The sequence below is a fragment of the Sphingomonas sp. Leaf257 genome (assembly GCF_001422185.1).
Classification (GTDB): Bacteria; Pseudomonadota; Alphaproteobacteria; order Sphingomonadales; family Sphingomonadaceae; genus Sphingomonas; species Sphingomonas yabuuchiae.
On sequence record NZ_LMMH01000033.1, the window covers coordinates 56,425 to 282,803 of the forward strand.

General features: G+C 66.1%; 203 protein-coding genes, 2 tRNA genes and 3 pseudogenes (1 of these 208 running past the window's edge). 117 read left to right on the forward strand and 91 right to left on the reverse strand.

The window, feature by feature from the left end; all coding sequences use genetic code 11:
- Positions 1-514, forward strand: the final stretch of a protein-coding gene (gene typA, locus ASF14_RS14740; RefSeq protein WP_056436598.1) for a translational GTPase TypA. It extends 1,328 nt beyond the left edge of the window; 514 of the gene's 1,842 nt are visible here — the last part of the coding sequence; the start codon falls outside the window, past its left edge; the stop codon is at positions 512-514.
- 540 nt (positions 515-1,054) lie between these two features.
- Here typA and ASF14_RS14745 read toward each other — a convergent pair.
- Positions 1,055-2,269, reverse strand: coding sequence for a methionine gamma-lyase (locus tag ASF14_RS14745; RefSeq protein ID WP_056436601.1), 1,215 nt, complete (start codon positions 2,267-2,269; stop codon positions 1,055-1,057).
- A gap of 114 nt (positions 2,270-2,383) precedes the next feature.
- Here ASF14_RS14745 and ASF14_RS14750 point away from each other — a divergent pair, with 114 nt between their 5' ends.
- A complete protein-coding gene (locus ASF14_RS14750) occupies positions 2,384-2,839 on the forward strand; it encodes an Lrp/AsnC family transcriptional regulator (RefSeq protein ID WP_056436604.1) in 456 nt (151 codons plus the stop codon).
- Between the two features lie 203 nt (positions 2,840-3,042).
- On the opposite strand, the gene ASF14_RS14755 is transcribed toward ASF14_RS14750, so the two are convergent.
- Positions 3,043-5,703, reverse strand: coding sequence for an Rne/Rng family ribonuclease (locus tag ASF14_RS14755; protein ID WP_236697088.1), 2,661 nt, complete (start codon positions 5,701-5,703; stop codon positions 3,043-3,045).
- Between the two features lie 484 nt (positions 5,704-6,187).
- Between ASF14_RS14755 and ASF14_RS14760 the strand changes: the two genes are divergently transcribed.
- The 7 genes from ASF14_RS14760 to ASF14_RS14790 all read left to right on the forward strand — a co-directional run bounded on the left by ASF14_RS14760 (position 6,188) and on the right by ASF14_RS14790 (position 14,486).
- Entirely contained in the window at positions 6,188-7,423 is a 1,236-nt protein-coding gene (locus tag ASF14_RS14760) for an N-acetylmuramoyl-L-alanine amidase family protein (RefSeq protein WP_056436607.1), read from the forward strand.
- 127 nt (positions 7,424-7,550) lie between these two features.
- Positions 7,551-8,504, forward strand: a complete 954-nt coding sequence (trhO, locus tag ASF14_RS14765) for an oxygen-dependent tRNA uridine(34) hydroxylase TrhO (RefSeq protein WP_056436610.1) — start codon at positions 7,551-7,553, stop codon at positions 8,502-8,504.
- A gap of 66 nt (positions 8,505-8,570) precedes the next feature.
- Positions 8,571-11,063: a penicillin-binding protein 1A gene (locus ASF14_RS14770; RefSeq protein ID WP_056436612.1), complete on the forward strand. Its 2,493-nt coding sequence runs from the start codon at positions 8,571-8,573 to the stop codon at positions 11,061-11,063.
- Between the two features lie 66 nt (positions 11,064-11,129).
- Complete coding sequence (gene prfB, locus ASF14_RS14775; protein WP_056436615.1) at positions 11,130-12,257, forward strand: peptide chain release factor 2; 1,128 nt, start codon at positions 11,130-11,132, stop codon at positions 12,255-12,257.
- A gap of 28 nt (positions 12,258-12,285) precedes the next feature.
- Positions 12,286-13,029, forward strand: a complete 744-nt coding sequence (locus ASF14_RS14780; protein WP_168371542.1) for a class I SAM-dependent methyltransferase — start codon at positions 12,286-12,288, stop codon at positions 13,027-13,029.
- A 273-nt stretch (positions 13,030-13,302) separates the two neighbouring features.
- A complete protein-coding gene (locus ASF14_RS14785) occupies positions 13,303-13,749 on the forward strand; it encodes a hypothetical protein (RefSeq protein WP_156361218.1) in 447 nt (148 codons plus the stop codon).
- A complete protein-coding gene (locus ASF14_RS14790) occupies positions 13,746-14,486 on the forward strand; it encodes a TorF family putative porin (protein WP_056436624.1) in 741 nt (246 codons plus the stop codon). Before ASF14_RS14785 ends, ASF14_RS14790 begins: the two co-directional genes overlap by 4 nt.
- A gap of 220 nt (positions 14,487-14,706) precedes the next feature.
- On the opposite strand, the gene ASF14_RS14795 is transcribed toward ASF14_RS14790, so the two are convergent.
- The gene (locus tag ASF14_RS14795) at positions 14,707-15,099 is read right to left on the reverse strand and encodes a JAB domain-containing protein (protein WP_156361219.1); all 393 of its coding nucleotides are present in this window, start codon (positions 15,097-15,099) and stop codon (positions 14,707-14,709) included.
- 96 nt (positions 15,100-15,195) lie between these two features.
- On the opposite strand from ASF14_RS14795, the gene ASF14_RS14800 reads away from it, so the two are divergent.
- From ASF14_RS14800 to ASF14_RS14830, 7 genes are all read left to right on the forward strand, one after another.
- Entirely contained in the window at positions 15,196-15,990 is a 795-nt protein-coding gene (locus ASF14_RS14800) for a thymidylate synthase (protein ID WP_056436630.1), read from the forward strand.
- Complete coding sequence (locus ASF14_RS14805; protein ID WP_056436633.1) at positions 15,987-16,454, forward strand: dihydrofolate reductase; 468 nt, start codon at positions 15,987-15,989, stop codon at positions 16,452-16,454. The genes ASF14_RS14800 and ASF14_RS14805 overlap by 4 nt, the downstream gene beginning before the upstream one ends.
- A 147-nt stretch (positions 16,455-16,601) precedes the next feature.
- A complete protein-coding gene (locus ASF14_RS14810) occupies positions 16,602-17,633 on the forward strand; it encodes a GGDEF domain-containing protein (protein ID WP_056436636.1) in 1,032 nt (343 codons plus the stop codon).
- A 33-nt stretch (positions 17,634-17,666) separates the two neighbouring features.
- Positions 17,667-18,605 (forward strand): bifunctional riboflavin kinase/FAD synthetase, encoded by a 939-nt coding sequence (locus ASF14_RS14815; RefSeq protein WP_056436639.1) that lies wholly within the window; start codon positions 17,667-17,669, stop codon positions 18,603-18,605.
- Between the two features lie 35 nt (positions 18,606-18,640).
- The gene (gene ileS / locus ASF14_RS14820; RefSeq protein WP_056436642.1) at positions 18,641-21,472 is read left to right on the forward strand and encodes an isoleucine--tRNA ligase; all 2,832 of its coding nucleotides are present in this window, start codon (positions 18,641-18,643) and stop codon (positions 21,470-21,472) included.
- Positions 21,465-21,971, forward strand: a complete 507-nt coding sequence (gene lspA, locus ASF14_RS14825; RefSeq protein WP_056436646.1) for a signal peptidase II — start codon at positions 21,465-21,467, stop codon at positions 21,969-21,971. Before ileS ends, lspA begins: the two co-directional genes overlap by 8 nt.
- On the forward strand, positions 21,964-22,377 hold the full coding sequence (locus tag ASF14_RS14830; protein WP_056436649.1) for a DUF3035 domain-containing protein: 414 nt from the start codon (positions 21,964-21,966) through the stop codon (positions 22,375-22,377). Before lspA ends, ASF14_RS14830 begins: the two co-directional genes overlap by 8 nt.
- A gap of 216 nt (positions 22,378-22,593) precedes the next feature.
- Here the strand turns inward: ASF14_RS14830 and ASF14_RS14835 are convergent, their stop codons facing one another.
- The 6 genes from ASF14_RS14835 to ASF14_RS14860 form a co-directional block, all read right to left on the reverse strand.
- Positions 22,594-23,748: a TonB family protein gene (locus tag ASF14_RS14835; protein ID WP_236697089.1), complete on the reverse strand. Its 1,155-nt coding sequence runs from the start codon at positions 23,746-23,748 to the stop codon at positions 22,594-22,596.
- 156 nt (positions 23,749-23,904) lie between these two features.
- Entirely contained in the window at positions 23,905-24,744 is an 840-nt protein-coding gene (locus ASF14_RS14840) for a TorF family putative porin (RefSeq protein WP_082442279.1), read from the reverse strand.
- A 195-nt stretch (positions 24,745-24,939) separates the two neighbouring features.
- Positions 24,940-26,232 carry a mechanosensitive ion channel family protein gene (locus ASF14_RS14845; protein WP_056436652.1) on the reverse strand — a complete coding sequence of 431 codons (1,293 nt, stop codon included), beginning with the start codon at positions 26,230-26,232 and terminating at the stop codon, positions 24,940-24,942.
- Positions 26,229-27,425, reverse strand: a complete 1,197-nt coding sequence (gene metC / locus ASF14_RS14850; RefSeq protein ID WP_056436655.1) for a cystathionine beta-lyase — start codon at positions 27,423-27,425, stop codon at positions 26,229-26,231. The genes ASF14_RS14845 and metC overlap by 4 nt, the downstream gene beginning before the upstream one ends.
- A gap of 4 nt (positions 27,426-27,429) precedes the next feature.
- On the reverse strand, positions 27,430-28,275 hold the full coding sequence (locus ASF14_RS14855; protein ID WP_056436658.1) for a sulfurtransferase: 846 nt from the start codon (positions 28,273-28,275) through the stop codon (positions 27,430-27,432).
- 254 nt (positions 28,276-28,529) lie between these two features.
- Positions 28,530-30,062 (reverse strand): cryptochrome/photolyase family protein, encoded by a 1,533-nt coding sequence (locus tag ASF14_RS14860; RefSeq protein ID WP_056436661.1) that lies wholly within the window; start codon positions 30,060-30,062, stop codon positions 28,530-28,532.
- Positions 30,063-30,083: 21 nt separating this feature from the next.
- Between ASF14_RS14860 and queF the strand changes: the two genes are divergently transcribed.
- The 5 genes from queF to ASF14_RS14885 all read left to right on the forward strand — a co-directional run bounded on the left by queF (position 30,084) and on the right by ASF14_RS14885 (position 36,561).
- Positions 30,084-30,524, forward strand: coding sequence for a preQ(1) synthase (queF, locus tag ASF14_RS14865; protein WP_056436664.1), 441 nt, complete (start codon positions 30,084-30,086; stop codon positions 30,522-30,524).
- 126 nt (positions 30,525-30,650) lie between these two features.
- A complete protein-coding gene (locus tag ASF14_RS22335) occupies positions 30,651-31,424 on the forward strand; it encodes a PEPxxWA-CTERM sorting domain-containing protein (RefSeq protein WP_056436667.1) in 774 nt (257 codons plus the stop codon).
- 212 nt (positions 31,425-31,636) lie between these two features.
- Positions 31,637-32,503, forward strand: a complete 867-nt coding sequence (locus ASF14_RS14875) for a SurA N-terminal domain-containing protein (protein ID WP_156361220.1) — start codon at positions 31,637-31,639, stop codon at positions 32,501-32,503.
- 441 nt (positions 32,504-32,944) lie between these two features.
- Positions 32,945-35,215, forward strand: a complete 2,271-nt coding sequence (locus ASF14_RS14880; RefSeq protein ID WP_056436672.1) for a glycosyltransferase family 4 protein — start codon at positions 32,945-32,947, stop codon at positions 35,213-35,215.
- A 62-nt stretch (positions 35,216-35,277) separates the two neighbouring features.
- The gene (locus ASF14_RS14885) at positions 35,278-36,561 is read left to right on the forward strand and encodes a glycoside hydrolase family 130 protein (RefSeq protein WP_056436675.1); all 1,284 of its coding nucleotides are present in this window, start codon (positions 35,278-35,280) and stop codon (positions 36,559-36,561) included.
- 171 nt (positions 36,562-36,732) lie between these two features.
- Here the strand turns inward: ASF14_RS14885 and ASF14_RS14890 are convergent, their stop codons facing one another.
- The 5 genes from ASF14_RS14890 to hflK form a co-directional block, all read right to left on the reverse strand.
- Positions 36,733-38,709, reverse strand: coding sequence for an OPT family oligopeptide transporter (locus ASF14_RS14890; RefSeq protein WP_056436678.1), 1,977 nt, complete (start codon positions 38,707-38,709; stop codon positions 36,733-36,735).
- A gap of 448 nt (positions 38,710-39,157) precedes the next feature.
- On the reverse strand, positions 39,158-40,822 hold the full coding sequence (locus tag ASF14_RS14895) for a helicase HerA-like domain-containing protein (RefSeq protein ID WP_082442280.1): 1,665 nt from the start codon (positions 40,820-40,822) through the stop codon (positions 39,158-39,160).
- Between the two features lie 48 nt (positions 40,823-40,870).
- Positions 40,871-42,400, reverse strand: a complete 1,530-nt coding sequence (locus tag ASF14_RS14900; protein WP_056436684.1) for a Do family serine endopeptidase — start codon at positions 42,398-42,400, stop codon at positions 40,871-40,873.
- A gap of 108 nt (positions 42,401-42,508) precedes the next feature.
- Positions 42,509-43,375, reverse strand: coding sequence for a protease modulator HflC (gene hflC / locus ASF14_RS14905; protein WP_201780605.1), 867 nt, complete (start codon positions 43,373-43,375; stop codon positions 42,509-42,511).
- Complete coding sequence (gene hflK, locus ASF14_RS14910; protein WP_056437157.1) at positions 43,372-44,532, reverse strand: protease modulator HflK; 1,161 nt, start codon at positions 44,530-44,532, stop codon at positions 43,372-43,374. The genes hflC and hflK overlap by 4 nt, the downstream gene beginning before the upstream one ends.
- 71 nt (positions 44,533-44,603) lie before the next feature.
- Between hflK and ASF14_RS14915 the strand changes: the two genes are divergently transcribed.
- The 6 genes from ASF14_RS14915 to ASF14_RS14940 all read left to right on the forward strand — a co-directional run bounded on the left by ASF14_RS14915 (position 44,604) and on the right by ASF14_RS14940 (position 47,987).
- Positions 44,604-45,554, forward strand: coding sequence for an Mrp/NBP35 family ATP-binding protein (locus ASF14_RS14915; RefSeq protein ID WP_056436687.1), 951 nt, complete (start codon positions 44,604-44,606; stop codon positions 45,552-45,554).
- Between the two features lie 93 nt (positions 45,555-45,647).
- Positions 45,648-46,082: a CoA-binding protein gene (locus ASF14_RS14920; protein ID WP_056436691.1), complete on the forward strand. Its 435-nt coding sequence runs from the start codon at positions 45,648-45,650 to the stop codon at positions 46,080-46,082.
- Positions 46,083-46,126: 44 nt separating this feature from the next.
- Positions 46,127-46,390 (forward strand): hypothetical protein, encoded by a 264-nt coding sequence (locus tag ASF14_RS14925; RefSeq protein ID WP_156361221.1) that lies wholly within the window; start codon positions 46,127-46,129, stop codon positions 46,388-46,390.
- Positions 46,391-46,435: 45 nt separating this feature from the next.
- Positions 46,436-46,858 carry a hypothetical protein gene (locus tag ASF14_RS14930; protein ID WP_056436698.1) on the forward strand — a complete coding sequence of 141 codons (423 nt, stop codon included), beginning with the start codon at positions 46,436-46,438 and terminating at the stop codon, positions 46,856-46,858.
- Positions 46,859-47,149: 291 nt separating this feature from the next.
- On the forward strand, positions 47,150-47,539 hold the full coding sequence (locus ASF14_RS14935; RefSeq protein ID WP_056436701.1) for a hypothetical protein: 390 nt from the start codon (positions 47,150-47,152) through the stop codon (positions 47,537-47,539).
- Between the two features lie 16 nt (positions 47,540-47,555).
- Positions 47,556-47,987, forward strand: coding sequence for a hypothetical protein (locus ASF14_RS14940; protein WP_056436704.1), 432 nt, complete (start codon positions 47,556-47,558; stop codon positions 47,985-47,987).
- Between the two features lie 68 nt (positions 47,988-48,055).
- Here ASF14_RS14940 and ASF14_RS14945 read toward each other — a convergent pair whose 3' ends face one another.
- Positions 48,056-48,619: a 3'-5' exonuclease gene (locus tag ASF14_RS14945; RefSeq protein ID WP_056436707.1), complete on the reverse strand. Its 564-nt coding sequence runs from the start codon at positions 48,617-48,619 to the stop codon at positions 48,056-48,058.
- 123 nt (positions 48,620-48,742) lie between these two features.
- Here ASF14_RS14945 and ASF14_RS14950 point away from each other — a divergent pair, with 123 nt between their 5' ends.
- Positions 48,743-50,032: a homoserine dehydrogenase gene (locus ASF14_RS14950; RefSeq protein ID WP_056436710.1), complete on the forward strand. Its 1,290-nt coding sequence runs from the start codon at positions 48,743-48,745 to the stop codon at positions 50,030-50,032.
- A gap of 193 nt (positions 50,033-50,225) precedes the next feature.
- Here the strand turns inward: ASF14_RS14950 and ASF14_RS14955 are convergent, their stop codons facing one another.
- A complete protein-coding gene (locus tag ASF14_RS14955; protein ID WP_056436713.1) occupies positions 50,226-51,182 on the reverse strand; it encodes an isopenicillin N synthase family dioxygenase in 957 nt (318 codons plus the stop codon).
- A gap of 70 nt (positions 51,183-51,252) precedes the next feature.
- Complete coding sequence (locus ASF14_RS14960; RefSeq protein WP_056436714.1) at positions 51,253-51,750, reverse strand: hypothetical protein; 498 nt, start codon at positions 51,748-51,750, stop codon at positions 51,253-51,255.
- Between the two features lie 167 nt (positions 51,751-51,917).
- Between ASF14_RS14960 and ASF14_RS14965 the strand changes: the two genes are divergently transcribed.
- The 5 genes from ASF14_RS14965 to ASF14_RS14985 all read left to right on the forward strand — a co-directional run bounded on the left by ASF14_RS14965 (position 51,918) and on the right by ASF14_RS14985 (position 55,215).
- A complete protein-coding gene (locus ASF14_RS14965; RefSeq protein ID WP_056436717.1) occupies positions 51,918-53,165 on the forward strand; it encodes a multidrug effflux MFS transporter in 1,248 nt (415 codons plus the stop codon).
- A gap of 77 nt (positions 53,166-53,242) precedes the next feature.
- Positions 53,243-53,584 carry a hypothetical protein gene (locus tag ASF14_RS14970; protein ID WP_056436720.1) on the forward strand — a complete coding sequence of 114 codons (342 nt, stop codon included), beginning with the start codon at positions 53,243-53,245 and terminating at the stop codon, positions 53,582-53,584.
- A complete protein-coding gene (locus ASF14_RS14975; RefSeq protein ID WP_056436723.1) occupies positions 53,581-53,913 on the forward strand; it encodes an MliC family protein in 333 nt (110 codons plus the stop codon). The genes ASF14_RS14970 and ASF14_RS14975 overlap by 4 nt, the downstream gene beginning before the upstream one ends.
- Before the next feature lie 232 nt (positions 53,914-54,145).
- A complete protein-coding gene (locus ASF14_RS14980; protein ID WP_056436725.1) occupies positions 54,146-54,787 on the forward strand; it encodes a hypothetical protein in 642 nt (213 codons plus the stop codon).
- A gap of 92 nt (positions 54,788-54,879) precedes the next feature.
- Positions 54,880-55,215 carry an HNH endonuclease gene (locus tag ASF14_RS14985; RefSeq protein ID WP_236697100.1) on the forward strand — a complete coding sequence of 112 codons (336 nt, stop codon included), beginning with the start codon at positions 54,880-54,882 and terminating at the stop codon, positions 55,213-55,215.
- 396 nt (positions 55,216-55,611) lie between these two features.
- On the opposite strand, the gene ASF14_RS14990 is transcribed toward ASF14_RS14985, so the two are convergent.
- Both ASF14_RS14990 and ASF14_RS14995 read right to left on the reverse strand, forming a co-directional pair.
- Positions 55,612-56,667 carry a ribonucleotide-diphosphate reductase subunit beta gene (locus ASF14_RS14990; RefSeq protein WP_056436728.1) on the reverse strand — a complete coding sequence of 352 codons (1,056 nt, stop codon included), beginning with the start codon at positions 56,665-56,667 and terminating at the stop codon, positions 55,612-55,614.
- A 49-nt stretch (positions 56,668-56,716) separates the two neighbouring features.
- A complete protein-coding gene (locus tag ASF14_RS14995; RefSeq protein ID WP_056436731.1) occupies positions 56,717-56,914 on the reverse strand; it encodes a hypothetical protein in 198 nt (65 codons plus the stop codon).
- Positions 56,915-56,970: 56 nt separating this feature from the next.
- Between ASF14_RS14995 and ASF14_RS15000 the strand changes: the two genes are divergently transcribed.
- On the forward strand, positions 56,971-57,222 hold the full coding sequence (locus ASF14_RS15000) for a DUF2171 domain-containing protein (RefSeq protein ID WP_042489736.1): 252 nt from the start codon (positions 56,971-56,973) through the stop codon (positions 57,220-57,222).
- A gap of 74 nt (positions 57,223-57,296) precedes the next feature.
- Here the strand turns inward: ASF14_RS15000 and ASF14_RS15005 are convergent, their stop codons facing one another.
- The 4 genes from ASF14_RS15005 to ASF14_RS15020 form a co-directional block, all read right to left on the reverse strand.
- Positions 57,297-57,728 (reverse strand): endonuclease domain-containing protein, encoded by a 432-nt coding sequence (locus ASF14_RS15005; protein WP_056436734.1) that lies wholly within the window; start codon positions 57,726-57,728, stop codon positions 57,297-57,299.
- 153 nt (positions 57,729-57,881) lie between these two features.
- Complete coding sequence (locus ASF14_RS15010; RefSeq protein WP_056436738.1) at positions 57,882-59,804, reverse strand: ribonucleoside-diphosphate reductase subunit alpha; 1,923 nt, start codon at positions 59,802-59,804, stop codon at positions 57,882-57,884.
- Positions 59,805-60,165: 361 nt separating this feature from the next.
- On the reverse strand, positions 60,166-60,648 hold the full coding sequence (locus tag ASF14_RS15015; protein WP_056436741.1) for a DUF3429 domain-containing protein: 483 nt from the start codon (positions 60,646-60,648) through the stop codon (positions 60,166-60,168).
- 69 nt (positions 60,649-60,717) lie between these two features.
- Positions 60,718-63,375 (reverse strand): putative bifunctional diguanylate cyclase/phosphodiesterase, encoded by a 2,658-nt coding sequence (locus ASF14_RS15020; RefSeq protein WP_236697090.1) that lies wholly within the window; start codon positions 63,373-63,375, stop codon positions 60,718-60,720.
- A gap of 115 nt (positions 63,376-63,490) precedes the next feature.
- Between ASF14_RS15020 and ASF14_RS15025 the strand changes: the two genes are divergently transcribed.
- Positions 63,491-65,014: a fumarate hydratase gene (locus ASF14_RS15025; protein WP_056436744.1), complete on the forward strand. Its 1,524-nt coding sequence runs from the start codon at positions 63,491-63,493 to the stop codon at positions 65,012-65,014.
- 116 nt (positions 65,015-65,130) lie between these two features.
- Here the strand turns inward: ASF14_RS15025 and ASF14_RS15030 are convergent, their stop codons facing one another.
- From ASF14_RS15030 to ASF14_RS15055, 6 genes are all read right to left on the reverse strand, one after another.
- The gene (locus ASF14_RS15030; protein ID WP_056436748.1) at positions 65,131-65,619 is read right to left on the reverse strand and encodes a hypothetical protein; all 489 of its coding nucleotides are present in this window, start codon (positions 65,617-65,619) and stop codon (positions 65,131-65,133) included.
- The gene (locus ASF14_RS15035) at positions 65,616-66,104 is read right to left on the reverse strand and encodes a hypothetical protein (RefSeq protein ID WP_056436752.1); all 489 of its coding nucleotides are present in this window, start codon (positions 66,102-66,104) and stop codon (positions 65,616-65,618) included. The genes ASF14_RS15030 and ASF14_RS15035 overlap by 4 nt, the downstream gene beginning before the upstream one ends.
- On the reverse strand, positions 66,104-66,340 hold the full coding sequence (locus ASF14_RS15040) for a helix-turn-helix transcriptional regulator (protein WP_056436755.1): 237 nt from the start codon (positions 66,338-66,340) through the stop codon (positions 66,104-66,106). Before ASF14_RS15040 ends, ASF14_RS15035 begins: the two co-directional genes overlap by 1 nt.
- Before the next feature lie 194 nt (positions 66,341-66,534).
- Positions 66,535-68,322, reverse strand: a complete 1,788-nt coding sequence (locus ASF14_RS15045; RefSeq protein ID WP_056436758.1) for an AMP-dependent synthetase/ligase — start codon at positions 68,320-68,322, stop codon at positions 66,535-66,537.
- Between the two features lie 60 nt (positions 68,323-68,382).
- Positions 68,383-70,116, reverse strand: coding sequence for a gamma-glutamyltransferase (gene ggt, locus ASF14_RS15050; RefSeq protein ID WP_201780608.1), 1,734 nt, complete (start codon positions 70,114-70,116; stop codon positions 68,383-68,385).
- 67 nt (positions 70,117-70,183) lie between these two features.
- The gene (locus ASF14_RS15055; protein WP_056436760.1) at positions 70,184-71,212 is read right to left on the reverse strand and encodes a quinone-dependent dihydroorotate dehydrogenase; all 1,029 of its coding nucleotides are present in this window, start codon (positions 71,210-71,212) and stop codon (positions 70,184-70,186) included.
- A gap of 236 nt (positions 71,213-71,448) precedes the next feature.
- Between ASF14_RS15055 and ASF14_RS15060 the strand changes: the two genes are divergently transcribed.
- Both ASF14_RS15060 and ASF14_RS15065 read left to right on the forward strand, forming a co-directional pair.
- Positions 71,449-72,537, forward strand: coding sequence for a catalase family protein (locus tag ASF14_RS15060; RefSeq protein ID WP_082442281.1), 1,089 nt, complete (start codon positions 71,449-71,451; stop codon positions 72,535-72,537).
- Between the two features lie 28 nt (positions 72,538-72,565).
- Positions 72,566-73,339 (forward strand): metallophosphoesterase family protein, encoded by a 774-nt coding sequence (locus ASF14_RS15065; protein ID WP_056437169.1) that lies wholly within the window; start codon positions 72,566-72,568, stop codon positions 73,337-73,339.
- 119 nt (positions 73,340-73,458) lie between these two features.
- On the opposite strand, the gene ASF14_RS15070 is transcribed toward ASF14_RS15065, so the two are convergent.
- Positions 73,459-74,685 (reverse strand): hypothetical protein, encoded by a 1,227-nt coding sequence (locus ASF14_RS15070; RefSeq protein WP_156361223.1) that lies wholly within the window; start codon positions 74,683-74,685, stop codon positions 73,459-73,461.
- Between the two features lie 399 nt (positions 74,686-75,084).
- Here ASF14_RS15070 and rpoB point away from each other — a divergent pair, with 399 nt between their 5' ends.
- The 3 genes from rpoB (at position 75,085) to ASF14_RS15085 (ending at position 84,082) form a co-directional block, all read left to right on the forward strand.
- On the forward strand, positions 75,085-79,263 hold the full coding sequence (rpoB, locus tag ASF14_RS15075) for a DNA-directed RNA polymerase subunit beta (protein ID WP_056436769.1): 4,179 nt from the start codon (positions 75,085-75,087) through the stop codon (positions 79,261-79,263).
- A gap of 83 nt (positions 79,264-79,346) precedes the next feature.
- Complete coding sequence (rpoC, locus tag ASF14_RS15080) at positions 79,347-83,633, forward strand: DNA-directed RNA polymerase subunit beta' (protein WP_056436772.1); 4,287 nt, start codon at positions 79,347-79,349, stop codon at positions 83,631-83,633.
- A gap of 269 nt (positions 83,634-83,902) precedes the next feature.
- Entirely contained in the window at positions 83,903-84,082 is a 180-nt protein-coding gene (locus ASF14_RS15085) for a hypothetical protein (protein WP_056436775.1), read from the forward strand.
- Between the two features lie 521 nt (positions 84,083-84,603).
- On the opposite strand, the gene ASF14_RS15090 is transcribed toward ASF14_RS15085, so the two are convergent.
- Complete coding sequence (locus ASF14_RS15090; protein WP_056436780.1) at positions 84,604-86,625, reverse strand: calcium-binding protein; 2,022 nt, start codon at positions 86,623-86,625, stop codon at positions 84,604-84,606.
- 287 nt (positions 86,626-86,912) lie between these two features.
- On the opposite strand from ASF14_RS15090, the gene ASF14_RS15095 reads away from it, so the two are divergent.
- The 3 genes from ASF14_RS15095 to ASF14_RS15105 all read left to right on the forward strand — a co-directional run bounded on the left by ASF14_RS15095 (position 86,913) and on the right by ASF14_RS15105 (position 89,906).
- The gene (locus ASF14_RS15095) at positions 86,913-88,646 is read left to right on the forward strand and encodes a hypothetical protein (protein ID WP_236697092.1); all 1,734 of its coding nucleotides are present in this window, start codon (positions 86,913-86,915) and stop codon (positions 88,644-88,646) included.
- Between the two features lie 138 nt (positions 88,647-88,784).
- Positions 88,785-89,249: a hypothetical protein gene (locus tag ASF14_RS15100; RefSeq protein WP_056436783.1), complete on the forward strand. Its 465-nt coding sequence runs from the start codon at positions 88,785-88,787 to the stop codon at positions 89,247-89,249.
- Positions 89,250-89,327: 78 nt separating this feature from the next.
- The gene (locus ASF14_RS15105) at positions 89,328-89,906 is read left to right on the forward strand and encodes a DUF1826 domain-containing protein (protein ID WP_056436786.1); all 579 of its coding nucleotides are present in this window, start codon (positions 89,328-89,330) and stop codon (positions 89,904-89,906) included.
- Positions 89,907-90,016: 110 nt separating this feature from the next.
- Here ASF14_RS15105 and rplL read toward each other — a convergent pair whose 3' ends face one another.
- The gene (gene rplL / locus ASF14_RS15110; RefSeq protein WP_007403895.1) at positions 90,017-90,391 is read right to left on the reverse strand and encodes a 50S ribosomal protein L7/L12; all 375 of its coding nucleotides are present in this window, start codon (positions 90,389-90,391) and stop codon (positions 90,017-90,019) included.
- Between the two features lie 69 nt (positions 90,392-90,460).
- A complete protein-coding gene (gene rplJ / locus ASF14_RS15115; protein WP_056437177.1) occupies positions 90,461-90,982 on the reverse strand; it encodes a 50S ribosomal protein L10 in 522 nt (173 codons plus the stop codon).
- 440 nt (positions 90,983-91,422) lie between these two features.
- Between rplJ and ASF14_RS15120 the strand changes: the two genes are divergently transcribed.
- From ASF14_RS15120 to ASF14_RS15130, 3 genes are all read left to right on the forward strand, one after another.
- Entirely contained in the window at positions 91,423-93,903 is a 2,481-nt protein-coding gene (locus tag ASF14_RS15120) for a PhoX family protein (protein WP_056436789.1), read from the forward strand.
- A 93-nt stretch (positions 93,904-93,996) separates the two neighbouring features.
- Positions 93,997-95,085, forward strand: a complete 1,089-nt coding sequence (locus tag ASF14_RS15125; RefSeq protein WP_236697093.1) for a lactonase family protein — start codon at positions 93,997-93,999, stop codon at positions 95,083-95,085.
- 298 nt (positions 95,086-95,383) lie between these two features.
- Positions 95,384-96,064 (forward strand): HPP family protein, encoded by a 681-nt coding sequence (locus ASF14_RS15130; protein WP_056436795.1) that lies wholly within the window; start codon positions 95,384-95,386, stop codon positions 96,062-96,064.
- A gap of 178 nt (positions 96,065-96,242) precedes the next feature.
- Here the strand turns inward: ASF14_RS15130 and ASF14_RS15135 are convergent, their stop codons facing one another.
- The gene (locus ASF14_RS15135) at positions 96,243-98,600 is read right to left on the reverse strand and encodes a TonB-dependent receptor (RefSeq protein ID WP_056436798.1); all 2,358 of its coding nucleotides are present in this window, start codon (positions 98,598-98,600) and stop codon (positions 96,243-96,245) included.
- 368 nt (positions 98,601-98,968) lie between these two features.
- Here ASF14_RS15135 and ASF14_RS15140 point away from each other — a divergent pair, with 368 nt between their 5' ends.
- Positions 98,969-99,613: a DUF47 domain-containing protein gene (locus tag ASF14_RS15140; RefSeq protein WP_042483828.1), complete on the forward strand. Its 645-nt coding sequence runs from the start codon at positions 98,969-98,971 to the stop codon at positions 99,611-99,613.
- Between the two features lie 10 nt (positions 99,614-99,623).
- On the forward strand, positions 99,624-100,637 hold the full coding sequence (locus tag ASF14_RS15145) for an inorganic phosphate transporter (protein WP_056436801.1): 1,014 nt from the start codon (positions 99,624-99,626) through the stop codon (positions 100,635-100,637).
- Between the two features lie 372 nt (positions 100,638-101,009).
- Here the strand turns inward: ASF14_RS15145 and ASF14_RS15150 are convergent, their stop codons facing one another.
- Genes ASF14_RS15150 through ASF14_RS15160 form a run of 3 tightly spaced genes read right to left on the reverse strand, consistent with a single transcriptional unit; the run spans position 101,010 to position 106,884 of the window.
- Positions 101,010-102,431 (reverse strand): efflux transporter outer membrane subunit, encoded by a 1,422-nt coding sequence (locus tag ASF14_RS15150; RefSeq protein WP_056436805.1) that lies wholly within the window; start codon positions 102,429-102,431, stop codon positions 101,010-101,012.
- Complete coding sequence (locus tag ASF14_RS15155) at positions 102,428-105,622, reverse strand: efflux RND transporter permease subunit (RefSeq protein WP_056436807.1); 3,195 nt, start codon at positions 105,620-105,622, stop codon at positions 102,428-102,430. Before ASF14_RS15155 ends, ASF14_RS15150 begins: the two co-directional genes overlap by 4 nt.
- Positions 105,622-106,884: an efflux RND transporter periplasmic adaptor subunit gene (locus ASF14_RS15160; protein ID WP_056436810.1), complete on the reverse strand. Its 1,263-nt coding sequence runs from the start codon at positions 106,882-106,884 to the stop codon at positions 105,622-105,624. The genes ASF14_RS15155 and ASF14_RS15160 overlap by 1 nt, the downstream gene beginning before the upstream one ends.
- A gap of 260 nt (positions 106,885-107,144) precedes the next feature.
- Here ASF14_RS15160 and ASF14_RS21615 point away from each other — a divergent pair, with 260 nt between their 5' ends.
- Positions 107,145-107,300, forward strand: coding sequence for a hypothetical protein (locus ASF14_RS21615; protein ID WP_156361224.1), 156 nt, complete (start codon positions 107,145-107,147; stop codon positions 107,298-107,300).
- Positions 107,301-107,319: 19 nt separating this feature from the next.
- On the opposite strand, the gene ASF14_RS15165 is transcribed toward ASF14_RS21615, so the two are convergent.
- Positions 107,320-107,589, reverse strand: coding sequence for a hypothetical protein (locus tag ASF14_RS15165; RefSeq protein WP_156361225.1), 270 nt, complete (start codon positions 107,587-107,589; stop codon positions 107,320-107,322).
- On the opposite strand from ASF14_RS15165, the gene ASF14_RS15170 reads away from it, so the two are divergent.
- Positions 107,588-108,223: a YoaK family protein gene (locus ASF14_RS15170; protein WP_056436817.1), complete on the forward strand. Its 636-nt coding sequence runs from the start codon at positions 107,588-107,590 to the stop codon at positions 108,221-108,223. The two genes, ASF14_RS15165 and ASF14_RS15170, sit on opposite strands and share 2 nt — an antisense overlap.
- A gap of 113 nt (positions 108,224-108,336) precedes the next feature.
- Positions 108,337-108,960: pseudogene (locus tag ASF14_RS15175) on the forward strand (aldehyde dehydrogenase family protein); the annotation flags it as partial.
- Here the strand turns inward: ASF14_RS15175 and ASF14_RS15180 are convergent.
- The 4 genes and pseudogenes from ASF14_RS15180 to ASF14_RS15190 form a co-directional block, all read right to left on the reverse strand.
- A pseudogene (locus ASF14_RS15180) lies at positions 108,954-109,424 on the reverse strand (transposase); the annotation flags it as partial. The pseudogenes ASF14_RS15175 and ASF14_RS15180 sit on opposite strands and share 7 nt — an antisense overlap.
- Positions 109,369-109,860, reverse strand: a complete 492-nt coding sequence (locus tag ASF14_RS21935; RefSeq protein WP_168371540.1) for a DUF4148 domain-containing protein — start codon at positions 109,858-109,860, stop codon at positions 109,369-109,371. The gene ASF14_RS21935 and the pseudogene ASF14_RS15180, both read right to left, overlap by 56 nt.
- 107 nt (positions 109,861-109,967) lie before the next feature.
- Positions 109,968-110,297: a DMT family transporter gene (locus tag ASF14_RS22340; protein WP_056436819.1), complete on the reverse strand. Its 330-nt coding sequence runs from the start codon at positions 110,295-110,297 to the stop codon at positions 109,968-109,970.
- Between the two features lie 344 nt (positions 110,298-110,641).
- The gene (locus tag ASF14_RS15190; protein WP_006473457.1) at positions 110,642-111,997 is read right to left on the reverse strand and encodes an IS1380-like element IS1247 family transposase; all 1,356 of its coding nucleotides are present in this window, start codon (positions 111,995-111,997) and stop codon (positions 110,642-110,644) included.
- Between the two features lie 94 nt (positions 111,998-112,091).
- On the opposite strand from ASF14_RS15190, the pseudogene ASF14_RS15195 reads away from it, so the two are divergent.
- From ASF14_RS15195 to alr, 6 genes and pseudogenes are all read left to right on the forward strand, one after another.
- A pseudogene (locus ASF14_RS15195) lies at positions 112,092-112,997 on the forward strand (aldehyde dehydrogenase family protein); the annotation flags it as partial.
- A 126-nt stretch (positions 112,998-113,123) separates the two neighbouring features.
- Positions 113,124-114,266, forward strand: coding sequence for an acyl-CoA dehydrogenase family protein (locus ASF14_RS15200; protein WP_056436822.1), 1,143 nt, complete (start codon positions 113,124-113,126; stop codon positions 114,264-114,266).
- A gap of 116 nt (positions 114,267-114,382) precedes the next feature.
- A complete protein-coding gene (locus ASF14_RS15205) occupies positions 114,383-115,432 on the forward strand; it encodes an enoyl-CoA hydratase/isomerase family protein (protein ID WP_056436825.1) in 1,050 nt (349 codons plus the stop codon).
- 13 nt (positions 115,433-115,445) lie between these two features.
- Positions 115,446-116,222: an enoyl-CoA hydratase gene (locus ASF14_RS15210; protein ID WP_056436829.1), complete on the forward strand. Its 777-nt coding sequence runs from the start codon at positions 115,446-115,448 to the stop codon at positions 116,220-116,222.
- A 146-nt stretch (positions 116,223-116,368) separates the two neighbouring features.
- Positions 116,369-117,244 carry a 3-hydroxyisobutyrate dehydrogenase gene (gene mmsB, locus ASF14_RS15215; protein WP_056436831.1) on the forward strand — a complete coding sequence of 292 codons (876 nt, stop codon included), beginning with the start codon at positions 116,369-116,371 and terminating at the stop codon, positions 117,242-117,244.
- 94 nt (positions 117,245-117,338) lie between these two features.
- Positions 117,339-118,364 carry an alanine racemase gene (gene alr / locus ASF14_RS15220; RefSeq protein ID WP_056436834.1) on the forward strand — a complete coding sequence of 342 codons (1,026 nt, stop codon included), beginning with the start codon at positions 117,339-117,341 and terminating at the stop codon, positions 118,362-118,364.
- Positions 118,365-118,416: 52 nt separating this feature from the next.
- Here the strand turns inward: alr and ASF14_RS15225 are convergent, their stop codons facing one another.
- From ASF14_RS15225 to ASF14_RS15235, 3 genes are all read right to left on the reverse strand, one after another.
- Complete coding sequence (locus ASF14_RS15225) at positions 118,417-121,695, reverse strand: TonB-dependent receptor domain-containing protein (protein ID WP_168371543.1); 3,279 nt, start codon at positions 121,693-121,695, stop codon at positions 118,417-118,419.
- Positions 121,696-121,905: 210 nt separating this feature from the next.
- Positions 121,906-123,078: an acetyl-CoA C-acetyltransferase gene (locus tag ASF14_RS15230; protein ID WP_056436840.1), complete on the reverse strand. Its 1,173-nt coding sequence runs from the start codon at positions 123,076-123,078 to the stop codon at positions 121,906-121,908.
- Between the two features lie 22 nt (positions 123,079-123,100).
- Positions 123,101-124,114: an alpha/beta fold hydrolase gene (locus tag ASF14_RS15235; RefSeq protein ID WP_236697094.1), complete on the reverse strand. Its 1,014-nt coding sequence runs from the start codon at positions 124,112-124,114 to the stop codon at positions 123,101-123,103.
- Positions 124,115-124,186: 72 nt separating this feature from the next.
- On the opposite strand from ASF14_RS15235, the gene phaR reads away from it, so the two are divergent.
- The 3 genes from phaR to hslU all read left to right on the forward strand — a co-directional run bounded on the left by phaR (position 124,187) and on the right by hslU (position 127,056).
- Entirely contained in the window at positions 124,187-124,744 is a 558-nt protein-coding gene (phaR, locus tag ASF14_RS15240) for a polyhydroxyalkanoate synthesis repressor PhaR (RefSeq protein WP_056436843.1), read from the forward strand.
- A gap of 460 nt (positions 124,745-125,204) precedes the next feature.
- Positions 125,205-125,747, forward strand: coding sequence for an ATP-dependent protease subunit HslV (gene hslV, locus ASF14_RS15245; RefSeq protein ID WP_056437183.1), 543 nt, complete (start codon positions 125,205-125,207; stop codon positions 125,745-125,747).
- 13 nt (positions 125,748-125,760) lie between these two features.
- Positions 125,761-127,056: an ATP-dependent protease ATPase subunit HslU gene (gene hslU / locus ASF14_RS15250; RefSeq protein WP_056436846.1), complete on the forward strand. Its 1,296-nt coding sequence runs from the start codon at positions 125,761-125,763 to the stop codon at positions 127,054-127,056.
- Positions 127,057-127,224: 168 nt separating this feature from the next.
- Here hslU and ASF14_RS15255 read toward each other — a convergent pair whose 3' ends face one another.
- The 10 genes from ASF14_RS15255 to ASF14_RS15300 form a co-directional block, all read right to left on the reverse strand.
- Positions 127,225-127,593 carry a hypothetical protein gene (locus tag ASF14_RS15255; RefSeq protein ID WP_056436849.1) on the reverse strand — a complete coding sequence of 123 codons (369 nt, stop codon included), beginning with the start codon at positions 127,591-127,593 and terminating at the stop codon, positions 127,225-127,227.
- A complete protein-coding gene (locus tag ASF14_RS15260) occupies positions 127,593-128,021 on the reverse strand; it encodes a hypothetical protein (protein ID WP_156361226.1) in 429 nt (142 codons plus the stop codon). The genes ASF14_RS15255 and ASF14_RS15260 overlap by 1 nt, the downstream gene beginning before the upstream one ends.
- 34 nt (positions 128,022-128,055) lie before the next feature.
- A complete protein-coding gene (gloB, locus tag ASF14_RS15265) occupies positions 128,056-128,772 on the reverse strand; it encodes a hydroxyacylglutathione hydrolase (protein WP_082442283.1) in 717 nt (238 codons plus the stop codon).
- Positions 128,773-128,782: 10 nt separating this feature from the next.
- Positions 128,783-129,199, reverse strand: a complete 417-nt coding sequence (locus tag ASF14_RS15270; protein WP_056436857.1) for a VOC family protein — start codon at positions 129,197-129,199, stop codon at positions 128,783-128,785.
- A gap of 90 nt (positions 129,200-129,289) precedes the next feature.
- Positions 129,290-130,054, reverse strand: a complete 765-nt coding sequence (locus ASF14_RS15275) for a tetratricopeptide repeat protein (RefSeq protein ID WP_056436859.1) — start codon at positions 130,052-130,054, stop codon at positions 129,290-129,292.
- A complete protein-coding gene (locus ASF14_RS15280) occupies positions 130,051-130,779 on the reverse strand; it encodes an alpha/beta hydrolase (RefSeq protein ID WP_056436861.1) in 729 nt (242 codons plus the stop codon). The genes ASF14_RS15275 and ASF14_RS15280 overlap by 4 nt, the downstream gene beginning before the upstream one ends.
- Before the next feature lie 369 nt (positions 130,780-131,148).
- Positions 131,149-131,403 carry a DUF6356 family protein gene (locus tag ASF14_RS15285; protein ID WP_056436864.1) on the reverse strand — a complete coding sequence of 85 codons (255 nt, stop codon included), beginning with the start codon at positions 131,401-131,403 and terminating at the stop codon, positions 131,149-131,151.
- Positions 131,404-131,464: 61 nt separating this feature from the next.
- The gene (locus ASF14_RS15290; protein ID WP_056437185.1) at positions 131,465-131,665 is read right to left on the reverse strand and encodes a helix-turn-helix transcriptional regulator; all 201 of its coding nucleotides are present in this window, start codon (positions 131,663-131,665) and stop codon (positions 131,465-131,467) included.
- Positions 131,662-132,069: a hypothetical protein gene (locus ASF14_RS15295; RefSeq protein ID WP_056436868.1), complete on the reverse strand. Its 408-nt coding sequence runs from the start codon at positions 132,067-132,069 to the stop codon at positions 131,662-131,664. Before ASF14_RS15295 ends, ASF14_RS15290 begins: the two co-directional genes overlap by 4 nt.
- Positions 132,070-132,133: 64 nt before the next feature.
- Positions 132,134-133,525 carry a UDP-N-acetylmuramate--L-alanine ligase gene (locus ASF14_RS15300; protein WP_056436871.1) on the reverse strand — a complete coding sequence of 464 codons (1,392 nt, stop codon included), beginning with the start codon at positions 133,523-133,525 and terminating at the stop codon, positions 132,134-132,136.
- 74 nt (positions 133,526-133,599) lie between these two features.
- On the opposite strand from ASF14_RS15300, the gene ASF14_RS15305 reads away from it, so the two are divergent.
- The 5 genes from ASF14_RS15305 to infC all read left to right on the forward strand — a co-directional run bounded on the left by ASF14_RS15305 (position 133,600) and on the right by infC (position 138,670).
- Positions 133,600-134,415, forward strand: coding sequence for an LD-carboxypeptidase (locus ASF14_RS15305; protein WP_056436874.1), 816 nt, complete (start codon positions 133,600-133,602; stop codon positions 134,413-134,415).
- Between the two features lie 417 nt (positions 134,416-134,832).
- Positions 134,833-135,027, forward strand: coding sequence for a general stress protein (locus ASF14_RS15310; RefSeq protein WP_056436877.1), 195 nt, complete (start codon positions 134,833-134,835; stop codon positions 135,025-135,027).
- 133 nt (positions 135,028-135,160) lie between these two features.
- Positions 135,161-135,910 (forward strand): EAL domain-containing protein, encoded by a 750-nt coding sequence (locus ASF14_RS15315; protein WP_172839693.1) that lies wholly within the window; start codon positions 135,161-135,163, stop codon positions 135,908-135,910.
- A gap of 108 nt (positions 135,911-136,018) precedes the next feature.
- Positions 136,019-138,022: a threonine--tRNA ligase gene (thrS, locus tag ASF14_RS15320; RefSeq protein WP_056436880.1), complete on the forward strand. Its 2,004-nt coding sequence runs from the start codon at positions 136,019-136,021 to the stop codon at positions 138,020-138,022.
- A gap of 114 nt (positions 138,023-138,136) precedes the next feature.
- Positions 138,137-138,670: a translation initiation factor IF-3 gene (gene infC / locus ASF14_RS15325; RefSeq protein ID WP_037569087.1), complete on the forward strand. Its 534-nt coding sequence runs from the start codon at positions 138,137-138,139 to the stop codon at positions 138,668-138,670.
- A gap of 435 nt (positions 138,671-139,105) precedes the next feature.
- On the opposite strand, the gene ASF14_RS15330 is transcribed toward infC, so the two are convergent.
- A complete protein-coding gene (locus ASF14_RS15330) occupies positions 139,106-139,576 on the reverse strand; it encodes an Lrp/AsnC family transcriptional regulator (RefSeq protein WP_056436883.1) in 471 nt (156 codons plus the stop codon).
- Between the two features lie 128 nt (positions 139,577-139,704).
- Between ASF14_RS15330 and ASF14_RS15335 the strand changes: the two genes are divergently transcribed.
- Entirely contained in the window at positions 139,705-140,772 is a 1,068-nt protein-coding gene (locus ASF14_RS15335; protein ID WP_056436885.1) for a Glu/Leu/Phe/Val family dehydrogenase, read from the forward strand.
- 403 nt (positions 140,773-141,175) lie between these two features.
- Here ASF14_RS15335 and ASF14_RS15340 read toward each other — a convergent pair whose 3' ends face one another.
- From ASF14_RS15340 to ASF14_RS15355, 4 genes are read right to left on the reverse strand one after another with little or no spacing between them, the layout of a single operon-like run.
- Complete coding sequence (locus ASF14_RS15340) at positions 141,176-141,652, reverse strand: hypothetical protein (protein WP_056436887.1); 477 nt, start codon at positions 141,650-141,652, stop codon at positions 141,176-141,178.
- Between the two features lie 22 nt (positions 141,653-141,674).
- The gene (locus ASF14_RS15345) at positions 141,675-142,217 is read right to left on the reverse strand and encodes a demethoxyubiquinone hydroxylase family protein (RefSeq protein ID WP_056436890.1); all 543 of its coding nucleotides are present in this window, start codon (positions 142,215-142,217) and stop codon (positions 141,675-141,677) included.
- On the reverse strand, positions 142,214-142,708 hold the full coding sequence (locus ASF14_RS15350; protein ID WP_056436893.1) for a disulfide bond formation protein B: 495 nt from the start codon (positions 142,706-142,708) through the stop codon (positions 142,214-142,216). Before ASF14_RS15350 ends, ASF14_RS15345 begins: the two co-directional genes overlap by 4 nt.
- 2 nt (positions 142,709-142,710) lie before the next feature.
- Entirely contained in the window at positions 142,711-144,075 is a 1,365-nt protein-coding gene (locus ASF14_RS15355; protein WP_056436896.1) for a S41 family peptidase, read from the reverse strand.
- A gap of 183 nt (positions 144,076-144,258) precedes the next feature.
- Between ASF14_RS15355 and ASF14_RS15360 the strand changes: the two genes are divergently transcribed.
- On the forward strand, positions 144,259-144,831 hold the full coding sequence (locus ASF14_RS15360) for a hypothetical protein (RefSeq protein WP_056436899.1): 573 nt from the start codon (positions 144,259-144,261) through the stop codon (positions 144,829-144,831).
- A gap of 41 nt (positions 144,832-144,872) precedes the next feature.
- Here ASF14_RS15360 and ASF14_RS15365 read toward each other — a convergent pair whose 3' ends face one another.
- The 6 genes from ASF14_RS15365 to ASF14_RS15390 all read right to left on the reverse strand — a co-directional run bounded on the left by ASF14_RS15365 (position 144,873) and on the right by ASF14_RS15390 (position 151,664).
- Positions 144,873-146,033 carry a murein hydrolase activator EnvC family protein gene (locus tag ASF14_RS15365; protein WP_056436901.1) on the reverse strand — a complete coding sequence of 387 codons (1,161 nt, stop codon included), beginning with the start codon at positions 146,031-146,033 and terminating at the stop codon, positions 144,873-144,875.
- A 4-nt stretch (positions 146,034-146,037) separates the two neighbouring features.
- Positions 146,038-146,460 (reverse strand): 23S rRNA (pseudouridine(1915)-N(3))-methyltransferase RlmH, encoded by a 423-nt coding sequence (locus ASF14_RS15370; protein WP_042483928.1) that lies wholly within the window; start codon positions 146,458-146,460, stop codon positions 146,038-146,040.
- 19 nt (positions 146,461-146,479) lie between these two features.
- Positions 146,480-146,884 (reverse strand): ribosome silencing factor, encoded by a 405-nt coding sequence (gene rsfS, locus ASF14_RS15375; protein WP_042483930.1) that lies wholly within the window; start codon positions 146,882-146,884, stop codon positions 146,480-146,482.
- Positions 146,885-146,896: 12 nt separating this feature from the next.
- Positions 146,897-147,496 (reverse strand): nicotinate-nucleotide adenylyltransferase, encoded by a 600-nt coding sequence (locus ASF14_RS15380; RefSeq protein WP_056436904.1) that lies wholly within the window; start codon positions 147,494-147,496, stop codon positions 146,897-146,899.
- The gene (locus ASF14_RS15385) at positions 147,493-148,755 is read right to left on the reverse strand and encodes a glutamate-5-semialdehyde dehydrogenase (protein ID WP_056436907.1); all 1,263 of its coding nucleotides are present in this window, start codon (positions 148,753-148,755) and stop codon (positions 147,493-147,495) included. Before ASF14_RS15385 ends, ASF14_RS15380 begins: the two co-directional genes overlap by 4 nt.
- Before the next feature lie 164 nt (positions 148,756-148,919).
- Complete coding sequence (locus ASF14_RS15390) at positions 148,920-151,664, reverse strand: [protein-PII] uridylyltransferase (RefSeq protein ID WP_056437190.1); 2,745 nt, start codon at positions 151,662-151,664, stop codon at positions 148,920-148,922.
- 125 nt (positions 151,665-151,789) lie between these two features.
- Here ASF14_RS15390 and ASF14_RS15395 point away from each other — a divergent pair, with 125 nt between their 5' ends.
- Positions 151,790-153,205 (forward strand): hypothetical protein, encoded by a 1,416-nt coding sequence (locus ASF14_RS15395; protein ID WP_201780606.1) that lies wholly within the window; start codon positions 151,790-151,792, stop codon positions 153,203-153,205.
- On the opposite strand, the gene ASF14_RS15400 is transcribed toward ASF14_RS15395, so the two are convergent.
- Complete coding sequence (locus ASF14_RS15400; RefSeq protein ID WP_056436910.1) at positions 153,160-153,795, reverse strand: DedA family protein; 636 nt, start codon at positions 153,793-153,795, stop codon at positions 153,160-153,162. The genes ASF14_RS15395 and ASF14_RS15400 overlap by 46 nt on opposite strands.
- 75 nt (positions 153,796-153,870) lie before the next feature.
- Here ASF14_RS15400 and ASF14_RS15405 point away from each other — a divergent pair, with 75 nt between their 5' ends.
- The 3 genes from ASF14_RS15405 (at position 153,871) to ASF14_RS15415 (ending at position 155,246) form a co-directional block, all read left to right on the forward strand.
- A complete protein-coding gene (locus ASF14_RS15405; RefSeq protein WP_056436913.1) occupies positions 153,871-154,668 on the forward strand; it encodes an aldo/keto reductase in 798 nt (265 codons plus the stop codon).
- 99 nt (positions 154,669-154,767) lie between these two features.
- The gene (locus ASF14_RS15410; RefSeq protein ID WP_056436915.1) at positions 154,768-155,070 is read left to right on the forward strand and encodes an ArsR/SmtB family transcription factor; all 303 of its coding nucleotides are present in this window, start codon (positions 154,768-154,770) and stop codon (positions 155,068-155,070) included.
- Between the two features lie 5 nt (positions 155,071-155,075).
- Positions 155,076-155,246, forward strand: a complete 171-nt coding sequence (locus ASF14_RS15415) for a metallothionein (protein WP_056436918.1) — start codon at positions 155,076-155,078, stop codon at positions 155,244-155,246.
- Positions 155,247-155,317: 71 nt separating this feature from the next.
- Here ASF14_RS15415 and ASF14_RS15420 read toward each other — a convergent pair whose 3' ends face one another.
- The 3 genes from ASF14_RS15420 to ASF14_RS15430 all read right to left on the reverse strand — a co-directional run bounded on the left by ASF14_RS15420 (position 155,318) and on the right by ASF14_RS15430 (position 158,675).
- A complete protein-coding gene (locus ASF14_RS15420) occupies positions 155,318-156,715 on the reverse strand; it encodes a UdgX family uracil-DNA binding protein (RefSeq protein WP_056436921.1) in 1,398 nt (465 codons plus the stop codon).
- A gap of 149 nt (positions 156,716-156,864) precedes the next feature.
- On the reverse strand, positions 156,865-157,350 hold the full coding sequence (locus ASF14_RS15425; RefSeq protein WP_056437197.1) for a hemerythrin domain-containing protein: 486 nt from the start codon (positions 157,348-157,350) through the stop codon (positions 156,865-156,867).
- A gap of 80 nt (positions 157,351-157,430) precedes the next feature.
- Positions 157,431-158,675: a putative DNA modification/repair radical SAM protein gene (locus ASF14_RS15430; RefSeq protein WP_056437199.1), complete on the reverse strand. Its 1,245-nt coding sequence runs from the start codon at positions 158,673-158,675 to the stop codon at positions 157,431-157,433.
- A gap of 106 nt (positions 158,676-158,781) precedes the next feature.
- On the opposite strand from ASF14_RS15430, the gene ASF14_RS15435 reads away from it, so the two are divergent.
- On the forward strand, positions 158,782-159,495 hold the full coding sequence (locus tag ASF14_RS15435; RefSeq protein ID WP_056436924.1) for a DUF4163 domain-containing protein: 714 nt from the start codon (positions 158,782-158,784) through the stop codon (positions 159,493-159,495).
- 37 nt (positions 159,496-159,532) lie between these two features.
- Positions 159,533-159,916: a VOC family protein gene (locus tag ASF14_RS15440; protein WP_056436927.1), complete on the forward strand. Its 384-nt coding sequence runs from the start codon at positions 159,533-159,535 to the stop codon at positions 159,914-159,916.
- On the opposite strand, the gene ASF14_RS15445 is transcribed toward ASF14_RS15440, so the two are convergent.
- Together ASF14_RS15445 and mnmA are read right to left on the reverse strand one after the other, a co-directional pair.
- Entirely contained in the window at positions 159,907-160,179 is a 273-nt protein-coding gene (locus ASF14_RS15445; RefSeq protein ID WP_056436930.1) for a UvrB/UvrC motif-containing protein, read from the reverse strand. The two genes, ASF14_RS15440 and ASF14_RS15445, sit on opposite strands and share 10 nt — an antisense overlap.
- 15 nt (positions 160,180-160,194) lie before the next feature.
- The gene (mnmA, locus tag ASF14_RS15450) at positions 160,195-161,292 is read right to left on the reverse strand and encodes a tRNA 2-thiouridine(34) synthase MnmA (RefSeq protein WP_156361241.1); all 1,098 of its coding nucleotides are present in this window, start codon (positions 161,290-161,292) and stop codon (positions 160,195-160,197) included.
- Between the two features lie 177 nt (positions 161,293-161,469).
- Here mnmA and ASF14_RS15455 point away from each other — a divergent pair, with 177 nt between their 5' ends.
- The 3 genes from ASF14_RS15455 to ASF14_RS15465 all read left to right on the forward strand — a co-directional run bounded on the left by ASF14_RS15455 (position 161,470) and on the right by ASF14_RS15465 (position 162,503).
- Positions 161,470-161,700: a hypothetical protein gene (locus ASF14_RS15455; RefSeq protein ID WP_056436937.1), complete on the forward strand. Its 231-nt coding sequence runs from the start codon at positions 161,470-161,472 to the stop codon at positions 161,698-161,700.
- 95 nt (positions 161,701-161,795) lie between these two features.
- On the forward strand, positions 161,796-162,095 hold the full coding sequence (gene sciP, locus ASF14_RS15460; RefSeq protein WP_056437202.1) for a CtrA inhibitor SciP: 300 nt from the start codon (positions 161,796-161,798) through the stop codon (positions 162,093-162,095).
- Positions 162,096-162,245: 150 nt separating this feature from the next.
- A complete protein-coding gene (locus tag ASF14_RS15465) occupies positions 162,246-162,503 on the forward strand; it encodes a GlsB/YeaQ/YmgE family stress response membrane protein (RefSeq protein WP_042483991.1) in 258 nt (85 codons plus the stop codon).
- Positions 162,504-162,644: 141 nt separating this feature from the next.
- On the opposite strand, the gene ASF14_RS15470 is transcribed toward ASF14_RS15465, so the two are convergent.
- Positions 162,645-163,397, reverse strand: coding sequence for an SIMPL domain-containing protein (locus ASF14_RS15470; protein WP_056436940.1), 753 nt, complete (start codon positions 163,395-163,397; stop codon positions 162,645-162,647).
- A gap of 219 nt (positions 163,398-163,616) precedes the next feature.
- Between ASF14_RS15470 and ASF14_RS15475 the strand changes: the two genes are divergently transcribed.
- The 11 genes from ASF14_RS15475 (at position 163,617) to ASF14_RS15525 (ending at position 178,233) form a co-directional block, all read left to right on the forward strand.
- The gene (locus tag ASF14_RS15475) at positions 163,617-164,795 is read left to right on the forward strand and encodes an efflux RND transporter periplasmic adaptor subunit (RefSeq protein WP_056437205.1); all 1,179 of its coding nucleotides are present in this window, start codon (positions 163,617-163,619) and stop codon (positions 164,793-164,795) included.
- A gap of 1 nt (position 164,796) precedes the next feature.
- Positions 164,797-168,003, forward strand: a complete 3,207-nt coding sequence (locus tag ASF14_RS15480) for an efflux RND transporter permease subunit (RefSeq protein ID WP_056436942.1) — start codon at positions 164,797-164,799, stop codon at positions 168,001-168,003.
- Positions 168,004-168,267: 264 nt separating this feature from the next.
- Positions 168,268-169,473 carry a DUF445 domain-containing protein gene (locus tag ASF14_RS15485; RefSeq protein WP_056436945.1) on the forward strand — a complete coding sequence of 402 codons (1,206 nt, stop codon included), beginning with the start codon at positions 168,268-168,270 and terminating at the stop codon, positions 169,471-169,473.
- A gap of 97 nt (positions 169,474-169,570) precedes the next feature.
- A complete protein-coding gene (locus ASF14_RS15490; protein WP_056436948.1) occupies positions 169,571-170,677 on the forward strand; it encodes an ABC transporter permease in 1,107 nt (368 codons plus the stop codon).
- Positions 170,677-171,594: an ABC transporter ATP-binding protein gene (locus ASF14_RS15495; RefSeq protein ID WP_056436951.1), complete on the forward strand. Its 918-nt coding sequence runs from the start codon at positions 170,677-170,679 to the stop codon at positions 171,592-171,594. Before ASF14_RS15490 ends, ASF14_RS15495 begins: the two co-directional genes overlap by 1 nt.
- On the forward strand, positions 171,594-172,556 hold the full coding sequence (locus ASF14_RS15500) for an MlaD family protein (RefSeq protein ID WP_056436954.1): 963 nt from the start codon (positions 171,594-171,596) through the stop codon (positions 172,554-172,556). The genes ASF14_RS15495 and ASF14_RS15500 overlap by 1 nt, the downstream gene beginning before the upstream one ends.
- Positions 172,557-172,576: 20 nt before the next feature.
- Entirely contained in the window at positions 172,577-173,161 is a 585-nt protein-coding gene (locus ASF14_RS15505) for an ABC-type transport auxiliary lipoprotein family protein (RefSeq protein ID WP_082442284.1), read from the forward strand.
- Between the two features lie 267 nt (positions 173,162-173,428).
- Entirely contained in the window at positions 173,429-174,904 is a 1,476-nt protein-coding gene (locus tag ASF14_RS15510) for an efflux transporter outer membrane subunit (RefSeq protein WP_056436958.1), read from the forward strand.
- Positions 174,904-176,292 carry an efflux RND transporter periplasmic adaptor subunit gene (locus tag ASF14_RS15515; protein ID WP_056437210.1) on the forward strand — a complete coding sequence of 463 codons (1,389 nt, stop codon included), beginning with the start codon at positions 174,904-174,906 and terminating at the stop codon, positions 176,290-176,292. The genes ASF14_RS15510 and ASF14_RS15515 overlap by 1 nt, the downstream gene beginning before the upstream one ends.
- Positions 176,282-177,028, forward strand: a complete 747-nt coding sequence (locus ASF14_RS15520) for an ABC transporter ATP-binding protein (RefSeq protein WP_056437213.1) — start codon at positions 176,282-176,284, stop codon at positions 177,026-177,028. The genes ASF14_RS15515 and ASF14_RS15520 overlap by 11 nt, the downstream gene beginning before the upstream one ends.
- Positions 177,028-178,233, forward strand: a complete 1,206-nt coding sequence (locus ASF14_RS15525; RefSeq protein WP_056436960.1) for an ABC transporter permease — start codon at positions 177,028-177,030, stop codon at positions 178,231-178,233. Before ASF14_RS15520 ends, ASF14_RS15525 begins: the two co-directional genes overlap by 1 nt.
- On the opposite strand, the gene ASF14_RS15530 is transcribed toward ASF14_RS15525, so the two are convergent.
- Genes ASF14_RS15530 through ASF14_RS15550 form a run of 5 tightly spaced genes read right to left on the reverse strand, consistent with a single transcriptional unit; the run spans position 178,202 to position 183,493 of the window.
- Complete coding sequence (locus ASF14_RS15530; RefSeq protein WP_056436963.1) at positions 178,202-178,825, reverse strand: nucleotidyltransferase family protein; 624 nt, start codon at positions 178,823-178,825, stop codon at positions 178,202-178,204. The two genes, ASF14_RS15525 and ASF14_RS15530, sit on opposite strands and share 32 nt — an antisense overlap.
- Complete coding sequence (locus ASF14_RS15535) at positions 178,812-179,735, reverse strand: XdhC family protein (protein ID WP_056436967.1); 924 nt, start codon at positions 179,733-179,735, stop codon at positions 178,812-178,814. The genes ASF14_RS15530 and ASF14_RS15535 overlap by 14 nt, the downstream gene beginning before the upstream one ends.
- The gene (locus ASF14_RS15540) at positions 179,735-181,972 is read right to left on the reverse strand and encodes a xanthine dehydrogenase family protein molybdopterin-binding subunit (RefSeq protein ID WP_056436968.1); all 2,238 of its coding nucleotides are present in this window, start codon (positions 181,970-181,972) and stop codon (positions 179,735-179,737) included. Before ASF14_RS15540 ends, ASF14_RS15535 begins: the two co-directional genes overlap by 1 nt.
- Before the next feature lie 4 nt (positions 181,973-181,976).
- Positions 181,977-182,960: an FAD binding domain-containing protein gene (locus ASF14_RS15545; protein WP_056436969.1), complete on the reverse strand. Its 984-nt coding sequence runs from the start codon at positions 182,958-182,960 to the stop codon at positions 181,977-181,979.
- Positions 182,957-183,493, reverse strand: a complete 537-nt coding sequence (locus ASF14_RS15550) for a 2Fe-2S iron-sulfur cluster-binding protein (protein ID WP_082442285.1) — start codon at positions 183,491-183,493, stop codon at positions 182,957-182,959. The genes ASF14_RS15545 and ASF14_RS15550 overlap by 4 nt, the downstream gene beginning before the upstream one ends.
- A gap of 114 nt (positions 183,494-183,607) precedes the next feature.
- On the opposite strand from ASF14_RS15550, the gene ASF14_RS15555 reads away from it, so the two are divergent.
- Both ASF14_RS15555 and ASF14_RS15560 read left to right on the forward strand, forming a co-directional pair.
- Positions 183,608-184,621: a glycerophosphodiester phosphodiesterase gene (locus tag ASF14_RS15555; protein ID WP_056437219.1), complete on the forward strand. Its 1,014-nt coding sequence runs from the start codon at positions 183,608-183,610 to the stop codon at positions 184,619-184,621.
- Positions 184,622-184,635: 14 nt separating this feature from the next.
- Positions 184,636-184,929: a hypothetical protein gene (locus tag ASF14_RS15560; protein ID WP_056436970.1), complete on the forward strand. Its 294-nt coding sequence runs from the start codon at positions 184,636-184,638 to the stop codon at positions 184,927-184,929.
- Here ASF14_RS15560 and ASF14_RS15565 read toward each other — a convergent pair.
- Both ASF14_RS15565 and ASF14_RS15570 read right to left on the reverse strand, forming a co-directional pair.
- Positions 184,908-185,663 carry an esterase/lipase family protein gene (locus tag ASF14_RS15565; protein WP_236697095.1) on the reverse strand — a complete coding sequence of 252 codons (756 nt, stop codon included), beginning with the start codon at positions 185,661-185,663 and terminating at the stop codon, positions 184,908-184,910. The two genes, ASF14_RS15560 and ASF14_RS15565, sit on opposite strands and share 22 nt — an antisense overlap.
- Entirely contained in the window at positions 185,624-186,319 is a 696-nt protein-coding gene (locus ASF14_RS15570) for a TIGR02117 family protein (protein WP_056436979.1), read from the reverse strand. Before ASF14_RS15570 ends, ASF14_RS15565 begins: the two co-directional genes overlap by 40 nt.
- Positions 186,320-186,333: 14 nt before the next feature.
- On the opposite strand from ASF14_RS15570, the gene phhA reads away from it, so the two are divergent.
- The 11 genes from phhA (at position 186,334) to ASF14_RS15625 (ending at position 199,502) form a co-directional block, all read left to right on the forward strand.
- Complete coding sequence (gene phhA, locus ASF14_RS15575) at positions 186,334-187,203, forward strand: phenylalanine 4-monooxygenase (protein ID WP_056436981.1); 870 nt, start codon at positions 186,334-186,336, stop codon at positions 187,201-187,203.
- Positions 187,204-187,346: 143 nt separating this feature from the next.
- Positions 187,347-187,922 carry an ATP-dependent Clp protease proteolytic subunit gene (locus ASF14_RS15580; protein ID WP_056436990.1) on the forward strand — a complete coding sequence of 192 codons (576 nt, stop codon included), beginning with the start codon at positions 187,347-187,349 and terminating at the stop codon, positions 187,920-187,922.
- A 110-nt stretch (positions 187,923-188,032) separates the two neighbouring features.
- Positions 188,033-188,812 carry a succinate dehydrogenase iron-sulfur subunit gene (locus ASF14_RS15585; RefSeq protein ID WP_042484025.1) on the forward strand — a complete coding sequence of 260 codons (780 nt, stop codon included), beginning with the start codon at positions 188,033-188,035 and terminating at the stop codon, positions 188,810-188,812.
- Positions 188,813-189,030: 218 nt separating this feature from the next.
- Complete coding sequence (zapE, locus tag ASF14_RS15590) at positions 189,031-190,143, forward strand: cell division protein ZapE (protein WP_056436993.1); 1,113 nt, start codon at positions 189,031-189,033, stop codon at positions 190,141-190,143.
- Positions 190,144-190,275: 132 nt separating this feature from the next.
- Positions 190,276-191,238, forward strand: a complete 963-nt coding sequence (mdh, locus tag ASF14_RS15595) for a malate dehydrogenase (RefSeq protein ID WP_056436995.1) — start codon at positions 190,276-190,278, stop codon at positions 191,236-191,238.
- Between the two features lie 54 nt (positions 191,239-191,292).
- Positions 191,293-191,589 carry a GIY-YIG nuclease family protein gene (locus tag ASF14_RS15600; RefSeq protein ID WP_056436998.1) on the forward strand — a complete coding sequence of 99 codons (297 nt, stop codon included), beginning with the start codon at positions 191,293-191,295 and terminating at the stop codon, positions 191,587-191,589.
- Positions 191,590-191,645: 56 nt separating this feature from the next.
- Positions 191,646-192,530, forward strand: a complete 885-nt coding sequence (sucD, locus tag ASF14_RS15605) for a succinate--CoA ligase subunit alpha (RefSeq protein WP_042484035.1) — start codon at positions 191,646-191,648, stop codon at positions 192,528-192,530.
- Between the two features lie 130 nt (positions 192,531-192,660).
- Positions 192,661-195,639 (forward strand): 2-oxoglutarate dehydrogenase E1 component, encoded by a 2,979-nt coding sequence (locus ASF14_RS15610; protein WP_056437002.1) that lies wholly within the window; start codon positions 192,661-192,663, stop codon positions 195,637-195,639.
- 112 nt (positions 195,640-195,751) lie between these two features.
- Positions 195,752-196,981, forward strand: coding sequence for a 2-oxoglutarate dehydrogenase complex dihydrolipoyllysine-residue succinyltransferase (odhB, locus tag ASF14_RS15615; protein ID WP_056437226.1), 1,230 nt, complete (start codon positions 195,752-195,754; stop codon positions 196,979-196,981).
- 109 nt (positions 196,982-197,090) lie between these two features.
- On the forward strand, positions 197,091-198,485 hold the full coding sequence (lpdA, locus tag ASF14_RS15620; protein ID WP_056437006.1) for a dihydrolipoyl dehydrogenase: 1,395 nt from the start codon (positions 197,091-197,093) through the stop codon (positions 198,483-198,485).
- 132 nt (positions 198,486-198,617) lie between these two features.
- Positions 198,618-199,502, forward strand: a complete 885-nt coding sequence (locus ASF14_RS15625; RefSeq protein ID WP_236697096.1) for an AraC family transcriptional regulator — start codon at positions 198,618-198,620, stop codon at positions 199,500-199,502.
- A 204-nt stretch (positions 199,503-199,706) separates the two neighbouring features.
- Here the strand turns inward: ASF14_RS15625 and pyk are convergent, their stop codons facing one another.
- Entirely contained in the window at positions 199,707-201,176 is a 1,470-nt protein-coding gene (gene pyk, locus ASF14_RS15630; protein WP_056437007.1) for a pyruvate kinase, read from the reverse strand.
- A 72-nt stretch (positions 201,177-201,248) separates the two neighbouring features.
- Between pyk and ASF14_RS15635 the strand changes: the two genes are divergently transcribed.
- Together ASF14_RS15635 and ASF14_RS15640 are read left to right on the forward strand one after the other, a co-directional pair.
- Positions 201,249-201,551 (forward strand): DUF1244 domain-containing protein, encoded by a 303-nt coding sequence (locus ASF14_RS15635; protein ID WP_056437009.1) that lies wholly within the window; start codon positions 201,249-201,251, stop codon positions 201,549-201,551.
- 144 nt (positions 201,552-201,695) lie between these two features.
- Entirely contained in the window at positions 201,696-201,956 is a 261-nt protein-coding gene (locus tag ASF14_RS15640) for a DUF2312 domain-containing protein (protein ID WP_037570224.1), read from the forward strand.
- A 190-nt stretch (positions 201,957-202,146) separates the two neighbouring features.
- Here ASF14_RS15640 and ASF14_RS15645 read toward each other — a convergent pair whose 3' ends face one another.
- A complete protein-coding gene (locus tag ASF14_RS15645) occupies positions 202,147-203,610 on the reverse strand; it encodes an ATP-binding protein (RefSeq protein WP_056437012.1) in 1,464 nt (487 codons plus the stop codon).
- 69 nt (positions 203,611-203,679) lie between these two features.
- Here ASF14_RS15645 and ASF14_RS15650 point away from each other — a divergent pair, with 69 nt between their 5' ends.
- The 5 genes from ASF14_RS15650 to ruvA all read left to right on the forward strand — a co-directional run bounded on the left by ASF14_RS15650 (position 203,680) and on the right by ruvA (position 207,959).
- Complete coding sequence (locus tag ASF14_RS15650; protein ID WP_056437015.1) at positions 203,680-204,219, forward strand: DUF1003 domain-containing protein; 540 nt, start codon at positions 203,680-203,682, stop codon at positions 204,217-204,219.
- Positions 204,220-204,246: 27 nt separating this feature from the next.
- The gene (locus ASF14_RS15655; protein WP_056437018.1) at positions 204,247-204,990 is read left to right on the forward strand and encodes a YebC/PmpR family DNA-binding transcriptional regulator; all 744 of its coding nucleotides are present in this window, start codon (positions 204,247-204,249) and stop codon (positions 204,988-204,990) included.
- Between the two features lie 105 nt (positions 204,991-205,095).
- The gene (gene ruvC / locus ASF14_RS15660) at positions 205,096-205,614 is read left to right on the forward strand and encodes a crossover junction endodeoxyribonuclease RuvC (RefSeq protein ID WP_056437021.1); all 519 of its coding nucleotides are present in this window, start codon (positions 205,096-205,098) and stop codon (positions 205,612-205,614) included.
- A 183-nt stretch (positions 205,615-205,797) separates the two neighbouring features.
- On the forward strand, positions 205,798-207,363 hold the full coding sequence (locus ASF14_RS15665) for a hypothetical protein (RefSeq protein WP_156361228.1): 1,566 nt from the start codon (positions 205,798-205,800) through the stop codon (positions 207,361-207,363).
- Positions 207,360-207,959, forward strand: coding sequence for a Holliday junction branch migration protein RuvA (ruvA, locus tag ASF14_RS15670; RefSeq protein WP_056437027.1), 600 nt, complete (start codon positions 207,360-207,362; stop codon positions 207,957-207,959). The genes ASF14_RS15665 and ruvA overlap by 4 nt, the downstream gene beginning before the upstream one ends.
- Positions 207,960-208,080: 121 nt before the next feature.
- On the opposite strand, the gene ASF14_RS15675 is transcribed toward ruvA, so the two are convergent.
- Entirely contained in the window at positions 208,081-208,974 is an 894-nt protein-coding gene (locus ASF14_RS15675; RefSeq protein ID WP_056437030.1) for a 2-hydroxyacid dehydrogenase, read from the reverse strand.
- Between the two features lie 154 nt (positions 208,975-209,128).
- Between ASF14_RS15675 and ruvB the strand changes: the two genes are divergently transcribed.
- The 4 genes from ruvB (at position 209,129) to ASF14_RS15695 (ending at position 213,894) form a co-directional block, all read left to right on the forward strand.
- Positions 209,129-210,154: a Holliday junction branch migration DNA helicase RuvB gene (gene ruvB / locus ASF14_RS15680; protein ID WP_056437034.1), complete on the forward strand. Its 1,026-nt coding sequence runs from the start codon at positions 209,129-209,131 to the stop codon at positions 210,152-210,154.
- A 524-nt stretch (positions 210,155-210,678) separates the two neighbouring features.
- Positions 210,679-211,893 (forward strand): toxic anion resistance protein, encoded by a 1,215-nt coding sequence (locus ASF14_RS15685; RefSeq protein WP_056437037.1) that lies wholly within the window; start codon positions 210,679-210,681, stop codon positions 211,891-211,893.
- A 4-nt stretch (positions 211,894-211,897) separates the two neighbouring features.
- On the forward strand, positions 211,898-212,632 hold the full coding sequence (locus tag ASF14_RS15690; protein WP_236697097.1) for a hypothetical protein: 735 nt from the start codon (positions 211,898-211,900) through the stop codon (positions 212,630-212,632).
- Entirely contained in the window at positions 212,632-213,894 is a 1,263-nt protein-coding gene (locus ASF14_RS15695) for a hypothetical protein (RefSeq protein ID WP_056437042.1), read from the forward strand. Before ASF14_RS15690 ends, ASF14_RS15695 begins: the two co-directional genes overlap by 1 nt.
- Before the next feature lie 433 nt (positions 213,895-214,327).
- Here ASF14_RS15695 and ASF14_RS15700 read toward each other — a convergent pair whose 3' ends face one another.
- Entirely contained in the window at positions 214,328-214,855 is a 528-nt protein-coding gene (locus ASF14_RS15700; RefSeq protein WP_056437045.1) for a hypothetical protein, read from the reverse strand.
- A gap of 137 nt (positions 214,856-214,992) precedes the next feature.
- Between ASF14_RS15700 and ASF14_RS15705 the strand changes: the two genes are divergently transcribed.
- Complete coding sequence (locus ASF14_RS15705) at positions 214,993-215,364, forward strand: PRC-barrel domain-containing protein (protein ID WP_056437049.1); 372 nt, start codon at positions 214,993-214,995, stop codon at positions 215,362-215,364.
- Positions 215,365-215,554: 190 nt separating this feature from the next.
- Here the strand turns inward: ASF14_RS15705 and uvrB are convergent, their stop codons facing one another.
- The 5 genes from uvrB to ASF14_RS15730 form a co-directional block, all read right to left on the reverse strand.
- Positions 215,555-217,747, reverse strand: coding sequence for an excinuclease ABC subunit UvrB (gene uvrB, locus ASF14_RS15710; RefSeq protein ID WP_056437052.1), 2,193 nt, complete (start codon positions 217,745-217,747; stop codon positions 215,555-215,557).
- A 169-nt stretch (positions 217,748-217,916) separates the two neighbouring features.
- A complete protein-coding gene (locus tag ASF14_RS15715) occupies positions 217,917-219,083 on the reverse strand; it encodes an MBL fold metallo-hydrolase (RefSeq protein WP_056437059.1) in 1,167 nt (388 codons plus the stop codon).
- Positions 219,084-219,126: 43 nt separating this feature from the next.
- Positions 219,127-219,525, reverse strand: a complete 399-nt coding sequence (locus ASF14_RS15720) for a DUF4345 domain-containing protein (RefSeq protein ID WP_056437061.1) — start codon at positions 219,523-219,525, stop codon at positions 219,127-219,129.
- Positions 219,522-219,974 carry a DUF2721 domain-containing protein gene (locus tag ASF14_RS15725; protein ID WP_056437063.1) on the reverse strand — a complete coding sequence of 151 codons (453 nt, stop codon included), beginning with the start codon at positions 219,972-219,974 and terminating at the stop codon, positions 219,522-219,524. Before ASF14_RS15725 ends, ASF14_RS15720 begins: the two co-directional genes overlap by 4 nt.
- 207 nt (positions 219,975-220,181) lie before the next feature.
- Entirely contained in the window at positions 220,182-220,811 is a 630-nt protein-coding gene (locus tag ASF14_RS15730; RefSeq protein WP_056437065.1) for a DNA-3-methyladenine glycosylase family protein, read from the reverse strand.
- A gap of 69 nt (positions 220,812-220,880) precedes the next feature.
- Between ASF14_RS15730 and ASF14_RS15735 the strand changes: the two genes are divergently transcribed.
- Complete coding sequence (locus tag ASF14_RS15735; RefSeq protein ID WP_042484328.1) at positions 220,881-221,198, forward strand: 2Fe-2S iron-sulfur cluster-binding protein; 318 nt, start codon at positions 220,881-220,883, stop codon at positions 221,196-221,198.
- 430 nt (positions 221,199-221,628) lie between these two features.
- On the opposite strand, the gene rlmB is transcribed toward ASF14_RS15735, so the two are convergent.
- Both rlmB and ASF14_RS15745 read right to left on the reverse strand, forming a co-directional pair.
- Positions 221,629-222,372 (reverse strand): 23S rRNA (guanosine(2251)-2'-O)-methyltransferase RlmB, encoded by a 744-nt coding sequence (gene rlmB, locus ASF14_RS15740; protein ID WP_056437068.1) that lies wholly within the window; start codon positions 222,370-222,372, stop codon positions 221,629-221,631.
- Complete coding sequence (locus tag ASF14_RS15745; protein WP_056437234.1) at positions 222,372-223,982, reverse strand: M20/M25/M40 family metallo-hydrolase; 1,611 nt, start codon at positions 223,980-223,982, stop codon at positions 222,372-222,374. The genes rlmB and ASF14_RS15745 overlap by 1 nt, the downstream gene beginning before the upstream one ends.
- A gap of 168 nt (positions 223,983-224,150) precedes the next feature.
- Between ASF14_RS15745 and ASF14_RS15750 the strand changes: the two genes are divergently transcribed.
- The 4 genes from ASF14_RS15750 to ASF14_RS15765 all read left to right on the forward strand — a co-directional run bounded on the left by ASF14_RS15750 (position 224,151) and on the right by ASF14_RS15765 (position 226,337).
- A tRNA-Tyr gene (locus ASF14_RS15750) sits at positions 224,151-224,236 on the forward strand.
- 43 nt (positions 224,237-224,279) lie between these two features.
- Positions 224,280-224,353 (forward strand) — tRNA-Gly (locus ASF14_RS15755).
- 282 nt (positions 224,354-224,635) lie between these two features.
- Positions 224,636-225,844 (forward strand): hypothetical protein, encoded by a 1,209-nt coding sequence (locus tag ASF14_RS15760; RefSeq protein ID WP_201780607.1) that lies wholly within the window; start codon positions 224,636-224,638, stop codon positions 225,842-225,844.
- Positions 225,845-226,151: 307 nt separating this feature from the next.
- A complete protein-coding gene (locus tag ASF14_RS15765) occupies positions 226,152-226,337 on the forward strand; it encodes a hypothetical protein (protein ID WP_056437080.1) in 186 nt (61 codons plus the stop codon).
- Positions 226,338-226,379: the final 42 nt, after the last annotated feature.

Here is a 226,379-nt window from a genome sequence, read left to right on the forward strand (position 1 = left end):
GACCCGCATCACCTTCTCGGCACCGTCGCGCGGCATGATCGGTTACCACGGCGAGTTCCTGTCGGACACGCGCGGCACCGGCATCATGAACCGCCTGTTCGAGAAGTATGGCCCCCACAAGGGCAAGATCGAAGGCCGCAAGAACGGCGTTCTGATCTCGAACGGCGCGGGCGAAGCGCAGGGCTATGCCCTGGGTCCGCTCGAAGAGCGCGGCATCCTGTTCGTCGGTCACGGCGAGGCGCTCTATGAGGGCATGATCATCGGCGAGAACGCCAAGACGGATGACCTCGAGGTCAACCCGATGAAGGCGAAGCAGCTGACCAACTTCCGCGCCTCGGGCGGCAAGGATGACGCCATCCGCCTGACCCCGCCGAAGAAGATGACGCTGGAACAGGCCATTGCATATATCGACGACGACGAGATGGTCGAAGTGACCCCGAAGTCGATCCGTCTGCGCAAGCGCTACCTCGACCCGAACGAGCGCAAGCGCGCGGCTCGCTCGAAGGCGGCGTAATCAGGCTAGCCAGTCAGGAACGGGGCCGGACGGAAACGTCCGGCCCTTTTTCGTGGGAGCGACCATCGACATTGCCAATCGCCCGACCCGGCACGCCGATTATATCGCAAATCCGATCACAGAATGCGGACAAGTCCGTTAGCGCGATAGGGGTTCGTGCGATATTGAAAGCGCCATAGGGAGCAGGAGGGGTTTTATGGCGCTGGCAATCGAGATTGGTGTGACCTGGTTGGCCGCTTCGGTCGTGTTCGGTTACGCGATCGCACGGACGATCCCGGCGATCCGCTGATACCCGTTTTCGGCTTTCCGTCGCTCTTCTCCGACAAGGGGGGCGGAATGCCGAGCCTGAAACATGAAGCTGATCGACCCGCGACTAGGCACCGAACTCCGTTCAGCCTGAGCGAAGTCGAGGGCCACGCCTGGACCTCCGCCACGATCGGACCATGGATCGAGACGCTCTCCCTTGGCCTTCGACTTCGCTCAGGCTGAACGGAGGGTACGAGGTGGCGGCAGCGCCGTTAGCGACCGGCCCCGCTTGCATCACGCCGCGTGCGACAGAGTGCCTAACTCAGCATCCAAGGCCGCACCCAGATCGGCCCAGATATCCCGCACATCCTCCAGCCCGACCGACAGCCGGACCAGATCGGGCATGATGCCATGCGCGATGAGCTGTTCGACCGGATAGGTGGAATGGGTCATGCTGGCGGGATGCTGGATCAGCGTCTCGGCATCGCCCAGCGACACGGCGCGCTGGATCAGTGTCAGCCGGTTCATCACGCGCTTGCCCGCCTCGAACCCGCCGCGCACCTGAAAGGCGATCATGCCGCCGGGCAGCGCCATCTGACGCCGGGCCAGGTCATGCTGGGGGAAGCTCTCCAGCCCCGGATAATGGACCGCATGCACCGCCGGATGCGCCTGAAGCCGCTCGGCAATCGCCTGTGCCGAGGCGGCATGACGCTGTACGCGGAGTTCCAGCGTCTTCAGGCCGCGCAGGATCAGCATGGCGTTGAACGGGGACAGCACCGCGCCGGTCATATCCTTCACGCCGAACAGCCGAATCTGCTGAATATCTGCCGCCCGGCCCAGCACCATGCCCGCCACCAGATCACCATGTCCGCCCAGATATTTCGTGGCGGAGTGCACGACGAAGTCGGCACCCAGCGCGATCGGGCGGGTGACGACCGGCGTGGCATAGGTGTTGTCGACCACGCTCCACGCGCCATGCGCCTTGGCGAGGGCGCAGACCGCCTGGATATCGACCAGCCGCATATTGGGATTGGCGGGCGTCTCGAAATAGACGAGCTTGGTGTCCGGTCCGAACGCCGCCTCGACCGCGGCGATATCGGTCATGTCGACATGGGTGACGCGGATGCCGAACCGGCCCAGCCCATGCTGCATGAAGGCGAAGGTGCAGCCATAAAGCGTCATGTCGGTCAGGATTTCGTCACCGGGGCGCAGCAGCGTCCACAGGGTCGCGGTGATCGCCCCCATGCCCGATGCCGTGCCCAGCGCCGCTTCGGCGCCTTCCAGATGCGCGATGCGCCGTTCCAGCAGGTCGAGCGTCGGGTTGGAGATGCGGCTATAGACATGGCCCGGTGCCTCGCCCGAGAAGCGCGCCGCGCCGTCTTCCGCGCTTTCGAAGGCGAAGGTCGAGGTCAGGTGAAGCGGCGGGGTCAGCGCGCCCTCGTGATCCTGGGGATCATAGCCATGATGGATGGCGGCGGTCGCAAAACCGAAGGGGGCGGGGGTCGACATGGTGGACAGGCTTTCTCTGCGTGATGCCACCATTCTATGGCGGAAGCCCCGCGCCGAAATTGCGTTCTTTGCCAATCATGCATGCTGAATTGGCAGAATCTGCTAAGATTGGGCATGGACACGAAGGATCGCCAGATCGTTCGCCTGCTCCAGCAGGACGGACGCCTCACCAACCAGGAACTGTCCGAACGGGTCGGCCTGTCGCCATCCCCCTGTCTGCGGCGGGTGCGGCTGCTCGAACAGGCGGGGGTGATTCAGGGTTATGGCGCGATCGTCGACCAGCAGCGCTATGGCCTGCCGGTGACCGCGTTCATCCGGGTGCGGCTGGAGCGTCATGCCCGCGATCTGGTGCAGCAGTTCGAGGAGGCGATCCGGCAACTGGACGAGGTGATGGACTGTCACCTGCTGACCGGGGATGCGGATTATCTGCTTCGGGTCATCGTTGCCGATCTGGAGGCCTATGAGCGCTTCATCCGCCGCAAGATGCACGCAATCGCCGGGATCGCCAGCCTGGATACCACCTTCGCCTATGGGGTGGTGAAGAGCAGCCGGACATTTCCCGTAGATTGATCCCAGCCATTGATCCTCCCCTGTAGGGGAGGGGGTCCCGCTTCGAGGGGCATCACCGCCCTCGCAAAAGGTGCCTCCCCTCCGTCAGGCCTTTGGCCTGCCACCTCCCCTTGCAGGGGCGGAATGGGAAAGAAGGGCTTGAACGAAAAACGCCCTCCTTCCGCTGGGGAAGGAGGGCGTTTTGCCATTCGGTACTACAGTGATCAGGCGCCGAAGGTGCGCTGCCACCAGCCGCGGCGCGGGGTTTCCCCGGTCGCGTTTTCGGCGTCGGTATCGGCCGCAGCCGGTTCCTCGGCCGGAGTGGCTTCGGCGGCAGGGGCTTCCTCGGCGACCGGCTCGACGGCGACCTTGGGGGCCGCCTTCTTGCGGACGCGCTTGGGCTTGGCCGGGGCTTCGGCTTCCGCCTCGACGACCGGAGCGGCTTCCTCGGCGGCAACCTTGGGAGCGGCCTTCTTGCGAACGCGCTTGGGCTTGGCCGGAGCTTCCGCCTCGGCTTCCGCCACCGGCGCGACCGGAGCAGGGGCTTCCTCGACGACCGGCGTCTCGACCGTTTCGCTGACGACCGGCGCGGCCTTGCGGGCGCGCGGACGGCGGCGGGTCTTGGGCGCGTCGCTCGCTTCGGCCTCGGCCACTGCGAGCGGGGTCGTCACCGGTGCGGCATCGCCTGCCTCGATCGGCTCGACGATCGGCAGCGGTGCGTCCGACGCGTCGTCATCCGACACGGTTTCGGCAGCGGTCTCGGCCGTGTCGTTCGCGGCACCCTCGCCACGACGACCGCCACGGCGACCGCGACGACCGCGACGGCGGCGTCCGCCTTCGCGCGGCTCGGCTTCGGTGGCTTCGACCGTCTCGGCGGTGTCGTCCTCGGCCGATTCCTCGGCGTCGGTCTCGTCCTGCTCGGCGTCGTGGTGTTCAGCGTCGTCCGCCTGCTCTTCGCCCTCGGCCTGTTCGCTGCCTTCACCCTCGCCACGGTTGCGGCGACCACGACGGCGGCGGCGGCGCTTGCGGCCATTGCCGTCACCCTCGTCACGCGATTCGCGTGGGCGGGGCGCCTCGGTCGCTTCCTCCTCGACCTCGTCCTCTTCTTCCTCTTCGATCTCGTCGACCAGATCGTCCTCATCCTCCTCGACGGGGAGGAGCATGTCGATCTTGGGCGCATAGGCCGGCGGCGGGCCGGATGCCTCGACCGTCATGCGCGCACCCTCTTCCTCGCGATCGGGGATGATCTCGACGGTCACGCCGTAGCGATCCTCGATCTCGGCGATGTCGGCGCGCTTGCGGTTCAGCACATAGACGGCCGCTTCCTGGCTGGCGCGCAGCGTCAGGATCGAGCCGCGACCGCGTGCGGCCTCGTCCTCGATCAGGCGGAGCGCCGACAGGCCCGAGGACGAGGCGGTGCGGACCAGGCCGGTGCCCTCGCAATGCGGGCAGGGGCGGGTCGAGGCTTCGAGCACGCCGGTGCGCAGGCGCTGGCGGCTCATTTCCATCAGGCCGAAGGACGAGATGCGGCCCACCTGGATGCGGGCGCGATCGTTCTTCAGCGCCTCCTTCATCGCCTTCTCGACCTTCCGGACATTGGAGTTGTTGTCCATGTCGATGAAGTCGATGACGACGAGGCCCGCCATGTCGCGCAGACGCAGCTGGCGGGCGATTTCCTGCGCGGCTTCCAGATTGGTCGCGGTCGCGGTCTGCTCGATATTATGCTCGCGGGTCGAACGACCGGAGTTGATGTCGATCGAGACGAGCGCTTCGGTCGGGTTGATGACCAGATAGCCGCCCGACTTCAGCTGGACGACCGGATTGTACATCGCGGCCAGCTGGTCCTCGACATGCGCGCGCTGGAACAGCGGCACGGCATCGGCATATTGCTTCACCCGGCGGGCGTGCGCAGGCATCAGCAGGCGCATGAAGTCCTTCGCCTGGCGATAACCTTCTTCGCCCTCGACGATCACTTCCTCGATCTCGCGATTATAGATGTCGCGGATCGCACGCTTGATGAGGTCGCTGTCGCCATAGATCAGCGCGGGCGCCGACGAATGCAGCGTCTTCTCGCGAATGCCGTCCCACAGGCGCGCGAGGTAATCGAAGTCGCGCTTGATCTCGGTCTTGGTGCGCTGAAGGCCCGCGGTGCGGACGATGCAGCCCATGGTCGAGGGCAGCTGCATCTCGGCCATGATGGTCTTCAGGCGCTTGCGGTCGGCCGCGTTCGAGATCTTCCGGCTGATGCCGCCGCCGTGCGACGTGTTGGGCATCAGCACGCAGTAACGACCGGCGAGCGACAGATAGGTGGTCAGCGCCGCACCCTTGTTGCCGCGCTCTTCCTTGACGATCTGGACCAGCAGCACCTGGCGGCGATGGATGACGTCCTGGATCTTGTAGCGGCGGCGCAGATTCTGGCGACGCTGGCGCAGTGCCTCGACCTGATCGTCATTGACGGTCGACTTGCGGGCGCGCGGCGCGGCCTCGCCGTCCTCGTCATCGTGATGGTCGTCGGCGTGATCGTCATGATCCTCGCCGTCATGATCGTCATCATCCTCGGCGTCGAGTTCGGCGCGCAGCGCGGCCTCTTCGGCGGCATGCTCGGCCTCTTCGCGGAGCAGGGCTTCGCGATCTTCCTTCGGGATCTGGTAATAGTCGGGGTGGATTTCCGAAAAGGCCAGGAAGCCGTGACGGTTGCCGCCGTAATCGACGAACGCCGCCTGCAGCGACGGTTCGACGCGGGTCACCTTGGCGAGGTAGATATTGCCCTTGAGCTGCTTGCGCTCGGCCGACTCGAAGTCGAATTCCTCGATCCGGTTACCCTTGACGACGGCCACGCGGGTTTCTTCCCGGTGGCGTGCGTCGATCAGCATACGCGTGGTCATTGTGAAGTCTCCACGCGCGCGCCGGGCCTGGTGGCAGCCGTCGCGCGCGGTAAATAAGGTGGGCGGCGGCGCGGGGCGCCGGTCCGCTGGAAAAAACGGAATGCGTGCCGGTCGCAGCCGCAGCATCGGCAACGGGGCCGGTGCGGACCCACGACACCGCGATCCCACCGGCAAAGGCCGGTCGGTCAGCGGGGTGGATCATATGCGTCATGCGAGCGTCAACCTGGTTGGTCCGGGCGCGAAATCCTCGCAGTCCCAGCCCTTTTAGAGATGGCCCCGTCCCGATCGTGGGAGAGGTGATCGAGGCCGGGGTCCGCAGGAGTGCTAGCATCATCGGAACGTTTGCGCAACAGGCGGAAATCTGCCGATCGAGCGGCCAAAACATGCCGAATTTTCGGTTAACCAATGGCCGAAAGCCTGGAGACAGGCACGTTTCGCTATCCCGGCGTTTCGATCCCCGGATCGTGGAAAAGGGTATGCGGTAATGGCTTTTCGCTGGACCAGCGACGCACGAGCACGGCATGGACGCCGTGTCGTGCTGATGCTGTTCACATTCCTGATCGGGCTGTTCGCGCCGATGAGCGCGATGGCCGCGACGGTGCAGAAAGTGGTGGTGCGCGGCGCGCGCCTGATCATCCGGTTCGATACGCCGGTGAAACGCGCGCGCAGCGTCATGCTGACCGAACAGCGCCGCGTCGCGATCGACGTGACCGGTGCGTCGCCCGGCCCCGCCACGATCGACGACGGCGTGGTGCGCGGGCTGACCCAGACCCGGATCCAGCCCGGCGTTACCCGGCTGACCTTCGCACTGGCGCAGGACGCGGCGATCTTCGATGGCGGGTTCGACGATGACGGCAAGACCCTGTCGCTGACGCTGAAGCCCATGGTCGGCCGCTATACCCAGGCGAGTTTTGCGGGCGTGCTCGACTTCTTCCCGTTCCATTTCCGGCGCAAGCCCGCCTACACGCTGACCGTGCCGGTGCCGAGCCCGTCGCGCGCCTTGCCGCTGCCGCGCGTGAAGGGGGCGGACAACCGTCCGCTGGTGGTGATCGATGCGGGACATGGCGGGGTCGATCCCGGAGCGATCAACCCGCAGACGGGCCTGCGCGAAAAGGACGTGACGCTGGCCATCGCGAAGGAGATTCGCGACACGCTGGTCGCCAGCGGACGGGTGCGCGCTGCGCTGACCCGCGAGGACGACCGCTACATCCTCCACCGCGAGCGTTACGGCATTGCGCGGCGGCTGCATGCCGACCTGTTCATTTCCATCCATTGCGACAGCGCAGGGGCAGGGGAAGCACGCGGCGCGACGGCCTATACCCTGTCCGACGTGGCCTCCGACAAGGAAGCCGCACGGCTGGCGGCGCGCGAGAACAAGGCGGACGTGATCGCGGGCGTCGACCTGGGCGGGAACAGCGACGTCTCCTCGATCCTGATCGACCTGACTCAGCGCGAGACGATGAACGCCTCGGCCAGCTTCGCGCGTCTGCTCGGCCGCGAGGCGCAGCCGCTCATCCCGGTCAAGCCGACCTTCCACCGCATGGCCTCTCTGATGGTGCTGAAGGCTCCCGACATGCCGTCCATCCTGTTCGAGACGGGCTATATATCGAACATGCAGGACGCGGCGTTCCTCGCCAGCGAAGAGGGGCGCGAGCGGATCGCCAAGGCAGTATTGCAGGCGGTGGAAGTCCACTTCGCCCGGCGGATGGCGGCGCGGTAGAGCAGCATTGCCATCTTTCCCGTTTTTCCATCAGAATCGACAGTTTCGGGGAAAGTGACTGCGTCGCGCAGGGGCTTGCCGGTCGAGCATCTGGCCCCTTTCACCCAATCCGCGTAAAGGCGCGGGCATGATCCGCGTCTGTGCCCTGTACCGTTTCGCCGCTTTCCCCGACCCCGCCGCGCTGCGTGCGCCGTTGCTCGCCGTCGCCGAGGCGAACGGGATTCGCGGCACATTGCTACTGGCGAGCGAGGGGATCAACGGCACGGTGGCGGGCAGCACGCACGCGATCGAGGCGCTGCTCGCGCATATCCGGACGCTGCCGGGGTGTGCCGATGTCGACTATAAGGACTCGACCGCCGAGACGATGCCGTTCCACCGGATGAAGGTGCGGTTGAAGCGCGAGATCGTGTCGATGGGCGTGGAGGGGATCGACCCCACGCGCGAGGTCGGCACTTACGTCGCGGGTGAGGAATGGAATGCGCTGATCGCCGATCCCGACACCCTGCTGATCGACACGCGCAACGACTATGAGGTCGCGATCGGCACGTTCGACGGCGCGGTCGATCCGGGAACGCGCAGCTTCCGCGACTTCCCCGGCTGGTTTCGCGAGCATCGCGACGAACTGATGGCGGGTAAGTCGAAGGTCGCGATGTTCTGCACCGGCGGCATACGCTGCGAAAAGGCGACCGCGTTCCTGAAGGCGGAAGGGGTGGCGGACGTCTTCCACCTCGATGGCGGCATTCTCAAATATCTGGAGACGATGCCGGAAGAGAAGAGTCGCTGGAATGGCGAATGCTTCGTCTTCGATGCACGCGTCGCGGTCGGGCATGGGCTGGCGCAAGGATCGCACGGCTTGTGCCATGGCTGCCGGATGCCGGTCAGCCCGGAGGATCGCGCCTCGCCGCTCTATGTCGAGGGGGTGAGCTGCCCCGCCTGTCACGGCACGCGCGACGCGGAGCGGCTGGCGGCCTATGCCGAACGGCACCGTCAGGAAGCACTGGCGGCGGCGCGGGGGCAGGCGCATGTCGGCGCACGCTATCCGTCCGCGGAAGATGCGCGCGACGAACCGCAGCCCCTGTAACGCGCAACCGATCCGCAGGCGGGTGGCAAGCCGGGGCGAACCTGCTACACGAAGCCCCGCAAAGCCATGGCCGTCGAAACCTTTTCCCCCTCCGAACCCGCCGAACCGCCGCGTCGCCCGCTCTGGCGCCGCTGGTGGGTGCGGGTGCTCGCTGTCCTTGCGCTGCTCGCGGCGATCGGTGGCGGCGTGTTCTGGTTCGTGTTCATCCGCGACCTGCCCTCGGTCGACGCGCTCAAGGCCTATGAGCCGCCGCTGCCGACCCATGTGCGCGGAATCGACGGCACCCCGATCCAATCCTATGCACGCGAGCGCCGGGTCGAGCTGTCCTACAATGAATATCCGCCGCTCCTTGTCCGTGCCTTTCTGGCGGCGGAGGACAAGAGCTTCTTCGAGCATGGCGGCGTCGACTATCCCGGCCTGGCGGGCGCGGTCATCGACTATGCCAAGAAATTTGGGAGCGGGCGGCGCGCGCGCGGCGGCTCGACCATTACCCAGCAGGTCGCCAAGAACCTGCTGATCGGCGACGCCTATTCGCCGACCCGCAAGATCAAGGAGGCGATCCTCGCCTATAAGATCGAGGACACGCTGACCAAGCCGCAGATCCTGGAGCTGTATCTCAACCAGATCGCGCTTGGCCGGAACGCCTTTGGCGTCGAGGCGGCGGCCCATGCCTATTTCGATAAGGAACTGGACGAGCTGACGCTGGGGCAGATGGCCTATCTGGCGCTGCTGCCCAAGGGACCGGCCAATTACGATCCCGTCCGCCACCCCGACCGCGCGCTGGAGCGCCGCGCCTATGTGCTGCGCGAGATGCTGTCGAACAACTTCATCACCCGTGCGCAATATGACGCGGCGATGGCCGAGCCGCTGGGCACCGTGCTGCGCCGCACGCCTAAGTATGCGCAGGTCGGCGGCTATTTCGTCGAGGAGGTCCGCCGCCAGCTGATCAAGCGTTATGGTGAAAAGGCGGAGAGCGGGCCGAACAGCGTCTATGACGGCGGTCTCTGGGTGCGCACCTCGCTGGATACCCGGTTGCAGGATCTGGCGGCCGAAGCGTTGCGCGACGGCCTGATCCGGTTCGAGGGCGGGCGCGGCTGGTCCGGGCCGATCCGGCATGAGGATATCGAGGACGGGAACTGGCAGCAGGTGCTGCTGAACACCAATATCGGCCTCGACTATCGCGACTGGCGCGCCGGGATCGTCACGGCAAAGGACAGCGGCGAGGCGACGATCGGCTTCGCCAATGGCCGCACCGGCACGCTGCCGCGCAGCTTCGCGCAGATGCCGCGCCGGGGCACGGCGGCGACCGCGTTCAGCGCGCTCAAGGTCGGCGACATCATCGCCGTGTCGCCGGCGGGCGAGCAGTTCCAGCTGCGCTCCATCCCGCGCATCTCGGGCGGCTTCGTCGTCGAGGAGCCCGCGACCGGCCGCGTGCTGGCGATGCAGGGCGGCTTCGACGCCCGGCTCCAGGCGTTCAACCGCGCCACCCAGGCCGAGCGTCAGCCGGGCTCGACGATCAAGCCGATCGTCTATTCCGCCGCGCTGAACAGCGGCATGACGCCCGCCTCGATCATCGTCGACGGTCCGTTCTGCGTCGATCAGGGGGCCGGTCTGGGGACGAAGTGTTTCCGCAACTTCGGCAATTCGGCAGGCGCCGGGCCGCACACGATGCGCTGGGGCATCGAGCAGTCACGCAACCTGATGACCGTGCGGACCGCCTCGACCGTCGGCATGAAGAATGTCGTGGCGACGATCAAGCAGATGGGGATCGGCGATTTCCCGCCCTATCTCGCCTATGCGCTGGGGGCGGGCGAAACGACGGTGGGGCAGATGGTCAACGCCTATGCGATCCTCGCCAATAACGGGCGCGGCGGCGATCCCTCGCTGATCGACTTCGCGCAGGACCGGCACGGCAAGGTGATCTGGCCGGAAAACTGGCGCGCCTGCGACCGCTGCAACGCCGCCGATTATGACGGCAAGCCGATGCCGCGCCCGGTCTCGCGCCAGCGCCAGGTGCTGGACGCGATGACCGCCTATCAGATGGTTCACATCACCGAGGGCGTGATCCAGCGCGGCACGGCCACCGGCCTGCGCGACCTGAACCGCCCGATGTTCGGCAAGACCGGCACCAATAACGGCCCGACCGATGTGTGGTTCGTCGGTGGCACGCCGCAATTCGTCGGCGGCCTCTATATCGGCTATGACACGCCGCGCTCGCTGGGCGGCTATGCGCAGGGCGGGACCATCGCGGTGCCGATCTTCCGCCAGTTTGCCGAAAAGGCCTATGAGGGGCTCGAGAAGCTGCCCTTCCGCGCGGCGCCCGGCATTCGCATGGTCCGCATCGACCGCGCGAGCGGGCGGCCGGTCTATGGCACCTTCCCGACCGGCGACGATCCCAAGCCCGCCGTGATCTGGGAAGCGTTCAAGCCGGAGAGCGAGCCGCGCCGTCGCGCGCGCCGTGCCGCGGCTGCCGAGGCGCCCGCGACGCCGACCGGCCCGACCAGGCCAGCGCCCCCGCGCGACAGCGATTTCTTGCAAAGAGAAGGCGGAATCTACTAGCCCGCTTCCCATATTCGTTTTGCCGTCCCCGTTCGGGCGGCCGTACGACCGATTCGGAGAATTTTCATGCGCGCTGAAGCGCAGGCTCATGTCGACAAGATCAAGGACGCCCTGGAGCTGCTGCGCCGCTTCCTCGACTGGGACCGCGCATTGCGCCGCCTGGACGAGCTGAACGCGCGCGTCGAGGACCAGGCCCTGTGGAACGACCCCAAGCAGGCGCAGGAGGTGATGCGCGAGCGTCGCCGCCTGGACGAGGCCATCACCGCCACCCGCGCGATCGAGAACGAGCTGTCGGGCACGGTCGAGCTGATCGAGCTGGCCGAGATGGAGGGTGACGAGGATCTCGAGAAGGAGGCCGTCGCCAGCCTGGGCGAACTCGCCAAGAAGGCCGAGGCCGACAAGATCAAGGCGCTGTTGGCCGGTGAAGCCGATGCCAATGACAGCTATATCGAGATCAACGCGGGCGCGGGCGGAACCGAGAGCCAGGACTGGGCCGGGATGCTCCAGCGCATGTACACGCGCTGGGCCGAGCGGCACGGCATGAAGGTCGAGCTGATCGACTATCATGCGGGCGAACAGGCCGGGATCAAGTCGGCGACCCTGCTGGTCAAGGGCGAGAACGCCTATGGCTATGCCAAGGTCGAATCGGGCGTGCACCGGCTGGTGCGGATCAGCCCGTATGACTCGGCCGCGCGTCGCCACACCAGCTTTTCGAGCGTCTGGGTCTATCCGGTGATCGACGACAATATCGAGGTCGAGATCAACGAGAGCGAGCTGCGCATCGACACCTACCGCGCATCGGGTGCGGGCGGTCAGCACATCAACACCACCGACTCGGCGGTGCGCATCACCCACTTGCCGACCGGCATCGTGGTGCAGTGCCAGAACCAGCGTTCGCAGCACAAGAACAAGGCCGAGGCCTATAACCAGCTTCGCGCCCGCCTGTACGAGCGTGAGCTGGCCGAGCGCGAAGCCGTGGCCAATGCCGAGAATGCGACCAAGACCGATATCGGCTGGGGCCACCAGATCCGGTCCTACGTGCTCCAGCCCTATCAGCTGGTAAAGGACCTGCGCACCGGCACGACCTCGACCGCGCCGGGCGACGTGCTCGACGGCGATCTCGATGCCTTCATGGCGGCGGCGCTGTCGCAGCGCGTGACCGGCGAGGCGGTCGCGGTGGAGGATGTCGACTAAGATGCGTGTCCGGGGGGCGGGGCCCTTGATGGCGGCGGCGGCCCTCGTCATCGCGCTGGGGGGCGTGGTGGCGGCGTGCGACGGTTCGAAGCCGCTGATCCAGCAGCGCGACGACGGGGACGACGACAAGGTCGGCCCGTTCCCGGCGGCGGATCGGCCGGTCGCCGACGTCGTCTCGTCGCGCTGGTCGAGCGAGGATGCGCGCGACCGCCTGCGCGAGGCGGATCAGGTCATGGACCGGGCGAAAATCCGCCCCGGCATGACGGTGGCCGATATCGGCGCGGGCGAGGGTTATTATACCGTCCGCCTGGCGCAGCGGGTCGGCAAGACCGGCCGCGTACTGGCCGAGGATATCGTCGCCGCCTGGCGCGACCGGCTGGCCGAGCGTGTCTCGCGCGAGCGGCTGGACAATGTCAGCGTCCGGCTGGGCGAGCCCGCCGACCCCAAGCTGCCACCCACCAGCTTCGACCGCGTTCTCATGGTCCATATGTATCATGAGATCGAGCAGCCCTATGAGTTCCTGTGGCGGCTGTTCCCCGCGCTGAAGTCCGACGGCCTGGTCGTGGTGGTCGATGCCGACCGCCGTACCAAGGCGCATGGCACGCCGCCCGCGCTGCTGAAATGTGAGTTCGAGGCGGTCGGCTTCACCCAGGTGTCGATCGAGAACATGCCCTCGGCAGGCGGCTATCTGGCGACCTTCCGCGCAACCGGCCCGCGTCCCGATCCCAAGGCGATCCGTCCCTGCCGGATGAAGGATAACCAGGGCGGGTAGTCCTGCTCCTCATTCCTCCCCTGCAAGGGGAGGGGGACCATGCGCAGCATGGTGGAGGGGTGTCACCCTATCGAGAGCGGGACACCCCTCCGTCAGGCCTGACGGCCTGCCACCTCCCCTTGCATGGGAGGAATAGACCTATTGATCAGTCACCGTCGCCACGACAAATTTGGAACATGACAGCTTTGTCATGTATTGATCCCGTATCGGCCCCGCCTGGTGCCGATAGACCACCGGCCCGCATAAGCCGGGGTCCCGCAGAAGGAGATGATGATGAACATGCTTTTGATCGCCGGGCTCGCGCTCGGCGGTGTTGTGGCCTCCGACGGGGCGCTCGAACACCGTGTCCAGCTCGACCATCATTCGGGCCCGGTTGCGGTCCGCTATAGCGCCGATGTCGGCGTGACCCATAAGCAGATCGGCGCGGTGACGACCGGCGGCCGTCCCTCGACGCTGCGGTGCCTGTGGAGCGCCAATGTCACGGTCCACCGCGAAGCGCGTGGGCCCGGCGGCACGGCGCTGATGCGCAGCGCGGCGCAGGATCGCGTGATCGAGGGTAGCCGCCCTGGCTGGTGCAGCACCAACCGCAACGCCATCGCGCAGGAAGTGGCCCGGCGTCACGACGCGGTGCGCGACCACCTTCAGGCCGTGGCGCAGGAAGACCATGGCCTGCTACGCGCCGAGATAGATCGCCTGCATGCCGAGACGCGCGCCGGATGAGCTTGCGTATCATTGCCTTGGGTGTCGTATTGGGCACCAGCATCGCCTCGCCGCTCCTCGCGCAGGAGCGGCCTTCGATCGGCGTCGAGGTGAACAGCGACGAGAATCGCCGGGGCCTGAGCTGGAGCGGGGGGCGGGTATCGCCCTCCGCCGATATTTTCGCGACGAGCGGACCGTTTGAGGCGAGCGGCCGGATCGTGGCGCTTCGTGAATCGGCGCGGCATGGCGGCGCGGGGGTGGTCGGCGACCTGAGTCTGGGCGCCTCCACCCTGCTGGGCCCGGTGACGGTGCGCGGACGCGTGACCGGCCATCTGTTCGGCGGGGCGGGCTTCAATGCCGATTATGTCGAACTGGGCGGGTCGGCAGCCTATACGCTGGGTCCGGTGCAGGTCGATGCGGGCGCGGACTATGCACCGTCGCAAAGCGCGATCGGCGGCGACAATCTCTATCTTCATGCCGGGGCCCAGGCGGGCATACTGGGCACGCCCTGGACGCTGCTGGCCGGGCTCGGCCACTCTTCCGGCAAGACCGACGATCCCTTCCGTGCCGCGCGGCTTCGTCCCGGTGGCGATTATAGCGACTGGCGGGTCGGGGTGCAGCATGTCACCGGGCCGGTGATTCTGGGACTGGACTATGTCGGTACCGACGTGTCGGAGCGGGCGGCCTCCGCCTTTCCGCTGGCCGATGCGCGGCATTCGGGCGACCGGATTGTCGGGCGGGTGCGCTTCGGGTTCTGAGGCGCGCTCATAGCTGCGCCATAGGCTCTCCCCTCCCGCAGGCGGGAGGGGATGGGGGAGGGCCTCTCCCCACGCGATGTCGCCCATGGCCTGGACTCTGATGGCCTGAAATGGACCTACCCCTCCCCTTCAGGGGAGGGGCCGGGGGTGGGGCGCTTCCGCAAGCGCGGCGTTCGTGGAAAGGCCCCACCCCAACCCCTCCCCTGAAGGGGAGGGGCTTTCAGAGCAGTCCATGCTCCCGCAGGCTCACAACCGAACCGCTTCCCAGAATCAGGTGGTCGAGCAGCATTACGTCCAGCGCCGCGAGCCCTTGCGCCAGCCGCCGGGTCAATGACAGGTCGGCGGCGCTGGGGCGGGTGTCCCCATCGGGGTGGTTGTGCGCGATCAGCACCGCGCTTGCCTCCATCAGGATCGCATCGCGGGCGATCCGGGCGACCGGGACCGTCACCGAATCATGGCGTCCTGCGACATGGCGCAAGCCCAACAGCATCCGTTCCGAACCCAGATAGGCGATCCCCATCGCCTCCTTGTCCCCATGATCCAGCCCGCCGAACAAGGCCAGCGCGTCACGACGCGTGGCGATGCGGAGGGGAGGGCGGGGCAAGCGGTACACGACCAGCCCTGCATCATGCTGGACGTCGACACAGCTTTATCCCGCGCCGATCCGGTTCGGCTTGGCGGGGACCGCGCACGACGCTAGGCCCAAGGCATGCGGCAATATCTCGATCTCATGGACCGGGTCCTGACCCAGGGCGTGCAGCAGATGGACCGGACCGGCACGGGCACGCTCTCGGTCTTCGGCCACCAGATGCGGTTCGACCTGGCCCGGGGTTTTCCGGCCCTGACCACCAAGAAGCTCCACCTGCGCTCGATCATCGTCGAGCTTTTGTGGTTCCTGCGCGGCGACACCAATGTCCGCTGGCTTCAGGATCGCCGTGTGAGCATCTGGGACGAATGGGCCGACGAGCAGGGCGATCTCGGCCCCGTCTATGGCAAGCAGTGGCGCGACTGGGCGACGGCCGATGGCCGCCATATCGACCAGATCGCCGAGCTGGTGGAGCAGATCCGCACCCAGCCCGCCTCGCGCCGCCAGATCGTGTCCGCCTGGAACCCCGGCGATCTGCACGCCATGGCGCTGGCCCCGTGCCACTGCCTGTTCCAGACCCATGTCGCGAACGGCCGCCTGTCGCTGCAACTCTATCAGCGGTCGGCCGACATCTTCCTGGGCGTGCCGTTCAACATCGCCTCCTATGCGCTGCTGACCCATATGCTGGCGCAGCAATGCGATCTGGAGGTTGGCGAGTTCATCTGGACCGGCGGCGACTGCCATCTGTACCTGAACCATCTGGAGCAGGCCAAAACCCAGCTGTGTCGCGAGCCGGGCGCGCTGCCGCGCCTGGAAATCCTGCGCCGCCCGGATGCCATCGACGGTTATGAGCCCGAGGATTTCGTGCTGCACGACTATGTCGCGCAACCCCATATCAAGGCGCCGGTCGCGATATGATCACACTGGTCCTCGCCCGCGCGCGCAACGGGGTGATCGGGCGCGATGGCGGCCTGCCCTGGCACCTGCCCGCCGATCTCAAGCGGTTCAAGGCGCTGACCATGGGCAAGCCGATGATCATGGGCCGCAAGACCTTCGACAGCTTTCCCGCCCCGCTGCCGGGTCGGCGGCATATCGTCCTGACCCGCGACCGCGCTTGGAGCGCACCGGGTGCCGAGGTGGCGCACGACGTCGCGGGCGCGCTTGCGCTGGCGGGCGAGGAGCCGGTGGCTGTGATCGGGGGGGCGGAAATCTTCGACCTGTTCCGCGATATCGCCGACCGGGTGGAATTGACCGAGGTCAATATCGACGCCGAGGGGGATGTCGTCGTCGCCCCGTTTTCCAATTGGCGCGAAGTCGAGCGGCAGGATCATCCCGCTTCGGATGACCGTCCATCCTATTCTTTTGTGACACTGGAGCAATGACAGAAGGGTGCATTCTTCACTGAAGCTGGCCATTTTGCGAAAAATATTTCGGCCTGTCTTCATTTGTTGATCCGACATACCTAAACTCATTCTCGGATAAAGAATTGCGGCATTCACCGCATTCGTCTTGGCAGCGGGCAGTGTCGGATGATCATCGACGGGGGGAATGCGCGGGGGCGTCGGGCGGGCAGTGATCCGGTCGGCATCCTGGACGCCAGTCACGAGGCGGTCGCGTTCCTCGATCGGCATCGACTGGACCGGACGACCACCAGCTACGCGCTGGCGTTACAGGCGGTCCTTCACCCCTATGGCCCACTGGGCGGTGAGGTCGCGCGGCGGACCGATGGCGGTATCCGCCTGACCGAAGACGATGTCCGCGAACTGATGCCGCTGGTCCGCGAGCATGAGGTCGCCGATCTCGGGCTCGGCCGGATCCAGATGGAGCGGGACCTGGGCGAACAGGCCGAGACGCTGGAGGCGCTGACCTCTGACGCCAGGGCGATCACCGGCGATTTCTCGCATCAGGTCGCGGCGTTGTCCCATGCGCATCGCAGCAATGATGTCGGTCCCGACACTCGCGCTATCGCCACGCTGCTCGAACAGTTGATCGCCCGCATTTCCAAGACCGAACGCGATCTGGAGGAACTGGCGGGCAATATCGCGGGCCTGCGCTCCCGGATGGAGCCCGGCGAGACCGACGATCGGATCGACCAGTTGACCGGCGTCACCAGCCGGACCGGTGCGCAGGCGATGGTCGAGCGGCTGGCCAACGAGCCGCATGGATATGTGCTGGCAGCGTGCAGCCTGGACGATCTGGAGGGGATCAACGAGCGTTACGGGCGTTCGGTCGCCGACAATGTGCTGCGCGCCTTCGTCGCCACGCTGCGCCAATCCTGCGAGGGGACGGAGATCATCCGCTGGCAGGGAAATCTGTTCCTGATCGTGCTGCGCGGGCGCCCTTTGTCCACGCTGGCGGGCATGATGGAGGATGCGCGAGTCGCCATGCGCGAACGGACGCTGCGCCTGCGCGGATCGGGGGAGCCGATCGGGGCGGTCACCATGTCGGGCGGCGTCGCGGTCGGTGTCGGCGTGCCGTTGGAGGAGGTGCTGACGCGCGCCGACATGCTGCGCGATCTGGCGAGCGGGGGCCTGGGCAATCGCATCCTGTCGCGCGCCTAGCCAATTCGGCGCGGCCTGTTATAGCGCGCGGTCATGCAGCGAGTTGACGGCGCGGGGCCCATCCCGGCGCATCTGGCGGGCGGGATCGTCGCGCTGGGCAATTTCGACGGGTTCCATCTGGGGCATCAGGCGGTGGTCGGTGCCGCCGTCGCCCGTGCGCGCGCCGAAGGGCGGCCCGCACTGGTCGCCACCTTCGACCCGCATCCGATCCGTTACTTCAAGCCCGACGCCGCGCCCTTCCGCCTGACCACGCTCGACCAGCGCGAGCGGCTGTTCGCGGCGGCGGGCGTGGATGCGATGGTGGTGTTCGGTTTCGACACCGACCTCGCGGCGCTGTCGGCGGAGGATTTCGTGCAAGCGCGCCTGCTGGGCGCCTTGCGGGTCGGCGGCGTGGTGACGGGCGAGGACTTCACCTTCGGCCGCGCGCGCAGCGGCGATGTGACGTCCCTGCGCGCCTGGGGCCGGACGCAGGGCTTCTCGACCGATGCGGTGGCGCCGGTCATGCTGGACGGCGAGACGATCTCGTCCAGCCGGATTCGCGCCGCGCTGGCGGCGGGCGATCCCGAGACGGCGGCGCGGTTGCTGACCCGGCCCTATACCATCCAGGGCGTGGTGCAGCATGGCGACAAGCTGGGCCGCACCATCGGTTATCCGACCGCCAATCTCGACATGGGCGAATATCTGCGCCCGGCTTACGGCATCTATGCGGTGCGCGGGCGGCTCGACGACGGCCGGGTGCTGGACGGGGCCGCCAATCTGGGTATCCGCCCCCAGTTCGATCCGCCCAAGGAATTGCTGGAGCCGCATTTCTTCGACTTCGGCGGCGACCTGTACGGGCAGCGCCTGTCGGTCGAGCTGATCAACTATCTGCGGCCCGAGGCGAAGTTCGATTCGCTCGACGCGCTGGTCACGCAGATGGACGCCGACTGCGCGCGTGCCCGCCAGATACTTTCGTCGCATAATCCGGCATGACGTGTTAACCTAAAGTCGTTAAGGGCGTGTCCCCTATGAGCGACGCGCCCGATTACCGCGACACCGTCTTCCTGCCGAAGACCGATTTCCCCATGAAGGCGGGACTTGCCGCCAAGGAACCGGCGATCCTGGATCGCTGGGCCAAGATGGGGTTGTACGACCGCCTCCGCCGCGAGCGTAGCGGGCGCGAGCGGTTCATCCTGCACGACGGCCCGCCTTATGCGAATGGCGACATTCACATGGGCCATGCGCTCAACAAGGTGTTGAAGGACATCATCGTTCGCTCGCAGACCCTGATGGGCAAGGACGCGCCCTATGTCCCCGGCTGGGACTGTCACGGCCTGCCGATCGAGTGGAAGGTCGAAGAGGCCTATCGCGCCAAGAAGCTGAACAAGGACGAGGTGCCCGTCGCGCAGTTCCGCGCCGAGTGCCGCGCCTATGCCGACACCTGGGTCGGCACGCAAAAGGCGCAGTTCGAGCGGCTGGGCGTGATGGGCGACTGGGCCAACCCGTACCTGACCATGACCTATGACGCCGAGGCGGTGATCGCGGGCGAGCTGCTGAAGTTCGCCGAATCGGGTCAGCTCTATCGCGGCGCCAAGCCGGTCATGTGGTCGCCGGTCGAAAAGACCGCGCTGGCCGAGGCCGAGGTCGAATATGAGGACATCGTCTCGACCCAGATCGATGTCGGATTCGAGGTCGCATCCTGCCCCGAATATCCCGATCTGGTCGGCGCGCTGGCGGTCATCTGGACCACCACCCCCTGGACGATCCCGGTCAACCAGGCGCTGAGCTATGGCGAGGCGATCGACTATTTGCACTTCGAGTGCGGCGGCCGTCGCTATCTGGTCGCCGAGCCGCTGTTGCCCGCCTTCACCAAGCGGACCGGCATCGCGATGGAGGGCTTCATCGCGCTGGCCAAGGGGCCGGTGCTGGAGGGCGCGACTGCGCTCCATCCGATGCACAAGCTGGGCGGTTTCTTCGCACGCCCACGTCCCTTCCTGCCCGGCGATTTCGTCACCACCGACGCCGGTACCGGCCTCGTCCATATGGCCCCCGATCACGGCGAGGACGACTTCCTGCTGTGCAAGGCGCACGGCATCGACCCGGTCTTCGCGGTGCAGGGCGACGGCACCTATCGCGCCGACTGGGCGTGGCTGGGCGGCCAGGGCAGCGTCATCAACAAGAAGTTCGTCTCCGCCGACGGCCCGATCTGTGCGGACCTGCGCGAGGCCGGTGCGCTGCTGTCCGCCTCGGACGATTTCCAGCACAGCTATCCGCATAGCTGGCGCTCCAAGGCCAAGGTCATCTTCCGCGCGACGCCGCAATGGTTCATCCCGATGGACCGCGCCGACACCGCGCTGATCCCTGATCTGGCGATGGCCAATGTCGACCCGATCTCGGGCGTGACGCCGCTGCTCACCGTGCCGCTGGGCAATGGCGCGACGCTGCGCCAGACCGCGCTGGACGCGATCGAGCGCACCCGCTGGGTGCCCGAGCGCAGCCGCAACCGCATCCGTTCGATGGTGGAAGGGCGTCCCGACTGGGTCATCAGCCGCCAGCGCGCCTGGGGCGTGCCGATCGCGCTCTATGTGAACCGCCAGACCGGCGAATATCTCGCCGACAAGGCGGTCAATGCCCGCATCCTCGACGCTTTCCGCGCGGGAGGGGCCGATGCGTGGTTCACCGCCGATCACCAGGCGCTGCTGGGTGCGGACTACAACCTCGCCGATTACGAGCCGGTCAACGACATCCTCGACGTGTGGTTCGACTCCGGCTCGACCCATGCCTTCGTGATCGAGGCGCGCTATGGCGAGGGCACGCGCGCGAACCTGTATCTCGAAGGGTCGGACCAGCATCGCGGCTGGTTCCAGTCGTCGCTGCTCGAGTCGTGCGGCACGCGCGGCCGCGCGCCTTACGACGCGGTGCTGACCCATGGCTTCGCGCTCGACGGGCAGGGGCGCAAGATGTCCAAGTCGCTGGGCAACGTCGTCGACCCGCTGAAGATCATCGGCGAATCGGGCGCCGACATCCTGCGCATCTGGACCGCCTCGACCGATTATTTCGAGGATGTCCGCATCGGCAAGGAGGTGCTCGCCACCGCTTCGGACAGCTATCGCAAGCTGCGCAACACCTTCCGCTATATGCTGGGCGCGCTCGACGGGTTCAGCGAGGAAGAGCGCATCTCGTTCGATGCGATGCCCGAGCTGGAGCGTTACGTCCTGGCACGTCTGACCGCGCTCGACACCGAGCTGCGCCGCGCGGCCGATGCCTTCGAGTTCAACCGCTATCTGCGCGCGTTGACCGATTTCGCGAATGAGGACCTGTCGGCCTTCTTCTTCGATATCCGCAAGGACTCGCTCTATTGCGACGCGGCGACCGATCCGAAGCGTCGCAGCTATCGCACCGTGCTCGACATCCTGTTCCACGCGCTGGTCCGCTATGCCGCGCCGATCCTGTGCTTCACCGCCGAGGAAGTGTGGCAGTCGCGCTTCCCGTCGGAGGATGGCTCGGTCCATCTGCTCGAATGGCCGGAACTGCCGCAACTGGGCGAGGACGAGGCGCTGATGGCGCGCTGGACCGAGATCCGTGGCCTTCGCGCGCAGGTGACCGAGGCGATCGAGCCGCTGCGCCGCGAAAAGACCGTGCGTTCGTCCAACGAGGCGGAGGTGACGGTCCCGTCGCTGCCGCTGGAGCCGCACGCGCTGGCCGAGGCGTTCATCGTCGCCGATGTCAGCCTGGCCGAGACGGTCGGCGTTACCCGTACCGAGAAGCACAAATGCGGTCGCTGCTGGCGTCACCTGCCCGACGTTTCGGCGGACGGCGAACTGTGCGGCCGTTGTGCCGAGGTGGTCGCGCATGGCTAATCTGCCCAAGCGTGGACTGGTGACGGCGCTGGCGCTGTTCCTGGTCGATCAGATCATCAAATGGGCGGTGACCGGGCCGATGGGCCTGCGTTCGCTCGGTGACGTTCGTGAGATCGTACCGATCTTCAACCTGCGTTTCGTGCCCAATTACGGCATCTCGCTGGGTCTGCTGACCGCCGACAGCAACGCGTCGCGCTGGGCGTTGGTGGCGATGACCGGGGCGATCGCGCTGGCGGTGGCCTTCTGGATGACGCGTGAGCGCAATGCGGTCGACCAGGTCGCACTCGGCTGTGTGCTGGGCGGTGCGCTGGGCAATATCCTCGACCGGGTGCGCTTCGGTTATGTCGTCGATTTCGCCGATCTGCACTTCGGCGAGTGGCGTCCCTTTTTGGTCTTCAATGTCGCCGATGCAGCGATTACGATAGGCGTTCTGGTTTTGCTGGCCCGCGCGCTTCTCGTGCGCGACCGGCCCGCTCCCGTGGAGAAGAGCAATGCGTAAGTTGGTGCCCGTCATCGCAGGTCTGTCCTGCGCCGCGTTGCTGACGGGATGTGGGGCCGGGCGTGGCCTGGACCGGGCGCGCCCCGACGAATTCGCCGTCGCGCGCCAGCCCTCGCTGGTGATCCCGCCCGACTTCGCGCTGGTCCCGCCGCAGCCGGGCGCCGCCCCCGTCCAGACCCGCAGCGGCCAGCAGCAGACGCTGGACGCGCTGTTCGGCGGTCAGGCGGCGCGCAGCCAGTCGGAATATGGCCTGGTGCAGAATGCCGGGGCCGATAGCGCCGATACGGGCATCCGCTCTTCGGTCGGCGATCCCGGCACCAACGTCGTCGACAAGGGCGCGACGACCCGCGACATCGTCGCCGCCCCCGAAGGCGACGGCCAGGACGCACGCGCCGCCACCAAGTGACGCCGTACGACGATTGAGGAAAAGGGCCGGGGGCGGATTGCCTGTCCGGCCCTTTTTCGTTGGGGCCGCCCAATTCCTCCCCTGCAAGGGGAGGGGGACCATGCGGAGCATGGTGGAGGGGTGTCACCGATCGAGAAGTAGGACGCCCTCGCAAAGTGTGACACCCCTCCGTCAGGCCTTCGGCCTGCCACCTCCCCTGTCAGGGGAGGAAGAGATTCAGGAGCCGGGCACCGGCGCGCCGCCTTCGCCACCAGCGCTCGGTGAGGGCTCCGGGGCGATCTTGAAGCGCACCCGGTCGACACAGCCGGTATAGCCCTGCGGGCTGCTCGGCAGCTTGGCGTCGCGGATCATGCCCAGCGCCTGCGTCCCGAACTCGTCGGAGGGTTGGGCCGCGATGACCCTCAGATTGCCTGTCTGGCCCCAGGGCGCGACGTCATAGCGGATGACCGCCCAGCCCTCGATCGCGCGGCGGCGATAGGGTTCGGGGAAGCGAAGCTGTGGCGGCACGGCCCAGCCATGCTCATCGGGGCAGTTGCCCGCGAGCTGGGTGGCGCGGATCGCCTCGGGCATGTCGGGGGCGGGCAGCTTGGCCGCGCCGCGCCAATAGGGATAGAGACAGCCAGTCTTCGCCCCCTTGGTAAAGCGCGATTCGCGGATGGCCTTCATCGCGGCGGTATCCAGCGCCCGGTTGCCGGTACCCGCCAGCAGCGCCGCCCCACGCGTCCGCCCGCCCGCATCAAGGTCATAGCGGATCATCGACCAGTCCTGCACGCCGGGTGTGGCAGCTATGGTCGCGAAGTCGGGGAAATGCCGTTCGAGCGGCTGGGGCTGGGGGTTGGTCAGGCAATCGCCAGCCGCCTCGCGAATCCGCTGCCATCCTTCGTCCGGCAGCGGCCCCGATATCGGGTGAACCGTATAGGCCATCAGTTCCTGCGCATCCGCCGCCGTCAGGGCGCTGCCGCGCATCACATAGGTGACGGAGCAATCCTGGCGCGGCGACCGGGCGGCAAAGCGGCTGGCGGCGAGCGCTGGCGCGACATCCTCGGACTGCGGCACATAGGCTATCGTCTCTCGGGTCAGCGAGACCGGACGACCGCTTGGGTCGATCGCGAAGCGGATGGTCACGGCGCGTTGCGTCTCGTTGCCGCTCCAACCCAGCTGGTTCCAAGGCCGCCGAATCGGCTGTCCCCTCACGGCCACGCCGTTGCAGCGTATCTCGCCCGGCATCCACTGAACCAGCACCCGGCCCGAACCTCCGGGCTTTACGGCCACGATGGGGAGCGCGTTCTGGAGCGACCAGGCCGCCGCGGACGGAACGACAAGCGCGGACAACAGGCCGAAGGACAGGGCAGCGTGGCGGAACCGGATCATCGAACGCACTCCACGGCTAGAGGGCGTCAGCTTAGGTGTGCCTTCGACCCGAGGCGAGGGGGCTTTTTCGCCCCCGCCATGGAAAAGGCCGGTCACGGAAAAGGGCGGCGCCGTCACCGGCACCGCCCCTTCACCCCCGAAAAGCCATTATATCTTTTAGAAAGCGGCCGTCAGCGAGAACACCACCGTCGCATCCGAGATCGAGGCGCCCCCCGCCGTCTGATATTGCGAGAAGTTCGGCTGCAGATAGGCCGCCTTCGATTTGGTGATGTCGGTGTCGATGTACGAGACGTTGAAGGTCAGGTTCTTGTACGCCGCGACATCGGCACCTAGCGACCAGTCCCAATAGCTGCCGGTTGGCGACAGGCTGGTGCCGTTAGGGCCCAGGCCCGGATTGCCCTTGGAATAGCCGATATGCGCCTTGGCGGTGATCGGCGTACCCGGAATGCCCGCCGCGCCGTCGCCGGTCAGATAGACGTTATCCCAACGCTGGCCCCGGCTGTACGAGGTGTTGGAGAAGTTGCCGAGCGAGGTCTGCTTGGGCGCATAATAGGCACCGGCGGTCAGCGTCGCGGGGCCGGCGGTGCCCGACAGGCGGCCGAAGAACTCGACCACATCGGTTTCCGAGGCGCCACCCGGATAGGTGTACCAGGTCACGCCCGCATCGACGGTCGCGGAGCCGTATGTGTGCTTGTACCCGGCAATGCCGTCCAGTTCCATATTGGCGCCGCCGAACGTGCCCCAGCCCGCCAGGTTCGACGCGAAGGTGCCGATATAGAAGCCGCTTTCATGCGCGACGGTCAGTGCCGCTTGGACGGCGGCGTTCTTGTTGGTCTGCGACACGCCGCGAAGGCGATAGTCGGTCAGGATCGCGGCGCTGCCGCTGACCGTGATCGGCGAGGGCGGCGCGGTATCCGCACCGGCGCTGTCCTGCGCAAAGGCAGGCGTCGCGGCGACCAGCGAGAGGCCGCCAAGGAGGATCGTGGAGAAGCGCATCGTTTCCCTTTCAAACGGAAATTCGATGTTCTCACCTGCAACCTCGCATCGGTGCGGCCTCTATGTGTCGGGTCAAACCCGGCGGACCGTCTGCCTTGCGAGTTGTGAAAGATTGGCAGGCCGTGGTGCGCTGCACAAGTATAATCGAACATAGACTGATGCTCGGATAACGCGATGTTGCGCAAATAACACAGATCAAGCGTCGAGATTCTCGTGCCGCATCCCCGTCGGCAGCGATCGGATATGGATGTCGCGCTGGGGATAGGGCAGGCCGATGCCATGCTCCTTGAACAGGAACCACAGACGGTTGAGCACGTCGGAACGGACATTGCCGACGCCGCTTTCCGGGTCGCTGATCCACGCCAGGATTTCGTGCTGAAGCGCATAATCGCCGAAGCTCATCAGCCAGACGGTCGGCTTGGGGCTTTTCAGGACGCGCGGTGATTCGCGCGCGGCGCGCAGCATCAATTCCTGGGCCAGCTTCAGGTCGTTGTCGTACGCGATGGAGACGGGAATGCGGACACGGACGTTGCGGTCGGAATAGGACCAGTTCTCCACCTCCTGCGTCATCAGATTCTCATTGGGAATCAGATGCTCCTTGCCGTCGCGGGTGATGATCGAGACGGCCCGCACGCCGATCTTGTTCACCCACCCGATTTCGTTCTGGAGCGCGATGACGTCGCCCGGCTTGATCGAGCGGTCCATCAGCAGGATGATCCCGGCGATCAGATTGCCGATCGTCTTCTGAAGTCCGAAACCGATCGCCAGGCCGAAACCGCCCGAGAACAGCGCCAGGCTGGTCAGGTCGATCTCCAGCAGGTCCATCGCGAAGAAGAAGGCGATGACGACGATGGCGATGCTGGCGAGTTTCTGCGCCAGCAGCTTCTGCGTCGGGTCCAGCCCGCGCGCATGGCCGATCCACTGCTCGGTGATCCGGGTGACGGCGCGGGTGACGGCCAGGATCGCGACCACCGTGACCAGCATCGTCACCAGCAGCATGACCGAGAATCGCCGCGACCCCACGGTAAAGCCGATCTGCTCGGCCAGGCGACTGACCGGCTCGAGCCCGCCGATTTCGCGGCTGAACAGCGCCACGAAACAGACGATGGCAAAGATCCAAGCCAGCCAGCGCGGCAGGTTCAGCCCGCGCAACAGCTGGAACCCCGCCCGCGCCACCGACGCGCCCAGCGCCAGCCCGATCGGCACGCCCGCCAGCGACTCCCAGGGCCAGATCGCGCCCAAGGTCATCAGCAGGAAGGCGGCGGCCCCGTGTCGGGTGATCGCACAGATGCGGGCGTGCAGCGTCTCGCCCTTGGCAATGGCGAAACGCTGCACCATCGCGGCGATGGGCGGGCCGAGCTTGCGCCCCGCAACCACCCCGCCCGCCAGCATGGCGAGCGTCAGGACCGAGGCGACCGCCGCCTCCATGGCTTCGGCGCGGGTCGGCAGTTCGATGCCGCTCGCCTGAAGCCATTCGAACAGGGTCATCCGCGCGCGGCCCGGAAGCGGGCAAGCCCCCGGTCGAGATCGGCGATCAGGTCGTCGGTATCCTCCAACCCGATTTGGAGCCGGATCAGCGGCCCGGCGAAGTCGCGTCTCGTAACGCTGCGATAGCGATGCGGGTCGGCGGGGATGGCCAGGCTCTCATAACCGCCCCAACTGAAGCCGAGCCCGAAATGGGCGAGCCCGTCGAGCATCGCGGTGCGCGCGGCGTCGTTGCCGCCGTCGAGCACGAAGGCGAACAGCCCGCTCGACCCGAGGAAGTCGCGCGCGAAGACCTCATGACCGGGGCAGGAGGGCAGGGCGGGGTGCAGCACCTGTGCCACGCCGGGCTGTTCGGCGAGCCACTTGGCGATGGTCAGCGCGCTGGCCTGATGCTGGGCGAGGCGGACACCCATGGTGCGAAGCCCCCGGCTGCCCAGATAGGCGTCGTCGGGGCTGGCGACCTGACCCAGCTGGAAACTCGTGTCGCGAAGCGCCGCCCAGTGCGACGGCGCGGCCGTCACCGACCCCAGCATCGCGTCCGAATGGCCGACGATGTACTTGGTGCAGGCCAGCACCGTCAGGTCGACGCCCTTTGCGATCGCCGGGAAGAAGAGCGGCGTCGCCCAGGTGTTGTCGAGGATCGTGGTAATGTCCCTGGCCTTGGCGACGTCGACGATGGCGGGAATATCCTGCACCTCGAACGTCAGCGAGCCGGGGCTTTCGAGGAAGATCGCGCGGGTGGCCGGGCCGATCAGCTCGGCGATGCCCGCGCCGACCAGCGGATCATAGAAGCGCGTCGTGATTCCCATCCGCGCCAGCAAGCCGGTGGCCAGCCCACGCGTCGGGTCATAGGCGCTGTCGACCAGCAGCAATTCGTCGCCCGGCGACAGCACCGACAGGAGGGCCGCCGCGATCGCTGCTACGCCCGATGGGTAGAGGAAGGTCGCCTCCGCCCCCGGCTCCAGGCTCGTCAGCGCGTCCGCCAGCGACCATTGGGTCGGCAGGCCCTTGCGACCATAGAACAGCTTCTCGTGCAGATCGCCCGCACCGGTGGCGCGCATATGCGCGACATTGTCGTACAGCACCGTCGAGCCGCGCCAGACGGGGACGTTGACCACGCCCCTGGTCCATTCCGCGCGGCGGCCCGCCTGGACCAGACGGGTGGCGGGCTTGATGGGCAGGTCGTCGTCGGTCATCGTTTCAAGCGTCTTTCGCTTTGGGGGTGCTGGGGTCGGAACCCCATTCAGTCCAGCTGCCGTCATAGACCGGCATCAAGCCGCCGATCCGCTCCGCCCCGAAGGCGAGGACGCAGGCGGTGATGCCCGATCCACAGGTGGCGACCATCGGCTTGGCGGGATCGACCCCGGCGGCGGCGAATTCGGCGGCTATGGCGTCCGGGGATTTCCAGCGGCCATCGGCCTCGAACAACCGGGAATAGGGCAGGTTCAGCGCGCCGGGGATGTGGCCGGGCTCGACGCCGGGGCGCGGTTCGGGCTCGGCCCCGGCGAAGCGGCCGGGGGAGCGGGCATCGACGATCTGGGCATCGCCCGCCTCGACATGGGTGCGGACTTCGCGAAGGCTGCGCAGGCGGGCAAGGTCGGCTTGCGCGAGGAACAGGCCGGGGGCTTCGGGCGCGCCCGCCGGGCCGATCGTGACCGGGTGACCGGCGGCGCACCAGGCCTCCAGCCCGCCATCGAGCAGCGCCACCGACTCGGCACCGAACAGGCTGAGCAACCACCAGACCCGCGCGGCGCTGTGCAACGGGGAACGGTCGTAGAGGACGATACGGTCGGCATGGCCGACCCCCGCCTCGCTCAGCGCATGGGCGAAATGCTCGGGCGGCGGCAGGGTCATCGGCAGGTCGCTGTCGGGGTCGGCGAGCGCGCCCATCGGCAGGAAGCGGGCGCCGGGGATATGCCCGTCCTCGAATCCGCGTCGGGCCCTGGAGCCGTCCGGGTCGTCGAGGAAATAGGTGACGTCGAGGATGCGCACGTCCGCCTCGCCTGCGATGGCGGCGAGGTCTTGCGGGGTGATGAGTGGCGGCATCTTGGGGCTCCTCGGTCGGTGGGTCCGTACCTAGGCGCGTTGGGGGCGGGGTCGCAAGCCAAGCTAAAGCCCCTCTCCCGGCAGGGGGAGGGGTTGGGGAGGGGTTGGGGAGGGGCAGGGGCCACGGGCGTTGGTCTCTGTGAGACTCCCGACCCTCCCCCATCCCCTCCCGCCTGCGGGAGGGGAGCGGCTAGAGGTGAGGAAGGCCTATCCCAAACTCCGTTCCGCCTGAGCGACGTCGAAGGCCATGGGAATCACTCCAGCCCCTCCAGATACTCCGCCGCCTGCGCCCGCACCGCCTTGCGGTCCGCCTCCGCCATCCGGTTCCAGTTCCGGTACGCCATCGCCATCCGCACATTCCGCTCGAACCGCTCTTCGTGCCGGGCGAGGAAGTCCCAATAGAGCGCGTTGAACGGGCAGGCGTCCTCGCCGACCCGCTGCTTCACATCGTAGCGGCAGGACCCGCAATAATCCGACATGCGGTTGATATAGGCCCCGGACGACACATAGGGCTTGGACGCGATGATGCCGCCATCGGCGAACTGGCTCATGCCGACGACATTGGGCAGCTCGACCCACTCATAGGCGTCGATATAGATTTCCAGATACCAGCGATGCACCTCCGCCGGGTCGGCACCGATCAGGATGGCGTAATTGCCCGTCACCATCAGCCGCTGGATATGATGGGCATGCGCGGTGTCGAGCGTCTGGCCCAGCGCTTCGGACATGCAGTGCATGTCGGTCTCGCCGGTCCAGTAGAAGCCGGGCAATTTCCGATGCGCGCGCAGGAAATTGCGCTCCACATAATCCGGCCCGACATGCCAGTAGAGCCCGCGCACATATTCGCGCCAGCCGATGATCTGGCGGATATAGCCTTCGACCGAGTTGAGGCTGGCATTGCCGTCCTCATATTCCCCCTCCGCCATCCGGCAGAGGTCGAGCGGGTCGAGCAGACCCGAATTGATATAGGGCGACAGGACCGAGTGCCACAGCTGGTGCTGGCCGGTCAGCATCGCGTCCTGATAATCGCCGAACTTGGGCAGGCCGTGCGCCATAAAGGCCTCGGCCTGTTTCTGCGCCTCCTCGGCGGTAACGGCATAGGCGAAGCCGTCGAGCGATCCCGGATGATTGTCGAACCGTCCGGCGACCAGCGTCAGCACCTCGCAAGTGATCGTGTCGGGCGCGAACTTCAGCGGTTCGGGCGGTATGTCCTTCTTCGGCGCGGGCTTGCGGTTGTCGGCGTCGTAATTCCATTTGCCGCCCTCGGGCTTGTCGCCCTTCATGAGCAGGCCGGTCTTGCGGCGCATCAGCCGGTAGAAGAACTCCATGCGGAGTTCCTTGCGGTCCTTCGCCCAATCCTCGAACTCGGCCTGGCTGGCGATGAAGCGGGTGTCGGGGCGGATGTCGACGGGGATGCCGAACATCGTCTCCCACGCCTCCAGCATCGCGGCGACCCGCCATTCGCCTGCCTGGGTCACGACGATCCGCTCGGGATCGTGCCGCCCGACCGCGCGGGCGACCTCGCCGGTGAAGCTGCTCGTACTATCGGGGTCGTCCAGCTTGACATAATCGACCCGCCAGCCCGCCTTCCTCAAGGCCTCGGCATGGTGGCGCATGGCGGACAGGATATAGGCGATCTTGGCCTTGTGGTGGCGGACGTAACCCGTCTCGTCCTCCACCTCCATCATCAGCAGGACGGTGCGTTTGGGGTCGGCGCCCTCCAGCGATGACAGGTTCATCGACAATTGGTCGCCGAGAATGGGGATCAGCGTTGGCGCTTTGGGCATGGCTGTCCTACATGGCCTTTCATGAAGCATCTCGGCCAGACCAGCGCGCTGCCCGCTTCCCCGGAAGAGGCGGTGCTCGATTATGTTCCCAACCCCCGTCCGGGGCGTACCTATCTGATCCGGTTCGCGGCACCCGAGTTCACCTCGCTGTGCCCCGTGACCGGACAGCCCGACTTCGCGCACCTGGTCATCGACTATGTGCCCGGCGAGACGATCGTCGAATCCAAGTCGCTGAAGCTGTTCCTGGGCAGCTTCCGCAACCATGCCGGTTTCCACGAGGACTGCACCGTCGGCATCGGCGAGCGATTGTTCGAGGAAATGAAGCCAATATGGCTGCGCATCGGCGGATATTGGTATCCGCGCGGCGGCATCCCGATCGACGTGTTCTGGCAATCCTCGGCCCCGCCCGCCGATCTGTGGCTGCCCGATCAGGGCGTGGCGGGCTATCGCGGTCGCGGCTGATCGGCCCTCGGCTTAACCCCTGCTTCATCCCGATGTGAAACATCGTCCATCCTTGAAGCCGTCCGACTCGCAATTTATGTGGTGCGATAAGGAACGCGTCATCGGGATGCGAAAGGGAACGGGGCCGTGCAGAAGATCGTCAAACATTTCGCCATGGCGGTTGCCACGCTGATCGGGCTTGGCACGGCAGGAACGGCAAGTGCCAATCCGACGATCATCATCAACGATTCCAATGGTGGCCTCGTGTCCTATGACACGACCACCAAGGTGAGCACCGTCCTGGGCAATACCGGTACGGTGATGTATGACATCGCCTTCAACAATGGCGGCGATCTGTTCGGCGTCGACGGGGGCACCCTGTTCAAGCTTTCGACGACCGGCGGCGCGACGACCGTACTTGGTTCGATGGGCTCGTTCGTCAACGGCCTGGTCTTCGGCGCGGACGGTACGCTGTACGGGTCGGGCGACAATAATCTGTACAAGCTCAACACCAGCAATGGGCAGGCCAGCCTGATTGGATCGATGGGTAGCCCGGAGTCGGCGGGCGATCTGGCCTTCTTCAAGGGGCAGCTGTACCTCGCCAGCAATCTGGGCCTGGCGGTCGTCAATCCGCTGACCGGGGCCAGCCAGCTGATCGGCGGCACGACCGACATGTTCGGGCTGGCCTCGACGGTCGACGCGCTGTTCGGCGTGAAGGACAACGCGATCTACACCATCGATCCGACCACCGGCCTGGGGACGAAGGTGTCGTCCTACATCTATGGCCAGGCCTATGGCGCGGCCTCGGCCCCGACCGCCGTGCCGGAGCCCGCGACCTGGGCGATGATGCTGCTGGGTCTGGTGCTGGTGGGTTATGCCTTGCGCCGTCGCGGCACCGCCCCGAACGCCGCTATCGCCTGATCCATCCATCGCGGTGCGCCAAATGCGCTGCGTTGGATATCGAAAACCGGTCGTCCGATGGGCGGCCGGTTTTTTCGTATCGTCCACCGAAAATTTCCCGTCGCCTTCAAGCGGGATAAGAATATCGCAACCGCTTCCGACGCAGGAACGCCGACAGTCTAGCCGAAATCCGCCTGCGGGCGGGCGCGGTATGTGGTCATGGAGTTCTTTGCGTGAAACATTGGTCCTGGAGCGCCGTCCCCCTTGCCCTGCTGGCCCTGTCGGGATGCCAGTCCAAGCCCGAGGGGAAGGGGGTGGCCCAGGTCGACGGACAGGCGATCACGACCCAGGCGCTGGATGCCGAACTGGCCGATGCGCCGCCGGGCGTCGATCGTCTCGCCTATCGCAAGGCGATCCTGCCCCAGCTGGTCGACCGTACCCTGCTGGTCCAGGCGGCGTTGAAGATGGGGATCGACAAGACCCCCGAATTCGCTGCCCAGCGCGAACGGCAGGAGCAAAGGCTGCTGGTGGAGATGCTGGCGCAGAAGCTGGCCAACACCGTGCCGGTGCCCAACGTCCAGGCGGTCGACGCCTATATCGCCGCGCATCCCTATGAGTTCGCGCAGCGGCAGAAATTCTATGTCGACCAGATCCGCTTCGCCCAGCCCGCCAGCACCGAGGCGCTGCTGGCGCTCGGCCAGTTCAAGACTCTGGACGCGCTGGCCGACGAACTGACCCGCAACGCCACCCCCTTCACCCGCGATCATGTCCTGGTCGACTCGGCGTTCCTGCCGGCCGCGATCGCGGCACAGGTGGCCAGGCAGCCATCGGGCGATCCCATCCTGCTGCCCTATCAGGGCAGCTACACCGCCAATGCGATCATCCAGCGCATGGCCGCCCCCGTCACCGGCGAACCGGCGCGCGCGCTGGCAGCGGAAATCCTGCGGCGTAAGGCGATCGCCGATGCACTGGGCCAGACCCTCAAGGCGCAGCGCCAGAAGGCCAGCATCTCTTATGAGACCGGCTTCAAACCCGACGCCAAGGCGGCGGCCGACGGCAAGACCGTCAGCGACGCCGCCGACCGCGTACCCGCGCGTTGAGAAATTCCCCTCCCTCTCCCCTGGATAGGGGAGAGGGTTAGCGAAGCTTGCCAGCCTGCTGGCTAGCGTAGCTTGGGTAAGGGGTTGAGCGAGCCGAATGGCTCGCGCGCGCTTTGCGCGCTCACCCCTCACCCAGCTCCGACTAACCCTTTGCTCTCGCAAAGGCCAAATTTGCGCAACCCTCTCCCCTCAAGAGGGGCAAGGGAGGGATGGGATCCTTTGCCACCAATCTGTTTCAGCAACGCAATCCAATAGGCGGAGCCCTATCCCATCACGGACACACATTTCAGCGTTCCGTAACGTCATCTCGACGCAGTCCAAGGGTGCGGTGCAGCAAATATGTAATACGCTTTGCAACCTTCGTCGCTCATCGCGGGTTAACCTTAGTGCGAGGGGAATTGCGGACTTTCCGCTTCCCTCTCGCCTGCAAGGACAAGCGATATGGTGGATGCGAACGGAACCGTGATCGAACGACTGGCGCTGATCGGCAATTTCCTGCCCCGTCAATGCGGGCTCGCGACGTTCACCACCGACGTTTATTCCGCCCTGCGCAATCGCTTTCCCGAGCTGGCCGTCGATGTCTATGCAATGGATGATCATCCCGGCCGCTATGCCTATCCCCCGGCCGTGACCGCCGCCATCCCGCAGCATGAGCGCGGCGCCTATATCGACATGGCCCGCCGGATCGAGGCGAGCGGCGCGCAGGCGATCTGGGTTCAGCACGAATATGGCATCTATGGCGGTGCCGCCGGCGAGCATCTGTTGGCGCTGCTCGACCGTACCACGCTGCCCGTGATCGCGACGCTTCACACCGTTCTCGAAAAGCCCTCGGCCGATGAGCGCCGGGTGATGGAGGGCTTGCTGCGCCGCTGCGCCCGGATCATCGTCATGGCCGACAAGGGCCGCGACATTCTCCAGCGCGTTTATGGCGCCGATCCGCGCCAGATCGCGATGATCCCACATGGCGTGCCCGACCGCGAACTCATCTCGCCCGATTCGCTGAAGGCCAAGTTCGGCTGGGAAGGGCGCAAGGTCGTCTTTACCTTCGGCCTGCTCGCACCGAACAAGGGGATCGAGACGATCATCGAGGCGCTGCCCGCCGTTGCCGCGCATCATCCGGAACTGCTCTATGTCGTGCTGGGCGCCACGCATCCCAATCTGATCGCGCATGAGGGCGAGGCGTATCGCGACCGGTTGAAGGCACTGGCCGAGGCGCGTGGCGTGGCCGACAATGTCGCCTTCGTCGATGCGTTCGTCGAGCATGACGAACTGATCGAATATCTCCAGGCCGCCGACATTTATGCGACGCCCTATACCAACCCCGCCCAGATCACGAGCGGCACGCTGTCCTATGCGGTTGGTGTCGGCAAGGCGGTGGTATCCACGCCCTATGTCCATGCGGTCGAGATTCTGGGCGATGATCACGGCGTCCTAGTGGATTTCTGCGATGCGGATGCCTTTGCCCGCGAGATCGACCGGCTGCTGACCGACGAAGCGGCACGCAACCGCCTGTCGCAGCGTGCCTATGCCCGTGGCCGTACCATGATCTGGCCGCGCCTGGCCGAGGCGGCGCTGGAGCAGATGGCATCGGCGATCACCGCCCGCCCGCGCCGGATCGCCGGATCATACCAGACCAGCATCAAGCCGCTAAAGGCCGACATCGCCGCCGTCGAACGGATGAGCGACTCGACCGGCATGTTGCAGCATGCCATCTACTCGGTGCCCGATCGCCGTCATGGCTATTGCATCGACGACAATGCGCGCGCGCTGATCTTCATGACCCAGGCGCCGGATATCGACCCGGTCCCGCGCGACAAGTGGACGACGATCTACGCCTCATTCCTGCAATATGCCTGGAACCCGGAAGAGCGCCGCTATCGCAACTTCATGCGCTTCGACCGCAGCTGGTGCGAGGAAGTGGGGTCGGAAGATTCCAACGGCCGCACCCTCTGGGCGCTGGGTGTGACCGCGCGTGACGCGCAGATGGCCAAGCATCGCGACTGGGCACAGATGTGGTTCGACGCCACCGCCTCGCTGGCGCTCGACCTGGGATCGCTTCGTGCGCAGGCCTTTGCGATGCTAGGCGCGGCGGCAATGCTGGAGGCGCGGCCGGGGCATCAGCTGGCGCGTGCCATCCTGGAAAAGCTGCCCCCGCTGCACCTCGCCCTGCTCGAAGAGGCGCGGCGACCGGAATGGCAGTGGTTCGAGATCGTGCTGGCCTATGACAATGCCCGCGTGCCGCAGGCGCTGATCGAGGCAGGGCGCGCACTGGGGCGGCAGGACCTGATCGATTGCGGCCTGTCGACGCTGGAGTGGATCGTCGGCAAGCAGACCTCGCCCGAGGGTCGTTTCCGGGCGGTCGGCAGCGAGAGCTTCGGCCGTCCCTATGCCGAGCCGTTGCAGTTCGACCAGCAGCCGCTGGAGGCGCAGGCCACCGTCGAGGCGTGCCAGTCGGCCTATGCCGCCACCCGCGACCCGCGCTGGATCGCCGAGGGCGAGCGGGCCTATGGCTGGTTCCTGGGCGCCAACGACCTCGACCTGCCGCTGGCGACGGCGCAGGACGGCGGCTGTTTCGACGGGCTGATGCCGACCGGCCTCAACCGGAACCAGGGTGCCGAGTCGATCCTGGCGCTGCAACTCGCCAATTGCGCGATAGCCAGCCTTTGCCATTCCGCCTCATCCATGGCAGGAGCCGATCGTCACATTGCCTGACATGCTGTCATGTTCGGAAGATGTGATGAGCGTTTTTGGTAAAGTGGCGAGACGGTAGCGCGATGGATCTTTTCAACCACCGGCTGCGGCTTCATGCCGACCCTTCGCGCGTCGTGGTGCGGCCGTTTCACATCGCCTGGGGCGGTGGCAATGGCGCACCCCCCAGCCGGACCGAACGGCTGGTGGGCGAAGTGCTGGCCATGTCGCCGCAGGAAGCCCGCGACCAGCTGGAAGCCGTGCTGAAGGATTTCGAGGCACGGCACTGGCAGACGCGGCGCGTCTTCATGACCCGTTACGACCAGATCGAGGATCTGCTGAAGCTCGACGGGTCGAAGATCAGCGACGAGAAGCGCCAGCTGATCGGGGCCTATTTCTGCCACGAATACAGCTATGCCGCCGCTGCGCTGATGAACCCGTCGGCGGTGCCGCATTTCGACCAGACCGGCATCCAGCCGGGGTCGCAGCGTATCCTGATGTCGATGCGCTCGGTGGGCGAGGGGCACATCTCGTCCGTCGCGTTCCGCGAAGGCATCATCAACGACCAGAACCAGCTGCGCCTCGCGCCCGAGCCGCCCTTCGCGACCGCGACAGACGTGCATGGCTGGGGCGAGTATGAAGTGCCGAGCGGCCCGATCACGGTCCACCGCCACCGCGACTCGACGCTGTCGGGCACGGTCATCTTCCCGATCACCCAGGCCCAGTCCAAGGGGCTGGAGGACATGCGGATCGTCCAGTTCACGCATGACGACGGCGCGGTCGAGTGGATCGGCACCTATACCGCCTATGACGGCTCGGGCATCCAGTCCGAACTGATGCGCACCCGCGACTTCCGCGCGTTCGACCTCGTGCCGATGACCGGCGCGGCGGCGCGCAACAAGGGCATGGCGCTGTTCCCGCGCAAGGTGGCGGGCCAGTATATGATGATCGGGCGGCAGGACGGCGAAAACCTGTTCCTGCTCAAGTCCGACTCGCTGACGCATTGGGACGAGGGCGAGAAGATCCTCACCCCCGTCTATCCATGGGAACTGGTGCAGATCGGCAATTGCGGCCCGCCCATCGAGACGGACGAGGGCTGGCTGCTGCTGACCCATGGCGTCGGCGCGATGCGCAAATATTCGATCGGTGCCGCGCTGCTCGACAAGAACGATCCGTCCAAGGTGCTTGGCCGGACGAAGCAGCCGATTCTGGCCGCCAAGGACCAGGACCGCGAAGGTTATGTGCCCAACGTCGTCTATTCGTGCGGCGCGATCCGGCACGGCGACTCGCTGTTCCTGCCTTACGGCATCGCGGACAGCTCGATCGGCTTCGCGTTCGTAAAGATCAGCGAACTGCTGGCCGCGATGTGATGTCCAGATGGCGCAGTCCCATACTGCGCCAAGTTCTCTTTATTCCTCCCCTGTAAGGGGAGGGGGACCATGCGCAGCATGGTGGAGGGGTGTCCCCCCTCTCGATAGCGGGACACCCCTCCGTCAGGCCTGACGGCCTGCCACCTCCCCTTACAGGGGAGGAATGAGCGATCAGCGGCCCGCAGGCGGCAGAAACGCAACCTGGCGGCGCGTATAGCGGTACAGCGCCGCCACGATCCCGAGGAACAGGATCGTCCCGCCGACCAGCGCAGGGGTGGCAAAACCCTCTCCGACCAGCGCCAGTGGCGCGTCGGAGTTGGTCAGATAGACGATCCCCGCAAAACCGACGCCCCACAGGCTCTCACCGACGATCAGCCCGGTCGCGGCCAGCACACCCAGCCGCTCGGCGGCGTCCGGCTTGGCGCTGCGCTTGGCCCAGCGGTCATAGGCATGGCCGATGGTGGCGCCGACCACGACCGGCAGCGTCGCCGACATGGGCAGGTAGATGCCCAGCCCCACGCCCAGCGGCGGCAGGCGCAACCAGCCAAGCTTGCCCAGCACTTCGTCCGCCACGATCACCCCGACGCCGACCAGCGCGCCGATCCCGATCATGCCCCAGTTGAGATCACCGCCCAGCACGCCCTTGGCCAGGGCCGAGATCAGCGCGGCCTGCGGTGCGGACAGCGCGTTGGGGCCAGCCCCTGGCGTGCCCGCAAAGCCCAGCGTCGCGTTGAGCAGGTCGAGAACGGGCGGGATCACCAGACTGCCGAAGACGACGCCGATGACCAGCGCCACCTGCTGCTTCCAAGGCGTCGCACCGACCAGCTCGCCGGTCTTCAGGTCCTGGAGATTGTCGTTGGAGATGGTCGCCACACCGAACACGACGCCGGTAACGATCAGCGCATAGGCGACCAGCGCCTGGGTCGTCTCGGGGGATGTGCCGCGCCCGAACAGGCCGACGAGGAGCAGCGCTGCGGCCAGCACCGACAGGATGCCGATGCCCGACACAGGGCTGTTCGAGGCCCCGATCAGACCCGCCATATACCCGCAGACGGCCGCGATCACGAGGCCGATGAGCAGGATGAACAGCAGCGCGCCGCCGATCAGCGCGAAGCCCGATGCGGCGAGCGGCCCGCCCGCGATCACCGACCACAAAAGTCCCGCGATCGGCACCAACGTCGCCAGCGCGACGACCGCGACGATCCCGATCGGCAGGTCGCGCTCGCCGATGGGCAGCACGGTGCCATCGCGCTTGGCGGAGGCGGCGGCGAGCGAGGAACGGATGCCGCCGATGACCGGCCCGATGATCTTCAGCAGCGTCCAGATCGCCGCGACCCCGATCACGCCCGCACCCAGGAAACGCACGTCGCGGCTGAAGATACCGCCCGCCCACTCCGCGACCGGGCCGGTCGAGGGGGCCATGGCGGTCAGGATGGGCAGTGCCACCCACCATCCGATCGCGATCCCCGCCAGCATCGCGACGCCGACCGACAGGCCGACCAGATGCCCGACCCCGATCAGCGCGAAGGACAGCCCGCCCGAAATGCCCGTGGCACCTGCGCCGGTGCGGAACCAGATGGCGGCTTCGGCCACCGCCAGCTTGGTCTGGGTCAGCACGGCGAAGGCGGCCGAGGCGACGGCGTTGACGACGATCAGCCGCAGGCCGGTCGCGCTCTCCGCTTCGCCCTCGCGGCTGCCCGCACCGACCTTCAGCACTTCGGCCGCGGCGCGGCCCTCCGGGTAGGGGAGGTCGGTGTCGACGACGAGGGCACGGCGCAAGGGGACCGAGAACATGACGCCCAGGATGCCGCCCGTGGCCGTAATTCCGGCGGTCAGGAGGTAGGGAAAGCCCTGCCACCAGCCGATCATGACGAGGCCGGGCAGCACGAAGATGATCGCCGCCAGCGTCCCCGCCGCCGAGGCGACCGTCTGGACGATGTTGTTCTCCAGCACCGAGCTGTTCGGTAGATAGCGCAGGATCGCCATCGAGATGACCGCCGCCGGGATCGAGGTGGCGAAGGTCAGTCCGACCTTGAGGCCCAGATAGACATTGGCCGCCGTGAACAGCAGCGTGATGATCCCGCCCAGCGCGATGCCACGAAGGGTCAGTTCGGCAACGGGGCGGGCGGCAGTGGGAGTACGGCTCATGCGCGCAGATGTGGCAGAGTGCGACGCGCGCGCCTAGCGTTTCATATGGGGAATACGCCTCGACGTCGTCCTGCAGGCGCGGCAGGGAAGATCCCTCCCAGCCCCCGTTCAGCCTGAGCGAAGTCGAAGGCCACGCGATTCAATTCGCCAAAGGCCCCACCCCGGCTCCAGGTCCCGCGAAGCTCGCGGTGCGCAGACCGTTGCGGGGGGGCGAAGATGCCGCGCCTTCGATGGCCCATGGCAACTGGACCCCGGCCTTCGCCGGGGTGCGCGCTTGGAGTGAGTGGATTCCCGTGGCCTTCGACTGCGCTCAGGCTGAACGGAGGTTGGAAGTAGAGGGGGAGAGAAGCGCTTTATAGGTCCCCTTATTCTCCCTCTCCCACCGGGAGAGGGAAGGGGCCCGCCCGCGATAGCGGGTGGGAAGGGTGAGGATGGGGGTTGGAGACCGTTACCCTCGAAACAGATTTCCCAGCACCCCGCGCACCACCGCCCCGACGATCCCGCCGCCAGCGCTACTCGATCGCCGCCGCGATCCACCGCCGAATACCTGCTTGCCGATCTCGTTGGCCACTTGTCGCCCGATCGAGGAACTGGCCGAGCGGGCCGCACTGCTCGCCATCTTGGCCCAGGGGGAGTTGGCCGCCGCGCGCTGTTCGGCGATGCGGGCGCGTTCGGCCTCCTTGGCGGCCTTCGCGTCCGCCTTCGCCTGTTGCGCCGCCTGCTTGTCGGCCTCGGTCGCCGCCTTCGCCTCGGCTGCGGCTGCGGCGGCTTCCTGGGTCTTGGCAGCGAGCAGTTCCTCGGCCGATTCGCGGTCGACCGCCTGGTCGTATTTCGCACCGACCGCGTCGGTCTCGATCAGGATCTTGCGTTCCTCCGGCGTCGCGGGGCCGACCCGGCTGCGCGGCGGGGCGATCAGCGTGCGCTCGACGGGCGAGGGCGAACCGTCGGGCTGGAGCAGCGAGACCAGCGCCTCTCCGACCTTCAACTCGGTGATGGCGGTGGCGACATCGACGCCGGAATTGGCGCGGAACGTCTCCGCCGCCGAGCGCACCGCCGCCTGATCGCGCGGCGTGAAGGCACGCAGCGCGTGCTGCACGCGGTTGCCCAACTGACCGGCGATCTTGTCAGGCACATCGATCGGGTTCTGGGTGATGAAATAGACGCCGACGCCCTTGGACCGGATCAGCCGCACGACGCGCTCGATCGTGTCGATCAGCGCGGGCGCGGCCTCGTCGAACAGCAGATGCGCCTCGTCGAAGAAGAAGACGAGCTTGGGCTTGTCGGGGTCGCCGATCTCGGGAAGCTGTTCGAACAGTTCGGACAACAGCCAGAGCAGGAAGGTGGCGTAAAGCTTGGGGCTGGCCATCAACTGATCGGCTGCGAGGATGTTGACGACGCCGCGCCCTGAATCGTCCGTGGCGATCAGGTCGGCCAGTTCGAGGGCGGGTTCGCCGAAGAAATGCTCGCCCCCTTGGGTGCGCAACTGGAGCAGCGCGCGCTGGATCGCGCCGACCGACTGTTTCGAGACATTGCCATAGGTGGTGGTCAGTTCGTCCGCCCGCGCGGCGCATTCGGCCAGCATCGCCTGGAGATCGTCCAGGTCGAGGAGGAGCAGCCCTTCCTTGTCCGCGACATGGAAGGCGATGGTCAGCACGCCCTCCTGAGTCTCGTTCAGGCCCATCATGCGGGCGAGCAGCAGCGGCCCCATCTCCGACACGGTGGCGCGGACGGGATGCCCCTGCGTGCCGAACAGGTCCCAGAACTGTACCGGGGCCGCATCATAGGCCCAGTCGGTCATGCCCAGTTCGGCGGCGCGCGCGGTGAAGGCGGCGTGCGTCTTTCCCATCGCCGATCCGGCGAGGCCCAGGCCCGACAGGTCGCCCTTCACATCGGCGACGAAGCTGGGCACCCCGGCACGCGAGAATCCCTCGACCATCGTCTGGAGCGTCACCGTCTTGCCGGTGCCGGTCGCGCCCGCGATCAGGCCGTGCCGGTTCGCGCGCTTGAGGTCGATCGCCTGTGGCTTGCCGCCACCCATGCCGATGAAGATGCCATTCATGGCGCGCATTGTATCGCCGTGAACGGGGACGGGAATAGCAAAAGGCCGCCGCATCCCCGGGATGCGACGGCCTTTCTTTACCGGCCCGTCAAGGCTGGCGGATTACTTGATTCGGAGCGGGATCAGCGCGCCCGCGATCTTGCCGCGGGTGATCTGTGCCAGCACCTGCGGGCGGCCTGCGGCTTTGGCGGCGGCGACGATCTGCTGGAGATCGGCCGCGCTGCGCACCGGCGCACCGTTGACCGCCGTGATGACATCGCCGCGCTTCAGCTTGGCAGCGGCATCGCTCGACGGATCGACCGCTGCGATCACCACGCCCTGCGTCGTCGGGTCGACGTTGATCGCCCGTGCGATCGCGGGGGTCAGCACCTGGACCGACAGGCCCAGGCCGCCACCGGCCGCCGGCGTGGTCTGCGCATCGTCGTCATTGTCGGGGAAGGCGTCGGAGCCGTCACCCATGGTCGAGCGCAGTTCCTCGTTCGACGGGCGGGTCGCGGCGGTCGCGGTCAGCGACACCGGCTTGCCGCCGCGCAGCACTTCCAGCTGGACGCGGCCGCCCGGCGGCACGTTCGCGATCAGATAGGACAGGGTCTGCTCGGGCGTCACCGACTGGCCGTTGACCTTGGTCACGACGTCGAACGCCTTCAGACCGGCCTTGGCGGCGGGGCCGTTCGGCTCGACCTTGGCGATGATCTCGCCCTGGCCCTTGGGCACGCCCAGCGAGGCGGCGACATCGTCATTGACCGGCCCGCCGATCTGCACGCCCAGATAGCCGCGCTCGATCTTCTGGCCCTTCATCAGGCGCTCGACGATCGGCTTGGCGTCCTCCGCCGGGATGGCGAAGCCGATGCCGATATTGCCGCCCGACTGCGAATAGATCTGGCTGTTGATGCCGATCACATTGCCGTTCATGTCGAACATCGGGCCGCCCGAATTGCCCTGGTTGATCGCGGCGTCGGTCTGGATGAAGCGGTCGTTCGCGCCGCCCTGTCCGGTGACGCGGTGGATCGCCGAGATGATGCCTGCGGTCACGGTGCTCGACAGGCCGAAGGGCTGGCCGATCGCCAGCACCCAGTCGCCCGGCCGCGCCCGCGCCGAGTCGCCGAAGCGCACGAAGGGCAGGCTCTTGCCGTCGATCTTCAGGACCGCGAGGTCGGAGGTCTCGTCGCGGCCGACGACCTTGGCGGTATATTCCTTGCGGTCGCTAAGCGTGACGGTGATCGAATCGACCGACGCACCCTGTGCGCCCGGCGCGATGACGTGGTTGTTGGTGACGATATAGCCATCGGGCGAGATCAGGAAGCCCGAACCCAGCGAGGCGCCTTCACGCTTCTGCGGCTGCGGCCCGGCCTGGCCCCCGAACTGGCCGAAAAAGCCCTCGAACGGCGTACCGGCGAACGGGTTCGCCTGCTGCTTCACGGTGATCGACTGCTTGGTCGAGATGTTGACGACGGCGGGCTGGAGCTTGGCGACCATGTCGGCAAAGCTCATCGGCGCGCCCGCGCGCGGGGCGACCGCCTGGATCGCGCCCGGCTCGTTCTGCGCGACCTGCGCGGTGCCCGGCTGGAGGGCCAGGGTCGCGGTCGCACCACCGAGGAGGAGCGCACTGGTAATGGCGTAGGCGTAGCGCACTGGGCTAAGGTCCTCTTAATGAAGAAAATTCAGTTTGACCGTGGCCTATATGTCACGATTTTGCTGAACAACGCTTGAATATGAACAGGTCGAAAGGTGCATAAATCCTTATCGGCCCGGCGCGGTGAATTCCTTCAGATAGCTGTTCTCGGGCGACAGAATGATCTGCGTGGCCCCACGTTCCTGGTTCGAGCTGTCCGCGCCGAAGGTATGACGATAGGACTGCATGGCCCGATAGAAATCATAGAAATTGGCATCCTTGCCGAACGCTTGGGCATAGATTTGCGCAGCCTGGGCGTCGGCATCGGCGCGGACGATCTGCGCCTGCTTCTGCCCTTGCGCGGCGATGGTGATCGCCTCCTGCTGGCGCGCGGTCTGCATCCGGGCGAGCGCGCTTTGCAGCGGCGTGCCCGGCGGCAGTTCGGCCTCCTTGATGCGCACATCGACGATCTGGACGCCATATTGGCGCGCGATGCGGTCGAGGCGGACCTGGATCGCGTCCATCACCTGGCCGCGCTCGGGACTGAGCAGTTCGGACGAACGCCGCTTGCCCAGTTCGTTGCGCAGCGCCGAGCCGAAGATCGGGCGGAGCTGGTTGATGACGCCGTCGACGCTGCCCGCCGTCGCCAGCATGCGGCGCGGGTCGATCACGCGGAAACGGGCAAAGGCATCGACATTCATGCGCAGCTGATCGGTCGACAGCACCTGGGTCTTTTCCAGGTCGAGGTCGAGCACGCGCTTGTCGACCCAGACGATGCGGTCGACGAAGGGAATGCGCGCGATCAGGCCTGCGCCGCTGTCGCCCAGTTCCTCGCCGGGCCGATAGCCGTTGACCACCCGGCGCGGCTGCTCGAACCGATAGACGACGGCCTGCCGGGTCTCCGGCACGATCGAGAAGGTCGAGGCGGCGATGATGACCGCGATGAGCAGGGCGACGCCCAGCACGATCGGGTTGCGTGCGGTCAGGCCGTTCACTGGCCGCCTCCCTGTTCCGAACCGGCCTGCCCAGAGGCGGCAGGCGGCGTGGCCGGAGCCGTCGCGGTGATCTCGGGCGGCAGCGGCCTGGCCTGGCCCCTGGACAGCGGCAGATAGGGCACGACGCCCGGCGTCTCGACGATGGTCTTGTCCGACTTGGCCAGCACGGCCTCCATGGTCTCGTAATACATGCGGCGGCGGGTCACTTCGGGGGCCAGGCGATATTGTTCGTACACCTTGTCGAACTGCGCCGCCTCGCCCTGCGCACGGGCCACCACCTGCTGCGCATAGGAACGCGCCTGGTTGACGTCGGCGACCGCGCGCTGCTGCGCCACCGTCACCTTGTTGAAGTCGTCGACGATCTGCTGCGGCGGGGCGGCCTGCTTGATGGCGACGCCCTGGATTCGCACGCCCGCGCGATATTCGTTCAGGATCGACTGGGTCAGTTCCTGCACCCGCTGTTCGATGCCGGTACGCCCCGAACCCAGCGCCTGGTCGAGCGAGGTGTCGGCGATCACCGCGCGCATCGCGCTTTCGGCCGCCGCGCGCACGGTTTCCTGCGGCTGGGCCAGACGGAAGGCATAGTCGCGCGGGTTGGCGATGTCCCAGCGCACCGAATAGGTCAGGTCGATGATGTTCTGGTCGCTGGTCAGCACCAGATTCTCACCCGAGCCTTCGGGGAAATTCTCGGTACGGATCTTCTGCACGTCCAGCACCCGGACGCTGGCGATCGGGGCGGGGGCAGTGATCTGGATACCCGGCTCGAGGATGCCGGTATAGCGACCGAAATAGGTGACGACGCCGCGCTGCTGCGGGCCGATCGGGTGGATCGAAGTGTAGAGCAGCCAGATGACGATCAGGATCGCCGCGCCGATCGCCCAGAGCGTGCGGCCACCCGGCGCACCGGGAAGGCCGCCGAAACCGCCGCCGGACCCGCCCGGACCCTCGCCGGGGCCGCCCCCGCCCGATCCGCGCGCCTTGCGGATGAATTCATCCAGCGCCGTGGGCTTGCCCGGTGCCTTGCGGCCACCCGGCGGAACGGCCCAGGGATTGCGGGGACCACCATCGGGATCGTCGCCGGACCCGCCCCAGGGGCCCTTTGGCGTGTTGGCGGCTAGGATGGGGGGGCGTTGAAACCGGCCCGTCAGCTTTCTCATGTTCATCGTTATAGGAACGGTTCGCCGACAAAAACAGTGCCAAGCCGCGCTTAGCATCCTATCTGCCGCGCATGAGCATCATCGAGACGGTAAAGGCGGCGGTCGCCGCAGTGGCGGGCAAGCGCGCGAATGTGCGGATGGAGGGCGCGCGGGCCGGGGTCGTGCTCGACGCCACCGGCCTGGACGGGGCGGGGCGCCAGGCGCTGGAGGAAGAGGTGAAGGCCGCCGCGATCCAGTCGGGGGCCGAGGATGTCCGGGTCGTCCTGACCGCCGAGAAGCGCGAGCGTCGCATCATTGCGGTCGCCAGCGGCAAGGGCGGGGTGGGCAAGTCCACCCTGTCGGCCAATCTCGCCATCGCGCTGGCACGGGCTGGCCGCAAGACCGGGCTGGTCGATGCCGATATCTATGGCCCGTCGCAACCGCGCCTGATGGCGGCCGAGGGCGTGAAGCCGGTGGCGCAGGACGGCAAGCTGCAACCCGTGCCGACCCCCTATGGCGTCTCGCTGCTGTCGATGGGCCAGCTGGTCGAGCCGGACAAGGCGATCGCATGGCGCGGGCCGATGGCGGCGGGCGCGCTCAGCCAGCTGGTCGATGGCGATTGGGGCGCGACGGAACTGCTGGTCCTCGACCTGCCACCGGGCACCGGCGACGTGCAGCTGACCATGGTGCAGAAGCATCGCCCGGCAGGCGCGGTGATCGTCTCGACGCCGCAGGACCTGGCACTCATCGATGCGCGGCGCGCCATCGACCTGTTCACCAAGGCGGGGGTGCCGATCATCGGTCTGGTCGAGAATATGGCGGGCTATTGCTGCCCCCATTGCGGCGGCATCTCCGACCCGTTCGGATCGGGCGGGGCAGAGGCGGCGGCGGTCGAGCTGGGCATCCCGTTCCTGGGCCGGGTGCCCCTGACCATCGCGATCCGCACCGCTTCCGATGCAGGGCAGCCTCCGGCGGCGGGCGAGGATGATACGGTCTTTGCGCCGCTGGCCGAGCGGGTGGCGCGCTGGCTGGACGGCCAGTGATGAAACCGGCGGCACGGCGGGGCGTTGAGGCGCGATAACCCGCCGCTTTTTCGAACGTTAGTCGAAAGGTCGGCGGCGAATAGGGGATAGCCGATGCCGTTGACCGCCGATGACGATATTCGCGACCTGCTGGCGAATGCGCGGACCATCGCGCTGGTCGGCGCATCGGACCGTCCCGACCGCCCCTCCTATGGCGTGATGAAGCGGCTGCAGGATCATGGCTATCGCGTGATCCCGGTCAATCCGCAGATCACCGGCGAGCATGTCCACGGCGAATTCGTCTTTCGCGAACTGGGTCAACTGGGCGACCCCATCGATATCGTCGACATCTTCCGCCGGTCCGAGGCAGCGGGCGACGTGGTGGACGAGGCCATCGCGATCGGGGCCAAGGCGGTCTGGCTGCAACTGGGCGTCGTCAACGAGGCCGCCGCCGCGCGCGCCGAGGCTGCCGGGCTGAAGGTCGTGATGAACCGTTGCCCCGCCATCGAGATTCCGCGCCTGGGCGTCGCGCCGGTCGGGCAGGACTGAGAAGAAGGGCAAATATCGACAGCGTACAAAAGGGGAGAAAGACGATGGTGCCGCTATTGTTGCTATGGGCCGCTCCGGTTGCCGAAGGGGAGCAGCGGATGACCCTGCCGCGCCTGACCCCAACCTGTACCCTGTCAACCTGCCATGGCGGCAAGCGTCCCTCGCCCTATCGCCTGGCGCCGAGCCATGTCGTGCCGATCGATTCCAAGGCACGCGCCTTTGCTAATGACGGCACCTATTGCGCGGTGGTCGGCGACAAATATTGCACCAGCAAGCCGCGCACGCTGTTCCGCACCGCGATTGATTAGCCGGAGCGGCAGGCGCTAGGATCGCCGGACCGAGGAGGATCGCCGATGCTGCCCCTGTTGCTGATCGCCCTGCAGGCGGTACCCGCCGCCCCGTCGGAGGGAAGGGAGCGCGTCTCGATCCTGCTACCCGATTGCCCGACTTCTGCGGACGCAAGGCAGGACATTCTGGTCTGTGGCCGTCGACCGGGAAGCGACCGGGCACCCGAGCTGCGGGGCGGGCCGTCCGATCATGCGATCCCCTCCAATCCCGAAATGACCGCCATCGGAGCGTTACGCGCCGAGGGTACGCCCTGTGCGGCCAGCCAAAGGGGGTGCGCCGCCCCGGTCGACGTCGTTACGCCCGCGCTGATGCTCGCCAACGAGGCGCGGACCGGTATCAGCAAACTGTTCGACAAGAGGCGCGACAAAAGCCAGCGCTTGCCGATCACACTCGACGGGCCCGGGCCGCAGGGACATCTCGAACCCTGACTGGAACGGGGGACAGTCAGCGCGAATCGGCCTTCACAATCCTCTATTGTTCCCCTCTCCCCTGGATAGGGGAGAGGGTTAGCGGAGCCTGCCAGCGTGCTGGCTAGCGCAGCTTGGGTGAGGGGGTGAGCGAGCCGAACGGCTCGCCTCTCCCCTCAAAGAGGGGCGAGGGGAAGAAGAGGAGGTCACGAATATCGATCGACCTGACGCTGGCGGTCGGTCGGAAAATCCGGCATGATCGCGCCCGGCCCCGCCTTTAGGCAGAGGGGCTGGCGATGCCGGGAGAGCGTCATGCTTGCGACGATGTTGGTCATGGTGATGGCGGGACTGTCGGCACAGGGCGAAGACGCGCCGCCACCCTCGGTCGACACCATCGTGGCCAAGACCCGCCGGTTGACCAGTGTCGAGACGCGCTGCGTCTATGATCCCAACGCCACCGACATCACCGTCTGCGGCCGCCGCAATGCCGACCGCTTCCGCATTCCCTTCGAGATACCGCCCGAGCCCGGCGATCCCCGTCATGAAGGGGTGATGGAGGAGCGGACGCGACTGCTCGCGCGGAGCACGCCGGTCAAGGATTTGTCGCCCTTCCAGGTCGGCGGCGGCTTTGCCGGGGTGACGATGGACACCAATGCCCGGGGCAGCGGCGGCACGACGACTCTGCGCAAGCCCGCGCCATGACGGCCGGAGACAGGCGATGATCCCGCTGTTGCTGATCGCTTTGCAGGCGACGCCCGCCGTGCCCGCGCCGCCACCCGAGGGCGGCCGTTTCTCGATCCTGGCGCGCGATCCTTGTCCGGCTTCGAGCGGGACGGCGGCCGATATCATCGTCTGCGGGCGGCGTCAGGCCGACGACCGGGCTCCGCAACTCGGCGATGAGCCGCCGACCGGGCCAGTGCCGTCCAATCCCGAACTGACGGGGGCAGGGGCTCTGGCCGCCTCGTCCACCCCGTGTCCGGCGCGGCAAGGCGGGTGTCAGGTGGGGTTCGATCTGGTTACGCCCGTGCTGATGCTCGCCAACGAGGTGCGGATCGGGATCAGCAAGCTGGTTGACAAGCAGCGCGACAAGAGTCAGCGCATTCCCATAGCGCTCGATGGGCCGGGGCCTCAGGGGCATCTGGAGCCCTGACGACCTCTCGAAACCCCTCCTTTGAAGGTGAGGGGAGCTGTCCGCTTCAGGACTTGACCAATTCCCGTTCAGCGACGGACTTGCCGTCGCGCGCGCGCGGACGGCGGCGGGAGGAACCAGTCGGCCAGAGTCATGCCCGTCGCGGCCATCGCACGCAGCACTACCTGCCCCGCCGCGCGCGCATCGCTGAGCGCGTCGTGATGCCGGTGCTCCAGTTCCAGGAAGGCCGCCAGCGTATTGAGCTTGTGATTGGGCAATTCCGGCCAGGCCCGCCGGGCGATGGTCACGCTATCCAGCCAGCGCGCCGCGATCGGGGGCAGGGCGTCGCGCTCGCAGGCGCGGCCCAGCGCACCCTTGTCGAAGCCCGAATGCGCCACCGTCACCCGTCCCGCCAGATGGCCGGCCAGTTCGGGATGCAGCGCGGCGAAGGTCGGCTTGCCCAGCACATGATCGGCGGTGATGCCGTGGATATTGATGTTGAACGCGCTGAATTCGTCGCACGGATCGACCAGCGTCTCATAGGCCAGCACTTCGACGCCCGCGGCATAGCCGACGATGCCGATCTGACAGATGCTGCTGGTCCGCGAACAGGCGGTTTCGACGTCGATGACCACGAAATCGGGGGAAATCATGGACGGCCTTTAGCGACTTGGTGCCAATCGAGCAATAAAAGGTCGCTGACCGGCTCGACAGCGACCATTTCTATCCGCTACCCGCCTGCACTCAACAAACGCTCCGGATACAGGATTTGGACGATGGGCGATGCTTTGCGAGTGGCTTTGGCGGGACTGGGCACGGTGGGGGGCGGCGTCATTCGCCTGCTCGATGCGAACCGTGACCTGATTACCCGGCGCGCCGGTCGCCCGATCGAGATCGTCGCCGTCTCCGCGCGTGACCGGACCAAGGATCGCGGTGTCGACCTGTCGCGCTTCGAATGGGTGGACGATACCGCCGCGCTGGCCTCGCACCCGGATGCCGATGTGGTGGTCGAGCTGATCGGCGGTTCGGACGGGCCCGCGCTGACGCTGGCCCGCACCGCGCTGGGGGCGGGGCGCGGCTTCGTCACCGCCAACAAGGCGATGCTCGCGCATCACGGGCTGGAACTGGCGCAGAAGGCGGAGGAATCCAACGCTGCGCTGAAGTTCGAGGCGGCGGTCGCGGGCGGTATCCCGGTCATCAAGGGGCTTCGCGAGGGCGCGGCGGCCAACGCCATCGCGCGCGTCTATGGCATCCTCAACGGCACCTGCAATTTCATCTTGTCGAAGATGGAAGCCGAAGGCCGCGACTTCGCCGAGGTTTTGGCGGAAGCGCAGGCGCTGGGTTATGCCGAGGCGGACCCCAGCTTCGACATCGACGGCGTCGATGCGGCGCACAAGCTGTCGATCCTGGCTGCCATCGCTTTCGGCACCCAGCCTGCGTTCGGCGACGTCGCGATCGGCGGCGTGCGCCATGTGCTGGCCGCCGATATCGCGCAGGCCGCGTCGCTCGGCTATCGTGTCCGCCTGGTCGGCGTGGCGGAGGAGGGGGCGAACGGCCTGTTCCAGCGGGTGCATCCGCATCTGGTGCCGCTCGACCATCCGCTGGCGCATGTCACCGGCTCGACCAATGCGGTCGTGGCCGAGGGAAATTTCGTCGGTCGGTTGCTGTTCCAGGGCGCAGGCGCGGGCGACGGCCCGACCGCCAGCGCGGTCGTCGCCGACCTGATCGACATTGCGCGCGGCGAATATGGTGCATCCTTCGCCATGCCCGCGCATGAACTGACCCCGGCGCCCAAGGCTGATAGCGGCGAGCGGCGCGGGCGTGCCTATTTGCGCTTCACGGTGCAGGACAAGGTTGGCGTGCTGGCCGAGATCGCCGCCGCGATGCGCGATGCGGGGGTGTCGATCGAAAGCCTGATCCAGCGCGGCGAGGCGGCCGATGGCGGGGTGATGATCGCGATCGTGACGCATGAGGGGCCGGAGCGCGCGGTGGCACAGGCGCTGGAGCGGTTGCGCGGGAGCCAGAGTTTGGTCGGGCAGCCATTGCTGATGCATATCTTGGGTTGATTGTTGGGGGGTAAGGTCTCTGCGAGGCGCCTTGCCCTCCCCCAGCCCCTCCCGCCTGCGGGAGGGGGGCTTTAAGGTAGCCCCTCCCGACTGCGGGAGGGGAGCAATTTAAATTCGAACCGCTGATCTTGCCGCTCCCCTCCCGCAAGCGGGAGGGGATGGGGGAGGGCAAGCCCCAGGCGATCCGCCTGAATTACCTCTTGATCAACCCGATCTCGACCAACCGCTCGAACAGATAGTCATGCGCCGTGATCGGCTCCGGATAGCGATCCGGATGCCCTTCGCCGATCGTGCCGGGCAGGGTCTTGATCAGGAAGTCCGGTGCCGGGTGCAGGAAGAAGGGCATCGAATAGCGAGAGAAGCCGCGCCGCTCGACCGGCGGGTTGACGACGCGGTGCGTGGTCGAGGGCAGGACATGGTTGGTCAGCCGCTGCAACATATCGCCGACATTGACCACCATCGCGCCCTCGGGCGGGCGGATCGCCAGCCACTCGCCCGAATCGCGGTCGAGCAGTTCGAGGCCCGCTTCCTCGGCCCCGAGCAGCAGGGTGATGAGGTTGATGTCCTCATGCGCACCTGCGCGGACGCCCTCGGCATCGGCGGGGATCGGCGGATAGTGGAGCAGGCGCAGGACGGAATTGCCGTCCTTCACGGCGGAATCGAACCAGTTCGGCTCCAGCTTCAGATGCCGCGCAATGGCCGACAGCAGCCGGTCGCCCGCGCGGTCGAAGGCCGAGAACAGTTCGACGAAATCCGCGCGGAACCCTTCCGGGCGGTCGGGCCAGATATTGGCGGGCATCCGGTCCGCATAGGGGTGCCCCTCGGGCAATTCGCGGCCGACATGCCAGAATTCCTTCAGGTCGACGACCTTGGCATCCTTCGCGATCTCGGTCTTGAACGGGGTATAGCCGCGCGCGCCGCCGCCGCCGGGGACGTGATAGCCGCGCTTCTCCTCCTCGGGCAGGTCGAACAGCGCCTTGGTCTGCGCCCAGGCGCGGTCGATCAGTTCGGCGGGCACGCCATGATCCGCGACGATGGCGAAACCGAACCGCTCGAACGATGTGCCCAAGGCGGCGGCAAAGCCCTCCGGGTCACGGTCCTGGTCGGCGAGGCTGAGCGTCGGAACCTCGGCGGAGCGGGTGTCGGTCATGGCGATATGTCCAGAAAATCGAATAGGCTGGCCCCTATATAACGCGCCCGTCATCTCCGAACAGGGTGCGTCATCCGCCTAAAGTGATCGTCCCCGTCGATCGGTCGCCGCCCGAGGGGCGCAGGTCCAGGCGGAAGGATTTCTCCTCCGCCGTCTTGCCGACCAGCGCGCCGCCCTGATTGGTGAGGGTGAAGTCGGCCTCGCCCATCTTGTCGCGGAACCAGTCGCGCACGGTCGCCGGATCGGCCGGACTGTCGAAGGTCATGGTGAACGCCTTGTCGCGGCCATTGCCGACATCGACGTTGCGGATCGTCGAGCCGGGATAGAGATGCACGCCGTTCAGCTCGAAATTATCGGCCTCCATCGACACCTTGGGCAGCTTGAACGCGCCGGAAAAGCCGGGCAGCGCCAGCTTCACCTCCCCTGACTTGCCATCGACCGACGCCAGCGTTTCGCCATCCGAGCCGTTCACCGTGATCGACGTACCCTGGTTCGGCCGATCGCAGGCCGACAGCGCCAATGCCGCCAGCAGCGGGAGGGCGATGGGGGAGCGGGACAGGATGGACATGGCGGTAAACTCCTTACGCGTCCTGTTGCATCAATACAGTTGGGGTGCAGGTCTGACCCCCGCAAGCTGTCGAGGGGCTGAATGGCTGTGTCGGAAAGACCTTGCAGGGTAACGGAGCCGCTTTCCCGGTTCCCCTCTCCGTCCATCCACCCTATGGGACAAGCATCATGTCCGAATCCCGTTCCGCTGATCCGGTGACGCCTGTCACCGCCGAGCCTCCCGGCGCGCCCATCGGCTTTGTCGAGTTCGTCCTGCTGATCGCGGCGCTGATGGCGCTGACGGCGCTAGGCATCGATTCGATGCTGCCCGCACTGCCTGCCATCGGGGAGTCGCTGGGCGCGTCGCCCGCGGCGCGGGCGTTCGTCGTCACGGCGTTTCTGATCGGCTTCGGCGTGGCGCAGCTGGTGCATGGGCCGCTGGCCGATCGTTACGGGCGGCGGCGGGTGCTGATCGTCGCGCTCATCATCTACATCATCGCCAATGGCGCGTCGGCGGTGGCGGGCAGCTTTACCCTGTTGCTGGTCGCGCGGGTCTGTGCCGGGGCGGCGATCGCGGCGACGCGGGTGGCGACGGTGGCGCTGGTCCGCGACTGCTATCACGGGCGCGCGATGGCGCAGGTCATGTCGATCGCCTTCATGGTGTTCATGATCGTGCCGATCCTGGCGCCGGCCTTTGGCGAGCTGGTGCTGCTGTTCGGCAATTGGCGGCTGATCTTCTGGACGATCGCGGGCCTCGCCACGCTGGTCCTGACCTGGTTTTCGCTTCGGATGCCCGAGACGCTGGCGGTGGAGGCGCAGCTGCCCATCTCGCTGACACGCATCGTCGGGGGCTGGCGCGAGACGGTCGGGGATCGGCTGTCGCTGGGCTATACGCTGGCGGCGACGGCGCTGATGGCGGCGCTTTATGGCTATCTGAACTCGGTGCAGCCGATCATGGCGCAGACCTTCGGTCGCGAGAAGCTGCTGGCGCTGATCTTCGCAACGACATCGGTCACGATGGCGGCGGCGAACCTGCTCAACTCGCGGATCGTCATGCGGCTGGGCACGCGGCTGATCAGCCACAGCTCGGTCACGATCCTGATCGTCGTGTCGGCGATTCACTTGGCCATTGCGCATTTCGGGGGTGAGTCGCTGATCGTCTTCGCCGTGCTCCAGGCGATCACCATGGCGTGTTTCGGTCTGGCGACCTCTAACTTCTCGTCCATGGCAATGGAGAATATGGGGCGGATCGCCGGGACCGCATCGAGCGTGCAGGGCTTTACCAGCGTCACCATCGGCTCGCTGATCGGCGCAGGCATCGGCCAGGCCTATGACGGGACGACGCAGCCGCTGACCCTGGGTTTCCTGATCGCCGGATGCGCGGCCTTTGCCTTCGTCTTCGCGACCGAACGCGGTCGGATGTTCCGCCCCGCCTGACGGGTGTCTGACGCGGGTCGGGGGAACCGCCCGGCCCGCCCCCGTGTTCACCCTCCACAGTTCAAGAGGAGGCAGTGATGGGCGGACATCAGGTTCCGAGCCAAGGACCCGGCGACGATGGCTGGGACGAAGAAGGCTATGACGAGAGCCAACGCGCCGAAATCCTGGAGGTGACGCGCGACGGCCCCAGCGACGGCGTGCTGCTGACCGATATCGAACCCGATCTAGGCGACGACAGCGTCGAGGACGAGCCGATCGACGAACTCGACATGGACTCCGAAGAGGTCGGGACCAGCGATGCTTCGGTCGACATGGATGCCGAGGATATCGACGAAGACGATCTTCAGGAGGATTTCGAGGACGACACGGTGGCCGACGGCGATATCGACGACGCCGACGACACCGCCCTGCGGCCATGAACCGGCTTCCCGTCGCGCTCGCGGCGGGCGGCATCGTGCTGGTCGGCTGTTCGACCATGCCCGATCCGCGTGCCGCCTCGACGCTGCCGCCGATGGTCTCGACGACCTTCCAGTGCGAGAATGGCAGCCGTTTCTGGGTACGTTTCGACAATCGCGACGATAGCGCGCTGGTGCGCTTCGGCGACGATCTGGAGATGCGGCTGGAGGGACAGCGGGTCGCGTCCGGCATCCACTACACCGGCTTCGGTCACGACCTGCGCGGCAAGGGGGGTGAGGTTGTTTTGACACGCCCCACGGGTGATTCCGTACGCTGCATGGCTCAGCGTTGATGATGGCGGGCGGAAACCGGGCTGAAAAGTGGCGGAAATCTGCCATTGCCCCATTCCGCCCGCATTTGGTTCATCTAGGTGACAGGAACTGTGTCTCTGGCGCCACAGGTTCCGATAAGGCGATCAAAAATCTGAAATGTCGTGCAACCCATGGGCGTCTAGCCGGTTAAGCGGGCCTGGGCTGAGCGGTTCGATCCGCCGCCCCACATAGAATAAGAGAAGGGTATCTCACATGCGTAAGCTTTCCCTCGTCGCCGCTGCGGCGGCCGCGTTCGTTGCCGTGCCTGCCATGGCTCAGGACATGAACACCACCGACACGACGACCGCGGCTCCGGCCCCGGCCGACACCGCGACCGCTCCCGACGGCACCCGTGCCTTCGGTATCGAGCCGTACGTCGCGATCATGGGTGGTTGGGAGCAGTTCGATCGCCAGACGGTTGCCGGCATCCCCGCGCAGCCCAAGGGCTACAACCTGGACGGCGCGCTGGTCGAGGGTATCGTCGGCTTCAACGTGCCGCTGGGCCCGGTGTTCGTCGGCGCCGAGGGCGCGGTCGCCAAGGGCGTGTCGGGTGACATCGACTGGCAGTATGGCGCCTATGGCCGCGCGGGCTTCCGCGCCGGTGAGAGCGGCCTGTTCTACGGCAAGGTCGGCTACCGCTGGAACAACTTCCACAACTTCGCTCCGGGTGTCGCTGGCGACCTGAAGCGGGACTATCACGCGACCGTGTATGGCGTCGGCGCCGAAGTCGGCCCGAAGGACATCGGTCTGGGCGGCCTGACCGGCAACTCGGGTCTGCGTCTGCGTATGGAAGTTTCGACCTTCGACAACGCGCACTCCTTCCGTCCGATGGCGGGTGTTGTCGCACACTTCTGATCCCTATAGGATCCAGTTGGCGTAAAGGACGGGGTTCGGCAGCGATGCCGGACCCCGTTTTCTTATGGGGCCACGCTTCCCATATCGGGCGCATGGTCGGACGGGTGAAGCGAAAGGCGGGGCTGGTGGCCGCCGCCGAACGGATCGAGCAGCAACCCGCGGCGCGATCCTGCGCGCTGTGCGATCGGCCGCTTGGGGTGAAGGTGGAATGGCACCATCCCGTTCCCAAGAGCGAAGGCGGGCGCGAGACGGTGCCGGTCCATCCCATCTGTCATCGCACCATCCATGCGACCTTTTCCAATGGGGAACTGGCGCGGGGGTTTGCGGACTTCGCGGTGTTGCGAGCGCATCCCGAGATGGCGCGGTTCCTGCGTTGGATTGCAGGGAAACCGGCGGACTTCCATGCGCCGACGAAGGGGGCGCGGTAGTTTAGGTCCACGCGAAGACGCGAGGGCGCGATGGCGCGAAGAGGTGTGGTTCGCGCAGAGGCGCGGAGGGCGCGGAGAAGAGGAAGCGCAGGAGGACGATAGTCCCAGTCCCCGTTCAGCCTGAGCGCAGTCGAAGGCCACGGGATAACGTCCGCCGGGCGGCCGGCTCATTTATCCTCTGGGACATGGATAGGGGCCTCCGGCCAAGTCGATTTTGGCGTATGCTCACCCTTGGCCTTCGACTACGCTCAGGCTGAACGGAGGATGGGAAAGCGGGCGGTTTGCTCGGGGCTATCTCTGCGTCCTCCGCGCCTCTGCGCGAACCACACCTCTTCGCGCCATCGCGCCTTCGCGTGAACGAAAAAAAGGGCGGACCGAAGCCCGCCCTCTCGTAGATCACTCCGCCGCGACGCCCGCCGCCGAGAACATGTCGCCGGTTTCGCCCGGCTCCTCGTTGGCCGCCTTGGCGGTCTTGGCCTTTTGGCGGGTGTCGAACGCGTCCCAGACGTCGTTCCACTGGCCGCGCGTCGCCGCCTTGGAATATTCCGTGGCGCGCGTTTCGAAGAAGTTGGCATGCTCCACGCCGTTCAGCAGCGGGGTCAGCCAGGGCAGGGGATGCTCGTCGATCATGTAGATCGGCTTCAGGCCCAGCTGGCTGAGGCGCCAGTCGGCGATGTAGCGGATATACTTCTTGATCTCCTTGGGCTTCATCCCCTCGACCGGGCCCATTTCAAAGGCGAGGTCGATGAAATTGTCCTCCAGGCGGATCGTCGTCTGGCACACATCGGCGATGTCGTCCTTGACCGCCTTGGTCAGGCACTGGCGCTCCTGGCAGAAGGCGTGGAACATGCGGATGATGCCTTCGCAGTGCAGGCTCTCGTCGCGCACCGACCAGCTGACGATCTGGCCCATGCCCTTCATCTTGTTGAAGCGCGGGAAGTTCATCAGCATCGCGAAGGACGCGAACAGCTGCACGCCCTCGGTGAAGCCGCCGAACATGGCCAGCGTACGCGCGATGTCCTCGTCGCTGTCGACGCCGAAATTCTGCATGTAATCATGCTTGTCCTTCATCTCGGCATATTCGAGGAAGGCGCCATATTCGCTCTCGGGCATGCCGATCGTGTCGAGCAGATGGCTGTAGGCGGCGATATGCACCGTCTCCATGTTGGAGAAGGCGGTCAGCATCATCTTGACCTCGGTCGGCTTGAACACCCGGCCGTATTTCTCGTGATAGCAGTCCTGCACCTCGACGTCGGCCTGGGTGAAGAAGCGGAAGATCTGGGTCAGCAGGTTGCGTTCGTGATCGGTCAGCTTCTGCGCCCAGTCGCGGCAATCCTCGCCCAGAGGCACCTCTTCGGGCAGCCAGTGAAGCTGTTGCTGGCGCTTCCAGAACTCGAACGCCCAGGGATATTCGAAGGGCTTATACTGCTTGGAGGCTTGGAGGAGAGGCATCGGGGTTACTCCGGATACAAATCAAATGAGGTGATAGGTGAAGGCCGGTTCAGCCACTGCTCGCCCAGGAGCGCAGAGCGGCGGCGAAACCGGCGAGAATGATCCCGCCCATGGCGAACATGGTGCCCGCGATCAGTCGGGCGTAGCGGCCCTGCTCCGACCGGGGGGTGCGGAGTTGCAGCAACAGCGTTGCGCCGATCCCGGTTAACAGGGCGGCAACGCCGTACATGATCGCCGCCCCCGTCATGCGACCATTTCCAGCGTTGCGCGTTCCGAACCCGAACCCAACACAGGAGACGTAAGATGGTCGATGTCAGCCAGATCAAGGAACATGCCGAAGTCGTCGGCGCGGACGGCGTCCATGTCGGCACGGTCGATCACGTCGATGGCGACCGCATCAAGCTGACCAAGAACGACAGCCCGCAGACCCAGGACGGGCAGGGCGCCAAGCATCATTACCTGCCGCTCGGCCTGGTCGCCGAGGTCGAGGGCGACACCGTCCGCCTGTCGGCCACCGGCCAGAACGCCGTCGACCAGTTCGAAGAGGCCGAGTGAGCAATACTCTCCCTCTCCCAGTGGGAGAGGGAGGGAGCGCCCGTCAGGGCGCGGAAGGGTGAGGGTGGTGTCGTTCATGCGACGCCGCCCTTTTTCTTTGTGAGTGCGACACCCTCATCCTTCCCACACGGCGTTGCCGCGCGGGCCCCTTCCTTCTCTTGCAGGGAGAAGGAGATACGTTCCATTACGCCTTCGAGATTCTCCATCACGTCGGCGTTCGTCACGCGGACCGTCCGATACCCCTCGCGCGCCATGAAGTCTTCGCGCGACGCGTCATAGCCTTCCGCGACGGCATGAGTGTCGCCGTCGACCTCTATGACCAGCTTTTCGGAAAAGCACAGCATGTCGGCGAAGAATGGTCCCAGCGGCGTCTGGTGACGCCATTTCAGATGCGGATAGGTTTGACGCAACGCGCGGAGCAGACGGCGTTCGGGTTCGGACGCGTCGCGGCGGAGTTGGCGGGCGCGAGGAACCGTACCAGTCGGTTGATTCTCGTAAAGGCGCATCTGCCCTCACCCTTCCGCCGCTACGCGGCTCCCTCCCTCTCCCGGAGGGAGAGGGATTAGACCGTTTCACCCCTCTCCCCTCGGGAGAGGGAGGGGCCCGCCCGGCATAAGCCGGGTGGGAGGGTGAGGGCGGCCTATGCTCTCAAAGCCCGGTTACTGGCACGCCAGGCATTCGTCGTAATCGGTCGTCTCACCGATCTCGAACTTGGGCGCGCTGATCGTGTTGTCCGCCTCGACGCCGCCGCTTCCGGCGAAACCGGCGCGCTGCACCGACTTCGAGCGGAGGTAATAGAGCGACTTGATGCCCAGCTCCCAGGCGCGGAAGTGGAGCATCAGCAGGTCCCACTTTTCCACATCGGCCGGGATGAACAGGTTCAGCGACTGCGCCTGGTCGATATAGGGCGTCCGATCACCCGCCAGTTCGAGCAGCCAGCGCTGGTCGATCTCGAACGAGGTCTTGAACGTGTCCTTCTCTTCCGGCGACAGGAAGTCGAGATGCTGGACCGAGCCGCCATGCTCGAGGATCGAGTTCCAGACCGCGTCCGAATTCTTCGACTTCGCGATCAGGATCTTCTCGAGATAGGCGTTCTTGACCGCGAACGACCCGGACAGCGTCTTGTGGGTATAGATGTTCGCCGGGATCGGCTCGATGCACGCGCTGGTGCCGCCGCAGATGATGCTGATCGACGCGGTCGGCGCGATCGCCATCTTGCAGCTGAAACGCTCCATCACGCCGACATCCGCCGCGTCGGGGCACGGCCCGCGCTCGACCGCCAGGGTCATCGACGCCTGGTTCACCTGCGCGTTGATGTGCTTGAACATGCGCAGGTTCCACGACTTGGCCATCGCGCCTTCGAAGGGAAGCCCGCGCGCCTGGAGGAAGCTGTGGAAGCCCATCACGCCCAGGCCGACCGAGCGCTCGCGACCGGCCGAATAGGCGGCGCGCTCCATGCCCGGCTCGTGCCGCTCGATATAGTCCTGCAGCACATTGTCGAGGAAGCGCATCACGTCCTCGATGAACTGCTTGTCGTCCTTCCACTCGTCCCAGGTTTCCAGGTTGAGCGATGACAGGCAGCAGACGGCGGTGCGGTCCTTGCCCTTATGGTCGATGCCGGTCGGCAGGGTGATTTCCGAACACAGGTTCGACGTCGACACCTTCAGCCCCAGCTCGCGATGGTGCTTGGGCATGTTCTTGTTCACATGATCGGCGAACACGATGTACGGCTCGCCGGTTGCCAGACGGGTCTCGACCAGCTTCTGGAACAGCGCGCGCGCGTCGACGGTCGCGCGGACCTCGCCGGTCTTCGGGCTCTTCAACTGCCATTCGGCGCCGTCGCGCACCGCTTCCATGAAGGCGTCGGGGATCAGCACGCCGTGATGGAGGTTCAGCGCCTTGCGATTGAAGTCGCCGCTGGGCTTGCGGATCTCCAGGAACTCCTCGATCTCGGGGTGCGAGATGTCGAGATAGCAGGCCGCCGAACCACGACGCAGCGAACCCTGGCTGATGGCGAGCGTCAGCGAATCCATCACGCGGACAAAGGGGATGATGCCGCTGGTCTTGCCGTTCAGGCCGACCGGCTCGCCGATGCCACGCACCTGGCCCCAATAGGTGCCGATGCCGCCGCCGCGCGAGGCGAGCCAGACATTCTCGTTCCAGGTGGTGACTATGCCGTCCAGGCTGTCGGGCACCGAATTGAGGTAGCAGCTGATCGGCAGGCCGCGACCGGTGCCGCCGTTCGACAGCACCGGCGTGGCGGGCATGAACCACAGCTTCGAGATATAGTCGTACAGCCGCTGGGCATGTTCGGCATTGTCGGCATAGGCCGAGGCCACGCGCACGAACAGGTCCTGATAGCTTTCGCCGGGCAGGAGATAGCGGTCGTTCAGCGTTTCCTTGCCGAAGTCGGTCAGCAGCGCGTCGCGCGCATGGTCGACCTCGACCGGATAGGGTTGCGGGCGCACCGACTTGGTGTCCGCCGGGGTCGGGGCGGGCGCCGCGTTCTGGGCCGTATCCGCCGCCATCTTTTCGAGCATATCAGTGGTCATGTCGCTATCCCGGCTATCCCTGAAATCCATCATCGATGCCGCTCCTTTGTTCTTGTTCCGTTCGAGTCGGCATCCAGCCCCTAGCACCGCGCGCCAGGCGCGTCGCGATCAGGATGGAAAGGGAGGTACAATCCCCGATTCCGGGGCTTTCTCCGCATCCGGCCATGCGTTTCGGCATGACCTCATCCTACCAGTGCTTGGGGCCCTTCCCGACCTCTTCCACAATCCTTAGTGGAAAATCCCGAGCAGCACCGCAAGAGGTTAAAGCGCGGGACGGGGGTTGGTTGCGACGAATGGCGGGCGCGTCCGGGCCGCCCAAAAGCCGCGACGCACGGATGTCTGCGGGGTTCGGGAAGCGCAAGACCCTAAAAATATTTTTTGGCCGCCGGGATCAGCGCGGGACGAGCAGGAAGAGCGCGATGAGGCCGAGAATCGCCACCGCCATCTGGGGTGGCCGCAGCCGCGCGAAATGCCCCGGCGCGCCGCCCCAACTGGCCAGCCAGGGATCGGTCAGCGCGATCGACGCATAGCCCAGGATCAACAATCCGAAGCCGGTCGACGGCCCTGCGATCAAGGCCAGCAGCCCCAGCGAGAAGCGCAGGATCATCGTCGCCATCTGCGAGACATGGGTACCGCCCAGCGTGAAGAAACTCAGGCCGCGCGCGACGCCCGCCAGGAAGATCAGGATCGCCGCCCCCCAAATCTGTCCGATGAGCAGGGCCAGCGGCATACCCGCCCAGGCGGCCAGCGCGGTGAGGGGCAGCACCAGTACCGGACCATAGCCGAAGACCAGGCTGAGCAGGGGGATCCGGCGCGATGCGCCCTCCGGCGTGGGGGCGGGGGTGGGGGCCGGATTGGGAGTGGTCGGGGTCATGACGGCGCGAACGTGCGGCGCGGCGTTCCTATCCCGCCCCGATGCCGCCGCCCGTGCGGGCGGTACCGATCAGGCGGATCGAAGCCGCGTGTCCCCCTCGTCCTGTGCCTTATCCAGCCACGGATGATCCTCGGGCAGCGGCGTGGCGAAGGCCAGGCCCACCCGTCCTTCGCGCTCCCATCGGATATAGCCGCGAACGGGGGCGTCGCCGCCGAGGCGGATGCCGACCGCCGCCCCGCCCACGATATAGGCGGGGGGAAGCCCTTCGATCATGGTGCCGGTGGTCGACAGGTCGCGGATGCGGACATCGATCGTCGCATCGCCCGACAGGATCTGGGCGATGCGCAGGATCTTCACCCGAGGGCGACGGAGCGATTTCAGGCCGACCGGTTCGGCATGGCCGCCATGCTCGCGCATCGATTGGGGGACGTCTGGCGCCTCCATCGGCTTGCCATAGACGAAGCCCTGGATATGGCTGCACCCCAGGCTGCGGATCATCTCGATCTCGTCCTGGATCTCGACGCCTTCGGCGGTCGTCTCCATGCCCAGCGTGTCGGCCATGGTCACGATCGCGCGGATGATCGCGGCATTACGGCTGCCCTGGCTGCTTGCGCCGCGCACGAAGGACTGATCGATCTTGATCTTGTCGAACGGCGCATGACGCAGATAGCCGAGCGAGGAATAGCCCGTGCCGAAATCGTCGAGCGCCAGCCGGATGCCCAGCGCCTTCAACGCGGCGAACTGGCGATGCGATTCCTGATTGTCGTTCAGGAAGACGCTCTCGGTGATCTCCAGCTCCAGCCGCGCCGCCGCGAGGCCCGATTGCGCCAGTGCCTGGGCGACCAGCGCGGGCAGATGCGGCTTGGCGAACTGGATCGACGACACGTTGACCGCGACGCGCGCCTCCCGCGGCCAGCCCGCCGCCTCGGCACAGGCGGTGCGCATCACCCATTCGCCGATCTGTTCGATCAGGCCGCAATCCTCGGCGACCGGAATGAACTGCGACGGCGGGATGTTGCCCTGTTCGGGGTGGTGCCAGCGCAGCAGGGCTTCATAACCGACGATCATGGCATCGCGGGTGGATACGACCGGCTGATAGACCAGGCGGAACTGCCCCTGCGCGACGGCGATGCGCAGGTCTTCCTCCATCCGCTTGCGGCTGCGCGCGCCTTCCAGCATCGCCTCGGCATAGAAGCGGTGCACGCCGCGCCCGTCGCCCTTGGCCGCGTACAGGCCCAGATCGGCGTTGCGGATCAGCGTCTGCGAATCTTCGCCGTCATAGGGCGCGATGGCGATGCCGATCGAACACCCGATCGTGACCTCGTTGCCCAGAATGTCATAGGGGCGCGACAGCGCGGCGATGATCCGGTCCGCCAGCATGGCCAGCCGGTCGCGCGCATCGATGCCGGGCAGCAGGATCTGGAACTCGTCGCCGCCCAGTCGTCCGACCAGCCCGACATCGCCGACCACCTCCTCCAGCCGCCGCGCGACCTGTTGCAGCAACAGGTCCCCTGCCTGATGGCCCAGCGTGTCGTTGACCGCCTTGAACCGGTCGAGGTCCATCAGGAACAGCGCATTGGGGCGCCAGGGATGGATCGACTGTTTCAGCGTCTTGTCGAGCGACAGGGTCATGCGCTGGCGATTGGCCAGCCCGGTCAGGCTGTCGAACAGCGCCAGGCGGGTGATCTCCGCCTCCGACCGGCGCTTCTCGGTCAGGTCGGAGCCCGAACCGATAAAGCCGCGAAACCGGCCGATACTGTCCAGGATCGGTCGGCCGGAGATCGACCACCAGCGTTCCGACACTGCTCCCCCCTCGGCCACCGCGCAGACGGTGTAATCGGAAAAGCCGGTGCGCGACGACAGGTGGAAGGACAGGGTCCGTTCGGTGCCGGGTGCGGAGGGATCCATCTGGAACAGCTCGGTCAGCACTTGCCCACGGCTGTCGAGACCCGAGGCGGCCAGATCGCGTGCGACCTTGTCCGACAGATAGGTCAGCCGCCCATGCCGATCGGTTTCCCAGAACCAGCCGGTGCCATGCTCCTCGAACTCGGCGATCATCTTCACCGCCTGCTGCCCCTGGCCAAAGGCCTGGGCGCGGTCGCGGGCGCCGTCATAATCGAGCTGCCCGACGGCGCGCGCCTTGAGGATCAGGAAGATCAGCGGCGGGAGGACCGCTACCAGGACCGGCAGCACCGACACGCCCCAGGCCAGCGCCGTGACCGGCGCCAGAAACGCGAAGCCGAAGGAATAGCCCAGCAGCGCGCCGCGCACCGCGTTCAGCATCGATGCGGTCGCCCACATGGTGCAGGCGAGCGTCAGCACGGCCACCCATCCGCTGGTGCCGTGATGCGCATTCGCCACGATCAGCAGCATCGGCCCGGTGGCCAGCGCGACCAGCAGGCCCATGACGCTCAGCCATTGTTTCAGCCGGTAGAAGGGCCATTGCCGAGCGACGCCGCGCCACAGCACGAAACCGAAGACCAGCGTGGCCGCCACCATCAGGCCGCCCGCCACTGCCCTTTCGATCCGTTGGGACGACGGCTCGCCCAGCGAATCGACCCCCAAGATGGTTGCCACGGCCACCAGATTCTGCAGGACGGCCAGCGGCCAGGTACGGCACAGCGTCTTCAGACGCCCCAGGTGAAGCGACACCAGCAACTCGTCATTATCCTCGGCCAGCCCCATCAGGGCGAGGAAGGACAGGGTCTTGGAGGAGGCTGGCGACATGCGGGGTGCGGGTTTCCAATAATGTCGCGCCACCCTGCGCTAATGCTGGTTAAGATAGCTTGAAACCGGCACCCTCCATTGCGCCGGCCGCGCCCCTTTCGCTAAGGACGGATGCATGACGACCCTGATCCGCGACACCGACCTGATCGAGAGCGTGGCCGACGCGCTCCAGTTCATCAGCTATTACCACCCGATGGATTATATCCGTGCCCTGGGTAAGGCCTATGAGGCCGAGAAGAGCCCGGCGGCCAAGGATGCGATCGCGCAGATCCTGACCAACAGCCGGATGTGCGCGGAGGGGCATCGCCCGATCTGCCAGGACACCGGCATCGTCACGGTCTTCGTGAAATGGGGCCAGGACTGCCGCCTGTCGGGCGACCGTTCGCTCCAGGAGGTCGTCGATGAGGGCGTGCGCCGCGCCTATCTCCACCCCGAGAACAAGCTGCGCGCCTCGATCCTCGCGGACCCCGCCTTTACCCGCCGCAATACCAAGGACAACACGCCCTCGGTCCTCCATGTCGAGATGGTGCCGGGCAACAAGGTGACCGTCGACGTCGCGGCCAAGGGCGGCGGCTCGGAGAACAAGTCGAAGTTCAAGATGATGAACCCGTCCGACTCGATCGTCGACTGGGTGCTGGAAATGGTGCCGCAAATGGGCGCGGGCTGGTGCCCGCCGGGGATGCTGGGCATCGGCATTGGCGGCACGGCGGAAAAGGCGGTGCTGCTCGCCAAGGAATCGCTGATGGGCGCGATCGACATGGGCCAGCTCAAGGAGCGTGGACCGCGCAACGATATCGAGGCACTGCGCATCGAGCTGTTCGACAAGGTCAATGCGCTGGGCATCGGTGCACAGGGGCTGGGCGGCCTGTCCACCATCCTCGACGTCAAGATCATGGACTGGCCGACCCATGCGGCGTCCAAGCCCGTCGCGATGATCCCCAATTGCGCCGCGACCCGCCATGCGCATTTCACGCTGGACGGCTCGGGCCCGGTCTATCTCGAAGCCCCCAAGCTGGAGGAATGGCCCAAGGTCGACTGGAAGCCGGACCTTCAGGCGGCCAAGCGCGTCGACCTGAACACGCTGACGCCGGAAGAGGTGAAGAGCTGGAAGCATGGCGACCGGCTGCTCTTGAACGGCAAGATGCTGACGGGGCGCGACGCCGCACACAAGCGGATCAAGGACATGCTCGATCGCGGCGAGGAACTGCCGGTCGAGTTCAAGGGCCGGGTGATCTATTATGTCGGACCCGTAGATCCGGTCGGTGAGGAAGTGGTCGGCCCGGCGGGCCCGACGACCGCGACCCGCATGGACAAGTTCACCCGCATGATGCTCGACCAGGGCCTGCTGGCGATGGTCGGCAAGGCCGAGCGCGGCCCGGCCGCCACCGACGCGATCCGCGAATACCAGTCCGCCTATCTGATGGCGGTCGGCGGCGCGGCGTACCTCGTCGCCCGCGCGATCAAGGGATCCAAGGTCGTCGGCTTCGAGGATCTGGGCATGGAGGCGATCTACGAATTCGACGTGGAGAACTTCCCCGTCACCGTCGCGGTCGATTCCGAAGGCCAGAACGTCCACACCCTGGCCCCGCTGGTATGGCGCGACAAGATCGCGAAGGAAGGCCTGCTGACCCCGGCGTGACGTGAATTCCTCCCCATCGTCAGATGGGGAGGGGGACCATGCGAAACATGGTGGAGGGGCGGGCCTCCACCATGGTGGCCCGCCCGGCGGTCTTATTGCTCAAGCCTCTTCATTCGTCACAGCGTCTCGTCCTCAGGCTCGGGCATCGGGACCATGAACTCGGCGAAGGTCGCAGGCAGGCTGATGCCGATGACCAGAAGCGTGACGAGCCAACCAGTCCATTGCATTGGCAGGACCGGCACCGGCCAGCCCAGGCCGGGGGCGGTGACCATCCAGCTGACGAGTAGGGCGATGAGTCCGATATAGGTGGCGAAGGCGCGGGCGGTGGCGCGTAGAAGTGCCGCCTGTTCGAACTCGTCATACACACCCCGCCCCTGGTCGGCCGCCCAGCCGTCTCGGGCGAAAGGCGAAAAGCCGATAAAGAATCCGGGCAGGAACGAGACGAACAGAGGAGGATGACCGTCCGCTCCGGAGAGCATTGCCGCTGTGAGCGCAACCACCACTGCTCCTGCCAGCGCCCAGCGGACCCAATAGCGACGCGGCCGCTCTTTCAAGCTGGCGGCATACCATTTGCGGAAATCATAGCCGTCGCGATAGCCGGTCATGCGGCATCCTCTTGATCGGGAAAGGGGATAGCGAACTCGGCGAGCAGAACGGGCAAGTTCGTGCCGATCACCAGCAGAGCCGCCGCCCATGTCGCCCAGTCTGAAAACTGCCGGGGTATCGGCCAGCCATAATGGCTGGCGAACGCGCACCATCCCATGGCGGTGAGCGTCAGTGCCATCATCGTCGTATAGGCACGGTGATGCGCCTGCATCAGGGCCTGTTTCTCGAACTCGTCATAGTCGCGATACTTCGCGCGGGCGAAGGGCGAGCGGCCCGAGGCGGCACTCAGTCCCGCTATGACCAGCGCTCCGAAGTTGAGCCCGACGTCCTGCCAGACCTGCACGACGGCCAGCCCGATCGCCAGGACGACCACGCCGACCAGCCACCAGCGCAGGGCGCGGTTCCGATAGGGGCGGTTGGCGCATTCCGATGACCTCTCGCCCGGCGCGGGGCGGCCGGTCCAGCGGCGGCTGTCATGGCCCATCAGGCGTCTCCATCCCGACGCAGCGCATCGGTCAGCGAGGGGAAGGGGGTGAGGGAGAAGATCAGCTCGACCGGGGCGTCGAAATAGGCGGCGATCTTCAGGCCCAGTTCGAGGCTGGGTTTATAGTCGCCGCGCTCGAGATAGCCGATGGTCTGCGGATTGACTCCGACCGCTTCCGCCAGCTCGCGCCGCGATACGTTGCGGTCGTTCCGGAACAGGGCGATGCGGTTGTGCATACAGGCAAGCTATATGCCTTGTTGTGTTTACACAACGATTCGTTTTTACTGCGTACAAGATCACATTCCTCCCCGTTAAGGGGAGGTGGCAGGCCGAAGGCCTGACGGAGGGGTGTCGCCCTCTCGATAGCGGGACACCCCTCCACCATGCTGCGCACGGTCCCCCTCCCCTTGCAGGGGAGGAATTTTCTCCGTCAGTTCCTGTACAGCGCGTCGAGACGGTCGCCATACACCTCGCGCAGGACGTGACGGCGGATCTTCAGCGACGGGGTCAGCTGCTCGTTTTCGATCGCGAAGGGTTCGTCGGCGATGATGAAGCGGCGGATGCGCTCGGCCACCGACAGGTCGCGGTTCACCCGGTCGATCGCGGCCGAAATCGCGCCCCGGAAATCGAGATCGTCGTCCAGCGCGGCGCGGTTGCAGCCGGTGCCCGACTTGGCGCACCATTCGGCGGTCCATTCGGCATCGGGCACGATCAGCGCGACCATATAGGGCCGCCGGTCGCCCGCGATCATCGCCTGGCCGATCTCGGGCTGCAGGGTCAGCATCCCCTCGACCTTCTGGGGGGCGACATTCTCGCCCTTGTCGTTGATGATCAGGTCCTTCTTGCGGTCGGTGATGCGCAGGCGGCCCGCCGCATCGATCTCGCCGATGTCGCCCGTGTGGAGCCAGCCGTCCTTGAGCACGCGGTCCGTCTCGGTCGGGTTGCGCCAGTATCCGTGCATGACCAGTTCGCCGCGCACCAATATCTCGCCATCCTCGGCGATCCGCACCTCGGTCTTGTCGAGCGGCGGGCCGACCGTGTCCATGCGCACGCCGGCCTTGGGCCGGTTGCAGGCGATGACCGGCGCGGCCTCGGTCTGGCCATAGCCTTGCAGCAGGGTGAGGCCGATCGAATGGAAGAACAGCCCGATCTCGGGGTTGAGCGGCGCGCCGCCGGACACCATCGCCTTCAACCGGCCGCCGAACTTCCTGGCGATCTTGGGCTTGAACAGCGTGTTGACCGCCAGCTGCGCAGGGCGATCGATCAGCCGCAAGCGGCCGTCATAGCTCTTGGCCCCCAGCACCAGCGCCTGGTCGAGCAGCCGTGCGCCCAGCCCGCCCTTCTTCTCGATCGCCTTGGCGATGCGGGTGTGCAGCACCTCGAACAAGCGGGGCACGACGAACATGATCGTCGGGCGCACCTCCTCGATATTGGCCGCCAGCTTGTCGAGACCCTCGGCATAATAGATCTGTCCGCCCAGCGAGATGGGGAAATGCTGCCCCCCGGTATGCTCATAGGCGTGGGAGAGGGGGAGGAAGGACAGGAACACCTCGTCGTCCCAGCCGAAATCCTCGGCGATCACCGCGCTGCATCCGGCGCAATTGTGCAGGATCGCGCCGTGATGCTGCATCACCCCGCGCGGCGCGCCGCCGGTGCCCGAGGTGTAGATGATGCAGGCCAGATCCTCGCGGGTGAAATCGGCTTGCGCGGCGACTACGACCGGATCGGCGGGATGCTCCGAGAGCATCGCGTCATATTGACGGCACTCGATCTGGCTCGGCCCCAGCTTCAGCGGCTCGATCCCGATCACCGTCTGGACGTGGTTGGAGCGGAGCGCGGCGGGCATCAGCGTCGTCGCCAGCTTCTGCGTCGACACGATGATCGCGCGCGCGCCCGAATTCTCGATGATATGCGCGTGGTCGCGCTCGGTATTGGTGGTGTAGGTCGGCACGGTCACGCCGCCCGCCGCCATGATGGCGAGGTCGGCGATGCACCATTCGGGGCGGTTCTCCGACACCAGCATCACCCGGTCGCCGCGTTGCAGCCCGGTGGCCTTCAACCCCGCCGACAGGCTGGCGACCTGGCGCGCCGCCTCGGCCCAGCTGATCGACCGCCAGGCCCCGGATTCCTTGCGCCAGAGGAACGGCGCGTCACCCTTTTCGGCGGCGCGCGTAAAGAACATGGTGATCAGATTGGGGAAATATTCGAGCGTACGCATGGTGCCTCTCCCACCGGCCCGTATCGCACGGCGTAACGCGCGATCGGGCTCTTTGTTTGCTTATTCCGCCGGACGACCCGGCTTGTCGCCGACGCGTCGGATCGCGGTCGTCCGGCCGGTCACGTCGATCGCCGCACCCTCGCTGCGTGGATCGGCGGCACCGACCCAGCGGCCGCCGACCCGCTCGATGGCATTGGCCTTCAGCCCCATCGGCGCGACGACCACCGTCTCGCCCAGCGCCTGAAGGCCGGGGACGAGCGCCTCCAACGCGGTGCCCTGTTCGACCGTCGCGACCTTGTACGGCGCGAAGAGCAGCCCTTGCGCGATCGCATCCTGCGCGCTCAGCTTCCAGTCGATGACCCCGATGATCGCCTTGGCAACCTGCGCGATGATGGTCGATCCGCCCGCCGCGCCGACCGCCAGGCGGACCTTGCCGTCGGGACCATAGACGATGGTCGGCGACATCGAGCTGCGCGGGCGCTTGCCGCCCTGAACCCGGTTGGCGACCAGATCGCCGTCCTTGACCGGCACGATGTCGAAATCGGTCAGCTCGTTGTTCAGCATCGTCCCGTCGACCGACAGGCCCGAGCCGAACGAGCCCTCGACGGTGGTCGTCACCTCGGCGACGTTACCGGCGGCGTCGACCGTGACGAGATCGGTGGTGCCGGGCACCTCGCTGACCGGCGCGCGGACACGAGGCGGGGCACCGGGCGGCGTGCCGGGCGACACCGACGCCATGGTGCGGTCGGGCGAGATCAAGGCCGAACGGCTGGCGATATAGGCCGGGTCGAATAGGCCCTTAATCGGTACGCGGACATAATCGGGATCGCCCAGATACATGTCGCGGTCGGCATAGGCGAGCCGTGAGGCTTCGGCGAACAGATGCCAGGCTTGCGGAGAATCCTTGCCCAGCCTGGCCATGTCGAAGCGTTCGAGCAGCTTCAGGATCGACAGCATCGTCGAACCGCCGCCCGAGGACGGCCCCATGCTGCACACCTTGTACCCGCGATAGGTGGCGCAGAGCGGCGGGCGCGGCTTTGCGGCGTAGCTGGCGAGGTCGCCGGTCGTCATCTTCGACGGATTGCGCGTCGCGGTGTTGACCGTCGTCACCAGCTTCTGCGCCTGTGGCCCGATATAGAAGCTGTCGGGACCGAGCTTGGCGATCCGCTCCAAAAGAGCGGCCTGTTCGGGATTGCGGATGACGCTGCCGAGCGGGAGGACCTGCCCGTCCGGGCCGGTCAGCCGGGCGCGGGTGGCGGCATCGACATGGCCGCCATAGCGGGTCAGCGCGGTCTGGAGGCGCGGGGTCAGCTGGAACCCGTCGCGCGCCAGCCGGATGGCTGGCTGGAACAGCCGCGCCCAGGGCAGCTTGCCGCCCTGCGCATGGGCCAGCGCCATGCCGCGCAATGCGCCGGGCACGCCGACGCTGCGTCCGCCGGGGACGGCATCGGCATGGCTGAGCGGGCGGCCATCGGGGCCGTAGAACCAGTCGGGCGTCGCGGCCATCGGCGCGGTTTCGCGCGCGTCGATGGTGTTGGTGCCGCGCGCGTCATGGCGCACCCAATAGCTGCCGCCGCCGATGCCGGAGCTTTGCGGCTCGACCACGTTCAGCGCCAGCATCGTCGCGATGGCGGCGTCGGTCGCACTGCCGCCTGCCCGCAATATCTCAACCCCGGCGGCGGCGGCGCGGGGGTCGGCTGCGCTGACCATCCCTTCGGCAGGGGCCTTGCTAGGGGCCTTGGCGGGCTGACGTGCTTCGGCGGGCGCGGCGAACGGCAGCGTCAGCGCCGCCATGGAGAGGAGCCAGTGCTTCATGCGGCCAACCCTAGCGGCAAGGCTCTCCCTACGCCAAGCCGTAACGTCAGGCGCCGATGGCCTCGCTCACGCTGGCGAACCCGTCGCGGGCGAGCAGCGCATCGAGATCGGTCAGAATGCGGGCGGCCAGCCCCGGCCCCTCATAGACCAGCGCGGAGTAAAGCTGGACCAGGCTGGCCCCGGCCCGGATGCGGGCATAGGCCTCTGCGCCGGAGTCGATCCCGCCCGCCGCGATCAGGGTCATCGCCGCCCCGGTGGCCTTGCGGAAATCGGTCAGCCGCGCGCGGGCGAGCGGGGCGAGCGGACGGCCCGACAGTCCGCCGGTCTCGGCGGCGTTGGCGCTCTTCACGTCCGGCCGGGTGATGGTGGTGTTGCCGATGATGATCGCGTCCAGCCGGTTGTCGATCGCGGCGCGCGCGATCTCGTCGATCTGGGCGGGGTCGAGATCGGGGGCGACCTTCAGGAACAGCGGCACCATGCCTGCCGCTTCGCGCGACGCGGCGAGCAGTTCGGCGAGTGCCGCGCCATGTTGCAGGTCGCGCAGGCCCGGCGTGTTGGGGCTGGAGATGTTGATCGTGACGTAGTCAGCGATCGGCGCCGCGCAGGCCACGCCGTGTCGGTAGTCGGCGATGCGGTCGGCGGCGTCCTTGTTCGCGCCGACATTGATGCCCAGCACGCCCTTGCGTTTCGCGGCCTTCGCGCGCGCCAGTCCCGCATCCAGCCCGCCATTGTTGAACCCGTAGCGGTTGACCACCGCCTGGTCCTCGACCAGCCGGAACAGGCGGGGCTTGGGATTGCCGGGCTGGGGCTTGGGGGTCAGCGTGCCGATCTCGACCATGCCGAAGCCCAGGCCGAAAAAGCCGTCGATCGCCTCGCCATTCTTGTCGACCCCGGCCGCCAGCCCCAGCGGGTTGGCGAAGTCGATTCCCGCCACCTTGGTCGCAAGGCGGGGATAGCGCGCCGGATCGGCCCCCATCGGTGCGCCCAGTGCGCCCCAACGCGACAGCATCGCGACCGTCAGACCATGGGCGCGTTCGGCATCGAGCGCGAAGAGGAGCGGGTGATAAAAGGCCATTTCGGCCCGGTTAGCGGATTGCGGGGGGAGGGGGAAGGTGTGGGGCATCCCTCTTGCCTTCATTGCTCCCCCTCCCGCAGGCGGGAGGGGGTTGGGGGCAGTCGCCGCAAATCCAGATCGCCGGTCCCTGCGGCACCCGCCGCGCCGTCTTGGATGCAGCCAGCCATCTGAGTCCGGGGCTCAAAGGAACGCTATTACCCAACATGGGTTGGTGGGGACCCACAGGGAGAGCCCCGATGAAGACCCCCGTCGCATTCACCCCCCAGGTCGAAGACGTTAGCCCCAAGGAAGGCGAAACCGTCGACCAGATGAACCAGTCGTTCGAGCACATCCTCGACACTACCTCGAAGGACTATGGCCACGGCGTCCGCGCCGTCCATGCCAAGGCGCATGGCATCATCCGGGGCAAGCTGAAGGTTCACGACGACCTCCCGCCCGAACTGGCACAGGGGCTCTTCGCCGGGCCGGGCGAATATGAGGCGGTCGCGCGCATCTCGACCAATCCGGGCGACATATTGGATGACGCCATCGGCCTGCCGCGCGGGCTCGCGCTGAAGGTCATCGGGGTCGAGGGCGAGCGGCTGCCGGGCTCGGAGGGCGATGCGACGCAGGACTTCGTCATGGCCAATGCGTCGGTCTTCACCGCGCCGACGGCGGACGCCTTTGCCAAGAACCTCAAGATGCTGGCGTCCACCACCGACAAGTTCGAGGGCGGCAAGAAGCTGCTGTCGGGCATATTGCGCGGGATCGAGGCGACGCTGGAGACGGTTGGCCTGGAGAGCGCGACGCTCCAGACGCTGGGCGGGGCCAAGCAGGTGCACCCGCTGGGCGAAACCTATTACAGTCAGACGCCGTTCCGCTATGGCGACCATATCGCCAAGTTCGGCCTGTTCCCGGTCAGCCCCGCGCTGACTCAGTTGACCGGCGATACGGTGAATACGCACGACCGGCCCGATGCCCTTCGCGAAGTGGTGCGCGAGGTGATGATCGAGCAGGGCGGCGAGTGGGAGCTTCGCGTCCAGCTCAACCGCGACCTCGACGCGATGCCGATCGAGGACGCCACCGCCGAGTGGAGCGAGGAGGATAGCCCGTACATCACCGTCGCGACCTTCACCGCGGAACCGCAGGTCAGCTGGCAGGACGGTCAGACCAACGCGATCGACGATGCGTTGTCCTACAGCATCTGGCACGGGCTGGCCGCGCACCGGCCGCTGGGCAATATCAACCGCGCGCGCAAGGACACCTATCGTTTCTCGGCCGACTATCGCGGCCGGGTGAATGGCTGCCCGATGCACGAGCCGCGCGCCATGGCCGAGTTGCCGTGACGCGGCGTCAGCGGCTAGGATGGGCGGCATGATCCGTCTGTTTCATGTCAGCGACGTGCATTTCGGTGCCGAGGACCCCGCCGCGCTCGCCTGGTTCGCCGAGCGGGTCGCGGCGGAAAAGCCGCACGCGGTCATCATGACCGGCGACCTGACCATGCGCGCGACCAAGCGCGAGTTCCAGGCGGGCGGCGCATGGCTGCAATCGCTAGGTGTGCCGGTGACGGTCGAGGTCGGCAATCACGATATCCCCTATTATTGGGACCCGTTCCGGCGGCTGTTCGCCCCCTATCAGCGTTACGCCGCGATCGAGCGGATGATCGAAAAGCCGCTCGACCTGCCCGGCGTGACCGTCGTGCCGCTGAAGACCACCGCGCGCGCGCAGTGGCGGTGGAACTGGTCCAAGGGGCGGGTGAGCCGCAGCTCGCTCCGCCGCGCACTGGCGCTGATCGAGCAGGCGCCGAAGGATCATCTGATCCTGGTCGCCGCGCATCATCCGCTGATCGAGGGGCCGACCAAGGGCACGGCGAAGACCCGCAACGGCGACGAGGCGCTGACCCAGCTGGCGGCGGCGGGGGCACATGCGGTGCTGTCGGGCCATGTCCACGACCCGTTCGACGTGCCGATCGACCGCGACGGCCGGATCATCCGCATGATCGGAGCGGGCACCCTGTCCAAGCGGACGCGCAAGACTCCGCCTGCGTTCAACGAACTGCGGATCGAGGGGCTGGGGTTCGAGACGCTGGTCCGGAGTTTCGGCGAGACCGCGCCGCATGTGATTACCGAGGATATGCGGGCGGGGTGATGGGAGGGGGCAGGGCGTGGGCTTCGACTGCGCTCAGCCTGAACGGTTGTTTGTGTAAGACTGGTCTCCAACCTCCGTTCAGCCTGAGCGAAGTCGAAGGCCACGCTCAGACCCCCGGATCACCCCCGCATCACATGCGGCCGCGCCGCCACCTGATCGTACATCCGCCCCGGCTGGTCGAGCCAGATCGGCGACAGCTTGCTCGAATCCGTGCGCTCCAGCCCGACCGCATAGGCGCAGCGCGCCATGCCCCAGTCGGTATGCGCGGCGGCGGCGAGGATCGGCACGAACATCGGGCGGCCCGCCGCGTCGATCACATGGATCGCCTCGCGCGGCAGGGCGGTGACGCCGCGCACGGTGCGGCTTTCGCCTGGTGCCAACGCGAAGGGCGGGACGATCGGGCGGCCCTGCGGCTGATGCGCCAGCTCGATCAGCTGTCCGTCGAGCCCGGCATGGGCGCTGAGCAGACGCAGGTCGACCGCGACCCGGCCGATCGGCGTCGCGCCGCTGTTATGCACCGTCACCTCGGCCTCGATCGTCGCCGACAGCATGTTGAGGCCGACACGCACCGGACGGGCCTCGACCGCCAGGAAGCTGGGCTCGGGCGGTAGCGCCGGAGCGGCGGGCGGGGGCGGCGTCGGCTCGGCACGCGGGGCCGTGTCGGGCACCGGCGCAGGTGTCCGCTCGACCGGATCGGCGGCGGCGCGCGGGGCGGGCGCGGGGAGCGCCGGAGCCTTACGGCTGCGGCGACCCAGCCAGATGCCGATGGCCAGCGCGGCGAGGCCCGTGCCGATCAGCATCGGCCAGAAGGGCAGGCCGCGATCCGAGTCATTCTGCTGCTCGGGGGCGACGGTGCCCGGCGCGGCGATGGCGGGGGCCTGTTCGTTGGCGATGGTCATGCCGTCCACGCTCGGCTCGGTCCCGCCGACCGGCTGGGCCTCGCGGTCGGGCAGGCGCGTGGCGGGCGGCTCGGGCGAGGGCGCCGGTACGGGCACCTCGACCGGGGTCGGGCTGGGCGTCGGCGTCGGTGTCGCGCGCGGGGTAGGCCGGGGCGTCGGGGTGGCGCGTGGCGTCGGCGTCGCGGCCGGGGCGGCCTGCGGCGTGGTCTGGCTGGGCAGGACCAGGCGCGGCGTCGGCGGGGTCGGCACGGCCGACGGATTGGCCTGCGGCGTCGAAAGGCGCGGGCTCAGGCTGAAGCTTTCCAGTCCGCCGGTGCCTGGGCGCGCGGCATCATTGTCCTGCGACGTGGTCTGGAACGGGACGGCAGCGGCGGGCAGCGGGGCAAGCACCGGCACCAGCGTCAGGGCAAGAAGGCGCGCGGCGCGGCGCGGCCCGGACGATGTCATGAAATGCATTCCTCGTGGTAACTACAATCTTCAACCGCCGTCCGGGTCCCAGACCCGGCCGCACCAGCCGTGCCCCGGAGGCCCGGCGGATGCAACCCCATATAGTAACCGCATATGCGGCCAATATGTGGCAAGCCCCGCGCCAGCGGGAACTTTGCCCTGGCCTGCGCGTGCGTCGGTTTGACACCCGGGGGTGCAGCGCCTATATCGCCATCACTCACCACGATCTTCGGGAAATGACGCGCCTTCGCGCAGCGTGTCGGTCGAATGGAAGGTCGCTGGTTCAACGGACGCCGGATGCCGCCGCAGTTATTTGCGAGCGGCCTTTCGGCGTCTGTCGTTGCGTCTCGCCCGGAGGCATCCGGGCAGTGATTTACGGCTGACGAGGCAGACAGACCCATGGCAACCAAGGCGATCGACAGCGGCTCCGCCCCGCGCAAGGGCGATGGCGGCACCGCCAAGCGGCGTATCCGCAAGGTGTTCGGCGACATCCACGAAGTGGTGCAGATGCCGAACCTGATCGAGGTTCAGCGCGAAAGCTACGAGCAATTCCTGCGCTCGGACAAGTCCACGGGCCATGTCTCGGGGCTGGAAAAGACGCTGCGCAGCGTCTTCCCGATCCAGGATTTCGCGGGCACCGCCTATCTCGACTTCGACGATTACGTCCTCGAGGACCCGAAGTTCGACGTCGAGGAATGCCGCCAGCGGGGCATCACCTATGCCGCGCCGATGCGCGTCACGCTGCGCCTGACCGCGTTCGAGGTCGATCCCGATACCGAAGCCAAGTCGGTCATCGATATCAAGGAGCAGGACGTCTACATGGGCGACATGCCCCTGATGACGGAGAACGGCACCTTCTTCATCAATGGCACCGAGCGCGTCATCGTCAGCCAGATGCACCGTTCGCCGGGCGTGCTGTTCGACCATGACCGCGGCAAGACCCATGCCTCGGGCAAGTATCTCTTCGCCGCGCGCGTGATCCCGTATCGCGGCTCGTGGCTGGACTTCGAGTTCGACGCCAAGGACATCGTCAACGTCCGTATCGACCGCAAGCGCAAGCTGCCGGTGACGGCGCTGCTCTATGCGCTGGGCATGAACTCGGAAGAGATCCTCAACTATTTCTACAACCGCCTGACCTTCGTTCGCGGCGACGGCGGCTGGAAGATCCCGTTCCAGGCTGAGAACTGGCGCGGTGCCAAGCCGATGTTCGACATCGTCGACGCCAGCTCGGGCGAGGTCGTGTTCCCGGCCGGTCAGAAGATTTCCCCGCGCGCCGCCAACAAGGCGGCCAAGGACGGCCTGTCGCAGCTGCTGATCCCGACCGAGGAAATCTTCGGTCGCTATTCGGCCTATGACCTCATCAACGAGCAGACCGGCGAAATCTACGTCGAAGCCGGTGACGAGATCAGCGCCGAGAACCTCGAAGCGCTGGACAAGGCGGGCGTCGACACGATCGAACTGCTCGACATCGACCATGTCGCGACCGGCCCGTGGATCCGCAACACGCTGAAGGCCGACAAGGCCGAAGAGCGCGAGCAGGCGCTGTCCGACATCTATCGCGTGATGCGCCCCGGCGAGCCGCCGACGCTGGAGACGGCGGAGTCGCTGTTCGCCGGCCTGTTCTTCGATCCCGATCGCTACGACCTGTCGGCCGTGGGTCGCGTCAAGCTGAACATGCGCCTCGACCTCGACTGCCCGGACACGGTGACGACGCTGCGTACCGAGGACATTCTGGCGGTCGTCAAGACGCTGGTCGACCTGAAGGACGGCAAGGGCGAGATCGACGATATCGACAATCTCGGCAACCGTCGCGTGCGTTCGGTGGGCGAGCTGCTGGAGAACCAGTATCGCGTCGGCCTGCTGCGCATGGAGCGTGCGGTCAAGGAGCGCATGTCGTCGGTCGACGTGTCGACCGTGATGCCGAACGACCTGATCAACGCCAAGCCCGCGGTCGCCGCGGTGCGTGAGTTCTTCGGTTCGTCGCAGCTGTCGCAGTTCATGGACCAGACCAACCCGCTCTCCGAAGTGACGCACAAGCGTCGCGTTTCGGCGCTCGGGCCGGGCGGTCTGACGCGTGAGCGTGCGGGCTTCGAAGTCCGCGACGTTCACCCGACCCATTATGGCCGTATTTGCCCGATCGAAACGCCGGAAGGCCCGAACATCGGTCTGATCAACTCGCTGTCGACCTTCGCCCGCGTCAACAAGTACGGCTTCATCGAGACGCCGTATCGCAAGGTGATCGACGGCCGCGTCACCGACGAGGTCGTGTACCTGTCGGCGATGGAAGAGCAGAAGCACACCGTCGCCCAGGCTTCGGCCGCGACGGACGCCGACAACCGTTTCACCGAGGATCTGGTTTCGGCGCGTCAGGCGGGTGAATTCCTGATGGCGCTGCCCGATCAGATCACCCTGATGGACGTGTCGCCCAAGCAGCTCGTCTCGGTCGCCGCCTCGCTCATTCCGTTCCTGGAAAACGACGACGCCAACCGCGCGCTCATGGGCTCGAACATGCAGCGTCAGGCCGTGCCGCTGGTGAAGGCGGAAGCGCCTTTCGTCGGCACCGGCATGGAAGAGACCGTGGCCCGCGACTCGGGTGCGGCGATCGCGGCGAAGCGCGCCGGTATCGTCGACCAGGTTGATGCCAGCCGCATCGTTGTTCGCGCGACCGGTGAGGTCGATGCGGGCAAGTCGGGCGTCGACATCTACACGCTGATGAAGTTCCAGCGTTCGAACCAGTCGACCTGCATCAACCAGCGTCCGCTGGTGAAGGTGGGCGACGTCGTGAAGGCGGGCGACGTGATCGCCGACGGCCCCTCGACCGAGTTCGGCGAGCTGGCGCTGGGTCGCAACGCGCTCGTCGCGTTCATGCCCTGGAACGGCTACAACTATGAGGACTCGATCCTCATCTCCGAGCGGATCGTGAAGGACGACGTGTTCACGTCGATCCATATCGACGAGTTCGAAGTCATGGCGCGCGACACCAAGCTCGGGCCGGAAGACATCACCCGCGACATCCCGAACGTGGGTGAAGAGGCGCTGCGCAACCTCGACGAGGCGGGCATCGTCTATGTCGGGGCCGAGGTGGAGCCGGGCGACATCCTGGTCGGCAAGATCACGCCGAAGGGCGAATCGCCGATGACGCCGGAGGAAAAGCTCCTCCGCGCGATCTTCGGCGAAAAGGCCAGCGACGTGCGCGACACCTCGCTGCGTCTGCCGCCGGGCGTGGCCGGTACGATCGTCGACGTGCGCGTCTTCAATCGTCACGGCATCGACAAGGACGAGCGCGCGATGGCGATCGAGCGCGAGGAGATCGAGCGCCTGAAGAAGGACGCCGACGACGAGCGTACGATCCTCAACCGGGCGACCTGGAGCCGCCTGCGCGAGATGCTGCTCGACCAGACCGCCACCGCTGCGCCCAAGGGCGTGAAGAAGGGCATCGTCATCGATGCCGAGGTGCTGGAATCGGTCGATCGTCACGAATGGTGGAAGTTCGCCGTCGCCGACGACGCGCGCCAGAGCGATCTGGAAGCGGTCAAGGCGCAGTATGACGAAGCCGCCAAGCGGATCACGGACAAGTTCCATGACCGTCGCGACAAGCTGGAGCGTGGTGACGAGCTGCCGCCGGGCGTGCTCAAGATGGTCAAGGTCTTCGTCGCGGTGAAGCGCAAGCTGCAGCCGGGCGACAAGATGGCCGGCCGTCACGGCAACAAGGGCGTCATCAGCCGCATCCTGCCGCAGGAGGACATGCCCTTCCTCGCGGACGGTACGCCGGTCGACCTCGTGCTGAACCCGCTGGGCGTGCCGTCGCGCATGAACGTCGGTCAGATCTTCGAGACGCATCTGGGCTGGGCGGCGCGCAACCTGGGTATGCAGGTCGCGGCGCAGCTCGAGGATTGGCGTGAAGCCAACCCCGACGCCAAGCCGGGCGCGGTGCCGGAAGCGGTGAAGTCGCGGCTCGTGGAAATCTACGGCGATCACTATGCCGACGACATCCAGAACCGGGACGACGAGGAAGTGGCCGAGCTGGTCCAGAACATCCGCACCGGCGTGCCGATGGGGACCCCGGTGTTCGACGGTGCGCGCGAAAGCGACGTGTCGGAGATGCTGGAGCTGGCGGGTCTGCACACCTCGGGCCAGTCGGACCTGTTCGACGGGCGCACCGGCGATCAGTTCGACCGCAAGGTGACCGTGGGCATCATCTACATGCTAAAGCTGCACCACCTGGTCGACGACAAGATCCACGCACGTTCGATCGGGCCGTACTCGCTCGTTACCCAGCAGCCGCTGGGTGGTAAGGCGCAGTTCGGTGGCCAGCGCTTCGGTGAGATGGAAGTGTGGGCGCTGCAGGCTTATGGCGCGGCGTACACGCTCCAGGAAATGCTGACGGTGAAGTCGGACGACGTGGTCGGCCGCACCAAGGTCTACGAAGCGATCGTCAAGGGCGACGATACCTTCGAGGCGGGCATCCCGGAGAGCTTCAACGTGCTGGTCAAGGAAATGCGCTCGCTGGGTCTCAACGTCGACCTCAAGTCGATGGAAGACGCCCAGGACGACGGTCTGGCCGAGGCGGCGGAGTAAGATACGGAGCCGGTGGGGCCACCCGCCTCACCGGCGCCTTCTCGCTCACCCGATGAATTTTCCCTCCCTGTGAGGAAAGCGAAATGAACGAACTGACCAACTTCGCCAATCCGGTGGCCAAGCCGGAAACCTTCGACCAGATTCAGATCGGTATCGCGTCGCCCGACAAGATCCGTTCCTGGTCGTTCGGCGAGATCAAGAAGCCCGAGACGATCAACTACCGCACGTTCAAGCCGGAACGTGACGGCCTGTTCTGCGCGCGCATCTTCGGTCCGATCAAGGATTACGAATGCTTGTGCGGCAAGTACAAGCGCATGAAGTACAAGGGCATCGTCTGCGAAAAGTGCGGTGTCGAAGTCACTGTGTCGAAGGTCCGCCGCGAGCGGATGGGCCATATCGAACTGGCCGCCCCCGTCGCGCACATCTGGTTCCTGAAGTCGCTGCCGAGCCGCATCGGCCTGCTGCTCGACATGCAGCTCAAGCAGCTCGAGCGCGTGCTGTACTTCGAAGCCTATATCGTCATCGAGCCGGGCCTGACCCCGCTGGAGAAGTATCAGCTTCTCACCGAGGACGAACTGCTCGACGCGCAGGATGAATATGGCGAGGACGCCTTCTCCGCCGGGATCGGCGCCGAGGCGGTCCGCATCATGCTCGAGAATCTCGACCTGGAAGGCGAGAAGGTCGCGCTGCTCGAAGAGCTGGCGACGACCAAGTCGGAGCTGAAGCCCAAGAAGATCATCAAGCGCCTGAAGGTCGTCGAGAGCTTCCTGGAGTCGGGCAACCGTCCCGAATGGATGATCCTGGAAGTCATTCCGGTCATCCCGCCCGAGCTGCGCCCGCTGGTGCCGCTGGACGGCGGTCGTTTCGCGACCTCGGACCTGAACGACCTGTATCGCCGCGTCATCAACCGCAACAACCGCCTGAAGCGCCTGATGGAACTGCGTGCGCCGGACATCATCGTCCGCAACGAAAAGCGCATGTTGCAGGAAGCGGTCGACGCGCTGTTCGACAATGGCCGTCGCGGCCGCACGATCACGGGCGCCAACAAGCGTCCGCTGAAGTCGCTGTCCGACATGCTGAAGGGCAAGCAGGGCCGCTTCCGTCAGAACCTTCTGGGTAAGCGCGTCGACTATTCGGGCCGTTCGGTCATCGTGACCGGCCCGGAGCTGAAGCTGCACCAGTGCGGCCTGCCGAAGAAGATGGCGCTCGAGCTGTTCAAGCCGTTCATCTACGCCCGTCTGGACGCCAAGGGTCTGTCGATGACCCTGAAGCAGGCCAAGAAGTGGGTCGAGAAGGAGCGCAAGGAAGTCTGGGACATCCTGGACGAGGTGATCCGCGAGCACCCGGTCATGCTGAACCGCGCGCCGACGCTTCACCGTCTGGGCATCCAGGCGTTCGAACCGGTGTTGATCGAGGGCAAGGCGATCCAGCTTCACCCGCTGGTCTGCTCGGCGTTCAACGCCGACTTCGACGGCGACCAGATGGCCGTGCACGTTCCGCTGTCGCTCGAAGCGCAGCTGGAAGCGCGCGTCCTGATGATGTCGACCAACAACATCCTGTCGCCCGCCAACGGCAAGCCGATCATCGTGCCGTCGCAGGACATGGTGCTGGGCCTGTATTACCTCTCGCTCGAGAAGCAGAAGGAACCGGGCGAGGGCATGATGCTGGCGGACATGGAGGAGGTCCACCAGGCCCTCTTCGCCGGTGCCGTCACGCTGCACACCAAGATCATCAGCCGCGTTCCGCAGACCGATGAGAATGGCGAGCAGTATCTCAAGCGCTATGAGACCACGCCGGGTCGCATGCTGCTGGGCGAGTGCCTGCCGAAGAGCCACAAGGTGCCCTTCGACATCGTCAACCGCGTCCTGACCAAGAAGGACGTCGGCGAGGTGATCGACGAGGTCTATCGTCACACCGGCCAGAAGGAGACCGTGCTGTTCGCCGACGCGATCATGGCGCTGGGCTTCCGTCACGCGTTCCGCGCCGGCATCTCGTTCGGCAAGGACGACATGATCATCGCGCCGGACAAGGATCGTCTGGTCGATGAGACGCGCGAGCAGGTGAAGGACTTCGAGCAGCAGTATCAGGACGGCCTGATCACGCAGCAGGAGAAGTACAACAAGGTGATCGACGCCTGGAGCCGTTGCGGCGACCAGGTCGCGAACTCGATGATGAACGAGATCAAGGCGGTCCGGCATTATGAGGACGGCCCGATGGAAGGCCGCGAGAAGCCGATCAACTCGATCTACATGATGGCCCACTCGGGCGCGCGTGGTAGCCCCGCCCAGATCAAGCAGCTGGCGGGCATGCGCGGCCTGATGGCCAAGCCGTCGGGCGAGATCATCGAAACGCCGATCATCTCGAACTTCAAGGAAGGTCTGACCGTTCTTGAATACTTCAACTCGACCCACGGCGCGCGTAAGGGCCTGGCCGACACGGCACTGAAGACGGCGAACTCGGGTTACCTGACCCGCCGTCTGGTCGACGTCAGCCAGGACTGCGTCATCATCGAAGAGGATTGCGGCACGACCCGCGCCCTCGAGATGAAGGCGATCGTGCAGGGCGGTTCGACCATCGCCTCGCTCGGCGAGCGTATCCTGGGCCGCACCACGGCCGAGGACATCGTCAACGCCAAGACCGGCGAAGTCATCATCCCGTCGGGCGTCCTGCTCGACGAGCCGATGGTGGCACGGATCGAGGCGGCGAACACCCAGTCGGTCAAGATCCGCAGCCCGCTGGTCTGCGAATCGAAAGTCGGTGTCTGCGGCAAATGCTATGGCCGTGACCTCGCCCGCGGTACGCCGGTGAACATCGGCGAAGCGGTCGGCGTCATCGCGGCGCAGTCGATCGGTGAGCCGGGCACGCAGCTGACCATGCGTACCTTCCACATCGGTGGTGCGGCGCAGCTGAACGAGCAGTCGAACCTGGAAGCGGCGGTGGACGGTGTCGTCCAGTTCCGCGACCTGCGCCTGATCACCGACCAGCGTGGCCGCCGCGTGGTTCTCAGCCGTTCGGGTGAGATCGCGATCGTCGACATGGACGGCCGCGAGCTCTCGGTCGATCGTATCCCCTACGGTGCGTACGTCCTGTTCGACGATGGTCACATCGTGTCGAAGGGCGACCGCATGGCAGAGTGGGATCCGTTCACCATGCCGGTGATCACGGAAAACCCCGGTACGGTGAAGTTCCAGGACCTCATCGAGGGCAAGACCCTGACCGAGCAGGTCGACGAAGCCACGGGTATCGCCCAGCGCGTCGTCACCGAATATCGCGCCTCGACCAAGTCGAAGGAGGATCTGCGTCCGCGCATGACCCTGCTCGACGACAATTCGGGCGAGGCCGGTCGCTACATGCTGGCACCGGGTGCGACGCTTTCGGTCGAGGACGGGGCGCAGGTGCAGGGCGGTGACGTTCTGGCGCGTGTCGCCCGCGAGTCGGCCAAGACCCGCGACATCACCGGCGGTCTGCCGCGCGTTGCCGAGCTGTTCGAAGCACGCGTTCCCAAGGACTCGGCGATCATCGCCAAGGTCTCGGGCCGTGTCGTGTTCGGCAAGGATTACAAGGCGAAGCGCAAGATCGGCATCCAGCCCGAGGATGGCGGCGAGGTCGTCGAGTATCTGGTGCCCAAGTCGAAGGTGATCGACGTTCAGGAAGGCGACTACGTCAAGCGTGGCGACAACCTGATCGGCGGCTCGCCCGATCCGCACGACATTCTGGAAACGATGGGCGTGGAGCCGCTGGCCGAATATCTGGTCAGCGAAATCCAGGAAGTCTATCGACTCCAGGGCGTGAAGATCAACGACAAGCACATCGAGACGATCGTTCGTCAGATGCTGCAGAAGGTCGAGATCACCGACGGCGGCGACACCACGCTGCTGAAGGGCGAGCAGGTCGATCGCGAGGAAATGGACGCGATCAACGACAAGCTCGATGCGAACCAGGTCCGCGCACAGGGCAAGCCCGTCCTGCTCGGCATCACCAAGGCGAGCCTGCAGACCCGCAGCTTCATCTCGGCGGCGTCGTTCCAGGAGACCACCCGCGTCCTCACCGAGGCGGCGGTCCAGGGCAAGCAGGACACGCTGATGGGCCTGAAGGAAAACGTCATCGTCGGCCGCCTGATCCCGGCGGGTACCGGTGCGGGCATGAACCGCCTGCGCGTGGCGGCTTCCAGCCGCGACGCCGCGCTCCGGGCGCAGCAGCGCAAGCTGGCCGAGGCGATCGTCGCGCCGGTCAGCGCGGCCGAGCAGCGGGCGGCGGAAAACGCCCGCTCGCCGCGGGAAGACGTCGGCACGGGCAACGATCCGCTGGCCGAGGTTGCCCCCTCGGGCCACGGCACGGACGCCGATGCCGGTGAGTATCTGAACGACTGATCGGACTAACGGATTGGAAACAAAGGGCCGCCGTCCGGGCAACCGGGCGGCGGCTTTTTACCGCCAGTGACATGGATATGTAATTTGAAGCAGGCCCCCGGTTCCCGGCCATAATTTGTAACAGGAAAAACGACGGTTTTGCGCCGAATGGAGGGCGCGTGAGGCCGGATGCAGGAACCGAAAGGCCCTCCCAACCATATACGAATGTTGGAGAAGATCCCGGAGATGCGCGGGTTATTGGTGCATCGCCGGGACCCTGGAGACCTGAAATGACGTCGCCTGAGATTGACGAAGACTATTTCTATCAGCGTGCCGAAACCGAACTCGAACTGGCCCAGAAGGCGACCCACCCCGCTGCGGTTCGAGCGCATTACATCATCGCCAACCACTATCTCGACCGGGTGTACAGCCAGCCGGATGCCAACGGAGCGGTCGAGGCGGCGGAGTAAGCCAACGACGGTAAGACCTGAGATTTGAGGAAATGACAGCCGCCTCGACCGCTCCCGGTCGGGGCGGTTTTGCTATGGGCGGCGAGGTGCCGCTTGCTGGGGAAATTGGCACGGTCGCAGGGAGCGCCATGGCCTTTCACGAACTTGCGAGAACGCCTTTTCCGCCCCCCCATCTGCTCATACCCGGCGAAGGCCGAGGCCCAGTTGCAAGACGGCTGGAAGAAATCACCCACGCTTCCCGGACTGAATCCCAGCCTTCCGGGATAGTGTGACGTGTGTTTTGACGCCCACACGCAGGTCGTCTCATTCCTCCCCTGCAAGGGGAGGGGGACCAGCGAAGCTGGTGGAGGGGTGTAACCCTATCGACAGCGGGACACCCCTCCGTCAGCGCTTCGCGCTGCCACCTCCCCTTGCAGGGGAGGAACTCTTCGCACCGGGCAGCCATGCGAACCGGCACCCTAGGCGAAAAAGGCGGGCCGTTTCCGACCCGCCTTTCCGTCCTTGGACGATGGCCGTCCCGATCAGATCAGGACGATGTCGCTCGCCGCAAGATCGACATGGTTGGACAGCGCCGCGAGAATCACGAAGGCTTCCTGGCCGCCGACGCCATCGGGATCGTACAGCAGATGGCCCTTCTTGGCGTTGTAGATCAGATGCTGGTCCGCCGTCATCGCGGCGGCCCCGAAGGTCAGCTCGCTGAAGTCCAGGCGGCCCAGGCCATATTGGGCCAGCGCGGTGAAGACCTTGGTGTCGATCTGCAGCGTATCGATGCCGGTCTCGAAATCCTTGATCTGATCGTGCCCGCCGTCCGGCTTGATGGTCGACAGGATGAAGGTGTCGGCGCCTTCGCCACCGATCAGCACGTTCTTGCCCGCGCCGCCGTTGAGCACGTCGTTGCCGCGCCCGCCGATCAGCAGGTCGTCAGTGGTGCCGCCCAGGATGATGTCGTTGCCGTCGCCACCCGCCAGCTTCAGCGATCCGGTGGCCTTCAGGCTTGACAGGTCGATGACGTCATTGCCTCCCTGGCCCAGGATCTGACCCGACGCGGTTTCGAAATTGACGAAGCTGGCCTTCACCGTGCCGCTCATCACCACATCGAAGTTCAGCGCATCCGTGCCCGCGCCGCCATCGACGCGCTGGACGTTGGTCAGGTCGCCGGTCCAGTTCGCAATGTCGTCACCGGCCCCCAGGCTGACATCGCCCTTGATCGATCCGGCGTTGTTCAGCACGTCATTGCCCGCGTCGGTCGAGACGTTGCCGACGATGCTGCCCTTGTTGGTGATCGTGTCGGCCTTGTCGCCGATGATGGTGATCGCCGCTGCGCCATTACCCGCAACGATCGATCCACCGGCTTCGTTGGTCAGGGCCAGCGCCGCGAAGGCCGCGCCGCCATGGCCATTGTTGACGGTGATCGCGCGTTGCTCGCTGACGATCTGGCCGCTGCTGACGACGGTGCCGCCGCCGATCGCCAGCGCTTCGTTGAAGCCGTCGCCGCCCAGATATTTGCCCACCGCCTGGATCGTGCCTGCATTGGTCAGGTCGATCAGGCCGTCGACGTCGATCCCGTCGCCGTCCTTGGTGGCGGTTGCCGTGCCCGTAATCACGCCATGGGCGGTATTGACGATCTTGGTGACGGTCGAGGACGCGGTGTCCAGATTGATGCCCGAGCCCTGCTTGCCCAGGATCGTGCCGTCATTGGTGATGCCGACCGACTGCGTGCCGGTGATGCCATGACGCGCGCCGATGATCGTGCCGCCCGCATAATTGTCCACCGTCACGCCGATATTGGACTGGGCATCGATGCCGTCATTGCCCGAGGAGCCGCTGGTGCCGTTGCGTGCTTCGATCACACCGGAATTGGCGATCTGCGTATAGGCGCTGGTGCGGATGGCATCGGCGTCGGCGGACTGGATCACGCCGGTCTTGCCGTTGGTGATCTGAACATGGCCCGCTTCGGTGACGCGCACATCGCCCAGATCGATCGCCTGACCGTTCCGGCCACCGGTGCCGGTTGTTTCAAGCCGACCATTGTTGGTGATCGCGATCACGCCGGTGAAAATGGTGCCGCTGTTCGCGGAGGTCAGGCGGATGGTGTCGCCCTGGCTCTTGATGACGCCGTCCTGTGCATTGGTCAGCGTGAATTGGGACAGGTCGCAATATTCCTGGATGTTCACGCCGCGACCACCGGTGGTGCTCATCGTACCGCAATTGTCGACCGTCGCCGAGCCGCCCTTCAGCGTGGTGCGGACCCGGAAGATGTCATCCCCGGCCGTGATCGTACCGGAATTGCAGACCACGATATTCTGGTCGGCGCTGGTCAGGAAGCTGAGGGCGGGGGACCAGAAGGTGTCGATCGCCACGTCGCGCGCCACAATCTCGCCCCTGTTGTTCAGCGTCGCGTCGTTCGACGAACCGATCAGCTTGAAATACACGGCCGTGGAGGTCACCGGCGTGAGCCTGCCCCGCGCGCTGACGGTGTCCGTTTCGCCACCATAGACGAAAAGCGGGGCATACCAGTTTCTGGAAACCGTAAAGTCCGTCATGATCGTTTCTCCCCTGACCCCCCTGTGGGCCGTATGACGGGGCGAGGGCTATGGTGTGTTCACGACGCTTGCAATCATAGTTGCTGAAGGGTGACGGTGCCGAACAGTCCCATGAGTCTCGAATTGAAGCAGCGATGAGTCACTGTCCAATATTGGGATAGGGCGGCGGTTCGTTAGATTTTTGGCGGATTCAACATATTCGTTTGTCTGGCGAAATGAGATTATACACCAGCACGGTGAACTTATCCCTGCTCGACAGAATCGTATCGGCGACATAGGCGGGCGTCATGAGTCCAGCCCCCATTCGCCGTCGTCGCAAGATTGCCTGGCATGACGTTTTCGTCATTGCACTGGCCTATCTGCTGGCGATGCTGATCTTTTTCCGTGTGCCGATCGCCAGCGGCTTCGACCTGGGGTTCGGCGAGCGCGGCGATGCGCTGATCGAGATGACCATCCTCGAACATTGGCGCAATGTCTGGTCGGGGGTGTCGTCATGGAACAGCGGCTTCTACTTCCACCCTTATGGCGGCACGCTGGGCTATAATGACGGCTATTTCCTCTATGGCATCGTCTACAGCCTGTGGCGGCTGGTCGCCGACCCCTTTCACGCCGACACGCTGAACATCCTGACCTTCAAGACGATCGGCTTCTTTGCCGCCTATGCCTTGGTCGCGCGCACCCTGCGCTGGGGGCGGGGGGCGGCTGTCCTGGTCGCGCTGCTCTGGACGATCGCCAGCAACATCCATCTGCAGGCGGTCCATGCCCAGTTGCAGAGTGTCGCGCTGCTACCCCTTGCGATGATGCTGGCGATGGCTTGCGTCCGGGCGGAAGGCGCGGGGCGGCACGGTGCGGCGCGGGTGCGGGCGGTGGGCCTGGCCGCGCTGATGGCGGCGTGGCTGATGACCTCTTACTATATGGCCTGGTTCACCATCTTTTCGGCCTGCCTGTTCCTGCTGTGCTGGGGCGTGATGACCGGGCAGGCACGCCCCGCCGCTGCCTTTGCGCTGATTCGCCGTCATGCCGGGACGATCACGGTCGGCTTCGCGGCCTTTGCCGTCCTGATCCTGCCCTTCCTGATCGTCTATCTGCCCAAGATGCGCGAGACGGGGGGCGAGGGGCTGGAGGACATGCTCGGCTATCTCGTCACCCCGGTCATCGACATGGTGAATGTGGGCCCGGGCAATTATATATGGGGCTGGCTGTTCGCGCCGCTTCATGCGCTGGTCCATCAGCTGCTGCCCGACGATCCCGACCTGCCGCGCCGGGTGCTGGGTGGCGAGCATGAGGCGGGGTTTCCGCTGCTGATGGTCGCGCTGTTGCTGGTCGCGGCCTGGCGGATCGTCGTACGGAAACGGGTGGGCCAGACCGAGGCGCCGGTGACGTTGCGCGCTTTCACCCTGGCCATGATGGTCGCCTGGGTCCTGACCCTGCAATTCTGGTACGCCTCGCCTTGGCTGCTCGTGTTCGAGCTGGTGCCGGGTGCCAAGGGGTTGCGCACCGTCTCCCGCTATCAGCTGTGGCTGGCGCTGCCGTTCCTGCTCATCATCGTAGCGGGCTGGCGGGCGCAGGCGGCGCGGTTGCGGGCGGAGCGCCCGGCCTGGGCGGCGGCGATCGTCGCATTGCTGGTCGCCGAGAATCTCAGCGCCGAGACGCCCGCCCAGCTCAGCCGTGCCGTGCATCGTGCCGCCCTGTCCGCGATCCCGCGGCCGCCGCGCGACTGCCGCGTATTCTACGTCACCGCGTCGCGGGTGACCGAGCCGCTCTATATCAGCGAGGAACTGCACAAGCTCTATCCGCACAATGTCGACGGCATGTTCCTGGCCGAGCTGTGGCGGGTGCCGACGATCAATGGCTTCTCGACCTTCAATCCGCCCGACTGGCGCTTCGGTGATCCACTGGCGGCGGATTATGATGCACGGGTGGCGGCCTATGCGCGACGGCACGGGCTACGCGACGTCTGTGGGCTGGATGTGCGACGGGCTCGGCCCTGGGCACGGCTTGGGGGTACATCCGGCGCGTGACGTACGCAGCAAAGATTCATTACAGAGGATATATGTGATGTAATAACATGTCTATTATATCCTGTCCTGCGTGTCGCCGGCCTTGCGCTCGCGCCGCAAAGCCCGAGGCGTCTTTGGCGGACAGGAAAGGAAGGCAGAATGTTTACGGACGACATGGTGCACAAGGCGCTTCAGACCTGGTGCGACAATGTGGTGGCGGTCGGCCAGGTCCATGCCGAGGGCGGTGATGTCCAGGCCTTTGCGACCCAGGTACTGACCGACAATTACGATTACGACAGGGGGCAAGTCCTCTTCAAACCGACGCTGACCTATGGCGCGCAGACCTTCCGACCCACCAAGGAAGGTGCTTTATCCTATTTCGTCGGCGGGAATGACGAGTTTCCCGACGACAAGGGTTTCAAGCTCAAGCCTTGGGTGAAGGTGTGGTATAACAAGCTGGACTATATCCTCCATGGCGATCTGGCGATCGTGCAATGCAACGTCCATTTCATCGGCGGTGATGATAGTCATATCTTCGTGAACAAGAGCTTCGTGTTCAAGCAATGCTCGGACGGCAAGGTGCGGATCATCCTGCATCAGTCGTCGCTTCCCTATCAGCCCTGATCCTGAAGGCGACCCATGGGGGTGCGATACGGCGCGTCGCATCCCCGCGTCAGACCGTCGCCGAGGTTCTTTGCAAGAATGGCACCCACGCGAATCGACCATGTTCTGACGATCAGCGGTGACCGTCTCTGGCTCGATCGGATCGCCCGCCCGCAGACTGCGCTGGCGATCTGGTGGCGCGGCGTTCCCGAACCGCTTCGATCGCTTCTCGCGAAGCTCGACCTGGCCACCATCGAGGATCTTTCCGTCACGGTCGAAGCCGGTCACTCGCTGGAGGCGGCCTTGCGCGGGGCGGGATATCCGCAAACGGTGCTGGCCCCACTGGCGGAGGATATCGATCTGCTCGTCCGGCGTCATGCGGCGCTGACCGGGGAGGATCGATTGCAGGTCGGACTGGGAGTGGTCGGTGCCGGTTCGGATACGTGCTTCGGTGCGGATTGCGGCACTCTGCGTCTGTCATGCACCTATGTCGGTGCCGGAGAGCAATGGTGCTGCGCGGATGGACGGGATGCCATTTGGGAGGTGCCGACAGGCGCGGTCGCCATATGGAAGGGCCGCGATCTGCTGGACCCACCGCGCATCGTTCGCCGCGCGCCGCCGATTTCGGCCAATGCCGGACGTCGCCTCGTGCTGGCGATCGATCCGCCATCCTGTTGAAGGCGCGCTGCGGTTCGGCACCAAAAGAAAAGGGCGACCCCCGAAGGGGCCGCCCTTAACTTTAGCTCGCCAAGCGAACGGGTGCGAAAGGTTGCCCTTTCGCAGTCCGATTACTTGAGCTCGACGGTCGCGCCGGCTTCTTCGAGCTGCTTCTTGATCTTCTCGGCCTCGTCCTTGGCAATGCCTTCCTTGACGGGCTTCGGAGCGCCTTCGACCAGCGCCTTGGCTTCGGTCAGGCCCAGGCCGGTGATCGCGCGGACTTCCTTGATGACGTTGATCTTCTTGCCACCGTCGCCGGTGAGGATCACGTCAAATTCGGTCTTCTCTTCAGCGGCCGGAGCAGCAGCGCCGCCAGCAGCAGGAGCCGCGGCAACAGCAGCGGCGGCCGAGACGCCCCATTTCTCTTCGAGCATCTTCGAGAGCTCAGCGGCCTCGAGGACGGTCAGCTCGCTCAGCTGGTCAACCAGCGCGTTCAGGTCTGCCATGTTCTTATCTCCAATACGGGCCGGATGAAGTGGCCCGAGTGTGTCAGTTCAATCGTGTTCGCCCGAAGATCAGGCGGCTTCCTTGTCCTTGTCGGCATAAGCCGCGAGGACGCGGGCGATCTGCGCCGCGGGAGCCTGGGTGATGGTGGCCAGCTTGGTCGCCGGAGCGACGATAAGACCAACCAGCTTCGCCCGGAGCTCGTCCAGCGAGGGCAGAGTCGCCAGCGCCTGCACGCCTGCGACATCAAGGACGTTCGCACCCATCGATCCGCCGACGATCTCGAACTTGTCGGTCGTCTTGGCGAAGTCCACGGCCACCTTGGCGGCGGCCACGGGATCGATCGAGCTGGCAATGCCGACGGGACCCGTCAGCATGTCAGCGACACCGGCATAGTCGGTGCCCTGGGCTGCGATCTTGGCAAGCCGGTTCTTCGAGACCTTGTAGGTCGCGCCGGCTTCCCGCATCTTCGTGCGCAGGGCCGTCGACTGGGCGACGGTCATGCCGTGGTTGCGGGTGATGACCACCACGCCAACCTCGTTGAAGTTGCGGTTCAGTTCGGCGACGGCCTGGCTCTTTTGATCGCGATCCATGCCATTCTCCATGGTTGGAACGACCGCGAACGGTCATCCCGGTTGCTTGACCGGGGGGTGAAACCACCCCTCGGGGTGTCCAGCGATGGGGAATGGGCAACCGACGCGTGAGAAACGCGGGGCAGACCGGACGGGACCAGCGAGTGGCACGACCGGCAAAATCCTTTTCCCCGTCTCGGCAGGAGATTAAGCCAGGGCATATTCCCCGGCACCTGCTGTCTTGGACGGAATCCGAACGGGCAAGCCCATCCGGATGCGGGGCTGCCCCTACGAGGATCGAGGACGCGAGTCAAGCAATCCCGTCGCATGACGTCCGTGTCATGTCATAGTCATGCATTGGTCACCGACATGACGCCGAAATGAAGCGTGCATGACTTGGTTCGGCGGCAAAGCGCCCCTGCTTACCGCAGCGCTTCCCGCGCGGTACCGGGGGAAATTCCATGTCGGATATCAACAACATGGTCGCCTATGACGATGGCGACATCGATACCAACCGCTCCGCCAACGCGCATATGAGCGACCTGATCGCCACCCGCCTGTCGCGCCGCCAGACGCTGCGCCATGGTGTGTCGGCGATGACCACCGCGCTGTTCGGCGGCGCGCTGCTGGCCGGTTGCGACGACGAGAATCCGCAGGCGGTCACCGCCACGGCGGCGGGCAGCACCGCCAGCGTCGCGGCGGGCCGTCCCGTCACGCTGACCGGCACCGTCGGCAGCGGCCAGGTCGCCAATGTGAACTGGAGCCAGACGGCAGGCCCGTCGGTCACGCTGACCAACGCCAACCAGCTGGTCGCCTCGTTCCGCGCACCCGCCGTGGCGACCGCGACGCAGCTGGCGTTCAAGCTGGAGATCACCAGCCGTGACGGTCTGGTCACCAACAACACGGTGACGGTCACCGTCACGCCGATCACGCTCGACTTCACCGCCGTGCCGCACAGCCTGGCCGATATCGTGACCGTCCCCTCGGGCTATAGCGTGACCGTGCTCTATCGCCTGGGCGATCCGATCAGCAGCGCCGTCCCGGCCTATGCCAATAACGGCAACGACACCAATTTCGCACAGCGCGCGGGCGACCATCATGACGGCATGAGCTATTTCGGCCTGTCCTCGTCCGGCGCCAATCCGGACCCGAACAGCAGCACGCGCGGCCTGCTGGTCCTCAATCACGAGAACATCACCCAGCTCTATCTCCACGCCAACGGTCCGACGCCCAGCCCGCGTCCCGAATCCGAGGCGATCAAGGAGATCGAGTGCCACGGCGTCTCGGTGGTCGAGGTCACCCGCGCCAACGGCACCTGGACCTATGTCCAGAGCTCGTCGCTGAACCGTCGCATCACGCCCAACACGCCGATGGCGTTCAGCGGCCCGGTCAAGGGCAATGCCTGGCTGAAGACCGCCTATTCGGCCGACGGCACCATGGGTCGCGGCACGATCAACAACTGCGCCAACGGCACGATGGCGTGGAACACGTACCTGACCAACGAAGAGAATTGGGCGGGTTATTTCCGCCGCACCGCCGGTGACGCAGCGGTCCGCACCGCGACCACGGCCAGGCAGAATGTCTCGCTGGCCCGCTATGGCATCAGCGAGGGGCGCTCGGGCAATTATGGCTGGACCACGGTCACGCCGTCGGATGCGTCGAGCACCGTCTTCCGCCGTTGGAACGCGACCGCCAATGCCGCGCTGGCCGCCGATGGCACCGCCGACTTCCGGCACGAGCCGTTCCAGTTCGGCTGGGTGGTCGAGATCGATCCGTTCAACCCGAATTCGACCCCGCGCAAGCGCACCGCGCTGGGCCGCATGAATCACGAAGGCTGCCAGAGCGGCCGGATGATCGCGGGCGTCCGCCCCGCCTTCTACATGGGCGACGACGCGCAGAACGAATATATCTACAAGTTCGTCTCGACGACGCCGTGGAATGCCTCGGATGCCAGCGCCAGCGATCGCCTGGCGGTCGGTGACAAGTATCTGGACAACGGCACGCTCTATGTCGCGAAATTCAACGCGGACGGCACCGGCCAGTGGATGCCGCTGGTCTTCGGTCAGAACGGGCTGAACGCCTCGAACAGCGTCTATCCCTTCGCGGATCAGGCCGATGTCCTGATCAACACCCGTCTGGCCGCCGACGTGCTGGGCGCCACCAAAATGGACCGGCCGGAATGGACCGCCGTCAATCCGGCGACCGGCGAGATGTATTGCACGCTGACCAACAACGCCTCGCGCAAGCCGGTGGCCTCGGGCAATCAGACCGGCGTCGATGCGGCCAACCCGCGTTCCTATGTCGATGCGCCCTCGACTTCGGTCGGCAACCGCAACGGCCATATCATCCGTATCCGCGAGACCAACGACACGACCGAGGCGACCAGCTTCACCTGGGACGTCTATGCCTTCGGTGCGGGGGCGGACCTGGATCCGACCAACATCAACCTGTCGGGGCTGGATGCGACCAACGACTTCTCGTCGCCCGACGGCCTGTGGTTCAGCCTGCCGAGCAATGTCGCCGGGCAAGCGACGCCGGTGATGTGGATCCAGACCGATGACGGCGCCTTCACCGACGTCACCAACTGCATGATGCTGGCCGCGATCCCCGGCCGGGTCGGCGATGGCGGCACCCGCTCGGTGACGAGCAGCGCGGGCGGATCGAGCGCGACCGTCACCACGCGGATCGGCAAGGCGCCCGGCGTGACGCTGAAGCGCTTCCTGGTCGGCCCGAAGCAGTGCGAGATCACCGGCATCCACTCGACGCCGGACGGCACCTCGGTGTTCGTCAACATCCAGCATCCGGGCGAGGACGCCAGCACCCCGTCCGCGCCGACCAGCAACTGGCCGGACAGCCAGGGTGGTTCGGCCTCGGCGACCATCCGCCCGCGCTCGGCCACCATCGTCATCACCAAGAATGACGGCGGCGTGGTCGCGATCTGATCGCTTGATCGCATCGTGAGCCCGGAGGGGGCGGGAAGGTCATTGCCTTCCCGCCCCCTTTGCCGTTCAACGCCGCTCTTGAAAGGAATGGGCATGACGACGACACGGCGCGAGGTGGTGGTTGGCGCAGCGGTGATGGGGCTGGGCGCGGCTGTCCCGGCCGTGGCCCGGGTGCCGGGGCGCGACCGGCTGATCGCGGGCACCTATGCCAATGAGGGTGGCAAGGGGCTCTATCCGATCGTCGATGGGCGCGTCGGACAGCCGGTGTCGGGGATCGTCAACGCCTCATACGGCGTGGGCGGCGGGCCGGACGGCACCTTCTATCTGCTGCGCGAACAGGCGGATGGCCGCGTGAGCGGCTATGGCCCGGACTGGACCGCGCGGGGCGGTGCTTCGACCGGCGGCGCGGACCCGTGTCATGTCGCGATCGACCGGGCTTCGGCCTGCCTCGCCGTCGCCAATTATTCCAGCGGCTCGGTCGCCTTCTATCGGCTCGACCGTCGAACCGGCGCGACCGGCCCGGCCCAGGTCTTCCAGCACAACGGTCACGGCCCCGACACCGAGCGTCAGGCCGGGCCGCACGCGCATTGGGTGGGGTTCAGCCCCGACCGGCGCTGGCTGCATGCGATCGATCTGGGGACGGATGCGATCTTCGCCTATCGCTTCGACCCCGTCGCACGCACACTGGCCGAGCCGGTGGTCGCATGGTCCGCGCCAGCCGGGGCAGGCCCACGCCACATGGTCCGCCATCCGACCCTGCCGCGCGCCTATCTCGCCTGTGAGTTGACGCCGAAGCTGTTCGTCCTCGACACACTGCCCGATGGGCGTTTTCGTGACGCAGGCGAGCACGCGCTGCTCCCCGAGGGCATGAAGGGGCCGTCCTATGCCGCGCATATCGCGATCGATCGGGCGGGGCGGACGCTCTATGTCTCCAATCGCGGCGCGAACAGCATCACGGTCTTCGCGCTGGATGCGAAGGGCGAGCCCCAGCTGGTGCAGCACGTCCCGACCGGCGGAAACTGGCCCCGCTTCTTCCTGCTGCGCGAGGGGCGGGGGGAGATGCTGGTGGCGAACGAGCGTTCGGGCACGGTCGACGCCTTCCGTATCGGTCGGGACGGCCACCTGACCGCAATCGGCCGGAGCATCGCCATTCCGGGCGTGGTGTTCCTGGCCGAGGTCTGAGACGCCCGGACCTCACGACCGTCCGCTCCCCTCCCGTAAACGGAGGGGATGGGGGAGGGTAATGTGGCTCACCGAGACCATCGCTTGCGGCTCAGCCCCCACCCCAAACCCAGTTTCAGGTAAGCGATGCCCCACATCGTTTAGGTCATGCCGGGGGCATGACCGACCTGAACCCCCCCGCCGGGAGGAGGGGCTTCGCGCCAAGTTTCGCGGGTATCGCATTACGTTGTTGACGGTGGCCAGGCGTGCGGTCCGCGGCTAATCCCGAACCTTTCCATCCGAAGCAGCCGAAGATTTCATGCGCTTTTTCCAACCCTTGCTCGCCGGAGCAACCCTGTCCGGCCGTCTGCTCGCCTGTGTCGGGGCGGTCATCGGGATCGCGCTGACCATCATTGTCTGTGGCGGCCTGCCGCCGCTCGGTCCCGACCTGCCGATCATCGTCGCGCCCTTGGGGGCCTCGGCGGTGCTCGTCTTCGCCGTGCCCGCCAGTCCGCTGGCCCAGCCTTGGTCGGTGGTCGGGGGCAATGTCCTGTCGACGCTGGTCGGGGTAGCGATGTTTCAGGCGATCCCGTCGCTGCCCTTGGCAGCCGGATGCGCGGTCGGGGGTGCGATCCTGGTCATGTCGCTGGCGCGCTGCCTGCATCCGCCGGGCGGCGCGGCGGCGCTGACCGCCGTGATCGGGAGCCAGGGTATTCATGCGGCGGGCTTTTCCTTCGCCTTTGCGCCGGTCGCGATCAACTCGATCGCGCTGGTGGCGCTCGGCATGTTCTTCCACCGCGCGACGGGGCGAAGCTATCCGCACGAACCCGCGCTCGCCCCGCCAGTCGGCGACGCCTCGCGCATCCGGCCGGAGGATATCGACGCTGCGCTGGAGAATATGCACGAGAGCTTCGACATCGCGCGCGAGGACCTGGATATGCTGCTCGCCCATGCCGAACGCCATGCACGGGCGAGGGGTAGGAATGCACGTGGCGGGTGACGGGCGTGGCCTTAGACTTCGCTCAGGCTGAACGGAGGGGGATCAAGGCCCAGCATCCGTTCACGCTGAGCGAAGTCGAAGCGCACGCCCGGACCCGGCGGCTGGGCTCATGCCACACATGAAAAAGCCCGCCCCTCGGCCTGAGGGGCGGGCCTTTCCCATCACATGATCGAGGCGATCAGCGATACTTGCCGGTGAACGACACGCCGATGATGCGCGGTTCGTTGAACACGGCCGCCATATAATTCTCGATCACGCCCTTGAGGTTCTTCTCGTTCGTGATGTTGCGGGCGAAGACCGACAGGCTCCAGTCGTCGTTCGGCGCGGAATAGCCGATGCTCAGGCCGCCCTCGAAATTGCCGTTCGAGGTGAACTCCTTGGTCCGGTACAGGACGAAGTTCGTGTACCCTTGCAGGTTCCAGTCGGTCGCGATGAACGCCTTGCCGCCATCCGCCAGCGGCATGTCATACTTGGCCGCCAGATTGACGTTATACTCGGGCGCGTTGGGCAGCGGGTTGCCGTCGATCTGCGCGAAGAAGGCGGGGGCGCCGAACACCGTGCGGGTGACATATGGGTCGAGCACGGTGCAGACCTGCACGCCGTTCAGACCGCAGGTCTGGGCGAACACGCGCTTGTCGCGGATTTCCGAGTGCAGCAGGCTGACACCCGCTGACAGCGCCAGGTTGCGCACCGGCAACCATTGCGCATCGGCTTCCATGCCGTAGGCGACCGCCTTGTCGGCGTTGAACAGGACGCCATTGCCGTCCGAGTCATTGCCGTTCAGCTGGATGCCCTTCACGCGGTAGGCAAAGGCGGCGGCGTTCAGGCGCAGCGTATTGTCGAACAGCTTCGACTTGAAACCGGTCTCGAACGACAGGTTGGTTTCCGAGTTCGCGGTGGTGAAGTCCGAATTGAATACCGCCGAGCGACCCTGGATGGTCGGGCCACGGAAGCCCTGTGCCGCGCGGACATAGACGTTCAGGTTCGGATTGACCTCATACATGGCCGACAGATCCCAGCTGGGCTGGGTGTCCGACAGGCGCACGTCACGGCGACCGAGATAGCGCACGCCGTTATCCGGACGACCCGGCGCCTTGAGCAGCTGGGTGCGCTTGGTGTCCTCGCTGATCCGGCCACCGGCGGTCAGGGTCAGGCGGTCGGTCGCCTGATAGCTGACCTGCCCGAACACGCCCCATGAGGTGTTGACGTTGTGCAGGCGGACCCAGTTGTCCGGGTTGTTGGTGTTCGGGTTGCCCGGTGCCGCCGGATTATAGGCGGGCAGCAGGAAGAAGCGGCGCTGATAGAAGTCGGTGACGTCGCGGCTGTCGAAATAGATGCCGCCGACCTGCCACTTGAACGCGCCGGTCCCGGTCGAGGCCAGGCGGACTTCCTGCGTCCACTGGTCGAGACCCCGGACCTGCCCCTGGCTCAAGCCATAGCCGTTGGGCTGGCCATTGAACGGGAAGTTCGCGGCCGCGCCGCCATCGGTGTCGCCCTTGCTGAAACCGGCCGTGGTTTCATAGGCGGTGATCGAGGTCAGCTCGGCCGGCCCCAAATCCCAGGCGGCGCGCAGCGAGGCGCCTTGCGTATCATAGGACTGCGGATTGCCCTGACCCTCGTCATAGGCGACGCGGTCGCGCGGTTCGGCCGATACGTCGTGCGAACCCTTCTTCAGCGCGCCGCGATGGAACAGCGTCGAAGTACCGTCATACCAGCGGGCATGGCCCGACAGGTTGAACGACAGCGTATCGGTCGGCGTCAGGAGCAGCTGAAGGCGCACGTCGCGCTCGGTGAAGCCGCCCATGGCGTTGTTCTTCGGGGTCAGCGTGCCGTCCAGGCTGGTGCCCGCATAGCTATTGTCGACCCAGTTGTCGCGGTGCTGTACCAGCGCCGACAGGCGGAAGGCCAGCACGTCGCGGATCAGCGGGCCGCCGACACCGGCATCCATGCTGATCGTGTTGTAGCTGCCGATCGAGGCGGTCGCGCGGCTCTGGAAGCTCTGCGTCGGCTTGATCGTGTCGAACTTGATGATACCCGCGGTCGTGTTGCGACCGAACAGCGAACCCTGCGGCCCGCGCAGGACCTCGACCTGGTCGACGTCGAAGATCGGGTTCGACTTCAAGGCGACATGCTCCAGGACCACATCGTCCTGGATGATCGATACGGGCTGCGACGCGCCCAGATAGAAGTCGATATTGCCGAGACCGCGAATGTAGAAGCGCGGGAAGATACGGCCGGTGGTCGTCTCGGCATACAGGCCGGGCACGCGGCCCGACAGCGCCAGTATGTCCTCACCACCCTGCTGGAAGGTGCGCAGGTTCGACCCGCTGACCACGCCGACCGACACCGGCACGCGGTTCAGGCTTTCCGAACGACGCTCGGCGGTGACGACGACGTCGCCCAGGCCCTGCTGCTCGTCCGTTGCGGCGGTCGTGGCCGTACCCTGATCGGCGGCAGCTTGCGCCATGGCCGGCACGGCCGCCAGCGTTCCCCACGCAGCGCCCAGCAGCGCCGCGGTCTTGATAACCGATTTCATATAGTCCCCACGCTCCGGCGGGCGGTTCATGCCGCCCGACTGATTAAATTCTCCCGGTAGGGCGGGCGGTTAGAGGCGCATTATGGCGCTCGCGTGACAGAGGTGGTGCGGAAAAACCACAATGGCTCATGAATTTACGATCGGCCACGGCCATGGCCCGACCGCCATGGCGCGGCCGCTCTGGACCCTGTTGTCACAGAGTTGTAACCCGGTTTTGCTTGACGGAGGGCGTGCGTCTGGTCAGGGGGGCGGCGTTCGTGCCATCCTCGGTTCTTGACCCTTTCACGGTCCGGCGTTGCGTCGTGGCCCGATCGGTCATGGCCTGAAGACGTGCACGTTATCGGATCACTATCGGGGTTTACCGACTGATGTTCGCCTGGTTCCAACGCCTCCTGCCGAAGACGGGAAATTTCTTCGAGCTGTTCGAGGCGCAAGCCGCCACTATCCTTGCGGGGGCCGAAGCCACCGTTCGGCTGTTCGACAGTCAGGGCCACACCGCCGACGAGATCGCCGTCGTCGCCGCGCGCGAGCATGACGCCGACGAGATCACGCGACAGGTGCTGACCTCGGTCCGCTCGACCTTCCTGACGCCGTTCGACCGTGCCTCGATCACCTCGCTGATCGGCTCGCTGGACGATACGATCGACGAGATGAACGCGGCGGCCACCGCGATCGGCCTGTACCGGCTGACCAACTTCGCGCCCGAGATGCGCGAGATGGCGGCGGTCGCGGTCGAGGCGGCCCGGCTGACCGTCGAGGCGATGCCGCTGATGCGCGACGTCGCGCGCAACGGCGACCGCCTTCATGCGCTGACCGAGGAGCTGGTCCGGCTGGAAGGTCGCGCCGACGAGATTCATGCGGCAGGCCTGAAGCGTACGCTGGACGAATGCGGCGAGCGCGACACGCTGCGCTTCGTCATCGAAAAGGAAGTGTACAAGCATCTGGAGCGCATCCTCGACGCGTTCGAGGATGTCGCCGACGAGATCGACGGCATCGTCATCGATCACGCCTGAGGCGCGGATCATGCACGAACTCGCCTTTCCGCTGCTGGCCGGCCTGATCCTGGTCGCGCTGGCCTTCGATTATCTCAACGGCCTGCATGACGCGGCCAATTCGATCGCGACCGTGGTGGCGACGCGGCTGCTGTCGCCGGTCGCGGCGGTGGTGTTCGCGGCGTTCTTCAACTTCGCCGCCTATTTCCTGACCGTCGCCTTCCCCAGCCTGCACAAGGTGGCGGAGACGGTCGGCAAGGGCCTGATCGCCCAGGACGTGGTGACGCCCGCCGTCATCTTCGGCGCGCTGGGCGGGGCGATGGCGTGGAACGTCATCACTTGGCTGCGCGGCATTCCGTCGTCGAGCAGCCATGCGCTGGTCGGTGGGCTGGTCGGTGCGGGCGTCGCCCATGCGGGCATGGGTGCGGTCCAGTGGGCCGGTCTCAACAAGACGCTGCTCGCCATCGTGCTGTCGCCGCTGCTCGGCATGATGCTGGCGATGCTGGTCATGCTGCTGAGCAGCTGGGGCTTACGCCGCTCGACGGCGGGCGGGGCGGAGCGCAGCTTCCGCGCCCTGCACCTCGTCTCGTCGGCCGCCTATTCGCTCAGCCACGGCCTGAACGATGCGCAGAAGACGATGGGGATCATCACCGTCCTCCTCTATTCGACCGGCCGCCTGACCGGCCCGTTCGAGGTGCCACACTGGGTCGCCATCTCCTGCTACGTCGCCATGGCGCTGGGCACGATGACCGGCGGCTGGAAGATCATCGAGACGATGGGCAGCCGCATCACCAAGCTGTCGCAGCATCAGGGGTTCAGCGCCTCTACGGCGGGCTCGATCGTGATCTTCTGCGCTTCCGCGCTGGGTATTCCGGTGTCGACGACGCACACCATCACCGGCTCGATCATCGGCGCGGGCGTCGCCCGGCGCGCCTCGGCGGTGCGCTGGGGCGTGGCGGGCAACGTGGTGATCGCCTGGATCATCACCATTCCGGCCTCCGCCGTGATGGGGGCGGGCTTCTACCTGCTGACCCGGTTGTTCTGATCAAGGGGGAGGGCGAAGGTCCTCCCCTTTTTTCTTCCTGCCGCCGTTCGGCCTGAGCGGTGTCGAAGGGGGCGGTAAGGCCCAGCCCCAAAGCCAGAACGACTACTCCCGCGAAGGCCGGGATCCAGTTGCGGTGCGCCGTCGAGAGCGGGCCGCCATGGCCTCCCACGCAACCGCGCCGTACACTTTCAACAACATGGCAACTGGGCCCCGGCCTTCGCCGGGGAACAGATGAGTATTTAAGTGGGGTGCGGGGAGCGCAACCTCTGCGTCCTCAGCGCCTCTGCGCGAACCGAAATCCCTTGGCCTTCGACTTCGCTCAGGCTCAATGGAGGTAGGGGGCGAGCCTCGATCGGCCCACCCCCTCAAGCCTCACGACCCCGTAACCGGCCCCCCGGCCGCCTGGAACAGGGCGACCGTATCGGTCATCCGCGCTGCCTTGGCCTGGATCAGCTGCGACCGGGCCTGGGCGTCCGTCGCGGTCGCATTCAGCAGTTGCAGCGTCCCCACATCGCCAAGCGCCAGCTGCCGCCGCGCGAAGGTCAGCGCCTGGCCCGCCGCGTTGCTCGCCCGTTGGGCCGCATCCAGCGCCTGAGCATCGGTGGACAGGCCGGTCAGCGAGTCCGCGACATTGCCGAACGCCTGGAGCACCGCCTGGCGATATTGCGCCTTGGCCCCGTCCAGCGCCGCCTCCGCCGCCTTTTGCTGGTGGCGCAGCGCGTTGGCGTGGAACAGCGGCTGGGTAATGCCGCCGAGCAGCGCCCAGAAGGGATTGCCGCTCTTGAACATGTCGCCGAAATTCTGCGCCGAGCCACCGGCATTGGCCGACAGCTGAATGCTGGGCAGGCGGGCGGCGATGGCGGCGCCGACATCGCCGCCGGCACCCTGCAACTGCGCTTCGGCGGCGAGCACGTCGGGGCGGCGATGGACCAGCTCGGACGGCACGATCGCGGGCAGTTCGGTCGGCAGGGTCAGCTGCGACAGTTCGGGCAGCGGCGGCAGCGCCGAACCCGCCGGGCGGCCGATCAGCGTCGCGATGACGGTGCGCTGGGCGGCTTCGGCGCGGACCAGCGGGGGCAGGGCGCCCTCGGCAGTGGCGAGCGCGGCGTGCTGCGTCGCCACGTCGGAGGCACCGACCGCGCCCAGCCGCTGACGCTGTTGCAGCGCGGTCAGGATGTCGCGGTTCACCTGCACGGCGGTCTGCGCGGCGGCGACCTGTTCGGCCAGGCTCGCCCGCTCGATCAGGGCGGTGACGAGGTTCGCCGCCACCGTCATCCGCGCCGCATCCAGCTGATGCCGCTCGACCTCGGCCCGCGCCACGGCCGAGCGGACCTGCGCCCGGTTTCCGCCAAACGCATCGACGTCGTAGGAGACGCTGACCTGCGCGGTATGCAGTGTGTAGAGAAGCTGGTTCTCATCCGCGACCGCCGAAGACAGCGAGTCCGACACGCGATTGCGCTGCGCCTGATAGCTCAGGCTACCCTGCGGAAACAGCAACGAGCCACGCGTCGCCCGCGCCTGTTCCCGTGCCTGCCGCAAAGACGCTTCGGCGACCCCCACATCGTTGTTATGCGCCAGTGCCTCGGCGACCAGCGCGTCGAGCTGGGCATTGCCGAACGCGTGCCACCATTCGGGCGCGACGTTGGCCGACACGGTCTGCGCCGGGCCGGTCGCCGGAGCGATGACCGGCGCCGGGCTCAGCGGCGGCAGGCTGGCATGCGCGTCCAGGTCATGCGGGCCGACCGCGCAGGCCGAGACGCAGGCGAGCAGCGGCAGGGTCAGGAAACGCTTCATGCCGGAACCCCGGATTCAGGAGTGGTGGTATCGTCCTGGTCGTCGACCATCGGATCATGCTTCTTCTTGCGCTGCGACAGCGGCAGGCGGGTCGAATAGCGGCTGATCAGCACCGGCAGGACCAGCAGGATCAGCACGGGCGCGAGCGTCATGCCGCCGACCACGACCAGCGCGAGGGGCTTCTGCACCTGGCTGCCGATCCCGTGCGAGAGGGCGGCGGGCAGCAGGCCGATCGCGGCGACCAGACAGGTCATGACGACGGGGCGCAGGCTGTTCTTGACGGTGGTGGCCAGCGCATTTTCGCGCGGGGCGCCTTCGTCGATGGCGTTGTTGAAGGTGGTGACGACGAGGATGCCGTCCATCACCGCGATGCCGAACAAGGCCACGAAGCCGATCGCCGCCGAGATGCTGAACGCCGTGCCGGTCAGGGCCAGCGCCAGCACGCCGCCCACGACCGCCATCGGGATCGCCGAGAAGGCGAGCAGGCTGTCGCGCATCGAGCCGAAATTCGCATAGAGCAGCAGCAGGATGAGCACGAGGCTGATCGGCACCACGATCTCCAGACGGGCGATCGCGTTCTTCAGGTTGTCGAGCTCGCCCGCCCATTCCAGATGATAGCCCGGCGGCAGCTGGACATTCTGGTTGATCCGCGCGCGCGCTTCCTCGACCGCGCCGCCCAGATCGCGGCCCCGCACCGAGAATTTGATCGGCACGTAGCGCTCCTGATGCTCGCGATAGATGAACGAGGCGCCGCTGGTCAGCTTGACGTTGGCGACCTCGGACAGGGGCACCTGGATAGTCCCGTTGCCGTCGGGCGACGGCGCGCCGATGGTGATGTTGCGCACCGATTCCAGCGAGTCGCGCTGGGTCGGCTGCAACCGCACGATGATCGGGAAGTGGCGGTCGGTGCCGGGTTCGTACAGGTCGGCGGACGACTGGCCACCGATGGCGGCGGCCACCGTCTGGTTGATGTCGTCGGGCGTCAGGCCATAGCGGGCGGCCTTGGCGCGATCGACGTCGATCCGCACGGTCGGCTGGCCCAGGATTTCGAACACGCCGAGATCCTCGATGCCCTTCACCTTGGCCATCTGCGCCTTGATCTGGTTGGCCAGCTTTTCCAGCGTGACCAGATCGGGGCCGAACAGCTTGATCGAATTGGCACCCTTCACGCCCGAGGCGGCTTCCTCGACATTGTCCTCGATGATCTGCGAGAAGGAGAAGTCGACGCCGGGATATTTCTTGGCGAGCCGGGTCGACAGTTCGTCGATCAGCTTCTCCTTGGTCATACCGCTCGGCCAGGTGTCGAAGGGCTTGAGCGGCACGAAGAACTCGACATTGAAGAAGCCGGTCGCGTCGGTGCCGTCGTCCGGGCGGCCATGGGCGGACAGGACCGCCGTGGTCTCCGGATAGCTGGCGATGATCTTGCGCACCTCGTTGGTCACCTTCTCGCCCGCCTCCAGGCTGATCGAGGAGGGGAGGGTGGCGCGGATGTACATGTTTCCTTCTTCGAGGTGCGGCAGGAACTCGATGCCGAGCGAGCGCACGCCGACGACTGCCAGGACCATCATCAATGCCGCGCCGCCGAGCGTCACGACCTTGTTGCGCAGCGCGAAGGATGCGGCGGGTTCATAGACCGCACGCAGCTTGCCGACGATGAAGGTTTCGGTTTCGGCCAGCTTGTCCGGCAGCAGCAGCGTCGAGAGCACCGGCGCGACGGTGAAGGTCGCCAGCAGGCCGCCGCTGATCGCATAGGCATAGGTCTTGGCCATCGGGCCGAAGATGTGGCCTTCCACCCCGGTCAGGGTGAACAGCGGCAGGAAGCTGGCGATGATGATCGCGGCGGCGAAGAAGATGCCGCGGCTGACCTCGCTGGAGGCGCCCAGCACCGCGCCGAAGCGGCTGGCCAGGGTGTAGCGGCCCTGACCGTTCTCCACGGCGGCGGAGCGTTCGACCATGTGGCGGAAGATATTCTCCACCATGATGACGCAGGCATCGACGACGAGGCCGAAGTCCAGCGCACCCACCGACAGCAGGTTCGCACTTTCCCCCTGGAGCACCAGGATCAGGATGGCGAAGGCCAGCGCGAAGGGGATGGTCGCCGCCACGATGATCGCCGAGCGCAGATTGCCGAGGAACAGCCACTGGAGCGCGAAGATCAGGAGGATGCCGACCACCATGTTTTCCATGACGGTATGGATGGTCAGGTTGATCAGGTCGGAGCGGTCGTAGATCCGCTCCAGATGGACGCCGGGGGGCAGCACGCCGCTGTCGTTGATGTTGGCGACCTCGGCCTGCACGGCCTTGATCGTCGGCATCGACTGGGCGCCGCGCTGCATCAGGACGATGCCCTGCACGATGTCGTCGTCGTTATTGTACCCGGCAATGCCCATGCGCGGCGCGTTGCCGACCTTGACGGTCGCCACGTCCTTGATCAGCACGGGCGCACCGCCCGCCTCGCCGACCAGCACGTTCTGGATCGCGTCGGGCGACTGGATCAGGCCGATGCCGCGCACGATCGCGGCCTGTTCGCCGAAGTTGATCGTCTGGCCGCCGACATTGCCGTCGCTCTTGGACAGCGCCGCCAGCACCTGCGCCACGGTGACGCCGTGGGCGTTCAGCCGGTTCTGGTCGATCACCACGTCATAGGCGCGCAGCTTGCCGCCCCAGCCCGTCACGTCGATCACGCCCGGAATCCGCTTGAACCGGCGCTGGAGCACCCAGTCCTGCAGCGTTTTCAGGTCCATCACCGAATAGCCCTTGGGCGCAGAGATGCGATAGCGATAGATTTCGCCCACCGGCGAGGTCGGCGACAGCGTCGGCTGCGCGCCACCGGCCAGCGGCGGCAGCTGCGACAGGCGGTTGATGACCTGCTGGCGCGCCTGCTCGTTGGTATAGTCGTAGGTGAACTGGATCTTGATGTCCGACAGGCCGAACAGGCTGATCGCGCGGATCGCGGTCAGATGTGGGATGCCCGCCATCTGTACCTCGATCGGGATGGTGACGTTGCGCTCCATCTCCTCGGCGGACAGGCCTTGGGTCTGGGTGATGACCTCGACCATCGGCGGGACGGGATCGGGATAGGCTTCGATGTTGAGGTTGATGAAGCCGATGACGCCAGCGACGATCATCGCGAAGAACAGGCCGACGATCAGCAGTCGCTGACGCAGCGCAAAGTCGACGATGCGGTTCATTATTCGCCGATCCCCGCTTCGTTGACGAACAGCGCGCCCGAGGTGACGATCTTCTCGCCCGGCTTCAGGCCGGAGGTGATGGTGACCAGGCCGTTCGCCGAGTCGCCGGTCTGCACATCGCGCGCGACCAGCAGGCCGTCGGGGCGCATGATCCAGACACGGGCATTGTCGCCTTCATGGATGACGGCGGCGGCGGGTACGCGGATCGCCTCGCCCGCGTTCAGATGCTTGATCGCGAAGCTGGCGAACATCTGCGGCTTCAGCGCCTTGTCCGGGTTGGGGATGGAGGCGCGGACGGGCAGGCGGTGGGTCTGCGGGTCGAGCGCGGCACCGACCAGATCGATGGTGGCGTGGAAGACGCGGCCGGGCACGGCAGGCGTCGTCACTTCGACCGGATCGCCGACGCGGACATTCTCGGCATCGCTCTCGGCCACCTGCGCGACCAGCCAGACGCGCGAGGGGTCGGTGATGGTCATCACCGGCTTGTCGCCGCCCTGCGAGACATATTGGCCCGGCGCGACATCGCGCGAGGCGACGACGCCGCTGATCGGGGCGACCAGCGTGGTGATGTCGTGAATGCCCAAGCCCTGGCCCGCATTCTCCAGCCGGTTGATCTCGCCCTGCGACTTGCCGAGAATCGCCAGCTTGTCACGCGCGGCACCCAGCGAGGCGGCGGCGGTGCGCGCAGTCGCCTGCGCGGCGGCGAGATCGGCCTTGGCCTGCTGATAATCCTTCAGCGCGCCACCGGCGGTCTCATAGATTTGCTGCTGGCGGTCGGCGTTGCGCTGCGCCGCGACCAGCTGCGCCTGCGCATTCTGGTAGGCCGCGCGCGCCGAGAACAGGCCCGAGCGGGCATCGACGAAATCGCTGGTCTTGATCAGCAACAGCGGCTGGCCCTGGCGCACCGTCTGGCCCGCATCGGCCAGCACGCGCACCACCTGACCGGCATAGGGCATCAGCACCGGGGTCGAGCGGGTCGCATCGACGGTGATCGCGCCGGTCGCCATCGTCTGGTCGCCCGACGCGCCCAGCCCGACGCGCATCGTCGGCATCGCCGCCAGCTGGTCCTTCGACAGGCGCAGCGTGCCCGGCGGCGGCGGGGCGGGGGGCGTCTCTTCCTTGTGCGTCAGCTTGCCGATGACCGTGAACAGGACCAGCGCCCCAATCAGGACGGCGGCGGCGATGCCGACCCAGCGCCATTGCTGCGCGGAGGACAGGCGGCGGGTCTCGGGTAGCGTTGCGTCGGCGGGGTTGACGTGCATCGGGCTCTTTCGGCGCAAGAAGGCAGATATTAGCCTGGCCGATAGGGGCCGCCCTCTGACCCGGCCCTTACGGGTTCCTTACGAGACGTTCATGATCAGGCGCGGCCGGATCGTCCGAAAATCCACGAAAATTGCCCGAAGCGCCTGATTTCAAGACCTTGGCTGGAGGCTTGTCGATATGACCGCCCTGTCACCCGTCAGGAACAAAAGTCACGGTTCGTCGTTGAAAACAAACGGCTCGACATAAGGGAGGGTATAAGATGGCCAGTCACATGCCGCCGCCACGGATTTCTGACATGCCGCGCGAGCAGCGTCTGGACGCGCTCTATCGTCGTGCGGCCGAGGATCGCGCCCGGTACATGGCGATGCGTACCCGCAAGCCCGGCCTGCTCGACCGGCTGCTTCACATGTTCTGATCGATTTGCGTCGCGTGCGTCAGGGGGAGGTACGACGGACGCGACGACGGGGAATGGCCCGTGGGCGCAGACGCTTTTCGCGACGCATGTCACTGTGACCCAGCGCCATCATGATGATGACCAGCGAAGACAGCGCCGACACGGTCAACCAGATTTCCACCAGCGCACCCGCCATGCCGTCTCCCCATGCTCCGAACCGCGCCAACGCATCTGCTTCCGATCCGATCCCTTCACGCGCCGCAATATCCTTTGGTCCCGCCCGGACCGCTGCGATATAGCTGCCCGTCATGATCCGATCCGATCGCCGATCCTGGCCGCTGGCCATCTGGCTGGCCCTGCTCTCCGGTTATGTCGATGCGATCGGATTTCAGCAGCTTGGCGGCTATTTCGTTTCCTTCATGAGCGGCAACGGCACGATGCTCGCGGTCCGGTTGGCCGCACCGCACGGACCCTTGGCGGGTGCGGTCGCGATATTGGCGATGCTGTTGGCGCTGTTCGTCGCGGGCGTGCTGGTCGGTACGCTGATCCGACTGGCGCTGCCGCGCATCGGGCAGGTCGCAGTGCTGCTGCTGGTCGCCTTGCTGCTGAGCGGCGTCGCGCTACTGGGCGGATGGACCGCGCCCGCCATGGTGCTGGCGATGGGGGCGACCAACGCCACCTTCGAGCGCGATGGCGAGGTCAGCATCGGCGTCACCTATATGACCGGCACGCTGGTCAAGATCGGCCAGCATCTGGCGCACACCGTCGCGGGGCGGGAGCGTTGGGGCTGGTTGCTCTATCTGCTGCTCTGGTCCGGATTTCTGGTCGGTGCCGGTCTGGGGGCGCTGGCCTTTCCGCTCTGGGGACTGGCCTCGCTGGCGGCGGCGGTGGCGGGCGCACTGATCGCGGCGGGGGCGGCCTGGCGGCTCTGTCCGGCGGTCTGACGCACGCGGACACGGGCTCGCCGCCTTTTTGGTCGACCCGACTTGGATTTCACGCGAGAGCAATATAATTACAAGCGAAAGAGTCGGGCATCAGACCCGAAACAGGAGAGCTTATGCGCGTGATCGACCATCTGGTTGCCGGCGGACAGACCGCGACCGACGCCGCCGGAACCCGTCCCGAGGGTCGTCTGGGTGATGTCTTCGACCCCAATAGCGGCCAGGTTCAGGCCCGTGTGATGCTGGGCGATGCCGCGCTGCTCGAACGCGCCGTGGCCGCCGCCCAAGCCGCGCAGCCGGGCTGGGCCGCAACCAATCCGCAGCGCCGGGCGCGGGTGATGTTCCGCTTCAAGGAACTGGTCGAGCAGAATATGGATGCGCTGGCGCATCTGCTCTCCTCCGAACATGGCAAGGTGATCGCCGACGCGAAGGGCGACATCCAGCGCGGGCTGGAGGTGATCGAGTTCGCCTGCGGTATCCCCCACGCGCTGAAGGGCGAATATACGCAAGGGGCGGGGCCGGGCATCGACGTCTATTCGATGCGCATGCCGCTGGGCATCGGGGCGGGGATCACGCCGTTCAACTTCCCCGCGATGATCCCGATGTGGATGTTCGGCGTCGCCATCGCCTGCGGCAACGCCTTCATCCTGAAGCCGTCCGAGCGCGACCCCTCGGTCCCCGTGCGCCTGGCCGAACTGATGCGCGAAGCGGGTGCGCCCGAGGGCATCCTTCAGCGGGTCTCGGCATAGTTGCGCAGGACCGGGTATTGGCGCTGAGCCCGCTTAACCGCGCAGGCATCAGCGGCAGCGACGATTTCGGGATCAGCACGCAGCGCGGCGTTGGTTGGCAGGCCGAACACGTAATCGACGCCGGCCGGCTCGCAAAAGGCCATGACCTCGGGTCGGCCATAGTGCCCGTCGCCGCGGATGGTGATGTGCGTTTCGGGCCAGTGCCGGCGCAGATGGCGCACCAGGCGCCGGATGTGGCCGGCAGCTTCGGCGCCCGACGGTGTCTTGCCGGTGCGCAGTAGCATCGCCACCGGTCGGCCGGTGGCAGTGTCGTAGACATGGATCGGCAGGAAGCAGCGCTCGCCATGATGCCCGTTCCAGAAGGAGAGCTGCTGATAGCCATGAACAACATCACAGGTGTCATCGATATCCAGCGTCACCGCCGCCGGCGCGGCAGGGTAACTGGCGCAGTAGAGTGGATCGCCCCTTGGCATACAATTCCTTGGCAGCCTCCGTAAGAGGCGGAAGCCGACCGTCGATGGGCTCGATCAGCAGCGAGCTGCGGCGTCCCATCGCCGAGGAACGAAGCCACCCGGCCAAACCGACCGTTCCTCCGCCGCCCAATTCGACCGAGAAATGCGCGTCCGACTGCTCGGCAGCTTGCACTCGCGCGGCGAACTCCTCATCGGTGAGCCGCTCGCGCGTGCCAAATTCCGTCGGCCGCTCAAGCCGTATTCGCGCATCGTTGATGTTCTGGAGCGGCCAGGTGCCGCGCAAATCGGGGTCGCCCCACGGCGTCCGAGGAAGCGGCTGGCCGGAGGTCGCCTGCGCCCCGACCTGGCCGGGCTGCGCGCTTGCAGTAGCGGCGACCAGGCATGCTGACGCCACCAGGGCTATCCTCAACGATTTCATCAGTCCCTCCGGGTCGCTCCGGCGCTACGCTCTACTAACGGCGTTAGTCTGCACAAGAAGGGAGTATGGCCAGCCGCAATCTCGACCAGGGTGAAACCGGCCTTGCCTCAATGCGCAACGGAGGAGGAGAATCCGTTCATGATGATCACTCCGGTCACGATGAAGCCCATGCCGACAATAGCGGGAGTGTCGAGTTTCTGGCCATGGAACAGCCATGCAACCGCCGTGATGAGCACGACGCCCACCGCCGACCAAATGGCGTAGGCGATGCCGGTGGGAATGGAGCGGAGCGCCAGGGAAAGAAAATAGAAGGCGACGATGTAGCCCGCAGCCGTCGCCAGCGAGGGAACGGGCTTTGTGAAGCCCTCGCTCTGCTTGAGGAAAGACGTGCCTGCCACTTCACCGACGATTGCAATGATGAGGTAAATATACTGCACGGGATGCTTCTCCGATTCATCTCGGGGGCATGCATCCAGCCGGACGGACCAGCGCTCTTCCCCCGTACGAGGTTGGTCGACGCCGCGGCTTCGAAGAACCCGTCCCACGGGCGCAGGAGTTACCCTGCATTCCCCAAGTGGCGTGGCGTTTGAGGTGAAGATCGCCTGTATCCGAGCGCTAGACAAGGATTTTCTGCCGCAAGCGGCACCTGCGGTCGCGCAGACTGCTGGATCTGGACGGATCAGACCGCGAAGCCGCTGTTTCCTTGCCCAGGGGCGGCGTTTTTCAGCGCAGCGGACAGATCTGTCCAGCCGCTTTCGTTCAGTTTGAGCGTGGATCGCGATCATGCGCATAGCGGTGGCGCTCGCAATCGGCGGATAGCGGCGAGGATGGCGCGTACCATCGTGCCGGTGACAGCGACCTCGGCCAGCTGGAAGGTGATGGTGCGGGCGTGACGGACCACACGTGCCCCGATCTTGATCAGCTTCAGTTGCAGGCTGGTCAACGACCAGTCGGCCATGGCCTCGGGCAGCTCGATGCAGCGCAAGAAGGTGGCCAGGTTGTACGCCAGGGCGTGCAGTTGCAGCCGCACCTCATTGTCGCGGAACTTCCGGCACGACAGCCGCGTCCAGCGAAAGGCGTATTTGCCCTCTTTGATGTGCTGCTCGGCGGTGCCGCGCTGGTTGTAGAACCGCACCACCCAGTCCGGCTCCATCGGCAGGTTGGTGACGATGAAGCCGACACGCGGGAACAGTTCGCCCGGATGCCATTCGATCTTGGCGATCACCCGGCGTTCCTTGTCCCAGGACGCCGCCTGATACTCGAATTCCTCGAAGAACCGCTTGACCTTGGTCAGTGACGGCCGCCCGACAGGGCGCGTTAGCCGATGCGCGATCTTGTCCTTGAGGACCGCGTTTGCGGGCAGCCGGATGGCGTAGAAGAACCGCGCTTCTTCCAATCGCTCATAGATCGCCGGGATCGCGTAGGCAGCATCGGCCCGGAAGAACCTGCCACCAAGGTCGCGCTCCGCGTAGCGCGCAATGACGGGGTCGAGAACATCACGCCAGCCATCGGCGCTGTGGACGTTGCCATGGCGCAGGGCGCAGCGTTCCAGCATCCCGAACTGGTTGAACAGAAAGTTGGGGTGATAGCAGCTACAGTCGAAATGGCCATTCCAGGCGGACCCTTCCTGGTCGCCATGGGTCGGGCTGACCGAGCTGTCCATGTCCAGAACGATGTACTTCAGCCCGTTACGGTCATGGAACCGGTCGATCCATTGCCCGTTCAGGTCGGCCAGCGCGGCACGGTTCCCGGCCAGAGCCAGCGTCTCGGTCTCGAACCGTCCCATCTGCGATGCCGAGGCCGCTTGTGCATCGACCGCTCTGCCGCCGACAACTTGGCGCATGACCGGATCGCAGGCGAGACGGTTGGCGTCGTTGACATCCTCGTATCCGGCCAGCCGCCCAAAGACTGATTGCCGGAACAGGCCGTCGAGCCGATGGACCGTGTTCTTGCCAGAGCGAGTATCGCGCAGCGCCGCTGACGCCAAATCGGACAACCCGAGCGCGTCATCAAGCTCGCGCATCACCAGAAGGCCGCCGTCGGAACTGAGCTGCGTGCCGCGAAATTCCAGCCGCACGCGAGGGTCGAAATCCACCCGATCTGCCCGTTGCAAGCCCGCACCCTCTGGGTGATCCATGAAACGCGCCCCTCGCAGCCTTCAACACCATGTTTTATATAGGAAATATAATGGTCAGGACAGCGAAATCAGCGCCTTACTTGGGAAATGTGGGCTTCAGGTCGTGCACGGCGACAAGGCGATGGTCGACGCGATCCTCGACCATCCGGCGATCAGCGCGGTCAGCTTCGTCGGCTCGTCCGACATCGCGCATTACGTGTACCGGCGCGGCGTCGAGGCGGGCAAGCGCGTCCAGGCGATGGGGGGCGCCAAGAACCACGGCATCGTCATGCCCGACGCCGATCTGGACCAGGTGGTCGCCGATTTGTCGGGCGCGGCCTTCGGCTCGGCGGGGGAGCGGTGCATGGCGCTGCCGGTCGTGGTGCCGGTCGGTGACAAGACGGCGGACCGCTTACGCGAAAAGCTGATCCCGGCGATCGATGCGCTTCGGGTCGGTGTGTCGACCGACGACCAGGCGCATTACGGGCCGGTGGTGAATGCCGCGCACAAGAAGCGGGTCGAGGACTGGATTCAGACCGGCGTCGACGAAGGCGCCGAGCTGGTCGTCGATGGCCGCGGCTTCCAGTTGCAGGGTTATGAGGAAGGCTTCTTCATCGGCCCGTCGCTGTTCGACCGGGTGACGCCCGCCATGCAGAGCTACAAGGAGGAAATCTTCGGCCCGGTCCTCCAGATCGTCCGTGCCCCCGATTTCGAGACGGCGGTCCGCCTGCCGAGCGAGCATCAATACGGCAACGGCGTCGCCATCTTCACCCGCAACGGCCACGCCGCGCGCGAGTTCGCGGCGCGCGTCGAGGTGGGCATGGTCGGCATCAACGTGCCGATCCCGGTGCCGGTGGCGTATCACAGCTTCGGCGGCTGGAAGCGGTCCGCGTTCGGCGACGTGAACCAGCACGGCATGGAGGGCGTCCGCTTCTGGACCAAGGTGAAGACGGTGACGCAGCGCTGGCCGGATGGCTCGCCCGATGGCGGCAATGCTTTCGTAATCCCGACGATGGCGTAACAGCACGCCCCTCCCGTTTACGGGGGGGATGGGGGAGGGAAAGCCACAGGCGGCGGTCTCGGTGAGACTCCTTGCCCTCCCCAAACCCCTCCCGCCTGCGGGAGGGGCTTCAGAAGTGGAAGCAAAATGACCCAATTCGACCTCACCGACGAGCAGCGCGAGATCCAGGAACTGGCGCGCCGCTTCACCGCCGACCGCATCACGCCGTTCGCAGGCGAATGGGACGAGAAGCACATCTTCCCCCGCGACACGATCAAGGAAGCCGCCGAACTCGGCTTCGCCGCGATCTACGTGTCCGAAGAGTCCGGCGGCATCGCGCTCGGGCGGCTGGAGGCGGCGCTGATCATGGAGGCGATGGCCTATGGCTGTCCCTCGACCAGCGCCTTCATCTCGATCCACAATATGGCGTCGTGGATGATCGACCGATTCGGCGATGCGGATGTGAAGGGCCGTTACCTGCCCGACCTCGTCACCATGGAGCGCATGGCGAGCTATTGCCTGACCGAGCCGAGTTCGGGCTCGGACGCCGCCGCGCTGAAGACCCGCGCGGTGCGTGACGGCGACCATTATGTCGTCTCCGGCTCGAAGCAGTTCATTTCGGGCGGCGGCGAGAACGAGGTCTATGTCACCATGGTCCGCACCGGAGAGGACGGGCCGAAGGGCATTTCCTGCCTGGTGATCGACAAGGATACACCCGGCGTCTCCTTCGGCACGAACGAGCGCAAGCTGGGCTGGCATTCGCAGCCGACGCGGCAGGTGATGTTCGACAATGTCCGCGTGCCGGTCGCCAACCGGCTTGGCGCGGAGGGCGAGGGCTTCCGCATCGCGATGATGGGGCTGGACGGCGGGCGGCTGAACATCGGCGCCTGCTCGCTGGGGGGCGCGCAACGCTGCCTGGACGAGTCCGTCGCCTATGTGAAGGACCGCCGCCAGTTCGGCAAGGCGATCGCCGAGTTCCAGAATACGCAGTTCACCCTTGCTGACATGGCGACCGAGCTGGAGGCGGCGCGCGCGCTGCTCTATCTCGCTGCCGCCAAGGTGACGGACAATGCGCCGGACAAGACGCGCTTTGCGGCGATGGCCAAGCGGCTGGCGACCGATACCGGATCGTCGGTGGTCGACCGCGCGCTCCAGTTGCATGGCGGCTATGGCTATCTGATGGACTATCCGATCGAGCGCTTCTGGCGCGATCTGCGCGTGCATTCGATCCTGGAGGGCACCAACCAGGTGATGCGGATGATCGTTGGTCGGGATTTGCTCAAAGACTAAGCTGTTCCCCGGCGAAGGCCGGGGTCCAGTTTCTAAGCAGCCGGTGGCGCGCCTCATACGTTACCACAACTGGGCCCCGGCCTTCGCCGGGGAACGGGAAGGGGTTAAGGAAAGACATGACCCAGGATCTGATCGTCACTCGCGAAGGCCCGGTGGGGCGGCTGCGGCTCAACCGGCCCAAGGCGATCCACGCGCTGACCCGCGAGATGTGCGAAGGCGTGCTGGCCGCGCTGGAAGACTGGCGCGGCGATCTGTCGGTGGAGGCGGTGATCATCGACCATGCCGAGGGGCGCGGCTTTTGCGCGGGCGGTGACATTCGCCTGCTGGCGGAAAGCGGTGCGGGCGACGGCGAGGCGGCGCGGGGCTTCTTCCACAGCGAATACCGGATGAACCACCGGCTGTTCACCTATGCCAAGCCGATCGTCGCCTTCATGGACGGCATCACCATGGGCGGCGGCGTCGGCATTTCCGCCCCTGCCCGCTTCCGGATCGCAACCGAGAACACCCGGTTCGCCATGCCCGAGACGGGCATCGGCCTGTTCCCCGATGTCGGCGGCGGCTGGTATCTCTCGCGCCTGCCGGGGCGGATGGGCGAGTATCTGGCGCTGACCGGTCACCGGCTCGACGGGGCGGAGGCATACGCCTTGGGGCTGGCCACCCATTATCTGTCGTCTTCCACGCTGGACGAGGTCAAGGCTGGGATCATCGCCGCGCCGCAGGACATCGCCGCGACGCTCGACCGGCTCTCTACGCCCGCGCCCGACGCAAAAATCATTGCCGATGCCGCCGAAATCGACCGGCTTTTCGCACCCGATACGCTGGAAGAGATCATCGCCACGCTGGAAGCGGATGGCGGCGAATGGGCGGCGCAGCAACTCGCCGTGCTGCGCACAAAATCGCCCCAATCCTGCAAGGTGTCGCTGCGTCTGCTGCGCGAGGGGAGGTTGGCCACCGACTTCGCCGACGAGATGCGCCGGGAATACGGCATCGCCTCCCGCGTGGTGCAACGCCCCGATTTCGTCGAGGGCGTCCGCGCGCTGATCGTCGACAAGGACAATGCGCCGCGCTGGGACCCCGCCACGCCGGAGGGCGTGACCGACACGATGATCGACCATATCTTCGCACCCATGCCCGAGGGGCAGGCCTGGACACCCGACGACCGCTGAGAAGGACGCCCGTATGACCGACTATAACACCCTGATCGTCGAGCGCCGCGAGGCGGTGACCCTGGTGACGCTCAACCGGCCGCAGGCGCTGAACGCGCTCAATGCCGAACTGCTGTCCGAACTGCTCGACGTGATGCGCGCCTATGACGCCGATCCCGAACAGCGCTGCGCCGTCATCACCGGCAGCCCCAAGGCCTTTGCGGCCGGAGCCGACATCAAGGAAATGCAGGAGATGGACTTCGCCGCTATGTATGGCGGCAACCATTTCACCGGCTGGGACGACTTCACCCGCACACGCAAACCCATCATCGCAGCGGTCGCGGGCTATGCGCTGGGCGGTGGCTGCGAGCTGGCGATGATGTGCGACTTCATCCTCGCCGCCGACACCGCCAAGTTCGGCCAGCCCGAGATCAAGCTGGGCGTGACGCCGGGCATGGGCGGCTCTCAGCGGCTGGCCCATGCGGTCGGCAAGGCCAAGGCGATGGAGATGTGCCTGACGGGCCGGATGATGGACGCCGAGGAAGCCGAGCGTTCGGGCCTCGTCGCGCGCATCGTCCCCGCGGCCGATCTGGTGGATGAGGCGCTGAGGACCGCCGCGACGATCGCGGGCATGGCGCCGATCGCGGTCAAGGCCAACAAGGAGATGGTCAACGCCGCCTTCGATATGGGGCTGGCGCAGGGTGTGCAGTTCGAGCGGCGGCTCTTCCACGGCCTGTTCGGCTCGGCCGACCAGAAGGAAGGCATGGCTGCCTTCGTCGAGAAGCGCAGCCCCAACTGGACCAATCGCTGATGAGTCTCACGCCCCTCCCGTAAACGGGAGGGGATGGGGGAGGGCAAGGAGTCTCACCGAGACCATCGCTCGCGGCCTTGCCCTCCCCCGGTCCCTCCCGCCTGCGGGAGGGGAGCAGAAGAAAAATAATAAATTAGGAGAGCATCATGGCGCGGATCGCTTTTATCGGCTTGGGCAATATGGGCGGCGGGATGGCCGCCAACCTCGCAAAGGCGGGGCATGACGTCCGCGCCTTCGACCTGTCGGCGGACGCGCTGGCGGCGGCCAAGGCGGCCGGGTGCCTGCCGGTCGACAGCGCCGTGGCGGCGATGGAGGGCGTCGAGGCGGTCGTGACCATGCTGCCCGCCGGAACCCATGTCGAGCGTGTCTATGCCGACGCCGTCTTCGCCGCCGCACCTCCGTCCGCGATTCTGATCGATTGCTCGACCATCGACGTCGCCACCGCGCGCCGCGTCGCGGAGGCGGCACAGGGCAAGGGCATGATGGCGGTCGACGCGCCCGTGTCGGGCGGAATTGCGGCCGCCAAGGCGGGGACGCTGACCTTCATGGTCGGTGGTTCGGAACAGGCCTTTGCCCGCGCCGAGCCGTTCCTGTCCGCCATGGGCCAGGCGGTGATCCATGCGGGCGGCAACGGCGCGGGACAGGCGGCCAAGATCTGCAACAACATGCTGCTTGGCGCGACGATGATCGCGACCTGCGAGGCGTTCGTGCTGGCCGAGAAGCTGGGGCTGGAGGCGCAGACCTTTTACGACATCGCTTCGGTCTCGTCGGGGCAGAGCTGGTCGATGACCAAATATTGCCCCGTCCCCGGCGTCGGCCCGGAGACGCCCGCCGATCATGACTATCAGGGCGGCTTCGCGGCGGCGCTGATGCTGAAGGACCTGAAATTGGCGATGCAGGCGGCGCAGGATGCGGGCGCGACCACGCCGATGGGCGAGCGGGCGGCAGAACTTTACGCAGCGTTCGTGGGAGAGGGGCAGCCGCCGGTGGACTTTTCGGGGATCATCCGCACCCTCCGCTAAACCCCGTCTTCGCTCAGGCTGAATGGGCTGGGGCCAAGGAAAAGCCCATCGCGCCTTTTCCCCCTGACCAATGCGGCCTAAAGCCCGGAGGGTGATGGAAATACCCGCTCCCCTCCGCCTGCGTGTTGACCGCGATGCGCTCGTTTCCAACTGGCAGGCGCTCGACCGGTTGAGCGGGACGGCGGCGTGCGGCGCGGCGGTGAAGGCCAACGGTTATGGCCTGGGCGCGGGGCTGGTCGCCGAGACGCTGGCCAAGGCCGGATGCCGCGATTTCTTCGTCGCCAACTGGGCCGAGGCGCAAGGCTTGGCCTCGCTGGGCGTCACGCTGTCGGTCCTGCACGGCTTGCGCGCCGAGGACCTGCCCGCCGCGAAAGCCGGGTTCGCCCGCCCGGTGCTGAGCACGCCGGACCAGATCGCCCGTTGGCGCGACAGCGGCGGTGGCGTGTGCGACGTGATGGTCGATACCGGCATGAACCGGCTCGGTGTGTCGGTGCAGGCGGTGCGGGACGGCCTGCTCGACGGACTAACGATCGAGACGCTTATCAGCCATCTCGCCTGCGCCGATGAGGATGTCGCGATGAACGGGCAGCAGCGCGAGGCCTTTGCCAGCCTGAAGGGCCGCACCGGCGCACGACGCATGAGCCTCGCCAACTCGGCCGGAATCGGGCTGGGCGCGGATTATCATTTCGATCTGACCCGGCCGGGACTGGCCCTGTACGGCGGCCTGCCGCGCCCCGACATGGCGGGGCACCTCCGCCAGGTCGCCTGGCCCGAAGCACAGATCCTTCAGCGCCGCCATGTGCCTGCGGGCGAGACGGTCGGCTATAACGCCACCTGGACCGCGCCCGCCGATACCGAGGTGGCGATCCTCAATCTGGGCTATGCCGACGGCTATCGCCGCGCGCTGTCCGACCTTGGGGCGGCGGTGGCCGATGGGGAAAGGCTGCGCGTGCTGGGCCGGGTGTCGATGGACCTGCTGGCGGTCGACGTGACCACGCGCCCCGACCTGGCCGAAGGCGATTGGCTGGCCATGGACTATGACCTGGCCGCTGCTTCCGCCGCGTCGGGCGTGTCGCAATATGAGCTGCTGACCGGCCTGGGCCAGCGTTTTTCTCGTTAGAAAAAGGGGCCGCCTCTCACGAGGCGGCCCCAGGTCATCGATATGGTGGCGTTTAGAAGCGCGCCTCTACGCCCGCGTACAGGAAGCGACCGATGTTCGGATAGATCGCGTCGTTGCCCGTCGCCGTATTGCCGATACCCGTCAGCTCATAAGGCGGCAGCTGGTTGGTAATGTTGTCCACGCCCAGATACAGGCGAAACTTCTCCGTCGCGTTCACCCCAATCCGCGCGTCATGATAGACGATCGGGCTGTAATAGACGAACGGACGCGCATCCGGGTTAAGGGCCGGTCGACCTTGCGAGGCGAAGAACGTCTCGTACACCAGGCCCGACACGATCTGCCGACCGACATAGCGGGCGGTATAGCCGAAATCGATCACGCCGACCTTGCCGTTCAGGTTGAAACGAGCCTGCCACTTCGGATCGCCCAGCATGCTGTCCTGACGATCATAGCGTCCGGGCTCGGCGATGTACGTGTAGTTCAGCCGGTTAAAAATATAGGCAACCGTGAAGTTGGCATTCAGCGAAGCGTTCTCTGAGAAACGCTTGGCATATTGCACGTCGAAGTCGATGCCGTTGGTCTTCAAAGCTGCGAAATTATACGGCTGATTGATGAAGCTGATCCCGTTGCCCGCCTGGGCGAAGGTGAACTGCGACTGGTCGATGGTCCGCCCCGTCTGCCCCAGGAAGGTGCCATTCTGGACCGGATCAGAAGACTGGCGACGGAAGACCGCCGCGCAGAACTGATTGTTGATCCCGTTGGTATCGTCATAGCAGCGGTTGATGATCTGCTGGCCGGTCAGACCCGAAATGACGTTCTTTACCCGGATGTTGTAATAGTCGACCTTGAAGGTCAGCCCGGGGACCTGTTGCGGCTGATAGACCAGGCCCAGCGTGAAGCTGTTGCCGACTTCCGGTGTCAGGCCGATATTGCCTTGGTTGACGCCGGGAATGGTGGACGGAGACTGGTTGGTCCAGGGACGGATCAGCTGTGCACCCGTCGTCGGATCGGTGAAGGTGATCGTCGTCGGAATACCGGCCGCCGCGCAGTTGAGGACGCGGTTGGGATTCGAGGTGATGTTGTTGCTGGCGTTCGTACCACCCGGCTGATCGCACGGATCGGCGACCGAGACGAAGGTCGTCGACTGCGAAGCGTAGAGGTTGCTCAGGTTTGGTGCGCGCACCGAGCGAGAGAAGGTGCCCCGCAGGCGCAGGTCGCGAACGGGGGCCCAGATCAACCCGGCGTTCCACGCCCAGACCGAACCGGTGTTGCCGCCATAGTCGGAGACACGCCCGGCACCCTCGACCGTCAGCTCCTTGATGAACGGGATATTGGCGAGTAGCGGGAGGCGAAGTTCGCCATAAGCCTCCTTGATGTTGACGGCCGGCGGATCAAACGTCGCCGCCGGATTCAGGAAGGTCGCGCCCGATGCGGTGATCGCGTCCTGGCCCGAGAAGGCGTCCTCGCGACGATATTCACCGCCGAACGAGAAATACACCGGACCGCCGGGCAGATTGAAGAACGATCCGGTATTGCCCGAGATGAACGCGGTGGCGTTGATCTGTTCCGCCCACTGATTGCGGGTGGAGGTGTGCAGGATATAGTTGATCGCACGCGGGTCGGCCGCATTCTGGCCGAACAGGTTCAGCGGCACGCAACCCGGCGCGGCGTTGGTTCCGGCGGCATTGGCTGAGCAGATGATCCGCTGCCCCTGCGAGTTCAGGACGAAGTTGGAACCCGTATAATTGGCGGGTGCTACCACCGCGTTGACCGCGTTACGGTAATTGGCGAGCAGAACGTTGCCGCCGGTGCGATAGAAGTTTTCTGTGCGGCCGTAATTGCCTGCAACCTCGTAATACAGGTCGCCCGACGGCGTCAGATCGCCGCGCACGCCGATGACGCCGCGATAGGTGCGGCGGGTGTGGAATTCGGCACGAGTACCCAGATCGTTGTTGAAACGGTTGAGTGTGAACGACGTCGCGCCCGGTGCCAGAATCGTCCCCAGCGTGGCACGAGCCGCAGGCGTCAGGAACGGGTTGTTGACGCTGAACGAGCTCGTCAAGGTGCCGCCGGTGAAGCTCGGCTGGGTCGATTGCTGCGTCGCCTTGATGTTGGCGAAGCTGAACTCGACGAAGGGCTTGAAGGCGGGAGAAATCTCGCCGTTGAGGAGGATGTTGGCCAGGAAGCGGTCCAGGCCCGGCAACAGCATCGCGCCTTCGAGGCCCGATGCGGTGCCGCCGAACAGGACGCCGCCGCCGATTGCGCGATTGTCGGTGAGACCCGTCGTGGACGGCGAATCGCGGAGCAGCGAGCCATCGGGTTGGAACAGATAGTTATAGGCGATCGGGCTGCCGGTCGGTGAGGTCTGACCGGTGCAGATCGCTGCCCGCTGTGCCGCATTGGCCGCCGTGGCGGTGGTGGGGCACTGGGTTACGACGGTGCCGCCGATCGAGCGATTGCCGAACACGCTGCCGCGGGGCACGAAGGTCGTATTGGGAATGCCGTCGAAGTTGCGGTTCGGCGCGTTCGTGATCTGCGAGTTGATGAAGGCCGGCGTGCCGCCATAGGCCCCAAGATAGGGACGCTGGGCAAAAAAGACGGGATTGCTCTTGGAGTACTCAGCCGAGACGGTCAGGTTGAAGCGCCCATCGGCAAAGTTCGCACCGGTGATCCCGCTGACCAGATAGGTACCGCGATCACCATAGCTGGTAACGCCACCCTGCGCGCGCAGGCGCGTGCCGACGAAATCCCGCTTCAGCTTGAAGTTCACGACGCCAGAGATCGCGTCCGAGCCGTAGACGGCCGACTGGCCACCCGTGACGATGTCGACCGCTTCGACGAGGTCGAAGGGGATAGTATTGGTGTCGGGCGTATACGAACCCGGGACTGCAGTAACGACGCGACGGCCATTGACCAGCGTCAGGGTCCGCGCCGTGCCGATGCCGCGCAGGTCGAGCAGGTTGAGCCCGGCCGTTCCGATCGAGCCGGTCGAGTTCGCCTGGCTGAACGTGCTACGCAACTGCGGCAGTTGGCTGATCGCATCGCCCAGAGAAATATCGCCACGCGTGCCGAGCAGCTCTGCCGCGTTGACCGACTCGACCGGGATCGCGGCGTCGAACTTGTTGGTCAGGCGGATCCGCGACCCGGTAACCACGACGTCACCGTTATTCGCGCGGTTGTCCGGCGTCGCATCCTGCGCTGCGGTATCGTCTTCCTGAGCACCCGGCGCTGTGGTCGAAGTGGCGGTCTGAGAATCGGTCTGCGCGAACGCGGCGACCGGCATCAGGACCAGGGTGCTGGCCAGCGCAGAGGCGCCCAGCAGGGTACGCATATTCATTCTTTACCCCCAATATGACGGATCGTTCATGTCCGTTCATCGCAGGGAAAGAAATTTCCGACGGGAAAACAAGCGCTGACGCGACGCTTTCCGAAAATTGCGTCAGCATAGTTGCAGGGATGTGACAGCTTCGACACATCCCTGCAATCTAACGGTTAAACGCGAAATTTTCGAAAAGTGGCGTGTTTATCGCTCAACACACGTTTAGCGTTCGAGGCACATGGCGATGCCCATGCCGCCGCCGATGCACAGCGTGGCTAGGCCCTTCTTGGCGTCACGCTTCTGCATTTCGTAGATCAGGGTCGTCAGCACACGCGCGCCGCTGGCGCCGATCGGGTGGCCCAGCGCGATCGCGCCGCCATTGACGTTGACCTTCTCGGGATCGAGGCCCAGTTCCTTGCCGACCGACAGGGCCTGTGCGGCAAAGGCCTCATTGGCTTCGATCAGGTCGAGGTCGCCGATGGTCCAGCCCGCCTTTTCCAGCGCGCGCTTGGTGGCGGGGACTGGGCCGATGCCCATGACCGACGGATCGACGCCCGCCGAGGCCCAGCTCTTGATCGTGGCGAGGATCGGCGTACCCCGCTTCTCGGCTTCCTCGCGGCTCATCAGGACGATGGCGGCGGCGCCGTCGTTCAGGCCCGAGGCATTGGCGGCGGTGACGGTGCCGTCCTTCTTGAAGGCAGGGCGGACGCCCGACACGCTTTCGATGGTCGCACCGGCGCGGATATATTCGTCGTCGGCGACGACCGTCTCGCCCTTTCGGCCCTTGATGGTGACGGGCGCAATCTCGTCCTTGAAGCGGCCCTCGCCGCGCGCCTTTTCGGCCAGGTTCTGCGAGCGGACCGCGAACTGATCCTGCTGGTCGCGGGTCACCTGATACTGCTCGGCGAGGTTTTCGGCGGTGATGCCCATGTGATAACCGGCAAAGGCGTCGGTCAGGCCGTCATGCACCATGGTGTCGACCATGGTCAGTGGACCCATCTTGGTGCCGCCACGCATCGTCTGGGCATGGGGCGAGAGCGACATCGATTCCTGGCCGCCTGCGACGACGATCGTCGCATCGCCATTGGCGATCGCCTGCATCCCCAGCGCCACGGCGCGCAGGCCCGAGCCGCAGACCTGGTTGACGCCGTAGGCGGGGACCTCCTTGGGAATACCCGCGGCCATCGAGGCCTGGCGCGCCGGGTTCTGGCCCTGCGCGGCGGTCAGCACCTGGCCGAGGATCACCTCGGACACGTCTTCGCCCTTGATGCCCGCCTGTTCCAGCGCGGCGGTGATCGCCACCCGGCCGAGTTCGTGCGCGGGCGTGGCGGCAAAGGCGCCCAGGAAGCTGCCCACGGGGGTGCGCTTGGCGGCGGTAATGACGATCTCGGTCATGAAGGCTCCTTTAGGTTCGGATCTATCTAGGTGTTGGGAGGGCGGTGATCCAGTCGGCGAGCGGCTGCCAGAGCTGTTGCTCCGCACGGCCGCCGACGACCATACCAACATGGCCCGTGCCCCCCGCTCGCCGGTCGGACAGGCCGATGGCGGTGGCGGCGGGAACGATCCGGTCGGCGGTGGCGATGAATTCGACGCTAGGGGCGTCGCATTGCGATGGCGTGACGGTCGCCCCGGCGACGTGCCATCGTCCCTGGCCGGGACGATCCTCGGCGATCAGTTCCTCGAACAGCTCGCGGCCGAATGCGTGGGGCAGGGGGGCACCCTGGTTGGCCCAGTCCTCCAACCGGACGAAGCGGCGGGCGGCATCGCTGCGCGGATCGAGTTCGGCGAAGGCCGCATATTTGGCGATGGTGCGCGCCGGATCGAGCCGCCAGAAGCCCGCCTGCAACGCCTCCATGGGAACGAGGCCGAGCGCTTCGGAGGTCGGCTTGATCGCGGTCCATTGCGCGGCCATCGCGGCACGCCCTTCGTCGCCATAGCCGGTGAAATGCCATGGTGCGGCGATCGCGGCCAGCCCGGCGACCTTGCTGCGCGCCGCCGCAGCCATGGCGAGCGTACCGCCCAGGCAATAGCCGACCAAGACCGGCGGCTGTGGCAGGCACGCGATCAGAGGAAGCAGGAAGCGTTCGACATGGCCCGCAACGTCGATGTCGCGGTCCTTCACGCCCGGCGTTCCCCAGTCGACCAGCCAGGGATGGAAACCCCGCCCGCGCAGCCAGCGCATCAGCGAGCGGTCGCGAGACATGTCGAGGATGGAAGGCGGGTTGATCAGCGAGGGGATGAACAGCACCGGCCGTCCTTCGCCTCCCGCATCGCGCAATTTCACCCGGCCGCGCCGTCGCCGGATGGGCAGAGCGCGCATCGGTCGCTCGCGCTTCGCCTCCTGAAACCGGCGTAGTCCCGCCAGCGCGGCCTGCACCAGCTCGGGATTTTCCGCAGCTTCGCTGCGCAACATCGCCAGGAACAGCGGCAAGGGTCGCGGACCATGTTGCGATGCGAAATCCAAGGCGTTAGGCTGCGACAAAACCATGAAAGGCGGGGGTCCATGAAGAAGCAGGCATCGGACGGCGTCGTGATCGTCAAGAAATATGCGAACCGGCGGCTCTACAACACCGAAACCTCCTCCTACATCACGCTTGACCATCTGGCGGGCATGATCCGCGCGGGCCGCGATTTTAAGGTCGTCGACGCCAAGACCGACGAGGACATCACCCATAATGTCCTGACCCAGATCATCATGGAAGAGGAAAGCCGGGGCGAAACCATGCTGCCGGTGAATTTCCTGCGCCAGCTGATCTCGATGTACGGCGATTCGATGCAGGCGATGGTGCCCGGCTATCTGGAGGCGTCGATGGACAGCTTCCGCCGTAATCAGGAACAGTTCAAGTCGGCGGTCGAGGGCGCGTTCGCGAACACGCCCTTCGCCGACATGGCCAAGCGTAACCTTGCGATGTTCGAGGCGGCGACGCAAGGGTTCAAGCCGGGCGCGGCGGCGCCCGCGCCGACCCCGGCAGCGCCCGCCGCCAGCAAGGACGCCGAAATGGCCGCTCTGAAGGCGGAGCTCGCCGCGCTGAAGGACAAGATCGAGAAGCTGGGGGAATAGCCCCGAGCCTCCGTTCAGGCTCCCTTCTTCTTCCCTCTCCCCTGGACAGGGGAGAGGGTTAGCGGAGCTTGCCAGCGTGCTGGCTAGCGCAGCTTGGGTGAGGGGTTGAGCGAGCCTAAAGGCTCGCGCGCTCTTCGAGCGCTTCACCCCTCACCCAGCTCCGACTAGGCCTTTGCTCCCGCAAAGACCAAGTCTGCGCAACCCTCTCCCCTCCGTGAGGGGCGAGGGAAGAAGGGCATGGCCTTCGACCTAATTCAGGCGAAACGGGGATGGGTGCGTCGGGCGGTTGGAACTGCCGGCCCCCACAACGCGATCCGGGTTTCCCCGTCCTACGGCTGGCAGATTCACCGTGTCACGCGCGACGCGGTTCACGGGTTAGCTTAGCATGACACGCCGGGCAATATTGAACCCGCGCCCACCCGACTCCATATCGCCGCGCATGAGCGGGAATGAACACGCCATGCCCACCTGGCATGGCACGACGATTTGCTCGGTGCGCCGTGGCGGCCGGGTGGTGGTGGCCGGGGACGGTCAGGTTTCGATGGGCCAGACGGTCATGAAGCCCAATGCGCGCAAGGTCCGGCGGCTGGGCGATGGCTCGGTCATCGGCGGCTTTGCGGGCGCGACGGCGGATGCCTTCACCCTGTTCGAGCGGCTGGAGGCCAAGCTGGAGCGGCATAACGGCCAGTTGCTGCGTGCTGCGGTCGAACTGGCCAAGGACTGGCGGACCGACAAGTTCCTTCGTAACCTGGAGGCGATGATGATCGTCGCCGACAAGGACGTGACGCTGATCCTGACCGGCAATGGCGACGTGCTGGAGCCCGAGAACGGCATCTGCGCGATCGGATCGGGCGGCAATTACGCGCTCGCGGCGGCCCGTGCGCTCGTCGACTATGAACAGGATGCCGAGACGATCGCGCGCAAGGCGATGGCGATCGCCGCCGATGTCTGCGTCTACACCAATGACCGCGTCACGCTCGAAGCCATCGACGGCGCGAACTAATCCGAAAGCTCCCATGAACGACCAGCTGACCCCTAAGGCGATCGTCGCCGCGCTCGATGCGCACATCATCGGCCAGGCCGACGCCAAGCGCGCCGTCGCCGTCGCCATGCGCAACCGCTGGCGTCGCCAGCGATTGGGCGCAGATTTGCGCGACGAGGTAACGCCCAAGAACATCCTGATGATCGGCCCGACGGGGTGCGGCAAGACCGAGATCAGCCGCCGTCTCGCCAAGCTGGCCGACGCGCCCTTCGTGAAGGTCGAGGCGACCAAGTTCACCGAAGTCGGCTATGTCGGCCGCGACGTCGAGCAGATCGCCCGAGACCTGGTCGAGGAGGCGATCCGGCTCGAAAAGGAACGCCGCCGCGTCGCGGTGAAGGATAAGGCCGAAGAGGCGGCGATGAACCGCCTGCTCGATGCTTTGGTTGGCAAAGATTCCAGTCAGGCGACGCGCGAGGCCTTTCGTCAGCGTTTCCGCGACGGTCATCTCGACCAGACCGAGATCGAGATCGAACTGGAGCAGGCGCAGGCCACACCGTTCGAGATTCCCGGTGCCGCGCCGCAGATGATCAACCTGTCGGAAATGATGGGCAAGGCGTTCGGCGGCCAGCCGCTTAAGCGCCGCAAGCTGACCGTCTCGGCCGCCTGGACCAAGCTGGTCGAGGAAGAGGCCGACAAGCGCCTCGACCAGGACGAGGTCAGCCGCGCCGCGCTGGCCGATGCCGAGGCGAACGGGATCGTCTTCCTCGACGAGATCGACAAGATCGCGGTCAGCGACGTACGCGGCGGTTCGGTCAGCCGTGAGGGCGTGCAGCGCGACCTGCTGCCGCTGATCGAGGGGACGACGGTCGCGACCAAATATGGCCCGATGAAGACGGACCATATCCTTTTCATCGCGTCCGGCGCTTTCCACGTCGCCAAGCCATCCGATCTGCTGCCCGAATTGCAGGGCCGTTTGCCGATCCGGGTCGAGCTGAAGGCGCTGACCGAGAGCGACTTCGTCGCGATCCTGTCGGACACCAAGGCGTCGCTGCCTGCGCAGTACAAGGCGCTGATCGGCACCGAGGGCGTCGAGATTTCCTTCACCGAGGACGGCATCGCCGCGATCGCGCGGATCGCGGCCGAGGTGAACGGCCAGGTCGAGAATATCGGCGCGCGGCGGCTCCAGACGGTGATGGAAAAGCTGTTGGAGGAGATCAGCTTCGAGGCGGAGGATCGTCAGGGTTCGACGCTGACCGTGGATGCGGCCTATGTCGACAAGCAACTGTCGGCGGTGGCGCGGAATACGGATCTGAGCCGGTTCGTTTTGTGATCCGGGTGGGGGCTCGGTGAGACACCGAAGCCCTCCCCCATCCCCTCCCGCCTGCGGGAGGGGCGTGCCCAGGCCGTGGCGTATGCGTTGAGTCGCAACATTTGGTCTTGCCGCTCCCCTCCCGCAAGCGGGAGGGGATGGGGGAGGGCAGGCCGCAAGCAAAAACGCTTATTTCTTCACCCGATCATAGGGCACGAACCCGTCGAAGAAACACCATGCCGACGGGATCGACAGCCCTTGCTGCAACACCCGGAACCGATCGTTCCGACAGACCTGCGATCCCCAGCGGTCGATCAACAGCGTGTTGAACGGCTGAATACCAAAGCACTGGCCGCGGATCTTGGCCCGCCAGACGCGACGCCCCGCATTAATGACGATCACGCCCTTGTCGGCGATGACCGGCCCCGACATGGTCGTGCTGGTGTCGACGCATTGCACCGGTGGCCCCGCGACACGTCCCGCAAAGGGGTCGGACTTGGCCGCCGACAGGGTCAGGGTCAGGCCCAGCGCGGCGGCGATGGCGGCCTTGCCGCGCATCAGCCCTGCTTCCGATAGGGGATGAACTCATTGAAACTGCAACTGCCGGTAAAGAAGCCGGAGGTGCGGTCGACCGTCTGCGCAATGTCGCCCGAACAGAGCTGGCCCGTGGTCGTGCGGGTCACGAAGATGTTGTTGCCCGACCCGCCGACATCGCTGCACCCGCCCGCCGTCCGGCTGACATATTTCAGGCGCGGCGACACGGTATAGACGATGGTCGGGCCATACGATCGAACCTGCTGGGTTCGATACTGGCTGATGCACTGGGTCGGCGCGCCCGGCGTCAGGCCGCGCAGCGCCTTGTCGAGATCGGCACGCTCGGTCTGGGCGCGCTGCTCGACCTGTGCCTTTTGCGCCGGGGTGAGCGTACAGGCGCTCAAGCCCACCATGGGGATCAGAACAGGTAACAACGTCACGATACGCATCATTCCGTCTCCGTCTAAACGCCCCTGTAGCAATGAGTTAACCCTTGAACGCGTCCTTGGCTGCACGGCGCTGCGCCAGTTCGTCCGCGTCGACCGAGCGGAGAAAGGGGTTGGTGGCCCGCTCCAGCGCGATGGTCGTCGGAATGGTCGGCTCGCCCTGTTCGCGCATCGCGACGACATCGGCCAGCCGCTCGGCGATGGCGTCATTGTCGGGCTCGACGGCGGCGGCGAAGCGGGCGTTGGACAGGGTGTATTCGTGGCCGCAATAGACGCGCGTGTCGCCCGGCAGCCCTGCGAACCGGCGCATATTGGCGTGCATCTGCGCCGCCGTGCCCTCGAATAGCCGCCCGCATCCCATGGCGAACAGCGTGTCGCCGGTGAAGATCGTCGCCCGGTCGGCGATGTGAAAGGCGATATGGCCCGCCGTATGGCCCGGCACCGACCAGATGGTCGCCACCGCATCACCGACCGCGATGGTGTCGCCTTCGTCCAGCAGCATGTCGAGCCCGTCGATCTTCGCCGCCTCCGCCGCCGGACCTGCGACGCGGGCCCCTTGCGCCTTCAACGCGGCGGCACCGCCGACATGATCGGGATGCCAATGGGTCAGCCAGACCTGATCGATCGTCCAGCCACGCGCGGCCGCCGCCGCCGCGACGGGCGCGGCCTCGCCGGGGTCGAGCGCGACGGTCTGCCCGGCGTCATGGATCAGCCAGGCATAATTGTCGGAGAGGACGGGGACTCGAACGATTTCCATCGAAAGCCTCTTACCAGCTTCCGACATTGGGCATCGAGACCCAGGGTTCGGTCGGCGGCAGCGCACCGTCCTGCAACAGTTCGATCGAGATGCCGTCGGGCGTCTTGACGAAGGCCATATGCCCGTCGCGCGGGGGGCGGTTGATGATGATCCCGGCATCCATCAGCCGCTGGCACGTCGCGTAGATATCGTCGACGCGGTAGGCGAGGTGCCCGAAATTGCGACCGCCGGTGTAGATTTCGGGATCCCAATTGTGGGTCAGCTCGACCTCGGCCCGGCCTTCGTCGCCCGGCGCGGCCAGGAAGATCAGCGAGAAACGGCCGCGTTCATTGTCCACGCGGCGGACTTCCTTCAGGCCCAGCAGCTCGAAGAAGCGGATGCTGGCGTCCAGGTCGCTGACGCGGATCATGGTGTGGAGATAGCGCATCGGTGGTTCTGCCTGTTCAACGGGGCCGCTCGGGCGGGACAGTCATGCTATCCCGAACGGGAATGCATGACCTTTACGTGCGATAAGGGATTAGCGGGACGGGAATTGGGAGAGCGCCTTGGCCGTCTCGGCGCGGATCGGGCTGTCGGGCGGGGCGAGGCGGGCGGCCTCGCTCCACGCCTTGCGCGCGCCCGCCTCGTCGCCCGCGACGGCGGCGATGTTGCCCGCCTCCAGCTGGACGCTGGCATCGTCGGCGGAGCGGGCCAGCGCCTCGGCGATATCCTTCTGCGCGCGGGGCAGGTCCTTCATCCGCCGCGCCAGCGTCGCGGAGAGCAGCCAGGCGAGCGGATCGGCAGGCGCGTTGGTCAGCGCCGCATCCAGATCGACCCGCGCGGCGGCCATCTGGCCGCCCGCGACCGAGGCCCGCGCCCGGTCGAGCTGCGCCTCGCCCAGCGCGAAGCCGCTCAATTCGCCTGCCGCCAGCGCGGCATCCAGCGCGGCGCGGGCATGGGTGGCATCCCCGGCGGCCAGAAAGGCATTGCCCGCCTGCGCCCAGTAATTGGCGGCGCGCACGTCATGCGCGGTCTCGGCGGCGCGCGCGGCCTGTTCGAAGGCGCTGGCGGCGGCGCTCCAGCTGCGCTCGGCCGCAAAGGCGAGACCCAGGCATTGCTGCGCAAAATAGTCGCCGCCTGCCAGCCGCCATTTGCCCGCCTCGACCTTAGCCGCCGCGGGATTGGTGTCGGCCAGCGTCACGCAGCGCTGATAGCGCGCCTCGCGCGGGTCGGTCGGCAGGGGCGGCGTCTTGGCGGGGGCGGACTGGACGGCGGCGGCGAGCGCCAGGGGGAGCAGGATCATAGGCAGTGCAACACGTCCTCGACGGCCCGGATCAGCAGCGCGATATCGGCATCGCGCGACAGCCGGTGGTCCCCGTCCTTGATCAAGACAGTCTGCACATCGGCTGAACGGAACAGCTGCGCCAGATGGGTAGTCCGCTGCCAGGGCACATCGGGGTCGGCCATGCCCTGAAGCAGGCGGACCGGTCCGTCGAACGCGATGGAGCCGAAGGTGAGGCGATTGGCCTCGCCCGACGACCAAAAACGGCGGGTATAGATGGTGGGGGCGGGGCCGTAAGGATTGGGCCGCTCCAGCCGCCCGGTCTGGAGGATCGTCATCTTTTCCGCTTCGGAAAAGCCCCAATCGGTGAAGTCGGGCGCGGGCGCGATGCCGACCAGCGCCTGGACCCGTTCGGGGCGTGCCTTGGCGGCGAGCAGCATCAACCAGCCGCCCATCGACGATCCGACCAATATGGCGGGCCCCTTCACCACATCGTCGAGCATCGCGACCACGTCGTCCCGCCAGTCGGCCAGCGCCTGATCCTCGAACGCGCCCTCCGACTCGCCGCAGCCGCCATAGTCGAAGCGCAGGAAAGCCCGGCCGTTCGCCTGGGCCCATGCCTCCAGCGCCAGCGCCTTCGACCCCTGCATGTCCGAGGCATAGCCGGGCAGGAAGACGATCGCGGGGCCGGTCCCCGGCGTCCAGTGATGGGCGAGCTTGGGGCGGGGTGTGGGCGTGTCGGTCATGACCGGGATTTAGGGGGCGGGGGAAGGATTGGAAAGGCGACGGTGCAATGTCCCGCCCCCCGTTCAGCCTGAGCGTAGTCGAAGGCCAAGGGATGACCTCCCCATGGAGATGCCTGGAGTGGCCTTCGACTATGCCCAAGCTGAACGGAGGGGGGGAGTGCGCCGCGCGGCGAGGACTGCCAGTCCCTCGCAAGCGATCCCGAAAGTCTTCGGTCCTACGGCAGCCAGATTCACCGTGTCACGCGCGACGCCGAGTCAAACTAGGCTTGGCTGGTATCAACGGCAAGCGGCTTGAACCACCGCATTCCTCCCCAAGCTCGCTTGGGGAGGGGGACCGCCGCGAAGCGGTGGTGGAGGGGCAAGGCCCCCTCAGATCACATATTCCACGCTCTTCATCTGCGCCTGTGCGGCCTGTTTCTTGCGCCGCTTGGCGACCATCTCGGCATGAAGCCGGGCGACCGTGTCGCTCCCCGTCGTGGTGCACAGCCCCGGCACCACCGCATGGACGATCGCGCCCAGTCCGCCCAGGATCATGATCCCCCCGAACCGTGCCGCGACGCCGAAATGTTCGACATAGCTTTCGCCGACGCTTTCGGGATGTTCGGTAAACAGGCGACGGAACATGACGGGCGTTCTCCTATGGCCGTTGACGTCGATCCTATCATGACGATGGGAATGGGCCAAATCAGCCTTTGGACGGGCTGACGAAAATGTCCTCGATCGCGCAGCCGAACAGCTCGGCGATCTTGAAGGCGAGGGGGAGCGAGGGATCGTAGCGCCCCGTTTCGATCGCGTTGACGCTCTGGCGGCTGACCTCCAGCCGTTCGGCCAGATCCTGCTGGCTCCAACCGTGCTCGGCGCGCAGGGTGCGGAGGTGGTTGTTCACGTACGCGCCCGCCATTCCGTCAATGCGTTGACACAGCCGCCCAGCCCGAAGCCAGCGAACCAAAGGACGGTCGTCCAGTAACCTTGGGTGTGCTCCACAAGACCGAAGCCCTCCAGAAACCCCCATGCCGTCGAAACGGAAAGGGCAAAGCCGGTCGCGATGAGCGACTGCCGCACGAGAAGCATCCGGACATATTCGTCGCGCATCTCCACCAGCAAGCGGCCGATCACGACGAAGACGCCCATGATCGGCAGCGCGGGCAGAATGGCGACCAGATAGGCCAGCGGGCCTGAGGGCGGCGCATGACGAAACCACATATTCGCGCCGATCAGAGCGACGGCATAGAGCGTCATCGTCGCCAACAGGCGGCGGGTATATCGCTTCATTTCAGGTTGCAGGCGCATCACGAACCTCCCTCGTATGTGAAGGAAGCTTTACATGGAAAGTTCGCTTTACGTCAAGTGTCCTTTACGTCGCTGCCAGCTGCTCCACCATGTCCTGCGCCAGCAGGCTGAGCGTGTCGTCACGCGCGCCCATCACCACGATACGGTCGCCTTCCTGCGCTTCGGCCACCAGCGCCGCTGCCGCCTCGGCACGGTCGGCGATGTGACGGGCATCCAGCCCATGCGCGCGCAGGTCGGCGACGATGTCGGCGCTGGTCACCTCGCGTGCGACGGTGCCGCCGAAATAGGCCGGGTCGGGAATCGCCAGCACGTCGTCGGGCTTCATCCGCGCGGCGATGCTGTCGACCAGTTCGGTCCGCATGACCTTGAGCGGGCCATAACCGTGCGGTTGGAACAGGATCAGCAACCGACCGGGAAAGGCATGGAGCGTATCGAGCGTCGCGGCGATCTTGTCGGGGTTGTGGCCGAAATCGTCGATGACGGTAACGCCCTTCGCCTCGCCGACCTTCTCAAACCGGCGCTTCAGGCCGGTGAAGCGCTCGACCGCGCGGATCGCATCGATCAGCGGCACCCCCGCCGCCACGCTCGCCCCAATGGCGGCCAGCGCGTTGGAGACATTGTGGCGGCCTGGCATCGATAGCCGGACGTGATAGCCCGCCCCCCCGGTGATCAGGTCAAATTGAATCGCGAAGGGTTCGGGCTTCAGCGCCTCGGCGACCAGATCGGCCGCCCCCTCCACCGCGAAGGTGGTCAGGTTGGGGATGTCGGCCAGCAAGGCCGCCGTCTCGGCATCGCCCGCATTCGCCACGACATGGCGTGCGCGCGCCGCGAACCCACCGAACAGGTCGCGCAATTCCTCCAGCGACTTATGGTCCAGGCTGACATTGTTCAGCACCGCGATGGCTGGATTATAGAGTGCGATCGAGCCGTCGCTTTCGTCGACCTCGCTGACGAACGCCTCGCCGCCGCCGACCAGCGCGCTGGCGAAGGGGCTGTCGGGCGAGACGAAATCCTTCATCACCGCGCCGTTCATCGCGGTCGGATCGCGCCCCGTTTCGTGCAGGATGAAGGCGATCATGCCGGTGACGGTCGACTTGCCGCTGGTCCCCGCGACGCCGATGGGCAGCGCGCTCTCGTTGAACAGGCTTGCGAGCATCTGCGCGCGGGTGGCGCGGGCGCAGCCCAGCCGGTTGGCGGCAACGATGTCGGGCACCGTCTCCTCGACGGCGGCGGAGGCGATGACGAGCTGGTCGGCCGAGGTCACGCCCGATCCGTCCTGTGGGAACAGCGCGATCCCGGCGGCGCGCAGCGCGTCGAACTTGGCGGCGACGCGCCCCTGATCCAGTCCCCGGTCGGAGCCCGCCACCGTCCAGCCGCGCGCGCGCAGGATCATCGCCAGCGGCATCATCCCCGATCCGCCGATACCCACCAGAAAACAGGAATTGCCGTTGGTCATGGCGCCACGCTATCGGCGGTAATGCGGCACAGGGCAATGCCCCGCCGGATCGGCAGCCAAGGGGGTACGCCAGAATGAAGATCGGAATCCTCGCCCCCGCCAGCATCGGCAATCCTGCCGCCGAAGCCCCGGTCAGTGCCTTCGCCGCGATCGCCTATCCGGACGTCGACCTGATCTTCCACCCGCAATGCTATGAGCAGGACGGCCATTTCGCCGGGTCCGACGAACGCCGCGCCTCGGCCTTTCTGGAGTTCGCCAATGATCCCGGCATCGACGCGATCTGGTTCTTGCGCGGCGGCTATGGATCGAACCGCATCCTGTCGCGGGTCATGCCAAATCTGAACGCGGCGGCGGGGCACAAGACCTATATCGGCTATTCCGACCTCGGCTTCGTACTGGCCGCGCTCTATGCCCGGCGGATCGGACGGCCGGTCCATGGGCCGATGGCGAGCGACATTCGCCGCCAGCATGGCGACGCGACGGTGGCGCGCTCGCTCGGCTGGCTGGTGAGCGGCGACCGGCAGGGGCTGGAGCCGGGCCTCGACGGCCGCCCGGCAGCGGCGTTCAACCTGTCGATCCTCCATGCGCTGATCGGCACGCCCTGGCTGCCCGACCTGACCGACCATGTCCTGATGATCGAAGAAGTGTCCGAGCATCTCTATGCCGTCGACCGGATGCTGTTCACCATGGCCAACGCCACCCAGCTGAAGGGCGTGGCGGGCGTCCGGCTGGGCGCGGTCAGCAACGTCCAGGCCAACGAGCCCGAATGGGGCGAGACGCTGGAATATATGATCCAGCGCTGGTGCACCGAGATGGGCGTGCCCTATCTGGGGCGGGCGCGGATCGGTCATACGCAGGACAATCACCTCGTGCCGTTCGGGATCGCGTGAGGGAAGGCGATGAAGGCATGGCGCTTGGCCCATGCATCGCACGGACCGCGATGGCGCAGACGAACTCGTCCTCGTGAATCCGGGTCTCCGCCACCGGCACTACCGGTTCGTATTGACCTGTCACCTGCGCCCATCGACGGCAAGGTCACAATGATGGCGGCCTGCCCAATCGATCAATAGGGACTGGTTAGGCCGCGCGATATTGGCGAAGACATGATGTGGTTTGCCCCGTTATTTCGGGCTTCGCCCCTGTGGCTGATAATGATATGGGTCAGGTTTGTTGAAGTTCGTACCGCTTCGCTCCATTAAGCAGATCATGATCTGCCACTTATGCAGAATATAATTGTTGCGCGGATTTCCGAAACTTGAGGCTCCGCCGCTTCGTCTTTGCGCTGCGGGGGCAGTAGGAGAGACAAGATGGCCAATAGCAATGGCGGCGGCGGCCGCGAGAATAATCCGGGCAACTTTGCCAACGACCGTGAAAAGGCATCCGAAGCAGGACGCAAGGGTGGTCAGGAAAGCGGCGGCAATTTCAAGAACGACCCCGAACGCGCGGCCGAGGCCGGGGCAAAGGGTGGACAGGCCAGTCACGGCGGCGGCCAGCAAGGCTGACGCCCAGGTCCTGAACCTTGCGGCGGCGGTGGATACGGACCACCGCCGCCCTTTTTCCGGGCAAGCGCCTTGCGCCGGAAAAATCCGGTGAAGCAAGGTGTTAACCAATTACAACTAGCCGGGGGGCATGGAAATGCGCAAAATCTGCAGTGGATGCCGCGACGGTGTCGATTTCGAGATTCCGTTCACGATGGCATTCCAGCCGATCGTCGACACCATGACCGGTCGTCCCTTCGCCTATGAGGCGCTGATCCGGGGCCTCGGGGGTGAGGGCGCGTATAGCGTGCTGTCGCAGGTGAACGAGGCGAACCGCTATTCCTTCGACCAGGCGTGCCGGGTAAAGGCGATCGAAACCGCGATGGCGGCGGGAATCATGGACGGCGATGCGCGACTGTCGATCAACTTCCTGCCCAATGCCGTCTATTCGCCGATGGCCTGTATCCAGCTGACCCTGCGCACCGCCCGGGCGCAGGGGCTGCCCGTCGATCGGCTGATCTTCGAGTTCACCGAGAACGAGGAGATGGGATCGCCCGAACATGTCGCGAGCATCATCGACTCCTACAAACAGATCGGCTTTTCGGTCGCGATCGACGATTTCGGCGCGGGCCATTCGGGACTCGACCGGTTCATGCGCTTCGCCCCCGACGAGGTGAAGCTGGATATGGAACTGGTCCGCGACATCGACACCGATCCCCGCCGCCGCGCCATCGTGCGCGGAGTGGTCGGCATGTGCGCCGAACTCGACACGCTGCTGATCGCCGAGGGGATCGAGACGGCGGCCGAGGCCGCGACGCTGCGCGATCTGGGCGTGCGGTATCATCAGGGTTACTGGTATGCCCGGCCCGCGCTGGAGGTGCTGCCGGAGATCCGGGCGCAGGGCTGAGCGCCACCCCATATACCTGCCCATATACCTAATCGGGATTCTTCCCTATAGAGCCCCTCGCGCCGGGTTCCGCTGGCGCATCACCAGCCCTAATCGAAGAGAGTATCCATGTCCGCGATGTTCCGTATCACGCTGCCCGACGGTTCCGTCCGTGAGGTCGCGCCCGGAACTACTCCCGCGGACATCGCCGCCGCGATCGGTCCGGGCCTCGCCAAGGCGGCGATCGCCGCGCGCGTCGATGGCGAACTGCGCGACATCATGCGGCCGTTCGAGGGCGACTCCGCGCTGGCCCTGGTGACTGCGAAGGACGAGGCCGATGCGCTCGAACTCGCCCGCCACGACTATGCGCATGTCCTCGCCGAGGCGGTGCAGGCGCTATTTCCGGGCACGCAGATCACCTTCGGTCCGGCGACCGATGACGGCTTCTATTACGATTTCGCGCCCAAGGATCGCCCCTTCACCGAGGAGGACCTGCCCGCGATCGAGGCCGAGATGCGCAAGATCATCGCCAAGGACGAGCCGCTGATCCGCGAGGTCTGGACCCGCGAGCAGCTGATCGAGCGCTGGACGGCGCAGGGCGAGAGCTTCAAGGCCGAGTGGGCCGCCGAACTGCCCGATGACGAGGAACTGACCGTCTACCGTGCGGGCAAGGGCGAGGATGCCTGGCTCGACATGTGCCGCGGGCCGCACCTCGCCTCGACCGGCAAGCTCGATCCCAACGCGTTCAAGCTGACCCGCGTGTCGGGCGCCTATTGGCGCGGCGACCAGAAGAACGCGATGCTCAGCCGCATCTACGGCACGGGCTGGCTCAACAAGAAGCAGCTCGCCGAGCATCTGACCCGCCTGGAAGAAGCCGCCAAGCGCGACCATCGCAAGCTGGGCAACGAGATGGACCTGTTCCACCTTCAGCAGGAGGCGCATGGCTCGGTCTTCTGGCATCCCAAGGGCTATCGCATCTGGCGCGAGCTGGAGGCCTATATGCGCCGCGCGATCGACGCGGGCGGCTATCGCGAGGTGAAGACCCCGCAGGTGATGGACGCGCGCCAGTGGGAGCAGTCGGGCCATTGGGGCAAGTATCGCGAGAATATGTTCGTGATCCCCGACGAGGTGCCGAACGTCGAGGACGAAGGCCCGCTGGTGTCGGACGATGCGCAGTGGATGGCGCTGAAGCCGATGAACTGCCCGGCGCACGTCCTGATCTTCCGCCAGGGGATCAAGTCCTATCGCGACCTGCCGCTGCGCTTCTACGAGAATGGCTGCTGCCACCGCAACGAGCCGCATGGCGCGCTGCACGGCCTGATGCGCGTGCGCCAGTTCACCCAGGACGACGCGCATATCTTCTGCCGCGAGGACCAGATCGTCGAGGAAGTTCGCGCCTTTTGCGAACTGGCGGACCGGATCTACAAGAATTTCGGTTTCACTTACTCGATCAAGCTGGCGCTGCGCCCCGAAAAGCGCTTCGGCACCGAAGAGATGTGGGACATGGCCGAGACCGAGCTGCGCGACGCGGTCGTGCGCGCTGGCCTCGCTACCGAGCAATATGGCTGGGAAGAGCTGCCGGGCGAGGGCGCCTTTTATGCGCCCAAGCTGGAGTGGCATCTGACCGACGCGATCGGCCGCACCTGGCAGGTCGGCACCATCCAGTCGGACCGGGTTCTGCCCGAGCGACTCGATGCGTCCTATATTGGTGAGGATGGCGAGCGGCATCGCCCGATCATGCTCCACCGCGCGATCTTCGGCTCGTACGAGCGGTTCATCGGCATCCTGATCGAACATTATGCGGGCCGCTTCCCCGTCTGGCTGGCGCCGGTGCAGGCGGTGGTCGCGACCATCGTGTCGGACGCAGACGGCTATGCGGAAGAGGCGGCGGCCAAGCTGGCGGCGGCGGGCATCCGGGTCGAGACGGATCTGCGCAACGAGAAGATCAACTACAAGGTGCGCGAACACTCGGTCGCCAAGGTCCCGGTGCTGCTGGTCGTCGGCAAGCGCGAGGCCGAGGAGGGCAAGGTCGCCGTCCGTCGTCTGGGCAGCCAGGCGCAGGAGATCATGACGCTGGACGAAGCCATCGCGATGCTGCGCGAAGAGGCGACGCCGCCCGATCTGCGCGGCTGAATCAGCACTGAGTAAGGGGAAGGGCGGGACGTTTGTCTCGCCCTTTCAAATTCGGGCCCGATCGCTTATATTGAAATCGTAATTGCCACAGGAGAAATACCCATACGTCCTCCCATGATGCGCCGTCCGATGCAGGCGCCGCCGATGAACGGTCCTCGGTTCAACGAGTGGATTCAAAGCCCCAAGGTTCGCGTGATCGACCATGAGGGCGAGAATCTCGGCGTGATGTACACGCGCGAGGCGATGGCCCAGGCCCAGGAGCTCGGCCTCGACCTGGTCGAAGTGTCGCCGAACGCGGACCCGCCCGTCGCCAAGTTCCTCGATGTCGGCAAATATAAGTACGAGGCGCAGAAGAAGGCGAACCTCGCCCGCAAGTCGCAGAAGACGCAGGAGATCAAGGAGATCAAGATGCGTCCGAACATCGACGACCATGATTACGACACCAAGATGAAGAAGGTGGTCGAATTCATCGGCGAGGGCGACAAGGTGAAGGTCACCATGCGCTTCCGCGGTCGCGAGCTGAGCCACGGCCAGTTGGGCATGAACGTGCTCCAGCGCGTCGCCGAGCAGGTGGCCGAGGTCGCCAAGGTCGAAGCCTATCCGCGCATGGAAGGCCGCCAGATGCTGATGGTGCTGGCCCCGAAGTGATGCGCGGCGACTCGGGGGGGCTTCCCCGGGTTGCGCGATGCTTTTGAAAACCCCTGGTGGCCCGACGGGCTGCCGGGGGTTTTCGTTTTGGGCGTGCGTGGAGAATGTCGAATCTGAATCTCCGCTCAGCCTGAGCGACGAAGGTTCGAGCCTGACGACAATGCCTTGAATCAACGTGAGCCCCTCCCCTTCAGGGGAGGGGTTGGGGTGGGGCCTTTCCACGAACGCCGCGCTTGCGGAAGCGCCCCACCCCCGGCCCCCTCCCCTGAAGGGGAGGGGGGCATTTCATGTTGTCCTGCGCGTGAAGACTTCGCGTCTCACGCACCGCCATCCGAACAGCGTCGATCCGTTCCACCGTGTGGCGTGCACTTCGACTACGCTCAGTGCGAACGGAGCGGGGGACGTGTCACAGGCCCCAATAGCAAGGGGAGGGCCTCATCCGGCAATCGGCAGCGACGTGGTCGATTTGATCTCCGACAATGCCACCGTCGAGTTAATTTCCTGCACCCCGGGCAGGTTCGACAGTTTTTCAAAAAACAGCCGCTCATAGGATTCGATATCCGCCGCCACGATGCGCAGCATGAAGTCGACCGAGCCCATCAACACATGGCATTCCATCACCTCCGGCACCTCGCGGATGGCGGCGGTGAACTCGTCGAGATTGGCGCGGCCATGGGCGTTGAGCTTCACCTGCGCAAAGATCTGCGCCTTCAGCCCGACCTTGGCGCGATCGACCAGTGCGACCCGGCGCTTGATGATCCCGTCGCGCTCCAGCCGGTCGATCCGCCGCCAGCAAGGCGACGCCGACAGGCCAACGGCTTCGGCGATGGCGGCGGTCGACAGGCTGGCATCCTCTTGCAACAGAGCAAGGATGCGTCGTTCCCAGATATCGAGATCGTGAGACATTCCATCCTCTAATTCGATATTGTGGGGTCATATTAACCGATAAATCGACATTCGCCTAACCAATAGGATCAGTTTCGCCTCTCGCGCTGGGCTATCTCCATGTCAGAGAAAGTTCAGGGATACGAACGATGCTGCACCCAGCCCAAGACCGCCAGAGCCTGCCGCCCGAAGAGGTTGTGACGTTCCACGACAAGGACAGCGGCGCGAGCGGCGTCATCGTGCTCCACTCGACCACGCTCGGCCCGGCGGCGGGCGGGTGCCGGTTGTGGCATTATGCCGACGATCGCAGCGCGACGGTCGATGCGCTGCGGCTGGCGGAGGGCATGGCGTTGAAGAATGCGCTGGCCGATCTGCCCTTTGGCGGCGGCAAGGCGGTCATCCGCCTGCCCCAAGGGCCGTTCGACCGCGCCGCGATGTTCCGCGCCTTCGGGCGTCAGGTCGCCGAACTGAAAGGTCGCTATGTCACCGCCGAGGATGTCGGGACCAGCGTGGCGGATATGGCAGAGGTCGCCACGCGCACCCGCCATGTCGCCGGGCTTCCGGTTTCCGGGCAGAAGCCCGGTGGCGATCCCTCGCCCTGGACGGCGCTGGGTGTGGTTCAGGCCATGCGTGTGGCGGTGCGCCAGCGGCTGGGCGCGGAACTGTCCGACGTGACGGTCGGCATTCAGGGGCTGGGCCATGTCGGCTATGCGCTATGCGAACTGCTCCACGAACAGGGGGCCAAGCTGATCGTGGCAGAACCGCGCAGCGAGGTGGCGGCGCGCGCGGCCGACCGGTTCGGCGCGATGGTCATGAGCAGCCGGGCGCTGCTGTCGGCGCGCGTCGACGTGCTCTCGCCCTGCGCATTGGGCGCGGTGCTGGACGCCGATACGGTCGCCCAGCTGCGCGCGAGCGTGGTATGCGGGGCAGCCAACAACCAGCTGGCGAGCGGGGACATGGCCGAACGGCTGGCCGCGCGCGACATCCTCTATGCGCCGGATTTCCTGGCGAATGCGGGCGGGATCATCAATGTGGCGGGCGAATATCTGGGCTGGCGCACGACCGAGGTGCGGCGGCGGGTCCTGGCCGTCGGGCGGAAGATGGGGGCGGTGCTGGCGCTTGCCGAGCAGAACGGCATCACGCCGGACGAGGCGGCCCGTGCTATGGCGCTGGAACGGATCGCGCAGGTGCCGCGTGTGCAGGCCGTGGCGGCCTGAGGGACGATGGGGCTTATCCGTTGCAGTCTGATGGGTGGCAGGTCCGGCATCGGCCCAGCCGCCGGAGTCTGGCGTGCGCTTCGACTTGGCTCAGCGTGAACGGAGGTTGGGAATGGTGGCGGGGCGAGGGGGCAGGTCTGCCCTGACCATTATCGGTCTATTTTCCCATCCCCGTTCGGCCTGAGCGAAGTCGAAGGCCAAGGACCGACATCGCCAAGACATCCGGATCGTGCTTCAGCCTCCTCCAAGGCGAAGACTGGCGTTTTGCAACGTGCCACCCCGGCGAAGGCCGGGGGCCAGCTGCGGTCCGATCCAAGTCCCCGCCCGCGCTTTCCCACCTCTATCCCGGCCTTCGCGGAAATTGTGCGAACGAGCGGGCAAGGGTTACTCCGCCACGAGAAAATCACGGATTCCGCGGTTCCTCGTCACGCCTGCGCTGGGCGTTGATCGCGCGGTTCTCCCGCGCGCGCTGGACGAAGCAGCCGGTCGCGCCGCCTGCGCCGACCGCCGAGCAGCTGCCGATGCTGTTGACGCCCGCACCCTCGTTCAGCGTGCCCGTCGCCCGCGCCGCCCAGCTCTCATTCTCGGGCGTGACCTGCAGGTCGCGCAGTTCCTTGGGCACGCGGAACTGTTCCTCCGCGCCGCGCCGGACGCAGACCACGATCTCGTTGCCCTGATTGTCCGTAGGGCAGCGTTCGTTACCGAACAAGGTCAGCACGCCGTTGACCGGCGCATTGCGGGATACCTCGCCGGGGGCCTCGATCTTCTTGGGCGGAAGCGCGCCGGGGGCGGCGACCTGCTGTGCCGTCGCGGGGGCCGCGCCGATGCCTGCGATCGTCATCATGGCCAACATGCCGGCGGCCCGGGACCGGTTCGTCATCCTCTCTCTCCCGCAATATCGTTCAGAGGCGCTTGGCCGCCGCGATTGCGACCTTGCAGCCCGCCCGGATCAGTCCGTACATCACCGGATAGGCGATCGCCTCTTCCGCGCCCGCGCCCAGCGCATGGTCGCGATGCTCCAGTTCCTCGGCCTGGAAATCGGCGATGGCCTCCGACAGCTCGGGGTCGCTATCGCCCAGCTGGTCGCGCTGTTCCTGGTAATGCTTGTCGATCTCGGTCTCGACCGCCGCAGTGCAGGCCATGGCCGCCTTGGGCCCGATCGCTGCCGTGATCGCCCCCAGCGCGAAGCCGGCCTTGTCCCAAAAGGGCTGGAACAGGGTCGGGCGCACCCGGCGCTCGGCGATCATCCGGTCGAAAAAGGCGCGGTGGCGCTCTTCCTGCTCGGCCATGTGGTGGATCGCGCGTGCAAAGGGATGTCGGTCGCCCAGCACCGCCAGCTGCCCGGCATAGATGCGGGTCGCGCCATATTCCCCGGCCTGGTCCACCCGGACCATCGCCTTCGTCGATTCGCGCCGGTCGCCCGGCATCCAGCGAAGCTGACTCATCGCGCCTTCCTCATCAACAGCAGGATCGCCACCGCACCGCCCAGCGAGAAGATCGCGTTGAACCCGGCGAGCGAAATCCCGCCCAAGGTCCATTGCGCCACATCGCAACGGATGACCGGCGCCTTCAAAATCGCGTTCAGCCGGTCGGCGGCGCTCCCGCCCGTGAAATCCACCGTCGAGGTGCAAGCGGTAAAGCCCTGCCACCAGCCATATTCGACCCCGGCATGGGCGACACCGATCGCCCCCGACACTGCGATCAACAACGCGGCGAGCACGACAAGCGATCCCCGGATGCTGCGCTGGGGCACGAAGAAGGCAAGGAAGGCGGGCACCAGCGCGGCATAATGCGGCCAGCGTTGCCAATGGCACATCTCGCACGGGTACAGCCCGCCGATCAGCTGGCTGCCCCAGGCTCCCGCCAGCAGCGCGGCGGGCAGGGCGAAGGCGATGATGTTCGCCAGTCTCTCGTTGCGGGTGCGGGCGACAGCCATGATCACTTCACCGGCGGCTTGGTGGCGGCGGCGACCTGGGTCGGGCCGCCCAGACGCGCGACGGTCTTCAGCGCATAATAAAGCTGGAAGTCCTCGATCCCCTGTTTCTTCAGCGCCTCGGGCGTGGCGGCGAAGCGCGGATCGGCCTTGGTATCCTCTTCCAGGATCGAATTATCCGCCTTCACCTCGTTGATCAGGTGGCGGCGCAGATCGGCCTCGCGGAAGACGGGCCGCGTCTTGTAATCGGGATCGGAAATCTGCGGCACCTTGATGTCGGGCTCGATCCCGCCCTCCTGCACCGAGCGGCCCGAGGGGGTATAGTAGCGCGCGGTCGTCAGGCGGAGCGCCGTCTCGGGGCCGAGCGGCAGCAGCGTCTGCACCGATCCCTTGCCGAAGCTGCGCTCACCCATCACCAGCGCGCGGTGATGATCCTGCAGCGCGCCCGCGACGATCTCGGAGGCCGAGGCGGTGCCCGAGTTGGTCAGCACGATCACCGGCAGGCCATGCGCATCGTCGCCGGGCTTGGCGTAATAACGCTCGATATCCGACTTCTCGCGGCCGCGCTGCGACACGATCTCGCCGTGGTCGAGGAACGCATCGCTGACCGCGATCGCCTGGGTCAGCAGGCCGCCGCCATTGTCGCGCAGATCGACGACATAGCCCAGCGGCCGATGCCCCAGCGCCTTGTCGATCGCCATGATCGCCGCGCGCGTGTCGGCGCCGGTGTTTTCGGAGAAGGTGTTGATGTTGATATAGCCGACATCGCCCTTCACCTCCCACTTCACCGGGCGCTGGACGATGACCTCGCGCGTCAGGGTCAGCTCGATCGGCTTGTCGCGGCCGGGGCGTACGATGGTCAGCTTGATCTTGGTACCGGGCTTGCCCCGCATCTGGCCGATCGCCTCGTCCAGCGACTGGCCATAGATCAGCTTGCCGTCGATATGGGTGATGTAATCGCCCGACTTTACGCCCGCGCGGCCCGCCGGGGTATCCTCCTGCGGCGCGATGACCTTGATCGCGCCGTCCTCCATCGAAACGGTCAGGCCCAGCCCGCCATAATTGCCCTCGGTCTGGATCTTCAGGTTGTCGAAGTCGAGCGCGTCGACATAGCTGCTATGCGGATCGAGCGCCGCCAGCATCCCCTGGATCGCGCCCTTGATCAGCGTGTCGTCGTCGACCTTGTCGACATAATCGGCCTTGATCCGGTTGTAGACGTCGAGGAACCGGTCGAACTGGCGGACGGTCGAACTGTCCACCGCCGCCATCGCGGAGGTCGTGATCGGCACCATGGCCAGCGCGCCGACAAGGGCAGTAGCAGTCAGAAGCGGACGGTTCGGCAGCGGAAGTCTGAAAAGCGGGCGGGGCATCGAGGGTCCTGGACCAGATAAGCAGACCGCCTGTGTAGCGGGAAGCCGGACGCAATCAAAGCGCAACCGTGCTGAACGGGAGGTGAGCGCGGGGCGGGGAGCGCGCATGCAGTGCGGGCATATCGCTTGACGGATGGCTTCACTGGAGGCGACCCTGGATGCCGATCATCAGGAAGAAGCGTCATGCGTCATCTATTTGCGTTTTTATCTGCGGCGGCGGTCCTTTTCGCGACGCCTTCCGCCTGGGCGCAATGTTCGGTTTCCTCTGATGCCGGAGCGGTCGCAAAGCCGGTCGACGCATCCGTCCAGGCGGATGCGGACCTGATCGTTTCGATGAGCATGATGCCGAAACTCATGCATATCGACTATGCGAATGCGGCAAAGCAAAAACCTGCTTGCGATCTCGGAGCGTTCGATACCGGCTCCGCATCCTACCAGCTATATGGAGATGACAAGGCCGGCCGATTGAGGATTGCGCAGCCAGCTCATAAGGGCGAGCCGATCGCCCGGATCGTTGCGGTGACGAACATCCTCAAGGCGATCGAGGCATCGAAACAAGGTCGGCCAGCCCCGGTCGAGGGCTATCTGCTGGCGACGATGACCAAGGCCGAGTTCATCGGTTGGAAATACTATACGGGATTGCCCGATCCGGCGACGTTGAAGCGCGATATGGCTGAAGCGCTGAAAGGCGGCGCGACACCGATTTTCCGCAATGGAGCCGATGGCAAAACAGCCATCTTCGTTCCCAAAGGCTGACGAAGGCACGCCAGGGCCTCGGTTAAGCCGGAAATCTGCCATCACCCCAGAAGGGCGGCAATATCCATCGGGCGCCCGTCGCGGCGCAATTCGACCGTCACGCGCGGCTCGACACCGGCTCGTCCTCGTCCCGCACGGCCGAGGACCGCCCCCGCCGCGACATGGTCGCCGGCTTTGACCGCGATGCCGCCCAAGCCGGTGACCAGGCTGGTCCAGCCGGTGCCGTGATTCAGGATGACAATCCCGCCATAGCCCCGGAATGCGCCCGCATAGCGGACCTCGCCGCCTGCGGGGGCGAGGACCGGTGCATAGGGAACAGTCGACAAGGTGATGCCGCGCGCCCGCACGCCCGAATCCGAAATCTCGCCGAAGCCGCCCGTGACCCGTCCCTTCACGGGCAGGCGATAGGTGTCCGGCGGGATCACCGGGCCCATGACGCCTGCCCCGAGCGGACGCGAGACGGGGCCGGGGAGCGCGAGCAATTCGCCCGCCGTCGCCTGGGCCTCGCCACGCTCGGCCATGCGGTCGACGATGTCGCGCGCCGCCTCGCCCAGCGCCAGCGCGCGGTTGGATTCGTCGATGGCGACCTGCCCCAGTTCCTCGGCGCGGCCGCGATGGCGCGCTTCCAGGCGGGCCAGTGCCTGGCGTTCGGATTCCAGCTTGGCGGTGGTCTCCGTCAGCGCTCGCGCCGCCACCGTCACCTGCGCGCGGACCCGGCGGGTGGCGGCCAGTTCGGCGCGGACGGTGGCGGAACGCGCCGCGATGACGGGGGCGACGGTGGCGAAGACCGCGCGGACATGCGCCAGATCGGCGACCGAGCCGGGCTGCACCACCGCCGCGACCGGGGGACGCGCGGCCATGCTCTGCATCGCGGCCAGCAAATGCGCGAGCGGGGCCTGCGCCTTGGCCAGTTTTACCTGTTGCTGCTCCAGCAGCCCGGCGACCAGATCGACGCGGGCGCGGGCCGCCGTCACCTCGGCCTCCGCCGCTGCGACGCGGGCGGCCATGGCGCGTTCTTTGGCCTGGGCGATGGCGGCGGCGTTGCGCTCGGCTCCGGCCTGTTGCTCCAGCGCCTGGGCTCGCGCCTGCGCCGCCGCCGCACCCGCACGGGCATCGGCCAGGCGTCGCTGGTCGGCGGCGATGTCGGTCGCACCGAGCAGCGCAAGGGCCGCCAGCGCCAGCACGCCATGCCGCCGCCTCACGCGTTCAGCCTTCGCGGTGATAGGGGTGATTGGCGAGGATGCTGGTCGCACGGAACAGCTGTTCGGCCAGCATCGCGCGCGCCATCATGTGCGGCCAGGTCGCCCGGCCATAGGAGATGAGCAGGTCGGCGCGCGCCCGGTCGGCATCCTCGAACCCGTCCGCCGCGCCGATCATGAAGCGGCACTCGCGCACGCCATCGTCACGCCAGCGCTCCAGCCGACGCGCGAAATCCATCGAGGACAAGTTCTCGCCCTTCTCGTCCATCAGGACCAGACGCGCCTGTCCCTCCAGCGGCGGGACCTTGCCGCCGGTGTCGGGGAGTTCGGTGACCTTGGTCGGCCAGCCGATCCGCTTGATATAGCGGTCGACCAGCTCGGCCTCGGGCGAACGGCCGATCCGCCCGCGCGCGACGATATGCAGCAGCACGGGCGGACCTTGGCGTGAATCAGGGGTTACGGTCGGCCGGGCTGGCCGGGGGAGTCGGCGCATCGCCGAACGCCCACATGCGCTCCAGATTGTAGAAGCTGCGGACCTCGGGCCGGAACAGGTGGACGATGACGTCGTTCGCGTCGATCAGCACCCAGTCGGCGGTCGGCAGACCCTCGATCCGGACCGAACGGCCGAACTCGGCCTTGATCTTCTCGGCGAGTTTCATCGCCATCGAGGCGACCTGCCGGGTCGAGCGACCGCTGGCGATCACCATGAAATCGGCAATCGACGATTTGCCCGCGAGCGGGATCGAGATCGTCTCCACCGCCTGGTCGTCATCCAGCGACGCGAGGATCAGGCGATGCAGCGCCTCCACCTCGGCGGGATCGGACGGACGCGGCGATTGCGGGGAAGTGGCCAAGTGAGCTCCTGTTCAGGGGACGTTCCGGCCCATATGCCGAAACCAGTCCGGATCGCGGGCCCGAAGGCCCGTGGCGGAAGTCGGGTCGGGGCGGAAGCGCAACAGCACGAAGGCCGGCAAACTCCACATCGTCCAGTTCTTCGCCTGGCCCGGACGCCTCTGGAAACGCCTGAACCAGCCCAGCGCGGGTGTCGCGTGGGCGGCGGCATTGTACCCCGGACGGCCGATAACCGCAATCGGGATCGCGCGGGCAATATCACGCCACCCGCGCCAGCGATGAAATTGCTCCAGATTGTCCTCGCCCATCAGCCAGATGAACGTGTGGCCGGGGTAGCGGCGCTGGACTTTCCGCACCGTGTCGAGCGTGTAGCGGGTGTGCAGTTCCTGTTCGATCGCGCTGGCCCGGATCGGCGCGCGGCGCGCCATTTTCCGGGCCGAGGCGAACCGCGCGGCGAAGGGGGCCATGTCGCTGGCACCGTCCTTCAGCGGATTGCCCGGCGACACCAGCCACCACACTTCGTCGAGGTTCAGCGCGCGCATCGCGTCCAGCGTGATGCGGCGATGCCCCTTATGGGCGGGATTGAACGACCCGCCGAGCAGACCGATCCTCACCCTCTGATCTGCCCCGTACCGCGCCCGATCCACTTATAGGTGGTCAGCCCCTCCAGCGCGACGGGGCCGCGCGCGTGCAGCCGCCCGGTGGCGATGCCGATCTCCGCGCCCAGTCCGAACTCGCCGCCGTCCGCGAACTGGGTCGAGGCGTTCCACAGCACGATGGCGCTGTCGACCTGGGCCAGGAAGCGCTCGGCGACGCCGGTGTCCTCGGCGACGATCGCGTCGGTATGGTGCGATCCATGCGCGGCGATATGGGCCATCGCTCCCTCCAGGCCGTCGACCAGCGCGACGCTGGCGATCGCGTCGAGATATTCGGTATCCCAGTCCTCGGCCGTGGCGACGTCCAGTCCGGGCACGATCTCGCGGATGTCGGCATCCCCGCGCACCGTGCAGCCTGCGTCGACCAGCGCGGCGACCAGCTCGGCGGGGTGGCAATAGGCGCGGTCGATCAGCAGCGTCTCCATCGCCCCGCAGATGCCGGTGCGGCGCATCTTGGCGTCGCGCACGATCCGCGTCGCCATCGCATGATCGGCCGAGCCGTCGACATAGACATGGTTGATCCCGTCGAGATGCGCGAGCACCGGCACCTTCGCCTCGGCCTGTACCCGCGCGACCAGACTCTTGCCGCCGCGCGGGATCAGCAGGTCGATCAGGCCGTCGGCGGCCAGCATCGCGCCCACGGCGGCGCGGTCGGTGGTCGGCACCAGCTGCACGGCATCCGCAGGTCCCCCCGCCGCCGTCCAGCCCCGGACGAAAGCGGCGTGCAGCGCGCGGTTGCTGTGCACCGCCTCCGACCCGCCGCGCAGGATCGCGGCATTGCCCGCCATGGCGCAGAGGGCTGCGGCGTCGACCGTGACGTTGGGGCGGCTTTCATAAACGATGCCGATCACCCCCACCGGCACGCGGACGCGCGACAGGTTCAGGCCGTTGGGCCGGGTGCGCTCGTCGATCCGCTCGCCCGCGGGATCGGGAAGAGCGGCCACCGCCTCCACGCCCGCGACGATGCCCGCGATCCGCGCCTCGTCCAGCGTCAGCCGGTCCAGCATGGCAGGGGACAGACCGTTGGCTGCGCCCGCCGCCACGTCGCGTGCATTGGCCTCCAGCACCGCCGGGGTCGCCTCGCGGATCGCGGCGGCGGCGGCGCGCAGGGCGTCGGCCTTCGCCTCGGTCGGCATCTGCGCCAGCGTGACGGCGGCGCTGCGGGCGCGTTGGCCCATATCGGCGATCAGGGCGGGAATGTCGTTTTGGTCGGCCATGCGGGGGCGGTATCATGCCGGGACGACACACCCAAGCATCGGAATCTTGCTCACCTGCAAGGTGCGGTGATCTGTGAGTGTTTAGATCGAGATGACGTTTCATAGAAACAACATGAGCCCCTCCCCTGAAGGGGAGGGGTGAGTCCATCTCATGCCATCTTGCCCTACGCCGCGATCTCCAGGGCTTCGCCCGCCGCCGCGCCGAGCAGCCTCTTCTCCAGCGTCTTCAACCGGCTGCTATTGGTGATTTGATCCCCGGTCAGGTCGGTCAGGTAGAAGACGTCGACCGCGCGTTCGCCATAGGTCGCGACATGGGCGGAGTGGATCGTCACCTTCGACTGGAACAGCGCATGGGCCAGCTGATTCAGCAGCGCGGGACGGTCGCGGGCATGGACCTCGACCACCGTGAAGCGGTTCGAGGCGCGGTTGTCGATCAGGACGTTGGGCGCGATGTGGAAGGCATCGGCGCGCGGCCGTGCATTGGGCTTGGCGACCAGCCGGTCGGCCAGCTTGCTGCGATTGGCCAGCGCATCCTCGATCGCGCGGCGCAGGCGGGACAGCTGGCCGGGATCGTCGAACGGGCGACCCAGCGGATCCTGCACCAGGAAATTGTCGATCGCCATGCCGTCGCGCGTGGTGTGGATGCGCGCATCGATGATGTTGCCGCCCGCGACATGGATCGCGCCCGCTATGCGATAGAACAGGCCTGGATGGTCGGCGGCATAGATGGACACAAGCGTCGCGCCGCGCTCGCCGTAAACCTGCGCGTCGATCGACAGTTGCGCATCGCCCGCCGCCGCCATCTGGCGGGCATTATGGGCCAGCACATCCTCGGGCTCGGCGATCCAATAGGCCTCGGGCAGGCGACGGACCAGCGCGGCGAACTGCGCCTCCGGCCAGCCCAGTATCTCCGCCAGCCGCGCCTGCTTGGCGGCGATCCGCTCGGTCCGGCCACGCTGCTTGTGGCCCAGGCGCAGCACCTCCTCGGCGGCATCGTACAGGTCGGCGAGCAGCTGGCGCTTCCAGCCGTTCCACGTCCCCGGCCCGACCGCGCGAATGTCTACGATGGTCAGCAGGAGGAGCAGGCGAAGCCGCTCGGGGCTCTGGACCGTCTCGCAAAAGTCGAGGATCGTCTTGAAGTCCGACAGGTCGCGCTTGAACGCCGTGGCGGACATCAGCAGGTGCCAGCGGACCAGCCACGCCACCGTTTCGGTTTCGGCCTCGCTCAGGCCCAGGCGCGGACAGAGCCGCTCGGCCACTTCCGCGCCCAGGATCGAATGGTCGCCGCCGCGCCCCTTGGCGATGTCGTGGAGGAGGACCGCGACATAGAGGACGCGCCGCGACACGATCTGGCCGATGATCGCCGAGGCGACGGGATGCTCCTCGACCAGTTCCTGCCGTTCGATCTTCGCCAGCAGGCCCAGCGCGCGGATGGTGTGCTCGTCGACCGTATAATGGTGGTACATGTCGAACTGCATCTGCGCCACGACACGCCCGAAATCGGGCATGAAGCGACCGAAGACACCCGCCTCGTTCATCCAGCGCAGCACCAGTTCGGGGTCATGGCGGCTGGTCAGCACGTCGAGGAACAGGGCGTTGGCGCGCGGATCGTTACGGATGTCGTCGGCCAGCTTGGCATCGCGCGACGCCGCGCGCACCGCCAGCGGATGGACCTCCAGCTCGTAACGGTCGGCAAGCTGGAAGATCTCGATCAGCCGGACCGGGTCTTCCTGAAAGAAGCTGTCGCGCGGCAAAGCGAGCCGCCCGCGATCGAGCACGAAGCCGTTCAACCGGCGCGGGCGCCTGCGGATGGTCGGCAGGCCGAAACGATGGCCGCGCGCCGCGAACCGCTCGTCCAGATGCGCCAGGAACGCACCGGTCAGCGCGCCGACCGTCTTCACCTGCAGGAAGTAGAGCTGCATGAACCGCTCGACCTTGGCCTTGCCGGGCCGGTCGGAGAATCGCATCCGCTCGGCGATCTGGCGCTGCACGTCGAAGGTCAGCCGATCCTCGGCCCGGCCGGTAATGGTGTGGAGGTGACAACGCACCGCCCACAGGAAATTGTCGGCGCGGTGGAACTGCCGATATTCCTCGCGGGTGAACAGGCCCCGGTCGATCAGGTCGGCCGCACGGTCGACGTCATAGACGTACTTGCCGATCCAGAAGAGTGCGTGCAGGTCGCGCAGGCCGCCCTTGCCTTCCTTGACATTCGGTTCGACGACGTAGCGGGTGTCGCCCATCTTGCGGTGGCGCAGGTCGCGCTCGGCCAGCTTGTCGGCGATGAACTGGCGGTGCGAATCGGTCTGGATCTCGGCCTTGAAGCGGCGCGATGCCTCGTCATACAGCGCCTGGTCGCCGCACAGGAAACGCCCCTCCAGCAGGGCGGTGCGGACGGTGACATCGCCCTTCGCCTGGCGGATCATCTCGTCGATCGAGCGGCTGGAATGGCCGACCTTCAGCCCCAGGTCCCAGATCGAATAGAGCATCGATTCGATGACCTGCTCGGCATGCGGGGTCTGCTTGAAGGGGGTGAGGAAGCCGATATCGACGTCCGAATAGGGCGCCATCTCGCCCCGCCCGTAGCCGCCGACCGCGATCAGGGTCAGCCGCTCGCCCGCCGTGGGGTTGCTCAAGGGGTAGAGCGTGTCGGTGGTGAACTCGAACAGCACCTTCAGCACCTGATCGGTCAGATAGGCCTGCGCCGCCGCCGCCTCCAACCCGCGCGAGGGATGGAGCGACAGCCGTCGCGCCACTTCCTGCCGCCCGGCATCGAGCGCGGCGCGCAGGACGGGGGTGACGAGCGTGCGGCCTTCCGGCCCCGTGATGCCCAGGGCGGCGACCTGTTCGGCGAGCGCCCGGCGATCGACGATGGCGCGGCGGTTGGGCAGGGATTCGAAACGGCTGTGCATCAGGCCTTCATAGGGGCTGGTGATGAACAAAAGGAGAGGGGGCCGATTCAATCCTCGCCAAGCCGCGCTTGTCCGCGACCGGCGGGGCGGGTAGCGCCGGAGCCCGTGAACCGGGGGATGATCCGATGACGCGGTGGCAGGGCTTGGGCGGCATTCGGGCGGGGCTGTTCCTGTTGGTCTGGTTCTCCTGTGTCTGGTTCGGGTCCTGGGAGTGGAATCCCAACAATGCGACCCGGCTGTTCGCCGCGATCCGCATGGTCGAGAACGGCACCGCGACCATCGACCCCTTCGCGCCGCTGACCATCGACAAGGCGCAGTTCGGCGCGCATGCCTATCTCGACAAGGCGCCGGGCATGACGCTGATGGCGCTGCCCGCCGTGGCGCTGACCGATCTGGCCACCGGCGACCGGGCTGCGCGCCATGTTCTGTCCACGGTCGATCCCGGTTTCGTCGACTATCTGAAGCTGCGCACCCGCGTCGCCGCCGCCACGGGCTCTGCGCTGCTGACCGCGATCGCGGCCGTTTTGCTGTTCGACTTCGCACTGGGCCTGAGCGGCCGCGCAGGGGCGGGGCTGTTCGCCGCGCTCGGCTATGCGCTGGGGACGCCGATCTGGGGCTATTCCACGACCCTGCTCGGCCATGCGAGCGTGGCGGCGCTGTTCGTCATCGCGCTGATCGGGGTGGCGCGGGGCGGTGGACGCTGGCTGGCGGTGGCGGGGCTGGCGCTCGGCTGGGCAGTGGTGGTCGAGTATCAGGCGGTCCTGGCCGGGTCGGTCATCGGGCTGTGGGCGCTGTGGCGGTACCGGGCGACCCCGAAGGCGCTGCTACCGTTGCTGGCGGCGGGCGTGGCCGGACTGCTGCCGCTGTTCGCCTATAATCTCTTCGCCTTCGGGACGCCGTTCCGTATCGGCTATTCGGGCGTGGTCGGGTTCGAGGGGATGAACCACGGGTTGTTCGGACTGACCTTTCCCCGCATCGCGGTGCTTCGCGAAATCCTGACCGGCCCGACGCGCGGGATCGTCTGGGTCGCGCCGGTGCTGGTGTTGGCCCCGATCGGGCTGTGGCGGCTGGGCGAGGAACGGGCGACGCGCGGGCTGGCGCTGACCGCCGCCGGGGTCGCGCTGGTCGCGCTGCTGGTCAATGCGGCCTATGTCTATTGGGATGGCGGCAACGCCACCGGCCCGCGTCACGCCATGCCGCTGGCGGGCGTGATGGCGCTGGGGCTGGCGCCGCTCTGGACGATGGCGCGGCGGCTCTGGATGCGCGGCTTGCTCGCGTCGGTGCTGACGGGATCGATGGCGATCAACCTGACCATCGCATCGGCCGAAATCTTCGCCCCGCCGACCTTCCGCTGGGCTTGGTGGCAGGCGGTGATGCAGCAGCGCTTCCTGTTCGGCGACCTGCGCACCATCCCCTCCGAATGGTGGGGATGGACGAGCTGGCACGGCCTGTACCTCTGGGCGGCGGTGGCGGTCCCGCTCGCTTTGTGGCTGGTTCAGTCCTGCGCGCGCTTCAGCCCGCGTACCCGGTGCCAGATATAAAGGCCGATCAGCACGACCAGCACGATCCCGATCGCCAGGTCGGCACGGTGGAAGAACGCCTTTACGCGCGGGTCTGAATCCCACTTCTCGCCCAGCTCGCGTCCGACGATGGCCAGCACCAGGCAGAAGGGCCAACTGCCCAGGAAGGTATAGAGGTGGAAGGGGACGAGCTTCATCCGCGCCACACCCGCCGGAAAGGCGATGAAGGTGCGGATCACCGGCAGCAGACGCCCGATCAGCACCGCGATCGAACCATAGCGCGCGAAGAAGCGGTCGGCGGCGTCCAGCTCGCCCGGCCCGATCAGCAGGTACTTACCCCAGCGCTCGGCGACCGGCCGTCCGCCGCGCTTGCCGATCTCATAGGCGACGATCGAGCCCAAATTGCAGCCCAGCGCGCCCGCCGTCGCGGCGAGGTACAGGTTGAACTGCCCGGTCGACACCAGATAGCCCGCGAACGGCATGATGATCTCGGAGGGCAGCGGAATGCACGCGCTCTCGATCGCCATCAGCAGCATGATGCCCAGATAGCCACCGGTGGAAATGACCCAGATGGCGAAGCTCGCCAGCGCGGAAAGAATATGCTCGACCATGGGGGCAGCGACTTGCGCGATCGGGGGGCGGGGGTCAATCGGAACCGCATGAGGGGGCGGCCGGTTTGGGACGGCATGAAGACACTGACCCTGAACGACGGCCGCGCCATGCCCCAGCTGGGGCTGGGCACCTATCAGATCCCGGATTCGCAGGCGGCGCTGGTGGTGCGGCGTGGCCTCGATACCGGATACGGCCTGGTCGACACCGCCGCCATATACGGCAATGAGCGCGGCGTGGGCGACGGGCTTCGCGACGCGGACGCCTTCCTGACCACCAAACTGTGGAACGACCGCCACCGCGACGCCGAAGCCGCGCTGGACGAGAGCCTGGCGCTGCTGGGTGTCGAGGCGGTCGACCTGTACCTGATCCACTGGCCGGTGCCTGCCGAGGGCGCCTATGTCGAGGCATGGCAAAGCCTGGTCGCGCTTCGCGAGGCGGGCAAGGCGAGGTCGATCGGCGTGTCCAACTTCCTGCCCGAACATCTCGACCGGATCATCGAGGCGACCGGCGTGGTGCCCGCCGTCAACCAGATCGAACTCCACCCCCGCTTCCAGCAGCGTGAGGCGCGGACCTATCACGAAGCCAAGGGTATCGTGACCCAGAGCTGGAGCCCGTTGGGGCAGGGCGGTGAGCTGCTGAAGACGGCCGAGATCGCGAGCATCGCGGAGAAACATGGTCGCTCGACCGCACAGGTCGTGCTGGCCTGGCATCTGGCGCACGGCCTGTCGGTGATCCCCAAGGCGGCGGATGCGGCACATATGGCGGATAACTTTGCGGCGACCGAGCTGGTGCTGGACGATGAGGATATGGCGGCGATCGATGCGCTGGACGATGCCGATGGGCGGATCGGCCCGGATCCGAGGGTGATGTAACGGGTCGTACCGCGCCTCGGCGGCATTGAACCCGCCAATCCTGATTGACATCAAGATTGATATGAACATATTAAGATGTGTTCATATGTTGGTATATGCATGACACCGGATGAGGGCGCGTTACTGGCCGATGTGTTTCGCCTTTTGGGCGAGCCCAATCGGCTGCGGCTGGTGGTCGCGTGTCTGGATGGGCCACGCACCGTCAGCGAGCTGACGCAGGACGTCGGCGTAAGCCAGAGCCTGGTTTCGCAACATCTGCGGCTGTTGCGCGCCGGACGCTTGCTCAAGCAGAGTCGGCAGGGGCGCAACGTCCTTTACGAACTCCCCGACTGTCATATCCGCACCATGCTGACCAACATGATGGACCATGTGCTCGAACCCGATTCCCTAGACGAGGAGTAAGTCGAATGGCCGTCACCGTCGATCAAGTGAAGTGCGCCTGCGCCGATTGCGTCTGCATCGTCAGCGTCAACAATGCCATCGAAGCCGAAGGCCGCAGCTTCTGTAGTGACGCCTGTGCCCAGCATCATGAGGGCGGCACGGGTTGCGACCATGCCGGTTGCACCTGCCACGGCTGATCCCTTTCGAGGGCCGGGTGCCGATCGCGCCCGGCCCCTTGATTATCGACAATAAATCGCTGGCCGCCGCTTCACGATAGCGCTGCGGCGGCAAGTTTCAGGTCATCCACGAACCGCGCATATTCGACCTCCTTTGCCGCCGGATCGGGCAGGCGGAGCAGATAGCTCGGATGCACCGTGATGAAGGCCATGCCGCCATCGGGCAGCGTCAGAGCCTTGCCGCGCTCGCGGCCTATGGTCATGACTTTGCCGAACAGCGATCGCGCCGCCGTCGCACCCAGCGCTACCGTCACCCGGGGTTGAATGAGCAGACGTTCCTGTTCGACCCACCAGCGGCAGGCCTGGATTTCCCCGGCATTGGGTGAGCTGTGGATGCGGCGCTTGCCGCGCGGCTCGAACTTGAAATGCTTGACCGCGTTGGTGACATAGGCCGTCGCCCGGTCGATCCCGGCTTCCGCCACCGCGCGGTCGAACACCTGTCCGGCCGGGCCGACAAAGGGGTGGCCCGCCAGATCCTCCTGGTCGCCGGGCTGTTCGCCGACGAACATCAGGGCGGCATCGACCGGACCCTCGCCGAACACCGTCTGGGTCGCGGGCGCATGGAGCGGGCAGCGGGTGCAGGTCATCGCCTCGTCCCTGAGCGCCGCCCAGGCCGCCTGCGCATTGCCGCCGCGTCCGGTCCGCACATCCGTCTTGGCCGTTGCGATCATACCCGTCTCCCGCGCCTGCGCGCCCGCGATCAATTCTGAGACCAACGCGGTTTCCGGCATGTTTTTCCAGTATTTGCGCGGCATCTCCTTGAGCATCGCGCCGATCTTCACGCGGGCGGGATTGAAGATGCTGGCATAATAGGTCTTCCACACCGCCTCGGTCGGATCGCCCTCGGGCGCGTCGGCCCTGCTCGCGCCGGGACCTTCGGTGAGCGTCTTGCCGTCCCAGTGGAGCGACACCTCGGGCGTCAGGATCGACCAGCGCATCGTGGTGAAACGGTTGACGAAGAACGCCGCATTGGCACGCACGATATGATGCTCGGGCTCGAACCAGGCGACATAGCGCGGGCCGTCGTCATCCTCGGTCTCACGAAAACGCAGAAAGGCGCGCATCTTGTGGATGTCGCGCCGCACCGCCTTGGCCAGTCGGTCGAGGCGGCGGATCAGCGGATCGGCCTGATCCTCGATCAGCCGGGGTTGGCGGCGCAACCGGTCGAGCGCGGTGTGGAGCAGGGCGAAACGCTCCGGGTCGTTGGACAGGATGACGCTGCGCGCAAGGTCGATAAAGCCGCGCGATACGTTGAACCGGGGAGCAGTGGTGGCCGGATTGTCCTCGGCGACCGCGCCGAACAGATCGGCGGGCTGCTCGCCGACCTGCCACACGACCTGATCGGGCGGCACGCTGTCGGCGATCAACCCCCGCGCGGCGTCGCGCCAGGCGTCGAAGTCGTCAGGGGCGGGCAGGGTTATGATGCGCACGCTTCAGCCCCTCCCCTTCAGGGGAGGGGTTGGGGTGGGGCGTCCCCGCAAGCGTCGCCTTTGTGGAAGCGCCCCACCCCCGCCCCCTCCCCTGAAGGGGAGGGGAGCAGTGAGCGGGCACCTTCCTGCTTTGAAAGCGTTCTTCAAAATCAATCCCGCTCGTCTCCGCCGGGCGGGTTGGCCTTGGCTTCCTTCGCCTCGATGGGTTTGCGGGTTTCGTAGATTTCGGCAAGCTTCTGTTCGGTGGCGTCGTCGAGTTCCTTCTCGGCGGCGGGGAACATCTCTTCCTCTTCCTCGTCGATATGATGCTCGTAGCGATGGCGCATGTGGAAGAACTTCGACTCCCACTCGTCCGACGCGAAGTCGAGGTCCATCATCTCGCCCAGCAGATCGTCGATCTCCTTATGCTCGGACACCGAGTGGCGCGCATCGTCGCGCAGTTCGGGCTCGCCCAGCATGGTGGCGTAGAGCGACTCTTCCTCGGCGGCGGCGTGGCTCTGGATCTCGATGCGGAACGCTTCGAACAGCTTCTTGCGCTTGGCACCGTCGCCCTTGAGCTCGGCAAGTTCCTTCAGCATCTCGCGCTGCTTGTCGTGATCGCGCTTCAGATCGGCATAGATTTCGGCGGTGGCCATGATCGTCTCCTTCGCATGGCCCAACGGCGCAACATGACGCCCGTTTCACCCGCGAATCACTCTCATGGAATCAGGTGTACTCAGCCGAACAGTTCAAGCTGCTTGGCGCTAGGCTTGACCAGCGGTTTCAGGTCCGCCCGCTCGGCCAGCGCCACCGGGCGCCAGTCCTCGGCGATCAGGAAGGGGCGCAGCTTGGCGATCGAGACGGTCAGCCGCCCGACATCCTCCAGCCGCAGCTTGCGCCATTTACGGGTGGCGATGATCCGGTCCACCGCCTTCACGCCCAGTCCCGGCACGCGCAGCAGCATCTCGCGCGGGGCACGGTTCACGTCGACAGGGAAGTTCTGGCGGAATTTCAACGCCCAGGCGAGCTTGGGATCGATGTCGAGCGGCAACATCCCCGTCGCCTCGTCCGCCGCCGCCGCGACCTCATTCGGCTGATAGTCGTAGAAGCGCATCAGCCAGTCGGACTGGTACAGCCGATGCTCGCGCATCAGCGGCGGCCGTTGCAGCGGCAGCACGGCGGAGGCGTCGGGGATCGGGCTGAACGCCGAATAATAGACGCGACGTAAGGAGAAGCGGTCATACAGGGTCGCGGCACGACCGACGATGTCGCGATCGGTCGCGGCATCCGCGCCGACGATCATCTGGGTCGACTGGCCTGCGGGCGCGAAGCCGGGGGCGGATTTGTACTTCTTCACCGCATCGGTGCGATCCTCGATCGCGGTCTTCACATCGGCCATTGCCCCTTCGATCCGGGTGGCGTCCTTTTCGGGCGCGAGGCGGCGGAGGCCGCCCACCGTGGGCAGCTCGACATTGATCGACACGCGGTCGGCATGAACCCCGGCCAGCCGCACCAGCTCGGGATCGGCATCGGGGATCGTCTTCAGATGGATATAGCCGCGAAAGCCATGATCCTCACGCAGGGACCGCGCGACCTCGACGATCTGCTCCATCGTATAGTTGGACGACTTGATGATGCCCGAGGACAGGAACAGCCCCTCGATATAATTGCGCCGATAGAAGGCCAGCGTCAGGTTCACCACCTCCTGCGCGGTGAAGCGCGCGCGGCGGACGTTCGAGGACTTGCGGTTGATGCAATAATGGCAGTCGAAGATGCAGCTGTTGGTCAGCAGGATCTTCAGGAGCGAGATACAGCGGCCGTCGGGCGCGTAGGCGTGGCAGATGCCCATGCCCTCGGTCGAGCCGATCCCCTTGCCATCGCGGCTGTTGCGTTTCGACGTGCCCGACGACGCGCAGGACGCGTCATATTTCGCGGCATCGGCCAGGATCGCCAGCTTTTCACGGGTGTCGAGTTGCGCCATGTGTTCGATATATGTTCGCTCGCGCGGCGGGACAAGCGGCACGCCGCCAGTCATCCGTCGTACAGCCCGTCTGATCCAGATTGGCGGCATCGAGGGGAGATAAAGGATGCGTAAGGTGATGATAGCGCTGGCTTTGATCGGCGCCGCCAGCCCCGCCGTGGCGCAGGTCGTGACACGCGAGGCCAAGACCGCCGACTATGAATTCAGCTATGCCTATCCCGCCGCCGCTGGCCGGATCGCAGGGCTGAAGGCGTGGCTCGACGCCGACCGCGCGCGCATCCAGGCGAAGGCGGCGCGCGACGGGGCCGCCGGTCGTCGCGACGCGAAACAATCGGGCTTTCCTTATAACCGCTACTCCTTCGACAAGACGTGGAAGGTCGTGACCGACACACCGCGTTTTCTGAGCCTGTTGGGCAACAGCTATAGTCTCACCGGCGGCGCGCATGGCTCGCCCGCCTCCCATGAATTGGTCTGGGACAAGGCGGTGGGGCGGCGGCTGGACCCGAAGGCGGTGTTCACGTCGCTGCCCGCGCTCCAAACTGCGATCCGCACCGACTATTGCGCGAGGCTCAAGGCTGAGCAGGTGAAGCGTAATCAAGGCGATCTATCGTTGATGAACGCCTGCCCGCCGTTGAAGGACCTGACCATGCTGCTGGGCTCGACCAATGGCCGCGCGATTGACCGGATCGGGCTGATCGCCGACCCTTATGTCGCGGGCTCCTATGCCGAGGGGGCGTATGAGGTCACGCTGCCGGTAACGCGGGCCATCCTGGGGACGGTGAAGCCGGAATATCGCGGGGCGTTTGCGGTGCGGGGGTGATATGATCCGGTAGAGGCAATGGTGGAGGGGGGAAAGGGTGCGGCTGAATCAGGTGACGGTCGGTGCGACCGATTTCGAGGCCAGCGGCCGCTTCTACTGCGATCTGGGTCTGCGCCTGATCGTCTCGTCGCGCGGCGAATATGCCCGGTTCGAAATGCCGGAAGGGGATGCGACCTTCTCCATCCACCTGCAAAGCGACGTGTCCGGCGATGGGCCGATCATCTATTTCGAGGTCGATGACGTGGATGCTGCCGCCGCCCGATTCACGGCACAGGGCGGCACGTTGGAGTCGGGTCCGGAAGACCAGCGTTGGCTCTGGCGGGAGGCACGGCTGCGCGACCCTGCCGGTAATCAGCTTTGCCTGTTTCAGGCAGGAAGCAATCGGCGCTTCCCGCCATGGCGGATCAAGGGTCACCCCTGACGTCGCCCGCGTCCCTTGGTCATCGGATCGGGCTTTTTCGGCGGCACCCAGCCTTCGGGGCGTTCGGGGCGCGACTGGCTGGTGCCCAGGCCCATGGCGCCGGGTCGTTGGCGGGTCAGGCCGCTGGTGTCGACCGCGACATCCTCCGCGTCGCCGCGCAACAGGTTGATCCGGTCGCGCAGGGCCCGTGCCTCCTCGAAGTCGAGGCGTTCGGCGGCCGCTTCCATCTGGCGGCGCAGTTCTTCGAGGGTCGGGGCGGTCATGCCCGGACCAACGCCTCAGGCGGCGATGCGTGCCGCCTCGGTCTCGGCGATCCAGCCGCCGCCCAGCACGCGGTCGCCGTCATAGAGCACCGCCGCCTGGCCCGGCGACACGCCATATTCGGGCGCATCGAACACCAGCCGGTCGTCGACCATGCGGGCGGGCACCGGCTTGGCCATGGAGCGGACCTTGGCAAGAAGCGGGCCGTCGAGCGGTCCCAGCACGTTCATGGCCGTCAGCCGCGCCGCCTCCACCGCCAGCGCGACGCGCGGGCCGACGACGACGCGCTTGGTGTCGGGCTCCAGCCGGACGACATAGAGCGGCTCGGGGCTGCCGCCGATTTCCAGCCCGCGCCGCTGGCCGACCGTATAGTGGATCAGCCCGCGATGCTCGCCGAGCTTGGCGCCCGACAGATCGACGATATCGCCGCGCGTATCCGCTTCCGGACGCAATTTCTTCACCAGCCCGGCATAGTCGCCATCGGGCACGAAGCAGATGTCCTGGCTGTCCGGCTTGGCCGCGACGCCCAGCCCCAGTTCGGCGGCGATCTCGCGCACCCGCGACTTTGGCAGCGCACCCAGCGGGAAGCGCAGGAAGTTCAGCTGATCCTGCGTTGTGGCGAACAGGAAATAGCTTTGATCGCGGGCGGGATCGGCGCCGCGATGCAGCTCAGCGCCGTTCACCCCCTCGACCCGACGGACATAATGACCGGTCGCCAGACAGTCCGCGCCCAGATCGCGCGCCAGCTTCAGCAGGTCGGTGAATTTCGGCCCCATATTGCACTGGACGCAGGGGATGGGCGTGCGCCCGGCCAGATATTCGTCGGCGAAGCGATCGACCACCTGGGTGCGAAAACTATCTTCGTGATCGAAGACATAATGCGCGATGCCCAGGCGATCGCACACGGCGCGCGCGTCGCGGATATCGCGGCCTGCACAGCAGGCGCCCGCACGGCCCACCGCCTCGCCATGGTCGTAGAGTTGCAGGGTGACGCCAATCGTCTCGGCCCCCGTGGCATGGGCGAGCGCGGCCACGACCGAACTGTCGACGCCACCCGACATCGCGACCACGATCCGCTTGGCCCGGGGATCGCCCCCAAGCTGAAAGTCCACCATCTGCTCCATGGTGGCCCCCATACGCCTTTCGCGCGCGTCATGCAAAAAAGCGGAGCGTCCACCCGATTGATGAAGGGGCAAGCGTCGTAAAATAGGGAGAATAGTTTTGGGCCTTTACCCGGCTTTCATATCCCGTCGATAACAAGGCCACTCACCCACCGGGATTGGACCGCGCTTTTGGACCTGAGTTTCAACCGTTTCGATCGGGATACCGAACTGACGGTGCTGCCGCCGGACCTGGCCGTGCTGATGGTCGGTGCGACGGCGCGGCAGGCGGCCAGCCCGACCGCGGCGGTGCAGGCCGGTTTCGCCCGCGTGTCCCCCGATCCGATGCTGTTCGCCCCGCTGGACGGGGCGTTCAACGGGCCGATGGCGCGGGCCATCGTCGGATGGAACAGGAATGAATGATCCGTTAACCTTTCGATTTTAGGCGATGTTCAAGGGCACATGGTAGAGCGGCCCTGCAGACGACATGGGGTAGGGAGCCCCGACGAGGTTTGATGATGATCGAGAACCAGAAGATCCGCCCTGCCAAGGTAATCGGGCCGCTCGGCGAACCGCTGACGCTCGACAACCTGCCGCCGCCCAGCACCACGCGCTGGGTCGTCCGTCGCAAGGCGGAGGTGGTGGCGGCCGTCAATGGCGGGCTGCTTTCGGTGGACGAGGTCTGCGACCGTTATGGCCTGACCGTCGAGGAATTTGCCGGGTGGCAGCGCGCCATCGATCGCTCGGGAATGCCGGGCCTGCGCGTCACGCGCATCCAGCATTATCGCTCGCTCTACGAGCGCCAGCAGAAATACTGAGCCCCGACACCCAGGGCGGAATAAAAACGATCGCATCGTTGACTTTTTCAAAAACGCTTCGTCGAATTGCCGGTACGGCCACGGAACAATAGCCACATTCGCACGTCTTTTCCCCGTGTCCCGCTCGCGGGCCCAACGGAGGGAAAGACAATGGGTATTATCCTGTGGCTTATCGTCGGTGGTGTCATTGGCTGGCTGGCCAGCATCATCATGCGTACCGATGCTCAGCAGGGCATCTTCCTGAATATCGTCGTCGGTGTCGTCGGCGCGTTCATCGGCGGCCTGATCTTCGCAGGCGGTTCGATCAACAACGCCGGTCTGACGCTGACCTCGTTCCTCGTTTCGCTGCTGGGCGCTGTCGTCCTGCTGGCGATCGTGAACCTGGTTCGTCGCGGTCGGGTGCGTTAAACAACGCATTCGCTCATTGAGCCAGAAAGGGCCGTCCGGGAAACCGGGCGGCTCTTTTCGTGTGTCGGGTATGGTGCGGGCCGCTATCTGCCCGCCGGAAAGTTCGCCCCCATGCCATGAAGGCGATGGGGGCGTGATCGGTCAGTTCAGCAGGAAACGGACCGAGACATTGACGGTCACGTCGCGCTCACCCGGCGCGATGCTGGTCTTTTCCATGGCGTCCGAACGCATCGCCGAGGCGCGGAGCATCATCGGCGGCTGGGGGCCGCCCGCATCCGCGCCATTTTCGGTGATCGAGACGATCCGCGCGACGCGCAGGCCCGCCGCCTTGGCGTAAAGCTCGGCGCGGGCGCGCGCGCGCTGGATCGCGTCGGCCCGCGCTTCGTCCAGCGCGGCGTCGGGCTTGTCGATCGACAGATTGGGGCCGTCGATCTGGTTCGCCCCCTGCGCCACCAGCGCATCGAGCACGCTGCCCGACCTGGCGACGTCGCGGAACCGGACGCTCAGCGTGTTGGTCGCCTGATAGCCGGTGATGACCGGCGGCACATTGTCGCCATAACGATATTGCGGCTGGAGCTGCACGGTCGCGGTCTGGATATCGCGGTCGGCGATCCCGGCGCGCTTCACGGCGGCCAGCACCCGCGCCATGCGCTGCGCATTGTCGGACAGGGCGGCAGCGGCGGTCGCACCCTGGCTGACCACTCCGGCCCGAATAGTGGCCAGGTCCGGCACACGGGTCGTGCGCCCCTCCGCCGACACGTCCAGCACCGTCCCGGCGGCGGGCACCAGCGGTTCGACCGTGGTGGGGGCAGACTGGGTCTGCGCAGCGGCGGTCAGCGGCGCCAGCGCGGCGGGGGCCATCGCGGCCAGAAGCAGGTATTTCCTCATCGACATCTCCCTTGTGATGATCGTCTCACGACTATGGGCCAAGGCTTTGGCGCCTCATGGCAAAACAGGCGATGAACGCATGGCATCCACCTTGGAGCCGCCGCAATTCCGGCGTACCAAAAGACACTTGAGTGGTGTGCTATATTTCTATAACACAGCGGGGATGAGCGCATCCTGCACGGCAATGCGCGCACGATGGATGCGGTTCGGGGATCGATGACGAACATGAATTACGAGACGGGGGCGATCGGTGGCGGCCGGCATCTGGAGCTGGAGGGGCCGGTATCCACGCCGCGCAGGCGTTGGATCTGGATCGTCGTGGCGGTCATCGTGCTGGCGCTGGCGGGCTGGTTGCTGTTCGCGCCCAAGAAGCATGAGGCGGAACAAGGGGCCGGGGCGGGGACGCAGGTGCCTAACATCACCGTCGTCGTTCCTGGTCAGCAGGCGGTCAGCCGCGTGATCTCGGCCACCGGCACGCTGGCCGCGCGCCGCGAAATGCCGGTCGGCGTCGCGGGCGAGGGGGGTATGATCACCCGCGTCCTGGTCGAGCCGGGCCAGTGGGTCCGTGCGGGGCAGGTGCTGGCCACCGTCGACCGCTCGGTCCAGACCCAGACCGCCTCGGCGCTGAACGCGCAGGTGTCGGTCGCGCAGTCGGACCAGCAGATCGCGCAGGCCGAACTCGACCGTGCCCAGCAGCTGGTCGATCGCGGCTTCATCTCCAAGGCCGATCTCCAGCGCCGCACCGCGACCCGCGATGCCGCCGCCGCCCGCGTCCGCGCGGCGCAGGCGACTTTCCGCGAGGCGCAGGCGCGCAACGGCCGCCTCGACATCCGCGCGCCCGCCGAGGGGCTGATCCTGACACGCGCCGCCGAGCCGGGCCAGATCGTCAGCTCGGGCTCGGGCGTGCTGTTCCGCATGGCGATGGGCGGGCAGATGGAGCTGCGCGCGCAGCTGGCCGAGGCGGATCTGGTCGGCCTGTCGGTCGGCGCGCCCGCCACCGTGACCCCGGTCGGCGGCGACAAGAGCTTCAAGGGCGAAGTGTGGCAGGTCTCGCCGGTCATCGACCCGCAGACGCGTCAGGGTGTCGCGCGCGTCGCCCTTTCCTATGACCCGGCGCTGCGGCCCGGCGGTTTCGCGGCGGCGACGATCCGCGGCGGTGCGGGCCATGCCCCGGTCCTGCCGGACTCGGCGATCCAGAGCGACGACAAGGGCAGTTTCGTGTATATCGTCGGAGCCGACAACAAGGTCGCGCGCCGTGACGTCAAGATCGGTCAGGTGTCGGACGATGGCGTGACCATCGCCTCGGGCCTGAACGGGACTGAGCGGGTGGTGCGTTCGGCGGGTGGCTTCCTGGCGGCCGGGCAGCTGGTCCGCCCGATCCTTGCAGGCCAGGAGGCCAAGTAAGATGAGTTTCCGCAACATCTCGGCCTGGGCGATCCGGAATCCCGTTCCGCCGATCGTCCTGTTCGTCGCGCTGACGCTGGCGGGGATCGTCAGCTTCATGCGGATGGACGTAAACAACGACCCCGATATCGATTTCCCGATCGTCGTGGTCGTCGTGAACCAGCCGGGTGCGGCACCGACCGAACTGGAGACGCAAGTCACCCAGCGGGTCGAGGCGGCGTTGCGGAACCTGCAAGGCGTCGACCAGATCACCTCGACCGTGACCGAGGGCACGTCGCAGACGCTGGTCCAGCTCGACATCGGCACGCCGATCGACCGCGCGGTCAGCGATGCGCGCGATGCGATCACCCAGATCCGCTCGATGCTGCCCGACGGCATTCTCGAACCGCAGGTGATCCGCGTCGATTCGACCGATAACGACCTTGCCAGCTATTCGGCGGTCGCGTCCAACATGACGCCCGAACAGCTCAGCTGGTATATCGACAACAACGTCACCAAGGAGCTGTTGTCGGTTCCAGGTCTCTCCAAGGTCATCCGCAACGGCGGCGTGACGCGCGAGATCCGTGTGATCCTCGATCCGCTGAAGCTCCAGGCGCAGGGCCTGACCGCCAGCGAGGTCAACGCCCAGCTGCGCATGACCAACTTGAACGCCGCCGGTGGCCGCGCCGAAATCGCGGGCACCGAACAGGCGGTTCGCGTGCTGGGCAATGCACGCAACGCCTATGACCTGGGCCAGACCCAGATCAATGTGCGTGGCGGCCGCACCGTGCGCCTCGCCGACATCGCCACCGTGCGCGACCTTTACGCCGAACAGCGTTCGCAGGCGGCGGTCGACGGGCGGCAGGTCATCAGCTTCGACTTCCAGCGGGCCAAGGGCGCCTCGGACGTCAGCGTCTTCAACGGCGCCGTCCAGAAGCTGAAGGACCTTGAAAAGCGCAACCCGGAGGTGAAGTTCGTCCTCCGCTCCAACAGCGTGAAATACACCGAGGCGCAATATGAAAGCGCCATCCATGCGATGATCGAGGGCGCGGTGCTGGCCGTCATCGTCGTCTTCATCTTCCTGCGCGACTGGCGCGCGACGGTGATCTCGGCGCTGGCCATTCCGCTGTCGGCGATCCCGGCCTTCTGGTTCATGGACCTGCTGGGCTTCACGCTGAACCAGATGACGCTGCTGGCGCTCAGCCTGGTGGCGGGTGTGCTGGTCGACGACGCGATCGTGGAGATCGAGAATATCGTCCGCCACATGCGCATGGGCAAATCCGCCTATCAGGCGTCGATCGACGCGGCGGACGAGATCGGCCTCGCCGTGCTGGCGACCACCATGGCGATCGTCGCGGTGTTCCTGCCGGTCGCGCTGATGCCCGGCGTTCCGGGCCAGTATTTCAAGAATTTCGGCCTGACCGTCGTCGTCTCGGTGCTGATGAGCCTCGCGGTCGCGCGCCTGATCACGCCGATGATCGCGGCCTATTTCCTGAAGTCCGCAGGCCATGCCAGCCATGGCGAGGGCAGGCTGATGGACGCCTATATGGCGACGCTGCGCTGGTCGCTTCGCTATGACCGGCCGACCGATGGCGTGAAGCGCGGGCGTCTGCGTCGCCTGCTGGGGCGGTTCCGCGACCATCGCCTGTGGGTGATCGGCATCGGCTTCGGCGCCTTTGCGCTGACCATCGCGATGTTCGCCATCATCCCCAAGACCTTCCAGCCGCCGCAGGACAATGACCGGGCGGTCGCCAAGATCGAGATGGTGCCCGGCACGACGCTGGCCCAGACCGATGCGGTGGTGAAGCGGGTCGCGAACTTCCTGAGCAAGCAGCCCGACGTGGAGTCGGTCTATGCCCGCACCAATGTCGGCAATGGCCGCGTGGTCGCGACGTTGAAGGAGGATCGCTCGATGAAGAGCACCGACTTCGAACGCTCGCTGGCCCCCGAACTGGCCGCGATCCCCGATGCGCGCGTGTCGTTCCAGTCGCAATTCGGCTGGGGTTCGAGCGGGCGTGACCTGACCATCACGCTGGGCGGCGACGACCCGGCCGTGCTGCGCGATACGGCGAACAAGATCGTCGAGCAGATGGGCACCATTCCGGGCCTCGTCGCGCCGCGTATCGTCGGCAATGTCGACCGGCCGGAAATCGTCATCCGCCCGCGCCTCGACCTCGCGGCCAATCTGGGCGTGACGACGCAGGCGCTGTCGAGCGCGATCCGTATCGCGACCTTGGGCGATATCGACCAGAATTCGGCCCGCTTCTCGCTGTCCGATCGCCAGGTGCCGATCCGCGTCGCGCTGGACCAGAATGCGCGCGCGCGCCTGTCGACCATCCAGAACCTGCCGGTGCAGACCCAGACCGGCGGCTCGGTGCCCTTGAGCGTCGTCGCCGATATCGGTCTGGGCGCAGGGCCGACCCAGATCGACCGCGTGAACCAGCGGCGTCAGGTGACGGTCGGCGCCGACCTCGCCAAGGGCCTGATCAGCGGCGACGCGATGAAGAAGGTCCACGACCTGCCCATCATGAAGAACATGCCCATGGGGGTCGGCGAGATGGTGCTGGGCCAGGCCAAGATGCAGGCGGAGATGATGGCCAACTTCTTCACTGCCATCATCTCGGCGGTGTTCCTGGTCTTCGCGGTGCTGGTGCTGCTCTATCGCCGCTTCCTGCCGCCCTTCGTCAACATGGCGTCGCTGCTGCTCGCCCCGCTGGGGGGCCTGCTGGCGCTGTATTTCAGCGGCAATCCGCTGTCGCTGCCGGTCTATATCGGCCTGCTGATGCTGCTGGGCATCGTCGCGAAGAACTCGATCCTGCTGATCGACTTCGCGCTGGAGGAGATCGCCAAGGGCGTTCCCATCTATGAGGCGGTGGTCGATGCCGGGCACAAGCGCGCCCAGCCGATCGTCATGACCACGGTCGCGATGGTCGCGGGCATGGTCCCGACCGCGCTGTCGCTGGGCGGTGACGGATCGTGGCGCAGCCCGATGGGCGTGACGGTGATCGGCGGGCTTGCGCTGTCGACGATCCTGACCCTGCTGATCGTGCCCGCCGCCTTCAGCCTTTCGGTCGGTGTCGAACGCTGGATCGGGCCGCGCCTGGGCCGACGCCTGCTGACCTACAAGCCCGGCGACGAACTGGGCGGCGGGCCGGTGATCGAAGGGCCTGCGGGCGGACCCGCGCTGCCGCCCGCGACAGGCAAGCTGGGTTACGATCCGGCGGAGTGAGGGGCAAATATTCCTCCCCTGCAAGGGGAGGTGGCAGGCCGAAGGCCTGACGGAGGGGTGTCGCGCTCCCGATAGGGTTACACCCCTCCGACGCGCTTCGCGCGCCACCTCCCCTTGCAGGGGAGGAATAGAAGGTCGCCCCGCATTCGTTACGCTCGGGAAAGATTCCTCTTGAACAAAGCCGCGCTTCGCGAATTGTCCTGATTGATGGAACTCGCAATGCGATCGGGGGGTAGCCAGACCGTTCCAGCCGCCCTGCGGAAGATGCGGGTCTTGGCCACCGGACTGCTGGTCGGCATGGCGGCGCTGTATCTGGTGTCGCGTGGGCTGCAGCCGGTGCATCCCGCCTGGGGCTATGTCCGCGCCTTTGCCGAAGCGGCGATGGTCGGCGGGCTGGCGGACTGGTTCGCCGTGACCGCTCTGTTCCGCCATCCGCTGGGCCTGCCCATCCCGCACACCGCGATCGTGCCGCGCAACAAGGATCGGATCGGCGACACGCTCGCCAATTTCCTGCGCACCAATTTCCTGGTCCCGCGTGTCGTCGCGCGGCGCATGGTGCGGCTCGACGTCGCGGGCGCGGCGGGGCGCTGGCTGGCGCAACCGCCGCAGGAGGGCGGGCGTATCCGGCGCGGGGCGTCGCGCCTGTTCGCCGAAATGCTGACCGCCTTCGACCCGCAGCGACTGGGCGGCATGGTCAAGGCGGGGATTGGCGCGCGGCTGCGCACGACCGAGGTCGCGCCGATCCTGGGCCAGTTGCTGAAGGCCAGCATCGCCGAAGGGCGGCATCTGCCCCTGCTCGATTCCGTGCTGCGCTGGGCTGCCTCCGCGCTGGACGCCAACGAAGCGATCGTCCGGGCGATGGTGCATGAGCGGGCGGGTGCGATCCTGCGCTGGACCGGGTTGGACGAGACGCTGGCCGACAAGCTGATCGACGGGCTGCACAAGCTGCTCCACGACGTCGCCGAGGATCGCGAGCATCCGCTGCGCCAGAAGATCGAGGAAGGGCTCGATCGCCTTGCCTGGGACCTGCAATATGATCCCGACATGCGGGCGAAGGTGGAGGCGATGAAGGCCGAGCTGATCGCCAATCCAGCGATGCAGCGCTGGCTGGACGGCTTGTGGGAGCAGGCGCGCGAGGCCCTGCTGCGCATGGCGCGCGATCCGCAGGCGGTGACCGCCGGGCGGCTGGGCGATGCGATGCGCCAGCTGGGCCAGACGTTGCAGGACAATCCCCGGCTGGCGGCGACGATCAACCGCTTCGTGCGCCGCGCGACGGCGGGCATCGCAGCGGATTATGGCGACGGCATCGTCCGGCTGGTGTCGGAGACGGTGCGCGGCTGGGATGCCGACACCGTCACCTCACGGCTGGAAAATGCGGTGGGCCGCGACCTGCAATATATCCGCATCAACGGGACATTGGTGGGCGGCAGTGTCGGCCTGATCCTGCATCTGCTGGATCGCCTCCTATGAAAACGTCACGCTGTCGTATAATTACTGCCGCCAGTCGATTCGTCGTGGGAACGAAGCGCCTTGTCGATACACCCGCTTTCCCGCAAAGAGGCAGTTGATGAACGCCAAGGCCGATTATCAACATGACCCGGCCGACGGAGGAGCGCTGCGCTTCACCGGCAGCCTTTCGCTGGCGACCCTGGGCGACCTGCCCGATCGGCTGGATCGCGAAGATTCGACGGTCCGGCGTATCGACCTGTCGCAGGTGGACCGGATCGACACGGTCGGTGCCTGGCTGATCCACCGCTTCGCCGCGCGCAACGATGCCGCCATCGACGGTCTGGACGACGACCAGCGCCACTTGTTCGCCAAGGTGACCGAGGCGGATCAGCCGGTCGCAATGCGCCCCAAGCCGGTCAGCCCCTTCGCGCGCGTGGCGGGCGAGGTCGGCGATGCGGTCGTTGCCACCTTCCAGACGCTGTACGGCCTGCTCGGCTTCATGGGCGCGACGGTGCTCGCCGGGCTGGCGGTGATCCGCCATCCACGCCGCTTCCGCTTCAACGCGGTGGTGCATGAGTTCGAGACGGTCGGCGTCTCCGCGCTGGCGATCATCGGCCTGATGAGCTTCCTGATCGGCATCGTCATCGCGCAGCAGGGGGCGGTGCAGTTGCGCCAGTTCGGTGCCGAGGTATTCACGATCAACCTGGTCGGCCGCCTGACGCTTCGCGAACTGGGCGTGCTGATGACCGCGATCATGGTCGCCGGTCGCTCCGGCTCGGCCTTTGCCGCGCAGCTGGGCACGATGAAGCTGACCGAAGAGATCGACGCGATGCGCGTCATCGGTGTGTCGCCGATGGAGGCGCTGGTCGTGCCGCGCACCATCGCGGCGGTCACGCTGATGCCGCTGCTCGGTTTCTATTCGTCGTTGATCGCGATGATCGGCGGTTGTTTCCTCGCGGCGGTATCGCTGGGTATTCCACCCGTCACCTTCATCGCGCGCATCCGCGAAGTCGTGCCGATCACCGACCTGTATGTCGGCCTGATCAAGGCCCCGGTGTTCGGCGCGATCATCGCGATTGCGGGCTGTTTCCAGGGCATGCAGGTCAAGTCGGATGCCGAGCAGGTCGGCCTGCGCACCACCGCCGCAGTGGTGCAGGCGATCTTTCTGGTCATCGTGCTCGACGCCTTTTTCGCGGTCTTCTTCACCTGGATCGGATGGGATTGATGGCCGAGCAGGACGAACATCTGATCCAGGTCCGGGGCCTGCGCAACAGCTTCGGCGAGCAGGTCATCCATGACGGCCTCGATCTCGACGTGCGCAAGGGCGAGATTCTGGGCGTGGTCGGCGGGTCGGGCACCGGCAAGTCGGTGCTGATGCGCACGATCATCGGCCTCCAGACCCCCGATGAGGGCGAGATCACCGTGTTCGGCGAGCCGACCATCGGCCGTGAGGCGACCGAGGCGGTCGATGTGCGCAAGCGCTGGGGCGTGCTGTTCCAGGGCGGCGCGCTGTTCTCGACGCTGACCGTGGCCGAGAATGTCGCGGTGCCGCTTCGCGAATTCTACCGCGACCTGCCTCCGGCGCTGATGGACGAGATCGCGTCCTACAAGGTCGTGATGACCGGCCTGCCCGCCGATGCCGGGCCGAAATATCCGGCCGAGCTGTCGGGCGGCATGAAGAAGCGGGCTGGGCTGGCGCGTGCGCTGGCGCTCGATCCCGAACTCCTGTTTCTCGACGAGCCGACGGCGGGCCTCGACCCGATCGGTGCGGCGGCGTTCGACCAGCTGATTGCGTCGCTCCAGAAGACGCTGGGGCTGACCGTCTTCCTCATCACCCATGATCTCGATACGCTTTATGCGATCTGCGACCGGGTGGCGGTGCTGGCCGACAAGAAGGTGATCGCCGTCGGTACGATCGACGAGTTGATCGCGCTCGACCATCCGTGGATCGAGGAATATTTCAAGGGACCGCGCGGCCGCGCCGCCGTCGCCGCAAAGGATGAGGTGGCGGACATCCGCCCCCGTTCGGCCGAGGCCGATGCCGCGCGCCACCCCACCGAAGTCGACGCCCATGCCACGGGACAGCATTCCCAGGGCAATGCGGCCGATGCCCATGCGAGAGGCGAAGCAGGGACACGCTGATGGAAACCCGTTCGAACCACGTCCTTGTCGGCTCTGTCGTGCTGATCCTGCTCGCAGTGCTGGCCATCTTCACCGTCTGGATCGCCCGTCTGGGCGGCACGTCGGAGAAGGAATATGACATCTTTTTCCGCCAGTCGGTGGATGGCCTGGCCCAGGGCTCGGCGGTCACCTATTCGGGCGTGCCCTCGGGCCAGGTGAAGGAAATCGCGCTGTGGCGTCCTGATCCGCAATTTGTGCGGGTTCGCGTCGCGGTGAAGGACCAGACGCCGATCCTGCAGGGGACGACCGCGTCGATCTCGGCCAGCTTCACCGGCACCAGCACCATCTCGCTGGACGGTGCCCGCAAGGGCGCGCCGCCGATCACCTGTCCGCAGCCGGAAAACAAGACCGTCTGCCCCTATGGCGTGCCGGTCATTCCGACCAAGCAGGGCGGCATCGGCGCGATCCTGAACTCCGCGCCGCAGCTGCTGGAGCGGCTGTCGACGCTGACCGAGCGGCTGACCGGGCTGTTGTCGGATCGCAACCAGGCGTCGATCGCGGGCATATTGGACAATACCAACCGCCTGACCGATGCGCTCGCCGATCGCGGGCCTGAGATCGCCGCAACGCTGGCCCAGACCCGCGTGGCGATTCAGCAGGCGGGTGACGCGGCGCAGTCCATCGGCCAGCTGGCGGCGACCACCAACGGCATCCTGGCCGAGGATGTGAAGCCGACCATCGCCAATCTGAACCGCACCATCGCCTCGGCGCAGAAGAGTGCCGACACGCTGAACTCGGCGATCGGCGATGCGCGGCCGGGCCTGCAGACCTTCTCGAAGCAGACCGTGCCCGAGGTGGATCGTCTGGTGAAGGACCTGCGCGTGATGACCCAGTCGCTGTCGGCGGTCGCCGAAAAGGTCGACCAGCAGGGCGCAGGGTCACTGATCGGGCAGCAGAAGCTGCCGGACTATAAGGGCAAGTGAGGATGCCGATGAGGACCGTCATGAAGACTCCGCTGATCGTGATGCTCGCATCGCTTCCGCTCGCCGGCTGTATCAGCTTCGGCGCCAAGCCGCCGCCCTCGCTGCTGACGCTCCAGGCGCAGTCCGCGCCGAGCGTGGGGCAGACGCAGGATTCTGGACCGGCCAAGTCGATCACCATCCAGGTGCCGTCCTCGCCGCAGGAACTGGCGACCGCGCGCGTGCCGGTGCAGGAGAATGCGACCAGCATCGCCTATGTGAAGGACGCGCAATGGGCCGAGCCGCCGACGCGGCTGTTCGCCCGGCTGATGGCCGACACGCTGACCGCGCGGGCCGGGCGCATCGTCCTGTCGCCGCGCGACTCCATCGGCGATCCGGGCGACCGTCTGGGCGGTGAGCTGCGCCAGTTCGGCATGGACGCCACCCGTCGTGATGCGGCCGTGGTGTTCGACGCCACGCTGCAACGCGACGGCCAGACGAACATCGAAAAGCGCCGTTTCGAGGCGCGGGTGCCGGTCGGCAAGATTGACAATGAGAGTGTCGGCCCGGCGCTGAACCAGGCGGCGAACCAGGTCGCCCAGCAAGTGTCCGACTGGGTAGGGCGGTAAGAGCTGATCCTCCCCGCTAGCGGGGAGGGGGACCGTGCGTAGCATGGTGGAGGGGGATCGCCGCGAGGGATGACCTTTTTGGAAGCCCCCCTCCGTCAGGGCTTGCGCCCTGCCACCTCCCCGTACCGGGGAGGATTTTTGAATTTCAGCGGAACTTTCACCCCGCGGAAACGTGTCGCACGGGATGACGGCAATCTGCCGCATCCGTCACAATTTGCGACATAAACACACTGGACGGGGCCGTAACGGCACGGCACGTTCCCGGCCATGAAGCCTCGCGCCTGCGTCCTTCTCCTGGCCACAGCCGCCTTGTCCGGCTGTACGGTCGGCCCCGATTACCGCCCCGCCGCTCCGCAAGAGTTGGGGGTGCCCGCCATCTGGTCGGTGCCCGCCGCCAATGCGCAGGCGCAGGACCTGACCCGGTGGTGGCGGTCGTTCGACGATCCGCTGCTCGCCGAACTGGTCCAGCAGGCGGTGGTCGCCAATACCGATGTGGTCCAGGCGATCGCCCGGCTGCGGCAGGCGCGCGAAAGCCTGATCCAGAGCCGCGCGTCGCTGCTGCCCAATGTCTCCGGCTCGACCGGCTATCAGCGCAACGAGAATCTGCGCGGCGGCGGGCGCAGCTTCACGCTGCCCGACGGTACCGTTGTCGATACCGGCGGGGGCGGCAGCAACAGCTTCACCGTGGGACTGTCGGCCAGCTATCAGGTCGGCCTGTTCGGCGAGGTCCGCCGCACGGTGGAGGCGACCCAGGCGACCTATGAGGGCGCGGGGTTCAGCTATGCCGCCACGCTGCTGACCGTCGAGAGCGAACTGGCGCGCAATTACATGCTGGCGCGGGCCTATCAGGCGCAGCTGGCCAATGCGCGGGCGAGCCTGTCGTTGCAGGACGACAATCTGGAGATTGCCGGTTTCCGGGTGCAGGCAGGCCTCGTCTCCTCGCTGGATGCCGAGCAGGCGCGGGGCCAGCGGGCCCAGACCGCCGCGACCATTCCGTCGATCGAACAGCAATATAATGCCGCCGTGTCGCGGCTGGGCGTGCTGACCGGCCAGGCACCCGGCGCGGTCAAGGCGCGGCTGGCGGCGGTGAGGCCGATCCCAACCGGCCCCGCCGTGATCGGCACCGGCATTCCCGCCGATATCCTGCGCCGCCGCCCCGATGTCCGCGCGGCCGAGCGCAATCTGGCCGCCGCCACCGCGCGGATCGGCGTGGCGCAGGCCGCGCTCTATCCGGCGCTCGCCATTTCCGGGAACATCAACACGGCGGCGACCAGCATCGGTTCGCTGGGCGACGCGATCACCGGCAGCCTGTTTGCGGGCCTGACCCAGGCGATCTTCAACGGCGGGCGGCTGCGCAGCCAGGTGCGCAATGCCCAGGCGCTCGCCGACCAGAGCTATGCCGCCTATCAGGGCACCGTCCTGCTCGCGCTGGAGGATGTCGAGAACGCCATCGTCGCGCTCAACACCGCGCGCGAGCGGGAGCGGCAATTCGCCATCCAGCTAGACGCCGCGCGCAACTCGGCGATCCTGGCGCGCAGCCAATATCGCTCGGGCCTCACCGATTTCACCACCCTGTCGCAACAGGAGGCGGCGTTCCTGAACGCGCAGAACGGGCTGGTTCAGGCCCGGTCCGACGCCGCGACCGCGCAAGTCGCGCTGTTCGCCGCGCTGGGCGGCGGATGGGACGACACGACCACCCCCGAAGCGCCGCCGCGCCTCGCCACAACCCCGGACAACCGCTGATGGCCGACCAGACTCTCGACGATTTCCTGGGCGTGAAGCCACAGCCGCGCTGGCGCAAATGGGTGCAGTGGGGCGTGGTGATCGTCGGCGTGGTGCTGCTCGCGCTGCTGCTGAAAAGCTGTTTCGGCGGATCGAAGGAAGCGGGCTTCGCGACCGCCCCGGTCACGCGCGGCGACCTGACCGTGACCGTCTCGGCCACCGGCAAGCTGGCGCCGACCAACCAGGTGACGGTCGGCTCGCAGCTGTCCGGTCTGGTGACGAAGGTCGTGGTCGATGTGAACGACCGGGTGAAGGCGGGCGAGGCGCTGGCGCTGATCGATCCCGAACAGATCGACGACCAGATCCGCGCCGCCCAGGCGACGCTGGCCGCCAATGTCGCGCAGGTGGCGCAGGCGCGCGCGACCGTGTCGGAATCGCAGGCGCAGCTGGCGCGACTGGAACAGGTGTACAAGCTGTCGAACGGCCGTGTGCCCTCGGCCACCGAACTTCAGGCGGGGCGTGCCGATGCCCAGCGCGCGGTCGCGGCGCTGCGCGTCGCGGAGGCCAATGTCACCGCCGCCCGCGCCCAGTTGGCGCAGTCGCAGACCCAGCGCCAGCGCGCGATCATCCGCTCGCCCGTGTCCGGCGTGGTGCTGGCACGCCAGGTCGATCCGGGCCAGACGGTCGCGGCGTCGTTCAACACGCCGACCCTGTTCGTCATCGCCGAAGACCTGACCAAGATGAAGCTGGAGGTCGCGATCGACGAAGCCGATGTCGGCGAGGTGAAGGTCGGGCAGAAGGCCAATTTCACCGTCGACGCCTTTCCGGGGCGGACCTTCCCCGCGACGATCACCCGGGTCGATCTGGGGTCGAACCTGACGGTCAGCGCGGCGACCTCGTCCGCCTCCTCGACCACCAGCGCCGCCTCGACCACGGGGCAGGTGGTCAGCTATGCCGCCGACCTGACGGTGGGCAATCCCGACCTGCAACTGCGCCCCGGCATGACCGCGACCGCCGATATCGTGACGTCGGACAAGAAGAACGTCATGCTGATCCCCAACGCGGCGCTGCGCTTCAAGCCGTCCGACGGCGCGCAAGCGGGCGGCGGCGGCATTGCGGGCTCGCTGACCTTCCGCCCGCGCCGGGACCGCGCCGCACGCACCGCCACGGTTCAGCGCGGCGCGACCCAGACTATCTATGTCCGGGGCGACGACGGCAAGCCGCAGCCGATCCAGATCGTCACCGGCGACACCAATGGTTCGATGACCGAGGTGCTGTCGGGCGGCTTGAAGCCCGGCATGCAGGTCATTACCGGGCAGCTTGCGGGTGACGAGAGCGCCGCGCCCCGTGGCGGTGGCCAGCGGCGTCAGGGTGGCGGCCAGCAGGGCGGGGGCGGTGGTGGCCGCTGACGCCCCGCTCATCCAGCTTCGCGGCGTCACCAAGACCTATGGCATGGGGGCGACCCAGTTCCAGGCGCTGAAGGGCGTCGACCTGGACATCGCGGCGGGCGATTTCGTCGCCGTGATGGGGCCTTCGGGGTCGGGTAAGTCGACGACGATGAACATATTGGGATGTCTCGACGTGCCGAGCGGCGGAAACTTCCTGTTCCGCGGCCATCATGTCGAGACGCTGGACCGCGACCAGCGCGCCATGCTGCGGCGGCGCTATCTGGGTTTCGTGTTCCAGGGCTTCAACCTGTTGTCGCGCACCACCGCGCTGGAGAATGTCGAGCTGCCGCTGCTCTATCGCGGTGAGGACAAACGGACCCGGCGCGACCTCGGCATGGCGGCGCTGGAGAAGGTCGGCCTCGACAAATGGTGGGATCATACCCCCGCCGAGCTGTCGGGCGGACAGCAGCAGCGCGTGGCGATCGCGCGCGCCATCGTGACCAGCCCCGACGTCCTTCTTGCCGACGAGCCGACCGGCAATCTCGATTCCGAACGCTCGGTCGAGATCATGGAGTTGCTGACCGGGCTCAATCGCGACAGCAACATCACCGTGCTGATGGTCACGCACGAACCGGACATGGCGGCGTTCGCGCGCACGGTCATCCACTTCAAGGACGGGCTGGTCGATCGGATCGAGGCGCAGCACCGGCCGGGCGTCGTGCCGGAGATGGCCCCGTTCGACAGGGATGGGAACTGATGTTCGGCACCACGCTCATCCTCGCCATCCGCTCGATCCGGCGGCATGTGCTGCGCTCGTTCCTGACGACGTTGGGCATCATCATCGGCGTCGGCGCGGTCGTGACCATGGTGACGCTGGGCAAGGCGACGACGGCGGCCGTGCAGCAGTCGATCTCGTCGCTGGGCACCAACATCCTTCAGGTCCGCCCCGGCCAGGGCTTCGGACGCGGCGGCGGCGGCCCGCGTCCGCCCGACTTCAAGCCCGAGGATGTCGAGGCGATCGCCGACCAGATCGCGGGCGTCACGGCGGTGGCGCCGCAAGCGCAGACGACGGCGACCGCCATCTATGAAGGCGCGAACTGGTCGACGACCGTTACCGGCACGACGCTGGCCTATTTCACCGTCCAGCCCTGGCCGCTGGCCTCGGGCCGCACCTGGACCCCGGCCGAGCAGGCGGCGGGCAAGGCGGTGTGCATCATCGGCAATACCGTCCGCCAGAACCTGTTCCGCAGCACCGATGCGGTCGGCAAGCGCTTTCGTATCGGGGCGATCAGCTGCGACGTGATCGGCGTGCTGACGACGCGCGGGCAGGGGGGCTTCGGCGATCAGGACGACGTGGTGCTGATGCCGATCAAGGCGGTCCAGCGCCGCTTCACCGGCAGCCGCGACATCCGCCTGATGCTGGTCGGTGTCGATCAGGCCTATTCGACCTCGGCGGTGCAATCGTCGCTCACCGATCTGCTCCGCGAACGGCGCAACATCAGCGGCGGCAAGGACGACGACTTCAACATCTTCGACACCAAGCAGATCAGCGACACGCTGACCAGCACGACGACCATGCTGACCCGCATCGTCGCGGCGGTGGCGGCGATCAGCCTGGTGGTCGGCGGAATCGGCATCATGAACATCATGCTGGTGTCCGTGACCGAGCGGACGCGCGAGATCGGCATCCGCCTGGCCATCGGCGCGGTCGCGCGCGAGGTGCTGATGCAGTTCCTGGTCGAGGCGGTGGTGCTGTCCTGCCTGGGCGGGATCATCGGCCTGATCCTGGCGCAGGCGATCATCGCTCTGCTGGTGCCGGTGATGCAGGTGCCTTGGACCTTCGATCCGCAGATCAACATCATCGCCTTTGCCATTTCGGCGGTGATCGGGGTGGTGTTCGGTTACTTCCCGGCGCGGCGGGCGGCGGCGCTCAATCCGATCGACGCGCTTCGCCACGAGTGATCGTCCGCTCGGGGGCGTGGACGAGCTGGCGCAGGCGTTCCAGATCCTCGGGCGTGTCGATGTCGATCAGCTCGGCAGGCGTGGTCACGACATGCCGTCCGCCCGCGACCAGCTTGCGACCGCCCTCGTCGCCTTGCAGAGTCAGCAACGCGTCGAACCGGCCCGCGCCGAAAATGCCCGGCGGAGTGGGGTGCTCGCCATTGCTTGACACCACCACCGAGTCCGGCCCCTCGAACGCATCGAACAGGCGATAGATGTGCGCCGCCGTCACGCGCGGCATATCGGCCAGCGCGATCAGGATCGCCTGGGGCGACGTTGCCATCGCCTCGCGCACGCCCAGATGCAGCGAGTGGGACATGCCCCGACCGACCTCGGCGTTATGGATGACGCGATAGCCGCGTGACGCGAAATCGAGCTGGCATCCGTCCGTCACCACGATCCGCTCGGCAAAGGGGACGCTCTCCAACGCGGTGGTGACGTGAGAGCCGACCGGCTTGCCGAGAAACTCGGCTTCCAGCTTGTTCTCCATGCCAAAGCGGCTCGACCGGCCCGCCGCCAGCAGGACCAGGGCGACATTCTCAGGGTCGATCATGAAAGGCTCCGATCATGGCGGCTGCGATCGACAAAGCGATTTCGGAAGGGCCGATCGCGCCGATATCCAGCCCGACCGGGCCGTCGATCCGGTCGATTGCCTCAGGAGAAACGCCCATCGCCGCAAGTCGCTCGCGTCGTGCGGCATGGCTGCGCCGACTGCCCAGAGCACCGACATAGGCGGTGTCGCTGGCGAGCGCAGCGACCAGTGCAGGGTCGTCGATCTTGGTATCGTGGCTCAGAGTCACCACGGCGGTCGCGGGGCCGGGGGCATAGGCCGCCACCGCCTCATCGGGCCAGCGGTCGTCCAGCGTGACGCCGGGAAAGCGTTCCTCGGTCAGGAAGCGGGCACGTGGGTCGATGACGACCGTGGCGATGCCCAAAGTCTGCGCGAGTTGCGCGAGAGACTGGGCGATCTGCACCGCGCCGACGATCAGCAACCGGCGCGGCGGGTCGTAGCGGTTGGCGAAGACCTCCCCCGTCTCGATCGGGCGGAGGTCCGAATGGCCGCTGGTCAGGTCGGTGGTGACGGTCAGCGCCTGGCCCCGCTCGCGCGCCTCGGCGATCCGGTCGAAGAGTTCGGGGTCGAAGCCGTCCGCCGACACCGGCTGCACCATCACCGCGATCTCGCCGCCACAGGGCAGGCCGACTTCCCAGGCCGAGGCGTCCGCCACGCCGTAGCGCTTCACCTGGAACGGCGCGCCCGCGATGACTTCGGCGGCGGTGTGGAGAATGTCGTTCTCGACGCAGCCGCCCGACACCGATCCCTCGAACCGGCCATCGGCATGGACCAGCATATGGCTGCCGCGCGGGCGTGGTGCCGACCCCCAGGTCGACACCACCGTCGCGATCGCCATCGGCTCGCCCCGCCATTCCCTTGCGGCGGCGAGGACGCTGTCATGGTCGCTCATCAAAGCGCCGGAAGATGATCGAGCAGCTTATCGAGCGTTACCGGCATCTCGCGCACCCGCACGCCGGTGGCGTTGTAGATGGCGTTGACCACGGCCGGGGCCGCGCCGGAAATGCCCAGCTCGCCGATCCCCTTGGCATGGATCGGATTGGCATGGATGTCCCGCTCGTCGAGGAAATGGACTTCCAGCTGGGGCACATCGGCATTCACCGGCACATGATATTCGGCCAGGTCGTGGTTGACCAGCTTGCCGGTGCGCGGATCGTGGATCAGGTCCTCGGTCAGCGCGGTGCCGATGCCGAAGGTCATGCCGCCCAGGCATTGCGAGCGCGCCGTCTTGGCGTTGAGCACGCGCCCCGCCGCGAACACGCCCAGCATCCGCCGGACGCGGACCTCGCCGGTGACGACGTTCACGCCGACCTCGGCGAAATGCGCGCCGTAGCTCGCCTGGTTGAACTGCTTTTCCTGCTGGCCCGGCTTGATCTCGCCGATGGCAGACAGGCCATCCTTGCCGACCAGTTCGGCCAGCGGCACCGAGCGATTGTCGCCGATCGCCATGCCGTCCTTGAGCGTCAGGTCCTCGGGCTTCACGCCCATCGCCTTGGCCAGCCTCTCGCGCACGCGCTCGGCCGCGAGATACACCGCCGAACCAGCCGACGCCGCACCCCAGGACCCGCCCGAACCGGCGGCGGGGGGATCGTTGGTGTCGCCCAGCGACATGGTCACCTTCTCGACCGGCAGGCCCAGGATCTCGGCGGCGATCTGCGCCATGATGGTATAGCTGCCGGTACCGATATCGGTCATCGCCGAGGATACCGTCGCGCTGCCGTCCGGGTGGAGTTCGACCTTGGCGGCGGACTGCTGCAACTGGTTGGAGCGGCAGGCGGCGGCGACGCCCATGCCGATCAGCCAGTCGCCCTCGCGCCGCTGGCCCGGTGCCTGGCGCTGGTCCCAGCCGAAATGCTTCGCGCCTTCCTCCAGTGAACGCGTCAGGTTGCGCGAGGAATAGGGGACCTTCAATTCCGGGTCCTGCTGGGGGTCGTTGACCTTGCGCAGGGCGATGGGGTCCATGCCGATGGCTTCGGCCAGCTCGTCCATGGCGCATTCCATGCCGACCATGCCGACCGCCTCGCCGGGCGCGCGCATCGAGCCCGACAGCGTCCAGTTCAGCCGGACCACGTCATGATTGATCCGCCGATTTTCGCCGCCATAGAGGAAGTGCGTACCGATCCCGACGGGTTCGAAGAAATCCTCGTCGGGCAGGTTGGAGGTGATGGATTCATGGCCCAGCGCCACGATCCGGCCGCCCGCCTCGGCGCCCAGCCGCATCCGCTGTTCGGTATTGGAGCGGCGCACGGTGGCGTCGAACACCTGCTGGCGCAGCATCACCGCCTTGACCGGGCGGCCCAGCTGCTTGGCGGCGATGGCGGCGGCGACGCTCTCGGGCGCGATGCCCAGCTTCGACCCGAAGCCGCCGCCGATATAGCGCGAGATGATCCGCACCTTGGACTGCGCGACACCCAGCGCCTTGGCCAGCTGCTGCGCGTCGGAGGTCGGCATCTGGTACGCGCCGTAGAGCGTCAGCGCGCCGTCTTCCCACACCGCGATCGAGGCGTGCGGCTCCATCGCCGCCGAGTTCTGGCTGGGGGTGGTATAGGTCACGTCGACCTTGACGGGCGCATTCTCGAACGCCTTGTTGAAATCGCCCTGATCGTAATGGCCCTTGATCAGGCCATCAGGCGCAGGCTCGGCTTCGCCCTTGTTGGCTTCATAGTCGAACGTGCCGTCGAGCGGTTCATAGTCGACCTTCAATTGCTTGGCCGCGTCACGTGCCACTTCGAAGCTCTCGGCGACGACGATCGCGATGATCTCGCCGAAATAGTCGATGGTGCGCACGCCTTGCGTCGGTGCGCTCGTCTCGCCGCCCTGCTGCGAATTGCGGATGAAGGTGTGGTAGTCGGTAATGACGTCGATGACGCCGGGCATGGCCTTGACTGCATCGGCGTCGATCGCCTTGATCTTGGCATGGCCTTTGGTCGCGCTGACCAGCACGCCGTGCGCGACATTTTCGATGGCGTATTCGGCCGCATAAGTGGCGGTGCCCGTCACCTTTTCCGGGCCGTCCACGCGGTCGAGCGGTTTGGAAATCACCCCCTGCACGCCCGTGTCGAGCAGGCTGTCGGGATGCGGCTGATTCATGGTCAGCGCGTTCGTGTCGTCCTTGCCGAATCCGAACATGGGATCAACCCTCCTGCGTCAGTTCACGGAGCGTCGCGACCAGGGTGCGACGCGTCAGCGGAATCTTGAAGTCGTTCGAGCCATAGCCCCTGGCGTCCGCCAGCAGCGCGTCGGCGGCGGCGTGGAACGCGGCGTCGCTCGGCTCCTGTCCAACCAGCGCGGCCTCCACCGCCTCGTCGCGCCACGGCATCGGACCGAGCCCGCCAAAGGCGAGGCGCGCCGAGGCGATCTTGCCACCCTCGACCGCGACGATCCCGGCGACCGAGACCAGCGCAAAGGCATAGGACGCCCGGTCGCGCACCTTGCGATAGGTCTGGCGACCTGCGGGCGCGGGGGGCAACTCGACATGGGTGATCAGTTCGCCTGGCTCCAGCACATTCTCGATCTCGGGCGTGGCTCCCGGCAGGCAAAAAAAGTCGCCGATCGCGATCCGGCGGCGGTCGCCGTCGGGCTTTTGCGTGACGATCACCGCCTCCAGTGCGCGCATGGCGACGGCCATGTCGCTGGGGTGCGTCGCGATGCACTGGTCCGAGGTGCCGAGGATCGCCAGGATGCGGTTCTCGCCGCCGATCGCCGAACAGCCGCTGCCGGGCTCGCGCTTGTTACACGGGGTGGCGGGGTCGTAGAAATAATAGCAGCGCGTCCGCTGGAGCAGGTTGCCCCCGGTCGACGCCTTGTTGCGCAATTGCCCCGAAGCCCCGGCCAGCAAGGCGCGCGACAGTACGGGATAGCGCTCGATCACGCGGGGGTCGGCGGCAAGGTCGCTATTAGGCACCAGCGCACCGATGGTCAGGCCGCCATCCTCGCGCTCCTCGATCTCAGTCAGGGCCAGGCGGCTGATGTCGACCAACGTCTCGGGCGTCTCGACCTGCAATTTCATCAGGTCGAGCAGATTGGTGCCGCCCGCGATGAAGCGCGCGCCGGGCACCGCCCCGTCGCGGGTAGCGGTCGCGACCGAGTCGGCGCGGGCATAGTCGAACAGCTTCATGCCGCGACCTCCTTACCCACGTCCTCGTTGGGATTGCGGTCGCCCAGGCCCGCCACGTCGCGGATCGCATCGACGATATTGGGATAGGCGGCACAGCGGCACAAATTGCCGCTCATCCGCTCGGAGATTTCCTCCACCGTCAGCTCGGCCGCGCCCAAATCTTCGGTGACATAGCTGGGCCAACCCTTCTTCACCTCGTCCATCATGCCGACCGCCGAGCAAATCTGGCCCGGCGTGCAATAGCCGCACTGGAATCCGTCATGCCGCACGAACGCATCCTGCAAGGGATGGAGATTGCCCGGCTGGCCCAGTCCCTCGATGGTGGTGATCTCGTCATCCTGATGCATCACCGCCAGCGTCAGGCAGCTGTTCACGCGGCGTCCGTTGACCAGCATCGTGCACGCGCCGCACTGGCCATGGTCGCAGCCCTTTTTCGAGCCGGTCAGGCCCAGATGCTCGCGACACAGGTCGAGGAGGGAGGTTCGGACATCGACCTCGATGTCATGCGATTGACCATTGATTGTGAAATGCACGGGCGCATCCCCTTTGGGATTAGGAATGGATGAACAAACGCCATGATTTCCCTGCGTTTCCCGTTGCGAACCACTCTCATTGCCGCCGCGCTCGTCATGGGGCAGGGTGAGGCCATGTCCGCCGACGCCCCCAAGCCGCTTTCCTCGCCTCCCCTTTCGTCCCCGATCGTCATCGCGCATCGCGGGGCCAGTGGGGAGCGCCCCGAACATACGCTGGCCGCTTATGATCTTGCGATCGGCGAAGGCGCGGACGTGATCGAGCCCGATCTGGTGCCCACCAAGGACGGCCATCTCGTCGCGCGGCACGAGAACGAGATTTCGGGCACGACCGATGTCGCCGCCCACCCGGAGTTCGCCGATCGCAAGACGACCAAGACGATCGACGGGCAGGCCGAGACCGGCTGGTTCACCGAGGACTTCACGCTCGCCGAGTTGAAGACGCTCCGCGCTCGCGAACGCCTGCCGCAATTGCGCTCGACCGCCTATGATGGGCAGTTCAAGATCCCGACGCTGGAGGAGATCATCGCGCTGGCGAAGACCCGGTCGAGGGAGACCGGTCGCACCATCGCCATCTATCCCGAAACCAAGCATCCGACCTATTTCGCCGGAATCGGCAAGGGCACCGACGCCCCGCTAATTGCCGCGCTGGACAAGGCGGGCTGGAAGATGGCCGATGCGCCGGTCTTCATCCAGTCGTTCGAGGTGAACAACCTCAAGCACCTCAAGACCATGACCGGCATCCGCCTGATCCAGCTGGTTTCGGGCGAGGGCGGTCCGGCGGACAATGCCGCGCCCAGCTATGCCGCGATGATGACGCCCGAGGGCATGAAGCAGGTCGCGACCTATGCCTGGGGGATCGGGCCGGACAAGGCGATGCTGTGGAACGGCGATGCGCCTTCGTCCCTGGTGGCTGACGCCCATGCGGCGGGCCTTCGTGTCCACCCCTGGACCTATCGCGCGGAAAACCAGTTCGTGCGGGCTGGCTTTCGCAAGGGCGCCGATCCCAAGGCGCATGGCGATGTCGCGGGCGAAATTCGCGCCGCGCTGGGCCAGGGCATCGACGGTTTCTTCACCGATTTCCCGCAAATCGGGGTAGAAACGCGCAACGCTTATCTGCGCGCCCGCTGAAAGATACCAAGACCATGCGTAACCTCGTCCTGAAACTCGCCGTCCTGACCCTGCCGCTGGCCACCGGAGGCTGCGTCAAGACGGTCGCCAGCGTGGTGAAGGCCCCCTTCCAGGCGGCGGGGCAGGTGGTCGACTGGACGACGACGAGCCAGGACGAGGCCGACCGCAATTACGGCCGCAAGATGCGCAAGAAGGAAGCGCGCGAAGGCCGCGAACGCCGCGAATATGAGAAGCAGTGCCGCAAGCACCCGGAGCAGTGCCAGCAGGGTCAGCAGGGCTATGACGGCTACCGTGCCGCCAACGATTGATCGCTGACGGGCGGCGGCCATCCGGCGAGGATGGTCGCCACCGCCGCCAGCACCTGCGGCCGGTGCTGAACCCATAAATGGCTGGACGTGACCTCGACCGCCGGGGTCGTATCGTCGCGGCAGATCGTGCCTGCGACCAGCCCGTCGTTCCGGCTCCAGATCGCGGCGGAAGGGCAGGGCAGCGGACCCGCAATCGTCGCCGAGCGCGCGATCACCGCCGGGTCATCCACCCGCTCGCCGGTCAGCCGCTCGAACGCCCGCCAGACATTGGTCGCGCGGGGTGGCCCGGCATAGGGCGAGGCGATGGTGACGACGCCCGCGACCAGATCGGGGCGGGCTTGCGCCGCCATCCGCGCCATGATCCCGCCCAGGCTGATACCGATCAGCGTCACCGGCCCCTGATCGGATAATGACTCGATGCGGGCGATCAGTCGCTCGGCCTCCGCCCCGACGCTGCGCACCCCACGGTTGCGACCCAGCCCCCAGCCATGAACGCGGTAGCCCTTGGCGACCAGGTAGCGGCGCAGCACGATATTCGATCCATCGGTGTTGAACAGGCCCGGCAGCACCATCACCGTCCGCCCGTCTCCCTCCGGCGCGGCAGTCAGCGAGGCGCGGTGCCGCCACCAGGTCGCGCCCATCCACAGCGCGCGCGGCAATTCGGCGGCCCAGAGCGTCTTGGACGGCGGCGGGATCACAGCCACCACGTCACCGTCCAGGGAAAGGGCGTCCACCACCCCATCCGCACCCCCGCCGCCGCCAGTGCATCGCCGGTCCAGCTGTTGCAGGTATGGACGGCGCTGTAGCGCCCGCTCGCCTCATAAAAGGCGTCATACACATCATAGCCGCCATAATGCGCGCCACCGCGCCGCCAACTCGCCTGGATGAAGGCGATCAGGTGGCGATAGGCCTCGGGCGACAGGCGGATCGCCCGCACATCGTCGCCATTCGCATGGGGCAGCGGCAGATGGTCGACATGGATCAGTGTCCGGTCGCTGCCCAGCGCGGCGTGCAGGATCGTGCCCGGCTTCACGTCACGCCAGTGCGGCGTTTCGCGAAAGAAGCCCGCCTCGCCCCAGCCGATGGCGAGGAAGGGAAAACCGGCATAGCGCGGGTCGCGCAGGTCCTGCGGCCTTGCCCAGTCGCGCCAGTCCATCCCCGCCGCCTGTTTGGGTACGATGATCGCGGTGTGGATCGCGCTCGACTCGACGAAGATGGTGACGGCATCCGCGCCCGCCTTCGGCATCGGCGCGGTCGTCCGCGGGATCGCCCCCAGCGCCAGCCCCATGCCCAGATAGGCCAGCAGGATCAGGCCGATAGCGGCCAGCGCCCCCCTTGCAACGCGCCCCAGCCGTCGCCACGATATGGTTTCATTTGTCACCATCATCATGATAGGCTCCGCGAATGGCACAGGATACCCATGTTCTCGCCGCCCCGCCCGAGGGAGCCTCCGCCGACTGGACCATCCCGCAGGGGTGGGAGCATTACACCGCAGAGGAACATGCGACCTGGGACACGCTGTTCGCGCGCCAGTCCAGGCTGCTGCCGGGCCGTGCGTCGGAGGCCTATCTGCGCGGGCTCGACGTGCTCAAGCTGTCGCGGCCGGGCATTCCCGATTTCGAGGAACTGTCCGAACGGCTGATGAAGCTCACCGGGTGGCAGGTCGTGGCGGTGCCGGGGCTTGTGCCCGACGACGTGTTCTTCGACCATATGGCCAATCGCCGTTTCGTCGCGGGCAATTTCATCCGGCGGCCCGACCAGCTCGATTATCTGCAAGAGCCGGACGTCTTTCATGACGTTTTCGGGCATGTGCCGATGCTCGCCGATCCGGTCTTCGCCGATTATCTGGCCGCCTATGGGCGGGGCGGGCAGCGGGCGCTGGGCATGGATGCGCTGAAATATCTGGGGCGGCTCTATTGGTACACCGTCGAGTTCGGGCTGGTGCGCGAGGATGGCGACCTGCGAATCTATGGCGCGGGGATCGTGTCGAGCTATTCGGAAAGCCGCTTCGCGCTGGAGGACCCGAGTCCGAACCGGATCGGCTTCGACCTCGCCCGCGTCATGCGGACGGAATATCGGATCGACGATTTCCAGCAGAATTATTTCGTGATCCCGAGTTACGAGGAATTGCTGCGCACGACGCTGGAGACGGACTTCGCGCCGCTTTATGAGGCAATCAAGGCGTTGCCCGATATTCCCGTGGCGGCGATCGTCGACGGGGACGAGGTGATGACGCGGGGGACGCAGGATTATGCCCGGGCGAAGGGCGGATAGGGATTCCCTTGGGCTTCGACTTCGCTCAGCCTGAACGGGGGTAGGAAAAGCGGCTAGATACAAACTTCCGTTCAGCCTGAGCGAAGTCGAAGGCCACGCCCGGACCTTCGGAACCTTATCCCGCAACTCCGGTTCGCCATGTCATGCATGACCAGCCCAACAGAGCGGTGAAATACCCGTTGCTCGCCCAGCCCCATGTCCAGCTTTACGGCACGGTGGACGAGGTGATGTATGCCGGTTTCAAGGACCAGCTTGCCGCCGCGCCGACCGAGGGCCCGCTGGTCGTGTCGATCACCACGCTGGGTGGCGACCCGGAAATGGCGCGGGCCATGGGCGACTCGATCCGGCTGCTGCGCGACTATACCGGGCGCGAGACGCTGTTCCTGGGTAAGGTCGCGGTCTATTCGGCGGGGGCTACCTTCATGTCGGCCTTTCCGGTCGAGACGCGGTTCCTGACGCGCGGCACCCGGCTGATGCTGCACGAACGGCAAATGTCGGGTTCGATCGACCTGACCGGCCCGCTCACCAGCCTGCCCGCGATCCTGAAGGCCAAGCTGCATGAGATCGAGCAGTCGGTCCTGATCCAGGAAGAGGGCTTCCGCGCCATCGTCAACGGTTCGCAGGTGTCGTTCGAGACGTTGCGGGAAAAGGCGACCAGCAATTGGTATATCGACGCCGAGGAAGCGCGCGACCTGGGGCTGGTCCTTGATGTGATCTGACTCCGCGCCTAAATCGCGCGAAGACATTTGCGACAACCGGCCCTGTCATGTATCGGCTCTGCTAATCCTTTGCCGGTCCCGGGACCGGCCCATCCAGCGGGTTAGAGACCATGGCCGAATTTGCCCTGCCGAAGAACAGCGTCATCAAGAAGGGCGAAACGCACCAGGCGACCACCGGCGGCCGCCTGAAAAAGTTCAAGGTCTATCGCTACGACCCCGATTCGGGTCAGAACCCGCGCTACGACACGTTCGAGGTCGATCTGGACGAGTGCGGCCCGATGGTGCTCGACGCGCTGATCAAGATGAAGGCCGAGCAGGACAGCTCGCTGACTTTCCGTCGTTCGTGCCGCGAGGGCATTTGCGGGTCGTGCGCGATGAACATCGACGGGCGCAACGGCCTGGCCTGCACCACCGCGATCGAGGATGTGAAGGGCACGGTCCAGATCACGCCCTTGCCGCATATGGACGTGGTCAAGGATCTGGTTCCCGACTTCACGCATTTTTATGCGCAATATGCCTCGATCAAGCCGTGGCTGCAGACCGTGTCGCCCGCCCCCTCGGGCAAGGAGCGGCTCCAGTCGCCGGACGACCGCGCCAAGCTCGACGGTTTGTACGAGTGCATCCTGTGCGCCTGCTGCTCGACGTCGTGCCCCAGCTATTGGTGGAATAGCGACAAGTTCCTTGGCCCGGCGATCCTGCTCCAGGCCTATCGCTGGCTGGCTGACAGCCGCGACGAGATGACCGGCGAGCGTCTGGACGAGCTGGAGGATCCCTTCCGCCTGTATCGCTGCCACACGATCATGAACTGCGCGAATGTCTGCCCCAAGGGTCTGAACCCGGCCAAGGCGATCGCCGAGATCAAGAAGATGGAAGCCGAGCGGGTCATCTGATCCGGTTGCTTTCGATGAAAACGGAAAGGGGGGTCGGAGACGGCCCCCTTTTTCAATTCTATCTGGTCCGCCAAACACCCTCACCCTTCCGGCGCTGACGCGCCTCTCTCCCTCTCCCGATGGGAGAGGGAAGGGGCCCGCCCGCTGCAAGCGGGTGGGAAGGGTGAGGGTGGAGAGGGGTTGACGCCAGCCACCCCAGGGCAGACATCGCCCCCAACATGCCCGACATCCTCAACGCCTATCATCGCCTGGTCTCCGCCGAAGAGCTTCGCCCCGATCCCGAACAGGCGGCCGCCGCCGCCCGGCTCGAAGCCCTTGCGACCGAATTGGAAACCCCGCGCAAGACCGGGCTGTTTGCCCGCCTGACCGGCAAGGGGGCGCCTGTCCCGAAGGGCGTCTATCTCTGGGGGGATGTCGGGCGCGGCAAGTCGATGCTGATGGACCTCTTCTTCGACCATGTCGCGGTCGAGGCCAAGCGCCGCGTCCATTTCGCCGAGTTCATGCTGGAGGTGCATGCCCGCATCGCCACCGAACGCGCCAAGCAGGCGGGCGACCCGATCGCCCCCGTCGCTGCAGCCCTTGCCGAGGAAGTCCGGCTGCTGGCGTTCGACGAGATGATGGTGACGAACAGCCCGGACGCGATGATCCTGTCGCGGCTGTTCACCGCGCTGATCGAGGCGGGGGTGACGATCGTCACCACCTCCAACCGGCCGCCCAGGGATCTCTATAAGAACGGGCTCAACCGCGAGCATTTCCTGCCCTTCATCGCGCTGATCGAGGCGCGGCTGGACGTGCTGGCGCTGAACGGCCCGACCGACTATCGGCGCGACCGGCTGGGGCGGCTGGACACGTGGTTGGTGCCCAATGGCCCCAAGGCGACGATTACCTTGTCGGCGGCGTTCTTCCGCCTGACCGACTATCCGGTCGAGGATGCCGCGCATGTGCCCTCTGAGGACCTGAAGGTGGGCGGGCGCGTGCTGCATGTCCCCAAGGCGCTGAAGGGCGTCGCGGTCTTCTCGTTCAAGCGGCTGTGCGGCGAGGCGCGGGGGGCGGCGGACTATCTGGCGGTCGCGCGGCGCTTCCACACCGTCATCCTGGTCGGCATCCCCAAGCTGGGGCCGGAGAACCGCAACGAGGCGGCGCGCTTCGTCCAGCTGATCGACGCGCTCTACGAACATAAGGTCAAGCTGCTCGCCGCAGCCGATGCCCAGCCCGCCGAACTCTATGAAACCGGCGACGGCCGGTTCGAGTTTGAGCGCACGATCAGCCGGTTGGAAGAGATGCGCTCCGAGGATTATCTGGCCCAAGGCCATGGCTCGGAGGGGCCTTGATCAGGCCTTAATGCACTTGCGAACCATTATCGTTTAAAATCTTAAACTCTGTGGAATAACGGTTGCCCCGACGCCGCAATAGGCGTAGGCCGCGTGACCAATCACGTACGTCCACTACGGAGTAGGATTGGAATGGCTCGCAAGAAGATCGCGCTGATCGGCGCCGGTAATATCGGCGGCACGCTGGCGCACCTCGCCGCGCTCAAGGGGCTGGGCGATATCGTCCTGTTCGACGTCGTCGAGGGTGTTCCCCAGGGCAAGGCGCTCGACCTGTCGCAGTGCGGCCCGGTCGAAGGCTTCGACGCGAATATCAAGGGTTCCAACGACTACGCCGATATCGCGGGCGCCGATGTGATCATCGTCACCGCCGGTGTCGCACGCAAGCCCGGCATGAGCCGTGACGACCTGCTCGGCATCAACCTGAAGGTGATGAAGGCGGTCGGCGAGGGCATCCGCGACAACGCGCCCGACGCCTTCGTGATCTGCATCACCAACCCGCTCGACGCGATGGTCTGGGCGCTGCGCGAATTCTCGGGTCTGCCGGCGAACAAGGTCGTCGGCATGGCGGGCGTGCTCGACTCGGCGCGCTTCTCGCACTTCCTCGCCGAGGAGTTCGGCGTGTCGGTGAAGGACGTGAACACCTTCGTGCTCGGCGGCCACGGCGACACCATGGTCCCGGTCCTGGAATATTCGACCGTCAGCGGCATCCCGGTCAGCGACCTGATCGAGATGGGCTTCTCGACCAAGGAAAAGGTCGACGAGATCATCAAGCGCACCCGCGGCGGCGGCGGCGAGATCGTCGCGCTGCTCAAGACCGGCTCGGCCTATTATGCGCCCGCCACCAGCGGCATCGCGATGGCCGAGGCGTATCTGTACGACCAGAAGCGCATCCTGCCTGCCGCGGCTCACCTGTCGGGTGAGTATGGCATCGACAACCTCTATGTCGGCGTCCCCGTCGTGATCGGCGCGAACGGCGTCGAGAAGGTCGTCGAGGTCAAGCTGTCGGACGAGGCGAAGGCCAACCTTCAGGTCTCGGTCGACGCGGTCAAGGAACTGCTCGTCGCCTGCAAGGGTATCGACGAGTCGCTGGCCTGATCCATTCCATTGTGCCCCGGCGGAGGCCGGGGCCCAGTTGGGAAGGCATTCGAGATGGAGCGACCGGGCTATGTCTATATCATGGCCAGCGATCGCAACGGGACGCTCTATCTCGGTGTGACCAGCAACCTCGCCCGGCGCGTGCTTCAGCATCGCGACGGGGTGGTCGCCGGGTTCACGCGAAAGCATCGCTGTCATCGCCTCGTCTGGTTCGAGGCGCATGAGAGCATCGAATCAGCACGGCAGCGCGAGCTGCGGATGAAGGAATGGAAGCGGGCCTGGAAGTTGCGGGAAATCGAAGGGCTCAATCCCGACTGGGATGATCTTTACGACCGGATCGCACTGCCATGACCGTTTCCCCCACTGGGCCCCGGCCTTCGCCGGGGAACAAGAGGAAGAGAAGTTAGATGAGCATCCTCGTCAACAAGAACACCAAGGTCATCACCCAGGGCATGACGGGTGAAACCGGCACGTTCCACACCCAGCAGGCGCTGGCGTACGGCACGCAGATGGTCGGCGGCGTGACGCCGGGCAAGGGCGGCACTGAGCATATCGGCCTGCCGGTCTTCAACACCGTCGCCGAAGCCAAGTCAAAGACGGGCGCCGACGCGTCGGTCATCTATGTGCCGCCGCCCTTCGCGGCCGACTCGATCCTGGAAGCGATCGACGCGGAAATCCCGCTGATCGTCGCCATCACCGAGGGCATTCCGGTCCTCGACATGGTCAAGGTGAAGCGCGCTTTGTCGGGTTCGAAGTCGCGCCTGATCGGTCCGAACTGCCCGGGCGTGCTGACGCCGGGCGAGTGCAAGATCGGCATCATGCCGGGTTCGATCTTCAAGAAGGGCTCGGTCGGCGTCGTGTCGCGCTCGGGCACGCTGACCTATGAGGCGGTGTTCCAGACCTCGAACGCTGGCCTAGGCCAGACGACCGCGGTCGGCATCGGCGGCGACCCCGTCAATGGCACCAACTTCATCGACGTGCTGGAGCTGTTCCTGGCCGATGACGAGACCCAGTCGATCATCATGATCGGCGAGATCGGCGGCTCGGCGGAAGAAGAAGCCGCGCAGTTCCTGCGTGACGAAGCCAAGCGCGGCCGTTCGAAGCCGATGGCCGGCTTCATCGCGGGCCGCACCGCGCCTCCGGGCCGTCGCATGGGCCATGCCGGTGCGATCGTGTCGGGCGGCCAGGGCGGCGCCGAGGACAAGATCGCGGCGATGGAAGCGGCCGGGATCAAGGTCGCGGCCAGCCCGTCGGAGCTCGGCTCGACGCTGCTGTCGGTGCTGAACAAGTAAGGCGTATCGCGTCACCCCGGCACAACCGCCGGGGTCCGTGGCGGCAGGCGGGCCGCTCGCGGCTGCGGACCCCAGGCGGATGTGCCGGGGTGGCGATCATGAAGAAGACGGGCGGTCGAGGAAGCGTCTCATGGGCTACGAAGGCCAGGAATTCAGCGACATCGCGGCGGGCGTCAGCCCCGCCTTCATCGAAACGCTCTACGCCAAGTATCAGGCCGACCAGTCGTCGGTCGATGCGGGCTGGCGGACCTTCTTCGAGGGTCTGGAGCAGGGCGTGGGCGCCCCCAGCTGGCAGAACAAGCGCTGGCCGCTGACCTCGACCGACGATCTGACGGCGGGTCTCGACCCGACCCAGATGGAACCGGCCCCCAAGCCCGCCAAGGGTGGGAAGCCCGCTCCGGCAGCCGCCGCCGCGGCCCCCTCGACTGCCGACATCGTCAAGGCGGCGGGTGACGCGATCCGCGCCCAGCTGCTGATTCGCACCTATCGCGTGCGCGGCCACCTTGCGGCGAATCTCGACCCGCTGGGCCTGTCGGGCCTGCGCGAGCTGCCGGAAGATCTGAAGACCGAATATCACGGCTTCACCGACGCCGATATCGATCGCAAGGTCTATCTCGGTGGTACGATGGGCTTCGAATGGGCGACCGTTCGCGAGCTGGTCGACACGCTGCGCAAGAATTACTGCGGCAATATCGGCCTCGAATATATGCACATCGCGGACGTGGAGGAGCGCCGCTTCCTCCAGGACCGGATGGAAGGTCAGGACAAGGCGATCGACTTCACCGTCGATGGCAAGAAGGCGATCCTGAACAAGGTCATAGAGGCCGAGCAGTGGGAAAAGTTCCTCGGTAAGAAGTATGTCGGCACCAAGCGCTTCGGCCTGGACGGCGGCGAGTCGATGATCCCCGCGCTCGAATCGGTCATTAAATATGGTGGCCAGATGGGCGTGCGCGAGATCGTGTTCGGCATGGCGCATCGCGGCCGTCTGAACGTGCTGGCCAATGTCATGGCCAAGCCGCTGCGCGTGATCTTCCACGAATTCGCCGGCGGTTCGGCCAACCCGGATGATATCGGCGGTTCGGGCGACGTGAAGTATCACCTGGGCACCTCGACCGACCGCGAGTTCGACGGCCACAAGGTCCATATGTCGCTGGTCGCCAACCCCTCGCACCTCGAGGCGGTGAACCCGGTCGTGCTGGGCAAGACCCGCGCGATCCAGACGATCGCCGACGACCTGACCGATCACTCGGCGTCGGTGCCGGTGCTCATCCATGGCGACGCCGCCTTTGCGGGCCAGGGCATCGTCTGGGAGTGCCTCGGCTTCTCCGGCATCCGTGGCTACAACACCGGCGGCTGCGTCCACTTCATCATCAACAACCAGGTGGGCTTCACTACCTCGCCGCAGTTCGCGCGCTCCTCGCCCTATCCGTCGGATGTGGCCAAGGGCGTCCAGGCGCCGGTCTTCCACGTCAATGGCGACGATCCCGAGGCGGTGACCTTCGCCACCAAGATGGCGATCGAGTTCCGCCAGAAGTTCCACCGCGACATCGTGATCGACATGTGGTGCTATCGCCGCTTCGGTCACAACGAAGGCGACGAGCCGGGCTTCACCCAGCCGCTGATGTACAACAAGATCCGCTCGCACCCCGGTGTCGCCGAGACTTATGCGAAGCGTCTTGTCGCCGAGGGTGTGGTCGATCAGGCCTGGGTCGACGAGAATATCAAGCAGTACACCACGCGCTGCGAAGGCGAGTTCGAGGCGGGTCAGAGCTATAAGCCCAACAAGGCCGACTGGTTCGCCGGTCGCTGGTCGGGCCTGTCGGCACCGAAGGAAACCGACCAGGGTCGCCGCAACGTGGAGACCGGTCTCGACAAGAAGCTGTTCGACGCGATCGGCCGCACGCTGACCACGATCCCCGAGGGGCTTCAGGTCCACAAGACGCTGAACCGCGTGCTCGACGCCAAGCGCCAGATGTTCGCCACCGGCGAGAATTTCGACTGGGCGACCGGCGAGGCCTTGGCCTTCGGTTCGCTGCTGTCGGAAGGTTACGGCGTCCGCCTGTCGGGCCAGGATTCGGGTCGCGGCACCTTCTCGCAGCGTCACGCGGTCTGGGTCGACCAGACCGACGAGCACAAGTATGTGCCGCTGAAGACAGTCGAGCATGGCAGCTTCGAAGTACTGGACAGCCCGCTGTCCGAATATGGCGTGCTTGGTTTCGAGTATGGCTATGCGCTGGCCGACCCGAAGACGCTGGTCATGTGGGAGGCGCAGTTCGGCGACTTCGTCAACGGCGCGCAGATCATGATCGACCAGTTCATCACGTCGGGCGAGTCCAAGTGGCTGCGTGCTAACGGCCTGGTGATGCTGCTGCCGCACGGCTATGAAGGTCAGGGTCCGGAGCACTCCTCGGCCCGTCCCGAGCGCTTCCTCCAGTCTTGCGCCAACGACAATATCCAGGTTGCGAACTGCACCACCCCGGCCAACTATTTCCACCTGTTGCGCCGCCAGATGCACCGCAATTTCCGTAAGCCCCTGATCGTGATGACGCCCAAGTCGCTGCTGCGTCACAAGCTGGCGGTGTCGAAGGCCGAGGACTTCCAGGGCGAGAGCCACTTCCGTCGCCTGCTGTCGGACACCAATGGTGCCGCCGACGAGGCCACGACGCGGCTGGTCCTGTGCACCGGCAAGGTCGCCTATGATCTGATCGAGGCACGCGACGCGGCGGGCGACACCACGACCCAGATCGTGCGCGTCGAGCAGCTGTATCCGTTCCCGAGCGACGCGCTCGCCAAGCGGATCGCGCGCATGCCGAACCTGCAGGACGTGGTCTGGGCGCAGGAAGAGCCGAAGAACAACGGTTACTGGTTCTTCGTCGAGCCGCTGATCGAGGAGTCGCTGGCGGCTGCCGGTGCGAGCGTGAAGCGGGCGCGTTATGCGGGTCGTGCGGCGGCGGCTTCGCCCGCCACCGGCCTGATGAAGCGCCACACCGCCGAGCAGGGCGCGCTGGTCGCCGATGCGCTGGGCCATAATGTCCGCGAGGAAATCCGCCGGACGCGCGCCGAGGGCAGCAACACCACCGCCAAGCCGACCACGGCGGCTGTGGACTGACTTACCGAGTTCCCCGGTTCGTGACCGAGCCGGGGAGGGATGAAATCTGGCGCGGGCGTCTTGCCCGCCCGCGTAAGAGCCCCGGTCGATGGACCGGGCGGAGGAAATGGAAATGGCGACTGAAGTTCTGGTCCCGGTACTGGGCGAATCGATCTCCGAAGCGACGCTGGGCGAATGGCTGAAGCAGCCGGGTGACGCGGTGGCGGTCGACGAGCCGATCGCGAGCCTGGAGACCGACAAGGTCTCGGTCGAAGTGCCCTCGCCGGTGGCGGGTGTCATGGGCGAGCATGCCGTGAAGGTCGGCGACACGGTGCAGGTCGGCGCGCTGCTGGCGACCGTCGAGGCCGGTGGTTCGGCTCCGGCCAAGACCGAAGCTGCGACCCCGGCCGTGACCGCAGCCCCGGCGGCGGCTCCGGCTGCCGCCGCTGCGCCTGCCGCTGACGAGTCGAGCGACTCGCCCGCCGCGCTGTCGCCGTCCGTGCGTCGTGCGGTGCTCGAGCATGGCCTCGACCCCGCAACGATCAAGGGCACCGGCAAGGACGGCCGCATCACCAAGGAAGATGTCGCCGCCGCCGCCGCCAACAAGTCGAGCGCACCGGCGCCTGCCGCCGCTGCTCCGGCCGCTGCCCCCGCCGGTTCGGCGCGCAAGGAAGAGCGCGTGAAGATGACGCGCCTGCGTCAGACGATCGCCAAGCGCCTGAAGGAAGCGCAGAACACCGCCGCGATGCTGACGACGTTCAACGACGTCGACATGACCGCGGTGATCGAGGCGCGCGCCAAGTATAAGGACCTGTTCGAAAAGAAGCACGGCGTCCGCCTGGGCTTCATGGGCTTCTTCGTGAAGGCCGCGACCATGGCGCTGAAGGACATTCCGTCGGTCAACGCTTCGATCGAGGGCGATGAGATCGTCTATCACGATTATGCCGACATCTCGGTCGCCGTCTCGGCCCCTAACGGCTTGGTCGTGCCGGTCATCCGCGATGCACAGGACCTGACGGTCGCGGGCATCGAAAAGACGATCGGCGACTTCGGCAAGCGCGCCAAGGACGGCACGCTCAAGATGGACGAGATGAAGGGCGGCACCTTCACCATCTCGAACGGCGGTGTGTTCGGCTCGCTGATGTCGACCCCGATCATCAACCCGCCCCAGTCGGCGGTGCTGGGCCTCCACCGTATCGAGGAGCGTCCGGTCGTCGTCGACGGCCAGATCGTCATCCGCCCGATGATGTACCTGGCGCTGTCCTATGACCACCGCATCATCGACGGTCGCGAGGCGGTGACCTTCCTCGTCGCGCTGAAGAACGCGATCCAGGATCCGACCCGCATCCTGATCGACCTCTGATTGCTTTGTGATCTATACGGGCCCTCGAACGGTCGAGGGTCCGTCCTTGCTGTGACAGGCGGGTGCGCCCGCAGGCTGGACCCCGAGAGCCGGGGAACGGGAGAGACAAATGGCTGAGTATGACTATGACGTCCTGGTGATCGGCGCTGGCCCCGGCGGCTATGTCGCGGCGATCCGCGCGGCGCAGCTGGGCCTGAAGACCGCATGCGCCGAAGCGCGCGAGACGCTGGGCGGCACCTGCCTCAATGTCGGCTGCATCCCGTCCAAGGCGCTGCTCCACGCGTCCGAGCTGTTCGAGGAAGCATCGCACGGTGCCCTCGCCAAGTTCGGTGTCGAGATCGAGGGCGCCAAGCTCAACCTCGACCAGATGCACGCCGAAAAGGCCAAGGCGGTCGGCGAGCTGACCGGCGGCATCGAATATCTGTTCAAGAAGAACAAGGTCACCTGGCTGAAGGGCAAGGCCGCGTTCCAGGATTCGAGCACGGTCAAGGTCGGCGACCAGACCGTCACCGCGCGCGACATCGTGATCGCGACCGGCTCGGTCGTGACCCCGCTGTCGGGCGTCGCAATCGACCAGAAGGTCGTGGTCGACTCGACCGGCGCGCTGGCGCTGCCCAAGGTGCCGGAGCATCTCGTCGTCATCGGCGGCGGCGTGATCGGGCTGGAGCTGGGCTCGGTCTGGCGTCGTCTGGGGGCCAAGGTCACGGTGGTCGAATATCTCGACCAAATCCTGCCCGGCTTCGATGGCGAGGTCCGCAAGGAATCGGCCAAGCTGTTCAAGAAGCAGGGCATGGAGCTGAAGACCTCGACCAAGGTGACCGGCGTCACCGTCGAGGGCGACCGCGCGACCGTGTCGGTCGAACCGGCGGCTGGCGGTGCGGCGGAAACGCTGTCGGCCGACGCCGTGCTGGTCGCGATCGGCCGCAAGCCCAACACCGACGGGCTGAACCTGGAAGCCGCCGGCGTGAAGCTGAACGGCCGTGGCCAGGTCGAGATCGACCATGACTTCGCGACCAATGTCGACGGCGTCTGGGCGATCGGCGACGTGGCACCGGGCCTGATGCTCGCGCACAAGGCCGAGGACGAAGGCGTCGCGGTGGCCGAGAATATCGCGGGCCAGACCGGCATCGTGAACCACGACGTCATCCCCAGCGTCGTTTACACCATGCCCGAGATCGCCGGTGTCGGCCTGTCGGAAGAAGCCGCCAAGGAGCGTGGCGAGGTCAAGGTCGGCAAGTTCCCCTTCATGGCGAACAGCCGCGCCAAGACCAACCGCGACACCGACGGCTTCGTGAAGGTCATCGCCGACGCCAAGACCGACCGTGTGCTGGGCGTGTGGATCATCTCGTCGCTCGCGGGCACGATGATCGCGCAGGCCGCGCAGGCGATGGAATTCGGCGCGACGTCGGAAGACATCGCCTATACCTGCCACGCCCACCCGACCCATGCCGAGGCGCTCAAGGAAGCCGCCATGGCGGTGCAGGGCAAGCCGATCCACATCTGATCGGGCTTTACCGGATCAACGAGGGGGGCGGGCATCGCGAGGTGCTCGCCCCTTTTGTTATGGGGGAAGCGCAAGATCGGTCGAGCGCCGGTGGTTGGGTAGCGTCTAACTGGACCGGCCACGGAGGACAGGATGATGACGGCGGCGCTTTGCCACTATCAGGGCCGGATGCAGCGGGTGCTGGATCATATCGATCGGCATCTCGACGATGACCTTGACCTGGATACGCTCAGCGGCGTCGCGGCCTTCTCGAAATATCATTTCCACCGGCAGTTCGCGGCGACCTTCGGGCTCACGGTGCATCGCTATGTCCAACTCGCCCGGATGAAACGGGCATCCTATCGGCTGGTTTATCGGGATGCGCAAAGCGTGACGGAAATCGCGATGGATGCCGGTTACGAAGCGCCCGATGCCTTTGCCCGGGCCTTTCGGCAAAGGTTCGGGCAATCGCCGTCATCCTTCCGGACAGCGCCCGACTGGGCGCCGTGGCTCGTGGCCTTCGGGCCTCTCGGCAAAGCGAGAAGCACGTACATGCAGAACGCCTATACCCCTGACGATGTGATGATCCGCGAGGTGAGTCCGACCCCGGTGGCTATCATGGAGCATCACGGCGATCCGGCAACGATCGGTGCGACCGTCCAGCGCTTCATTGCCTGGCGCAAGGCGGCGGGCCTGTCGCCGAAGGTTAGTGCAACCTTCAATATCTTCCACTCCGACCCGCGCACCACGCCTCCTGCTGAATACCGCATGGACCTGTGCGTCGGCACCGATCGCCCGATCGATCTCCGAGGGGAGCAGATCGAAACCGGCACCATTCCCGGTGGCCGTTGCGCGGTTCTGCGCGTCGTCGGCCATACCGATAACCTCGAGCCCGCCGCACTCTATCTCTACCGCGAATGGCTACCGGCCAGCGGTGAGGAGGTGCGCGACTTCCCGCTCTATTGCCAGCGTCTCAGTCTGTTCCCCGAGGTTCCGGAGCATGAGGCAGTGGCGGAGCTGTTCCTGCCGCTGAAATAGGGGGCCGCCACCGTCCTCCCGTACCACGCCCACGGGGGCCGGTTGCGGATCGATGACGTGACATACTGGCGTTGACCAAATTGCATGCGGGCGTTCGCCGGGATCGTATCGCGAGTTTTTGCGAGGATGCCCCATACCAAAAGGGGCGGCAGGCACTCACCGTGCCGCCGCCCCCATGTCTGGCACGCTTGACAGGGCCGACGCTTACGCCTCGCTGCGGTCCCCGTAATTGGCCAGTTCGTCACCCATGATGCGGGTGACGTGCAGCACGTTGGTCGAACCCGGCGTGCGGAACGGGACGCCCGCCATCAGCACGACCTGGTTGCCCGCCTCGGCGATGCCGTGGCGCAGCGCCATGCGCTTGGACTTGGCGACCATTTCCTCGAAGGATTCGACGTCGCGGGTGTGGACCGCGTGAGCGCCCCAGAGCAGGCCCAGCCGACGGGCCGTCTCCAGCTGCGGCGTCAGCACCAGCAGCGGCACCGAGGGACGCTCGCGCGCGATGCGGCGCGCGGTCGAGCCGCTGGTGGTGAAGCAGATGATCGCCTTGGCCGACACGGTGTCGGTGATCCGAGCCGCAGCCTCGGCCAGCGCGTCGGCGGTGGTCGGATCGGGGGTCATCGCGGTGAAGTGGACGCGGTCGCCATGGCCGGGGTCGTTTTCCACCGACACGCCGATCGCGTTCATCATCGCGACCGACTCGACCGGCCAGGAGCCCGCCGCCGACTCGGCCGACAGCATGATCGCGTCGGCGCCGTCATAGATGGCGGTCGCCACGTCCGACACTTCGGCGCGGGTGGGCGAGGGGCTCAGGATCATCGATTCGAGCATCTGCGTCGCCACGACCACCGGGCGGCCCATGCGGCGCGACACCTCGACGATGCGCTTCTGGAGCGGCGGGACGGCCTGGGGCGGCAGTTCGACGCCCAGGTCGCCGCGCGCGACCATCACGCCGTCGCACTGCTCGACAATCTCCTCCAGACGGTCGATCGCCTGCGGCTTCTCGATCTTGGCGAGGAGCGCGGCGCGTCCCTTGATCAGGCCGCGCGCCTCCATCAGGTCCTCGGGGCGCTGAACGAAGGACAAGGCGATCCAGTCCACGCCCTGCTCGACCGCAAAGGCCAAGTCCGAACGATCCTTCTCGGTCAGCGCGGCCATGGGCAGCACCACGTCGGGGACGTTCAGCCCCTTGTTGTTCGACAGCGCGCCACCGACCTCGACCAGCGTGGTGATCTTGTCCGCATCATGGAAGGCGACGCGCAGCACCAGCTTGCCGTCGTCGAGCAGCAGGCGCGCACCCGGTTCGATCGCGGCGAAGATTTCCTTGTGCGGCAGCTCGACACGGGTCGCGTCGCCCGGTGTCGGATCGCGATCGAGGATGAAGGTGCTGCCGGTTTCCAGCATGACCTTGCCCTCGGCGAACTTGCCGACGCGCAGCTTCGGGCCCTGAAGATCGGCCAGGATCGTGGTCGGGCGGCCGAACCGCTCCTCCAGGCCACGGATCGCCTGGATCAGGGGGATCTTCGACTGCTGGTCGCCATGGCTCATATTGATTCGGAAGGCGTCGGCGCCAGCCTGAAACAGGGTGGCGATCGTCTCGGGATCGCTGCTGGCCGGGCCGAGCGTGGCGAGGACGCGGACTTTGCGCGAACGAGGTGGGAGGGCCTTGGTCATGTTCACATCCTGCTTCTTTGCGGCCAGTGTCCTAAAGCCTAATGCGTTACGATCAACCTAGGAGCGACGAATATGAGCGATACGCTGGATGCGTTGAATGCAATCGATGACGCGGCGGCTGCGGCGGCGTTTCGTCGGCTGGTGATGCATTTGCGCCACCGTACCGATGCGCAGAATGTCGACCTGATGGGGCTGGCGGGCTTTTGTCGCAACTGCCTGTCCGACTGGGTGGGCGAGGCCGCCGGGGTGGACAAGGCCACCGCGCGGGCCGCGATCTATGGCATGCCCTATGACCAGTGGAAGGCCGAGCATCAGGCCGAGGCGACGCCGGAGCAGCTGGCACGCATGGCCGAGAGTGTGAAGAAGAACCGTTAAGCCCCGCTTGAGCGACGGCGCGGAAGCGCCTAGACCGCCCCCGATCCCGACATCCGCGCCGGACCGACCTTGCCGCCAGGCGGGGCCCGTGTCGTGGCGGCGGATTCCTGGGAGCGGACAGGATTTCAAGAGGGTTAGAAGACCATGGCGGACGAGAATTTCGACAGCAGCGGCAATGTCACGGCCGACGAGCTGCGCCTGCTGATCGAGCGAGCCGAGCGGCTGGAAGAAGAAAAGAAGGGCATTTCGGACGACATCAAGGATGTCTTCGCCGAAGCCAAGGCGCGCGGCTATGATCCGAAGGCGATCAAGAAGATCATGGCGATCCGCAAGAAGAAGCGCGAAGAGTATCAGGAAGAGGAAGCGATCCTCGAAGTGTATATGAAGGCGCTGGGCATGATCTGATCCCGGTTTCGGGTTTGGATATGCGAAGGGCGGCGGGGCTTGGCTCCGCCGCCCTTTCTGTTGGCGCGGGCGGTGGGGCGTGGCCTTCGACTGCGCTCAGGCTGAACGGAGCGTGGGAGGTTGGCCTGGCAAAATATTCAGCCTTAACTTCCGTTCCGCCTGAGCGAAGTCGAAGGCCAAGGGCCGACCCTCACCCCATCTCCGCCGCTTGGGTGGTCCAGCCCAGCCGCGGGATCGTGATCGACCGCTTCCCCGTCAGGTCCGTCCGGCACACGAACAGGTCGCGGCTCTCGATATAGGCGATCAGCCGCTTCACCCGGCCCAGCGAGCTGGTCCCGTACGTCTCGGCGATCTTCGTATCCGGCGGGCAGGGCAGGCCCTCTCGCGCCGCGCGGGCGACCAGCAGGAACGCCCCCAGCATGTCGTCGGGCAGCATCGCGGCCAGCGCCAGCGCCTCCTGCCAGTCGGGATCGTTGACGTCGAAAATCCCCGCCCGCGCGCAGGACAGTCGCCGCGCGAAGCCGTTCAGGTCGAGCGGCGGCCGGGCCAGCCCTGCCATCCGGCAGCGCACTTGGAAATCCTGGAACAGGACAGAGGCGGGGCGGAAGGTCGATTCGGGGTCCTCGACGATCGCGCGGAGCACTTGTTCGTAGATCGCCTCGACCTCGGCCTCGTCCATCTCGGGCGCTGGCGGCGCGGCGGTGGTCGGCAAGGGCGGGCGGCCGAGATCGGCCATCAGCTCCTCGGCGGGCACCCGGCGCGGGCGCGGGTCGAAGGTCATCGGCAGGGTCGGCGCCTCCTCGACCGGGGCGAAGAGCAGTTCCTGCAAATCGGGCGGCGGCGCGTCGGGCAGGGGGGTCAGCTTGGGACTGCCCGAACGGGCCGAGGTCTCGACCGCGCCGATCTTCACCGTGATCGGTCGCCGCGAAACGGCGGGGCCGAGCGCCAGGAAGGTGCCGCGCGCCAGATCGCGGATCGAGTCGGCCTGGCGCCGCTCCATGCCGAGCAGATCGGCGGCGCGCGCCATGTCGATGTCGAGGAAGGTGCGGCCCATCAGGAAGTTGGACGCCTCCGCCGCGACGTTCTTGGCGAGCTTGGCGAGTCGCTGGGTGGCGATCACCCCCGCCAGCCCGCGCTTGCGCCCGCGACACATCAGGTTGGTCATCGCGGACAACGAAGCGCGGCGGACTTCCTCGGTCACTTCACCGCCGGTGGTAGGGGCGAAGAGCTGTGCCTCGTCCACGACGACCAGCGCGGGATACCAATGCTCGCGCGGGGCATCGAACAGGGCGTTCAGGAAGGTCGCGGCGCAGCGCATCTGACCCTCGATCTCCAGCCCCTCCAGGCTGAGGACCACCGAGGCGCGGTGTTCGCGAATCCGCGAGGCGAAGCGCCCGACCTCGCGCTCGGCATAGTCGCCTGCCTCGATCACGACATGGCCATAAGCCTTGGACAGGGTGACGAAATCGCCCTCGGGATCGATGACCACCTGTTGCACCTGACCCGCCGACTTTTCCAGCAGGCGGCGCAGCAGATGCGACTTTCCCGACCCCGAATTGCCCTGCACCAGCAGGCGGGTCGCCAGCAGTTCCTCAAGATCGATCGGCACCGACGAGCCGCGCTCATCGGTTCCCATATCCACGCGTACCGTCATGACTGGCGTTTGGCCGATCAACGCCCCAAGGAGCAAGGCATTTGATTCCTTACGAGGAGCGCCAAGCCCATGGCCCTGTCGACCGCTGCCGAAATCGCCCGCCGCACGCTGGGCAAGCCCGCGCACGAACTGGACGAAGAGGAAGCCCAGGTCATCGCCGATATCGAGTCGGGCCAGCTCAGCGCACGCGACGCCGCCGATGTCGCGGACGAAACCTCGACCTGGGGCGAGAAGCTGGCGGACCGGGTGGCGGCGGTCGGGGGAAGCTGGGGCTTCATCATCGCCTTCTCGGTGATCCTGCTGGGGTGGATGCTGCTCAACTCGGACGTGCTCAGCCATTTCGGCATGGCGTTCGATCCGTACCCGTATATCTTCCTGAACCTGATGCTTTCGACGCTGGCGGCGATCCAGGCGCCGGTCATCATGATGAGCCAGAACCGGCAATCGGCGAAGGACCGGCTGGCCGCGAGCCTCGACTATCGCACCAATTTGCGCGCCGAGATCGACATATTGAGGCTGCACCACAAGCTGGACAACGCCGTCACCGAACGGCTCGATACGCTGGAGGCGAAGATCGACGGGTTGGCAAAGGCCCTTGGGCAGTCGTAAAGAGCCCGATCATCTCAAGAGGCACCGATGGCAGGCCACAGCAAATTCAAGAACATCATGCACCGCAAGGGCGCGCAGGATAAGAAGCGCTCGGCAGCATTTTCCAAGCTCTCCCGCGAAATCACCGTGGCGGCGAAGATGGGCACGCCCGACCCGGACATGAACCCGCGTCTGCGCGCCGCCGTCAACGCGGCCAAGGCGGCCTCGATGCCCAAGGACAATATCGCGCGCGCGATCGACAAGGCCTCGCGCGGCGACGGGGAGAATTACGAAGAGGTCCGCTATGAGGGCTTCGGCCCCGGCGGCGTCAGCCTGATCATCGAGGCGCTGACCGACAATCGCAACCGCACCGCGACGAACGTGCGCACCGCGGTGTCGAAGAATGGCGGCAATCTGGGCGCGGGCGGCTCGGTCAGCCATGGCTTCGACCGGATGGGCCTGATCAACTATCCCGCCAGCGCCGGTGACGCCGAAAAGGTGTTCGAGGCGGCACTGGAAGCCGGTGCGGAGGACGTGACTTCGTCCGAGGACGGCCACGAGATCTGGACCGCGCAGGGCGATCTGCACGAAGTCGCCAAGGCGCTGGAGCCGGTGCTGGGCGAGGCCGAAGGTGCCAAGCTCGCCTGGCGTCCGCAGACCATGGTCTCGGTCGACGAAGCGGCGGCGGCGACGTTGTTCAAGCTGATCGACACGCTGGACGACGACGACGACGTCCAGACCGTCTGGGGCAATTACGAAGTCTCCGACGAAGTGATGGAAAAGCTGGCCTGATCCCAAATCCTCCCCAAGCTTGGCTTGGGGAGGGGGACCGCCGGGCGAAGCCCGGTGGCGGAGGGGCAAAGACGGCGTACACTGACCCCTCCGGGAAAGCCCCAGATGACCCCACCCCCCGCCATCATCCTCGGGCTCGACCCCGGCCTCGGCACCACCGGCTGGGGGGTGATCGCGGTGGAGGGCAACCGGCTGCGCCACGTCGCCAACGGCCAGATCAAGACTGAGCCGTCGATGCCGCTCCCCCGGCGCCTCGCGAACCTGCACGCCGCGCTCTATGATGTGATCCGCCAGCAACAGCCCGACGGCGCGGCGGTGGAAGAGGTGCTGGGCAACAGCAATGCGCAGTCCACGCTGAAGCTGGGCCAGGCGCGTGGTATCGTCCTGCTGTCGGCGGCGCAGGCCGGGCTGATCGTCGGCGAATATCACCCCAGCATCGTCAAGAAGGCGACCGTCGGCACCGGCGGCGCGGACAAGAAACAGGTCCAGGCGATGGTCGGACATTTGCTGCCCGGCGTAAAGCTGACCGGCCCGGATGCGGCGGACGCGCTGGCGGTAGCGATCACGCACGCGCACCATCTGGCGAGCGCGCGGGCGATGCAGCGGCGTAGCGGCGGGGTCTGACACGCAGAGGCATCGGTCCAAAATGGACCGGATGCGTGCGGGACGGACTTTTGGTCCGCCGATGATTGGAGCATGATGGCTATTGCCTCATCCGCAAGCCGGATAGGGTCAGTCGTGGCGTTCGCGTTCGTTCGAAGTCGTTCGGGAGGACACGCCGTGAATAGCCGATATCGGGATATACCCGTGATTGCTTCGATCATGATCGTTGGAGCGGCAGCGCCCGCCGCCGCGATTCCGATCCAAGCTAATGGTGAATCTACGCCGACGAGCGGAGACAAGATCGATACCCAAACTGAAAGCGGAAAACGTCAATTTGCGCAGGACCAATGCAAAGGCCAGCAACCACCCGAAATACCTGTCGACAAATTTCCAGATAGCAGGCGTTTGAGCGAAGTTGTCGGTGTCTATGAATGCTGGCAGGCGAGGGTCGATAACGATCAGTTTTTCCATTTGAATGATTTATATGGGCGTTGGGTCGTCGAACTGGTCGATGATGACGGCGATGTCCGCGACTACAAGAAAGAAAGGCATAGCTGGGTCAGCCGCTTCTTCATGGGGCGGTCGCGGGGCGTCGTGACGTCGGTGCGTATCCGGATGCGCGACCCCGATATTGAATTCAACTTGCCCTTGGTGGCGGTCGATTACAGCGGCCAAAGCAAGCAGGGCGAGGCTTTTGTCACCTCACTGACCGGATCGGACATGAGCCTGCCGGACATCCGCCTGTCCTCCAACTCCAGCGTCACGATCGAGGCCATCGCGCGGGTCGCGGACGAGGTCGATATTCAACCTACCGGGCTTGTGCTGTCGGCCGTGCGAGATTCGCTGGCAGTGGCGGCGCCGGGGGGATCATTGCTTACTTCGATCAACCGCGAACAGGTTCAGCGGGTATCTTCCGCCTATGATGCGGCGCTGTCACGATTGTTGTCGACCTCGATCACCGAATCGATGTCTGCTGGCCGGCTGATGAGCGAGTGGTTCCCGGGGGCTTCAATCTTCGTCGCGATTTATCTGCCGGAAAAAATCCGAACCAGTCGCTGGAGTGCAAATGAAGAGCTGGCAGCCACCATCGGGCGCCGCCGTAAACTCGTTTACCGGATCAGCATGACTTGCCCCCGGCTTACGGTCTTCGATGTCATGAACGCCTGTCAAAAGGGCAATGAGAGCGGACAGCCGCTTTCCCCCGATCTGCGTACCTTGATTCGTCGCTCCGATGCTCCGAAAGATCCCGGCCATCCCGGCTTCGGCGGGGAGGCCTATCACGAGGCCGTCTGGCGGCTGCATGAACGGGTAAGCCCTTATCAGGTTCTGAATTTTCGTCTGGGTGTCGGCAAGACGCTGCGTCAATATCTCAGCGACCAGGAAGGGTTTCTGACCCTTTCAAAGGATCTTCTGACAATCTCGGCGGATGAACTCAGGGTAACGGCTGATTTTGCAAAGAATGACGAGGCGTCCACCGCGACATTTCCGGCCGAGTCGAATGCGAGCAAGGCTGCCGACCGCTTCTGCGCAGCGGTTTTCGACAGGCTATATTCTGCGGGACTATCGCGCCTGGATTCCCAGATCGGTCTATGGGCCGTGGTAACCGGGGTCAGCGATTTTGCGCCTTATCGTAGCGTTTTTCAGCGCGCGCCGGTTTGCCTCGACAATCTGCCAGGCTTTGGATGGCGGTATTTCCGTGCGCCGGAAAAACGCGTTGACCCGGCCAAGGGGATGACGGTCACGAAGAGTTCTTCTAACGAAGGGGCATGATCGCGCATCTCAAGGGACGTTTGGACTCCACCGGCATCGACCATGCGGTGATCGATGTCGGCGGGGTCGGCTATCTGGTCGGCGCTTCGGCGCGCACCCTGTCGTCTATCGGCCCGGTGGGCGAGGCGGCGATGCTGCATACCGAGATGCTGGTGTCCGAGGACTCGATTCGGTTGGTCGGGTTCGCCAGCGCGGACGAGCGTGACTGGTTCCGGTTGTTGACGGGCGTACAGGGGGTGGGTTCGCGCGTGGCGCTGGCGATCCTGTCCGCGCTGGAGCCCGCCGATCTGATGCGGGCGATCGCCAGCGGCGACAAGGCGATGGTTGCGCGGGCGAACGGCGTGGGGCCGAAGCTCGCCCAGCGGATCGTGATGGAGTTGAAGGACAAGGTCGGCGGCATCGTGCTCGCGCCCGGTTCGGGCGGCGGGGTGGCCGCGTCGGCCGGGGCTGGCGCGGATGCGGTGTCGGCGCTGCTCAACCTGGGCTTCCGGCCCGCCGAGGCCAATGCGGCCGTGGCGGCGGCGGAAGAGGAGTTGGGGGCGGGGGCGTCGCTGGATGCGCTGGTGCGGTTGGCCTTGCGCAAGGCGGCGAAGTAGCGGGGCGGGGATGTCCCGTGGGCTTCGACTTCGCTCAGCCCGAACGGTTATTGTAAATCCGACCCGCCCCCAAACCCCGTTCAGCCTGAGCGAAGTCGAAGGCTAAGGCTAAGGGAAGCCATCACGCCAACAGCCCCGGCACCTCACGCCCCGCAAAATGCGCCTCCAGGTTCTCCACCACCATTGCCGCCATAGCCGCACGCCCCTCCCGCGTCGCGCTCCCCTGATGCGGGGCGAGGACGACATGGTTCATCCGGCGCAGCGCATAGGGCACGTCGGGTTCGTCGGCGAACACGTCCAGCCCCGCCCCCGCGATACGATGCGACTCCAACGCCGCGATCAGCGCATCCTCATCGACCAGGCTGCCGCGCGCGACATTGACCAGCACGCCGTCCGCCCCCAGCCGATCCAGCACACCCGCATCGACCACCCGCCGCGTCTCGTCCCCGCCCGGCGCGGCGAGGAACAGCACGTCGCTTTCCGCCGCCAGCGTCGCCAGATCGGGCACGAAGCGCCAGGCCACGGGCTTCGCCGACCGCGCGGTGTAGAGGATCTCGCCACCGAACGGCTCCGCCCTCTTGGCGATCGCCTGTCCGATCCGGCCCAGCCCGAAAATCCCGATCCGCCGTCCGCTGGCGCGCCGACCCAGCGGCACGGTCCAGTTGCCCATCCGCATCGCCCGGTCGTTCGCCGCGATCCGCCGGTCGACGGCCAGCCACAAGGCGATTGCCTGATCGGCGACATCCTCGGTCAATATGTCGGCGGTGATCGCGATGCGGATACCACGCGCCGCGACCGCGTCATGGTCGATCCCGTCATGGCCGACGCCGTGGATCGCGATGATTTCCAGTTCCGGCAGCCGGTCCAGCAGGGCGGCGTCGACCGTCATCTGCCCACCGCCGACGATCGCTCTGGTGGTCGGCGGCGGTGCATCGCGGTGCAGCGTGAAGCGTTCGGCGAGCAGCAGCTCCAGGGCGGGCGAAACGGCGGTAGCCAGAAAAAGATCGTGCGGCATGACCCTGATGTAGCGCGTTTCCGTCCGTGAGTCCGCTATCCGGGGTTAAGCCACCGCACGGGTGATTGTCCCGGCCGCGCATAGCCTGCTATGTTCGTGCAATGTTCGCGGAGCTTCTCGACAGCCATGCCCCCCAGCCGCTAGGGCTGACCTCGTGACCGACCAAGACCGCCTGTTATCCGCCAGCCGCCGTCCCGAGGATGTCGACGCCGCGCTACGTCCCAAGAGCCTGGACGAATTCGTCGGGCAGCAGGCGGCGCGCGACAATTTGCGCGTCTTCATCCAGGCGGCGCGGGGGCGCGGCGATGCGCTGGACCATGTGCTGTTCTTCGGCCCGCCGGGTCTGGGCAAGACGACGCTGGCGCAGATCATCGCGCGCGAAATGGGTGTGGGTTTCCGCGCGACCTCCGGCCCGGTGATCGCCAAGTCGGGCGACTTGGCCGCGCTGCTGACCAATTTGGAGGACGGCGACGTCCTGTTCATCGACGAAATCCACCGCCTGCAACCGGCGGTCGAGGAAGTCCTGTATCCCGCGATGGAGGACCGGGTCCTCGACCTGATGATCGGCGAGGGACCGTCGGCGCGTTCGGTGCGGATCGACCTGCCGCGCTTCACGCTGGTCGGCGCGACGACGCGGCAGGGATTGCTGACCACGCCCTTGCGCGATCGTTTCGGCATTCCGGTCCGCCTGCAATTCTACACGGTCGAGGAACTGACCCGCGTCGTCACCCGCGCCGCGCGGCTGCTCGACCTGCCCATCGCCGAGGACGGCGCGGTCGAGGTCGCGCGGCGCTCGCGCGGGACTCCGCGTATCGCCGGGCGGCTGCTGCGCCGGGTGCGCGACTTCGCCAGCGTGGCGGGGCATGAGATCGTCCACGCCGCCGCCGCCGACCAGGCGCTCAACCGACTGGAGGTCGACGCACTGGGCCTCGACGCGATGGACCGTCGTTATCTGACGATGATCGCCGACGTCTATCGCGGTGGGCCTGTCGGCGTGGAGACGCTCGCCGCCGGCCTGTCCGAGCCGCGCGACACGATCGAGGAGGTGATCGAGCCGTTCCTGATCCAGCTCGGCCTGCTCGCCCGCACCGCGCGGGGGCGTATCCTCAACCCCGGCGGGTGGAAGCATCTGGGACTGAACCCGCCGGTCGGATCGCAGGATGGACTGTTCGACGCCTGAGCGGGCGGAGGCTGTAAATCGCTGAGATTGCATCCCACCTCCGTTCAGCCTGAGCGAAGTCGAAGGCCAAGCGGAACCGGCAGCCAAGCAACCCGGTGCATCACTCGCGCGGAACCAGTGGCCTTCGACTTTGCTCAGGCTAAACGGGGACGGGTATCGCGCTGAAAACGGACCCCCGCCGGTCGAAAGACCGATAGGGGCCAGGTGGGTGTCTCTCTATGCTGCGTTCGGCCCGGCATCTCGTTCGGTGGCAATCACGACCGCGCAACCCTATGACTCATCACGCAAAAGCGCAGAGCCACGGGCTTTGGGGATGATCGAACCGTCCGGAGAGGCAGGGCCGAGCCCGGGTAACGAACCCCTTTGGCTTCGGTTGCGCGCGAAGGACGATCAATTTCCAATCTATTCCTCCCCTTGTAGGGGAGGAATGACCGATAATGGCCTGATAGTATTACCCCCATAATACACTTGAACCCGGCGACCATCCCCTCCACACTATGGATGCGTATTTGGAGAGTTTGAGAATGGCCACGACCGCCGATACCGTGACCCAGGAAAAGGGGCTGACGCTGACGCCGCCCGATCCCGTGCCGACGGTGGCGCCCGCCCAGGCCGCCGGGCTGGTGCCGGTCGACGACAAGACGCGCACCCAGTTGGAGCAGAAGGTCGACGGCTTCGTCGCCGAGCTGATCGCGCAGGACGTGAACAGCCCCGAATTCGGCCGCCGCGTCGATGCGATCACGGCGATGGGGCAGAAGGAAATCCGCGAGGCGGCCAGCCAATCCAACCGCTTCCTCGATCGCCCGGTCAAGGCGATGGACGGCGAGACGGGGGTGGGCAAGGACCTGACCGAGCTGCGCCGCGTCGTCGAAAGCCTCGATCCCGGCCGCCAGGGCAATCTCTCCGCGCCGCGTAAGCTGCTCGGCATCCTGCCCTTCGGGAATAAGATGCGCGACTATTTCGACGGCTATCGCTCGTCGCAGACGCATATCGCGGCGATCCTGAAGAGCCTTTCCTCGGGCCGCGACGAACTGCTGATGGACAATGCCGCGATCGATACCGAACGCGCGAACCTGTGGTCGGCGATGGGTCGGCTGGAGCAGATGATCCATCTGTCCAAGACGATGGACGCCAAGCTGGAAGATACGGCCAACGAGCTGGATCATACCGATCCCGCCAAGGCCAAGGCGATCCGCGAGACCGCGCTGTTCTATACCCGTCAGCGGACCCAGGACCTGCTGACCCAAATGGCGGTGACGGTGCAGGGCTATCTGGCGCTCGATCTGGTCAAGAAGAACAATGTCGAACTGGTGAAGGGCGTCGACCGCGCCTCGACCACCACCGTCTCGGCGCTGCGCATCGCCGTCACCGTGGCACAGGCGCTGGCCAATCAGAAGCTAGTGCTCGACCAGATCACCGCGCTCAATACCACGACCGCCAACATCATCGATTCGACCGGCAAGCTGCTGCGCAGCCAGACCGCGCAGATTCACGAGCAGGCGGCGGCCTCGACCATTCCGCTGGAGACTCTGCAACGTGCGTTCCAGAACATCTATGACACGATGGATGCGATCGACAGCTTCAAGCTGAAGGCGCTCGATTCGATGAAGACGACGGTCACGACGCTGGGCAATGAGGTCGAGAAGTCGAAGGGCTATATCGCCCGCGCCGAGGGTGCGCAGAATCCGCAGCTGACCGGCGGGTCGTCGGCGTCGTCGTTCAAGCTGGAGGCGCTGTAATCCCGTGACCACTCCCCGCTCGAGCGAGGTCGATGCCCAGATCGAGCGTGCGCGCGAGGTGATGGCGCGCATCTCGCAGGATTATCGCGGGTCCGCGCAGGCGACGATCAAGCGCGCCCGGCGCAAGACGCGCTCGGCGTTGCAGCGGCTGATCCTGATCGCCATCGCCAACGCAGTCATCCTGATCGCGGCGATGGTGACGGGCCTGATCCTGCCCGGCGGGATCGGCATTTTCGGCGCGTTGGCGGCGATGATGCTGATGCTGGCGGCGACGCTCGCCATCGCGCTCGCGCCCGCCCCGCGCGCGCCGACGCCCGCCAAACTGGCGCAGGTCGATATCAAGGCGCTGCCCGCCCAGACCGAACGCTGGCTGGAGGCGCAGCGACCGCTACTGCCCGCACCCGCCGTGCAGCTGGTCGACCGGATCGGGCGGCGTCTCGATACGCTCTCGCCGCAACTGGCGGGCGTCGACAATGAGACGCCCGAGGCGATGGAGGTCCGCCGCCTGATCGGCGAGCAGCTCCCCGCCTTTCTGCGCGATTACGAACGCGTGCCAGAGCCGCTGCGCCGGGTCGAACGCAATGGGCGGACGCCGGATGCGCAGTTGGTCGATGGTCTGAAGCTGATCGAACAGGAAATCGGCGACATGACCCAGCGGCTGGCCCAGGCCGATCTTGACAGCCTGTCGACCCGCGGGCGATTTCTGGAAATGAAATATCGCGAGGAAAGGGCGGACTGATGCGGAGCGCGGCGGTGGTGGTGACGATGATGCTCTCCACCGCCGCGATGGCGCAGGATGGGCCGAGCAAGGCGGACTGGGACGCGATCAACGTGTCGCTGAAGCAGTTGAAGGACGGCCGCTATCTCGACGCGGCGGACATATTGCGGTCGCTGGCCTTTGACGCGGCAGGCAAGCCCAAGCCCGGTATCTTCTACAGCCAGTGGCGAGAGGCGCAAACGCGGATGACGGCCGAGCCGGCAGGTCCCGAGCCCCAACCGTCGGACGGACCCGAGGCCAAGGCGGCCGCCGAGCGTATGGTCGCCGCCACGCCGCGCGATGCGATCGCGGAGATCGTCGCGCGGGCGGCCAAGACTCGCGTGGTTATCCTCAACGAAAATCATGGCCTGCCGCGCGATCGCGCCTTTGCGCTGGAAGTTGCGCGGGCCTTGCGTCCGCTGGGCTATTCGCTGCTCGCGGCGGAAACCTTCTGGAACGCGGACGATCAGGCGCCGATGGCTCGGTTGGCGAAGGATGGCTTTCCGGTCCACAGCTCGGGGCATTATACCCAGGATCCGGTGTTCGGTGACTTCGTCCGGCAGTCGCTAGCCATGGGCTATCGCCCCGTGGCCTATGAAGAGATGCAAAGCGGCAAAGGCCTGAGCCGCGCCGAGAGCATCGCCCGGCGTGAGGAGGCGCAGTCCAGCAGCCTGGCCAAGGTGCTGGCTGCCGATCCCAAGGCCAAGATGTTCGTCTATGTCGGCCACAGCCACGTCGCCGAGGAGCCGATCGACGGCTCCGGCAATGCCAAGCAAAGCTGGATGGCGGCTCTGCTGAAGGCCAAGACCGGCATCGACCCGCTGACCATCGACCAGGTCACGCTGGGGCAGAGCGCCAGCGGCTATAATGGCCTGGCGCGCCGGGTTTTGGCGGCCAAGGCATCCGGCCGCTCGGTCGTACTGTTCGACGGCGACCGTCCTATGACGGTCGGCCAATATGCCGGTGCGGTCGATTTGCAGGTCTATCATCCGACCACGCGCATGGTGAAGGGCCGCCCCGACTGGCTGGCGGCGATGGGGCGCAAACCGATGGCGATCCCGGCGGGCTTCGTGCCGCAAAAGGGCGAGCGGCTGGTGCAGGCATTCATCGCGGGCGAGAGCGACGATGCAATTCCGGTCGATCAGGTGCTGGTCCAGGCGGGCAAGGACGCGCCCGTCCTGCTGGTGCCCGGCGACAAGCCCCTGCGGCTGGCGATGCAGGACCCGGCATCCACCACACCCTGACTCGGCTTTCTTCCCCTTGCAGGGGAGGAACGGGTTCATGACCTCTGGCACTCGCGCCGAACAGCCTATCCCACAAATGAAAAGGGCTGCCGGGACGTCATCGCGACGGCCCCGGCAACCCCTAAACATGGTCAGCGGCCGGAGAGCTCCAGCCCGGGAGACCATGCGGGCCTCAAGACATCAGGCGCGACCGTTGATTGGGGGAAAATACCCCCCGAACCGCGCCTATCGATATCAGAGACCGGCCCCCCGAACGAACTGAACCGACCCCCTTGCTGAACCATGAGACATCGGATCACCTCCTTTCGCTAGTTAAAGCCAATGCGCCCTTTCAAAGTGCGCAACGCCAATGTGCGTAGGCGAACGCCAATAAACAAGACTTGTAATGCGATGATGTTTGGCCGAGCATCCTGCGCCCGCCAAATCGCGGGACTCAGCCCCGGCAATCCTCGATCACGCGTCCGATCTCCGCATAGGCGGGGATGACCAGCGGCACCTGGCCGCTCTGCTCGATGGTGAACCGGCCCCGGCTGAACGCCATCGCATCCAGCAGCGGATCGGCGACCGGCAGCGACAGCTCCGCTCCGCCCGCGACCGCATGGGCTGTCAGGCTGCGCGTCGTGCTGGAGGTGCGGATCGTGACTGCACCCGCGACCGACGCGGGGCGGCCGAGGCGGATTTGGCGGGTGCGCGGATCGCAGGCCAGGGTCAGGCGCGTGACGCCGGCCGTGCCGAATATCGCGACCGATCCCTGCGCGGCGCGCTGATACCGCCAGTCACCGGGCGTCAGCGGCCAATCGCGCCAGTCACTCCCTAGCACCGGGCGCGGTGCGGGCGGGGCGGGACGGGGGGGCTGGCGCACCGGCGGGGCGGCCTCGGGGCGCGGGGCGGCGGGGATACAGCCCGACAGGGCGGCGGCCCCGATAATCGGGGCGAGGGAAGCAAGGGAGAGGCGACGCATCGCATCCAGCCTATGCGGGAGGGGCCCCGGATGCTCAACCCCGTGCTGCGACGGGACGTGCCGATGCGGCGGGCATCGGAACCGAGATCGGAACCGGCTCCGGCTCCGGCGGTTCATCCGGCTAAACGGAGGTTAATATGGCCGAACACGACACGCCGACCCTGATCCTGGTTCAGTCCACCGTCTCGGGCACGCTGAAGCTCGAAAGCCGCGATGGCGATGCGATCGGCAGCGTCTATTCCTTCATGGTCCACAAGCGTTCGGGCCGCGCGACCCATGCCGTGCTGGCGCTGGGCGGCTTCCTGGGCATGGGCAAGAGCTTCTATCCCGTGCCGTTCAGCCTGCTCCAGTTCGATCCGGTGGGCGATCAGTATGTCATTACGGTCGATCGCCGTTTGCTGGAGGGCGGGCCGAGCTGGTCGAACAATGCGCCGGTGTTCGATCAGGCTTATGCCGATCGGGTCGCGGGCTATTATGGGGTGGGGACGGAGAATTTGGATTTGGGTTGAGGTTTTTGGGGGTGGTCTTTGGGGCGGTGGCCCTCCCCCATCCCCTCCCGCTTGCGGGAGGGGCGTGCCCGTGGAAGCGATAGGAAATCCTCAGACGTAGCGATTTGACGCTCACCAAGTCATGCACCCCTCCCGCACGCGGGAGGGGATGGGGGAGGGCCACCGCCAAGCAGCCCGAACCCCCCGATAATCAATTCGCCTTCCGTCCGCTGGCGAACTTTTTGCTCTTCCCGAACCGCGTCTTGCGCGTGCCCGGCTTGCCTTCATTGGAGCGCCCCATGATCGGCGCCTTCTGCTCGTGCACCGGCAGGCCCAGTTCCTCATTCTCCAACTGCCGGATTTCATCCCGCAACCGGCCCGCTTCCTCGAATTCGAGGTCGGCGGCGGCCTTGCGCATCTTCTTCTCGAGTTCCTCGATATAGGCGCGCAGATTGTGGCCGACCATGTGCGGACGGTCTTCGTCGATGGGCACGGTGACCTGATCGCCCGACGCCACATGCGCGATGATGTCGCCGATCTGGCGGCGGATCGTCTGCGGTGTGATGCCGTGTTCGGTGTTGTATGCCATCTGCTTCTCGCGACGCCGCGAGGTTTCCAGCATGGCGCGTTCCATCGATCCTGTGATCCGGTCGGCGTACAGGATCACGCGACCGTCGACGTTGCGCGCCGCACGCCCGATCGTCTGGATCAGCGAGGTCTCGGACCGCAAAAACCCTTCCTTGTCGGCGTCGAGGATCGCGACCAGCCCACATTCGGGAATGTCCAATCCCTCGCGCAGCAGGTTGATGCCGATCAGTACGTCATACACGCCCAGCCGCAGGTCGCGGATCAGCTCAATACGCTCCAGCGTCTCGACGTCGGAGTGCATGTAGCGGACCTTGATCCCCGCCTCATGCATATACTCCGTCAGGTCCTCCGCCATCCGCTTGGTCAGCGTGGTGACGAGGGTGCGGTAACCGAGCTCGGTCGTCTTGCGCGCCTCGATGATCAGGTCCTGCACCTGCTCCTCGACCGGCTTGATCTCGACCGGCGGGTCGATCAGGCCTGTGGGGCGAATGACCTGCTCGACGAAGACGCCGCCGGTCTGCTCCATCTCCCAGTTGCCGGGGGTGGCCGAGACGCTGACCGTCTGCGGGCGCATCGCGTCCCATTCGTTGAAGCGCAGCGGACGGTTGTCGATCGCTGAGGGCAGGCGAAAGCCATATTCGGCCAGCGTGATCTTGCGACGATGGTCGCCGCGCGACATGCCGTTGATCTGGCCGATGGTGACATGGCTCTCGTCGACGAACAGCACCGCATTTTCGGGCAGATATTCGAAAAGCGTGGGCGGCGGCTCGCCGGGGAGGCGGCCGGTCAGGAAGCGGCTGTAATTCTCGATGCCGTTGCAGCTGCCGGTCGCCGCGATCATCTCCAGGTCGAAATTGGTGCGCTGCTCCAGCCGCTGGCGTTCCAGCAGCTTGCCCTCGATCTCCAGCTCCTTCAGCCGCTCGGTCAGCTCGAATTTGATCGCCTCGACCGCCTGTTTCATCGTCGGGCCAGGGGTCACATAGTGGCTGTTGGCGTAGATGCGGACCGAGTTGAGGCTGGCGACCTTCTTGCCGGTCAGCGGATCGAACTCGACGATCTCCTCGATCTCGTCGCCGAAGAAGGACACGCGCCAAGCGGAGTCCTCATAGTGCGAGGGGAAAATTTCCAGGTTGTCGCCGCGCACCCGGAAATTGCCGCGCATGAAGGCGGCGTCGTTGCGCTTGTACTGGAGCGCGACGAGTTTGCGGATGATCTCGCGCTGGTCGACGCTCTGGCCCTTTTTCAGGTCGAAGATCATCGCCGAATAGGTTTCGACCGAGCCGATACCATAAAGGCACGATACCGAGGCGACGATGATGACGTCGTCGCGCTCCAGTAGCGCACGCGTCGCGGAGTGGCGCATCCGGTCGATCGACTCGTTGATCGAGCTTTCCTTCTCGATGTACGTGTCGGACCGCGGCACATAGGCCTCGGGCTGGTAATAGTCGTAATAGCTGACGAAATATTCGACCGCGTTGTTGGGGAAGAAGTTCTTGAACTCCCCATATAACTGCGCCGCCAGGATCTTGTTGGGCGCGAGGATCAGCGCGGGGCGCTGCAACTCCTCGATCACCTTGGCCATGGTGAAGGTCTTGCCCGATCCGGTGACGCCCAGCAGCACCTGATCCTTGTCGCCCGCGCGGGCCGCCGCCGTCAGTTCCTGGATCGCGGCGGGCTGATCGCCGCTGGCGGTATATTCGGTGACGAGTTCGAACCGCTTGCCGCCTTCCGCCTTTTCGGGGCGTGACGGGCGGTGGGGGATGAAGCTGACCCCGGTTTCGGGCTCGTCGAGGGTGGTGCGGATCTGGATCGCCATGAAAGGGAATATGGGTCCAGTTGCGCTTTTGTTCCAGTGGTTGCGATGTTTGGGCGGCGAGGGCGGGGCGTGGGCTTCGACTTCGCTCAGCCTGAACGGGTTTTCGTATCCAGCCCCATTCCCGACTTCCGCTCAGCCTGAGCGCAGTCTAAGGCCAAGGAAATTCGCTTTATTGCAAAGCCCGAACCTCTGGCGTGTCGAGACAGGCCCGCATCATCGCATCGCTGGTCCGTGTCACACCGCCATCCCGGAACGGACCGACCTCCACCGGCTGCCCCAGTCGAACCGGGGCAAACCGACCCCGCGCGCCCGAACACCGCATGGCGGCATCCAGCAGCTTGGGCGGCGTGTCATAGCCCTCATAGGACAGGCGGAACGTGCCCCAATGGATGGGGATCGCCGTCGCCGCGCCCAGCCGCTCGAAGATCTGCACCGCTTGCGGCGGGCCGACATGGCTGCCCGACGCCATCTGCCCGGGCGCGAAGCGGAACGCCCCGATCGGCAGCAGCGCGAGGCGCACCGGGCCGAGTTTCGCCGCCTCCTCGGGCCAGCGCCCGTCGCCCATGCCGGTATCCCCCGCGAAGAAGATGTTGCCGCCGGGTAGCTTCACTACGAAGCTGGACCACAGCGCCCGGTTGCGGTCGGCGAACCAGCGGCTGCCCCAGTGATGGTTGCGCGTGACGGCGACCGAGACGCCCGGTCGGATGATCCTTTCCCGGCCCCAGTCGAGCGCGGTGGCGGGCACGCCCACCTGGCCGATCACGCTGTCATTGCCCAGGCTGGTGACGACCAGCGGCCGGTCGCGCTGCCAGAGCTTGCGCAATGTCGTCTGATCCAGATGGTCGTAATGATTGTGGCTGATCAGGATCAGGTCGATCCGGGGCAGGTCGTCCAGCGCCACGCCGGGCCGCGCCACCCGCTTCGGGCCGAAGCCGAAGGGGCCTGCGCGCTCGGCATAGACGGGGTCGGTCAGGATGTTCAGCCCCTGGGTCTGGACCAGTACGGTCGCATGGCCGATCCAGGTCGCGACCATGCGCTGCCCCGCGACACGCGCCTCGGGGCGGGAGGGCTGCACCGCCACCGTCTCGGGCCAGGCGGGGCGGCCGTCATCGCCGGTCAGCTGACGCCACAGGAAACCGCCACGTCCGCCGCGCGTCGGCATCCGCATGGTGTCGGCATCGCCATCGGGATTGAAGAAGCGTTCGCCGTCATAATGGCCGGTCTCCGGCCCTTCATGATAGAGCCGGTCGAGATAATGCGGCACGATCGTCGCGGCCAGGCCGATGAGGATCAGGATCAGAGCCAGCCCCTTGGCGATCGGACGGACGATGGTCATGACGGAGCCCGGTTCGAAAAGTGCAACGCAAAGCTCCCGACGGTCAGCGACCGCGCGCGATGCGGGCCTGCCAGAGCATAAGAAGCGGCACGACTCCCAGTTCCATCACCAGCCCCAGCCGATGCCCGGGGGAGGGGGCGCCGACCGTCGCCCAGGACAGGAGTCGTGCCAGTCCGCCCGCCACCACCAACAGGCCGAGCAGGCGAAACCGCGCGCCCTTGCGCTCGATGCCCCGCACGCAGGTCGTAAAGGCCAGCCCAAGGGCGAAGAAGATGCCCGAGACATAGCGGAACTGGCTGTCCAGATCGGTCGGGATCGTGGGCGCATGGCCCAGCCAACCGGGGCCACGCACGATGCTGATCCCGCCGATGGTCAGCGGCACCAGACAGGCGATGGCGACCACGGCCTGCAGGGCGCGCCGCTCGGTCGGGGTGACGCTCAATCCAGGATTTCCTTGCGGACATGGATCGCACGCAGCGAGATGCGGACCTCGACCATGAAGGCGATCAGGCACGCGGTCAGCAGGCAGACCGACAGGATGAAGGCCAGTGCGATCCAGGTGCCGATATGGAATTTGCCGATATTGGCGATGAACAGCACGGCGATGACGATGCAGGCCATCACCGCGCTCGACACCGACAGGAACAGGGCGGCGTTGATGATCGACATGCGCCGGTCGAGCAGTCGCAGCTCCCATTTGTGGCGCGCCAGTTCGGGGCCGTCGTCGATCTTGTGGATCATCATCTCCAGCCCGCGCGCCCGGTCGATCACCCGCGCCAGCCTTCCGGCGAGCACGTTCAGCAACTGCCCGATCGCGGCGAGCAGGAAGACGGGGGCCAGCGAGAGCTGGATGGTCTGGGCGATGGTGGCGACGGCGGGCAGGGTGGGCATCGCCGGAAATGGTGGCGTGTCGGGCCGGGCGGGGCAAGTGGGAAGTGGGGTCAAGACATTCCTCCCCTGCAAGGGGAGGTGGCAGGCCGAAGGCCTGACGGAGGGGTGTCACGGGTTGAGAGGGAGAAGATCCTCGCAGCCGGTTACACCCCTCCACCATCCTGCGGATGGTCCCCCTCCCCTTGCAGGGGAGGAATGGGGTCGCCGTCACACCGGTGCGGCGTCGGCTCCGGCACCGTAATGGTGCCAGGTAAAGATCGCCAGCGCGCTGCGGTGCGGGCGAAAGGCCTCCGCCAGTTCGCGGACCAGCTTTTCCGACGGCCGTGCGTCATGGCCCAGGATGCGGCCCATCTCGATCTGCACGGCCAGGTCGCCTGCGGGCCAGATATCGGTGCGGCCTTCGGCGAACAGCAGATAGACCTCCGCCGACCAGCGGCCGATGCCCTTGACCGCGACCAGCTTGGCGATCGCTTCCTCGTCATCCTCGGGCAGGGCGGACAGGTTCAGCCGACCGCTCGTCACCTCCTCGGCCAGGCTGCGGAGATAGCCTGCCTTTTGCCGCGATATGCCAGCGCCGCGCAGTTCCTCGTCGGTGACGCCGTGAAGCCGCGTCGGATCGCTCGCATCGCCGAGCAGTTCGTTCAGTCGCCGCCAATGCGCATCGGCCGAGGCGACCGACACCTGCTGCCCCAATATGGTGCGGACCAATGTGGCGTAACCGCGCGCCCGGATGCGCGGCGCGGGGTAGCCGATCCGGGTCAGCGCGGCGGCAATGGCGGGCTCGGCGGCGGCGAGCGCATCCATGCTTTCGCGAATCTGTTCGGCGCTCAGGCCCATGATGCTTGATCCGTGCGTTCAGGCCCGGCAGAGGCGCTTTTAACATCAGGGCCGACAAGGAGAATGGACATGCCCAAGCTTATCGTCGTGACCCGCGACGGGGAAGAACGCGAAATCGACGGCGAGGCCGGTCTGTCGGTGATGGAAGTCATCCGCGATGCGGGTGTCGATGAACTGCTGGCGCTGTGCGGCGGCTGTTGCAGCTGCGCGACGTGCCATGTGCATGTCGACCCGGCCTTTGCCGACACGCTGCCCGCGCTCGGCCCGGACGAGGATGATCTGCTCGATTCGACCAGCGACCGGGACGCGACCTCGCGCCTGTCGTGCCAGCTACCCTTCGGCGCGGCGCAGGACGGGATGCGGGTTAGGATCGCGGCGGAAGACTGACGGCGCATCGCGTCGGAACGTCGGAGGCGGGGTTTCGGCCCCGCCTCTTTTTTGCGCGCAGGGTGGCGGGCTGTTGGGTGAGGTCGCGGCCTATCTGAGAGATTGTGTTCGCGCGGAGACGCGGAGGCGCGGAGATGTCCTGCGCGGGGCAAGCGGAGCCCGCTATCACGACCGGCAGACTTTTGCGGCGGCTGGCGAGGATGGAGGGGCCTTGCGGCCAGATACACCATCTCCGCGTCTCCGCGCCTCCGCGCGAACCTTAATCCCATGGCCTTCGACTTCGCTCAGGCTGAACGGAGGAAGGGAATGGTGGCCACGCGAACCGAAAGCCGTTCACGCTGAGCGAAGTCGAAGCGCACGTCCGGCGCTCGCCGCTCACACTTTCTGCGCGCAAAAAAGGCGGCAGGGTCCAACCCCGCCGCCCCGCAAATCACCGCGCCGCCACCGCATACAGGGCGATCGCCGCCGCGTTGGAGACGTTCAGGCTTTCCACCTTCGGGCTGATCGGCAGCTTGGCGAGTTCGTCGCAATGCGCCTCGGTATTCTGGCGCATGCCTTCGCCCTCGGCGCCCAGCACGATGCAGATGCGCTGCGTGCCCATCGCCTGCGCCAGCGTCTGGTTCGCATGGCCGGTCAGGCCGATGCGCCAGAAGCCCGCTTCCGCGATCTCCTCCAGTGCGCGCGCCAGGTTCACCACGCGGACCCACGGCACCGTCTCCAGCGCGCCGCTGGCCGAGCGGGCGACCGTGCCCGATTCGGGCGGCGCATGCCGGTCCTGGGTCACGATGCCCACCGCGTCGAAAGCGGCCGCCGAGCGCAGGATCGCGCCGACATTGTGCGGGTCGGTCACCTGGTCCAGCACGACGAGCGGCCGTTGATTGTCCTGCGCCTCGTGCAGCAGGTCGCCCAGCCAGATATCCTCCAGCGGATCGACCTCGGCCACCAGGCCCTGATGCGGCGCGTCGGCGGGGACCAGGCGGCCCAGATCGGCGACATCGGCAAAGGTGACCGGCAGGACCGGCGGCAGGTCGAGCGCGGCCAGCGCCTCACGCGTGCCCCAGATCTTGCGCACCGTCCGGTTGGGGTTGGCGAGCGCCGCCGTCACCGCATGCCGTCCCCAGAAGCGGGGGCGGTTGGATGAAGCCTGGCTGGGGCGATGTCCTCGGCGTGCCATCAGTCGTCGTTGTCCGTAAAGTCAAAGGGTCTGGTCGTCGCCGGTTGCGTCGGCACCGGCGGGCGCGGCAACGCCTTGTCCGCATTCGCCGCCGCGAGCAAGACCCCGGCGAGCACGACCGAGGCCTGGCGCATGTCCTCAGCCTTCAGATGGTCGAAGGTATCGGCCGAGCTGTGATGCGTGCGGCTGCCATAATCCAGCGGGTCCTGGATGAACTGGAAGCCCTGCACCCCGACCGCCTGCATGAAGACATGGTCGGTACCGCCGGTCGTCCGCTGCACGACATTGCCCGCGCCCAGCGACGCATAGGGCGACAGCCATTCCTTCAGCAGCGGCACCGCCGCCGGGTTGTTCTCGGCATAAAGGCCGCGCAGCTTGCCCGAGCCGTTGTCGATGTTGAAATAGGCCGCCAGGTCGCCGTAGCCCGGCTTGGGCGTGATCGGCCACCGATTGGTCCAGCCATAATAGCGCTTCAGGCCCGATTGCGGCGCATCGTCGGGGCGACCGCGCGACGCCAGATGCTGTTCGACATAGGCCATGGAACCGAGGATGCCCTGCTCCTCGCCCGACCATAGCGCGAAGCGGATGGTGCGCTTCGGACGCTGGCCGGTGGCGGCCAGGATGCGCGCGGCCTCCATGATCATCGCGCTGCCCGCCGCATTGTCGGAGGCGCCGTCGCCTGCGACCCAGCTGTCGAGATGCGCACCCGCCATCACATAGCCCGCCTTGGGGTCGGTGCCGGGGATTTCGGCGATGATGTTGTAGGCGTTCACGTCGCTGTCGTCGTAGCGGACGTCGCTCAGCACCTCGATCGTCGGGGCGGGGCCGGTCTTGGTCAGACGCGCGAGGCGGCGATAATCCTCGGCGGCCAGTTCGATGCCGGGGACGGCGGGCGTCTCGCCACGCCCGAACAGATAGCCTTCGCCGTGCACCAGCTTGCCGTCGCGGTAGCTTTGCGTGACATAGGCGACCGCGCCCTCGGCCTTCAGGAACGCATCGAGCTTCTGCGCGAAGTCGAGCCGCTTCAACCGACGGTCGGCGGTTTCGGGGTCGTGCTCGGGCTGGACATAGATGTCGAGCTTGGCGATGTCCTCGCCGATCAGGCGACGGAAGGGGGCGCTGGTCTGCTCGTCGCCGGTGCCGGGCATCGTCACCATGACGATCTTGCCGCGCAGCTGGCCGCGCCACTTGTCGAAATCGCGCTCGCGCTTCATCGGCGCGACGATGACGGGGGCGGTCACCGCGCCGTTGGTGCCGGGCGTCCAGGCGATGGGGATCGCAGTCAGCTGCAGCGGGCGGGGCGACACCATACGTACGCTGGCCCGCTCGATCGACCAGCCGCGCCCGAAGGCGAAGCCCTCCTTATGAACGTTCTTCAATCCCCATTTGGCGAACTGGTCTGCGGTCCAGCCCTCGGCGGTACGCATCGCCGGGCTGTTGGTCATGCGCGGGCCGATCACGTCGGTCAGATGCTGTGCGGTCTGCATGACCTGGCTGTGGTTCATGCCCTCATCGATCAGCCGGTTGGCGGCATTACGATCCTGCGCCCCCGCCATGGCGGCGGGCAACAGCGCGGCCGCCGCGACGGCGGCGAGCAAGGATGGGCGCATCATGATATTTTCCCCGGTGTCTCTCGAATGGGTCAAAGGCTATGTCCCGATTGCGCGACATGCAAGCAACCCGATCAGGCATGGCTGACGAAAATCGTACAAATCGGCGTTGACAGGCCCGATAAGCTTCGGCATTGGGCGCGCCTCGCTCCGATGGAGTGACACCCCGGAAGGGTGGCCGAGTGGTTAAAGGCAGCAGACTGTAAATCTGCCCGCGTGAGCGTACACTGGTTCGAATCCAGTCCCTTCCACCATCCCCGCCAATCGGCTAGGGTCGATCAGCGGCGCTAGACTTGAGCGGGTATAGCACAATGGTAGTGCAGCAGCCTTCCAAGCTGAATACACGGGTTCGATTCCCGTTACCCGCTCCACCACTACAGTACATACCCCTGAATGCCCGGAGATTAACCTCCACTGGTAAGGTGTAGCGATCGAAGCGCGGCACTCAGATTGAAGCGTTTTGTGCTGACGTAGCGCCCTCGCGGACCAGTCAACGGATTGACTCGGTATCAGGCGATGATTGATCTAGCCGCAATTCACGATGGATGCCCTCGGGAGGCGGTGTTTTGACGGCTGAGCCATATTTCCAGACGAACGAGGTTTTCGGTATCTCGACAGAGATTTTGAGGCCTTCATATGTTAATCGCGGCGACTTGGACGTACGCCTTCAGCGCCTACTACGACGCAATTTTCATATCGCCCTTCGCGGTGAGTCAAAGTGCGGAAAGAGCTGGCTTCGTCAGCAAAATATACCTGATGCCATTGTCGTTCAGTGTCGTTTGAATAAGACGCCGAAAGACCTTTACACTGATATCCTAAGTCAGCTTGGACTGAATTTAGTTGTCGAAAAGTCTTCCGGCAAAACGGTGAAAGCCACGCTTGAAGCCACGCAGGAACTAGGCGTAAAAATACTGGCCAAGCTTGCGTTTAAGCAGACGATCGCTTTAGAAGCAAACAGTACGGCAAAATCTAAGCCTGTCGGGCGTGATTTGGAAGACCTGCGTTTTGTCTCTGATATTATCAAGGAGTCAGGTCGACGCCTTGTGATTGAGGACTTTCACTATCTGAGTCCCGAACATAGAACTGAATTTGCGTTCGACCTTAAGGCCCTTTGGGATTACGGCATTTACGTGATTGTTATTGGTATCTGGTCCGAAAACAATCTTCTCATTCACTTGAATTCAGACTTGGCCGGACGCATCGAAGAGGTGCCCATTTATTGGTCGCCTGACGACTTGAAGCGCGTGCTTGATCTTGGGTCAGATGCCTTGCGTGTCACGTTCCCAAATCGGGTGAGCGCCAGACTCATTGAAGACAGCTTTGGAACTGTCGGCATTTTACAAAGACTGGCACTCGATTTTCTGGATGAGGCGGGGATAGATGCAACTTTAGATCGCCGCAGGGTCGTGGGCGATGAGAACATGTATGAAGCGGTTGCAATGGCGTATGCAGAGCAGCTTAATGCCCTATACCAAACTTTTGCACAAAATGTTGCGAACGGCATCAGGCAGCGAGCGAATTCGACCGGAATCTACGCGCATATGCTCAAGGTTGTTATGGATGCAACTGACGCCCAGTTAAATGACGGTCTTCCTACAGACAATATCTTTAAAGAAGCGTCCCAGCGTGAAAATCGCATAAAGAGGGCTAACCTCGGCTCAATCATGCGGAAGATAAATGCTCTTCAAGTCGACAAGGGCAATCGCGGGCTTATCTTGTCATACGATGAAACAAAAGACGAAGTATTCGTAGTCGATAAGCATCTTTTCTTCTATCGCAAATACGCAACTGCGCAATGGCCTTGGGAACGTGTCATTCAGGAAGCGGAAGATTTAGGGGATACGTATGACGGGCAAGGTTAATCCACCCACATTCCGGATTGCCGTAGCTGGCGAATGATCGCATTGAATGCAGCGGTACATCCCTGTGCCCGTCCAATCTCATTATCCTGCCCGGCGGATTCCCAGAACATGGTTAGAGGCCACCGCTCCGAGCAGTGAGGCAACAGGCATCGCAGCGCCAGCCGAATGGGGATCGTATCGCACCGCCGATCCCCGCTTTCGGCCATCGCCTGCCGCAATACCTGCACGGCGAGTTCCACGACGATTCGATGATGGCGACGCATCATGCTATGGAACGTATGTAGAACATCAATTCAAGAGATTCGCGATGGCGCGTTGCCTCCTGTGCACCAGCAATGACGAACAGGCCGTCTTGGAGCATCTAGCGGAAAAGCTGTGGGATAGCCGGATGGGAGAATTTGAGATTGCCACGCCATGGGCGGACGCCGGGCCGTATTGGCAAGCCAAATTCCGCGAGATGGCGGTTTCGGCAAAGCTCGCGCTTACCGCCTGATGGACGATCCCGCGTGGATGAGTCTGGGCAACATGCGATCCA

Bases quoted from the DNA above. Each gene is read 5' to 3' on its own strand.
- ASF14_RS14745 (WP_056436601.1), bottom strand. From the start codon at position 2,269: ATGTCGACCCCCGCCCCCTTCGGTTTTGCGACCGCCGCCATCCATCAT.
- ASF14_RS14750 (WP_056436604.1), top strand. From the start codon at position 2,384: ATGGACACGAAGGATCGCCAGATCGTTCGCCTGCTCCAGCAGGACGGA.
- ASF14_RS14755 (WP_236697088.1), bottom strand. From the start codon at position 5,703: ATGACCACGCGTATGCTGATCGACGCACGCCACCGGGAAGAAACCCGC.
- ASF14_RS14760 (WP_056436607.1), top strand. From the start codon at position 6,188: ATGGCTTTTCGCTGGACCAGCGACGCACGAGCACGGCATGGACGCCGT.
- trhO (WP_056436610.1), top strand. From the start codon at position 7,551: ATGATCCGCGTCTGTGCCCTGTACCGTTTCGCCGCTTTCCCCGACCCC.
- ASF14_RS14770 (WP_056436612.1), top strand. From the start codon at position 8,571: ATGGCCGTCGAAACCTTTTCCCCCTCCGAACCCGCCGAACCGCCGCGT.
- prfB (WP_056436615.1), top strand. From the start codon at position 11,130: ATGCGCGCTGAAGCGCAGGCTCATGTCGACAAGATCAAGGACGCCCTG.
- ASF14_RS14780 (WP_168371542.1), top strand. From the start codon at position 12,286: ATGGCGGCGGCGGCCCTCGTCATCGCGCTGGGGGGCGTGGTGGCGGCG.
- ASF14_RS14785 (WP_156361218.1), top strand. From the start codon at position 13,303: ATGAACATGCTTTTGATCGCCGGGCTCGCGCTCGGCGGTGTTGTGGCC.
- ASF14_RS14790 (WP_056436624.1), top strand. From the start codon at position 13,746: ATGAGCTTGCGTATCATTGCCTTGGGTGTCGTATTGGGCACCAGCATC.
- ASF14_RS14800 (WP_056436630.1), top strand. From the start codon at position 15,196: ATGCGGCAATATCTCGATCTCATGGACCGGGTCCTGACCCAGGGCGTG.
- ASF14_RS14805 (WP_056436633.1), top strand. From the start codon at position 15,987: ATGATCACACTGGTCCTCGCCCGCGCGCGCAACGGGGTGATCGGGCGC.
- ASF14_RS14810 (WP_056436636.1), top strand. From the start codon at position 16,602: ATGATCATCGACGGGGGGAATGCGCGGGGGCGTCGGGCGGGCAGTGAT.
- ASF14_RS14815 (WP_056436639.1), top strand. From the start codon at position 17,667: ATGCAGCGAGTTGACGGCGCGGGGCCCATCCCGGCGCATCTGGCGGGC.
- ileS (WP_056436642.1), top strand. From the start codon at position 18,641: ATGAGCGACGCGCCCGATTACCGCGACACCGTCTTCCTGCCGAAGACC.
- lspA (WP_056436646.1), top strand. From the start codon at position 21,465: ATGGCTAATCTGCCCAAGCGTGGACTGGTGACGGCGCTGGCGCTGTTC.
- ASF14_RS14830 (WP_056436649.1), top strand. From the start codon at position 21,964: ATGCGTAAGTTGGTGCCCGTCATCGCAGGTCTGTCCTGCGCCGCGTTG.
- ASF14_RS14835 (WP_236697089.1), bottom strand. From the start codon at position 23,748: ATGATCCGGTTCCGCCACGCTGCCCTGTCCTTCGGCCTGTTGTCCGCG.
- ASF14_RS14840 (WP_082442279.1), bottom strand. From the start codon at position 24,744: ATGCGCTTCTCCACGATCCTCCTTGGCGGCCTCTCGCTGGTCGCCGCG.
- ASF14_RS14845 (WP_056436652.1), bottom strand. From the start codon at position 26,232: ATGACCCTGTTCGAATGGCTTCAGGCGAGCGGCATCGAACTGCCGACC.
- metC (WP_056436655.1), bottom strand. From the start codon at position 27,425: ATGACCGACGACGACCTGCCCATCAAGCCCGCCACCCGTCTGGTCCAG.
- ASF14_RS14855 (WP_056436658.1), bottom strand. From the start codon at position 28,275: ATGCCGCCACTCATCACCCCGCAAGACCTCGCCGCCATCGCAGGCGAG.
- ASF14_RS14860 (WP_056436661.1), bottom strand. From the start codon at position 30,062: ATGCCCAAAGCGCCAACGCTGATCCCCATTCTCGGCGACCAATTGTCG.
- queF (WP_056436664.1), top strand. From the start codon at position 30,084: ATGAAGCATCTCGGCCAGACCAGCGCGCTGCCCGCTTCCCCGGAAGAG.
- ASF14_RS14880 (WP_056436672.1), top strand. From the start codon at position 32,945: ATGGTGGATGCGAACGGAACCGTGATCGAACGACTGGCGCTGATCGGC.
- ASF14_RS14885 (WP_056436675.1), top strand. From the start codon at position 35,278: ATGGATCTTTTCAACCACCGGCTGCGGCTTCATGCCGACCCTTCGCGC.
- ASF14_RS14890 (WP_056436678.1), bottom strand. From the start codon at position 38,709: ATGAGCCGTACTCCCACTGCCGCCCGCCCCGTTGCCGAACTGACCCTT.
- ASF14_RS14895 (WP_082442280.1), bottom strand. From the start codon at position 40,822: ATGCGGCGGCCTTTTGCTATTCCCGTCCCCGTTCACGGCGATACAATG.
- hflK (WP_056437157.1), bottom strand. From the start codon at position 44,532: ATGAGAAAGCTGACGGGCCGGTTTCAACGCCCCCCCATCCTAGCCGCC.
- ASF14_RS14915 (WP_056436687.1), top strand. From the start codon at position 44,604: ATGAGCATCATCGAGACGGTAAAGGCGGCGGTCGCCGCAGTGGCGGGC.
- ASF14_RS14920 (WP_056436691.1), top strand. From the start codon at position 45,648: ATGCCGTTGACCGCCGATGACGATATTCGCGACCTGCTGGCGAATGCG.
- ASF14_RS14925 (WP_156361221.1), top strand. From the start codon at position 46,127: ATGGTGCCGCTATTGTTGCTATGGGCCGCTCCGGTTGCCGAAGGGGAG.
- ASF14_RS14930 (WP_056436698.1), top strand. From the start codon at position 46,436: ATGCTGCCCCTGTTGCTGATCGCCCTGCAGGCGGTACCCGCCGCCCCG.
- ASF14_RS14935 (WP_056436701.1), top strand. From the start codon at position 47,150: ATGCTTGCGACGATGTTGGTCATGGTGATGGCGGGACTGTCGGCACAG.
- ASF14_RS14940 (WP_056436704.1), top strand. From the start codon at position 47,556: ATGATCCCGCTGTTGCTGATCGCTTTGCAGGCGACGCCCGCCGTGCCC.
- ASF14_RS14945 (WP_056436707.1), bottom strand. From the start codon at position 48,619: ATGATTTCCCCCGATTTCGTGGTCATCGACGTCGAAACCGCCTGTTCG.
- ASF14_RS14950 (WP_056436710.1), top strand. From the start codon at position 48,743: ATGGGCGATGCTTTGCGAGTGGCTTTGGCGGGACTGGGCACGGTGGGG.
- ASF14_RS14955 (WP_056436713.1), bottom strand. From the start codon at position 51,182: ATGACCGACACCCGCTCCGCCGAGGTTCCGACGCTCAGCCTCGCCGAC.
- ASF14_RS14960 (WP_056436714.1), bottom strand. From the start codon at position 51,750: ATGTCCATCCTGTCCCGCTCCCCCATCGCCCTCCCGCTGCTGGCGGCA.
- ASF14_RS14965 (WP_056436717.1), top strand. From the start codon at position 51,918: ATGTCCGAATCCCGTTCCGCTGATCCGGTGACGCCTGTCACCGCCGAG.
- ASF14_RS14970 (WP_056436720.1), top strand. From the start codon at position 53,243: ATGGGCGGACATCAGGTTCCGAGCCAAGGACCCGGCGACGATGGCTGG.
- ASF14_RS14975 (WP_056436723.1), top strand. From the start codon at position 53,581: ATGAACCGGCTTCCCGTCGCGCTCGCGGCGGGCGGCATCGTGCTGGTC.
- ASF14_RS14980 (WP_056436725.1), top strand. From the start codon at position 54,146: ATGCGTAAGCTTTCCCTCGTCGCCGCTGCGGCGGCCGCGTTCGTTGCC.
- ASF14_RS14985 (WP_236697100.1), top strand. From the start codon at position 54,880: ATGGTCGGACGGGTGAAGCGAAAGGCGGGGCTGGTGGCCGCCGCCGAA.
- ASF14_RS14990 (WP_056436728.1), bottom strand. From the start codon at position 56,667: ATGCCTCTCCTCCAAGCCTCCAAGCAGTATAAGCCCTTCGAATATCCC.
- ASF14_RS14995 (WP_056436731.1), bottom strand. From the start codon at position 56,914: ATGACGGGGGCGGCGATCATGTACGGCGTTGCCGCCCTGTTAACCGGG.
- ASF14_RS15000 (WP_042489736.1), top strand. From the start codon at position 56,971: ATGGTCGATGTCAGCCAGATCAAGGAACATGCCGAAGTCGTCGGCGCG.
- ASF14_RS15005 (WP_056436734.1), bottom strand. From the start codon at position 57,728: ATGCGCCTTTACGAGAATCAACCGACTGGTACGGTTCCTCGCGCCCGC.
- ASF14_RS15010 (WP_056436738.1), bottom strand. From the start codon at position 59,804: ATGGATTTCAGGGATAGCCGGGATAGCGACATGACCACTGATATGCTC.
- ASF14_RS15015 (WP_056436741.1), bottom strand. From the start codon at position 60,648: ATGACCCCGACCACTCCCAATCCGGCCCCCACCCCCGCCCCCACGCCG.
- ASF14_RS15020 (WP_236697090.1), bottom strand. From the start codon at position 63,375: ATGTCGCCAGCCTCCTCCAAGACCCTGTCCTTCCTCGCCCTGATGGGG.
- ASF14_RS15025 (WP_056436744.1), top strand. From the start codon at position 63,491: ATGACGACCCTGATCCGCGACACCGACCTGATCGAGAGCGTGGCCGAC.
- ASF14_RS15030 (WP_056436748.1), bottom strand. From the start codon at position 65,619: ATGACCGGCTATCGCGACGGCTATGATTTCCGCAAATGGTATGCCGCC.
- ASF14_RS15035 (WP_056436752.1), bottom strand. From the start codon at position 66,104: ATGGGCCATGACAGCCGCCGCTGGACCGGCCGCCCCGCGCCGGGCGAG.
- ASF14_RS15040 (WP_056436755.1), bottom strand. From the start codon at position 66,340: ATGCACAACCGCATCGCCCTGTTCCGGAACGACCGCAACGTATCGCGG.
- ASF14_RS15045 (WP_056436758.1), bottom strand. From the start codon at position 68,322: ATGCGTACGCTCGAATATTTCCCCAATCTGATCACCATGTTCTTTACG.
- ggt (WP_201780608.1), bottom strand. From the start codon at position 70,116: ATGGCGGCGCTGACGCTGCCGTTCGCCGCGCCCGCCGAAGCACGTCAG.
- ASF14_RS15055 (WP_056436760.1), bottom strand. From the start codon at position 71,212: ATGGCCTTTTATCACCCGCTCCTCTTCGCGCTCGATGCCGAACGCGCC.
- ASF14_RS15060 (WP_082442281.1), top strand. From the start codon at position 71,449: ATGAAGACCCCCGTCGCATTCACCCCCCAGGTCGAAGACGTTAGCCCC.
- ASF14_RS15065 (WP_056437169.1), top strand. From the start codon at position 72,566: ATGATCCGTCTGTTTCATGTCAGCGACGTGCATTTCGGTGCCGAGGAC.
- ASF14_RS15070 (WP_156361223.1), bottom strand. From the start codon at position 74,685: ATGACATCGTCCGGGCCGCGCCGCGCCGCGCGCCTTCTTGCCCTGACG.
- rpoB (WP_056436769.1), top strand. From the start codon at position 75,085: ATGGCAACCAAGGCGATCGACAGCGGCTCCGCCCCGCGCAAGGGCGAT.
- rpoC (WP_056436772.1), top strand. From the start codon at position 79,347: ATGAACGAACTGACCAACTTCGCCAATCCGGTGGCCAAGCCGGAAACC.
- ASF14_RS15085 (WP_056436775.1), top strand. From the start codon at position 83,903: ATGACGTCGCCTGAGATTGACGAAGACTATTTCTATCAGCGTGCCGAA.
- ASF14_RS15090 (WP_056436780.1), bottom strand. From the start codon at position 86,625: ATGACGGACTTTACGGTTTCCAGAAACTGGTATGCCCCGCTTTTCGTC.
- ASF14_RS15095 (WP_236697092.1), top strand. From the start codon at position 86,913: ATGAGTCCAGCCCCCATTCGCCGTCGTCGCAAGATTGCCTGGCATGAC.
- ASF14_RS15100 (WP_056436783.1), top strand. From the start codon at position 88,785: ATGTTTACGGACGACATGGTGCACAAGGCGCTTCAGACCTGGTGCGAC.
- ASF14_RS15105 (WP_056436786.1), top strand. From the start codon at position 89,328: ATGGCACCCACGCGAATCGACCATGTTCTGACGATCAGCGGTGACCGT.
- rplL (WP_007403895.1), bottom strand. From the start codon at position 90,391: ATGGCAGACCTGAACGCGCTGGTTGACCAGCTGAGCGAGCTGACCGTC.
- rplJ (WP_056437177.1), bottom strand. From the start codon at position 90,982: ATGGATCGCGATCAAAAGAGCCAGGCCGTCGCCGAACTGAACCGCAAC.
- ASF14_RS15120 (WP_056436789.1), top strand. From the start codon at position 91,423: ATGTCGGATATCAACAACATGGTCGCCTATGACGATGGCGACATCGAT.
- ASF14_RS15125 (WP_236697093.1), top strand. From the start codon at position 93,997: ATGACGACGACACGGCGCGAGGTGGTGGTTGGCGCAGCGGTGATGGGG.
- ASF14_RS15130 (WP_056436795.1), top strand. From the start codon at position 95,384: ATGCGCTTTTTCCAACCCTTGCTCGCCGGAGCAACCCTGTCCGGCCGT.
- ASF14_RS15135 (WP_056436798.1), bottom strand. From the start codon at position 98,600: ATGAAATCGGTTATCAAGACCGCGGCGCTGCTGGGCGCTGCGTGGGGA.
- ASF14_RS15140 (WP_042483828.1), top strand. From the start codon at position 98,969: ATGTTCGCCTGGTTCCAACGCCTCCTGCCGAAGACGGGAAATTTCTTC.
- ASF14_RS15145 (WP_056436801.1), top strand. From the start codon at position 99,624: ATGCACGAACTCGCCTTTCCGCTGCTGGCCGGCCTGATCCTGGTCGCG.
- ASF14_RS15150 (WP_056436805.1), bottom strand. From the start codon at position 102,431: ATGAAGCGTTTCCTGACCCTGCCGCTGCTCGCCTGCGTCTCGGCCTGC.
- ASF14_RS15155 (WP_056436807.1), bottom strand. From the start codon at position 105,622: ATGAACCGCATCGTCGACTTTGCGCTGCGTCAGCGACTGCTGATCGTC.
- ASF14_RS15160 (WP_056436810.1), bottom strand. From the start codon at position 106,884: ATGCACGTCAACCCCGCCGACGCAACGCTACCCGAGACCCGCCGCCTG.
- ASF14_RS21615 (WP_156361224.1), top strand. From the start codon at position 107,145: ATGGCCAGTCACATGCCGCCGCCACGGATTTCTGACATGCCGCGCGAG.
- ASF14_RS15170 (WP_056436817.1), top strand. From the start codon at position 107,588: ATGATCCGATCCGATCGCCGATCCTGGCCGCTGGCCATCTGGCTGGCC.
- ASF14_RS15165 (WP_156361225.1), bottom strand. From the start codon at position 107,589: ATGACGGGCAGCTATATCGCAGCGGTCCGGGCGGGACCAAAGGATATT.
- ASF14_RS21935 (WP_168371540.1), bottom strand. From the start codon at position 109,860: ATGAAATCGTTGAGGATAGCCCTGGTGGCGTCAGCATGCCTGGTCGCC.
- ASF14_RS15190 (WP_006473457.1), bottom strand. From the start codon at position 111,997: ATGGATCACCCAGAGGGTGCGGGCTTGCAACGGGCAGATCGGGTGGAT.
- ASF14_RS15200 (WP_056436822.1), top strand. From the start codon at position 113,124: ATGACCCAATTCGACCTCACCGACGAGCAGCGCGAGATCCAGGAACTG.
- ASF14_RS15205 (WP_056436825.1), top strand. From the start codon at position 114,383: ATGACCCAGGATCTGATCGTCACTCGCGAAGGCCCGGTGGGGCGGCTG.
- ASF14_RS15210 (WP_056436829.1), top strand. From the start codon at position 115,446: ATGACCGACTATAACACCCTGATCGTCGAGCGCCGCGAGGCGGTGACC.
- mmsB (WP_056436831.1), top strand. From the start codon at position 116,369: ATGGCGCGGATCGCTTTTATCGGCTTGGGCAATATGGGCGGCGGGATG.
- alr (WP_056436834.1), top strand. From the start codon at position 117,339: ATGGAAATACCCGCTCCCCTCCGCCTGCGTGTTGACCGCGATGCGCTC.
- ASF14_RS15225 (WP_168371543.1), bottom strand. From the start codon at position 121,695: ATGCGTACCCTGCTGGGCGCCTCTGCGCTGGCCAGCACCCTGGTCCTG.
- ASF14_RS15230 (WP_056436840.1), bottom strand. From the start codon at position 123,078: ATGACCGAGATCGTCATTACCGCCGCCAAGCGCACCCCCGTGGGCAGC.
- phaR (WP_056436843.1), top strand. From the start codon at position 124,187: ATGAAGAAGCAGGCATCGGACGGCGTCGTGATCGTCAAGAAATATGCG.
- hslV (WP_056437183.1), top strand. From the start codon at position 125,205: ATGCCCACCTGGCATGGCACGACGATTTGCTCGGTGCGCCGTGGCGGC.
- hslU (WP_056436846.1), top strand. From the start codon at position 125,761: ATGAACGACCAGCTGACCCCTAAGGCGATCGTCGCCGCGCTCGATGCG.
- ASF14_RS15255 (WP_056436849.1), bottom strand. From the start codon at position 127,593: ATGCGCGGCAAGGCCGCCATCGCCGCCGCGCTGGGCCTGACCCTGACC.
- ASF14_RS15260 (WP_156361226.1), bottom strand. From the start codon at position 128,021: ATGATGCGTATCGTGACGTTGTTACCTGTTCTGATCCCCATGGTGGGC.
- gloB (WP_082442283.1), bottom strand. From the start codon at position 128,772: ATGGAAATCGTTCGAGTCCCCGTCCTCTCCGACAATTATGCCTGGCTG.
- ASF14_RS15270 (WP_056436857.1), bottom strand. From the start codon at position 129,199: ATGCGCTATCTCCACACCATGATCCGCGTCAGCGACCTGGACGCCAGC.
- ASF14_RS15275 (WP_056436859.1), bottom strand. From the start codon at position 130,054: ATGATCCTGCTCCCCCTGGCGCTCGCCGCCGCCGTCCAGTCCGCCCCC.
- ASF14_RS15280 (WP_056436861.1), bottom strand. From the start codon at position 130,779: ATGACCGACACGCCCACACCCCGCCCCAAGCTCGCCCATCACTGGACG.
- ASF14_RS15285 (WP_056436864.1), bottom strand. From the start codon at position 131,403: ATGTTCCGTCGCCTGTTTACCGAACATCCCGAAAGCGTCGGCGAAAGC.
- ASF14_RS15295 (WP_056436868.1), bottom strand. From the start codon at position 132,069: ATGCGCCTGCAACCTGAAATGAAGCGATATACCCGCCGCCTGTTGGCG.
- ASF14_RS15300 (WP_056436871.1), bottom strand. From the start codon at position 133,525: ATGACCAACGGCAATTCCTGTTTTCTGGTGGGTATCGGCGGATCGGGG.
- ASF14_RS15305 (WP_056436874.1), top strand. From the start codon at position 133,600: ATGAAGATCGGAATCCTCGCCCCCGCCAGCATCGGCAATCCTGCCGCC.
- ASF14_RS15310 (WP_056436877.1), top strand. From the start codon at position 134,833: ATGGCCAATAGCAATGGCGGCGGCGGCCGCGAGAATAATCCGGGCAAC.
- ASF14_RS15315 (WP_172839693.1), top strand. From the start codon at position 135,161: ATGCGCAAAATCTGCAGTGGATGCCGCGACGGTGTCGATTTCGAGATT.
- thrS (WP_056436880.1), top strand. From the start codon at position 136,019: ATGTCCGCGATGTTCCGTATCACGCTGCCCGACGGTTCCGTCCGTGAG.
- infC (WP_037569087.1), top strand. From the start codon at position 138,137: ATGATGCGCCGTCCGATGCAGGCGCCGCCGATGAACGGTCCTCGGTTC.
- ASF14_RS15330 (WP_056436883.1), bottom strand. From the start codon at position 139,576: ATGTCTCACGATCTCGATATCTGGGAACGACGCATCCTTGCTCTGTTG.
- ASF14_RS15335 (WP_056436885.1), top strand. From the start codon at position 139,705: ATGCTGCACCCAGCCCAAGACCGCCAGAGCCTGCCGCCCGAAGAGGTT.
- ASF14_RS15340 (WP_056436887.1), bottom strand. From the start codon at position 141,652: ATGACGAACCGGTCCCGGGCCGCCGGCATGTTGGCCATGATGACGATC.
- ASF14_RS15345 (WP_056436890.1), bottom strand. From the start codon at position 142,217: ATGAGTCAGCTTCGCTGGATGCCGGGCGACCGGCGCGAATCGACGAAG.
- ASF14_RS15350 (WP_056436893.1), bottom strand. From the start codon at position 142,708: ATGGCTGTCGCCCGCACCCGCAACGAGAGACTGGCGAACATCATCGCC.
- ASF14_RS15355 (WP_056436896.1), bottom strand. From the start codon at position 144,075: ATGCCCCGCCCGCTTTTCAGACTTCCGCTGCCGAACCGTCCGCTTCTG.
- ASF14_RS15360 (WP_056436899.1), top strand. From the start codon at position 144,259: ATGCGTCATCTATTTGCGTTTTTATCTGCGGCGGCGGTCCTTTTCGCG.
- ASF14_RS15385 (WP_056436907.1), bottom strand. From the start codon at position 148,755: ATGGCCGACCAAAACGACATTCCCGCCCTGATCGCCGATATGGGCCAA.
- ASF14_RS15390 (WP_056437190.1), bottom strand. From the start codon at position 151,664: ATGCACAGCCGTTTCGAATCCCTGCCCAACCGCCGCGCCATCGTCGAT.
- ASF14_RS15395 (WP_201780606.1), top strand. From the start codon at position 151,790: ATGACGCGGTGGCAGGGCTTGGGCGGCATTCGGGCGGGGCTGTTCCTG.
- ASF14_RS15400 (WP_056436910.1), bottom strand. From the start codon at position 153,795: ATGGTCGAGCATATTCTTTCCGCGCTGGCGAGCTTCGCCATCTGGGTC.
- ASF14_RS15405 (WP_056436913.1), top strand. From the start codon at position 153,871: ATGAAGACACTGACCCTGAACGACGGCCGCGCCATGCCCCAGCTGGGG.
- ASF14_RS15410 (WP_056436915.1), top strand. From the start codon at position 154,768: ATGACACCGGATGAGGGCGCGTTACTGGCCGATGTGTTTCGCCTTTTG.
- ASF14_RS15415 (WP_056436918.1), top strand. From the start codon at position 155,076: ATGGCCGTCACCGTCGATCAAGTGAAGTGCGCCTGCGCCGATTGCGTC.
- ASF14_RS15425 (WP_056437197.1), bottom strand. From the start codon at position 157,350: ATGGCCACCGCCGAAATCTATGCCGATCTGAAGCGCGATCACGACAAG.
- ASF14_RS15430 (WP_056437199.1), bottom strand. From the start codon at position 158,675: ATGGCGCAACTCGACACCCGTGAAAAGCTGGCGATCCTGGCCGATGCC.
- ASF14_RS15435 (WP_056436924.1), top strand. From the start codon at position 158,782: ATGCGTAAGGTGATGATAGCGCTGGCTTTGATCGGCGCCGCCAGCCCC.
- ASF14_RS15445 (WP_056436930.1), bottom strand. From the start codon at position 160,179: ATGACCGCCCCGACCCTCGAAGAACTGCGCCGCCAGATGGAAGCGGCC.
- mnmA (WP_156361241.1), bottom strand. From the start codon at position 161,292: ATGGTGGACTTTCAGCTTGGGGGCGATCCCCGGGCCAAGCGGATCGTG.
- sciP (WP_056437202.1), top strand. From the start codon at position 161,796: ATGATCGAGAACCAGAAGATCCGCCCTGCCAAGGTAATCGGGCCGCTC.
- ASF14_RS15465 (WP_042483991.1), top strand. From the start codon at position 162,246: ATGGGTATTATCCTGTGGCTTATCGTCGGTGGTGTCATTGGCTGGCTG.
- ASF14_RS15470 (WP_056436940.1), bottom strand. From the start codon at position 163,397: ATGTCGATGAGGAAATACCTGCTTCTGGCCGCGATGGCCCCCGCCGCG.
- ASF14_RS15475 (WP_056437205.1), top strand. From the start codon at position 163,617: ATGAATTACGAGACGGGGGCGATCGGTGGCGGCCGGCATCTGGAGCTG.
- ASF14_RS15480 (WP_056436942.1), top strand. From the start codon at position 164,797: ATGAGTTTCCGCAACATCTCGGCCTGGGCGATCCGGAATCCCGTTCCG.
- ASF14_RS15485 (WP_056436945.1), top strand. From the start codon at position 168,268: ATGCGGGTCTTGGCCACCGGACTGCTGGTCGGCATGGCGGCGCTGTAT.
- ASF14_RS15490 (WP_056436948.1), top strand. From the start codon at position 169,571: ATGAACGCCAAGGCCGATTATCAACATGACCCGGCCGACGGAGGAGCG.
- ASF14_RS15495 (WP_056436951.1), top strand. From the start codon at position 170,677: ATGGCCGAGCAGGACGAACATCTGATCCAGGTCCGGGGCCTGCGCAAC.
- ASF14_RS15500 (WP_056436954.1), top strand. From the start codon at position 171,594: ATGGAAACCCGTTCGAACCACGTCCTTGTCGGCTCTGTCGTGCTGATC.
- ASF14_RS15505 (WP_082442284.1), top strand. From the start codon at position 172,577: ATGAAGACTCCGCTGATCGTGATGCTCGCATCGCTTCCGCTCGCCGGC.
- ASF14_RS15510 (WP_056436958.1), top strand. From the start codon at position 173,429: ATGAAGCCTCGCGCCTGCGTCCTTCTCCTGGCCACAGCCGCCTTGTCC.
- ASF14_RS15515 (WP_056437210.1), top strand. From the start codon at position 174,904: ATGGCCGACCAGACTCTCGACGATTTCCTGGGCGTGAAGCCACAGCCG.
- ASF14_RS15525 (WP_056436960.1), top strand. From the start codon at position 177,028: ATGTTCGGCACCACGCTCATCCTCGCCATCCGCTCGATCCGGCGGCAT.
- ASF14_RS15530 (WP_056436963.1), bottom strand. From the start codon at position 178,825: ATGATCGACCCTGAGAATGTCGCCCTGGTCCTGCTGGCGGCGGGCCGG.
- ASF14_RS15535 (WP_056436967.1), bottom strand. From the start codon at position 179,735: ATGAGCGACCATGACAGCGTCCTCGCCGCCGCAAGGGAATGGCGGGGC.
- ASF14_RS15540 (WP_056436968.1), bottom strand. From the start codon at position 181,972: ATGTTCGGATTCGGCAAGGACGACACGAACGCGCTGACCATGAATCAG.
- ASF14_RS15545 (WP_056436969.1), bottom strand. From the start codon at position 182,960: ATGAAGCTGTTCGACTATGCCCGCGCCGACTCGGTCGCGACCGCTACC.
- ASF14_RS15555 (WP_056437219.1), top strand. From the start codon at position 183,608: ATGTCCGCCGACGCCCCCAAGCCGCTTTCCTCGCCTCCCCTTTCGTCC.
- ASF14_RS15560 (WP_056436970.1), top strand. From the start codon at position 184,636: ATGCGTAACCTCGTCCTGAAACTCGCCGTCCTGACCCTGCCGCTGGCC.
- ASF14_RS15570 (WP_056436979.1), bottom strand. From the start codon at position 186,319: ATGATGATGGTGACAAATGAAACCATATCGTGGCGACGGCTGGGGCGC.
- phhA (WP_056436981.1), top strand. From the start codon at position 186,334: ATGGCACAGGATACCCATGTTCTCGCCGCCCCGCCCGAGGGAGCCTCC.
- ASF14_RS15580 (WP_056436990.1), top strand. From the start codon at position 187,347: ATGCATGACCAGCCCAACAGAGCGGTGAAATACCCGTTGCTCGCCCAG.
- ASF14_RS15585 (WP_042484025.1), top strand. From the start codon at position 188,033: ATGGCCGAATTTGCCCTGCCGAAGAACAGCGTCATCAAGAAGGGCGAA.
- zapE (WP_056436993.1), top strand. From the start codon at position 189,031: ATGCCCGACATCCTCAACGCCTATCATCGCCTGGTCTCCGCCGAAGAG.
- mdh (WP_056436995.1), top strand. From the start codon at position 190,276: ATGGCTCGCAAGAAGATCGCGCTGATCGGCGCCGGTAATATCGGCGGC.
- ASF14_RS15600 (WP_056436998.1), top strand. From the start codon at position 191,293: ATGGAGCGACCGGGCTATGTCTATATCATGGCCAGCGATCGCAACGGG.
- sucD (WP_042484035.1), top strand. From the start codon at position 191,646: ATGAGCATCCTCGTCAACAAGAACACCAAGGTCATCACCCAGGGCATG.
- ASF14_RS15610 (WP_056437002.1), top strand. From the start codon at position 192,661: ATGGGCTACGAAGGCCAGGAATTCAGCGACATCGCGGCGGGCGTCAGC.
- odhB (WP_056437226.1), top strand. From the start codon at position 195,752: ATGGCGACTGAAGTTCTGGTCCCGGTACTGGGCGAATCGATCTCCGAA.
- lpdA (WP_056437006.1), top strand. From the start codon at position 197,091: ATGGCTGAGTATGACTATGACGTCCTGGTGATCGGCGCTGGCCCCGGC.
- ASF14_RS15625 (WP_236697096.1), top strand. From the start codon at position 198,618: ATGATGACGGCGGCGCTTTGCCACTATCAGGGCCGGATGCAGCGGGTG.
- pyk (WP_056437007.1), bottom strand. From the start codon at position 201,176: ATGACCAAGGCCCTCCCACCTCGTTCGCGCAAAGTCCGCGTCCTCGCC.
- ASF14_RS15635 (WP_056437009.1), top strand. From the start codon at position 201,249: ATGAGCGATACGCTGGATGCGTTGAATGCAATCGATGACGCGGCGGCT.
- ASF14_RS15640 (WP_037570224.1), top strand. From the start codon at position 201,696: ATGGCGGACGAGAATTTCGACAGCAGCGGCAATGTCACGGCCGACGAG.
- ASF14_RS15645 (WP_056437012.1), bottom strand. From the start codon at position 203,610: ATGACGGTACGCGTGGATATGGGAACCGATGAGCGCGGCTCGTCGGTG.
- ASF14_RS15650 (WP_056437015.1), top strand. From the start codon at position 203,680: ATGGCCCTGTCGACCGCTGCCGAAATCGCCCGCCGCACGCTGGGCAAG.
- ASF14_RS15655 (WP_056437018.1), top strand. From the start codon at position 204,247: ATGGCAGGCCACAGCAAATTCAAGAACATCATGCACCGCAAGGGCGCG.
- ruvC (WP_056437021.1), top strand. From the start codon at position 205,096: ATGACCCCACCCCCCGCCATCATCCTCGGGCTCGACCCCGGCCTCGGC.
- ruvA (WP_056437027.1), top strand. From the start codon at position 207,360: ATGATCGCGCATCTCAAGGGACGTTTGGACTCCACCGGCATCGACCAT.
- ASF14_RS15675 (WP_056437030.1), bottom strand. From the start codon at position 208,974: ATGCCGCACGATCTTTTTCTGGCTACCGCCGTTTCGCCCGCCCTGGAG.
- ASF14_RS15685 (WP_056437037.1), top strand. From the start codon at position 210,679: ATGGCCACGACCGCCGATACCGTGACCCAGGAAAAGGGGCTGACGCTG.
- ASF14_RS15695 (WP_056437042.1), top strand. From the start codon at position 212,632: ATGCGGAGCGCGGCGGTGGTGGTGACGATGATGCTCTCCACCGCCGCG.
- ASF14_RS15700 (WP_056437045.1), bottom strand. From the start codon at position 214,855: ATGCGTCGCCTCTCCCTTGCTTCCCTCGCCCCGATTATCGGGGCCGCC.
- ASF14_RS15705 (WP_056437049.1), top strand. From the start codon at position 214,993: ATGGCCGAACACGACACGCCGACCCTGATCCTGGTTCAGTCCACCGTC.
- uvrB (WP_056437052.1), bottom strand. From the start codon at position 217,747: ATGGCGATCCAGATCCGCACCACCCTCGACGAGCCCGAAACCGGGGTC.
- ASF14_RS15715 (WP_056437059.1), bottom strand. From the start codon at position 219,083: ATGACCATCGTCCGTCCGATCGCCAAGGGGCTGGCTCTGATCCTGATC.
- ASF14_RS15725 (WP_056437063.1), bottom strand. From the start codon at position 219,974: ATGCCCACCCTGCCCGCCGTCGCCACCATCGCCCAGACCATCCAGCTC.
- ASF14_RS15730 (WP_056437065.1), bottom strand. From the start codon at position 220,811: ATGGGCCTGAGCGCCGAACAGATTCGCGAAAGCATGGATGCGCTCGCC.
- ASF14_RS15735 (WP_042484328.1), top strand. From the start codon at position 220,881: ATGCCCAAGCTTATCGTCGTGACCCGCGACGGGGAAGAACGCGAAATC.
- rlmB (WP_056437068.1), bottom strand. From the start codon at position 222,372: ATGGCACGCCGAGGACATCGCCCCAGCCAGGCTTCATCCAACCGCCCC.
- ASF14_RS15745 (WP_056437234.1), bottom strand. From the start codon at position 223,982: ATGCGCCCATCCTTGCTCGCCGCCGTCGCGGCGGCCGCGCTGTTGCCC.
- ASF14_RS15765 (WP_056437080.1), top strand. From the start codon at position 226,152: ATGGCGCGTTGCCTCCTGTGCACCAGCAATGACGAACAGGCCGTCTTG.